Below are 229,275 nucleotides of genomic sequence, written 5' to 3'. Positions count from 1 at the left end.
CAATGACATACCAACGCATGTGGTTTGATTACGCCACATACGACAAAACCCCCTGGTTTCCCAGGGGGTTTTGATGGTGGGCGCGACAAGGTTTGAACTTGTGACCCCTACGATGTCAACGTAGTGCTCTACCGCTGAGCTACGCGCCCTTGTCCGCATCCGACCCGCTGCCTGCATGGCTTGCCTGCCCGGCTCTGATGTGGGCGTTGATATAGCGCAGGCCATCCGGCCACGCAAGCATGGAAATGCGCTGATGACGCCTGAATGTCATCTTCGGTCATCCCGCCCTCGCCGATCGCAAGGCCTCCAGCCGCCATGCGCCGGACACATGGCCGCTTTCCGGTCGCCAGCTCCATGGTTTTCGGCCCATGATGATGACAGGGGCGCCGGAATGCCGTATTCATGTGGCCCTGGATCGGTGCGGCACTTCGGATGGGACCGGATGGCTTTGCACCGGCGGCAGATCGGGGGATACGCCTGACCGATGGCCGACATCGCCTTCGACATGGAAGACCGCGCGGACGCGGTCGCGGCGGCAGCCGCCATCCACGGGATCGACGCCCTCGTCGACCCCGCCGTCGAGGTATTGCGCCCGGCCCACCCGCGCCTGCCCTTCGTCTTTGCCTCGCCCCATTCCGGTGACTGCTATCCGGAAGGGTTCCGCGACGCATCGAGGCTCGACCCGCTGACCCTGCGCAATTCGGAAGATGCCTTTGTCGACGGGCTGTATGGTGCAGCCCCGGGACTGGGCGCGCCGCTGCTGCGCGCCCGGTTTCCGCGCGCCTATGTCGACGTCAACCGCGAGGCCTATGAGATCGACCCGCAGATGTTCGCGGATGGCGTGCCAAGCTTCGTGAACGCCAATTCCCGCCGCGTGCTCGGCGGGCTCGGCACCATTGCCCGGGTCGTGACCAACGGCCTGGAAATCTATACCCGCAAGCTGCTCTGGGCCGAAGCGGAGCTGCGGATCGCGCGCTATTACTTCCCCTATCATGCGGCATTGAAGGCGACCATCGACGAGGTCCGCAGCCGGTTCGGCGGCGTGCTGCTGGTCGACTGCCATTCCATGCCCTCGGTCGGCGGACCGATGGACCACGACCCGGGCGCGCCGCGGGTGGATTTCGTGCTGGGCGACCGCTTCGGCGCCGCCTGTGCGCCACGGGTGATCGACACCGCCCAGACCACGCTGGAGCGGATGGGTTATAACGTCGCCCGCAACCGCCCCTATGCCGGCGGCTTCGTGACCGAACATTACGGCCGGCCGATCGCCGGCGTGCATGCCCTGCAGATCGAGATCAACCGCGCTTTGTATATGGACGAGGCGCGGCTTCGCCCGCTGCCGGACTTCGAGGCCGTGGCGGCCGATATCGCCCGGCTGATCGACACAATGGGACAGGATACGGCGCTTCTGGCCGCCATCGGCGTGGAACGACGAGGCTGACCGCCGCGGCACGCCGGCCTTTGCCGCCGTCCCGGCACCCCGGCATCCGCAAGGATGCCCGCCACCGGCCCGACCGTCGCCCGCGGTCCGGGCTGCGACCCAGCTTCGATGATCGAAGGGCGCCCCGTTTCCGATGGCTGTACTGACCATGCCCAAGCCCGACCGCCACCCGCTGCCCCAACCGGGCGTCATCGTCCGCGACGCGACCGACGCCGATATGGCGCAGGTGCACGCGATTTATACCTATTACGTGGCGCATACCACCGTCAGCTTCGAGCTGGTGGCGCCGGATCTGAACGAGATGCGCGCCCGCCGGCTGGCGGCGCTGGACCGTGGCCTGCCCTATCTGGTGGCGGTGGAAGATGGCGAGATCAAGGCCTTCGCCTATGCCGCCCCCTTCCGGATGCGTGCCGCCTATCGGTTCACGGTCGAGAACTCGGTCTATGTCGGCCGTGGACAGACCGGGCGCGGTCTGGGGCGCGCCGTGCTGGCCGAACTGGTGCGGCGGTGCACGGCCGCCGGGTTCCGCCAGATGGTGGCGGTGATCGGCCACCCCGGCAACCCGGCCTCGCTGGCGCTGCATCAGGGGCTTGGCTTCGTTCATGCCGGCGAGTTCAAGGCGATCGGCCATAAATTCGGCCGCTGGATTGATGCGATCATGCTTCAGCGCAGCCTGGGCGAAGGCGCATCGACCCAGCCTGACGACTGACGCGGGCGAATGGCGGGGGACGAGCGCCACTGCGGGCGCCGGTTATTCGTTTCATTTGAAACCATCCAGGCTTGAAAATCGCCGGGGCGGCGCGCAGACTCGGCCTCAAACGCCCCCTTTATCGGAGCGACGAGGATTTTCATGACCACGACCCCAAGCTATCGCGACCACCCGGCCGAGATCCGGGACGACTTCACCACGGATCAGCGCTGGGAGACGCTGACCGAGGAGGAGCATGCGATCTGGCGCCTGCTGTTCGAGCGTCAGGCCGGTATTCTGCGGGACCGCGCCGTGCCCGCCTTCATCGATGGCCTGACCGGGCTTGGCATCGCCGCCGAGGGCGTGCCGAACTTCGAACGGTTGAGCGACGTGCTGGAGAAGGCCACCGGCTGGCGCATCGTCTGTGTGCCGGGGCTGGTGCCGGACGAGGTGTTCTTCCGCCATCTGTCGGAACGCCGGTTTCCCTCGACCAGCTTCATCCGCACCCGTGCCCAGCTTGACTATCTGCAGGAACCCGACGTCTTCCATGACATCTATGGTCATGTGCCGCTGCTGATGAACCCGGTTTTCGCCGATTACATGCAGGCCTATGGTCAGGCCGGCCTGCGCGCGTCGTCGCGCAACAGCCTGCACAATCTGGCCCGGCTTTACTGGTACACGGTGGAATTCGGGCTGATCGCCACCGATGACGGGCTGCGGATCTATGGATCTGGCATCGCATCGTCAAAGGGCGAGTCGATCTATGCGCTGGAAAGCCCGAAGCCCAACCGGCTGGGTTTCGACCTGAAGCGGGTGATGCGGACGAAATATCGCATCGACGATTTCCAGGAGACCTATTTCGTCATCCGCTCGTTCGAAGAACTGTTCGAGGAAACCGCCCAGGATTTCCAGCCGATCTATGACGAGATGGCCACGGCCAGCGATTACGAGCCGGGACAGGTGCTGCCGGAAGACCGTCGTTTTGCCCCCAATCCTCCGGGCACCGACAGCGCCGCCGCCTGAGGGCCCCGCCCCATACCGCTCCTGATACTGTACCGATACCGGCACGGGCACCGGCCAAGTTCGTGATGGCCGGTGCCGGCCGTGACCCGCATACTCCGTCGGATACTCGACCCTGCCGACGGAGCATGATGATTGCTGAGCTATCGCGCGGATATAGATGGCCTGCGGGGCGTCGCGGTCCTGTCGGTCGTGCTGTTTCACGCCGGGATCGACGGCTTTTCCGGCGGGTTCGTCGGCGTCGACATCTTCTTCGTCATCTCGGGCTTCCTGATGACGTCGATCATCGCGGGCGGCATCGCCCGCGGCGATTTCACCCTGGCCGGGTTCTATGCCCGGCGCGTCAGGCGGATCGGTCCGGCCCTGATCGCGGTGCTGGCCGCCACCTGGTGCGCCGGATACCTCATTCTTCTGCCCGCGGCGTTTACGGACCTGTCGGCCAGCGTGATCGCCACCCTGGGCATGGGGTCGAACATCCTGTTCTGGCGGACCAGCGCCTATTTCAGTGCCGCCGCCGAGATGAAACCGCTGCTGCACGGCTGGTCGCTGGCGGTCGAGGAACAGTTCTATCTGCTGTTCCCCCTGGCGATGCTCGCACTCGGCCGGCGGGATCTCGGTCGTATCATGGCGTCTGATCGAGCGGCCGTTCCGGCGTCCCGGACCGGATGACAGCAGCAGCGGCGACCGGCCCGGCCGGGTGTTCGCCACAGCCGGCATCGCCGCGGCCGCCATGGCCCTGGCAGCGATGGCGGGGCTGATCACCGCGGGCATGCCGGGACGCCTGGATCCACGGTTGCTGACCATCGCCGCCGCGGCCACCGAACCCGCGCCCGGTTTCAGCACCCATGATTTCTGCACCGGCGATCGCACCGATACCGACGATCCGTGCCGTTTCGGCGCGGACATGCCGCCGGGCTGGGTGCTGTGGGGCGACAGCCACGCCACCGCCCTGGCCGATGCCCTGGGCGCCGTGGCGGCACGCCAGGAAATCTCGTTCGTACTTCGCGACAGCCATGCCTGCCCGCCGGTGCCCGGCATCGACATTCTCGGCCAGCCGGCATGCCGCGCGCGCAACCAGCGCACGCTCGACCGGATCATCGCCGATCCGGCGCTGACCGACATCATTCTGGTCGCGCGCTACGCGGCCTATCTGCAGGGGGCGACCTCGGCCTTCGGCCCGGCCGAGTCCGCCATGCCGTTCAAGGTGGCCGACAGCCGGGGACAGGCGCTTTCCCCATCGGACGCGGCGGCGGTGATGGCCGGGGCACTCCGCCGCAGCGTCGATCGCCTGCTGGCGGCCGGGAGATCGGTCTGGGTGCTGTATCCGGTTCCCGAGGTGGGCTATGACGTGCCGCGGGTGGCCGGATCCTGGTCCGGCGCGGCCTGCCGCCGGATGATTTCACCCGGCCCTACACGATGTATCAGCAGCGGCAGGCGGCGGTAATCGCCATGCTGAACAGCCTGCCGCCATCGCCACGGCTGCACCGGCTGTATCCCGACCGGGTGTTTTGTGGCGCGGCACCGGACCGCACGGCCCGCTGTGCCACGATGCGCGGCGCCATCCCGCTCTATCGCGACGGCAACCATCCCAGCCGGGCCGGAGCGCGGCTTATCGCCGCCCTGCTCGCCGCCCCGATGGCGGGATCCGCGACCGATCCTGTCGCTACCGCGGCAAAACCATGACAGAGCATGGGCCCTGGCAAAAAAGAGGCCGCACCAGAAGACTGGCGCGGCCCAAAGTCTAGGGAGGAAACGCCCAAGAAGATGGGCTGCATCACCAGATGCCTCAGCACCTCATGACGCACTGCAAACGGTACGCTGCAACGCAGCATCGGTCAAGAGGGGAACTGTAATCGGTTTCAGACCCGCATAACGGGTATTCGGCCACAGGTAAATCCTGGCTGGGCGGGATCGCCTGATCCGCGATCAGCAGCAAAGATTTTACCGCGCCGCAACATGTCCGCCCCAAAAAGAAAGGCCGTACCAGAAGAACTGATACGGCCCAAGTCTAGGGAGGAAACGCCCAAAAACTGGGCTGCAACAGCGGCGCCGCCAAGCGCCCGTTACAAGACTCAAGATACGCTGCGCCGCACAAAGGGTCAAGGGGATTGTGGCGTTTTTTATGCGGCCATTTTTGGCAAAAAGCCCGCAATTCCGCGACTTCATGCAGGATATGCATGGCCAGCATGCCCCTTCGGCATCTGCGCAGATGCAACATGGATGTCGGGGTCCATCGCGACCTCCGCCTTGGCGCGCCGGAAAAAAAAGGCCGCGCCAGAAGACTGGCACGGCCCAAAGTCTAGGGAGGAAACGCCCAAAAGATGGGCCACGGCCGCGAACGCCTAAGCATTCAGCCTGCCGCGTTGCAACATATAAGGCGTGCCGGCCAAAGAGGCAAGCCCATTTCGTGCCCTTAATTTATGCATCAGTTATGCGGCCGGTTACCCCGCCGCCGAACCCATGTTTGGCACGGAAATTGAATGGAGCATGGGGCCAGCTTGGGGCCATCATCCCCGTCAGCGCCGCCCCCTCATCCGTCGGAAGTTCCGCGATGTTTCCCACCACCCCTCATCCCCATGGCCACATGTCACCTGCCCCGGCGTCGACCGCCGGCGGGCCGGCACGCCCTGCCCGCGCGGTCCTCGCCACGCTGAAAGCCGCACCACGCCTGGGATTTGCCATGTTGGCCACCGCCCTTGCCGTGGCCTGCCTGCTGTTGGCGATGGCGCCAGCCAAGGCTGCCGGCGATGCCGACTGGGCGATCTGCGACCGCGCCATCAGCGCCGCCGAAGACCGGCATGGATTGCCGGATGGCCTGCTGGCCGCGATCGCTCTGGCGGAATCAGGCCGGTGGAGCAAAGAAGCGGCGGCAAGAACTGCCTGGCCCTGGACGATCTATGCCGAGGGCCGTGGCCGTTACCTGGCAAGCCGCGCCGAAACGCTGGCCGAGATCCGCAGCCTGCGCGCCAAGGGCGTGCGCAATATCGACATCGGCTGCATGCAGGTGAATTTTCATTTCCACGGCAAGGAATTCGACAGCCTGGAGCAGATGATCGACCCGGCGCATAATGCCGATTATGCGGCCCGCTTCCTGAAATCGCTTCAGACCGAGACCGAAACCTGGACCCGGGCGGTCGGCTATTATCACAGCCGCACGCCCAGCCATTCCAAGCCCTATCGCGACCGGGTGCTGGGCTTCTGGCTGGACCGCAACGGCCATGGCGAAGACGACGCCCGCCGGCCCGCGCCGCCATCGCGCACCGCCCAGCCGCCCCGTTCCAACCCACAAAGCGTCGCGGCGCTGCCCGCCATCACCGCACTGACCGCCGTCACCGCACTGACCGATGGGCGCCGTCCGGCCGATGATGAGACCCGTCTGGCCGCCGCCGACATCGAGGCCGAAGAGGCAGGGGCCGGCACCATCGCACCGCGCACGCCCCCCAGCCGCGCCCATATGCCCCAGATCGCCCGCGGCGCCACCGCCGGGCCGGCACTGCCGACCTCCCGCGGGATCTATCGCTCGCCCACCGGGCAGACCTTGCGGATGATGCGCGGCAGCGGCAGCATCGCGCTGCGATGACCTCCAGACTTTGCTTGCAAGCTCCGTGGGGCGCACGCGCGGCATGTCGGTTCAGCCGCAGCACGCGGCCATGAAAAACCCGCCGCCGGCAGTACCGGGGCGGGTTTTCCGTTTCCAGACATCAAGACCTCCGGGGCCCGAGCGGCAAAGGCCGGGCCCGCCGGCGGTCAGTTCGGCTGATTGCTGCCGCGCAGCTGGCGATGTCCGCCCGACGCGCGCGCCGCCAGGATCTGCTGTTCGTTCACCACACCGTCGGCGATCGCCAGATCCAGCGTCTTCTTCTGCACCTTCTCGAAAGCGCGTACCTCGATCTGGCGCACCCGCTCGCGGCTGATGCCGTAAACCTGTGCCAGATCCTCCAGCGTCGCCGCCGGCTCCTTCAGGCACCGCTCGGTGAAGATGTGACGCTCGCGCTCGTTCAGATCCTCAAGCGCCGATTGCATCAGCGACATGCGCTTGGTCTGTTCCTCATTCTCGGCAACCGTGGTTTCCTGGCTGGGACGGCTGTCGGTCAGCCAGTCCTGCCACTCGGCATCGCCCTCGGCGGAGACCGGCGCGTTCAGCGACTGGTCGGGACCGGCGAAGCGGCGGTTCATCTCCACCACCTCGTGCTCGCCCACATCCAGCTCGGTGGCGATCTTCTTCACCACCTCGGGCGGCAGATCGCCGGCTTCGATGGCGTTCATCTGGTTCTTCAGCCGGCGCAGGTTGAAGAAGAGTTTCTTCTGGGCAGCCGTGGTGCCCATTTTGACCAGCGACCATGACCGCAGGATGAATTCCTGGATCGAGGCCCGCACCCACCACATCGCATAGGTGGACAGGCGGAAGCCGCGATCGGGGTCGAAGCGCTTCACGGCCTGCATCAGGCCGACATTGCCCTCGGCGATCACATCCTCCAGCGGCAGACCATAGCCCCGATAGCCCAGCGCGATCTTCGCCACCAGCCGCAGATGGCTGGTGATCAGGCGGCGTGCGGCTTCGGCGTCGGCATGGTCACGCCAGCGACAGGCCAGCATGAACTCCTCGTCCGCCGCAAGGATCGGGTACTTCTGAATCTCGTTCAGATAGGTCGACAGATTGCTGCCGCCCGACATGGCGGGAAGATGAGCGACCAAGACCTGCTCCTTTCGTCGTCGAGACCGAAAATGCCGCCGGACCCGGTAGTCGGCATCCGATCGGCATGTCCGTCTCAAGATGGGTACGACAAAGCGCCCCGGCAAGATCGCCTGCCGTGATCATTCCGTGTCGCCTGTGAACCGGCCGGCGATGTCGCGCCCGTCGCGCCTCGACGCGATCAGCCGGCATCCGATCCACGATGCCGATCGTACTCCTTGTGTCCCGCTCCGCAAGCGCAGTCCCTGTGTCTTCAAAAGCCCGGGCTTCAAAGGCCCGGCTTCAAAGGCCCGGTCTTCAAAGGCCGGCCGCGGGCGGTCCGCCGGGCGGCGGCACTGCGCGGTCAACCCGCGATGCGCCCGACGGTTCCGACCTGTCGGCGCCCCCCTGTTCGCGGGGGAAGGCCGTGGCACAGCTTTTGCGCTGAAGGGGTATCCGACGCCGGATGCAGCGGACGGGCGGCGAAACGGCCCCGCAGGATTGCGGAATGCAATGCAGGGCGCCGAAACCGTCGCAAGTTGCATCCCGCCCAGGAGACGCGGCACCGGCCGCCGCAGACGCTCACCCCCGATGGATGGTGCCTTCCGTCCGTCGATCCGAAACAGATCCCCCGGCCAATCCGGCTCCCAGCCCTCCGGCGATCCGCCCCAGAAAGACGAGAAGCCGATGCAACACATGCAACCCGCACCAGACCGCCGCCCCGCCCTGCTGCTCGTCGGTCGTGCCGATAGTTTTGCCGCCTTCGACCAGGCGGTGGGCCCACTGATGCGGATGCCCCGCACCGCCGTCCCCGATGGACAGCGCGCCATGGCCGCAATCCGCGTGTCACATCCGCCGGTGGTGATGATCGGCCGGTTCGATGACATGCCGCGCACCGGCCTGATCCAGCGTCTGGTCGCGATCGTGCCCGATATCCGGCCGATTTTCGTCCGCCTGCCCGAAGATGACGACGACGTGGTGGTTGGCGCCATGCGCGCGGGCGCGATCGATGTCGTGAGCAACAATGCCAGCCCCACCCGGATCGCTCATGCGGTGACGATGGCGATGACCTGGCGCGCCGGCTCTCTGGCCCTGCCGGAAGACGATCCGGCACAGTTGATCCGGCCGCTGGACGATGTCATCGACGAGACCATCGAGCGGGCCATTCTTCTCTGCCAGGGCAATGTCACCCGTGCAGCCCAGTTGCTCGGCATCAGCAGTTCGACCATCTATCGCCGCCGCGAGCGTCGTGCCGAGGTCCAGCCCGCCTGACCCGCCGGCAGCCCCCCGTCAGCCGATCGCGGCCGCCGCCATGCCGGCCGCGGCGGCGGCCGGTACCAGCGCCCAGACCGGCAGCCGCCACACCAGCAACGCCACCAGGGCGACCAGCGCCAGCGCCGCGTCTCGCGGCCCGGCAACCGCGCTGGTGAAGACCGGATGATAAAGTGCGGCCATCAACAGCCCCAGAACCGCCGCATTCACCCCGGCCAGCAGCCGACGCGCCCATGGCCGGCGCGATACCCGGTCCCACAACGGCAGAACCGCCACCACCAGCAGCAGGGCCGGCAGAAAGATCGCGACCAGCGCCACCACGCCGCCGATCCAGCCGCCGGCCACGGCACCAAGGAAAGCACCGAAGGTGAACAGCGGCCCAGGCACCGCCTGCGCCAGACCATAGCCCATCATGAAGGCCTGCGCGTCGACCTGCGACGCGGTTTCAGCCGCCAGCAGCGGCAGCACGACATGGCCGCCCCCGAACACCATGCTGCCGGCGCGATACATGCCATCGGCCAGCCCCGCCAGCGGACCACCACTGGCGGCGGCCAGCGGCAGCAGCACCAGCCCGGCCACGAACAGCACCGCCGCCACCAGCGCCGCCCGCCGCGGCACAGGGCGCGTGGTGGCACGGGTGGCGGCGGGCGTGGCCGGCGTCGCCGCCGGTGCCGATGCATCGGCGTCGAGCGGCACCACCGCCGCCACGATCAAGCCCAGAAGAATGCCGCCCAACTGCCCCGCCAGCCCCGGAACCATCAGCGCCAGGGCGGCGGCCGTCACCGCCAGCGTCATCCGCCGGGCATCGGGCGCCAGACTGCGCGCCATTCCGGCCACCGCCTGCACCACCACCGCCAGCGCCGCGATCTTCAGGCCACCGGTCAGGCCGTCAGGCAGCCAGCCGCCCCCCTGCCCCCCCGCGACCGCGAGCCCGGCCATGATCATCAGCAAGGCCGATGGCAGGGTGAACCCGGCCCAGGCGGCCAGGGCGCCGCCCAGCCCCGCCCGCCCCAGACCCAGCGCCACGCCGACCTGACTGCTGGCCGGTCCGGGCAGAAACTGGCACAGCGCCACCAGCCGGGCATAGCCGGCATCGTCCAGCCAGCCCCGCCGGTCGACGAATTCGGTGCGGAAGAACCCCAGATGGGCGACCGGGCCGCCGAAGGCGGTGCAGCCCAGCTTCAGGAACGCGCCGAATACCTCGGCCATACTGCCTCTGGCGACCGCCGGGGCGCTCGCCGCATCGTGGTTCTGCCCCATCTTCCCCCCATCGGTCATCATCCGGCGGCCGACGATATCGCCCGGCCCGCAGCCCCGGCAACCATCTGCCCGTGGCGTCATCGAAACGTCATGCCCGTGTGACCGCCCCCATACCGACCAACTGACCCGGCATTGCACCGCCAGCCTCCGATCAGCTACGCTCATGCCCCGTGGTGGCCGTTGGGCCGCACGGCTCTCCCACGCGGCGGCGAACGGCCGCAGACCTGCCAGGGACATCTGCTCCATGCTGAAATTCGGAATTGGCCAGTCCGTGCGCCGTGTCGAGGATCGTCGCTTCCTGACCGGTCATGGCCGCTATACCGACGATATCGTGCTCGATGGCCAGCTTTATGCCAGCTTCGTGCGCAGCCCCTATGCCAGCGCCCGGATCAATGCGGTCGACGTCGCCGATGCCCGCGCGGCCGACGGTGTGGTCGCCGTGTTCACCGGCGCCGATCTCGATGCCGACGGCATCGGCGGTGTGCCGGCGGTGGCGCGGGTGAAGAACGCCGACGGCACGCCGATGCAGGCACCGAAGCGTCCGGCGATCGCCAGTGACGCGGTGCATTTCGCCGGCGAGGCGGTGGCGATGGTGATCGCGACCGATCCGGTGCTGGCGCGCGATGCCGCCGAACTGGTGGCGGTGGATTATGAAGAACGCCCGGTGGTGGTCGATCCGGCGCGCGCGCTGGCGGGCGACACCGTGGCCGTCCACGATGGCAGCCCGGGCAATCTGTGTTTCGACTGGCGCCAGGGCAAGGCGGCCGAGGTCGACGCCGCGATGGCCGCGGCCGCGACCGTGGTCGAGATCGACATCGTCAACAACCGGGTCTCGGCCAACCCGATCGAGCCCCGCGCGATCAACGCCCATATCGATGCCGAGACCGGCCAGACCGTGGTCCACACCAACGGCCAGGGCGTCCATGGCATGCGCGGCATTCTGGCCGATGCGGTGTTCAAGGTGCCGGCCGACGAGTTCCGGGTGGTGATGCCGGATGTCGGCGGCGGTTTCGGCATGAAGATCTTCCTCTATCCGGAACATGTCGCCGTCACCTATGCCGCACGCAAACTGCGCCGGCCGGTGAAATGGACCGGCGACCGCTCGGAAAGCCTGCTCACCGACGCCCATGGCCGCGACCTGCGCACCCATGCCCGCATGGCGCTCGATACCGATGGCCGCTTCACCGCCTTCGAGGTGGATACCATCGCCAATCTGGGCGCCTATGCGTCACAATTCGGCGCGATGATCCCGACATCGGCGGCGGCCGGTCTTGCCACCACCGTCTATGACATCCCGGTGGCCAGCCTGCATGTCCGGGGCGTGTTCACCAACACCGCGCCGGTCGATGCCTATCGCGGCGCCGGCCGGCCCGAGGCCAATTATCTGATCGAGCGGCTGGTGGACGCCGCCGCCCGCGCAACCGGCCGAACCCCTGAGGCCCTGCGCCAGATCAACTATATCCGCCCCGACGCGATGCCCCATACCAACGCCATGGGCACCACCTACGACACCGGCGACTTCGCCGAGATGCAGCGGCGGGCATTGGCCGCCGCCGACATGGCGGGCTTCGCCGAGCGCCGCCGCCAGTCGGAAGCCCGCGGCCTGCTGCGCGGCATCGGCCTTGCCAGCTATATCGAATGGACCCAGGGCAATCCCAAGGAAGAGGCCCGTATCCGGTTCGAGGCCGATGGCTCGGCAACCGTGCTGGTCGGCACCCAGTCCAACGGCCAGGGCCACGAGACCGCCTTCGCCCAGGTGGCGGCCGAGTTGACCGGCATGCCCTTCGACAAGGTCCGGGTGGTGATGGGCGACACCGCCGAAATCCGCACCGGCGGCGGCACCGGCGGATCACGCTCGCTGCAGATGGCCGGATCGGCGATCCGGCTGGCATCGGAAGCGGTGGTGGAACGGGCGCGCGGCATTGCCGCCGACCGGCTGGAAGCCGCCAGCGACGATATCCGCTTCGAGGCCGGCCGGTTCACGGTCGCCGGCACCGATCTTGGCATCGGCATCGAAGAGGTGGCGCGGATCGCCCTGGATGGCGGCGAGCCGCTGGACGAAAGCCGGGTCTTCGACCGCCCCGCCCCCACCTTCCCCAATGGCTGCCACGTCGCCGAGGTCGAGATCGACCCCGAGACCGGACGGGTCGAGCCGGTCCGCTATACCGTCGCCGACGATTTCGGCAAGGTGGTCAATCCGATGATCGTGAAGGGCCAGGTTCAGGGCGGCGTCGCCCAAGGGCTGGGTCAGGCGCTGATCGAGCACGCGGTCTATGACGACGACAGCGGCCAGCTCATGACCGGCAGCTTCATGGATTACGGCATGCCCCGGGCCGACGACATGATCTTCCTGGACATCACCCTGCATGAAGACATGCCCACCGCCTCCAGCGGCCTGGGATCGAAGGGCTGCGGCGAGGCCGGCACCATCGGCGCCTGCCCGGCGATCATGAACGCGATCAACGACGCCCTGACCCGCGCGGGCGCGCCCGAGATCGACATGCCGGCCACCCCGGCCCGGGTCTGGGCCGTGCTGACCGCCGCCCGCGCGACCGCCGCCGCCTGACCAACCCGCGCCTGACCAACCCGCCACGTCACGCCGTCGATATGCGAAAGGCCCCGCCGGTGGTGATCCGGCGGGGCCTTCTGCATGATCATCGCCCGGGGACGGTGCCGACGGGTCAGAGCACGAAGCGCATCACCACGAAACCGCCGATCAGCAGAATGCAGAACAGGGCGGTGAACAGCCCCAGCCGCTTTTCGATGATCTGCAGGGTTTTCGGGCCGAACCAGTAGATGATGGCGGTGACGGCATAGAAGCGGATGCCACGCGCGACGATGCTGGCCAGGATGAAGGTGACGATGTTCAGCCCGGTCACGCCGCTGGTGATGGTGATCACCTTGAACGGGATCGGCGTGATGCCGGCCAGCAGCACCATCACCCAGCCCAGTTCGTTATAGCGTTCCGCCGCCGCCGCGAAATCCTGGTTCAGCCCATAGAAATCGAGGATCGGCTGACCGATGGTCTCGAACAGCCCATAGCCGATCAGATAGCCCAGCAGCGCGCCGAAGACCGAGGTGATCGTGCAGATCGCCGCGAACCGCCAGGCTTTGGACCGCTGCGCCAGCACCATCGGCGCCAGGATCACGTCCGGCGGAATCGGAAAGAACGAGCTTTCGGCGAAGCTGACCACGCCCAGCGCCCGCTCGGCATGGCGATGCCCGGCCAGGGCCATGGTCTTGTCATACATGCGGCGCAGCATCGGCCCGGTTTTCTCCCTGACTGCGGCGGCGCGCCGCTCTTTGACATTCCTCGCCCTTGCACGAGCGGGCGCACAGTAGCATCGCGCCGCGCCCCCCTCCACAACTGCCTGCCCGCTCACGCAAAAGCCCCGGACGGGAGCAACCCGTCCGGGGCCTTGTCAGGGGGCGTCGACAGTGGGCCCGAGGATCAGCCGGCGCGCACCGCATCCAGGAAGCCGCGCACCTCGCCGTCCAGATCGCTGGCCTGACGGGCCAGTTCACCGGCCGAGGCCAGGATCTGCTGCGAGGCGCTGCCGGTGGCCTGGGCCGCGTCGCGCATATCCTCGACGCTGCGGCTCACCTGCTCGGTGCCGCGGGCCGCCGCCTGGACGTTCGAGGCGATTTCCTGGGTGGCGGCACTCTGCTCCTCGACAGCGCTTGCGATTGAGGTGGCGATGTCGTTGATCTCGACGATGATCTTGCGGATGCCCTCGATGGCCCCGATCGCCTGATTGGTCTCGCCGCGTACCGCCGCGATCTGGGTGGAGATTTCCTCGGTCGCCCGCGCCGTCTGATTGGCCAGGCTCTTCACTTCCGAAGCCACCACCGCGAAGCCCTTGCCGGCTTCACCCGCACGCGCCGCCTCGATGGTCGCGTTCAGCGCCAGCAGGTTGGTCTGTTCGGCAATATCGGTGATCAGCCGCACCACGTCGCCGATCTTCTCGGCCGCCGCCGCCAGACCATAGACGGTCTGGTTGGTGCGCTCGGCCTCGTCGACCGCGCGACCGGCGATGGTCGACGATTTGTGGACCTGCCGGCCGATCTCGGTGATCGAATGCGACAACTCTTCCGCCGCGGCCGCCACGGTCTGCACGTTCTCGGTCGCCTGGGCCGTGGCATGGGCCACGTCTTCCGACTGGTGACGGGCACCATCGGCGGTCGACGACATCGACCGCGCGGTGGCATCCAGTTCGGTCGCGGCCGAGGTCACGCCGCGCAGCACGCCGCTGACCCGGTCGTCGAAGCCGCGGGTCAACTGCACCAGTTGTTCGGCGCGACGGGCCTTGGCCTCCTGGTCGGCGCGCTGTTCTTCAGCCAGACGCTGGCTTTCGACCATCGCATCCTTGAACACCTGCACCGAGGCCGCCATTTCGCCGATCTCATCGCTGCGGTCGCGGTCGGGGATGTCGACGGTGAGGTCGCCGCTGGACAGGGTCTTCATGGCACCGGTCATCCGACCCAGCGGCCGGGTGACGCCACGGGCGACGATCAGGCCGATGGTGCCCACGATCACGATCAGGCCCAGCGCCACCGCGGCGATGATGTTGCGCATGGTGGCGACCGGCGCCAGCATCTCGTCCTCGGCCATGTCGGCGATCACCGCCCAGCGCTGGCCCAGGAATTCAAGCGGTGTATAGGCGGTCAGCACCGGATAGCCATTGGGGCCGATCTCGCGGGTGCTGCCGGTCTTGCCGGCCAGTGCCGCCGCCACGGCATCCGAGGTGATCTGCCGCTCAAGCACCGTGGTGTCGGCGGTGAGGCGCGAGTTCGAGCGCATATAGCCGTCGGAGCCGACGAGATAGGTCTCGCCGGTCTCGCCCAGCCCTTGCGCGCTCTGCATGACCTTGTCGACGCCCTCGACCGACAGGCGGACGACGACGGCGCCGACATAGCCACCATCGCCGAACACCGGCACCGACAGGAAGGCGCTGACCTCGTTATTCGCCGGCTGATGATAGGTGAAGTCGACCAGCGAGACCGTGCCGGGCTCGGACGCGGCGGCAGCGGCGGCGGCACGACCCAGCCCGCCCTGGCCGACCGGGCTGTCATCCAGCTTCACCGCGAAATCGGTGTTCTTCTCGACCGAATAGATGACCCAGCCATTCTTGTCGACGAGATAGAGGTCGGCATAGCCCTTGGAACGCGACGCCGCGCGCAGCCAGGGGTGATAGCGTTCATGACTGTCGCTGAAGAAGGTGCCGTCACGCGCCTTGTCGAGCAGGCCGCGATCGGTTTCAGGATTGTCGGCCACATATGACTTCTGAAGGATCGCCGACGGATCGTCGTCCATCAGCGAAATCAGCTCGAAGGCATAGGTGAAGTCGATCAGCGTCTGGCGCAGGACCGAGTTGTCGGCGAGCACGGCCACATCCGACCGCACCCCATCCAGATAATCGCCCAGCCGGTCGGCGCGGGCATTGGTGATGGCCACGAGTTTGGTTTCGGAGGCCGAAACCAGTTCACGAGACGACACCAGATAGGCGACGATGCCAAGCACGATCGATGTGATCGCGACCGCTGCCACAATGACACCGGGAATTTTATGAACGATGCGCAAGCCGCGCCCCGTAGCCGCCATGTCGGATACCCTCTTCCCTGTCTGCACGTCCCGGTTTCATGATGTCCGGACCAATGAAGCCATGACGTCTGCTGCTGGACGATCTCAAAGCTCCCCCAGCCCAAGTTATCGCAGCCAAGCGTTAATCATCTGTTAGGACGCAGTCGCGAAAACGCCACAAACGGGCATTTTGGGTCGCAATTCGCCAATATATTGTATTTTATATAAATAAACTGGCCGCATCCTCACGGCTGCGGCCATTTGTACGCGCGTATGGTTGACGGCAATCAATCCATGGTCAGGACGACCTTGCCGGTCGAGCGGCGCTCCATCAGCGCCTTCAGCGCCTTGGGCGCGTCCACCATCGGGTGGCTTTCCGACACATGCGGCTTCAGCTTGCCCTCGGTAAACCAGCCAAGCAGCTTGACCAGACTGGCCCCGATGATCTTCGGATCCTTCTGCATATAGGCACCCCAGAAGGTTCCGACGACGGAGACGTTCTTGACCAGCAGCAGGTTGGCGGGGATCTGCGGGATCGTGCCGCTGGCAAAGCCGATGACCAGAATCCGGCCTTCCCAGTTGATGCAGCGGAGCGAGGCATCGAAGGCGCCGCCACCGACCGGGTCGTAGACCACGTCCACACCGCCGACCAGCTCCTTGACCTTCTCGCGCAGGTCGTCCCTGGCATAGTCGATCAGATGAGTGGCGCCATGGGCGCGGGCGACCTCAAGCTTTTCGGGGCTGCTGGCGACAGCGATGACCTCGGCGCCCATCGCGGCGCCGATCTCGACCGCGGTCAGGCCCACACCGCCGGCCGCACCCAGCACCAGCAGCTTTTCGCCGGGCTTCAGGTTCGCGCGATGTTCGAGCGCCACATGCGAGGTGCCATAGGCGACCGGGAAGGCCGCGGCGCTTTCGAAATCCATCATGTCGGGAATGGGAACCACCGCGGTCTGCGGCAGCACCACTTCCTGGGTATAGGCGCCGCTCGACGCCATGCCCATCACCCGCTGGCCGACCGAGACCCCGGTGACGCCGGCGCCGATCTCGGTGATCTCGCCCGCAAGCTCGATGCCCGGCGAGAACGGCAGCTCGGGCCGCACCTGATATTTGCCCTGAATGATCAGGGTGTCGGCGAAATTCACGCCCGCCGCCCGCACGCGGACGCGGACATGGCCGGGCTTCATCTCGGGGGCCGGAACCTCGGCCACGATCAGATCCTCAGGACCACCGAGTTTCGTGCACAGAACCGCCTTGATCACGTCTTCCTCCGTTGTCGATCGGTTTCTTCGATCGTCTCTGTTCAGTCTTGGGCGCCCTGTCGGGCACCGCGCTCGTCATCCATCCCGGCCTGGACGCCGGCCACACCGCCGGCCGCCGTCTGGCCGATGGCAAAGGCCGGAATCTCACGCAAGGGCGGCGCATTTCGGAATCCGGCGGCCGCGAAGGCCACCATCCGCCGGACCAGCGCCTCGAAATCCTCAAGGTCGCAGACACCTTGCGAAATCGCCTCCAGCCGGCTCAGATCGGTGATGGTGTAATGCATCATGCCCAGCGAGAAATGCAGCCGCCAATAGATCTCCTCGGCCGCAAGCTGCGGCAGCGCCTTCTGAAGCGCCGTGACGAAGCGGTGCAGATGACGCACATCCCGATCCAGCAGCGCTTTCATCTCAGGGGTGCCGTCGGCGCGGCATCGCGCCAGAAACTGCACGAACACCGACAGGCCGCGTTCCGGATCGGACATCCAGCGCATCGGCGGCGCCAGCAGCGCATAGAGCACGTCGTCCAATGGCAGCGGCCGCCCGCCGGCGCGCGCCTCGATTTCCGCCAGCAGCGACACCCGTTCGCGGTTCAGATCGCGGGCGCGGCGATGGAACACCGCCTGCAGCAGCGCATCCTTCGATCCGAAATGATAATTCACCGCCGCCAGATTGACATTCGCTTCGGCCGTGATGGTCCTGAGCGAGACACCGGCATAGGTGTGCTCGGCGAACAGACGCTCGGCCGCGTCGAGAATCCGTTCCTTGGTGTCCGACCCCGCCATCGGTTTCCTCGTCGCTCTGGCGCCGGTTTCGGATGCGGCCCCGGCAGGGTCCGGTGCGCCGGCATGTCTACCCTTCATGAGACCAATCCGTTTCAGGCGATGTTTTAAATCAACGTTCGTTCGAATATCGATGACACAGGCGTGACGTCGGGACAATGTAAATTCGCAAGGGACATGTGCAGCCGGTCACGCCCCCGCTGGGCGTGAGCGGCCTGCAAGCCGCCCGGCGGCTCGTTCGGAGACCCTCGCATGACAGCGCGGTTTCCCCATCGACAGCCCCCGGCGCCTGTGCTATCACAGACTAGTTAAAACGTTTGTTTGATACAAGTGTTAGCGAGCCCGTCGGTCGTCCTGCGACCGGCCAAGATCAGGAGGAAGCCCCCATGGAGTTCGCCATCAGTCCGCGGGCCCACGAAATCCGGGAACGGCTGATCGAGTTCATGGACGCCTACGTCTATCCGGCGGAGAGCGTCTTTGAGGAGCAGCACCGGAATTCCCCCGATCGCTGGGTCACCCCGCCGATCGTGGAAGAGCTGAAGGCCAAGGCGCGCGCGGCCGGCCTGTGGAACCTGTTCCTGCCCGAGAGTGAGCGCGGCGCCGGCCTGACCAACTCCGAATACGCCCCGCTCTGCGAGGTGATGGGCCGGTCCGAGATCGCGCCCGAGGTGTTCAACTGCAACGCCCCCGACACCGGCAATATGGAAGTGCTGGAGCGTTACGGCAGCGAAGAGCACAAGAAGCAGTGGCTGGAGCCGCTGCTGGCCGGCAAGATCCGGTCTGCCTTCGCGATGACCGAGCCGCTGGTGGCCTCGTCGGACGCGACCAACATCGAAAGCCGCATCGAGCGTGATGGCGACGATTATGTCATCAACGGTCGCAAGTGGTGGACCAGCGGTGCGCCCGATCCGCGCTGCAAGATCCTGATCTTCATGGGCAAGACCCGTTTCGACGGCCCACGCCATGGCCAGCAGTCGATGGTCCTGGTGCCGATGGATACACCCGGCGTGACGGTTCTGCGGCCGCTGAAGGTCTTCGGCTATGACGATGCGCCGCACGGCCATGCCGAAGTGCTGTTCGAGAATGTCCGGGTGCCGGTCGAGAATATCCTGCTCGGCGAAGGCCGCGGGTTCGAGATCGCCCAGGGTCGCCTTGGCCCAGGCCGCATTCATCACTGCATGCGCCTGATCGGTCAGGCCGAGCGTGCGCTTGAACTGATGTGCAAGCGCGCCCAGCAGCGCACGGCCTTCGGCAAGACGCTGGCCGACCATGGCATGACCCGCCACTACATCGCCATGTCGCGGATGGAGATCGACCAGGCCCGTCTTCTGACCATGAAGGCGGCGTGGATGATGGACACTGTCGGCAACAAGAACGCCAAGTCCGAGATCGCGGCGATCAAGGTCGTGGCGCCGAACATGGCCACCCGCGTGATCGACCGTGCGATCCAGGTCCATGGCGGCGGCGGCGTCTGCCAGGACTTCTTCCTGGCGAAGGCCTATGCCAGCGCCCGCACCCTGCGTCTGGCCGACGGCCCGGACGAGGTGCATCAGGAGACGGTCGCCAAGATCGAGCTGGCCAAGCACGCGATCGGCTGACCCGACAGAACCAGCCCGGCGCCGCCTCCCCCAGGTGGCGCCGGCTCCGACAGCCCCCCATCCGGCACCGGATGGGGGGCTGTGTTGTCTCAGGAGGCCGGGTCATGCAGGCGTTTCAGTCGTTGACACCTCCGGCGGGAGGCGCTGACACCGTCACGCATCCGGTCTCGCCCCCCACGTCCGTGAACGGATGATGGAGAGAGGCATCAACCTGCTGCACTCACGTCCCACAGCGGACATTTGTATCGGCACGGTCGCCCCCCCTGATGTACGGGAATGGCCGGGCGGAATCGCTCCCCATGCGGGAGCGTGGAGACCAGAATGACCGGCACCTCGTATCACTATCGCGAATGCGGGCTGGACAATATCTATCTCGCGAACGGGTATACGTTGTCCGAAACGCCCTATGGCGAAACCCTGGCGATCCATGATGTTGACAAGCTGCATCGTGAGATCGGCCGCGCGCTGGCGCGACAGGCTGCCAGCCTGAGTGGCGCCGGCTTCCGCTTTCTGCGTGTCGAACTTGGCTGGTCGCAGGAGGAACTTTCCCGGCTGCTCGGTCGCGACAAGCAGACCATCGGTCGCTGGGAACGGGGCGAAAGCAATGTCGACCCTCTGGCCGACCGCATTCTGCGGCTGATCTTCGCCGAGCATACCGGGAACAGCGCCCCGGCCGCGCTCACCGAGCGGCTCATGACGCTTTCCCATCAGACGACGGGCTTTCATCAGATGGGCGAAGCCGGGCCGTGGCTGTTCGTCGAGGATCTGAATGGCTGGCAGGCGCAGGCGGCCTGACTGGACAAAGTGGGGGCAGCCGCCGCCGGCCGCCCCCCGCCCTATCGGCCGTCACTCGGCCGGCATCTTGATATCGGTCGAGAGATAGTCGTTGGTATAGGCGGTCTCGATATCGAAGGGCTGCTCAATCTCGAAATAGGTTTTCACCATCTCGTAATCGGCGCGCAGCCGCGCATCGTCGAAGGCGCCGAGCGCGACACCGGTGGTGGTGGGGTCGCGCATCAGCTCCTTGACCCGCATCCACTGGTCGCGCTGATTGGCCTCGTCCAGGCCCGAGGCGGCATCGAGCAGCGCCTTCAGGCACGGATCGACATCGGCGACGCAGGCGGCGAAGGCCTTCTGGCTGACCTCGGTGAAGGCTTTCACCACCGCCGGGTTCTTCGCCATATAATCGGCGTTCACGATGATCGCATTGCCATAGGGATTGATGCCGACATCGCGCCAGGCCACGAAGCCCAGATCGTCGCCGAACTGGCGGACCTTCAGGTCGTGCTCGTTATAGAAATCGGTCGTGACATCGATCGCGCCGCTTTTCAGCGAGGCCATCTTGGCCTGCGGGCTGACATTCACAAAGCTGACCGCATCGGGCGCGATGCCCACCTTCTGCGCGAAGGCCGGCCACATCACCCGCGACGCGTCGCTTGGCGGGTTGCCGATCTTGTGACCCGGGAAATCTGCAGGGCCGTTGATGCCGGTGCTTTTCAACCAGTAGAAGCCCTGCGGCGAATTGGCATAGATCACCATCAGCGCGGTCAGATTGGCGCCCTTGCTCTTGGCAAGCAGCGCGGTCGCCATATCGGCGATCCCGAAATCCGACACGCCTGCGCCCACACGCTGGGCCGACACGCCCGACCCCTTGCCGGTTTCGATGGCAAGATCGATCCCCGCCGCCTCGTACCAGCCTTGCGCCCTGGCGTAATAATAGGGTGAATGGTCGGCGGTCGGCACCCAGTTCAGCACCAGATCCACATCCTCCAGCGCCGCCGCCGGCCGCGGCGCGCCCCCAAGCGTGGCCGCCACGACCACTGCTGCCGTCACGGCGGTGAAGACCGTCAAGCTCTTCATCCTCGTCATCTCCCTGATCACTGGCGACCACCGCCTTTGTCTGTCGGCCCATCCCGGGGGCGCGCGGCTGGCGGTCGACCCTCCATGCAAAAGCTTAGTCCTTCACCCCGAGGCCCGGCAATGTTAAATCAACTGGTTGGTTGATAATATGGAAGCTACCCCCGATGGAAGAAACCGCCCGGATGAATGACAAGCGGCCGATACGCCAGAAGCGCGATCCGGAGGCGACCCGACGCGCCCTTCTGGCCGCCGCCATTGCCGAATTCGCCGATAAGGGCCTGGCGGGATCACGGGTCGACGAGATCGCCCACCGGGCCGGCGTGAACAAGCAGTTGGTCTATCATCATTTCGGCAACAAGGACGATCTGTTCCGTGCGGCGCTGGAACAGGTCTATGGAGAAATCCGCGCCCGGGAACAATCGCTCAATCTGGCCGATCTGCCGGCGGTCGCGGCCATGGAACGGCTGGTCGGCTTCTCGTTCGATCATCTGGCCGAGCATCCCGAACTGGTGGCGCTGCTGAACGACGAGAACCGTCACGAGGCCCGCCACGTCAAGTCATCACCACAGATCCAGGCGATGCATTCGCCCCTGGTGCGGATGATCGACGAGACATTGGCCAGAGGTGCGCGGGATGGCGTGTTCCGCACCGATATGGACCCGATCAATGTCTATATCTCGATCGCCGGTCTGGCCTATTTCTTCTTCGCCAACAACCATACACTCTCGGCCATATTTGATACCAATCTCGACACGGCACGGGAGGTATCGCGGCGACGGCGCCATGTCATCGATTTTGTGCTGTCGGCCCTTCAGCCCAGAGAGGCCGCTGCCTTGCAAGATTAAGTCAACTGTTTAGTTGACTGATTTCAGCACCCGCCCTAGGCTGATCGCATTCCCCAGGGGTGGAAAGGGACAGAGGCCATGACGAACACCGTGGACACCACAGGTGGCGGCGGGGCGGAGGCCAGAGCGGAACGGGCCGCGACGCGGCGCCGCTGGCTGATCGTCGCCGCCGTCCATCTGGGCGCGATCGCGCTGTGGGAGGCGCTGGTCCGGCTGTTCGACATCCCGGCCTTCGTGCTGCCGGCGCCAAGCGGCATCGTCACCACTCTAGGCAAATCCAGCTATGACTGGAGCGGCAATACCTTGGTCACCGCGACCGAGATCTTCGGCGGCTATGTGCTGTCGGTGGTGGTGGGCGTGGCGCTGGCGCTGGCCTTTTCGTGGTCGCGGCCGTTGTCACTGCTGGCGTTTCCCCTGCTGGTCACGCTGAACATGATCCCCAAGGTTGCGCTCGGGCCGCTGGTGATCGTGTGGTTCAGCTATGGCATCGGCACCAACATCCTGATCACCTTCCTGCTGTGCTTCTTCCCGATCCTGCTGACCACGGTGCGTGGATTGAAGGAGGTCGAACCCGATCTGCTCGATCTGGTGCGCTCGCTCAAAGGTTCGCGCTGGCAGGCCTTCCGCTATATCCAACTGCCCGGCGCCCTGCCCTATCTGTTCTCGGGCATGAAGGTCGCGGCGATCCTGGCGGTCGCCGGCGCGGTGGTGGGCGAGTTCATCGCCTCGGAACGCGGCCTCGGCTATCTGATGATCCAGGTTCAGGCGTCGCTCGACACGCCGGCCATGTTCATGGCGGTGGTGCTGCTGACCCTGCTCGGCCTTGGATTGTATCTCGCGGTGCTCGTCGCCGAACACCTGTTCCTCCCCAGAGATGCGAGGATGACATGACCACCTGGCTCGATGACACCGCCTTGCCCGACCATTTCGACAGCGCCGATGCGCTCGACGCCTTCATGGCCCGCCCCAGCCGGGCGCTGGCGGCCGATCTGGCCAGCATCGACGGCGACATCATGGTGCTGGGCGTCGGCGGCAAGATGGGGCCGACGCTCGCCCGCCTTGCCCGCAACGCGGCACCGGGCAAGCGCGTCTTCGGCGTCGCCCGCTTCAGCGAGCCGGGCCTGCGCGACAGCCTGGAGGCGCATGGCGTCGAGACCATCGCCTGCGACCTGATGGACCGCGACGCGATCGAGGCCCTGCCGAAAGCCCGCAATGTGGTATTCATGGCCGGGCGTAAATTCGGCGCCACCGGATCGGCCAATCTGACCTGGGCGATGAACGTTCATGTCCCGTCGATGGTGGCGGAAGCCTTCCGCGACAGCCGGATCGTCGCCTTCTCCACCGGCTGCGTCTATCCGTTCGTCGATGTCGCGAGCCAGGGCTCGACCGAGGACTCAGTCCTGAACCCGCCCGGCGAATATGCCTTCTCGTGCATCGGCCGCGAGCGGATCTTCGGGCATTTTTCCGAGGTCTACGGTACGCCGGGCCGGCTGTTCCGGCTGAATTACGCGGTCGATCTGCGCTATGGCGTGCTGTTCGACGTGGCGCGCAAGGTGCGCGACGGCGAGCCGGTCGACGTGACCATGGGCCATGTCAACGTGATCTGGCAGGGTGACGCCAATGCCCAGGCGCTGCGCTGCCTGGCCCATGCCACCGGCCCGACCAGCCCGATCAACGTCTCCGGCCCTGAGACGATCGCGGTGCGCTGGCTGGCCCGCACCTTCGCCGAACGGCTGGGCCGCGAGGCGATCGTCACCGGCACCGAGGCCCCGACCGCCTGGCTGACCAACACCGCCCAGGCCTGCGGATTGTTCGGCTACCCCGCCGTGCCGCTGGCCCGGATGATCGACTGGGTGGCGGACTGGGTGGCGAAGGAACGCCCGGCTCTGGGCAAGCCCACCCATTTCGAGGTGCGGGATGGCACCTATTGACGCAGCGCCACCCAAGGTCGGCCGGATCGGCCCCGACCATATCGCCGGCTGCCTGGACCTCTCAGGCCAGGCCGGCTGGAACCAGACCGCCGCCGACTGGTCGGTGTTCTTCGATGCGGGCACGGTGTTCGCCATTGCCGGCGAGGATGGCGCCCTGCTCGCCACCGGCGCGGTGCTGCCGCACGGGCCCGATATCGCCTGGATCAGCATGGTTCTGGTCCGGGCCGCACAGCGCGGCCGGGGCCTTGGCACCCATATCCTGAACGCCTGCCTGAACCATTGCCGCGCGGCCGGCCTGCTGCCGGTGCTGGACGCGACACCGGCGGGGGAGCGGGTCTATCGGCCGCTGGGCTTTCTGCCCTGGTTCGGCCTGACCCGCTGGCAGGGCCAGGGCGGCGGCGACGTGAGGGGCGCCGCCGGTCGCTGCCGCCCCGCCACCGCCGATGATCTGCCGGCAATCCTGGCGCTGGACACACAGGCGCTCGGCGCAGCCCGGGCCACCCTGCTCGGCCGATTGGCCGGCAGCGGGACACCGGGTTTCGTGCACGGCGACGGCACGGGCTTCGTGCTCAGCCGGCCGGGCCGGACCGCCACTCAGATCGGCCCGCTGGTCGCCACGAACGACGCCGCGGCGGCCGATCTGCTGAATGCCGCCTGCGCCGCGATCGACGGGCCGGTGATCATCGATCTGGCCGACCATCATACCGCCCTCGGCCAGCATCTGGGTGCGCAGCGCTTCATGCCCAGCCGCCCGTTCCTGCGCATGGCCTGCGGCCACCCCGTCCCCATTGGCACGTCCGGCCGGCTGTTCGCCGCCGCCGGCCCGGAATTCGGCTGACCCGCCGCTCCTGTCTCAAGGACTCCGCCCATGACCCTGCATCGCTCGACCCTGCCGCCGGAGATCCTGGAGCGGCTGCGCACCGGCACCGCCATCCCGGCGCATCCGCTGGCGCTGGACCAGGACCGGCGCTTCGACCGCCGCCGCCAGCGCGCCCTGACCCGCTATTATGTCGATGCCGGCGCGGGCGGGCTGGCGGTGGGCGTTCACACCACCCAGTTCGCCATTCGCGATGTGGGGCTGTATGAACCGGTGCTGGCGGCGGCGATGGCCGATGCCAGAGCCTGGACCGACCGGCCGCTGGTGATGGTGGCGGGGCTGGCCGGCGACACCGGTCAGGCGGTGGCCGAAGCCCGCACCGCCGTCGGGCTCGACTATCACGCCGGGCTGCTCAGCCTGGCGGCGCTGAAGGGGCATGACACCGACGCGCTGATCGCGCATTGCGAACGGGTGGCCGCCGAGATCCCGCTGATCGGGTTCTATCTTCAGCCGGCCGTGGGCGGCATGGCGTTGACTGCCGATTTCTGGGCGCGGTTCGCCGCCATCGACAATGTGGTGGCGATCAAGGCCGCACCGTTCAACCGCTATGCGACGCTCGACATCATGCGCGGCGTGGTCGCGGCCCGGGCGGAAGACCGGGTCACGCTCTATACCGGCAATGACGACCATATCGTGCTGGACCTGTTGACCCCGTTCACGGTGATGCGCGACGGCGCGCCGGTGACGGTGCGGTTCCGGGGCGGCCTTCTGGGCCATTGGTCGGTGTGGACGCGAAGCGCCGCGCGGATGCTGGAGCGGTTGCAGGGCGCGGTCGCGGCCGGTGCCGTTCCGGCCGATCTGCTCGCCCTCGACAGCCGGGTCACCGACTGCAACGCCGCCTTCTTCGATGTCGCCAACGACTTCCATGGCTGCATCGCCGGCTGCCACGAGGTGCTGCGCCGCCAGGGCCTGCTCGACGGCATCTGGTGCCTGGACCCGCATGAAGGGTTGAGCCCGGGCCAGGCGGCGGAACTCGATCGGGTGTGCCGCGAGCATGCCGATCTGTCAGACGACGACTTTGTCGCCGCGAACCTGGAGCGCTGGCTGTCATGACCACATCCGCCACCGAACCGCTGATCCGGCTGAACGGCGTCCGTAAGGTCTATCGGTCCGGCACGCGGGAATTCGTCGCGGTCTCGGACGTCACCATGGACGTGAACGAAGGCGACATGGTGTCGCTGGTCGGGCCGTCGGGCTGCGGCAAGAGCACCTTGCTGAAGATCCTGGCCGGGCTGCACGACGCCGATGACGGCCTGGTCCGGATCGGCAACGCCAGCTCGGCCTTCACGCCCGGCCGCGATGTCGGCATGGTGTTCCAGCAGGCCCTGCTGCTGAAATGGCGCACGATCCTGCAGAATGTGATGCTGCCGGCCCAGATCCTGGGCCTGCCACGCCGCGAGGCCGAGACCCGTGCCCGCGAGCTGCTGGCCATGGTCGGGCTGTCGGGCTTCGAGACCAAATACCCTTATGAATTGTCGGGCGGCATGCAGCAGCGCGCGGCCATCGCCCGCGCCCTGGTCCATGACCCCAAGCTGATCCTGATGGACGAGCCGTTCGGCGCGCTCGACGCGCTGACCCGCGAGAAGATGAACCTTGAAATGCTGCGGATCTGGGGCGAGAGCCGCAAGACGATCATCTTCGTGACCCACTCGATCCAGGAAGCGGTGTTCCTGGGATCGCAATGCGCGGTGCTGACATCGGGCCCCGCGCGCATGGCCGATCATTTCGCGATCGACCTGCCCTATCCGCGCCGGCTGGACATGAAGACGACAGACGCCTTCGGCACCTATACCAAGCGGATCTATGCCCTGCTCGGCATGTGATTGAGGCCGCCCGCCTTCCGGAAGGCGGGCGGCCTCGCGGCCTCAGTCGCCGCTGACCTGCCGCCAGCCCAGTTCCGCCAGCAGCGCCGCCCGGCCGCCGACCAGCCTGGCCCGTTCGGAACTGGCATTGCCGCTGATGCCACGGTGATAGACGCCCTGCAGAATGGCCGACAGCCGGAACATCGCGAAGGCCTTGTAGAAGGCCCAGTTGTCGATGTGATCACGGCCGGTGCGCCGGCAATAGGCCGCGACATACGCGTCTTCGCCCGGCACGCCCAGCGCCGCCAGATCGGCGCCACCCAGTCCGGGAAAGCCCTCGTCGCCCGCGGGCAGGCTGTAGAACATGGCGTTATAGGCGAAATCGCCCAGCGGATGGCCGAGCGTCGCCAACTCCCAATCCAGCACCGCCAGGATCTTCGGCTCGGTCGGATGGAAGATCACATTCGCCAGCCGGAAATCGCCATGAACGATCGACACGCTGTCATCGGCGGGAATATTGGCGCCCAGCCAGGCGATCAGCTTGTCCATCGCCGGGATCTCGTGGGTCTTGCTCGCCTCGTACTGCCGGCTCCAGCGGCTGATCTGGCGCGCCAGATAGTCCGAGGTCTTGCCCATGTCCGACAGGCCGGCGGCGGCGAAGTCCACCTTGTGCAGCGCCGCCATCACCCGGTTCAACTCGTCATAGGTGGCGCCGCGCTCGGCCGGTGACAGGCCGGGCAGCAACGGGTCGGTCAGCACCCGCCCCTCGACATAATCCATCACATAGAACGCCGTGCCGATGACGTCGGTGTCCTCGCACAACAGATAGGCCCGGGGCACCGGCACGTCGCTGTCGGCCAGACCGGCGATGAAGCGGTATTCACGTTCCACCATATGGGCCGATGGCAGCAGCTTGCCCGGCGGCTTCTTGCGCAGCACATACCGCCGGCCGGCGCTCTCCAGCAGATAGGTGGGGTTCGACTGCCCGCCCTCGAATTGCAGGATCCGAAGATCGGCGGGATCGAGTTCGGGCAGCCGCCCGGTGAGATAGGCGGACAGCGCTGCCTCGTCGAGGCGCAGCGCCTCGCGGACCGGGACGAGATTGGGGCCGGACATGGGGCGTGGGATCTCCGGATCTGTGGACGGCGGTTATCTTGGGTGAGGCCGGATCTTGGATTCCGGAACACATCGACGCGGAACGCGCGGGCCACCCCGTCCACCGATGATCGACAAGACCATCGGCCCGGTGCGGACCGCGCGTTCCGCCATCGACGGCCGGAACCATGTTGGCACAGACGGCGCGCCAGGGGCCATTGCCCCGTGCGCCACCGCCCGCCTGCCGTGTCAGGGCATGTCGCCGGTCAGAGCGTATCACCAACCGTGACGCCGCCATCGATCACCAGCAACTGCCCGGTGATGAAGCGCGCGGCGTTCGAGGCCAGGAACACCGCGGCGCCGCCGATATCCTCAGGCTCGCCGATGCGGTGCAGCGGCGCCGACTTCTCGACCCTCTCGCGCATCTTGGGGTTCTCCCACAGCGCGCGGGCGAAATCGGTCTTGATCAGGCCGGGGGCGATCGCGTTGATGCGGATGTTGTGCGGCCCGTATTCGATGGCGAGGTTGCGCACCATCTGGGCTTCCGCCGCCTTCGATGCCGCATAGGCGCCCAGCACCGGTGTGCCGCGAATGGCGGCGATCGACGAGATCAGCACGATCGCACCGTCGCGGCGCTCCTTCATCTCGGGCACGACCTGATTGCACAGCCACAGATTGGACAGCACATTATTCGTCATGATCTTGACGAACGCCTCGTCGGGCATGTCGGCGGCCGGCCCATAATAGGGATTGCTCGCGGCGTTGCCGACCAGGATGTCGACCCGGCCGAAGGCCTTGCGGGTCTCGGCGATCAGCCGCTCGCAGTCTTCCTTGCTGCTGATATTGCACGGCACGTCGATCGCCTCGGCGCCCCGGGCGACCAGCTCGGCACGCACGGCGGCACAGGGCTCGGGCTTGCGGCTGGAAATCACCACCTTGGCGCCCGCCGCCGCCATCTGCTCGGCAATCGACTTGCCGATGCCGCGGGTGGAACCGGTGATCACGGCGACCTTGCCGGTCAGGTCGAACATCGGGTTCTGCATGGTCATGGGGCGCAGCCCCTCCCTGAAGAGCGGTTTCTTGTGGGGTGTCGTCGTCGGGATCGGTCGGAGTCCCGTCTTATGCGGCGGTGTTGCCGCCATCGACCGCAAGCTCGGTGCCGGTGACGAAGCTGCTCTCGTCGCTGGCCAGATACAGCACCGCATAGGCGACCTCTTCAGGCCGTCCCATCCGGCCCATCGGCGCCGCGGTCGCAAGTGCGGCTTCCATCTTGTCAGGATTGCGGGCGCTGGTGATCATATCGCGCACCATCGGCGTCTCGGTGAAGGACGGGTGCACCGAATTGACCCGGATGTTATAGCCGCGCCGCGCGCAATGCAGCGCCGCCGCCTTGGTGAACAGCCGCACGGCGCCCTTGCTGGAGCAATAGGCGGCAAGGTTGACGGCACCGATCAGGCCGGCGATCGAGGAAATATTCACGATCGAGCCGCCGCCGGTCAGCTTCATCACCTTGATGGCCTTGCGGGTGCCAAGGAACGGGCCTTCAGAATTGATCGCGTGAACCCGCTTCCACTCGGCGAGGCTGGTTTCCTCAAGATCGGCCATATAGCCGATGCCGGCATTGTTCACCAGCACGTCCAGCCGGCCGAAGCCGGCGACGGTCTTGTCGATCACCTCTTCCCACAGCGCCTCGTCGGTGACGTCCTGCTCCATCACCAGAACCCGGTCATAGCCGCTGGACGACAGCGCCGCCTTCAGCGCGTCCAGCCGGTCCTGGCCCAGATCGGTCAGCACCAGGGTCGCGCCCTCGGCGGCGAACAGATGCGCCATCGCCTGGCCCAGACCGCCCGCCGCACCCGTGATCAGAACCACCTTGCCTTCAAGCCGTCCGGCCCGCGCCACAGCAGCACTCATGGTTCGCGTCTCCCTCCGCATCGATTATTCCTCGCGCCCGGCCATGAAAGCCATGCAGCCGGTGGTTTTGCCCTTCGCGCTTGATCTCGGGCAGTGTTTCCGGTTTCATCGCTTGCGTCAAACGTTCGTTTGAACGAGACGATATCTAATACTGTCTCGCTTCAGCCTGACATCGCCGGCCGCCACAGCCCTTCCGCCACAGCCCTTCCGCCACGCCACAGCCCTTCCGCCAGAGGATACCTGCCGCCGATGACCCGTTCGCCGCGCCAGATGCCCCAGCGCATCCTGCTCACCAATGACGACGGCATCGACGGCGAAGGCCTGGCGGTGCTGGAAGAGATTGCGCATGCGCTGGCGCCCGAGGTCTGGGTGGTCGCCCCCACCCTCGACAGCAGTGGCGGATCGACGGCGCTGACCATCCGCCGGCCGCTCAGGGTTCACGAGATCGGGCCACGGCGCTATCGGGTGGATGGCACGCCGGCCGATTGCGTGGCAGTGGCGCTGGCCCATGTGATGCCCGATGCCCGGCCGGATCTGGTTCTGTCCGGGGTCAATCGCGGCGCCAATCTGGCGGAAGAGGTGGTCTATTCCGGCACAGTCGGCGCCGCCACCACCGCCCAGTTGATGGGCGTTCCGGCCATCGCGCTCAGCCAGACCTTCCGCGATCCGTCCTTCGTGCCGTGGGACACGCCGCGAACGCTGGCACCGGCCATGCTGCGCGGGTTGCTGGCCCGGGGCTGGCCCGAGGACGTGATGCTGAACATCAACTTCCCCGATTGCCCGCCCGCGGACGTGCAGGGTGCCCGGCTGACCCGCCAGGGCCATGGCATGATCGGCGGCATCCGGGTGGAGGCCGAGGTCGACCATCACGGCGACACCGATCTGTGGTTGCGCTTCGATCGGCGCGGCCCCGACCGCTCGGCCGATTGCGACATCCAGGCCCTGCGGGATCGTCACGTGTCGATTACCCCGCTGGGCGTGGACCGCAGTTGGGCCGGCGACCGCACCGCCCTTCAGGCTCTGATCGACAGCCTGCCCGGCGGCGGCGCGTGAACCGCGGTTCACGCGCGATGCTTCCATGCGGTTGAACGACCGGTCAATTTCCGTCCGGAAACATGCGGTCGCGTCACGTGGTCGCAGACGCAATCTTCCGCGGAATGGGTGAGACAAATGTTTGACCTGTCGCGCGGGAGCCGCCACCATAACGCCAGCCAGCCGATCAAGAGCCGGCACAAGAGACTATGGGCGCCCGGCGCATCGCAAAGCGGTGCCCACATGCTGCCACCCAGGGAGGAATATCCAATCCATGTCGCGTCTTCTGCCGCTGATGGGGCAGATGATGGATGCACCATTGTCCATCATCACTCTTCTGCAATATGCCGCCCGCTGTCATGCGACGACCGAGATCGTGTCGCGCAACTGCGAAGGCACGATCCACCGTTACGGCTATGGCGCGGCCTATGACCGGGTGCAGGCGCTGGCCAATGGTCTGGTCAGCCTGAAAGTGGCGCCAGGCGACCGGGTCGCGACCCTGGCCTGGAACAATCACCGCCATTTCGAACTCTATTTCGCGATCTCGGGGATGGGGGCCGTGTGCCACACCATCAATCCCCGGCTCGCCGCCGACCAGATGGCCTATATCCTCAACCATGCCGAGGACGAGGTTCTGTTCGTCGACCCGACCTTCGTGCCGCTGGTGGCGCGCCTGCAGGGGCAGTTGCCGCATCTGCGCCATGTGGTGGTGATGACCGACCGGGCCCATATGCCCGAAACCCCGCCCGGTTTCGACGATCTCCTCTGCTATGAAGAGCTGATCGCCGGCCAGCCCGCCAGCTATGACTGGCCGGATCTGGACGAGCGCACCGCATCGTCGCTCTGCTATACCTCGGGCACCACCGGCAAGCCCAAGGGCGTGCTGTACAGCCACCGGTCGACCGTGCTGCATGCGATGGCGGCCGGTTGCGCCGAGGGCGTGGGCGTTTCGGGGCGCGAGGTCGTGCTGCCGGTGGTGCCGCTGTTCCATGTGAACGCCTGGGGCATCCCCTATGCCTGTGCCATGTTCGGCGCCAAGCTGGTTCTGCCCGGCCCGCGCCTGGACGGCGAGGGCCTGCATGAGCTGTTCGAGGCGGAAGGCGTGACCCTGACCGCCGGTGTGCCGACGGTATGGCTGAACCTGATCAACTATCTCCGCCAGTCGGGCAAGCGGCTCGACATGCTGAAAAGCATCGTGATCGGCGGGTCGGCGGCACCGGTGTCGATGATCCGCACCTTCGAGGAAGAATTCGGCGTCGACGTCGCCCATGCCTGGGGCATGACCGAGATGAGCCCGATGGGCACCATCGGCATTCTGAAGCGCAAGGATCTGGACCGCCCGGCCGAGGAACGCTATGCGCTGAAGGCGACCCAGGGCCGGATGGTCGCCATGGTCGGCATGAAGATCGTCGATCCCATGGGCCGGGCGCTGCCGCATGACGGCACGGCCTTCGGCGAACTGCTCGTCTCAGGCCCCTGGATCACCAGCGGCTATTACCATAATGACGAGGCCAATCTGGCGGCCTTCGACGAGGATGGCTGGTTCCGCACCGGCGACGTGGCGACCATCGATGCCGACGGCTACATGCACATCGTCGACCGCGCCAAGGACGTCATCAAATCGGGTGGCGAATGGATCAGTTCGATCGATCTGGAAAACGCGGTGATGGGCCACCCGAAGGTCGCCGAGGCCGCGGTCATCGGGGTCGCCCATCCGAAATGGGATGAACGCCCGCTGCTGATCGTGGTGCCGAAACCGGGCGAGACGCCGGACAAGGATGAAATCCTGTCCTGGCTGACCTCGCGCGTGGCGCGACTGTGGTTGCCCGATGATGTGGTGCTGGTCGACGAACTGCCCCATAGTGGTACGGGCAAGGTGTTGAAGGCACAGCTCCGCCAGATCTTCAAGGACCACAAGCTGCCGACGGCCTGATCGTCATGCACCGGCCCCGCGCCCGAGTGCGGGGCCGGTGCATGATATCTGCCAGGGATCAGATATCCGGGCTCAGGCGAAATTCAGGATCGACAGGGTTTCGGCAACGCAGACCGGCCGGTCCTGGCCTTCACGCTCCACCGTCAGTTCCACGGTCAGGCGCACCGAGCCCGGCCCCTGATCATCGACCGCCTTCAGAACCGCACGGCCGCGGACGCGGCTGCCCGCCGGAACCGGTGACGTGAAGCGCACCTTGTTGGACCCGTAGTTGATCGAGGAGGCGACCCCTTCCACGGACCAGATCCCGGCCATCAGCATCGGCACCAGCGACAGGGTGAGATAGCCATGGGCGATCGTCGATTTCCAGGGTGTTTCGCGGGCAGCCCGCTCCACATCCAGATGAATCCACTGATAGTCGCCGGTTGCCTCGGCGAACTTGTTGATCCGATCCTGATCGACCAGAACCCAGTCACTGACGCCCAGCTCGCTGCCGACGGCAGATCTCAGGTCGTCCAGCCCATGAATAACGCGCATGAGTTTAAGGTCTCCTCTCGGTTTGCGCCTTTTGGTAGAGGCGATTTATTATTCATCCACCGGTGATTATGGGCAGAACGTTTGTCTCTTTTCAAGAGTTTGCTTTCAATTCCGGTATGCGAAATCATATTTCGCTGTTTTTGAAGATCTGGATCGTTTAGGCTATAAGCAATCGTGGAGTGAGGCCGGGCCACGCGCCCCTCCGCCAACAACACCAACGGTCGTGAACGACCGGTCGGGGATCAGAGGTGATCAGCAGGTGATCATCTGTGGTCCGCTCCAAGAGGCACCACCGGCACCGCCAGAGACGGGCCGACAAGGTTGCCGCTACGCAACGACGTAGAATGCCAAGGGAGGCTGCGTTGACGCCCAAAAAGACACTGACCGCCATGACCAGCGCGATCGCGCTCGCCGTGGCCGCATTCGGCATGGCCGGTGCAGCACATGCCGAGGACACCATCAAGATCGCCTATATCGACCCGCTGTCGGGTCCGTTCGCGAATGTTGGTGACGCCGGTGCCAAGCACTTCGCGTACTTCATCGACTATTTCAACGCGCATGGCGGCTTCAATGGCAAGAAGCTCGAACTGGTCGCGATCGACAACAAGTCGAGCCCCAAGGACAGCCTGGTCGCGCTGAAGAGCGCGATCGACCAGGGCGTGCATTACATCACACAGGGCAATGGCAGCCATGTCGGCGCGGCGTTGAGCGAGGCTGTCGCCAAGCACAATGAACGCAATCCCGACAGCCGCGTTCTGTACCTGAACTATGCCGCCGTCGATCCCAGCCTGACCAACGACGCCTGCAACTTCTGGCATTTCCGCTTCGACGCCAACAGCGACATGAAGCTGGAGGCGATCACCAACTACATCAAGGATCAGCCTTCGGTTAAGAAGGTCTATCTGATCAATATGGACTACTCGCACGGCCAGGCGGTGTCCAAGATCGCCCGCAAGTTGCTGGGTGAGAAGCGGCCCGACGTCGAGGTTGTCGGCGACGACCTGCATCCGGTCGGCAAGGTGAAGGATTTCTCGCCCTATATCTCGAAGATCAAGGCATCGGGCGCCGACACCGTGATCACCGGCAACTGGGGCGCCGATCTGGCGCTGCTGGTCAAGGCCAGCGCCTCGGCCGGCCTCGACGTCCAGTACTACACCTATTACGGCGGCGGCCTGGGCGCGCCCACCGCGATTGGCGAGGCTGGCGCCGGCAAGGTGAAGCAGGTCACCGAATGGCATGCCAACCTGCCGGTGGAGACCCCGTCCGACCAGACCAAGGTGCTTGAGGATGCCTATGTCGGCTTCCTGGGCAAGTATGACCTCGACTTCTATTATGGCCGCATCCGCACCATGCTCGCCATGCTTCAGGACGCCATGGACAAGGCCAAGAGCGACCAGCCGGTCGAGGTCGCCAAGGCCCTGGAAGGCATGACCTATCAGAGCGCCTTCGGCCCCGTGACCATGCGCGCCGACGACCATCAGCTTGCTCAGCCGTTGTACATCTCGACCTTTACCAAGGGCGTGAAGTACGACACCGAGCACACCGGCCTTGGCTGGAAGACCGACGCCAAGATCGACGGCGCCGACACCGAGACCGCGACGACCTGCAAGATGCAGCGTCCGAGCTGACCGGGCTTGGCATCCGCCGCCCCGGCCGGTCCGGCTTCCGCCCCGCGGAAGCACCGGTATCCGGCCGGGACGGCCCGCCACCGTTTCTGTTCCGGCCCCGCGCCTGTCTGGCATAGCGTTTTGTCCGACACCGGCGGCCTCTGCATGTCCTCAGGGCCGGTGCTCCGCGAGCCGGACGATGCCCCCGCCATCGCCCCGCCGCCACCACCGCCCACGGGCACCACGGAACCGAACGGCCCCCCATCCGGGGCTTGCGACGTATCCGGGGGCGTCGGCGACCGGCCACCCCCCGACCGCGCGCCATTGACGCGTCGGCCGAAGCCGGCCACGCCACACCTCGCATAGACTGAAGGGCGAGATGCTGGAAATCGTCGTCTTCTCCCTCCTCAACGGCGTGCTGTTCGGCATGCTGTTGTTCATGCTGTCGAGCGGGCTGACGCTCATCTTCAGCATGATGGGTGTCCTGAATTTCGCGCATGCCAGCTTCTTCATGCTGGGCGCGTATTTCGCGTATCAGATCAGCACGGTGACCGGCTTCTGGGTGGCCCTGATCGTGGCCCCGCTGCTGGTCGGCGGCATCGGCATGCTGATCGAGCGCTATGGCCTCAGGCGCGTGCACAAATTCGGCCATGTCGCCGAACTGCTGTTCACCTTCGGCCTGGCCTTCCTGATCGAGGAAATCGTGGTGATGATCTGGGGGCGTATTCCCGTCGATTACGGGGTGCCCGCCGATCTGAACTACACCTTCTTCACGCTGCTCGGCACCAATTTCCCGGCCTATCGCGCGTTCATCCTGCTGATCGCGGTGCTGATGTTCGTGGCGCTGTTCCTGACCATCACCCGCACCCGGATCGGCATGATCATCCAGGCGGCGCTGACCCATCCCGACATGGTGGCGGCCTTGGGTCACAACGTGCCGAGGGTGTTCATGATGGTGTTCGGCGGCGGCACGGCGCTGGCGGCGCTGGCTGGTGTCATCGGCGGCCCGATCCTGGTCACCGAACCCGGCATGGCCTTCCTGCTGGGGCCGATCATCTTCGTGGTCGTGGTGTTCGGCGGCATGGGGTCGCTGGGTGGCGCCTTCGTCGCCTCGATCCTGATCGGCGTGATCCAGACATTGGCCGTGGCGCTCGACTGGTCGCTGGGCGGCACATTGGGCGCCATCGGCATCTATCTGCCGACTGACGGCTTCATCGGCACGTTGGCCCGGATCTCGGTGTCGCAGACCGCGCCGATCCTGCCCTATCTGATGCTGGTGCTGATGTTGATCTTCCGCCCGAAGGGCCTGATGGGGACGCGCGAATCATGAGTGACCGCACCCTTCCCACCGGCAAGACCGGTGCCGCCGCCCTGCGCGGCGGCGCCCGCGGCGACCGGGGCGGCGGATTCCTTGGCCGCTATGGCCTGTGGATCTTCGCGATCATCGTGCTGATCGTGGCACCGCAGATCATGACCACCGGCTTCTCGCGGTCGATGCTCAGCCAGATCGGCATCTCGATCATCTTCGCGCTGTCGTACAACATGCTGCTCGGCCAGGGAGGCATGCTGTCCTTCGGCCATGCGGTGTTCTATGGCCTGGGCGGCTTCGCCGCGATCCATGTCCTGAACGCGATCTCGCCCGAGGGCTTCGCGCTGCCGCTGGAGCTTCTGCCGCTGGCCGGCGGCTTCGGCGCCCTGATCTTCGGCGCGATCTTCGGCTGGATCTCCACCGCCCGCGCCGGCACCACCTTCGCGATGATCTCGCTGGGCATCGGCGAGCTGGTCTATGCCGGCACGTCGATGTTCCCGGAGCTGTTCGGCGGCGAAAGCGGCATTTCGGGCAACCGCGTCACCCACACCGGCCTGTTCTTCAACTATGGCCCGCAGATCGATGTCTATTACCTGATCGCCGGTTGGTGCCTGATCTGCACCATCGCCATGTATCTGCTGACCCGCACGCCCCTGGGCCGCATGGCCAACGCCGTGCGCGACAACGAGGAACGCGCCCGTTTCGTGGGCTATGACCCGCGGATGGTGCGCTTCGTCCAGTACACGCTGGCCAGCTTCTTCGCCGGCGTCGCCGGCGGCCTGACCGCCGTGAACTATGAAATCGTCACCGCCGAGAATGTCAGTGCCATCACCTCGGGTTCGGTGCTGCTGATGACCTTTATCGGCGGCGTCGGCAACTTCGCCGGCCCGATCCTTGGTGCCATTCTGGTCACCATTCTCCAGCTCAGCCTGTCGTCGATCACCGAGACCTGGCAGCTCTATTTCGGCGTGCTGTTCATCGTGATGGTGATGTTCGCGCCGATGGGGCTTGCCGGGATAATCACCCTGCATGAGCCGATCTGGCAGGCCCGGCGCCTGAACCGCCTGATCGTGCCCTATGCGATCGGCCTGGCGACCTTCCTGGTGATGGGTGTGGGTCTCGTGGCCCTGATCGAGATGAACTATTACATGTCGACCACCTATGACGCCTCGATCCCGATGGCGCTGTTCGGGCAGGACGTGTCGGTGCAGGCGATGACGCCCTGGCTGCTGGCGATCGCCGCCACCGTGATCGGCGGGTTCCTGTTCCGTCTGGCGATCCGGCGGATCAGGCACAGCTGGGATGGCGTGATCCACGACATCAAGCAGGAGGCGGCGTGATGACCGGGCTTGCCCTTGAACTCACCGATCTGCGCAAGAGCTTCGGCCCCACCGAGATCATCCGCGGGCTGAACCTTCAGGTGCGGAAAGGCCATCGCCATGCGGTGATCGGCCCGAACGGCGCCGGCAAATCAACCCTGTTCCACCTGATCAGCGGCCGGTTTCCAATCTCGTCGGGCTCGATCAAGCTGAATGGCGAGGAAATCACCGGCCTCGCCGCCCAGCAGATCAACCGCCGCGGCCTCAGCCGCAGCTTCCAGGTCACCAACATCTTCCCGAAGATGACGGTGTTCGAGAACATCCGCTGCGCCCTGCTGTGGTCGCGCGGCTATAAATACTCGTTCTGGCAGATGGTCGCCAAACAGCGCCGGTTGAACGAGGATGCCGAGGCGATCCTTGAGCGGATTCACCTTCAGTCGCGTGGCAAGGTTCTGGCCGGCTTCCTGTCCTATGCCGAACAGCGGGCACTGGAAATCGGCTTGACCATCGCCGGCGATCCCGATGTGATCCTGCTCGACGAGCCCACGGCGGGCATGAGCAACACCGAAACCGAACAGGCGGTCGAACTGATCCGCTCAGTCACCGAGGGCAAGACCCTGGTGATGGTGGAACATGACATGGGCGTGGTCTTCGGTCTGGCCGACCAGATTTCGGTGCTGGTCTATGGCGAGGTGATCGCAACCGACGTGCCGGCCGATATCCGCAAGAACCGCGCGGTCCAGCAGGCCTATCTCGGCGAGGAAGCGGCATGACCATGATGCTCGATGTCCGCGACCTCCACGCCTATTACGGCAAGAGCCACATCCTTCAGGGTGTGAGCTTCAACGTGAAGGAAGGCGAGATCGTCAGCCTTCTGGGCCGCAACGGCGTTGGTCGCTCCACCACCATCAAGGCGATCATGGGGCTGGTGCCGCCGCAGGGCACGGTCAACTATCGTGGCCAGAACATCGCCGGGATGAAGCCGCACGAGATCGCGCACAAGGGCCTGGGCTATGTGCCCGAGGACCGCTCGATCTTCCCGACGCTGACCGTGCGCAGCAATCTGGCGCTTGGCCAGAAACGCGCGCGCGGCGGCGGCCGCTGGTCGGTTCAGGACATGTTCAAGCTGTTTCCACGCCTGGAGGAGCGCGCCGACACCCTGGCCGGCGTGCTCTCGGGCGGTGAACAGCAGATGCTGACCATGTGCCGCACCCTGCTGGGCGATCCCGACCTGATCATGGTCGACGAGCCGACCGAGGGCCTGGCGCCCAAGATCACCGAACAGGTCGGCGATCTGCTGACCGAGATCGCCCGCCGGGGGGTGAGCGTGCTGCTGGTCGAACAGAAACTGACCATCGCGCTCAGAATTTCCCAGCGGCTCTATGTGATGGGCCACGGCCATATCGTGTATGAGGGTACACCCGCAGCCCTTGCAGAGGATGCCGCCATACGCAAGGAATGGCTGGAGGTCTGAGGCAGAACGCGTAGTTTGTTACCCACGCAGGCCTATACCCCTGCATGTCCCGCGGCGCGGGCCGGCCCCATGACCGGGGCCAGCCCGCGCCGTCTGGTGCCATCTCCGCTCGCTCGCGATATCAACCGCTCCCTCCCCTGGACGACGCGAGAGACGGACAGCCTGAGGTGACCTATTCATGACGACGAGTGTCCGCTACGAACGCCAGGGTCAGGTCGGTGTCATCACCGTCGACAATCCGCCCGTCAATGCGTTGAGCCAGCATGTCCGCCAGGGCCTGCTCGACTGCCTGGCCCAGGGCCTGGCCGACGACGAGGCCCGGGCCCTTGTGATGGTGGGTGCCGGCCGCACCTTCATTGCCGGCGCCGATATCCGCGAATTCGGCAAGCCGCTGGCCGATCCCGATCTGAACGGCGTGATCGAGGCGTATGAGAACGCCACCAAGCCGGTTGTCGCCGCCATCCATGGCACGGCCCTCGGCGGCGGCCTGGAAGTGGCGCTGGGCTGCCATTACCGCGTGGCCGTGGCCGCGGCCAAGGTGGGGCTGCCAGAGGTGAAGCTCGGCATCCTGCCCGGCGCCGGCGGCACCCAGCGCCTGCCGCGCGTGGCCGGCGTCGAGGCCGCGATCGACATGATCACCACCGGCAAGTTCGTGCCCGCGGGCAAGGCGCTGAAGCTCGGCATCGTCGATGCGATCGTCGACGAGTTGGTGCCGGGTGCCGTGGCCTTCGCCGAAAAGCTGATCGCCGAGAACGCGCCGCTGCGCCGGGTGCGCGACATGGACGAGAAGGTGAAGGCCTTCGATCCGGCCCGGTTCGAGGCGATGCGCAAGGCGGTGGTCAAGGCCGCCCGTGGCCAGATGTCGCCGGTCGGCTGCTTCGATTCCGTCACCGCCTCGGTCACCCTGCCCTTCGAGGACGGCCTGAAGCGCGAGCGCGAGATCTTCACCGGGCTGATCGAGTCGGACCAGTCGAAGGCGCTGCGCCATATCTTCTTCGCCGAGCGCGAGGCGCTGAAGATCCCTGACGTGCCCTCCGACACCCCCACCCTGCCCATCCGCACCGCCGCGATCATCGGCGCCGGCACCATGGGCGGCGGCATCGCCATGTGCTTCGCCAATGCCGGCATTCCGGTGAAGCTGCTGGAAATGACCAGGGAGGCGCTCGATCGCGGTCTTGGCATCATCGGCGGCAATTATGCCAACACCGTCGCCAAGGGCCGGCTGACCCAGGAGGCCATGGACAAGCGCATGGGTCTGATCGAGGGCGTGCTCGATTACGACGCGCTGTCTGAGGCCGACATCATCATCGAGGCCGTCTTCGAGGAGATGGACATCAAGAAAAAGGTGTTCGCCGCCCTCGACAGCGTCGCCAAGGCCGGCGCGATCCTGGCATCGAACACCTCGACCCTCGATGTCGACGAGATCGCCGCCTCCACCTCGCGGCCGGAATTCGTGATCGGCACCCATTTCTTCAGCCCGGCGAACGTGATGCCGCTGCTGGAGCTGGTGCGCGGGGCCAAGACCTCCAATCAGGTCATCGCGACATCGATGAAGCTGGCCAGAACCATCGCCAAGGTCCCGGTGCTGGTGGGCAATTGCGACGGCTTCGTCGGCAACCGCATGCTGGAGCCCTATGGCCAGCAGGCCGAGCTGATGCTGCTGGAAGGCGCCATGCCGGCCCAGGTCGACGGCGTCATGCAGCGCTGGGGCCTGGCCATGGGACCGTTCACCATGGGCGACATGGCCGGGCTGGATGTCGGCTGGCGGATCCGCAAGCGCCGCGCAGCCACCCGCCGCAACGACCTGTTCTGGCCGACCGTCGCCGATCAGATCTGCGAGATGGGCCGCTTCGGGCAGAAGACCAAGGCCGGCTATTATCTCTATGAGGGCGGCAGCCGGGTTCCGGTGACCGACCCGAAGATCGAGCAGTTGATCGTCGAGGCATCGAAGGCCGCCGGCATCGAGCGGCGCGAGATTTCCGATGAGGAAATTCTCAAGCGCTGCCTCTATGCGCTGATCAACGAAGGCGCCAAATGCCTTGAGGAAGGCATGGCGATCCGGGCGAGCGACGTCGATGTGATCTATTGCTTCGGCTATGGCTTTCCGGCCTGGCGCGGCGGGCCGATGTTCCAGGCCGATCTGATCGGTCTGGACAAGGTGCTGGCCGACATCAAGCGCTTCCACGCCGCGCTCGACGACCGCTGGAAGCCCGCCAAGCTGATCGAGACCCTGGTCGCCGAAGGGCGGTCCTTCGCCGATTACGACCGCGGCCGCTGACCCCGGCCGGCCGGGCGGCACCGGTCGCCCGGCCGAGACGACCATCTTCGACCAGACGGCGCCCCCCCGGCGCGCCTCGGTCCGGCGTTGAGGCATGGCGATATTTTGTCTCAATCCGGTCGGATTTCGCTGGCCTCGCCGTCGAACAGCCGTATGTTTTAGCAGGGATGGACTGGCCTTGAGGGGGGGACGGTCCCGGGCAAGGGTCCGACAGGATCCGATTTTTCAGGGAGCAGGGGCGCGATGAAGCTTACCCTCAGCGCCGAAGATCAGGCGTTCCGCGAAGAGGTCCGCGAATTCATGCGGACGTCCTTCCCGGAGGACATCAAGGCGCGCTTCGAGCGCAGCATTCATCTGCCGAAGGACGATTTCGTCCGCTGGCAGAAGATTCTGTACAACAAGGGCTGGGTCGCGCCGGCCTGGCCGAAGGAATATGGCGGCACCGGCTGGGATCCGATCAAGCGCTATATCTTCGATCAGGAGATGAATGCGGCCGGCGCGCCGGCACCGATCGCCTTCGCCTTCAGCATGGTCGGCCCGGTGCTCTATACCTTCGCCAATCAGGCACAGAAGGACCATTTCCTGCCGCGCATCCTGTCGTCGGAAGACTTCTGGTGCCAGGGCTTTTCCGAACCGGGATCGGGCTCGGATCTGGCCTCGCTCAAGACCCGTGCTGTGCGCGAGGGCGACGAGTATGTGGTGAACGGCTCGAAGATCTGGACCACGCTCGGCCAGTATGCCGACTGGATCTTCTGCCTGGTGCGCACCGACAACACCGCCAAGAAGCAGGAAGGCATCTCGTTCCTGCTGATCGACATGAAGACCCCGGGCATCTCGGTGACGCCGATCATCACCATCGATGGCGGCCACGAGGTCAATCAGGTGTTCTTCGAGGACGTGCGGGTGCCGGCCGAGAACCTGGTGGGCGAGGAAGGCAAGGGCTGGACCTATGCCAAATTCCTGCTCAGCCATGAACGCACCGGCATCGCCGGCGTCGGCCGCTCTCGCCATCAGTTGAAGAAGCTGAAGGGGCTGGCCGCCAGGGAACTGGACGACGCGGGCCGCCCACTGATCGAGAATGCCCGCTTCATGGAGCGGCTGGCCGATATCGAGATCGAGCTGATGGCGCTGGACGCGACCGTCATGCGGATGATCACGACCTCGAAGAGCGGCCGTCCTGGCCCTGAATCCTCGCTGCTGAAGATCAAGGGCACCGAGATTCAGCAGGCGATCACCGAATTGCTGCTGGAAGCGGTCGGCCCCTATGCCCAGCCCTATCTGCCCGAGAGCCAGCATCCCGGCTGGAACGGCGAGCCGATCTGGAGCACCGAGGCCAATCTGGCGGCGCCTTACTATCTGAACTGGCGCAAGAGCTCGATCTATGGCGGCTCGAACGAGATCCAGAAGAACATCATCGCCAAGGCCTTCCTTGGCCTCTGACGCGCGACCGGGACAGAGGACCGACAGTTCATGGACTTCTCACTCAGCGACGAACAACAGCTTCTGATCGAGAGCGTCGAGCGTTTCGTGCGCAACGAATACGCCTTCGACGCGCGGCGCAAGCTCTCCGAGACCGAGGACGGCATCTCGGCCAGGAACTGGGGCACGCTGGCCGATATGGGCCTGCTGGCGGTGATGGTGCCTGAAGATCAGGGTGGCATCGGCGGCAGCATGGTCGATGCGGCCCTGATCCTGGAACGCCTGGGCGGCGGCCTGGTGCTCGAACCCTTCATGCCGACCGCGGTTCTGGGCGCCCGCGCCCTGACCGTCGGCGCCGCGGCGGATGTCCGCGACGATCTGCTGGGCCGGGTCGCCGAGGGCGCGCTGAAGATCGCCTTCGCGCATTACGAGCCCCGCGGCCGTTACAACCGCACCCGCGTGACCACCAAAGCCGAGCGGTCGGGCGAGGGTTTCACCCTGTCGGGCGTGAAGGCGGTGGTCCGCAACGCCCAGCATGCCGACAAGATCATCGTCAGCGCCCGCACCGCCGGTGCCGAGCGTGACGCCGATGGCATCACCCTGTTCCTGATCGACCGCGACGCCGATGGCGTGTCACTGCGCGGCTATCGCACGGTCGATGGCGGCCGGGCCGCCGATGTCACGCTGACCAATGTTGCGGTCGGCGCCGATGCGGTGCTGGGCGAGGTCGATGGCGGCGCCGGGCTGCTGTCGGACCTGCTCGACCACGGGGCGGTGGCGGTGTCGGCCGAGGCGATCGGTGCCATGAAGGCGCTGCACACCCTGACCGTCGACTATCTGAAGACCCGCGAGCAGTTCGGCGTGGCGATCGCCAATTTCCAGGTGCTCCAGCATGCCGCGGTCGACATGATGAACCACTTCGAACAGAGCCGGTCGCTGGCTTATGCGGCGGCGATGGCACTGGCGGAATCCGACGACGACGCCCAGCGCGCCCGCGCCGCTGCGGCCTGCAAGGCCCATGCCTCGCGCTCGGCGCGCCTGGTCGGTCAGGCCGGCATCCAGTTGCATGGCGGTATCGGCATGACCGAGGAATATGCCGGCGGCCATTACTTCAAGCGCCTGACCATGATCGAGGGCGAATTCGGCGACCGCGACCATCATCTCGACCGGATGGTGGGCTTCATCCGCAGCGCCGCCTGATTGCCTGACCGGTCATAGGCCAAACCCGGTCAATGGCCAGACCCGGTCGACGGCCGACGCCGGCACCGCCACGGGCCGGCCATCGATGAAGGGGGCGGAGACTGCGTGGTCTCCGCCCCCTTTTTTATCCGCGTGACGCCCGACCGAACGTTTGGTGGTTCAACGCCCACTGGGGCATCGTCATTTTCAGGGAGGTCCGACGCCATGGACCAGAAGATCATCAACCGCCGCGACCTCGATTTCATGCTCTACGACATGCTCGATGTCGAAAGCCTCACCAGCCGGCCGCGTTACGCCGATCACAACCGCGAGACCTTCGACGCGGCGATCGACCTGTCGATGAAGATCGCGGTCGACCATTACCTGCCGCATCTGCGCAAGAACGACACCCATGAGCCGCGTTTCGAGAACGGCCGCGTGGTCATGATCCCCGAGGTCAAGGCCGCCGTGACCCAGTTCATCGATGCCGGGCTTCTGGCTGCCGCCCAGGACGAGGACTGGGGCGGCATGTCGCTGCCGACCACCGTCGCCCATGCCTGCTATGCGCTGTTCGACGGCGCCAATGTCGCGACCGCGTCATACACCTTCCTGACCATCGGCGCCGCCAACCTGATCAAGAGCTTCGGCAATGACGACCAGCGCGAGCGCTTCCTGCGCCCGATGCTCGCCGGCCGGTTCTTCGGCACCATGGCGCTGACCGAGCCGCAGGCGGGTTCCGGCCTCGCCGATGTCCGCACCCGGGCGGTGCCGCAGGACGATGGCAGCTATCGCATCTCGGGCAACAAGATCTTCATCTCGGCCGGCGATCATGAATTGTCGGACAACATCATCCACATGGTGCTGGCACGGATCGAGGGCGCGCCAGCCGGCGTGAAGGGCATCTCGCTGTTCATCGTGCCCAAGGTGATGGTCAACGAGGATGGCAGCCTGGGCGCGCGCAACGACGTGGCGCTGGGCGGGCTGATCCACAAGATGGGCTGGCGCGGCACCACCTCGACCATGCTGAATTTCGGCGAGAACGGCGGGGCGGTCGGCTATCTGGTGGGCGAACCCCACAAGGGCCTGACCTATATGTTCCAGATGATGAACGAGGCCCGGATCGGCGTCGGCCGCTGTGCGGTGATGCTGGGCTATGCCGGCTATCTGCATTCGCTGGATTATGCCCGCGACCGCCCACAGGGCCGGCTGCCCACCGACAAGAACCCGTCGAGCCCGCAGGTACCGATCGTCAACCACGCCGATGTGAAACGGATGCTGCTGGCCCAGAAGGCCGCGGTCGAGGGCGGGCTGGCGCTGACGCTGACCTGCGCCCGGCTGGTCGATGAACAGGACACCGGCCCGACCGACGAGGCCCGCGCCGAGGCGCTGCTGCTGCTGGATATCCTGACCCCGATCGCCAAGGCCTGGCCGTCGGATTACTGCCTGGAGGCCAATGTCCACGCCATCCAGATCCATGGCGGCTATGGCTTCACCCGCGAATATCAGGTGGAGCAGTATTACCGCGACAACCGCCTGAATCCGATCCATGAAGGCACCAACGGCATCCAGGCCATGGACCTGCTGGGCCGCAAGGTCACGATGATGAACGGCGCCGCCCTGAAGGCGTTGTCACAGCGCTTCGCGGCGTCGGTCGCCGAGGCACGCGCCGCCGGCGATCCGCGCCTGACCCGGCTGGCCGATGATTTCGAGGCCGCGGTCGCGCGCCTGCGCCACACCACGGAAGCCCTGGCGCCGCTGATCCAGGCGGGTGAGACCGAGCTTTATCTCGCCAATGCCACCGCCTATCTGCACCAGTTCGGCCACACCGTGATGGCCTGGATCTGGCTGCGTCAGGCCACCACCGCCGCCCGGCTGCTGGCCGGCGACCCGCATGAGGCCGAGCGCGCCTTCCTGGACGGCAAGTTCGCCGCCGCCCGCTATTTCTATGTCTGGGAACTGCCCAAGACCACGGTGTGGGCGGGCATTCTGGAAAGCCGCGACGACACGCTGGTCACCACCGCCGACGCCTCGTTCTGACGGCGCGCGGGCCAGCCCGCGCACGCCCCCTCCCCCTCAAGACACCATGCGAGGAAACACACCATGACCAAGCCGATCGGCGTTGTCGGCGCCGGCATGATGGGATCGGAGATCGCCCTGATCTTCGCCGTCGCCGGCCATTCCGTGCTGCTGACCGACCAGAGCCGCGCCGCCGCCGACGCGGCGATCGTCCGGCTTGAGACCGTGCTGGACCGCGGCATCGGTCGCGGCTTCTTTTCCGAGGCCGACAAGGGCCGCGCACTGGGCAATCTGCGCGCGGTCGACAGCCTGGACGATTTCGCCGACCGGCAGGTGGTCGTGGAGGCGGTGTTCGAGGATCAGTCGGTCAAGCAGGCGGTGTTCCGGCAGCTCGACACGATCCTGCCCGCCGACGCGATCATCGCCAGCAACACCTCGACCATCCCGATTTCCACCCTGGCCTCGGTGGTATCGGCCGAACGCCAGTCGCGGTTTCTGGGCACGCATTACTTCTCGCCCGTGCACCGCATGAAACTGGTCGAGGTGATCCCCACCTTCGACACCGCCGAGGAGGTGGTCGACGAGGTGATGGATCTGTGCCGCAACGCCGGCAAGGAGCCGATCCGGGTCAAGGACGTGCCGGGCTTCGCGGTCAACCGGGTGCTGCATGCGTTTCTGATCGAGGCCGTGAAGCTGGTCGAGGAAGGTGTCGCCACGCCGGAGGATATCGACAAGGCCTGCCGCCTGGGCCTGGGCCATCCCGTCGGCCCCTTCGACCTGATGGATGTGGTGACCAACAGCCTGAGCCTTCAGGCCCAGGAAATCATGCACGACGCCTATGGCGAACGCTTCCGGCCGGGCAGCCTGCTGAAGCAGAAGGTCGCCGCCGGCCATATCGGCCGCAAATCCGGCCGCGGCTGGAAGGTCTATCCGCCCAAGGGCTGAGGCATGGCCCGCCGGCCGATACGGATGATCGGCCGGCGGCGGCTCCCGCATCCGCGCCGAACGCGTGGCACGCGATCTTCCCCACAGTTTGTTGCCTGACAATGCACATATTGCTATCGTCCGCTGCCGCCACCCAGAACATTCCGACAGGGTCGGCTGCCATGAGCGGGGACAGCAGATGGCGACGTTTACCGGCGGCGCGGGCGATGACAGCCTCACTGGCACGGATGAAGACGATGTGATGCGCGGCCGGGGCGGCGCCGACCGGATCGACGGTCGTGCCGGCCGGGACACCGCGTCTTATACCGACAGCGCCGCCGGCGTCGTCGTCGATCTGCGCTCAGGCAATGGCAGCGGCGGCGATGCCGAGGGCGACCGGCTGACCGGCATCGAGATCGTTCATGGCAGCAACTTTGCCGACCAGCTTGCCGGCGGTGCCGCCGCCGACACGCTGCGCGGCTTCGACGGCGACGATGTCCTGCGCGGCCGGGGCGGCGCCGACCTGCTGGAGGGCGGCGCCGGCCGGGACACCGCGTCTTATACCGACAGCGCCGCCGGCGTCGTCGTCGATCTGCGCTCAGGCAATGGCAGCGGCGGCGATGCCGAGGGTGACCGGCTGACCGGCATCGAGATCGTTCATGGCAGCAGCCATGGCGACCAGTTGACCGGCAGCGGTGCCGACGATGTTCTGCGCGGTTTCGACGGCGACGACATCCTTGAAGGCGGCGGTGGCGCCGACCTGATCGAGGGGGGCGCCGGCAACGATACCGCGTCCTATGCCAGCGCCGGATCGGCGGTGCGTATCGATCTTTTGAATGGAACCAAGACTGGCACCGACGCCAGTGGCGACCGCTTTTCCGGCATCGAGAGCCTGACCGGCAGCGCCTATGACGATGGTCTGCAAGGCGACAATGGCGCCAACAGCCTGACTGGTGGCGCGGGTGACGACCGGCTGGTCGGTCGCGGCGGCGACGATATCCTCGACGGCGGCAGCGGCACCGATATTGCCGATTATAGTGACCATGGGCATGCGGTGATCGGGGGGCGCAGCGGCATCACCGACCGGGTCACAGGCGAATTGGACCTGCTGACATCGATCGAGATCGTCATCGGCAGCGATTTCAACGATCTGATCTGGAACAACGGCTTTGACGGCAGCTTCCGGGTCCTGGACCGGATTTCAGGCGGCGGTGGCGACGATTTCCTGCTCGATGGCGTCGATGCCGGCGCGGACACGGTCGAGAACGGGCCGACGACATTCGATGGCGGCGCCGGCAATGACTGGGTGCAGTATTATGCCGCCAGCGGCAGCCTGACGATCAATCTGGCGACCGGCCTGGGCAGCGGCAACATCGCCGCCGGCGACCGCTATATCGATATCGAGAACATCATCGTCTCGCCGCGGCTGGTAACCGCCACCATCGACGGCGTGACCGTCACGACCCCCCGCACGACCGACGATATCCTGACCGGCACCGACGGCGCGAACCAGTTGGATGGCGGCGGCGGCGGCGACGACATCCGGGGCGGCGATGGTGACGATTACCTCATCGGACGCATGGGCGGGTCCAGCCTTGATGGCGGCAATGGCCTCGACACGATCGACTACCACAGCGACAACCCGGCTGGCAGCGCGCTGCCGGTCGATGTCGATCTGGCGCTTGGGCGCGGGCTTGGCGGCTCGGCCGAAGGTGACACCTATCTCTCGATCGAAGCGGTCGTCGGAACCCGCCGCGCCGACCGGATCACCGGCGATGCCGCCGACAACTACCTGACCGGCGGCCTCGGCGCCGACCGGCTGGATGGCGGCGATGGCACCGATACGGCTGTCTATGGCGCCGGCCGGGTTCAGGTCGACCTCAACCTCGGCACCGGCCGCTTCGGCGAGGCCGAGGGTGACCGGCTGTTCAATATCGAGAATCTGATCGCCGCGGGCGGCGATGACGCGCTGCTGGGCAATGACGGCGCCAATCTTCTCGATGGCCGGCAGGGAGACGACCTGCTGGCCGGCCGGGGCGGCGACGACGTTCTGGTCGGCGGCACCGGCGCCGACCGCATGCATGGCGGCGACGGCAGCGACACCGTCAGCTACAGCCTGTCGGGCGCTGCGGTTCAGATCGACCTTGCATCGGCAACCACCGCTGGCGGCGACGCCGCCGGCGACCAGTTGACGGCGATCGAAAACCTGATCGGCAGCGCATTCGACGACAGCCTGACCGGCGACACCGCAGCCAATGTCCTGTCTGGCGGCACCGGTGACGATCGTCTGACCGGTGGCGCCGGCAATGACGTGCTGATCGGTGGAACCGGCGCCGACCGGATCGATGGCGGCGTCGGCAACGACACCGTGTTTTATGGCGATTCAGACGCCGCCGTCTCGATTGATCTGCGCACTGCGGCTGCATCGGGCGGCGACGCCGCCGGCGACATTCTGATCGGCATCGAAGGGGCCGGGGGCAGCGCCTTCGCCGACCTGCTGATCGGAGACGCCGGCGACAACACCCTGCTGGGCAATGGTGGCGACGACATCATCAGCGGCGGTGACGGCGCCGATTATATCGATGGCGGCGCCGGCCGTGACACCATGCGCTATACCGACGACACCCGGGATCTGGATATCAATCTGGACAGCGGTCTCGGTCGGGGCGGATCGGCCGCCAATGACCGGCTGATTTCGATCGAGGTGATCGAAAGCGGCAGTGGCGACGATCTGATCCAGGGACAGTCGAACGAGACCGCCGAACGGTTCATGGGCGGCGGCGGCGACGACCAGCTCAACGGCCGCGGCGGCACCGACATGCTGAGCGGTGGCAGTGGCGCCGACCGGTTCCTGTATGCCGCCACCATCTACAGCCGGGTCGGGCGTGGTGACCACATCCTCGATTTCAGCCAGGAAGACGGTGACCGCCTCGACCTGTCGGGTATCGACACCAATCCCGCCACCATCGCCGATGACGGTTTCAGCTTCATCGATGGCAGCGGCTTTTCCGGAACCACGGCCGAAATCCGGGTTCAGTCGGCCGCGGGCCGGCTGGTGGTTCTAGGTGACGCCAATGGCGATGGCGCAGCCGATATCGAAATCAACCTGATCGGCTTCACCGGCACCCTGACCGCCGCCGATTTCATCCTCTGACAAGGTTCATCCTCTGACAGGGGCGGTCGTCGGACAGGGGCGGGCGTCGGACAGGGGCGGGCGTCGGACAGGGGCGGGCGTCGGACAGGGAGAGGCAGCCGCGGCGCACCCGCAACCGGGGCGGGCCAAACCGCCACCGATCGATTATCATGGCCGATGTCTCATCACGCGGGGATCATGCCATGGCCGGTCGGCGGCTCGCCGTCATTCTTCTTGCGGGCAGTGGTCTTGTCGTGGCCGCAGGTCTGGTGCTGTGGCGCTATGGTCCGGCAATCGCCGTCGAGATGGCCATTGATGCGCTGGAGGCACGCGGCATCGGGCCGGTCACCACCGGCGCGCAGAGCTTCACCGATGGCCGGCTGGTCATCACCGATCTGCGCATCGGCGATGTCGGCCCCACCGCATCCGATGACGGCACCGCCGCAGCCGGCGGATCGGGCCTCAGTGCCGACAACCTCAGCCTGGGCTTCACGCTGGATGCCCTGCGCGCCGGGCGGCTGACCGATGCCCGGATCGGGCATCTGACCCTGCGGCTTGTAGAGGGTGCGCCCGGCCCGTTCGCTGCCCTGCTGGAAGACAACCCGGCCGAAGGCGCTGCCACCACCGGCCCGGCATCGCCCCTGGCCCTGCCGATCGACAATCTTGTGATCGACCGGCTGGATGCCGCCTATCTGGATACCGGCGGCAATGCCGTGATGCGCTATGACGGCCGCGCCGATATTGCCGGCGATGACGGCCTCGCCATCGCACTCGACGGCCGCGGCGCCTGGGCCGCGGCGGACGGATCGGCTGATATCGCCGGGCCGATCGCCTTAACCGCACAACTGGCGCCGCCGAAGCCGGGGCAGCCCGAACAGATCGCGATTGCCGGCACGATCGCCCTTGAGGGCGGGGGCGACGGCTGGTCGATGGCCTATGCGGCACCGGTGCCGATCGCGGCCGCCGTCACCCGCAGCCTGACCGATGGCGGCCTGACCGCCACAGTGCCGGACTGTCTGGCCCTGCCCGCAATCAGGCTGGGCGAGGGCCGCGATGCCACCGCGATCGGCAATGCCCGCCTGTGCGCAACCGATGGCGAACCGCTGCTGCGGATGATGCCGGATGGCGCGGCCATACTGTCCGCCGTTCTGCGCGACGCCGCAGTCACCAGCCCGGGCCTGCAGGCCAGCCTGACCGCGCTTACCCTGACCGGCCCGATTCCGGGGCTCGCCGCAGATGATGCCGGGCCCCTTGCCCTGACGCTTGAAGGCGGTCGGATGACCCTGGCCGATGCCGGCGTCACCCTGCGCGACATCGCCGGCACGGCGACGGCCACAGAGCTTGCCACGGCAAACCCGCAGGCGCGGATCGCCAGCCTGTCGCTGCGGGTGGACGATACCGCACAGCCACAACGCGTGGTGCCGCTCGCCATCACGCTCGCCGGCACCGCCTCGCCGTCTGCCGTGGCATTGAAAGGCCGGCTGACCGACGCCGCCGGTCGGATCGGCGGCCCGGTGACCATCACGCACGATCCCGCCGGCGGGCGCGGCCATGCCACGTTGGCGCTGGGGCCGGTCAACTGGGCGCGCGGCAGCCTTCAGCCGGTCGACATCGCGCCCGTGGTGGCGGGGCTGTTCAGTGGCGTCACCGGCCAGACCGCCGCCCATCTGCGCGCCGATTGGCGGCCGAACCGTCCGATGGCGCTGCGGGCGGTGATCGACATCGTGGCCACCGGCGTGACCGTCGATGCCGCCAGCCTGTCGGGCATCGACGGCCAGATCGTGTTGACCGGCCCGGACCCATGGGTGACCACAGGGCCGCAGACCCTTGAGATCGGCAGGGTCGATGCCGGCATCCAGTTGACCGGCGGCACGGTCACCGCCAATCTGACGCCGAAGACCATCGACCTGCTGGAAGCAACCTGGCCCTTCGCCGGTGGCCGGCTGTCGGTGCAGCCGACCACCCTGCCCCGCGCCGACGGACCGCGCCGGTTGACCGTGAAGGCCGAGGCCCTGGAATTGTCGCTGCTGGCGGCCCTGGCCGAACAGCCGGCGCTGACCGCCGATGGCCGGATATCGGGCACCATTCCGGTCGTGATCGCCGAGGATGGCATCCGCATCGACAAAGCGGTGCTGGCCGGACGCACCGGCCGGCTGAGCTGGACATCGGATGCGGCCGCCTCGGCGGCCGGCTCCGCGGGTGAGGGCGCCGACCTGCTGGCCCGCGCCTTGCAGGATTTCCGGGTCGAGCGATTGAACATGACCCTCGACGGCCCGCTGGAAGGCGAGTTGGTCGCGGGATTGTCCCTCGCCGGATCGAGCCCGGCGGTGTATGACGGATACCCGATGGAAATCAATCTGGATGTCCGCGGACCGCTGGCACAGCTACTGTCAGCCGAAGGTCGCCTGTTCGATGCATCAGGGGCCGGGCTTGGTATCGAGGGGCTGACGCCGCAGTGACATGGCCACCCGACCCGGTCCGCCGCCCCGGCGAGCGTCCGGCTTCCGAAGACCGACGATCCGACAAGATGGGAGGCCCGATGGCCCGACGGATATCGCTGCCACGGATATCGCTGCCGCCGCTGCTGGCGGCACCGGCCTTGTTCGCCCTGCTCGTCGCCGCCTGCCAGCCGACCGTCCGGGTCGAGGCGCCCGAAAAGCCGATCGTGATCAACGTCAACGTCAAGATCGAGCATGAGGTCCGGGTCCGCGTCGAGAAGGACATCGAAGACCTGCTCTCCTCTGAACCGGAGCTGTTCTGATGACCATGTCGCGTTTTCATCGCCACCTGTCCGCCGGCCTGTTGCTGCGGGCGGTTCTGGCGGCACCGCTGGCCGTCACGATCGGCGCCGCCGCGCTGCCGGCCACGGCCATCGCCCAGCAGGCCGATCTGGATGCGCTGAAGGCATCCGGCACGGTCGGCGAACGCTTCGACGGCTATGTGGCCGTGGTCAAGGGCCAGGGCGACGCCGCGACCCAGCGGGTGATCGACCAGATCAACCTGCAGCGCAAGGACCGCTATCGCGAGATCGCCGGCAAGCGCGGCACATCGCTGTCGGCGGTGGAACAGATCGCCGGCGCCCAGATCATCGAACGCGCGCCATCGGGCAGCCTGGTGATGCCGCAGAACGGCACCTGGGTGCGCAAGCCCTGACGGCCGCCGGCCGCCGACCTCGCCGACAGATCCGATGCCGCCCCCAATGTCAGGGGGCGGCTTTTCTTTGTCCGCGCCTGGCATGTTATCCGCCGGCCATGATGAATGATCGCCAACAAAAGAAACGGCCGGCAGGATCCAAAGATCCGACCGGCCGTAAAGTCGACAGTGTGGAGAGGTAACCGAAGAGCCTAAGCAGAAGATGGATGAAGAAGCACGCCTGCTTCACAAGGCGATCCGGGTTGAGGGTCGAGCGGAAAGCACTCACCCCCGCTTCAAGCACTCCGTCCGTGCCCTCAACCCGGCTAGTTCTTCCTTTCGGAAGAACATTCTGTCTCGTGAAGCCGTCTCTTCGTCAGTGATTAGACCATCGTAACTTGTGTTGGTCAAATCTTTTTTCGAAGGATCTTAGTACTCGTTTCGTCCGGTCTTCCTAGACAAGCAGACAACATATCGAATACTGACGAAGCGCTGTGCATCATCAGTAAACGATCGAGGTGCTCCCCACCCCGTCATCTGCCTCGGGTTCTTATTAGCAACTGGCGTGCCAATCCGGCGAAATCGCGGCATTCCGCCGTTCCGGTCCTGTCTGCTCCGGCCCTGCCCGTGCAGCAGGCGGCGGAATTGTCCATGATTTGTGCAGCTATTCTTCGGGAAGGATCATTCCGCATATATTTTGTGCAGTGCACCTGAAGACCGTTCGCAGATGCACAGAGCGCGGCCCGTGCAGGCGCGCCCTTCGGCGGCAGGTCGCCCGCCTCCCTGGCCCTTATGATCAGCCGTCATAGTTCCGTATGCATCTCGCGGAACAGCGCCGGCGTGATGCCGAACCGCCGGGCGAAGGCCTCCGAAAGCCGCGCGGTCGGGAACAGGCCGACCCGGCCCGCCACCAGCTTGAGCGACAGGCCGCGCGAGAGCAGCAGGCGCGCGGCGGTCAGCCGGGCCGTCTCGACGAACCGTGCCGGCGTTTCCCCGGTTGCCGCCACGAATTTGCGGTGAAAGGTCCGTTCGGACAGGCCCGCGCGCCCGGCGAGCGAGGGGACATCCAGCGGCTCATCGAGATTGGACTGTATCCATCCGATCAGATCGGCGAAGGGGCTGTCGGCCTGCACCTGCGCCGTCAGGATCGGGCTGAACTGAGACTGGTATCCGGGGCGCCGGGCATAGAGGATCAGCCGCTTCGCGACCGCGCCGGCGATGGCGGCATCGAGGTCGCGGGCAATCATCGCCAGCGCCATGTCGATGCCCGTGGTGACACCGGCCGAGGTCCACAGCCGCCCGTCGACCACATAGAGCGCATCCGGATCGACGGTGATGCCAGGAAAGCGCCGGGCGAGCGGCTCGCAGGAGTCCCAATGGGTGGCGACGCGCCGGCCATCGAGCAGCCCGAGCGCCGCCAGAATGAAGCCGCCGCTGCACACCGACCCGAAGCGTCGCGCACCGGCGACCAGCCCCGGCAGGGCGGCCCCAAGCACCGGATCGGCCATGGCCGGCAGAAGATGCTCCCGTTCCGCGCCGGCAATCAGAACCGTTTGGGCGCACCCCGGCGCGAGGGCGGAAATCGCCGTGGTGTCGACGGCAATGCCGCTGCTGCTGTCGACCGGCCCGCCGCCGGCAGACACCAGGTCGACAGCATAGAACGGTGCCCGCCCCTGCTGGCACAGGGCGCGATTGGCGCTGTTGAACACCGACGCAGGGCCTGACGCGTCGAGCAGTTCGAACCCCGGATAGACGATCAGGACGACATGATGCATTGGCAGAAAATACGCCCTCTTTGTCATGTCCGCCAAACGCTATCGGATCTAGCCTGCGGAATAGTCGATTGACCGGCCGATCCGGTCGGTCGGCTGACGCCCTGTTCCACCCGTCGATCAGAAGAGGCAGCGATGCGGACATCCATGGTCATCCGGGGCGGCGTCGCCGTCGTGCTGCTGGCTCTGGCCGGTTTTGCCGGCTGGGTTTTCAGCCTGCCGCCGGCACCCGCCGCGACCGAAGGCCCCGCCGTGCCGCCCGCCGAACGGGATGCCATGCTCGCATCATTGAAGCCCATGGACCGTGATCGTCCGGTGGTCGCGGTCATCGGCCTCAACGACGCCACCGAAACCACCGATTATCTGGTACCGACCGGCATCCTGCGCCGCGCCGACATTGCCGAGGTGGTGATGCTGGCGACCGGCCCCGGCCCGGTGCGGCTCTATCCGGCGCTGCGGGTGGAGCCCGACGCGACGATAGCAGCGTTCGACGCCGACCATCCCGGTGGCGCCGACTATGTCATCGTACCCGCGATGAGCCGCGACGACGATCCGGTGGTGCTGGCCTGGTTGCAGAACCAGTCCCGGAAAGGGGCAATGATCATCGGCATCTGCGCCGGTGCCAAGGTGGTCGGCGCGGCCGGGCTTCTCGACGGCCGCCGCGCCACGACCCACTGGTATTATGTGGGCGAGATGCTGGAGCGCAGCCCGCATATCGACTATGTCGCCGACCGGCGGATGGTCGTGGACGGGATTGTGGCGACCACCACCGGCATCACCGCGTCGATGCCGATGATGCTGACGCTGATCGAGGCGATCGCCGGGCGGGCAAAGGCCGAGACTGTGGCCCGCGATCTGGGCCTTGAGACATGGGGCGCGCGCCACGCCAGCGACGCGTTCAGGCTGACCCGCCGGTTCGCGACCACCGTCCTTGCCAACAGCATGGCGTTCTGGAACCGGGAAACCCACGGCATCCGCATCGAGCCGGGCATCGACGAGGCGTCGCTGGCCCTGGTCGCCGATGCCTGGTCGCGGACCTATCGGTCCGGTGTCTTCACAGTCGCGGCATCGACGGCTACGGTTGTGACGGCGAATGGCGTCCGCGTGCTGCCGGATCGGGACGCGACCGGCCGGGCGACGGATCGCGCCGTCTCGACGTTCCCCGATCGCGGGCCGGCAGATGCCCTGGACCAGACGCTCCACGCGATCGCCGGGCGTTATGGCGCGCCCACCGCTCGCGTGGTTGCAATGCAGTTGGAATATCCGGGCTTTGGAGAGGCCGACTGAGCGGCGCATGGCACAGAGCCCCCGGACATCCACGGAGCCCCTGACATCCAAGGAGAGCCATGATGACCGATCTCGTAGCCTGCCTGTGGTTCGACCACGGCGAGGCGGCCAAGGCCGCCGCATTCTATGCGGCCACCTTTCCCGACAGCCATGTCGACCGGGTGAACGCGGCCGCCTCCGACTATCCCGGCGGGACGGAAGGCAGTGAACTGACCGTCGAATTCACCGTGCTGGGCCGGCGGTTCCTGGGCCTGAACGGCGGCCCGCATGTCAAGGCGAGCCAAGCCGTCAGCTTCATGGTGCTGACCGGCGATCAGGACGAGACAGACCGCTATTGGAACGCGATCGTCGGCAATGGCGGCCATGAGAACGATTGCGGCTGGTGCAGGGATCGCTGGGGCTTTTCCTGGCAGATCACGCCGAGGCGGCTGATGGAGCTGACGACCGGCCCCGATCGTGCGACGGCGAAGCGCGCGATGGCGACGATGATGACGATGAAGAAGATCGACATCGCGGCACTGGAAGCTGCGGTCGCCGGGTAATCATGGCAGTGACGCCAGAGATCAATGAACGGAACGATCATGCCCAATACGATCAAGCTGCATCGCGTCTTCACCGCCAGGCCTGAAAAGATCTATCGGGCATTTCTTGAGCCCGACGCGGTTGCGAGCTGGCTTCCGCCCTATGGGTTTACCTGTACGGTCCATGAGCTTGAGGCGACGGAAGGCGGCCGGCACAGAATGTCCTTCCGGAACTTCACGACCGGTCAAAGCCATGGCTTCGGCGGCACCTATCTGAAACTCGTGCCCGGCCGGATGCTGGTCTACAGCGATGTCTTCGACGATCCGAACCTGCCCGGCGAGATGACCGTGACCGTCCGCTTGACCGCCGTCTCGGTCGGCACCGAGATGACGGTGGTTCAGGAGAGCGTGCCCGATGTGATCCCCGTCGAGGCCTGTTATCTCGGCTGGCAGGACTCGCTGCGCAAACTTGCCGGACTTGTCGAGCCCGAGATCGCCTGACGGCCCGACATCGCCTGACGAACCATCGGTGCGTGCGCGATCAGGCCCCGTCCGCCGGTGGCTGATTGCCACCGGCGGTCTTTCTGCACCCCACCTTCCTGTGCCCCGCCCGACCGCAGCGTTACCGCACGCGGTGGCCGGAGGCAGCAGGCCCGATCAGAGGAACTTACGGCCACGGGTCCAGTCGTCGGGCACGTCCAGGCCCAGTTCGCGAAGCTGCGGCACGATATGGGCGCAGTAACGCTGGCGGGCCTCTTCATTGGTGTATTTGCGCAGACCCCATTTGACATAGGCCTTCGAACGTTCGCTTTCCGAACGGCCGAACAGGTCGAGCATGGTCGACCACCACACGCCTTCCAGTTCGGCCTGAACCGCGGCGCGGCCTTCCGGGGTGGCGCAAAGCTGCTTCACGATGCGGCGGCCCTGGGCGACGTGGTTGTATTCGTCCATCACGATCGAGATGCACATATTCGCGATCGGCTTGTAGGACGACTGGGCCATCTCCTCGATCATCGCCAGGACGGCGCCCTCACCGATCATCGAAAACAGACCGCGCTGCACCCAGCTATCGATCTTGCGCACGGCGTCGGTGCGGTAATGCTGCCGCTCCTGGAAGTGCTGATCCATCATATAGGTGACGTCGATGCCCAGATCGCGCAGCACCTCGGCGCCCCGCACGAAATGGTCCATCTCTTCCGCCGCGCGTTCGCAGCACATCTTGCGCTCATAGGCATCGGGCGCCATCGGGTAGAGCAACTGAGTGTAGTCGTCGGCGCCGGTCAGCTCGCCCTCGGTATGTGCGCGGAGCTGGTGGATCACCAGATCCTGATATTCCTTGGGCATTTTGTAGAACTCTTCGGGGCCGTTCACGACCACGGGAGCCTCGGCCTCAGGGGCCATAGCAACATTTTCGAGCATGATTGCTCTCCTGTTATACCTATGATTGATAACGCGGCCACATGTCGACGCCCAACCCGATGATGCGGGCTGAAGCTGCGTGTGGGGGGTGCCAGGGATGGTCGCCCGCCGCAACGGTCAGGACGGCCAATGGTCGGAAGTCTGTGGTCGGAAGTTTGTGGTCGGAAGTCTGTGGTCCGAGGTCAGAGTCTGGCGACGATCCCGGTGCCGGTCGCGGCGACGCGGCCGGTGTCGTCTTCCACGCGGACCGACACGGTGAACAGGTCACCCTGACGGCCCGTTATCTGCCCGACGGCCTGGAACGGGGCCGCCGGCAATCGGTCGAGCAGCTTTATCGCGCTCTCCACCGTGGCGCAGCGTTCGCCGCCGGTGACGAGGATGGCCGGCGCCACCAGCGCACAATCGAGCACGCCCATGATCACCACGTCGTTGATCCGCGCGGCATCGCCGCTATCGAGATGATGCGGCATGATCGTCGACACCCGGGCAGTGGCCACGCCATCCGCCGCCACCGTCACCTGAATGCCGGTATGGGTGAGGATGTCGAGGGCATTGAGCCGTGCCAGGACGTCGGCGGTCATGGGCTGCATCAATGTGTGGTGCCCGGCACGTGCATGGTGGGCCGCACGGTCTGTGGCGGCATCACCCCGCCCAGCGCCGGACGACCGGAGGCGGTGGTGTCGGCGCCATGCCCGTCTTCGCTCTGGGCGCCCTGGCGTTCGGCCTTCAATGCCGCATGAGTGACGGCGCTGGGGTTGAACGGGGTCCAGACGAACTGGTTCCAATAGCCCTCGGCGATGCCGATCCAGGTCTCCAGCATCTCGCGGCTGTCGAGGAACTGGTCCATGCTGACCATCAGCCAGGAATTCACCGCCTGACTGTCGCGGCAGCCATCGCAATGACCCGAGGTGCAGCAGAACTTCACCGTCTTCAGATCGGCCGCCCAGGTGTTGAAGAACGGCAGCACCGGGTTGCCGTTCTCCAGCCGTTCGGCATGATCGGGATGATCGATGCTGATCGACGGGCAGACGTCATAGCCGAAGCTGGCGCCCCAATGGGTCCGGCCGGTGATCATCGCCTCGATGTAATAGGGATGGCTCAGCACGGTATCGGGATACAGCGCCTTCACCCGCAGCGCTTCGGCCAGCAGGGCTTCCTGATGTTCCTGCGCGGTCGGATCGGCCGAGCCGTATTTGCTGTAGAAGTTGAACGACAGCCGGTTGCCGTTGTCGCGGATGCGACGCACGGTCTCCTCGATATGGCCGATGCCATCCTCGGTCAGCGCATAGACGAAATTGGCCCGCGGGTCGTCGCGGTAATTGTCGAGCACCGTCTCGAACAGGCCGGTGAACTGGCGTCCGCTGGGCTTGATCGCGCGCAGCTCGTCGTCCAACTGGCCGCCGCCGAACAGGGTCAGCATCACCGTCACATCTTCGAACCCCTCCCACGGCAGGCGCCGCAGGCCGTTCGACGACACGGTGACATAGCGGATATGCTTCACGAACAGCCGCAGCCGGTCTGGAAACAGGGTCGGCTCGCCACCGATCACCAGCGCCGCGTTCACCCGGCGGGCCTTGGTCTCGCTCACCAGAAAGCTGTCGAGCGTCGCCAGATCCTTGACCTCGCGGGTCGCCGTGTCGTGGCCGTATTCGAAGAACCAGCAGCCTTTGCAGCGGATGTTGCAGGCATTGGTCAGGTGGTATTCCGTCACCCGCACGTTGCGGGCGTGGGTCAGGATACGGTTCAGGCGTCCGGCGAGGGCCGGATCGTCCGCCGTCAATGCCTGGATCCGCGCCACACGTTCGCGCGACCGGGCCTTTCGCAGCTCCGATTTCATCATCGTCCCCCTGGTCGCCGCTCCGCGCCAGACCGCCGCCATCGGTATGGCGGGTCGGCGCCTGCGGCCGTTATCGACCCGTTTCCCGGGTAATGTGCCGCGGGCGCCCCGTTCCGGCATCTGGCGCCGGTATCCGGCGCCGGCGTTTGGCCCGCGATCATTTTTCATTGAGGAGACGTTCACATCCCCTGCGTGCATTAGAACAACTTCAGAGATAATTTTTCAACGTGAAAAAGGAGTTAATGCTGACCTATACGCGTCAGACGACATCAACAGTGCATGAGAGTGGAAACGTTTCGCATTATGCAACAGTTTGCCGCATATGATTGAATGCGGCGGGCATCCATATCCCGGCCGGCCAATATCTTGCGCTGTCATTGAAAAAGGCGCCTGACCGCATGCTGATGCAGTCAGGCGCCTTGCGTTCGACCGGCGCGGGATCATTTGCCGCCGGCAGACCACCGAATGCGGCTCGCTGTCGGGTCATCAAACGGGCGCGCATCCCCGGGCAGTCAACCGCCACGGGTGCATCGTCCGGGTTCTGCGGTCAGCGGGGGTCGATCGGCACCAGATGCCGGGGGGTGAACACGCTCTCCATCCAGGCGGCGCGGGCCAGCAGCCCGGCTTCATCCGCCGGCCGGCCGATCACCTGCAGGCCGAAGGGCAGATCCACAGCGGCGCCGCCGCCGGCGGGGCTGACCGGCATCATCCCGGCCGGCAGCGACAGGGCGGGCGTGCCGGTGAGGGTGATGGCGAAGGTCAGCGCCAGCCACGAGACATAGGTCTCGAAGCGGTGGCCCTCGATCTCGTCCAGCGAGCGGATGACATGCGGGAAGGGCGGCGTCAGCACGGTCGGGGTCAGCACCAGATCGACATCGGCCAGGGTGCGCAGCAGGCCATGGGTCATGGCGGCGCGGTCGCGCTCACCACGCCCCAGCACGGCGGCGGTCAAGCCCAGCCCGTGTTCGATGTTCCACACCAGATCGGGCTTCAGCCGCGCGCGATGGCGCGCCAGCAGCTCTTCATGGATGGTCGCCATCAATCCGGCGCGCAGGGCCTTGAAGCTGCTCTCGGCCGCCGAGAAATCGGTATCGAGGGCCACGATCTCCACGCCCTCGGCGGCCAGACGGTCCACAGCGCGGGCGAAAGCGTCGCGCACCGCGGCGGCCACCGGCACGATCCCCAGATCGACCGACACCGCCACGCGGCGCGGCCGCATCGGGCTGGTCGCCGCCGCCTCGAAGGCGCCCGGCTCCGCTTCCCGCGACAGCGGGTCGCCCGGATACAGCCCGGCCATGGCATCCAGCATCAGCCCCAGATCGGCGACGTTGCGCGCCATCGGCCCGTCGACATCCAGGGTGGAGAAGGCGGCGGTGGAGGGGCCGCGCGGCACCCGCCCCGGCGTCGGGCGCAGGCCGACCACGCCGGTGAAGGCGGCGGGGATCCGCAACGAGCCGCCCAGATCCGAGCCCTGGGCCATCCAGGCGCAGCCGGTCGCCAGCGCCACCGCCGAGCCGCCCGACGAGCCGCCGGGGGTGTAATCGGTGTGCCAGGGGTTGCGGGTGGTGCCGAAGACCTCGTTGAAGGTTTGCGCGCCGGCGCCGAATTCCGGGGTGTTGGTCTTGGCATAGACGATGCCGCCCCGGTTCTGAAGCTGCGCCACCACTGCGTCGGACACCTCCGGCACGTGATCGGCGAAGACCGGCGAGCCATAGGTGGTGCGGATGCCGGCCGTGGCGGTCAGATCCTTGATCGCCACCGGCAGACCATGCAGCCGGCCGGGCTGGCGGCGGCGGTCGGTGGTCGGCATCCAGTGGCGGGCCTCGGCGCGGGCCTGATCGAAGGCGCGGGTCACCACCGCGTTCACGGCGCCATCCACCGCGTCGATGCGCCGTTCCAGCGCATCCAGCAGGTCACCCGGCGTCACATCGCCACGCGCCAGCCGCGCCACCAGATCGCGGGCGGTGGCCTTGATCAACTCATCCATCGGACGTTTCCTCGAACGGTATGGGGCCGTGGCGGTCTTCTGCGCGCAAGACCTGATGCGCGGGACGCCATCGGCGGTCTGGTGTCGGCGGTCTGGTGCGGTCTGGTGCTCAGGCCAGCCTGGTTTCGATGCCGAGGCCCCCTTTCAGGGTCAGCGTCACCGGGGTGCGCTCGGCGATGTCGGCCAGGCGCGCGCGCTGGTCGTCGGACAGCGCGCCCTCAAGCGTCAGCACCCGGTCGATGCGGGCCACGTCGTCGACGCGGTGGAAATGCAGCGCGACATGGGCGGCGGCGAGCGGCCATTGCTTGCGCTCGGCATACATCTTCAGGGTGATGGCGGTGCAGGCGCCAAGGCTTGCCAGCAGCAGATCATAGGGCGCGGGGCCCGTGTTGCCGCCGCCCAGCGCCGCCGGCTCGTCGGCGGTCAGGCTGTGATCGCCTGAGCGGACCGAAACCGCATAGCGGGCCTCACCGATGCTGACCTCTGCCCTCGACATGATGGGACATCTCCTGCTGCGACCAAACGACGGGGGAACGGGTCAGGACGGGGGAACGGGTCAGGACGCGAAATCGGGCTCGCTGCGCGCCAGGATGCGCTTCACGCTCTCCAGATGCAGCCGGGCGCTTTCGGCGTCGCCGTCGCGCATCTGCCGGGCGGTGACCCGCGCCACGGCCTCCGGCACCGGCAGCAGCGGCCGGCCGGTCGACAGCGCGCGGATCTGCACCTCGGCGGCGCGCTCCAGGTAATACAGATCGTCCCAGGCCTCGGCGATGCTGGGGCCGGTGACCATCACGCCATGATTGCGCATGAACAGGATATCGGCATCGCCCATGGCGGCGGCGATGCGGTCGCCCTCGTCCGCGTCCAGCGCCAGACCGTTATAGACCGGGTCCACCGCCACGCGGCCCAGGAATTTCAACGCGGTCTGCCCGGCATGAGACAGCGGTTCGCCCTCGATCATGGTCAGCGCGGTGGCATTGGGCATGTGGGTGTGGAAGGCGGCGGCGGCGCCGGGCTTGCTCAGATGCAGCCGGGCGTGGATATAGAACGCCGACGCCTCGGGCGTGCCCTCGCCCCGGATGACATTGCCGTCGAAATCGCAGACCAGCAGGCTGGACGCGGTGACCTCGGCGAAGGCCAGCCCATAGGGGTTGACCAGAAACAGATCGTCGCGCCCCGGCACCAGGGCCGAGAAGTGATTGCAGATCCCCTCGGCGAAGCCAAGCCGCGCCGCCATCCGCAGACAGGCGGCCATATCCACCCGCGCCCGCGCCAGCGCCGCCTCGTCGATCGGGCTGTTCAGACGCAGGGGTGCGGCGGCACCGGGCTGGCGGATCAGTTCATGGGCCATGGGTCGGGCTCCGCGGATCAGGGACGACGGGATCGGATTGGGCGGTCAGACGTGGCGAGCAGGGTCGGACAGGGTGGACAGGCTCACGATGCCCGCTTCAGGGCATCGGCGGCGACATCGGAAATCCGCTGCACCATGGCATAGAAGCCGTTGCGGCGATTGGGGCTCAGATGCTTGTCCAGACCGATGCGGGTGAAGATGTCGTTGATGTCGGTGGCGACGATCCGGTCGGCGGTCTCGCCCGAATAGGCGGTCATCAGCACGGCGATCAACCCGCGCACGATCTGGCTGTCGCTGTCGGCCCGATAGCGCACCACCGGCGGCGCCCCGGGCTCGACCGCACTCACCAGCCAGACCTGGCTCATGCAGCCCTCGATCTTGCTCTCGGGCGTGCGGTCTTCCTCGGGCAGCGGATCCAGCTTGCGGCCCAGATCGATCAGATAGGCATAGCGTTCCTCCCAGTCGTCGAACAGAGAGAAATTCTCGATCAGCTCTTCCGTCGCGGCATTGGCCATCGGGCGCGGGTCTCCGGCGCGGGTACGGGTGATTGCGGTTGAGGCCAAGATATCGACCCGGAGGGGGAGAGTGCAAGGTGGGGGTGGGGATGGGGGGGGTGCAGGCCGGTTAGATAGGTAACAGTTCAGCCCGCCGACATGGGTAACAGGTGCGCAAGATGGTCGCGGAGGTGCGACCATGGCGTGGCAAGAGACCTGTGTGATGGATGAGCGGTTGTGTTTCGTGTCGACCTGCCTTGAGGGCGGCGACAGCATCTCGGAGTTGTGCCGTGTGTTCGGCATCAGCCGGAAGACGGGGCATAAGTGGCTGGGTCACTATTGCCGTGATGGGGCGCGCGGCCTCCGGATCTGTGCTGGCCGGCGGCGAACACGATCGGGGGCATTCTTGTCGAGGCCGGGCTGAGCCGGGCGCGCAAGAGATGTCGCCGCATCGGGCCGCAAAGCTACCCGTTCCAGAGCTGCCGGGCGCCGAACGACGTCTGGTGCATGGACTTCAAAGGCTGGTTCCTGACCGGCGACGGGATCCAGGTAGATCCTCTGACGGTGACGGATGCCGAGAGCCGATACCTGATCCGGTGTGAGGCGGTCGGTCGTCCGGATCTGGCGCATGTGTGGCCGGTTCTGGAAAGCGCATTTTATGAATTCGGTCTACCGACGGCGATCCGCTCGGACAATGGAGCACCGTTTGCAGGGCGGGGTGCGGGAGGCCTGTCCCGTCTGGCGGTACGGCTGATCAAGGCCGGTATCCGGCCGGAGCGGATCGAGCCCGGCAAGCCGCAACAGAACGGGCGACATGAGCGGATGCACCTGACCCTTCAGGAAGAAACGGCCTTGCCGCCGGCCCGGAGCCTGAAGGAGCAGATGCAGCGGTTCCGGGATTTCCGCCAGAGCGTCAACCACGAGCGACCGCATGAAGCGCTGGATTATGAGGTGCCCGCCGCGCGCTACCAGCCATCGCCACGGCGTTTCGACGGCCGGCTCCGGTCGCCAGACTACCCAAATGACGCCGAGATCCGGAGAGTGCGCAGGACGGGAGAGATCAAATGGCGAAACCGAAGCCTGTTTCTGACCGAGGTGCTATCAGGCGAACCGGTCTGCCTGTTCGTGATAGGCCCGGATAGGTGGCTGATGAAATACACGGGCCCGTGGCGCTAGGCACGCTCAGGGGGAAGCCGGCTAAAGTTTGACGCGGGATCGCGATCCCGCACCAAACGAAGGCCGAAACCGAGCTGTCACCTATGTCGCAAGCCGGAAGCGTTATCCGTCTTTCCGGTTGCTTAGGCGCAGGCTCTACCCGCTCTATCAGCACCTTAGATCTCTTAATTTGGTTGATTTAATGGGAATCTATGCTGTTGATATTGGCAATCATGTGCTCATAGAATGATATACACACCTTCTGCCTTAAAGCACCTGCATCAGGCAACCAATTTGGGTAACAGAATGTCAAGAACCTTCGAATTGTTTCATCTGTCGCTGATGCAGCGTGCTCAACCGGATCTATTTGGAGATGGACCACAAAATCGTGAAGATTGGCTGTCCTCTGTATTAAAAGAGAAAATTGTGTTTACGGGAAGGGCTACAGAATATCATTGGATACCAGAGACTTGCAGTAAAATTATAATCGGAATCATTGTAAAAGAAGTAAGTCATTCATTTCATTTGCCGCCCGAGGAAGGTGGGACAGAAAAAAGAGACACTGAATGGCAAGGCGCGAGAGTTATTATTGATCATGCGAATCATCAAGATGGTCAAAGACTTGCTTTTGAATTTGATACAAGGATAGGAAAGCCGTCTCCATTGTTAAAATATCTTTTTGAATATTTAAATTCAAAACCCAATCATCCATATATTGTGGACGCCAAGCCGATATTTGATGCTTCAACCTTCTGGGATTTCGCCGGCCAGAATGGGAATTGCCTTAGAAGAGTGACTTTTGATTTCGTTGCTCCCAATATGTGGGACACGACTAAATCTCTCGATCAAGAACTAAAAAGAGCCCGAGATGACACAAATGCACAGAATATTCGAGTCGGATTCTATAGCCCTGACGGTATCAGCACGGAAAGTGATAGAATTAAGCAGGGAGTTGAATATAGTGAAAAGGGAGGTGGTGAAATTGAAGCTTTAGCAATGAGCGGATTGCGCTACAAATCTAAGGATAAGACGAAAAAAACAAAAATCGATATACAGATTCCAAATGATAATACGGAAGAAACTAGACTCTCTTGGCTGAGAGAAGCAGGAAAGATTCTTGGATTTGGATAGAAATATTGCATATTTGGCTATTTTTATTCTAAATTGTGGATTTTTATCCATCGCTATCGTGCACCCCTATTGGCTGAGTGATGAAGGCAATGTATTTTTTAGAAATTTCGTGAATCATGAGATATTAGCGTTTTTAGGGTTTGTGGTTACGATCAGCTTAGCTTCATCCTACAATCTTCTGGTTGAATTAGATAAATATGAAAATGATCGTCGAGACAGATTTTTCAAGACACGCTTAAGCTTGAAAAGAACATGTTATACATTAATAATTATATTAGGTGTCTCACTATTCTTAGTGGCAATTAAATCTTTGGCAAATTTCGAATTAATAATATTTGGCTTTAAAATTTCAAGTTCTATCGCTTTTAATATTATAGCCGCTAATATTATGTTTGTTGCCCTCAATTGCGTGCTTGATATGACCAGATCTGCTTTCAGAATTTGGTCGGAGCCTCTCACGCCCGAAATCAAAAGTAATACAAACTCTATAATTATTCCGCTAATGGATGGCGAAGAGTGCATCAAACATCTCTTTGGAACAAAAATAAAGAACTTTGACGATAAACGTGTAAGTGAATTAATTAGACTTGCCCCTTATGACAAGAAAATAAAATATTCCTTAGAATTTATGGGAATAATTGTCGAAAATAAAGATGATGAGACCTGCATACTCATTGCAGATGGGCATCATATTATCGATAATATTTTCGTGGAAACATGCTGGGATCAAACTTGGATTTTTGCTGCAAGGACGATAGAAGGAGTCGACTATTTTTCAGCAGAACGAAATTTCGGCAATAAAAAATATATGTACGTTAAAATAGGAATTATACATCTATCTAAAATTTAACGAGCTAAACACCCCTACTCATACCAAAGAATACACACAGACCTGTATCCAGTACCTCAACATCAACTAATGTGAGTACCTCGAAAATCCGTCGCACTATCCTGTGTTCTCACAATTCCCTCAGTACGAATGCCGAGAGAGACACTGAATGGGCAGGCAACCGAGGCGACGATAAAGACCGGGATCGTTAGCCTCGCGCCTATTTTCACCGCCTGATCTGGCTCGACAGACAAGCTTCACCAGCATAATGCCATTCAGCATGCTTCGTAAGAAAAACTGGGCTGCCAATCTCAGAAAATAGCGGATTTCAGGCACCCATGCATTCTTGGCAATCTCTCGCGACTCAAAGGTGGGCTATGGAGAGGTTCCGCCTGACTCCCAAAGTATCGCCCCTTATGCCCCCATAAGTTGCTTTTATTTCGATTTTATCCTCGCCCTTAACAGCTAAAATCAACCCTGAAGCTGATCGCCGCAGTCAGCTTCAGGGCCTGAGAAACCCTTCACATGCGGTGAGCTGGCTGCGTTTGTGGCTGGCGACTGCTTGCGGCCGGGGGCCCGGACGATGTCCAAGGGCGTGTGCCTGAAAAGTTCGGGGGTCGACGCGCATGGTCGGCTGAACTACCCCCGGTCGGAGCCTTGTATTCTCGAGGCTGTGCCAAACCACGTCCAGAGCGCGCCGCCGCTATACGGCATGGCGCGGTGGTTCATTTGAGATACGGACTGCGGGTTCATTGGGTCGGCCACATCCTGGCGGCGATAATTGAGATGAGCGGCAGAGTAACAGTTGCAATCGACAGGATTATCCCTCGCCGCTGCCGCGCATAGCGTGGTTTTCCTTTCCCTCAATCTGTCGTCATGGCATCGTCGCGCCGGGAGCCGGAGGACGCAGCCGGTTTCTGGGGCCTGAGAAACCCCTTCACATGCGGTCAGCCGAACTGAAATCGGTTAACTTGGCTCTTGCGGCCGGGGGCTCGGACGTATGTCCAAGGTTCCGCCTAAAGGTCCGAGGGCCGCTCATGTGACGGTTTTCTCAACCCCGGCCACCAAGCCAAAAGCTCAAGCGCATATCACGGCGGGCGCGCCGTTCTGCGCTTCAGTTGGTGGACCGGATGAGACGGAAAGGAGCGGCATGCGCCGCCGCCCTGGCGGTGGCGTTGCTGTCGTGCCCTGCTCTCGCCCGGGAACTGACCGGCGCGGCGCGGGTGATCGATGGCGACACGCTGGAGATCGCCGGGGAGCGGGTCCGGCTGTATGGCATAGATGCCCAGGAAGCCGCGCAGAGCTGCACCGGCGCCGATGGCCGGGTCTGGCCCTGCGGGGCGGCCGCGGGCGAGGCCTTGCGGGCGTTGACCCAGGGCCGCGAGGTGATCTGCGTCGTCACCGGGCGCGACCGGTACAAGCGGTTTCTGGCGCTGTGCCATGCCGGCGGCGAGGATCTGGGCGCGCGGCTGGTGCGCGACGGCATGGCCGTGGCCTATCGGCGCTATTCACGCATCTATGCAGCCCTGGAAGCCGAGGCCCATGACGCCGGGCGCGGCATCTGGGCCGGGCGGTTCGAGATGCCGGAGCTGTGGCGACATCGCGGCCGGCAGTGATGCGCCTTGCGCCGCGCGGCCGCGGTGCAAGGCGGATCTCACACCCGGCATTGCGCCATGATCATCAGATCACCGGGCATCAGATCACCGGGCGGCAGATCATCGGGCCGATCGGCGTTCCCGCGCGTCGGCCTCATCCAGCCGGTCCAGAATGTCGAGCGCGCCTTGCCGGTCGGCGTCGGCTGCCGCCGCGCGGAAGCGGATCTCGGCATCATGGGCGGCCAGGGCGGTGGTGCCCAGTTCCTCCATCAGCTTGTTGAGGCTGACACCGCGCGACGCCGCCAGTTGCTTCAGGCGCTGCGCCGTGTCGTCGGGCAGGCGGATGGTCAAGGTGCTCATGTCATCTGCTCCAGGCATTGCGACGGGGTCAGAACCAGAAGATCGTTCCAACGCAGTTCGCCGCCGCGCACGTCCCTGACATTGTGGGTGACGATCGCCCGCGCGGCTCCGGCGATCGCCAGTTCGATCAGGTGGTTGTCGCCTTCGTCCCGCAAGTTGGGGCGCCAACCGTAATAGATCTTGATCCACTGACCGGCGGCAGCAAGGGCCGCCAGCACCTGGCCGCGTTCCTCCGCCGTCGTCTGATCGGTCCACACCGGCCGCGCCAGCAGATCCTCGTATTCCAGCCACAGGGCATTGGAGAACAGCGGCCGATAGCCACCCTCCAGGCAGCGCCGCAACACCTGACGCGAGGCTCCGCCCCCGGAACGCAGAGCGGAAACGAAAACATTGGTGTCGATGACCAGTGGAATCATGATGACAGCATATGTGCTGTCACTAGCGACCTCAAGAGCGATGTCGTCCACCCCTCGACCGCCGGATTGGCGCGAGCGCCGGGCCAGAGGCAACGCTCGCCGCAGCTTTCCCCTGCGGATTGCGGACAAGGTCGGACACGATATTGGTGTCCAGAAGGTGCAGATCAGCCATTCAGAGGTCGATATCGTCGAGCGGAGGCAGACCGTCATCCACGTCCGGAAAGGTGTCATCGATCGGGTCCAGCGTCGCCAGAAGCGCAAGCAGTCCCGGTCTGGCAACGGGTTCGATGACCAGCCGCTCACCCTCGCGGTGGATGATCACCTCGTCACCCGGCAATTCGAAGCCCTGCGGGATCCGCACCGCCTGATCGGGCCCGGCCCGGAACAACCTGGCATGACGCATATCCATCTTCGCCATCCTCGCCTCCTCCTGCACCTGCCGCCGGCCGGTCGAGGGCCGCCGGAGGGTTCCGGTGCGCGGGTTTCAACCGCGCCGCCCGCCGATTATGACGGCCGATCCGAGCGAAGTCCCTGGAAAATCGCGGCTGGACGGGTTACCTATCGCCGCTTGAGATGCCTTGTTGTTCCCGTCCATCCGAACCCGTTCGAGCGCATGACCGACATCACCGACATCGGCGCCGAGATTGCGCGGCGCCGCACCTTCGCGATCATCTCGCATCCCGACGCCGGCAAGACCACGCTGACCGAGAAGCTGCTGCTGTTTTCGGGTGCCATTCAGATGGCCGGTGCCGTGAAGGCGCGCGGTGAGCAGCGGCGCGCGCGGTCGGACTGGCTGAAGGTGGAGCGGGAGCGCGGGATTTCGGTCTCGGCCTCGGTGATGAGCTTCGAGTATGGCGACTGCGCCTTCAACCTGCTCGACACGCCCGGCCATGAGGATTTCTCGGAAGACACCTATCGCACGCTGACCGCCGTCGACAGCGCGATCATGGTCATCGACGCCGCCAAGGGCATCGAGGAACAGACCCGCAAGCTGTTCGAGGTCTGCCGTCTGCGCGACGTGCCGATCATCACCTTCGTCAACAAGATGGACCGCGAGGCCCGCGACCCGCTGGAGCTGATCGACGAGATCGAACAGACCCTGGCGCTGGATGTCGCGCCGGTGTCGTGGCCGATCGGCATGGGCCGCACCTTCCGTGGCTGCTATGACCTGGTCGACGACCGCATGGTGCTGATGGATCGCGGCGACCGGTCGAGCATCAACGATGTCTCCTTCGCGGTCTCGGGCCTCGACGACCCGACCATCGGCGACCATCTGCCGCGCGACCAGTGGGAAGAGCTGAAGGATCAGGTCGCCATGGTCCGCGAACTGTGCCCGGCCTTCGACCTGAATGCCTATCGCGAGGGCCATCTGACGCCGGTGTTCTTCGGCAGCGCGCTGAACAATTTCGGCGTGCGCGAGCTTCTGGAAGGTGTGGCCCGGCTGGCACCGCCGCCGCGCCCCCAGCCCGCCACCCCGCGCGACGTGGAGCCGACCGAGGACAAGGTGACCGGCTTCGTGTTCAAGATTCAGGCGAATATGGACCTGAAGCACCGCGACCGCATCGCCTTCGTGCGGCTGTGCTCGGGCCATTTCAAGCGCGGCATGCGCCTGTTGCCGGTGGGCTCGGCCAAGGCCGTGAATGTGAGCGCCCCGGTCATGTTCATGGCCCAGGATCGCGAGATCGCCGACGAGGCGGTGGCCGGCGACATCATCGGCATCCCCAATCACGGCACCCTGCGCATCGGCGACAGCCTGACCGAGGGCGAGGAACTCCACTTCACCGGCATTCCGTCCTTCGCGCCGGAAATGCTGCGCCGCATCCGCCCGGACGATCCGATGAAGGCCAAGCATCTGGGCCGCGCCCTGGAGCAATTGGCCGAGGAAGGCGTCGCCGCCGTGCTCAAGCCCCGGATCTCGACCTATTTCGTGGTCGGCGTGGTCGGTGCCTTGCAGTTCGAGGTGCTGGCCGACCGCATCCGCACCGAATACGGCATCCCGGTGATGTATGAGACGGTCGAGGCCTATGCGGCGCGCTGGGTGTCGGGCGATCCGGCCGAGATGAAGCGGTTTTCCGACACCAACGGCTCGTCGCTGTCTGATGACCACACCGGCCGGCCGGTGTTCCTGGCCCGCAATGCCTGGCACCTGACCCGCACCGCCGAAGACTGGCCGAAGCTCAAATTCGACAAGGTCAAGAATCAGGTCAACTGAGCCGGGGCCGGCTGAAGCGGGGCCAACTGAGCCGGAACTATCCGGCGCCGGCGGCGTCGCAATCCGGGGGCAGCGCCGCCAGCACCGCCTCGACCCGCGCCTGCGGATCGATCAGGCCCGATGGCATGCGCAGCACCGCCATGTCGGGCGCGAAACGGTCGAGCAGACCTTCGATCAGGATCTGGTATTTCAGTTGCAGCCAGGGGTTGGGCGAGCGCACGCCATCCTCGACGAAGGGTATGGCGCCCGAGGGCAGCACCACCACCAGATCCAGCGGCGCCATCCGTGCCACCGCATCATCGGCCAGGGCATCGGTGGCGGCGGTATCGCCGGCAAAGCCGTAATGCAGCCAGAAGGCCAGGGTGTCGAGCGGCGAGCGGTCGGTGATCACCCCGCCGGCGGCGGCCAACGCCTGATCGCGTTCGGCGACATGCTGGTCATACAGGGTGCGGACCAGGGCGCGGAACTCGTCCCAGCCCAGGCTGTGCAGGTCCAGCCCGCCTTCGATACGGGCGCGCATATGTTCCGGCACCACCGGCAGCCCCAGATGCCGGCCCAGCGCCTCGACCAATGTGGTCTTGCCGGTGCCGGCACTGCCGGTGATGGCGATACGGGGGCGGCGGCCGGGGACATCGGCGGCTGGTTGATCGGGCATGGGGGCGGGCTCCGCACAAGGCATCATGGCGGGCCGATCGACCCGCCATGACAGCCTAGCACGAAGCCCCCCACCCGTCAGGCCCACGCCCGATCAGGCCAACTCCCGGTCAGCACCACGCCCGATCAGGCGACGCGATCGCCCTTCTTGGCCTTCACCGCCCGGCTGTCGACGCCCGGCAGCATGTTGGCGGGGTCGCGGGTCACCACCACGTCCAGCACCGTCGGCCGGCCGCGTTCGGCCATCGCCTTGGCCAGCGCCGCCGGCAGGTCGTCGGGGTTCTCGACCCGGATGCCCTGGGCGCCCATGGTCTCGGCGATCTTCGCGTAATTCATCTCGCGCAGATCGCTCGACTGATAATTGCCGGTGCCATACATCAGGTGCTGCAACGCCTTCACATAGCCCGAGGCGGCGTTGTTGACGATGATCAGCGTGAAGGCCAGATCCATGCGCAGGGCGGTTTCAAGCTCGCCCAGCGTCATGTTGAAGCCGCCATCCCCCGTCAGCGCCATCACCGGCCGGCCGGGTGCCGCCAGCGCGCAGCCCATCGCCCCCGGCAGGCCATAGCCGATCGAGGCGAAACCGCGATCGGGCACGAAACCGCGCCCGGCGCGCTTGGTGTCGAACAGCAGCCCGCCCCAATGGGCGGCGAAGCCACCATCGGCAACCAGCAGCCCGTCTTCGGGCAGCGCCTTGGTCACCTCGGTCATCAGCCGGGCCATGGTGATCGGGCGCTCGTCGGAGGCAAGCTTGGGGGCCACCTCCTCACGCCATTTGGCCATGCGCGCGACGACCTCGTCGCCATAGGCCTTGCGGGCCACGCGGGCCGCGTCCGCACCCGGTGCCAGCGCCTCGTCCAGCGCCTGCAGGCCTTCCAGCGCATCGCCCCACAGCCGCACCGTCGCCGGATAGCAGCGGTCGAATTCCTCGGCCACGATATCCAGATGGATCACGGTCTTGCCCGCCGGCGGCACCGAATAGCGCTTGGTGGCGATTTCACCCAGCTTGCAGCCGATGACGAAGATCACGTCGGCACGCTCGATCACATCATTGGCGATGCGGGTATAGCGGCCGAAAATGCCCAGCGACAGCGGATGGGTGCAGGCGATGGCGCCCTTGCCCGACAGGGTGTGGGCCACCGGAATGCCATGGGTTTCGGCGAAGGCCTGCAAGGCCGGCGCCGCCTGCGACAGATGCACGCCGCCACCGGCCAGGATCACCGGACGCTCGGCCTTGGCGAGCAGATCCACCGCCCGCGCCAGATCGGCCGAGGCTGGCCGGCAGCGCAGCGAGGGGGCGGCTTCCGATGCCGGATCGGCATAGAAGTCGGATGCGGCGAAGACGATCTCGTCATGGGCCACGTCTTCCGGCACATCGAGCAGCACCGGACCGGGGCGGCCGGAGGTGGCGACCGCAAAGGCGCGCCGCACCAGTTCGGGGATGCGGGCGGTGCGCTCCACCCGGATCACTTCCTTGACCACCGGCCGCAGAATGTCGAGCTGCCGGGTTTCCTGGGTCATGTTCTTCCAGGAATGGTCGCGATGGGTGTCGCCGACGATGGCAACCACCGGCACGCCGGCATTGTAGCTCTCGACCAGCGCCGTCACCAGATTGGTGGCGCCTGGCCCAAGGGTTGCGTCGCAGACGCCGACCCGGCCGGTCACCCGGGCATAGGCGTCGGCTGCGAAGGCGCCGCAGCGCTCGTCATTGATCAAGGCATGGCGCAGGCCCAGCCGGCGGCAGGCATCATAGAACGGCAGCAACTGAAAGCCGCCCATGCCGAACAGCGGGCCGATACCATGGGCCAGAAGCATGCGGGCAAGTGCCTCGCCGCCGGTGATCGGACCGTCCGGCAGTGCATTGGCACCGGGGGACATGCCATCTTCGCGCGTGGTCATGATAGGATATTCCTCTTATGCGTTCGCTCGACGGCGGAACTTGGCAAGCCGGCCCCGGTCCCGCCTCCCCGGGCGGCAAACGGCCGTCGGGGAGGCGGGTGTGATGGAAGGCGCGGCGGATCAGGTCGGGTCAGGTCGGCTCAGGGGCGCGCGTATCAGACGACATAGCCCAGAGCCTTGGGCAGCCAGAGGGCGATATCGGGCACGGCCATCATCAGGCCCAGCAGCACCACCATCGACAGCACCATCCAGATCACCCAGGGCACGGTGGATTCGATCGGCACCTTGGCGATCCGGGCGGTGACGATCAGATTGACCGCGACCGGCGGCGTGAACTGACCGATGGCGATGTTCAGCGCCATCAGCACGCCCAGCCAGGTGAGGTTCCAGTCATAGGTCTGGGCCACCGGAATGATCAGCGGCAGGGTGATCAGATAGATCGACACCCCGTCGAGCACCATGCCGGCGAACAGCAGGATCAGCATGATCGCGGCCAGGATCACCCAACCATTGTCGGTGATCGACAGCAGCGCGTTGGCGGCGCTGTCGAATGCCCCCAGCGTGCCGCCGGCCCAGGCGAAGATACCGGCCAGCGCGATGATCAGCATGATCACGGCCGAGGTTTCGGCGCTTTCGGCCATGGCCTTGTAGATGTCGCGGAAGCTGAGTTCCCGATACACGAACAGGCCGATGAAGATGCCGTAGAACACGGCCACGACCGCGGTTTCGGTGGGGGTGAACAGGCCCGAGCGCAAGCCGCCCAGAATGATCACCGGCGCCATCAGCCCCGGCAGAGCCTGGACGAAGATGTCCATGAACCGCCGCTTCGGGCCGACATCGCCGACTTCCGTGGCGCCGAAACCATGCTTGCGCGAGATGATCAGGGTGGGGATGGCGATGAAGATGCCCGCCAGCAGGCCCGGCGTCAGCCCGGCCGCGAACAGCGCCCGGATATCGGTGCCCGGCACCATCACGCCATAGACGATCAGCGCGATCGAGGGCGGAATGAGGATGGCGGTGGAGGCCGCCGCCGCGATGACGCTGGCCGAAAAGGCGTTGGGATAGCCGGCGCGGCGCATGCTGGGGATCATCACCGTCGCGACCGCGGCCGCATCGGCGGGGCCGGAGCCGGCCATGCCGCCCATGATCATGCAGACCACGATGGCGACCACCGCCAGCCCGCCACGACGCGGGCCGACGAAATAGGCGGCGAATTCGACCAGACGGCGCGCGACGCCCGAGCGTTCGAAGATGACGCCGGTCAGCACGAACAGCGGGATCGCGATCAGCGGGTATTTCGCGATGCTGTTATAGGTGTTGGTGCCGACGGTGCCCAGCGCGTACTGGTCGAGCCCGGTGAGGATACCGGCGACACCCGACAGGCCAAGGGCGACCGCGATCGGCGTGCCCAGCAGCAGCAGCAGCAGAAAGGCGCCGATCAGGATGATATTGGCCGACAGCATCATGCGCTGGTCCCCCGCTTGGCACCTGTCGGATCGGCGGCATCACCCGGCAGAACGTCGTCGCCGGTGGCCGGATCGGTCAGCATCGCATCCGCCCTGTGGGCGCGCCATTCGCGCCGCGCACGGCCGATGACCCGGGCGATGATCGCCAGCGAGATCAGCGGCAGCCACACGGTATAGATCCAGCTTGGATAGCCGAGCGCCGGCGAGGTTTCGCCGAATTCCCACTCATCCAATGTCAGCTTGGCGCCATACCAGGCAACCAGCGCGAACATGATCAGGGTCAGGGCATGGGTCAGCATCATCACCGAGATGCGGGCGGCGCGCGGCAGACGGTCGACGATGGCGGTGATGCGGATATGGCCGCCACGGGTAAAGGCCAGGGAAGCGCCGATCATGGTCATGAAGACCAGAAGGAAGATCGAGATTTCCTCGGTGGCGGCGAATGAGGCATTGGTGGCATAGCGCACCACCACATTGCCGAAGCTGATCACGCAGATGCCGGCCATCGCGGCAGCGGCCAGAACCTCTTCCACACGGCCACTGACGGCCGGGCGGTCGACGTCGCGGACGGCTTCGGGCTCGTCATCTTGCACGGGGCTGGAGGCCACGGCGATCGTTCCCCGATTGTTGAAGGACAAGGCGCGCGGCGCCGCCGGAACGGCGCCGCGCCGGGGTGGCGATCCGCTTACTGCTTGCGGTTGGCCACCGACTCCTCGGCCGTCTTCACCAGATCGGGGCCGATCTCCTTGGCCCACTTCTCATAGACGCCGCGGGTGGCGTCGACAAAGGCCTGACGCTCGGCATCCGACAGACGGGTGACGGTGACCCCCATGCCCTCGATGTCCTTCAGGGTCGCGTCGTCCTGCTCGGTGATCCCCTTGCGGGCGACCTGGACACCATAGACGCCGGCATCCACGGCGGCCTTGCGCAGCAGATCCTGATCCTCAGGCGTGAACGTGTCCCAGACCCGCTTGCTGACGCCGAAGATCAGCGGATCGGCGACATAGCCCCACAGCGTCACATGCTTCTGGCCGACATTCTGAAGCTTGGCGACGGTGAAGATGCTGAGCGGGTTTTCCTGGCCGTCGACGGCACCGGTCGCCAGCGCCGGCTGGGCATCGGCCCAGCTCATCTGGGTGGGATTGGCGCCAAGCGCGGTGAAGGTGTCGAGATAGAGCGGCGAGCCGACCACGCGGATCTTCAGGCCGTTCAGATCGGCCGGGGTCTTCACGTCGAGCTTGGAATTGGTCAACTCGCGGAAGCCGTTCTCGGCCCAGCCCAGCGGCACCACGCCGCGCTTCTCGATGATCGAGAACAGTTCCTTGCCGACCGGGCCCTGGGTCAGCGCGTCGAGCGCCGCGTAATCGGGCATCAGGAACGGCATCGAGAAGATGTTCAGTTCCTTGACCTGCGGCGACCAGTTGATGGTGGAGCCGACCGCCATGTCGATGATGCCCTGGCGCATCGCGGCGAATTCCTTGGTCTGGTCGCCCGAGACCAGCTGCGCGCCGGGATACACCTTCATGTTGATGCGGCCATCCGACCGCTCACGCACCAGTTCCACCCACTTCTCGGCAGCCAGGCCCCATGGGAACGGCGCCGGCACCACGGTGGATACCTTGTATTCCTCCTTGTAGTCCGCGGCCTGCGCGGACAGGGCGGTGACCATCAGGGCCGCGGCGGCAACAGCGCCGGCGGCCGTCTTGAAGACACGCATCATCATCGGTTCGTTTCCTCCCTCGGGGTCTTTTATCGCAGCCGGCCCGGCCAGGATCCCATCCGGCCCGCCGGCAACGGGTTCATTCTTGGCGTTCTTTGCGCCTTTGGGAAACACGCAACATCGACGCGGATTGCGTTTTCCAGCAAAGCCGCCACCGCAACCGGTGGCGGCCCCCATCATCAGGCGGCGCCCAGCGCCACCTTGACCGCCCGGCAGACATCGCCGGCGGTGATCTTCAACTGGTCTTCCATCGGCGGCGCATAGGGCACAGGCGCCCGCGGCGCGCCAAGCCGGCGCACCGGGCCGTCGAGGCGGTGGTGCAGCTCCTCGGCGATGGTGGCGGCGATCTCGGCACCGAAGCCGCCAGCCTGCACCGCTTCATGCATCACCAGCGCGCGCCGGGTGCGCGACACGCTGTCCAGCACCAGCTCCCGGTCCCATGGCCACAGCGTGCGCAGGTCGATGACCTCGATGTCGATCCCCTCGACACCCATGGCCGCCGCCGCGTCCAGCGCGGTCCACACCGCCGCCGACCAGGTGACGATGGTGATGGCGCTGCCCTTGCGGCGCACGACACCACGGCCGAATTCGGCCGGCGCATCGGTTTCGGCCGCAGGCCCCTTCAGCGCCCACAGGTTCTTGTGCTCCATATGCACGACCGGGTCGTCGGACCGGATCGCGGCCTTCAGCAGCGCGTAGTTGTCGGCCGGGGTCGCCGGCACGGTCACCACCAGCCCTGGAATATGGGCGTACCAGGCTTCCAGCGACTGCGAATGCTGGGCGGCCGACGACCGCCACATGCCGATCGGCTCGCGCACCACCAGCGGCACGCGGGTCTGGCCGCCGAACATATAGCGGGCCTTGGCCGCCTGATTGACCAGTTCGTCGACGGCACAGAGCGCGAAATCGGAGAACCGCATCTCGACCACCGGCCGGGTGCCGTTCATCGCGGCGCCGACGGCGGCGCCCATGATGGTCGCTTCCGAAATCGGGGTGTCGACGATGCGGTTGGCGCCGAAGCGCGCCTGCAGGCCGTCATACTGCTTGAACACGCCGCCGCGGCCCAGATCCTCGCCCAGCGCCCAGACCAGCGGGTCACGGTCCATTTCCTCGGCGAGCGCCAGCCGGCCGGCTTCGAGATAGGTGATGTCGGCCATGGGGGTCAGCCTTCCCGGGTCCAGAAGCGTGTGGGGGCGCCGGCATCCTGCACATCGTCGAAGGCGAGCGCGGCGGGGGCGAAGGGGGCGGCCTCGGCATCATCGAGCGCGCGGGTCATCTCGTCGGCGGCAGCCTGTTCCAGCGCATCGATCTCATGCGCGCCGACACCGGCCGCTTCCAGCACCGCGCGGTTGCGGCGCATGGGATCACCCTCCCAGCGGCCCTCGGCCTCGCCCGCCGGGCGATAGCCCGCAGGGTCGGAGGCGGTGTGGCCCAGCAGGCGATAGGTGCGGGCATGGATCAGAATCGGGCCGTCGCCGGCCCGCAACCGTGCCACCGCCTCACGCGCCGTCTCGTCGACCAGGGCCAGATCATTGCCGTCGATCTCGATCGCGGTCACGTCCATCGACCGCGCGCGCGCCGCGGCGCCGTCACCGGCGGTCAGTTGCGAGGTGCGGGTGGTCGCCGACCAGCCATTGTCCTCGCAGACGAACAGCACCGGCAGATTGAAAACCTTGGCCCAGTTCAGGCCTTCCATGAACGGGCCGCGATTGATCGCGCCATCGCCGAACAGGCAGACCACCACCTGATCGCCGCCCTTCAGGCGGATCGCCTGGGCGGCACCGACCGCGATCGGGATGTTCGCCGACACCACGCCATTGGCGCCGAGCATGCCGACCGAGAAATCGGCGATGTGCATCGAGCCGCCGCGACCGTTCGAGGTGCCGCCGGCCTTGCCCAGCAGTTCCAGCATCATCGCCCGGGCGTCGGCGCCCTTGGCCAGCGTATGACCATGACCGCGATGGGTGGACAGCAGCAGGTCGTCGCGACGCAACTGCGCGCACACGCCCGCCGCCACCGCTTCCTGTCCGATCGACAGATGCACCGCCCCCAGCACCGATCCCCGGGTCTGGCCGGTTTCGGCCGCCCGTTCAAAGGCGCGGATGCGGGCCATCAGCCCGTGAAGCGCCGTGAGGCGCGCAATATCGCGATTGCTCGCGGCTGCCGTTACGGCGCCGTCCTGACCGTCGGTCATGAGCGACCTTATCCTCCCTGTCCCGTGTCGGATGGGCTTGTTTCTTGGTTCGTGGCTGCCGGGATGCCCTTGGCGGGCCGCATCGCCGTGGACGGTGTGCCATTGGTCAGTGCACCCGTCCAGCCACGCCGACAGGATCACGATAGCGGGCCGCGCGAAGGCCTGTCAAATCCGGGTCCAATAACTGGACCATGATCGTCACTTTTTTTGTCGCCGCCCCCATATCAGCCCGGACAGGAATGCTGCGACAGGACAATCGGTCAGCCATACAGGTCCATTATATGGATCAATGACCATGGAGCGGCGGCGATGGTGGTCTGGCGCCGGGTCCAGATCATGGTGCCCCACGCTCGACGCGGACCGGATGGTCGGGGCATGATGCAGCCAGACAGAGCCGGGACCCGGGTCCGGTCAGGTCAGGCGCCAAGGCGCCGGCCGCCGCCACGATCCCACCGCCACCCGGCCGACAGGGAGGAGAGACAGCCCATGACCAACGCGACGATACCGCCGGCCGCGACCAGCCTTCATCCGCTCGCGCCCCCCCCGATCGTGGCCGACAGCGTCACCCGGCTGGGGCCGGAGGCCGAAGGGGCCGTGCTGGTGGCGGCAAGCCATGGCGGCGCCTATGCGGCCTATCTGGCGGCGATGTCGCGGGTGCGCGGGGTGATCCTGAACGATGCCGGCATCGGGCTGGACCGCGCCGGCCTCGCCGGACTGGATCTGGCCCAGAAAATCGGGCTGGCCGCCGCCACCATCTCTCATGACAGCGCCCGGATCGGCAATGGCCGGGACATGCTGGCGCGCGGGGTGATCTCGCAGGTCAATGTCGCTGCGATCGCCATGGGCGTGGAACCCGGCCAGTCCTGTGCCGAAGCCGCGGCCCGCCTGGCGGCGGCCCCCCTGCCCTTCGCCCGGCCGGCGCCCTATGCCGAAGCGCGCCGGGTGCTGCAACCGCGTGGCCCCCGTGGCCCCCGGATCGTGCTGATCGACAGTGCCGCCCTGGTCAAGCAGGACGAGGATGCGGGCCAGGTGGTGGTGACCGGCAGCCATGGCGGCCTGATCGGCGGCGATAGCTGGAACGCGATCAAGACCGACGCCTTCGCCGCCGGCTATAACGACGCCGGCATCGGCATCGACGATGCCGGCACCACCCGGCTGGCAGCCCTGGACGCCCGCGCCATCGCCGGTTTCGTGGTCGATGCCGCCACCGCCCGGATCGGCGAGGCGGCATCCACCTATGAAGACGGCCTGATCAGCCGGGTCAACCGCCGCGCCCATGCGCTGGGCCTGCGCGCCGGCCAGTCGGCGCGCGAGGCGGTGGAACTGCTGCTGGATGCGATCGAGGGCCGGATCGAGGCCTGATCCGGTCACATCCGATCCGGCCCGCCCGGTCACACCGCCGCGGCGCGTTCGAAGGCGCTGATATAGGGCTCGCGCAGTTCCCGCTTCAGCACCTTGCCGATCGGGCTGCGCGGCAGTTCGTCGCGCAACTCCACCGCCGACAGCCGCTGCGCCTTACCCAGACGCTCGTTCGCATAGCGGCAGATCTCGTCGGCCGTGGCCGTGGCCCCGGGCTTCAGCACCACCAGACCCAGCGGCGTCTCGCCCCAGGCACGGCTGGGGATGCCGATCACAGCGGCGTCGGCGACGTCGGGATGGGTGAACAGCACCGCTTCAAGGTCGACCGCATAGACGTTGAACCCGCCCGAGATGATCATGTCCTTGCGCCGGTCCAGCAGCCGCACGAAGCCGTCCTCGTCGACCTGGCCCATATCGCCCGAGCGCAGGAACAGCCGGCCCTCGGCGTCGTGCCACATCATCTCGGCGGTCTTGTCGTCGAGATTGTGATAGCCGCTCATCATCGCCGGCCCCCGGCCGACCAGCTCGCCGATCTGGCCCTGGGGCAGTTCGCGACCCTCGTCATCGATCACCCGGATCTCGGCGCCGTCCGACGGCCGGCCGACGGTGTCGAGCTTGTCGGGGAAGGCCATCACATCCAGCAGGCAAGACAGGCCGCCTTCGGTGAGGCCATAGATCTCGACCATGCCGCCGGGCCAGCGACGCGCGATATCGCGCTTGGTCTCGGCGCGCAGCGGCGCGCTGGTCGACAGCTTCATCTGGAACGACGACAGGTCGTGGCGGTCGAAATCGGGATGGTCCAGGATGCGGGTATACTGCACCGGCACCAGCATGGCATGGGTCGCCCGCTTCGCCGCCGCCAGTTCCAGGAACCGCCCGGCATCGAACTTCGCCATCAGCACCGCATGGCCGCCGAACAGCACCGTCGGCAGCAGTGCCGCCAGCGTGGTGTTGGAATAGATCGGCGTCGACACCATCGACACGGTGTCGGGCCCGAAGCCCATGGATTGCAGGCGCCGGGTCTGGGCGCCGCGCATCTGGTGGCTGTGGACGATGCCCTTGGGCACGCCGGTGGTGCCGGAGCTGTAGATGATGTTGAACAGGTCTTCCGAGCCGATCTCGACCGGCGCCGGAGCGGCGGGCGCGGCCGCCAGCCAGTCGGCAAAACCGGTCCAGCGGTCGCCGCCCGCCTGATCGGCGCCGAAATCGAAGCCGACCAGCCGCACATCGCCCAGCCGGTCCAGCGCCGGCCCGATCAGCGGCAGCGAATAGGCATCCACCGCCAGCAGCCCGGCGCCGCTGTCGGTGACCATCGCCGCCAGTTGCTCGGGGCTGGCCAGGGTCGACAGGGGCACCGCACAGGCGCCGGCGCGCAGGCTGGCCATGTACAGCGCCAGCACATCCACGGCGTTGCGCGCCAGCATCGCGACCTTGTCGCCATGGCCGATGCCGCTTTCCTGCAGGGCGGCGGTGATGGCATCGATGCGGGCATCGAAGCCCTGCCAGTTCAGATGGGTGGTCTCGTCTTCCACGGCGGGCGCGGCCGGCCGCTCGGCGGCATGGGCGCGGATCGCGTCGCTGATGTTCAGGAAGTCTTTGGCATTCTCGCGGATATGGTCGGTCAGGGTCTGGCGGCGCATGGTCTTCCTCCGGGTGCCGCGCTTAAGGCCTTGGGGCGGTCCAACGGCACTCGGCCCGTGGACCCCGGTATTGCGCGGCCTGATTGTTCAGGCATCGAACCCCCGGCCAGGCCGGCGGTCAAGATGGTGGATTATTGGCCCGCCATGCGGAATTAGAAGGTGATCCGGCCATGCGGCCCGGTATTAATCGGGCCATGCGGCCCGGTATCAATCCGGCCATGCGGCCACGTGGTCGAACAGGCTGTCTTCGTCGACCGTCTCTTCCGACACCACGCGGCCATGGGCGCCGACACCCGCACGGCGAACCGATGCCGGGTCGCCCGAGACCAGCGGATGCCACCAGGGCAGGTCGCGGCCCTCGGCAACCAGCCGGTAGGCACAGGTGCCCGGCATCCAGTCCAGCGCCGACAGGGTATCGGGGGTCAGGACCACGCAATCGGGGACGATGGCCTTGCGGTTCGGGTAATCGCGACAACGGCAGCTATCGCAGTCGAGCAGGCGGCAGGCGACATCGGTCGCCAGCACGGCGCCGGTGTCTTCATCCTCCATCTTGACCAGACAGCATTTGCCGCAGCCGTCGCAGAGCGCGTCCCATTCCCCGGGCGTCATCTGCGACAGGGATTTGGCCTTCCAGTATGGCAGGCCGGTGTCGTCGGTCATGCGCCGGTCGTCGGTCATGTGCCGGTCACCAGCGGTTCCAGCGCCGCGCGCAACTCGGCCGGCAACGATACCGGCCGGCGGCTCTCGCGGTCGACATAGACATGGGTGAAGCGGCCCTCGGCGGCAGCCAGATCGGCATCGCCGTCGAACAGCGCGATCTCGTAGGTGACGGCGCTGTTGCCCAGCCGCCCGACCCGCAGCCCCGCGGTTACCGGCTCGGGGAAGGCCAGCGAGGCCATGTACCGGCAACTGCTTTCCACCACCAGCCCGATCACATGGCCCGCATGGATGTCGAGCGCACCGCGGCGGATGAGATATTCGTTCACCACGGTGTCGAAATAGCCGTAATAGACCACGTTGTTGACATGGCCATAGACGTCGTTGTCCATCCAGCGGGTGGTGATCGGCAGGAAATGGCGGTAATCCGCGCGGGTGCCGCGGGTGGGCCTCTCGGTCATGCGGTCTCTCCTGATGTCGTGCCCTGCGTGGCGCCGGCGTCGTCGGGCACCTCGTCCGGGTCGCCATGGCGCGCCAGCACCGCCGCCACCTGCGGCACGCCGCGGGCGGCATCGGCGATCCGCCCCAGCTCCGGCACCGTGGCCGCAAAGCGCGCCCGACCACCGGCCCAGCCCGACATCACCGCCAGGTACAGATCGATGGCGGAAAACCGCTCGCCCAGAAACCACGGACTGCCGGCCTCGGCCGCCATCATCCGCCACAGATCGTCGCGCCGTGCCGCCATCGCCGCCTGGAAGGCCGCGATCGTATCGGCCGGCACCGCCAGATGGTCGGCATGTTCGGCAATGGTGATGTTGGGATAGATCTCGGCCACCAGAAACAGCAGCCAGCGCAGAAAGGCCGGCCGGTGCGACGATGACGGCTCCGGCGCCAGCCGCGCCCCGGCCGGCCCCGCCATATCCGCCAGATGCAGGATCATGGCGGCGCTTTCCGTCATCACCACCGGTGCGCCGCCGGTCACCACCGGCGGCAGCAGCAGTACCGGTACCTTGCCGGTCGGGTTCAGCGCCAGCAGCCGGTCGCGGCCCGCCCCCGGTTCCAGATAGGGCAGATCCTCCACGACATGGGGCAGCCCGGTCAGCGCCAGCGCCATCTCGATCACCGCCGACCCACAGCCCGGCGAGCCGATCAGCGTGGCAATGGTGGCCGGGGACGTGGTGGCCGGGGACGCGTTGGTCATGTCAGAGCGCCGCCTCATAGATCGCGCGGGCGTCGTCGAGCGTCACGCTGCGCGGGTTGTTGATCAGCAGCCGGGTCTGCTTCATCGCATCCTCGGCCAGCAGCGGCAGATGATTATGACCCACCCCCACCTGCGACAGCCGGGTTTCCAGCCCGAGATCGGCCGTGAGCCCGCCTAGCGCATCGGCGAAGCGGGCCGACACCGCGCGGTCGCCGCCCGACCGGTCGATGCCGGGGAAGACGATCGGGGCCAGTTCGCCATAGGCCCTGGCCGCGGCCTCGTTCTCCAGGTTGAAGCGCAGCACATGCGGCAGGACCAGCGAATTCGACAGCCCGTGGGGCACATGGAAATGCCCGCCCAGCGGATAGGCCAGCGCGTGGACCGCCGCCACCGGCGCATTGGCGAAGGCCTGGCCGGCCAGCAGCGCGCCCAGCATCATATCGGCGCGGGCCGCCCGGTCGCGGCCGTCGCCGCACACCCGGTGGATGGCCCCGCCCAGCAGCCGCAGCGCCTCGCGCGCCAGCACGTCCGACAGCGGGTTCTTCTTATGCGCGCTGGTGTACGCCTCGATCGCGTGGACCATGGCATCGACGCCGGTGGCCGCGGTCACATGGCGCGGCAGGCCAAGGGTGAGATCGGCATCCAGCAGGGCCACATCGGGCAGCAGCAACCCCGACACCACGCCCTTCTTTTCGGCCGCGCCGGTGGTGACGATGGAAATCGGCGTCACCTCCGATCCGGTGCCGGCCGTGGTCGGCACCTGCACCAGCGGCAGCCGGCGACCACGGGCATTGCCCACGCCATAGATCGTCTCTAGCCCCACAGGGGTCGCTGCCAGGAAGGCGACCAGCTTGGCCACGTCCATGGAACTGCCACCCCCAAGGCCGACCACGCCGTCGATGCCCTGAGCGCGCGCCTCGGCGGCGGCGGCCTCGACCACCTCGGCCGGCGGATCGGCGACCACGCCGTCGAAGACCAGCGGTTCAAGACCGGCGGCAGCCAGGCTGTCCAGCCCCACATCCAGCAGGCCGAATTTGCGCACACCCGGATCGGTCACCACCATCACCCGCGTCGCCCCCAGATCGCGCATGATCTGGCCAAGCCGCGCGCAGGCGCCGGCCTCGCTGACGATGCTGCGGGTGGTCTCGAACACGAAGGACGGCAGTGTGGTGGTGCTGGTGGGTGACGACATGGCGGCGGCGGCCTTCCCTGGTCTGTCCGGCGCGGCTTCTGCCGGACGTCGTGAACCGACCCGACGTTGCGCGGGTTTCGCCGCAAGGATGGAAGCGGCGCGGCCGCGGGTCAAGTCGCGCCGCCGATGCGGACATGATCGCGGCCGGGAACGGCCGATGCCGGTGGGCCGCCCTGGATTTTCCGAATGACGCGCGCATATTATCGGATGACGATCGCCTTCTGGTGTATCGAGGTCCATATACAGGCAGATCAACGGCGTGAATGGGTCAGCAACACTGTCCAACACTTGACGGGCTGGCCGGCCAGGCGCCACCATGGCATGTATCGGCCGGGTGCACTGCGCCCCGCGGCGGCGGATCTGGCCTGCCGCGACCCAAGAGGCATGACGTCCATCAGGACGGCAGCGCCGGCCGATCCGAAGCCCGCGGCCTGATGCCATGGCAGGCAGAGGCGGATCCGCCCCTGATGCCGCCACCGCATCGCGGATGACCGCACGCTCCAGGGAGGACGGGTCGACATGGCGACCAGCGAGACGGGGACCGCGCAGACCGCGCCGGGTCCACAGAACATGACATCGGCCGCCGCCGCCGTCACTGATGGTGCCGGCGCACCACGGGTGAGCCTGGACGACAAATATACGCGGCCGAGCGGCCGGATCTATGTCACCGGCACCCAGGCGCTGGTCCGCGCCCTGCTGCTTCAGGCCGAGGCCGACCGCGCGGCGGGCCTCGATACCGGCGGCTTCGTGTCGGGCTATCGCGGGTCGCCGCTGGGCGGGGTCGATCAGGTGCTGTGGCAGGCGAAACGCCATGTCGACAAGGCCGGCATCGTGTTCAATCCGGGCGTCAACGAGGATCTGGCCGCGACCTCGGTCTGGGGTACGCAGCAGTTAAAGGTCGGCGGCGGCAGTTCGGACAAGGATGGCGTCTTCGCGCTCTGGTATGGCAAGGGCCCGGGCGTCGACCGCTCTGGCGACGCGATCAAGCATGCCAATCTGGCCGGCACGGCGCCGATGGGCGGCGTGGTCGCGGTGTTTGGCGACGATCACACCGCCAAATCGTCGACCGTCGCCCATCAGTCGGAACCGGGGCTGATCGCGGCGCATGTGCCGATCCTGAACCCGGCCACCATCGGCGAACTGGTTGACTATATCCTGGCCGGCTTCGCGCTGTCGCGCGCCAGCGGCTGCTGGGTGGGCGTGAAGGCGCTGGCCGACACGGTGGAAGGCTCCGCCTCGATCGAGATCGACCCCGCCCGCCACCGCTTCCGCCTGCCCGACGACATCACCCCGCCGCCCGGCGGGCTGCATATCCGCTGGCCCGATCCGCCGATGGATCAGGAAGCCCGCCAGTTCCGTCACAAGCTGCCGATGGTGCAGGCCTGGGTGCGGGCCAATGGGCTCGACCGCGTCACCCATGACGCGCCCCGGCGGCGCTTCGGCATCATCGCGGTCGGCAAGGCCTGGGGCGATGTGCTGGAAGCGCTCGACCTGCTGGGCATCGATGCCGAGCGTCTGGCCGCCGCCGGCATCGTGATCTACAAGCCGGCGCTGACCTGGCCGCTGGAGCCGGTGAACGCGGTCCGCTTCGCGCGCGGGCTCGAAGAAGTGCTGGTGGTCGAAGAGAAGAAGGCGATCGTCGAGGAACAGCTCGCCCGCCTGCTCTATGGCCTGCCGGATGCCGACCGGCCGCGGCTGTCGGGTAAGACCGATGCCGAGGGCCGGCCGCTGTTCCAGCAGGACGGCGCGCTGGATCCGCTGGCCATCGCCCGCGCCATCGCGGTGCGCTTCGGGCTGGATCAGGCATCGACCGCACTGGTCACCGCCTGCGGCGGCGCCACCGCGGGGGCCGCCTCCACCGGCAACGAACCGCCGGTGCCGGGCCGGTCGCCCTGGTTCTGCTCGGGCTGCCCGCATAACAGCTCGACCAAGCTGCCCGAGGGCAGCCGGGCGCTGGCCGGCATCGGTTGCCACGGCATGGCCATCTACATGCCCACCCGCCGCACCACGCTGTGGAGCCATATGGGCGCCGAGGGTGCCGCCTGGATCGGTCAGGCGCCGTTCTCGAAGGACGCGCACATCTTCCAGAATCTGGGCGATGGCACCTATTTCCATTCCGGCCTGCTGGCGATCCGCGCCGCCATCGCCGCCAAGGTCAACATCACCTACAAGATCCTCTACAACGACGCCGTCGCCATGACCGGCGGCCAGCCGGTCGACGGCCAGTTGCTGCCCTGGCAGATCAGCCAGCAGGTGACGGCCGAGGGTGCGGCCCAGGTGATCGTGGTGACCGACGAGCCCGACAAATATCCGGCCGGCACGCCCTGGGCCCGGGGTGTCACCATCCGCGACCGCGACGAACTCGACGAGGTCCAGCGCGAGCTGCGCACCATGCCGGGGGTCACGGTTCTGCTCTATGATCAGACCTGTGCGGCCGAGAAGCGCCGGCGCCGCAAGCGCGGCACCATGGCGGACCCGGATCTGCGCACCTTCATCAACCCCCGGGTCTGCGAGGGCTGCGGCGATTGCGGCACGGCATCGAACTGTGTGTCGGTGAAGCCGCTTGAGACCAGTTTCGGCCGCAAGCGCCAGATCGACCAGTCGAGCTGCAACAAGGATTTCTCCTGCGTCGACGGCTTCTGCCCCAGCTTCGTGACCGTCAGCGGCGCCAGGCCGGCGAAGCGACCGGCCCCGACCCCGAAGGTCGCCGCCGGCCAGGACCAGCCGGCCCCCGATGCCGGGCTGCCGCTGCCGGCGATCGCCCCCCCTGAGACCGGCCGCGCCAATATTCTGGTCACCGGCATCGGCGGCACCGGCATCGTCACGGTGGGCGCGCTGATCGGCATGGCCGCGCATATCGAGGGCCGCGCGGTTTCGGTGCTGGACCAGACCGGGCTTGCGCAGAAGAACGGCGCCGTCACCTCGCATGTCCGGGTGGCGCCGTTGAGCGCACCGCCGCCGGGCGGACGGGTGCCGCCGGCCTCGCTGGATGCGCTGATCGCCGCCGACATGGTGGTGGCGGCCGGCGCCGAGCCCCGTGCCACCTATGCGGCCGGCCGCACCCGTGGCGTCGCCAACAGCCATGTCGTGCCGATCGCCTCGTTCGCGGTGCAGCCCGACATGGATATGGGCGAGGGCGTCACCGCGATGGCGGTTGAGGCCTCGATCGGCCGCGATGCGCTGGAGCGGATCGATGCCACCCGCATCGCCCGCGCGCTGTTCGGCGACAGCCTCTATGCCAACCCGTTCCTGCTGGGCATGGCCTGGCAGAAGGGGCTGGTGCCGGTGGGGCTGGATGCCCTGCGCGAAGCCATCCGCCTGAACGGTCAGGCGGTGGCGATGAACCTGCTGGCCTTCGGCTGGGGCCGCAAGGCCGCGGTCGACCGCGCCGCCGTGCTGCGCGCGGCCGGGCTGGACCAGCCGGCGACCGCGACCGCGCTGCCGATGATCGCCGGCGGCCCCGACCCAGAGCGCGCGGCCCTGCCCGATCTGGTCGATTTCTACGCCGGCGAACTCACCGCCTATCAGGATGCCGGCTATGCCGCGCGTTATCGGGCGGTGGTGGCGCGGGTCGAGGCGGCGGAACGCACGCTGCCGGGCCAGGGCGGCGATCTGCGCCTGACCCGCACGGTCACGCGCTATCTCTACAAGCTGATGGCCTATAAGGACGAATACGAGGTCGCCCGGCTTTATACCGATGGCAGCTTCGCCCGCGCGCTGAAGGCCGATCTGCAGGGCGGGCGCCGGATCACCCTGCATCTGGCACCGCCGATCCTGGCGCGGCCCGATCCGGTGACCGGCCGGCCGAAGAAGATGACCTTCGGCCCCTGGATGCTGGGCGCGATGCGGGTGCTGGCCGGCATGAAGCGCCTGCGCGGCACCGCCTTCGATCCCTTCGGCCGCACGGCGGAACGCCGCAAGGAACGGCAGTTGATCGAGGATTATATCGCCCGGATCGACAGCCTGCTGCCCCGGCTTGCCCCCGCCACCCGCGACACCATCCGCGACATCGCGGCGGTGCCGGAGCGGATCCGCGGCTATGGCCATGTCAAGGACAGCAATCTGCGCACGGCCGAGATCGAGGAAAAGCGCCTGCTCGCCCGGCTGGATGCCGGCGCCGATACGGCGCGTGTCGCGGCGGAATGAGGTGATCCGGCAATCGCCGTCGCTGCCCTCAACCAGCGGCGACGGCGATCACCAGATCGAAGCGAAAGCCATCCGCGCCGTCGCCGGCCATCAACAAGGCGTCGCGGTATAAAAAATCCCGGTCATTGCCGGGCTCGCCCGGAAAATACAGCTGCGTGGTCAGAACCGGTCCGCCCGGTGCCTGGGCGCGCAGATGGATATGGCGGGTGCGGCCGGGATACAGCCCCGGCCGCAGCGTCGCCAGCGCATAGCGGCCGTGTTCGTCGGTGAACTGATGGCCGCGCATACGGAAACCCCGATTGTCATAGCGGCCATCCGGCGCCGCATGCCAGATATCCAGCAGGGCACCGCCGACCGGCCGGCAGGCCCGGTCCAGCACCTGCCCGCGCACCTGGATCACCGCCCCCTCACCCGCCGCATCGCCGGTGAAATCGGCCTTCAGCGGTGATCCCGGGGTGAAATAGGGGCCGGCGGTCTGCGCCGGGGTGGGGGCGTCACCGTCATCACAGGCCGGGGTGGCGGCACGCGCGCGGCCCGGCCTCAGCGACACGCCACCCAGCACCACGGCCGGCACGATCAGGGCGCCCGCGCCGATCAACCGGCGTCGCGACATCGGCCCGTGAAGGCCCTCTCCACCGCCTGCCGCCTTCGATCGCGCCATCGCCCGCGCCCTCCGCTGATCCGGTATCCTCACGAAATCGACACCCATCAGGATAGCAGGCTGTGGAACCATCATGTCCAGCCCCGCCCCCACCGGTCATCCGGCCGGCAGCGCCGGGCTGTGACAGATCCCACGTCCTGCACGCACGGAGCCGCCGCAATGCCCCGCACACGCACCATCATGCGCGTCACCGCCATGGCAATCGGTCTGTGGCTGGGTCTCGCCACAACCGCGATGGCGGATGGCCGCTTCCCGACCGGGCTCGACCCCGCCGACCAGCGGCGGCTTCAGGCGTTCGGCGACGCCCGCGCCAAGGCGATCGCCGAGGCGCGGGCCAAGGGCGCATCTGAGGATGTGGCCGAACTCGACCGGGTGCTGGCCGGCGATCCTGTGCCGGTGGTGTCCGCCGAGATCGAGGGGATCTGGCGCTGCCGCACCATCAAGCTGGGCGGCATGCTGCCGCTGGTGATCTATTCCGATTTCCGCTGCCGGATCACCGATGACAGCGCCGGGCTCGGCCTTACCAAGCTCAGCGGATCGCAGCGCACCGGCGGCCTGTTCTATGACATCGGCGAGACCCGGCTGGGCTATGCCGGCGCCGGCTGGATCGGCGGCGACGAGCGCGCCTATTACGGCCGGGACGGCGCCGACAATCAGGTCGGCTATCTGGTGCGGGTCGGCCCCGACCGGATGCGGCTGGAACTGCCGCTGCCGCATCTGGAGTCTGATTTCGACATTCTTGAACTGCGCCGCTGAGCGGTGGGCCGGGCCGTCAGCCGGCGCGGTCCATCAGCAGGCCCGAGACGGCGCGGCGCACCGGCGTCGCCCGCCGGCCCAGATGCATCACCGCCGCCCGCGCCGCCCGTGCCGGCAGGCCGGTGCTGGTATACAGGCCGACAATGGCATTGGTGGCGGCATAAAGCGGGCTGGCGGTCAGCTTGTGCCCGGCTTCATAGCGGTGCAGCAGCAGCGGCCCGGCGATATCGGCCCCCACCGCCGCGGCATTCAGGATCTCGCCCGCCAGCCGCTCGGCGCTCTTCAGGCCAAGGTTGAAGCCATGGGCGGTCACCGGATGCATGCCGACCGCGGCATCGCCGATCAGGGCGAAACGATGGCCGATGAAACGGCGCGCCTCCACAGCCACCAGCGGCCAGGCATGGCGGGTGCTGACAAGCTGCATCCGGCCCAGCCGGCCATCCAGCCGCCGGATGATGTCGCCGGCGAAGTCATCCGGCGACATCGCCATCAGCCGGGCGATGCGATCGGGCGTCAGGGTCAGCACCACCGATGACCGATTGCCGTTCAGCGGCAGCAGGGCGACGGTCTGGTCGTGATCGAACCATTCGGTGGCGATGCCGCCATGGCCCGCGTCATGGGCCATCCGGCAGACCAGCATGGTCTTGCCGAAATCGGTCTGACGGGCGGTGATGCCACGCGCGGCGCGCATCGCCGAAAACCGGCTGTCAGCCGCCACCACCAGCCGGGCGTGCAGGCTGCCGCCATCATCCAGATCGACCGTCATGCCCCCGGCCGGGTCCGCGCCGGGCCGAACCCGGATATCGACGGCCCGTCGCCCGGTCAGGATGGTTGCGGCGCCATCGGCGCGCACCGTGTCGTGCAGCGCCCGGCGGATCAGGTGATTGGGCACCAGATGGCCCAGCGGCCCGCCATCGGCGGCGCCATCGAACACCAGCCCGCGCACGCCGCCGCCATTCAGCACCCGCGCCATGCGCAGCGGCGATACCGCGTCCGGGTCTATCCGCGCCCAGGCGCCCAGCCGTTCGAGCACCGCCACCGAATGATGGGTCAGCGCGATCTCGCGGCCGTCGAAGGGCGGGTCGGCCAGCACCGATGCGGGGGCCGGATCGACCAGAATGACCGCCAGTCCGGATCCCGCCAGCGCCCCCGTGAACGCCAGCCCCGCCGGGCCGGCGCCGATCACCGCGATATCGCATTGCATGGGGACAGCTCCTGTCTCAAGCGCTCCGGGGTTCAGCCGGCATGCTAGCCGCGCGCCACCGGCGCGGCTATGCGGCGTTGTGTCCCGTCGCGCGCGCATCGGCCGCAGACGCCGCCTCGGCTTCGGCCTCCGCGATGCGGGCATAGCGCCGGGCCAGCACCGCGCACACCATCAGCTGGATCTGATGAAACAGCATCAGCGGCATCAGGATGGCGCCGGTATCGCGGCCGGCGAAGATGACGTTCGCCATCGGCACGCCGCTGGCCAGGGTCTTCTTCGACCCGCAGAACACGATGGTGATCCGGTCTTCACGCGAAAAGCCCAGCCGCGCCGACATGAACATGGTGATCGCCAGCACCAGGGCCAGCAGCAGGCAATCGACCGCCAGCATCACCGCCAGATCGACGGCGCCGATCCGCTGCCAGAAGCCCGAGACCACGGCGCCGGCAAAGGCCAGATACACCACCAGCAGGATCGATCCGCGATCGACCAGACCCAGCGGTTTGCGGTGCCGGCGCAGCCATGGCCCGATCCACGGCTCCAGCATCTGGCCGGCGACGAACGGCACCAGCAGTTGCAGCAGGATCGCCTCGACCTGATCGACCGACACGCCCTGGCCGCCGGCGCCGAACAGCACCGCCACCAGCAGCGGCGTGACGAACATCCCCAGGATGTTGGATGCCGAGGCCGCGCACACCGCCGCCGGCACATTGCCGCCGGCGATGGCGGTGAAGGCGATCGACGACTGCACGGTGGATGGCAGCACGCACAGAAACAGCACCCCCATGCGCAGGGCCGGCGACATCAGGCTGTCGGGCAACAGCGCCGTGATCGCCAGCCCCAGTAGCGGAAACACCATGAAGGTGGTGGCCAGCACCGCGACATGCAGGCGCCAGTTGGTCAGGCCGGCGATGACGGCCGATCGCGACAGCCGCCCGCCATGCAGGAAGAACACCGCCGCGATCGCCACCATCGCCACGTCATGCAGGGCATCGGCGGCACGCCCGGTCACCGGCAGCAGGGAGGCCAGCGCCACGCAGAGGATCAGCAGCAGCACGAAGCGGTCAGGCAGCAGGCGGGTCAGCATCGTGATCGTTGGCCTTCCGGGTAGATGCTCCAGTCCGGCCTCTGTTCTGCGCCATTCGGACGCGGGATGGAAGACCCGCCCGCGTCATCTCCACCGCGAGCGGCCGGCCAGCGGGGGACGGGCCGGTCACTTCGCCCGAAAATGCGCGGCGAGCGCGTCCCAGGCAGCGGGGCCGGTGGCGACGATCTCGTCGGCGATCGCCCGGGCGGCATTCTGGTCGCCGGCGCCGGTCGCGTTCTGAAGCCGGCGCGCCGTGGCGGACAGCCGATGCAGGCCGCAATTGCCCGCCGTGGAAATGACGATATGACCCACCCGACCCAATTCCTCCATGTCGCCCCCGGTCCGGGCCGCGGCGATCTGCGCCAGATTCTCGCGGCCGACGGTCAGAAAGCTGTCGACAAGCTCCTTGAACTTCTCAGGCGAAACGACGTCCTGAAGATAGCCGAGTGGCTCGGGGTCGAAGATCGGCTCGATCGGCGAGGCGGCGGGATCCGGTTCCGTGGCCGCCGTCCGGCCCCCGGCATGCGCTGTCCGGCGTGTCGACCAGGTCTGGGCGGATTGACGCAGATCTTCCGCGCGGAAGGGCTTCGAGATGTAGTCATCCATGCCGGCCGCGATGTATTCCTCGCGCATCCCGACCATGACGTTGGCGGTCATCGCGATGATCGGCACATGCGCGCGACCGCCGCCAGCCTCGGCCGCCCGGATCTGCCGGGTCGCGGTCAGACCGTCCATGACCGGCATCTGGATGTCCATGAACACGGCGTCGAACGGCTGGTCGGCACAGGCCGCCACCGCCTGGGCGCCATCGGCCACCGCCGTCACCAGATAGCCGGCCTTCTCAAGCAGCACTGTCGCCACCGCCTGATTGGTGGAATTGTCCTCGACCAGCAGAATGCGCCTGGCATCACGTGCGGGCAGATCATCCGGCTGTGCCGCCGCGCCGGCATCCGGCCGATCGTCGAACGCGAAACCGCGGATGAGCGCGTCGAGCAGGGGCCGCCGTCGAAGCGGCTTGTTCAGAACGGCGTCGAAGATATCGGTGTCTCGCGGAGAGACCGTGAATGATGTGGCAAGGATGAGCTTGATCGACGAAAAGCGCGCATGGGCCCGCACCCACGACCCCAGCGCCAGTCCGTCCATGCCCTGCATGCCCAGGTCGGTGATCACCACGTCGACCGGCTGGCCGGCCCGGCTGGCGCTCTCAAGCGCCTGAAGACCTTCCCCCGCGCTGGCGGCCTCAATGGCGGTCAGCCCGAAATTCTCCAGATGATGTATCAGAACCCGGCGGTTGATCGCGATGTCATCGATAACCAGCGCCTTCAGCCCCCGCAAGCCGGCCTCGGTCGCCTGGGCCGGCAAGGACTGCGCCGCCCGAACCATCGGCAGGTCGACCTCGAATGTCGAGCCATTGCCCTCGGAGCTTCGTATCTTGATCCTTCCCCCCATCAGATCGACGAGTTCCCGGCAGATGGCGAGGCCGAGCCCGGTGCCCCCGAACCGTCTGGTGATGGTCGCGTCGGCCTGAGAGAACTTGGTGAACAGACGCGCCTGCTGCGCGCGCGTCAGCCCGATGCCGCTGTCCTCCACCAGGAATCGCAGCATGCGGGCATCACCCTCCGCCTCGCCCGCGTCGGTGACGTTGATCGACACGAAGCCGGTTCCGGTGAACTTGACCGCGTTGCCCGCCAGATTGAGCAGGATCTGCCGGATACGGGTAGGGTCGCCCATCCATGTGCCAGACGCCGTCTGATCGACCAGACAAACGAGGTCGATGCCCTTCTCCGTCGCCTTGGGACCGAGGATGGCGGCAATCCCGTCCGTGAGATCGTCGAGCGAGAACGCCACGGTCTCAAGCTCAACCCTGCCGGCCTCAAGCTTGGATACGTCGAGGATATCGTCGATGATGCCGAGCAGCGCGTCGGCGCTCTCGCGCACCGTCTCGGCGTAGCCGCGTTGCTCGGAGGACAGCTCGGTGGACAGCAGGATCTGGGTCATGCCCATCACGCCGTTCATCGGAGTCCGGATCTCGTGGCTCATATTGGCCAGGAAATCCGATTTCGCCCGATTGGCGCCTTCCGCCGCGGTTTTCGCGACCTCCAGTTCCTCGGCCAGGCGCACCAGATCCTCGGCCTGTGTGCCGAGTTGCTCGTTCACATAGCGCAGATCAGTCAGGGCCTGATCACGCTCGGTCAGATCCGCCAGCGCCACGACGAACATCCGGCCATGGCGAACGTTGAACTCTCCGATGGTCAGTTCGGCCGGGAAATCCGCGCCGTCGCGATGCACGGCGCGGATGGTGCTGGTGGACACGCCGTCGCCGGCCGGCAGATATGTCGCCAGCGGCTTATCCTCACCCGCGCCCGCGCCCGACAGGAACCGCCGGACATTCATGCCGATCATCTCGTCCCCCGGCCAGCCAAGCAAGGTCGCCGCCACCGGATTGGCGACCACGATATGGCCGGCCTCATCGACCACGATCACCCCCACACCGATGGTGTTGACGATGGCCTGGAGGTGAGCCTCGCTTTCCCGAAGCATCAACTCGCGCATCTTGGCGTCGCTGATGTCCGAGAAGGTCACCACGAAGCCATCGCCATTGGGAACCGCCTGAATGCGGAGCCAACTGTCGATGCCGTCATGGGCATAGCGATGCTCGAACATGATCGGCGTGTCGGTTTCGACCACGGCGACATAGCGGTCGAACAGCCCGTCCTCGCGATTTCCAGGCAGCATCTCAAGCATGCGCCGGTCGATCAGATCATCGGCGCGCCGGCCAACCATGGTCTCGGCCGCGCGGTTGACCTGAGCAAAGCGGAAATCGATGATCCGCCCGTCATCGTCCCGCCAGGCATGGAACGCCATGATCCCGTCCATGGCGCTGTTCATGATCCGCGCCAGCGTGTCGCGCGCCTCGATCGTGTCGACCTCGCGTCGCCGGGCCTCGGTGACGTCGGTATAGACCGTCACGAAACCGCCCCGTGCCATGGGCTTGCCACGCACGTCCAGAATCCGGCCGTCAGGGCGGATCCGCTCAACCTTGTGTGGCGTATTGAAATTCAGGATCTCGGCTTGCGACCGCACAAGCGCATCCGGATCGCCCGGCCCGTAATCGCCCCGCGTCGCCTTGAAGCGAACGACATCGGTCAAATGCTGACCCTGGGTGAGAAAGCCATCGGGCAGATCGGTCAAGGCCTCGATACGGCTGTTCCATGCCAGCAGCCGCATCTCGGGATCGAACGCCGCGATCCCCTGATCAACCGTGTCGAACACCGCCGCCAGTACCGCCTCACGCGAGGCAAGCTCGGCCCTGGCCTCGGTCTCGGCGGTGACATCACGCCCGGAGCCGCCAAAGCCGCGAAACACACCGTCCTCGTCGATATAAGGTTCGCCACTGACCTTGATATGATGCACCCGCCCATCCCGGTCCCGCAGGGTATAGGCAAAATCACGGAATGGCTGCCGCGCCTTCAGCAGCCGTTCGTAGTCATCGAAGCCTTGATCGGTCGGGTCATCGGCGATCTCGCGGCGCGACTTGCCGATCAACTCGTCCGGATCGAGCCCGATCAGCCTGACACCGGGTGACATCGCCGTGAACCGCCCCTGCTCGTCCGCCTCCCAGTACCAGTCGGACGACAATTCGGTCAGCGCCTTGAAGCGGCGCTCGCGATGCCGAAGCTCCCGGGTCCGCTGCGCCACCTCCCGCTCAAGAAGATCCGCCAGTTTAAGGGCCTCATCGCCAGCGGATTGCCGGCGCCGGACGTTCGCGAGATGCAGATACAGCACCCCGGACAGAAGCGCGCCGAGCAACGCGACACCGCCCGCCATCAGCCAGGGCGGCGTCAGGTTCAATCGGGCGACGAATGACGGCAGCGGCCGCAGATCGACTTGCCATGTACGGCCGAACAACGGCAATGACAGCCCGCGCCACCTGGGATCGACGGCCTCGGCGAAACTCGGCGTCTCGTAGAACGCCGCCGATTCCGCGCCACCGGTCACGTCACGCAGCCGCAGCGCGATCCCCTGGTCCAGATAGTCCAGATCATGAAGGACATCATCGATGATCAAAGGCGCATAGGACCATCCGATGGCGGCCGCGCGGCGCTGATCCTCGGTTTCGGTCGCCTGTCCCGGCTCATAGACCGGCAGCAGCAGCAGAAAGCCGCGTTCCGGCTGACCATCGGCCTGAACCAGCGTGATCGGGGCCGTGAGGGTCGCCGCGCCCGAGGCGATGGCGGCCGTGGCCGCCTCGCGCCGATCGCGTTCCGAACCGATGTCCAGCCCGACGGCACTGGCATTCGGCGCCTCCGGCTCGATGTATTCGATGATGAAGCGTTCATCATCATGCGGGGTGAGCTGCCGGACACGAAAGCCGGGGCGACCCTCGGCGTGCTTGGTGGCAATGAAGGCCGCCTCGTCCTCGGGCTGAACACGGCGGATGAAGCCAAAGCCCAGCGCCCCCGGAAACTCCGTCGCCGGATCGCGCGTCGCCGCATACCGTCTGAAGTGGCCGAGACCGACGTCGTCCCCGCCGACCGCCACGATGGCGCCACGCGCGCCACGCAGCCCGTATTCATACAGCCCGATCCGATCGCTCAATGCCTTGCCGACAGTCGCGACCATCGTGTCGAGCCGGTCGCTGAACAGCATGCGGTTCCGGTGATCGACCGTCCACAGTGTCGCGCAGGCACCGATGATACCAAGGATCAGGACGATGACCGGTATCATGACATCGGAACGGCATCGCAGCACGGACATGGCCCTCTTATCCAACGCATGATCGCCAGGGCGCGATCTCCAGAATGCCGCCCCGCCCGCCATTCAGGCGCCCACCATTCAGGCTTCCACGATTAAGGCCGACGGCGCGCACGGAAAGCTCCGACAGTTTACGCCAGGAGCAATTAATTTTCTGGCAACTCGTCCTGGCGGGACGTTAGAGGACGGGACAGGGCGGAATGCCCAGCCCGGCCTCAGTCGGTGGCAAGACCACGCGTGCCGTCATCATCCACGGCGATAGGCGATATGACATCGCCGGCGGCTGGCGACCGGTCGGCCTGGAAGCGGCGACGCAATGCCTCCCACGACATCGGGCCGGCCGCCATCACCGCCGCCGCCGCGATATGGGCCTCGGCATCGTTGCCGGCGCGCACCGCCACCTGCAACTGGCGTCCGGCTTCCGACAACTGCTTCAGCCCGCAATGGCCGGCGGTGGAGATGATGTTGTGGCCAAGTTGCCCCAGCGCCGCCATATCGCCCGCCGTGGTGGCGACACCGACCTGCTGCATGGTTTCAAGGCCGAGGGCAATGAACTCGTCGACCAAGGCGTCGAACCGGTCTTTCGGCACGACCGTGCGCAGATAGCCGAGCGTGGAGTCGTCCAGCACCGGCAGGGCTGCGATCGCAGCACCCCCGCCTTGTGCCGCCCCGGTATCGGCCGCATCGGGCGCGGACAAGGCGGTGCCGGTCGCGGCCCGGGATCTGCGGCGGCGGCTCCACCGCGCGGCCATCGCCAGCAGGTCTTCGGTTCGGAACGGCTTGGGCATGTAATCATCCATGCCGGCTTCGAGATAGGTCTCGCGCATGCCGGCCATGGCATTCGCGGTCATGGCGATGATCGGCACCCGCGGCCGATACGCCGCGGTTTCGGCATCGCGGATGCGTCGGGTTGCAGCCAGCCCGTCGAGCACCGGCATCTGCACATCCATAAGCACCAGATCGAACCGCATCCTGGCGCAGGCGGTCACCGCCTGCTCGCCATCGCCGGCGATGGTGACGGTGTAGCCCTCCTTCTCAAGCAGGATAGTCACCACCGCCTGATTGGTCGGGTTGTCCTCGACCAGCAGCACATGGCGGCCGATGATCGAGGTCCGAGGCCCGGCGGCCTCGACACCGGTGGCGAGATCGGCCCCGATGGCGGCATCGGGCCTGGCGGTGACATCGGGACTGGCAGTGATATCGGGACTGGCGGTGACATTGCGCGCGGCATCGCCCTGCGCCAGCCCGCAGGCCTGGCCAAGCGCGTCCAGCAGCGCCTGGCGGCGCACCGGCTTGGCCAGCACCGCATCGAAGGCTGCGGCCGCATCGGCATCGATCGGATACGACGTGGCCAGCACGATGCGAACCGACTGGAAGCGCGGATGCGACCGCACCCATGATGCCAGTGCCAGCCCGTCCATGCCCCGCATGCCCATATCGGTCACAATCAGGTCGACCGGCCGGCCCTGATCGGCCGCCATCTGCAATGCCTGAAGGCTTTCGGCCGCGCTGGCCACGGTCTCGACCGTCATCCCCAACTCGTCCAGATGATGGGCCAGAACCCGCCGGTTGACCGAGACGTCATCCACCACCAGGGCGCTCAGGCCGCGCAACGCCGCGTCCGACGGCGGGGCCGGCGCCGCATGGCCCGCGCGCGTCAGGGCGATCTCGAACCAGAACGTCGAGCCCAGGCCCGGCTCGCTTTCCACCCGGATGGTGCCGCCCATCAGTTCCACCAGTTGCTGCGAGATCGCGAGCCCCAGGCCGGTGCCGCCGAAGCGGCGGGTGATCGACGGGTCCGCCTGAGCGAATTTCTGAAACAGGCCGCCGATCTGCACCGATGTCAGGCCGATGCCGGTGTCCTGAATGCTGAAACGCAGCCGCTCGCCATCAGCCGCCGGCGCCACCTCGATCGCGACATAGCCGCGTTCCGTGAATTTGACGGCATTGCCGGCAAGGTTCAGCAGGATCTGGCGCAGCCGTGTCGGATCGCCAAGCCAGGTTCCGGACGCGCCATGCCCGACCAGACAGGCGACCTGCACCGCCTTGTCGCGGGTCCGCGGCGCCAGGATCGATACGATGCCGTCGATCAGATCATCAAGCGAGAACGCCACCTGTTCAAGCCTGACCTTGCCGGCTTCCAGCTTGGTCACGTCCAGGATGTCGTCGATCACACCCAGCAACGCCTCGGCGCTTTCGCGGACGGTTTCCGCATAGCCGCGCTGATCAGGCGTCAGCGGCGTGCCCAGCAGAATCTGGGTCATCCCCATCACACCGTTCATCGGCGTGCGGATTTCATGGCTCATATTGGCCAGGAATTCCGATTTGGCGCGATTGGCGGTTTCGGCCACGGTTCGCGCCCGATCCAGTTCGTCCGCAAGTATCGCCAGTTCCGCGGCCTGAGCCTCCAACTGCTGGTTCACCTGCCGCAGGTCGACGACCGCCTTGTTGCGTTCCGACAGATCGGCCAGCGCCGCCACATACATCACCTCCACGCCGGCCATGAACGCGCTGACCGACATCTCCACCGCCAGGGCAAGACCGTCGCGACGGATGGCCGTCACCTCGCCGGTGACGCTGCCATGGCCGGGTGCGGTGTCGCGGATGAACCGGCTGAACGCCCCCGGGCCATCATCGGGCGCCTCGCGGATCATCTGGCCAAGGTCGATGCCGACCAACTGCCCCGGCGGCCATCCCAGCAACTGCTCCGCCGCCCGGTTGACCATGCTGACCCGGCCGTCTTCGGCCGTCACCACCACGCCGATGCCGATCGTGCCCACGATCGCCTGCAACCGCGCCTCGCTGGCCCGCAACAACGCCTCGCGTTCCCGCGCAGGCGTGATGTCCGAGAAGGTCACCACCAGGCCGCCGGCACGCGGCACCGCCTGGACACGCAGCCAGAGCGAACGGCCATCCTGGTCGTGGTGATGATCGAACAGCGCCGGCTGCCCGGTTTCCACGACCGCGCGGTAGCGGTCGAACAATTCCCGCCGGGCGAAACCGGGGAAGGCCTCGACCAGACAGCGCCCGATGATCGCATCCGCCGAAACGCCGATCAGATCTCCCGCCGCCCGGTTCATCAGCACCAGACGGAAATCCTGGATCGTGCCCTCGGCATCCCGCATGGCATCGAAGGCCACGATTCCGTTCAGCGAGACGTCCATGATGCTGACCAGAAGATCGCGGGCCTGGGTGACGTCACGCTCGCGCCGCCGTGCCTCGGTGACATCGGCATAGGTTGCGATGAAGCCGCCACGCTCCATGGGCTTGGCACGGATATCGACCACGCTGCCATCGGCACGCGCCCGCTCCATCGTGAAGGGCTGGTCCAGGTCCAGCCCATCGATCAGCGCGTGGACCAGCGCGTCTGGATCGCCGGGGCCATAGGCGCCGCGCCGCGCATTCCGGCGCAGGATGTCGTGCAGATGGATCCCCTGCGTCAGAAGCTCGGACGGCACCGTACTCAACACCGCCAACCGCGCATTCCACGCCAGCAGCCGCCGATCCGGACCGAAGACGGCAATGCCCTGATCCACGGTGTCGAAGACCGCAGCCAGCAGCGCCTCACGGGCGGCCAGCGCCGCCTTGGCATCGACCTCGGCGGTCACGTCGCGGCCCGAACCGCGGAATCCCTGGAAGATGCCGTCCTCGGTGAAGACCGGCTCGCCACTGATCACGATATGCCGGGACTCTCCGGCCCCATCCGCAAGGTCATAGGCGAGATCGCGGAACGGCAGCCGCGCTGCAAGCACGGCCTCATAGGCATCGATGGCCGGGTCGTCGGCATCGACCGCCAGGTCGCGGCGCGATCGCCCGATCAGGGCGGCCGGGTCCAGCCCCAGCTTCATCACGCCATGTGATATGGCGGTGAAGCGGCCGGCCTCGTTCACCTCCCAGTACCAGTCCGCCGACAATTCGGTCAGCGCCTTGAACCGGGCCTCACGCTGGCGCAGTTCGGCGGTGCGCTCCGCCACCTGCCGTTCCAGCGACTCGGCCAGCCGCCGGATCTCGGCCGCCGCCCGCTCCCTGCGCCGCAGATGCACCAGATGCAGATACAGCAGCACCGACAGCAGCGTGCCCAGCACCATCGCCCGGCCGGCCGCCCACCAGGGCTTGGTCAGGTTCAGACGGTCGACGAATTGCGGCCGCGGGTGGATGTCGAGCACCCAGTCACGCCCGAAGGCCGCAACCGCGATCTGTCGCCGTACCCGCGGTGACATGTCCACATCGCCATCAGCGGTCAGGAAACCCGCCGTGGTCACGAAAGGGGGCAGGTCGGCATCGCCGGTCATGTCACGGATGCCGAAGGCGATGTCCGGGTCCACCCTCGCCAGATCGGCCAGAACCGCATCGATCATCAGCGGCGCATAAGCCCAGCCGATTGCCGCCTGCCGGCGCTGATCGGGTGTTGCGGTCGCCATGCCCGGTCGATAGACCGGCAGCAACAGCAGGAAGCCCGGCACCATGCCGCCCTGCTGCAACAGGGTGATCGGCGGGGTCAGCGTCGCCTTGCCGGTCTCCATCGCGGTCAATGCCGTCTGCCGGCGCCGGTTCTCCGACGCGATGTCCAGGCCGATCGCCGTGGCATTGCCGGCCAGGGGCTCGATGTACTGAATGACGAACCGCTCGCCATCATGGGCAAGCAACTGCGCCACCCGGAAATCTGGCCGCCCCTCGGCCCGCGCCGCATCGATGAAGACGCCCATCTCATCGGGGAGCACCCGGCGGACGAAGCCGAATCCCAGCACGCCCGGGAACTCGGCCGGAATATCGCGCGTGGCGGCATAGCGTTCGAAGCTGGCGCGGCTGATCTCCGGTCCCGCCGTCGCAATCGCCCCGCGCAGCCCCCGCAGCCCGTAATCGTAAAGCCGCAGACGCTCGTTCAGGCTCATGGTCACGGTTTCGGTCACCGCGTCGAACCGCTCGGCCACATGCTCGTCATTGCGGTCAGCAAACCACATCCCGGCACCCAGGGCCGCCAACAGGCTGACGACCAGCAGGCCGACCGGCAAAAGCAAGACGCGGGCAGACCCGGACACCGGAGGTCACATTCCTTCCACAACGCATGAGAGCAAGAGTGTTCAGTCTTATACTCTCCACCTGTGGCACCCGCCGCAATATCTCTTGGCGGGACGATCGTGTTCTGATGAGGCCTGCGTTGCACAACGGGCCGATCAAGGTATGCAAGGTCGTTGCAGACCCCGGCCATGGCCGTTATGATGATTATCATCATGTTAAAGTGCCTCTTCCCGAGGCACGAATCGAGAGACACTCCATGGACAAGCGGATCTATGTGCTGACCCTGGTCAATGTCGCCGCCGGGGTTGCGACCTTCGTCCATGCCGGGCTGCTGGCAGCCCTGGTCGTCGATCTGGAGGTGCCGCTTGCCGCCGGCGGTCATATCGCCACGGTCTATGGCATCACCTTCGCCCTGGCGGCCCCGGTTCTGGCCGGGCTGACCGCGCGGTTCGAACGCCGCCGGCTGCTGTCGGTGGCCCTTGGCGCCATGACGGTCGCGGGTGTCGCCTGTGCGCTGGCGCCCAGCTATGAACTGCTGATCGTGGCACGGGTCTTCGGCGGCCTGACCGCCGCCCTCGCCATGCCACTCGCCTCAGGGCTTGCAGCCACCCTGGCACCGCCCGAGGCACGCGGCCGGGCGCTGGCCGCGGTGGTGCTGGGCATGACCATCGCCCTGATCCTTGGCATTCCGCTGGGCAGCGTGGTCGGCAGTCTGGCCGGCTGGCGGGCGACCTTCGGCTTCGCGGCTGTCTTGAGCCTGCTGGCGCTGGTGGCGATCGCCATCATCCTGCCACGGGTGCCTGGCGTCGCCGGACCGGCACGCAATCCGGTGGGCCTGCTCCGTCTGGCGCCGGTTCGCGCCAATCTGTCGATCACCTTGCTGTCATTCATTGCAATTTTCACGGTTGTCGCCTTCGTGGGCCCGGTCACCACCGCCATCACCGGCCATGACGGCAGTGCCATCGGCGTCTTTCAGTCGGCCTCGGGTCTCGGCAGTCTTCTGGGCGTGATGCTGGGCGGGCGGATCGCCGGTGGCCGCCATGCGCAAACCATGGTGATCGGCGCCTTCATGGCGATGATCGCCACCCAGGCCACGATCTCGCTGCTGATGCTGGCCGCTCCCGCGCCGTCGCTGGGACTGGACCTGCTGCTGGGCGTGCTGCTGCTGTCGGGTGCCACCGCGCTGTTCTGCCTGATGCCGGTGGTGCAACTGCGGCTGGTCGGGGCGGCTGGGGCGGCGGCGACCCTGGCGCTGGCGCTCAACGGCTCGACCAATTTCATCGGCCAGGGTCTGGGGGCGGCATTGTCATCGCTGGTCATCGGCCGGCTGGGGCTGGAAGCGATCGGTTTTGGTGGCGCCGTGGTCGCCGCCGGCGCCGTGGTGCTGCTGCTGATCCGGGGCACCGCCGCGCGGGCGCGCAGCCGCCCCGTCGCCACGCGGGCGCGGTGAACCAGGTCCCTGCGCGGGCAGAGGGAACCAGATCGCCGCGCGGGCTCAATGAAAATGAAAATCCTCGGCGATGATCCGGTCGCGCGGCACGCCGAGTGCGGTGAACTGATCGACCATGTCGCGGACGAATTGCGGCCGGCCGCACAGCATCACCGCCACGCCCTCCAGCGGATACACCGCCTCCATCACCTGGGCCGCGGTCAGGCGGCCACGCTCCGCCGTCAGCCACAAGTCATAGTCGATATAGGAATCCGCTTTCGGCACCGCCTCGGCAATTTCGGCGTCGTATGGCGCGTGATCGGCGTCGCGCGCCACATACCACAGCCAGATCCGCCGGAAATCGTCATTGGTGGTCTCAAACCGCAGCATACCCAGGAATGGCGTGATGCCGATGCCGGCGCCGATCCAGATCAGCCGGCGATGGGTGCCGTAGCGATGGGGCGTGAAGCCGCCGAAGGGGCCGAACACCTCAATCGGCTCGCCCGGTGTCAAGGCTGCCAGATCGCGGGTGAAATCGCCCACCATCCGCACCGACAGCCTGAGATCGCGCTCGGCCGGTGACGAGGTCACCGAGAACGGATGCAGTTCGCCGCGCCGGCGGCCGGGGCGGTTGATGAACACGAAGGTGCCGGGTTCATAGATCATCCGCCGCGCCTTGGGCCGCAGCACCAGATCGACCGTATCCTCCGACGCCTGCACCACCTCGCGCACGGCATAAGGATAGCGCGGTGCCGCCCAGCGATAGAGCAGCACCCGATAGACCCAGCTCGCGGCGCCGATCAGCACCAGCAGCGAGACCCAGAAGCGCAGCGGCTCGAAAGCCTGGATCGTCGGCCCCAGGGTCAGCGCATGGGCCGACGTGACGAGGAAGATCGGCCCCAGCATGCCATGCAGCGACAGCCAGCGCTCATAGCGCAGTCGCCGGCTATAGGCCAGCGCCGTCCAGATCAGCACGGCATACAGGATCAGGGCATTCATCGTGGCCGCGGGCGACGACCAGAACGGGATCAGCACGTTGGCGACCGATCCTCCACGCTCCAGTTCCGGCGGGATGTAGAATGCCACATGCACCAGCACCAGCAGGATCGTGATCGGCCCCAGGCGCCGATGCAGCCGCACCGCCCGATCCAGACCACCGAACAGCGGCTCGATGGAACGGCTGCGGGTGGTGGCCAGCAACAGCAGCGACATCAGCGTGATCGCCCAGCACGAGATCAGCAGGCTGGGCGGCAGCCAGCCTGTGAACCGCGCCGCATCCGCCATCGATGCGCGCCCGGCCACCCACAGCCCGGTGGTGATGCCAAGCCCCGACGCGATCAACCACCAGGCCGGCGACAGCCCCCGTAACCATCGCCCGGCTGTCCGCCACCTGCCCACATCGGATGTGGCCTCCCCGGTCGGCCCGCTTTTGTCCATGCATATCCCCGTATATCTCCCGACCGCCGCGTGATCCCCGCGTCGATCATTCGATGACCCTCTATCTATAGCCGAACCGCCCCACGCGACGCGACAGGGCGTTCATCCATCGAACAGATCGCCGATCGCGGGCACCGGACCGGTGGTTGCCAAAACAGTCGCCTTCGCACGCGACAGCGTATCGGTATCACTTTCCCGGCCGCCATCGGCCAGAAGATGGACCAGCGTCGCACCCCTGGCGCGCAACAGCGGCGCCACCAGATGAAAGCGATGGCACGACACCGGATCGCGCTCGGCGCACATCAGCGCGACGCGGTGGCGGCGCGCGCCATTCATCAGCCGGGAAATACCCTGGTCGCGCAGCCGGGCCAGCATTTCAAGGTCGGCGCCGGCGGGCGGGCGGCCCCCCAGTTCGGCGCCAAGGGCCACATGGGCGATGCCGACCGCCTTCAGCGACGCCGCCAACGGCCGGGCGCCGAAGTGCGGATGCCGCCGCGACCACGGCACGGACCGGACATCAGCCACCGCCGTGATCGATGCCGCACCCAACAGTTTGATGAAGCGGTCGATGGTGTGGTCGGAATGGCCGATGGTCCAGAACACAGGCGTGGCGGGGCTGGCATCGTCGATCATGGCGGCCATGATGGCAGAGGCAGGCCGCCACAGGCAATTCCGCAGAACGATCCCGCACAAGGCCAGGCGCGCGCGGCGCCGGCATTCGGGCTAGGCTGTCGCAAAACACGCCATAAGATCCCAGCGGAGGAAACACGCCCATGCCGCCCATGCCCCCGATCACCGAACGCGCCCGCGATCTGGCCTTTCCCGAAGGGCCGGTGGCCATGGCGGATGGCTCGGTCGTGCTGGTGGAAATCGCCGCCGGCCGCATCACCCGGGTGATGCCCGATGGTCGCAAGCTGACCGTCGCCACCCCCGGCGGCGGCCCCAACGGCGCCGCACTCGGCCCCGACGGCAAGCTCTATGTCTGCAACAATGGCGGCTTCGAATGGGCGGTCGACAAGGGTTTCACCAAGCCCGCCGGCACGCCCGGCGATTGGTCGGGTGGGCGGATCGAGCGGGTTGATCTCGACACCGGCCGGGTCGAGGTCTTGTATGACAGCGTCGACGGCCGGGGCCTGCGGGGGCCCAACGACATCGTCTTCGACGCCGATGGCGGCTTCTGGTTCACCGATCTGGGCAAGACCTTCCACGACCGCATCGACCATGGCGGGCTGTATTACGCCCGCGCCGACGGATCGATGATCCGCACCGCCGCCTATCCGGTCGCCAACCCCAACGGCATCGGCCTGTCGCCCGATGGCCGCACGGTCTATGCCGCGGAAACGCCATCGGGGCGGCTGTGGGCCTGGACCATCACCGGCCCGGGCGAGCTGGCCCCGCAGACATGGCCCGAGGTGGAACACCCGCGTCTGCTGGGCCCGGCACCGGGGTTCCGGCGCTATGACAGCCTGGCCGTGGAAGCCTGCGGCAATATCTGCGTCGCGTCGTTGCGCATCGGCGGCATCGAGGTCTATGCCCCCGACGGGCCGGTGATCGATTTCGTGCCCTTCGACGACCCCTATACCACCAATATCTGTTTCGGCGGCGCCGATCTGCGCACCGCTTTCATCACCCTGTCGGGCTCCGGCCGGCTGGTCTCGGTGCCCTGGCCGCGCGCCGGGCTGCGGCTGGCAAATAGCTGACAGCAGGGCCGGTTGCCAGCAGGGTCGGTTGCCAGCAGGGTCGGTTGACCGGGCTTGCCGGCATCGCTATGGGAATGGTCACCATCATGACAGTCTGGCCTTTGCCATCGAAACCGCGGGAGCCCGTACCGCCATGCCATCGACCCCGCCACCTCTGCCGCAAGGTATCCACATCGAGACGCTGACCGGCGATGCCCTCGTCGGGCGGATCGGCGATCTGGCGGCCCTGCGGATCGCGGTTTTCCGTGACTGGCCCTATCTCTATGACGGCAGCGCGGACTATGAGCGGCGTTACCTCGCGACCTATGCCGCCGCCGCCGGCAGCGTGGTGGTGGCGGCAACCGATCGGCCGGGCGGGCGGCCGGGCGGGCGGCCGGGCGGGCGGATGGTGGGGGCGGCGACCGGCCTGCCGATGCGCCACGAACCCACCAGCCTGACCGGGCCGATGGCGGCGGCCGGTTACGACATCGACCGGCTGTTCTATTTCGGCGAATCGGTGCTGCTGCCGGAATGGCGCGGCACCGGCATCGGTGTCGCCTTCTTCGCCGCGCGTGAGGCCCATGCCCGCGGGCTGGGCGGCTTTACCCATGCCTGTTTCTGCGGCGTGGTGCGCCCGCAGAGCCATCCGCACCGGCCGGTGGATGCCGTGCCGCTGGACGGGTTCTGGCATCGGCGCGGCTATGCACCGGTCGCCGGCGCCATCGGCCGGATGGCATGGCGCGATACCGGCTGCGACATCGAGACCACCAAGCCGATGCAGTTCTGGGCGCGGGCGCTGTGAGCGGCATCATCACCCGGCCGGCGGGCGTGGCGGCGGCGGGGGCGGCCGGTCCCGACCGTCTGCGGGTGGCCGCCGCCAATTGGGCGGTATTGCGGCCAGCCTCGATGCAGGCATTGGCGGACCGGCTGGACGCGGCGGTGGCCGATGCCGTGGCCGATGGCGCGCGGCTGCTGGTGTTTCCGGAATATGGCGGGATGGAAGCGGCGGTTCTGTCACCGGCCTTCCGCAGCGGCGATCTGGCCGCGGAAATCGCCGCCGCCACCGCCATGGCCGGTCCGTGGCTGGAGGTGCACCGGGCGATGGCCCGGCGGCACGATATCCACATCCTGGCCGGCAGCCTGCCAGTGCGTGTGCCGGGCCATGCCTGGCCGGTGAACCGCTGCTGGCTGGTGGCCCCCGATGGCAGCCATGCCCATCAGGACAAGCGGATCATGACCCGCTTCGAGCGCGAGCACTGGCATATCGGCGCGGGCGATGCCCGACGGGTGTTCGATACGAGCCTGGGCACGATCGGCATCGCCATCTGCTATGACGCGGAATTTCCGCTGGAGGTGCGCGACATGGTGGTGGCCGGCGCCGATATCATCCTGCTGCCCAGTTGCACCGACACCGTCGCCGGCTATCACCGGGTGCGGGTGGCGGCACAGGCCCGGGCGCTGGAAGGCCAGTGTTTCGTGATCCAGTCGCCCACCACCGGCACGGCCGGCTGGTCGGAGGCGGTGGATGTCAACCACGGCGCCGCCGGCATCTTCGCCCCGCCCGACCGCGGCCTGCCCGATGATGGCGTGGTGCGGCTGGGCGGGTTGGACCAGCCGGGCTGGGTGATCGCCGATCTGAACCGCGCGGCCCTGCGGCTGGTGCGCCAGGACGGGCAGGTTCTGCCACTCCGTCACTGGCACGAACAGGCCGCCGCCCGGCCAGATCAACCCGCCTGAGGCCGTCGACCTGCCTGAGCCTGTCAGTCCGCCCGAGCCTGTCAGTCCGCCCGAGCCTGTCAGTCCGCCCGAGCCTGTCAGTCCGCCTGAGCCTCGATCCGCGAGACCAGGTTGCTCAATCGCAAGGCGTCGGCCAGTTCGGCCGTGCAGGCGACCGCGACCATGCCGAAGGCTGTCGGCGGGCCGATCCAGATCAGATGCTCGGTCATGCCGAGGCGCTCGGCCTCGGCGCGCAGACCCTGCGCCCGGCGGGCGGTCAGGGCGGAGGCGGCGGCAAGGCCGCTTTTCGGCGGTGGCGAGCGATCGGTCGCAGCTTCGGCAAGCGTTACCAGGTAACGCCGGGCACCGGCCGGCATCGGCGGCGGCATGGCAGGGTCTTCCTTGGTCGATTGACACCAGGCCCGCGGCGATGCGGGCTGAGGCAATGGTGGTGGCGGTTGTGGTGGCAGTGGTGACAGCGCGACGCGCCCCTGCAGATATAAGACGAAAACGCCGGCAGGGTAAGCCGCCCTGACGTCACATGATCGCCCAAATTCGCCGGGGCGCCGAAGACGCCACCACACGGACCGCGGCACCTCATGGCCGGGACCGGAACACCGCACAGCTATGCTCGAACATATGCGCGATCCGGTGCAAGGCTTGTGCCCGCGCCTCAGGCGCCGCCATGTCCAGCGCTTCCGCCGCGGCCAGTTCCGCCGCCAGTGCGGCAGCCCCCAGATTGGCGGCCGATCCCTTGAAGCCGTGGGCGGCGCGGCGCCAGACGGAGCCGCCCGTGGCCATCTCGGCGGCCAGCGTATCGAGATAGCCCCGCGCGCCGTCTTCGAACAGGCTGAACACCTCGTCTTCCAGCACACGGTCGCCCAGCGTATAGGAGCGGAGCTGGTCGAAATCGAAGATCATGCGCACCCCAACACCATTGCCGCCGGATGCCCGCCGCCGCCCGATATCCACCGGCTCAGTCGACGGGAAAATCCGCATGAACCACCAGATCGCCGGGCCGGATGCCAAGCAGGCGGGCCGTGCCGGCATTGAGCTCCAGAACCGCGCGCGCCGGGGTCTTGGAGGCGATCGGCGTGTCGCTGAGCGGCGTGGTGTCGGCCGCCACATCGACCACTACGCCCTCCGCATCCAGAAACAGCATGTCGAGCGGCACATAGGTGTTGCGCATCCACATGGTGGGACTGGTGCCCTCGGCGAAGATGAATAGCATGCCATGGTCGGCATCAAGCTCCGACCGGAACATCAGCCCCATCGACCGGGCCTCGCTGGTGCGGGCGACCTCGACCTGGAACATCCGCACCTTGCCGCCATCGGCCGGGCGGATCGCCAGCGGCTCCAGCGGCTGCTGGGGCAGCGCCTGCGCCTGGATGACGGCGCTTGGCCACTGCCTTGCCGCCACCGCCGGATGGGCGGCGGCCCAGCTCGACACCATGAAAGCGGCGGCCAGCACCGCCACAAGCGAACCCGTATGGCGGAGACGATACCAGCGGCGGAGATGGTCCAGCATGCGCGTTCCTCGTCGGGGGCAAGCCTTGGCGTCCGGAGGTGATCCGCGAACAGTGCGGTCCGCGAGCATCGGCCGTTGCGTGCCGGTCGGGAGACGTGATCAGGCCCTGGCTGCGGCAGGCCGGTTAAACCCTCCCGTTCGGCCACATACGTCATCGGTCATACTCCGGCCGGGTCCGGTGCGCAACTGTCGCGCCACAGATGAACTGTGAACCGTGGCGTTCCGGGCCATCGCTGTCGACGCCCCGGCCATCAGCCTTGGGCGGGCACTCCAGGCCTTGCACGACCATGTCGACCGGGGCATAGTAACCGCTTCACTTGGGGGGAGCCGCATGATGGCGGCTGAGAGGTTCCCGGCACGGAACGACCCCTGAACCTGATCCGGTTCGCACCGGCGGAGGAACAAGTGGTCGCAGCATGCCCGACACCCCTGATCTATCCATTATCCTGACCGGCGTTTCGCCGAAGGATCGCCTCACCGGCATTTCGCCGGAGCATCGTCATGCCGGCCATGCGCCGCCGGCTGTCGATATCACCGATGTCCGGGTCCGCCCGGGCGGGCGGCTGGTGCTGGACGGCTGCGGCCTGACCCTGCCCGCCGGCCGGATCACCGCCCTGCTGGGTGCCAGCGGCTCGGGCAAGACCACCCTCATGCGCCTGATCGCCGGGCTCGATGTCGCCGGGTTCGAGGCTGGCCATGTCACGGCCTCCGATGGCCGGCCGCTCGATGGTCGCATCGCCTGGATGGCGCAGCAGGATCTGCTGATGCCGTGGGCGCGGGTGATCGACAATGTCACCCTGGGCGACCGGCTGCGTGGCCGGCCCGTCGACGCGCCCCGTGCCCATGTCATGCTCGACGCGGTCGGCCTTGCCGGCATCGCCCGGCTCCGGCCGGCGGCGCTGTCGGGTGGCATGCGACAGCGTGTGGCTCTGGCCCGCACGCTGATGGAGGACCGCCCGGTGGTGCTGATGGACGAACCCTTCGGCGCGCTGGATGCCGTCACCCGCCACGGGTTGCAGGATCTGGCCTGCCGGCTGCTTCGCGGCCGCACGGTGCTGCTGGTCACCCACGACCCGCTGGAGGCACTGCGGATGGGTGACGAGATCCTGGTGCTGTCGGGCCGCCCGGCCATCGCGCGGCGGGTGACACCGCCACCGGGACCGGTGCCACGGCCGGTGGACACCCCCGATCTGGGCGCGCGCCTGGCCGCGCTGATGGCGGTGCTGGAGGCGCGGCCATGAGCGTGATCGACAACACGATCCCCACCCCCGCGTCCGCGCCACGCCGGACAGCCACGAGCGGTGGTTGGTGGCGTGGCCTGATCGCCGCCGCCGGGCTGATCGGCATCTGGTGGGCGGTGGTGGCGATGGCGGGCATGCCGGCCTTCCTGCTGCCGGCGCCCGACCGGGTGGCCGTGGCGATCTGGGTGAACCGCGCCATGCTGGCCGATCACGCGCTGATCACCGCGCTGGAGATCGCGCTGGGGCTAGGCGCCGGCGCCATGGTCGGCATCACCGCGGCACTGGCGATCGCCGGTGCCCCGAAGCTGGGCCGCTGGATGATGCCGGTGATGGTCGGCGCCCAGGCATTGCCGGTCTTCGCCCTGGCCCCCCTTCTGACCCTGTGGTTCGGCTATGGCTTCACGCCCAAGATCGTGATGGCCGGGCTGATCATCTTCTTCCCCGTCGCCATCGCCTTTCTCGACGGCCTGCGCCGAACCGAGCCGGGCTGGCTCGACATGGCGCGGGTGATGGGGGCACCGCCCGCGCGCCGGCTGCTGCTGATCCGCCTGCCGGCGGCGCTGCCGGCGCTGGCGTCCGGCCTGCGGGTGGCGGCCGCCGTGGCGCCGATCGGCGCGGTGGTCGGCGAATGGGTCGGATCGTCGGCCGGGCTCGGCTATCTGATGCTGCACGCCAACGGCCGGATGAAGACCGACCTGATGTTCGCGGCGCTGGCCGTGCTGGTCGCGATCACCCTGTTGCTCTATCTCGCGGTCGATCGTGGCCTCAGGGCGGCAATGCCCTGGCAGGCCGACGCGCTGGATGGCCCGCCCGCGACCTGACGGCCGCCGCCGGCCGATCCCCCCCGACCGCATCTGCCCCCTATCCATATCATCGGAGGATATGCCCCATGACGCGGAGCCTCATGCGCCGCGGCCTGTCGCCGCGCCGTCTGGCGGCGGCGGCGCTGATCGCCGCCACCACCGCCTTCAACCCGACCGGCGCCTCGGCCGCCGACAAGCTGGTCCTGCTGCTGGACTGGTTCGTGAACCCCGACCACGCGCCGTTGCTGGTGGCGCAGGAGCAGGGCTATTTCACCGAGGAAGGCCTGGATGTCGAGATGATCGCGCCGGCCGATCCGTCGGACCCGCCCAAAATGGTTGCGGCGAAGCGGGCGGATCTGGCGGTGACCTATCAGCCGCAGCTCATCGCCATGGTGCATGAGGGCCTGCCGCTGAAGCGGGTGTCCACACTGGTGGCGACGCCGCTGAACAGCCTGATCGTGCTGAAGGATGGGCCGATCAAGTCGCTGGCCGATCTGAAGGGCCGGCGGATCGGCTATTCGATCGGCGGGTTCGAGGATGTTCTGCTGGGCCGGATGCTCGCCTCGGCCGGGCTCACCACGGATGACGTGACCATGATCAACGTCAATTTCGCCTTGTCGCCGTCGGTGATGTCGGGGCAGGTGGACGCGGTGATCGGGGCCTATCGCAACGTCGAACTGGTGCAGATGGACCTGGAAGGCCGCCCCGGCCGCGCCTTCCTGGTGGAGGAGCATGGCATTCCGCCCTATGACGAGCTGGTGATCGCGGCCCATGCCGACAATGCCGCCGATCCGCGCTTCGCGGCCTTCAACCGGGCGCTGGAAAAGGGCGTGCAGTTCCTGGTCAACCACCCCGAGGCGTCGTGGGAGCTGTACATCAAGGGCCGGCCCGAGGTTGCCGATGAAGGCAACCGCCGCTCGTTCTTCCAGACCATCAGCCGTTTCGCCCACAGCCCCGCCGCCCTCGATCATGGCCGCTGGCGGCGTTTCGCGGCCTTCATGGCCGATGCCGGGCTGATCGACGCACCAAAGCCGGTCGAGGACTATGCTCAGGACTGGCGCTGAACGCCGCTGACGCGAGGCCGCCTCAGCCGGCCGGATCAAGCTGTTCCGCCCCGCTTGCGACGACGTGTCGCAAGCGGGGCGTCTTCATGTCGGGACAAGGGCTTATCGGACCGGATTCGTCCGGATTTCCTTGACCCGTCCCGGGTTTCTTGGGAAAAACGCGGGCCAGGGAGGCGGCGCCGGACGGGGACCGACCAGCGTCCCACGCGCATTCACGGCACTGTTCCCGCACGGCCCGATCCGGGCCGCGGCGCGTGTCGCGCAATGCCGGGCGCCATGCCTCCTTGCCGTATGGGGTCATCAACCACTCAAGGGGGACTGCGGTGGCGCGAGCCTTCGGCCTGTTTCTGGCTTTGCTCACGACCTGGCTGCTGCTGTCGGGCGTCTACAAGCCGCTGATCATCGGCTTCGGCGTGGTGTCCTGTGCCTTTTCGGTATGGGTCGCGCGCTGGCTGGGCGTCGTCGACCGGGAAGGCGCCCCGCTTGGCATGCTGCCGCGTGCCATCCGCTATTGGTTCTGGCTCTCGGTCGAAATCGTGAAGTCCAACATCGACGTGTTCAAGCGCGTCTGGGGTCTGGCGCCGATCGATCCGGCCTGGAAGGTGGTGCCCACCAGCCAGCGCACCGATCTGGGCCGGGTGATCTATGCCCAGTCGATCACCCTAACGCCGGGCACGGTGTCGGTGGATATCGAGGATGGCCGCATCGTCGCCCATGCGCTGCATGCAAGTGCCCTCGACGCCCTGGACGAAGGCGACATGGACCGGCGCTGCACCGCATTGGAAGGGCCGGCCTGATGTTCATCGCCGCAACGATCGCCCTTGTGGTCGCCATCCTGATGGCACTGGCGCGCGGCCTGCTTGGCCCCACCCTGTTCGACCGGGTGCTGGCCACCAACGCCATCGGCACCAAGATCGTGCTGCTGATCGCCGTCGTGGGGTTCCTGACCGACCGACCGGATTTCCTGGATCTTGCCGTCACCTATGCGTTGATCAACTTCATCGCCACGGTCGCGATTCTGAAGCTGCTGCGGGTCGGCCATCTGCGCAGCATCACGCCCGAGGATGCCGCCGAGGAAGAGGTCCTGCGCGGATCGGCGCGCGGCGACGCCGCGGCGCTGCGATCCGGCACCCCCGGCACCAAGACGCCGAAGGGAACACGTCCATGACCGGCCAGATCATCATCGACCTGATCTCGTGGGCGCTGCTCATGGCCGGCGCGCTGTTCGTGCTGACCGGCGCGCTTGGCCTGATCCGGATGCCCGATTTCTATACCCGCCTGCATCCGGCGGGCATGATCGATACCTTCGGCGCCTGGCTGATGCTGGGCGGCCTGTGCGTGCAGGCCGGCTTCACGCTGGTGACCGTGAAGCTGATCATCATCGGCCTGCTGCTGTTCTTCACCTCGCCCACCGCATCGCACATCGTGGCCAATGCCGCCCTGGTCGCGGGCGTGAAGCCCAGCGGCCGGCGCATCGGCGATGCCGGCGCCGGCGGGGCCACGAAACCAGATGTCAGGCGCGCCACCCCATCGAAGGGAGCCCGACGGTGATCGAGATCGGACCCTGGTCGATCATCGCCGTCGACCTGCTGAACGCCGTGCTGCTGCTGATGCTGATCGCGATCGGTGTCGCCATCGTGCGGACCCGCAATCTGCTGACCGCCGTGCTGCTGCAGGGCATCTATTCGCTGGTGATCGCGGCGCTGTGGACGGTGCTGGATGCCATGGACGTGGCCTTCACCGAGGCCGCGGTCGGCGCCGGCATCTCGACCGTGCTGTTCCTGGCCGCCATCACCCTGACCGGCCATAAGGAAAGCAGCCGCGGCCACAATCCGGTGCCGCCGCTGATCGCCGTCGTGGCGACGGGTGCGGCCCTGGTCTATGCCACGGCCGACATGCCGGCCTTCGGCGACCCGCAGGCCCCGGCGCAGACCCATGTCGTGCCCGACTACATCATCGGCTCGGAACAGGTGCATCACATCCCCAACATCGTCACCAACGTTCTGGCCAGCTATCGCGGCTATGACACGATGGGCGAGACGGTGGTGGTGTTCACGGCGGCGCTGGCCGTGACCATGATTCTGGGCGGCGGCGCCGCCACGCTTGGCCGGCGACGCCGCCATGCCCGCGAGGATGATGTCGAGGACACGCATGACGCCGTCAGGTCGGATGACGGATCGGGCGACGGCGACACCGCGAAGAGAGGCGACGCCTGATGCGCGACCATTACCTGATCCTTCGCGTCGTCTCGAAGCTGCTGATCCCGTTCATCATCATGTTCGGGCTCTATGTGCAGTTCCACGGCGAATACGGCCCCGGCGGCGGCTTTCAGGCCGGCGTGATCATCGCCTCGGCCTTCATCCTGTATGCGCTGATCTTCGGCCTGACCACGAAACAGCGGCTGCGGCTGCTGGGTGTGGCGCGGGTGCTGGCGCCGCTGGGGGCGATCATCTTCGTGGGCACCGGCTTCGTCACCCTGCTGTTCGGCGGCAATTTCCTTGAATACGCCGTGCTGATCGACGGCGACCCCACCACCGGGTTGCTGGTCGGCATCATCGTGGTCGAACTGGGGGTCGGCATCGCGGTCACCGCCTCGATGATCGCGCTCTTCTTCACCTTCTCGGAGAGGCGCGACTGACGTGGAGATGCTGGGTCATTTCAACTACTGGGTCTCGATCATCCTGATGATGACCGGGTTCTATGCCGTGATCGCCTCCACCAACATGGTGAAGAAGCTGATCGGCCTGGGCATGTTCCAGACGGCGGTGTTCCTGCTCTACATCTCCATCGGCAAAGTCCGCGGCGGCACCGCGCCGATCCTGATCGACGGGGTCGCGGCGGGCGACGTCTCGTTCTCGAACCCGCTCACCCATGTGCTGATCCTGACCGCGATCGTGGTGTCGATCGCGACAACCGCCCTTGGCCTCGCGATCGTCGTCAGGATCCGCGAGAGCTATGGCTGTATCGAAGAGGACGAGACCATCGCCATGGACATGGCCGACGAGCGTGCCGAAGACGCCATGCCGCCGACCATCGCGGATGCCAAGCGCCGGCTGGGCTGGCTGCCCCGCAGCCAGGCCGCGTCGCGCGCGGCCCCGTCCGCACCGGTTCCCGATCGCAAGCCCGCGGCATCGCGGCCACTGGCGCCGCGCAAGGGCCCGACCGGACGGCGCAAGAGCGCGCCCCGCAAAGGGAAGAGCCGTCCATGAGCCTGCTTGCCCATCTTCCGGCGCTTCAGGTGGCCGTTCCCCTGATCGCGGCCCCGATCGTGGCGATGGTCGGCCGGCGGCGCTTCGCCTATGGCGTGCTGACCCTGGTCAGCCTCGCGATCTTCGCCTCGGCCATCCTGCTGACCCGCCAGGTACTCGACACCGGCCCGATCAGCTATGCCATGGGCAGTTGGCCCGCGCCGATCGGCATCGAATACCGCATCGATCTGCTGACCTGTCTGGCCTTGCTGCTGGTGTCGGGGATCGCCGCGATCTGCGCGCCCTATGCGCCCGCCTCGATCGATGCCGAGATCCAGCCCAAGCGTATCCCGGCCTTCGTCGCCATGTATTTGCTGGCGATTTCGGGCCTGTCGGGCATGGTCGCCACCGGTGACGCCTTCAACATCTATGTCTTCATCGAGATCACCTCGCTGTCGACCTATGCGCTGGTCGCCATGGGCCGCGACCGCCGGGCGCTGTCGGCCGCATTTCAATATCTGGTGATCGGCACCATCGGCGCCACCTTCATCCTGATCGGCATCGGCCTGATCTATATGATGACCGGCACGCTCAACATCGCCGATCTGGCGGCAAGGCTGCCGGCGGTGGAAGGCAACCGGGTGGTGGTGGCGGCCTTCGCCTTCCTGGTCATCGGGCTTGCGATCAAGATCGCGCTGTTCCCGCTGCATGTCTGGCTGCCCAACGCCTATGCCTTCGCGCCCTCGCTGGTATCCGCCTTCCAGGCGGCCACGGCCACCAAGGTCGGCATCTATGTGCTGCTGCGCTTCGTGGTGTCGGTGTTCGGCGCGTCCTATGCCTTCGACGCCATGCCGCTGGGCTGGACGCTGATCCCGTTTGCCGTCGTCGCGATGTTCGCGGGCTCGCTGGTCGCGATCTTCCAGGTCGATCTCAAGCGGCTGTTTGCCTATTCCAGCGTCGCCCAGATCGGCTACATCATGCTGGGCCTGGCGCTCGGCACCCAGGCCGGCCTGTCGGCCGCCCTGATCCACCTGATCAATCACGGGCTGATAAAGGCGGCCTTGTTCCTGGCGCTGGGCCTGATCGCGGTACGGCTGGGCGGCACGCGGCTCGATCATATCCAGGGGCTGGGCCGGACCATGCCGGTGACGGCGGCGGCGATGGTGATCGGCGGGCTCAGCCTGATCGGCGTGCCGCTGACCTCGGGCTTCATCAGCAAATGGTATCTGGTGACCGCCACGATCGAGGCCGGCATGTGGCCACTGGCGGTGCTGGTGATGGCAAGCTCGCTGCTGGCGGTGATCTATGTCTGGCGGCTGGTCGAGATGATGTATTTCCGCGATCCCGTGGAAGGCGCCGCCGAAGCCTGTACCGGCCGATCCAATCCCTGGCTGGCCTGGCCGGCCTGGACGGCGGCGGCATTGTGCATCTATTTCGGCATCGACACCCGTGCGACCGCCGGCCTGGCCGAACTCGCGGCCCGTGCTCTGACCGGAGGCGCGTGATCCGATGACGCCAGAAACCCTGCTGATCGCCTCTCTGCTCTCACCCCTCGCAGGCGGCCTGCTGATCGTGGCGGCAGGCCGCAGCCCCGGATTGCGCGACGCCCTGATGGTGCTGTCGGGCGTTGCCACCGCAGTGTTCACGCTGATGCTGACCGCCCAGGTGATCGACGGCGCCCGCCCGGCGCTGGCGCTGCACGAACTGATGCCCGGCCTGACCATCGGCTTCGCGGTCGAGCCGCTGGGCATGATCTTCGCGGCTGTCGCCGGCACGCTATGGCCGATCACCGCGGTTTATTCCATCGGCTATATGCGCGGCAATCACGAGGCGCATCAGACCCGCTTCCATCTGTGCTTCGCCATCGCCATCGCCAGCGCGCTTGCCCTCGCCTATGCCGACGGGCTGCTGTCGATGTTCCTGGCCTATGAGGTGCTGACCCTCTCCACCTATCCGCTGGTCACCCATGCCGGCACCAAGGCGGCGGTCAAGGCCGGGCGCACCTATCTGGGCATCCTGCTCGCCACCTCGATCGGCTTCCAGCTAACCGCGATCATCGCGGTCTTCGTGCTCTCGGGCACGGTGGCCTTCACCCCCGGCGGCGTGCTGCCCGACGGGCTGTCGCCGGGCCTGCTGGCGCTGCTGCTGGGCCTGTTCGTCTATGGCATCGGCAAGGTCGCGCTGATGCCGCTGCATGCCTGGCTGCCGGCGGCGATGGTGGCGCCGACCCCGGTCTCGGCGCTGCTGCATGCGGTGGCGGTGGTCAAGGGCGGCGCCTTCGCCGTGGTCAAGGTCATCACCTACACCCTCGGCACCGACCGTCTGGCGGCGGCCGGGGCCAATGACTGGCTGGTCTGGGTGGCGGCGGCCTCGATCGTCATCGCCTCGTCGATCGCGCTGACCCAGGATCATCTGAAGCGTCGGCTGGCCTATTCCACCATCAGCCAGCTCGCCTATGTGACGCTGGCGGCGGCGATCATGGCGCCCCTGTCGATCGTGGGGGCGGCCATGCATATCGCGGCCCACGCCGTCGGCAAGATCACCCTGTTCTTCGCGGCCGGCGCCATCCACACCGCCGCCCACAAGGATTATGTCAGCCAGTTGGACGGCATCGGCCGGCGGATGCCCTGGACCATGGGCGCCTTCACCCTGGCCTCCCTGTCGATGATCGGCCTGCCGCCGGCGGTGGGCTTCACCAGCAAATGGTTCATCCTGGAAGGCGCGCTGTCGTCGCAGTACTGGGTGGCGGTGGCGGCTTTGGCCGCGTCGACCCTGCTGAACGCGGCCTATTTCCTGCCAATCGTGTGGCGGGCCTTCTTCCGGGCACCGGTGGCGGCGAAATCCGTGGGGGCGGCCGGCGCCCATGGCGACGATCATCACGGCCCTCATGGCGAGGCGCCCCTGCCGATGGTGCTGGCGATCATGACCACCGCCGGCCTGACCCTGCTGCTGTTCCTCTATCCCGATCCCGTGCTGGCGCTGGCCGAGGCCCTGGCCAACGCGGTCACTCAGGGAGGTGTGCGTTGACCGGTTCCGCGCGTTCCAAGCCGGCTCTGACCAAGCTGGCCCCGGCCAAGGCCGCGGTCTCGATGCCGCTGACGCTGTCCGTATCGCGGATCGGGCTCGGCATCGCCGTGGCGGTTCTGGTGCTGTCGGCCCTGGCCGAGCTTGGCATCCATCGCCACGGCTATCTGGGTTTCGACGAGATCTTCGCCTTCCATGGCTGGTTCGGCCTGCTCGCCGGGCTTGCCGCCGTGGTCGTCGCGCGCGGGCTGGTGCTGACGCTGGGCCGCCCCGCCAACACCCCGGCCGCGGAGACCGACGATGATGACTGACGCCGGGATGACGGATGCCGGCCTGTTCGCCACCCTGCCGCCGGCGGTGCTGCTGCTTCTGGGCGCGCTGCTGACGGCGCTGCTGCCACGCGCGCTGCGCGCGGTGCCGGTGATCCTGGCGCCGCTTGCCACCCTGGCCGTGGTGTGGCTGCTGCCCGGTGGCGCAGGCCCGGCCCATGCGTGGCTGGATCAGATTCTGGTGCCGGTGTCGGTCGACGCCACGGGCCGCGCCTTCGCCACCATCTTCGCGCTGGCGGCGCTGGCCGGCGGCGTTTATGCCCTGCCCCGCGCCGGCACGACCGAACTGGTGGCGGCGCAGGGCTATGGCGCCGGCGCCATCGGCCTTGCCTTCGCCGGCGATCTGCTGACCGTGCTGGTGTTCTGGGAAATCCTGGCGGTCGGCTCCACCGTGGTGATCTGGGCTGCCGGCACCGATCGTGCCCGGCGCGCCGCCATGCGCTATCTGCAGGTGCATCTGTTCGGCGGCATGGTGCTGATGATCGGCATCGCCGGCCATCTGGCCGGCGGCGGCGACAACACCGTCGCCGCCCTGACCGGCGGGCTGGATGCCGGCGACTGGACCGCGTGGATGATCCTGGCCGGCGTGGTGATCAATGCCGGCGCGCCGCCGCTGTGGTCATGGGTGTCGGACGCCTATCCGACGGCGTCGTCCACCGGCATGGTGTTTCTGTCGGCCTTCACCACCAAAGCGGCGGTCCTGGTGCTGATCCGGCTGTTTCCCGGTGCCGAGATCCTGATCTGGACCGGCATCGTCATGGCGGCCTATGGCGCGATCTTTGCCCTGGTGGAAAACGACCTGCGCCGGGTGCTCGCCTTCTCGATCGTCAGTCAGGTGGGCTTCATGGTCACCGCCGTCGGCATCGGCACGCCGCTGGCGCTGGCCGGCGCCTCGGCGCAGGCCTTCGCCCACATCCTGTACAAATCGCTGATGACCATGGCCGCCGGCCATATGGTCGCCGCCACCGGCCGGCGGGATCTGGCCGATCTGGCCGGCATCGGCCGGCGGATGCCGCTGACCTGGGCGGCATTGCTGATCGGCGGGCTGGGGCTGGCGGCCGTGCCGCTGACGGCGGGTTTCGTGTCGAAGGGCGTTATCCTGTCGGCCGCCGGCAAGGATGGCTTCGGCGTCGCCTGGGCCTGTCTGGTCGGGCTGGCTGTGGTCTCCAGCGTCTATGCGGCGCTGAAGCTGCCGATCGTGCTGTGGGGCACCACCGGCGCGCGGCGGATCACCACCACCAGCCGGGGCCTGGATGGCGGCACGCTGGCCGAACCCGGTGTGATGCAGATGGTGGCGATGGCCTTCCTGGCCGCCCTGATCATCGGCATCGGCATCGTTCCCGGCACGCTGCTGGGCCTGTTTCCGGCATCAGCGGATTATGCGGTGTTCACGGCCGACCATCTGATCACCCAGGTGCAGCTTCTGGCGGCGGCGGCGGTGATCTGGTTCCTGGCGGCACCTCGTCTGGCACCGGGGCATGGCCGCCTGCGCGATCTGGACTGGATCTATCGCAGCCTGATCCCGCGCCTTGCCTCGGAATTCGCCATCCATGGCGATCCGTTGCGCAGCGGCATCGTCCGTCGCATCCGCCATCGCATCGACTTCGTGATGGCCAGCGTGTTCCGCATTCACGGGCCAGAGGCGCCGCTGGCCCGCGACTGGCCGACCGGCGGCACCGTGCTTGGCATCACCGTGATGCTGGGTCTGTGTCTGGTGGTCTATTACGCCGCCTGACCGGTTGCCGCTCCCCTGTCTGTCAGACGCCCCGCACGCGCTTGCGCGTTGCGGGGCGTTCTGTTTTGTCATCGCCCCAGACTGGTTTGTCATCGCCCAAGGCTGGCGGGCATTGGCCATCAGGCTATGCTGGCCGGCCATCGATCCTGGTTCGAAAGGCCTGACACCGATGTCGATACCGCCACGCCGCGACCGGGCCGCGAAGATCATCGCCACGCTTGGCCCCGCCAGCGCCGATGACGCCGCCATCCGTCGCCTGTTCCTGGCCGGCGCCGATGTGTTCCGGGTGAATATGAGCCATGGCGATCATCCGACCCATGCCGGCGTGATCGCGGCGATCCGCCGGGTCGAGGCGGATATGGGCCGGCCGATCGCGATCATGGCCGATCTGCAAGGCCCCAAACTGCGCATCGGCACCCTGCCGGATGATGGCATCGGCCTTGCCGTCGGCTGCAGCTTCACCCTGTGCCTGAACGAAACCGAGGGCACCGCCAACCGCGTGACCCTGCCGCATCCGGAAATCTTCGCCGCCGCCCGCGCCGATGACCGGCTGCTGCTGGATGACGGCCGGATGGTGCTGCGGATCACCGCCGTCGATGATGGCTTGATCATCACCCGCGTCGAGACCGGCGGCCGGCTGAGCAGCCACAAGGGCGTGAATGTTCCCGATGCCGCGCTGGATCTGGCCGCCATCACGTCCAAGGATCGGGTGGATCTGGATTTCGCCCTGAACCAGGGGGTCGATCTGGTGGCGTTGAGCTTTCTGCAATCGGCCCGCGACGTTCAGGCCCTGCGCCGGCTGGTCGGCGGCGCCGCGCGGATCGTGGCCAAGCTGGAAAAGCCCCAGGCGCTGGACGATCTGGCGGCCATTGTGGATGCGGCCGACGCGATCATGGTGGCGCGCGGCGATCTGGGCGTGGAGTTGGGTGCCGCCGCCGTGCCGATCGCCCAGCGCCGGGTGATCAAGGCCGCGCGCGCCGCCGGCCGGCCGGTGATCGTCGCCACCCAGATGCTTGAAAGCATGATCGAGGCGCCGGTGCCGACCCGCGCCGAGGCATCGGATGTCGCGACCGCGATCTATGGCGAGGCCGATGCGGTGATGTTGAGCGCCGAAACCGCGATCGGCCGCCACGGCGTGGCGGCGGTGACGGTGATGGACAGCATCATCCGCAAGGTCGAGGCCGACATGGCCGCGGATATCGAACCCCAGGCCTTCTCGACCCCGGTGGAGAAGGGCGTGCCGGTGCCGAAGGCGGTCAGCCGGGCGGTGCGCGAGATCGCGGCCAGCCTGGATTGCGCGGCGGTGGTGACCTTCACCTCATCGGGCCATACAGCACTTGCGATCGCGCGGGAGCGACCGGCCTCTCCCATTCTGGGCCTGACACCCGACACCGGCACCGCCCGGTTCCTGGCGCTGGTCTGGGGCGTGCACAGCCTGCGATCGGCCGAGGTCGACACGATGCCGGACATGATGGAGATCGTGCGCGACTGCGTTGCCCGAAGCGGCATCGCCCGGGCCGGCGATGTGGTGGTGATCACCGCCGGCATCCCCCTCCGCACGCCGGGCACCACCAATCTGATCCGGGTCGCGACGATCTGACATTGGCCCCTGACGCCGGCCCCGCCGCAATGCCGCCATGCGGCCGGCGCGCTGGTGCATGCCCGCCGGCGGGGCTAAGGTTTGAGCTTCCGCTGCCACAGCGTCACATGAACCGACAGAGCGCCTGCCATGCTGCGTCCAGCCTGCCCGACCGATGCCGCCGCCATTGCCGATCTGGTGGCCATGGCCGACCCGCTCAGCATCGGTGGCCTGACCGGGCTGGACGATCCGGCCGCGGCGATGGCCGCCTATCGGGCACTGGTTCAGGGCGCCGCGGGCATCGCCTCCCATCTCCATGCCCGGGTGTTCGAACAGGACGGGCGGGTGATCGGGGTCGCGGTTGCCTATCCCGGCCGGCTGGTCACCGCCGACGACATCCCCGCCGAGGCGCGGGTGACCGATGCCGCGGATTTCTACATCGACAATGTCGCAGTGTTCCCTGAACATCAGGGCCGCGGCATCGCCCGACAGCTCATCCTGGCAACTGAGGCCGCCGCGACCATCGACGATTTTCCGGCGGTGTCGCTGATCGTCGATGAGCGCAATCGGGGCGCCTTCACGGTTTATGACCGGCTGGGCTATGCGGTGTCGGGCCGGGCGGTGGTGCGCGGCGAGGTGTTCCACCGGATGCGCAAGCCGCTGCCCGCCGGCGCCGGCCGCTGACGGCGCCCGGTGATGCGCCCTTCCGCCCCGAACACGCCCTTTTCTGGCCGGACCTGTCCGCCGCACACCCGTGCCGCGGCACTGGTGATGATCGCGACCGTGCCGCTGGTTCTGCTCGCCTGGCTGTTCAAGACACCGGGCTGGAGCCTGGCCGCCGGCATCGCCTTGCTGGCCTATCTGGCTCTCACCTGGACCGATCTGCGCCGCTCCACCCGGCGGGCGGTGGGCGCCATGCTGATCATCGGCTGGTCGGCGCTGCTGATCACCGGCGCCGATCCGCTGTCGCTGGCGGCACGCCTGTCGGACAATGCGATCGTCGGCGTGCTGATCGTCGCCTGCGGGCTGCTGGCGGTGCCGGCGGCCTCGCCGCGCTATGTGGCCGAACTCACCCGGCTGGTCTCGGGCGCCAGCGGTCGCCGGCCACCACTCAGCCGGCTGGCGCTGGTGTTCTGGACCGGCCATGTGCTGGGCGCGCTGCTGAACATCTCGGCCCTGTCGGTGCTGCTGCCGGCGCTGGGCGGCGCGCGGGCGCGTGACAGCCGGCTGATGCGCAGCCTGCATCGCGGCTTTGCCCTCGCCGGGTTCTGGAGCCCGTTCTATGCCACCGTCGCCATCGTGCTGATCGCGTATCCCGGCGCCGGCTGGCGCGGTCTGCTGACCGCCACCCTGCCGATCCTGCCGATCGCCTTCCTGCTCGACATGGCGGCGGCGCTGCGCCACGGCCGCACGGCGCTTGCCCGCGCGGTGGTGCCGCCCAGCGATGAAGCCCGTGCGGCCGACGCCGCCGAGGCGGAAGCTCTCGATGCCGCCACCGCCGGCAGGCAGGGGCCGTCGCTGTGGCTGGCCGCGGGCGGACTGGCCGGGCTGGGGATCGGGCTTGATCTGGTGATGCCGGGGCCCACGCTGGTCTGGGTGATCGTGGCGGCGCTGATCGTGGCCCATGTCTGGATGCTGTGGTCGCAAGGGCCGCGCGCCACCTGGACCCGTCTGGTGCGCCCCCGGCTGATCGGCCCGCCGGGCATGACGCTGCAGGCCAACGAGATCGCCGTGTTTGCCGCCGCCGGGCCGCTGGCGGCGGGGCTGGCCGCAATTCTGGCGCCGGCGGCACCCGATATCGCCGCCGCCGCGAACGCGGTGCCGCTGTGGCTGGCGATCCTGGCGGTGCAGATGGCGATCTTCGGCCTGTCACATCTGGGGGTGCATCCGGTCGCCTCGATCCTGCTGGTGGCGGGCGCCCTGCCCGATCAGGTGGTGGCGGGGCGGGACGCCCTGTTCGCCGGGGCCAGCCTGGCCGGCTATACCCTCACTTTGCTCGCCTCGCCGTTCAGCGTGACCGGCCAGGTCTTCGCCAGCCTCACCGGCGCCACGTCGTGGAACCAGACCGTCACCCGCAATATCGGCTATGCCCTGATCATGGGGCTGGCCGCGGCCTTCTGGCTGGATCTGGGCGCGCTGCCGCTGCTGGCGGCGCTGGACTGATCCGCCACCTTTCCCATGACGCTCAACGTGGACCCTGGCCCTTGCGCATCCGCAGCCAGCCGCGGATGAAGCGATAGGCCATCCACAGCCATGCCACGGCGATGATCAGGAAGCCGATCACCACGATGGTCAGCACATAGCCGATGACATTGGCGATCACGCCGAACCAGAAGGTCTCCACCATATAGCGGTAATGCGCCCGCTCATTGGTTTCGGTGTCGAGCATGAAGAACCGGACATGGGCGATGATGCTGGCCACCACCAGCGGCAGCGCCGTCAGCAGCCCCAGCAGATGCAGGCCATAAGTGACCGTCAGCATCACCTCGGCCTGATGGGCGCTGCGGTCAGGGGCACCCGGCACACCGGGACGCAGTTCGAATTTGGGCTCGCTCTGGGCCATATCCTGCTTCGGGCTCCGTCTGGTGCGGTTCGGTGCTTGGCAATGTCGCCGGTTCAGGCGAAATGTAGGGATGGTCGCAAGCCGCCGCCAGCGTCCCGTTGCATCCCATGCCGCATACGCCCCATGCCGCGCGCTTCCCGGAGACCATCCGAGACCATGCCAGCCCCCCACGCCGCAACCATACCGCCCCACCATAGCCGACGGATCCGGCCGATCCTGTGCGCCGTCCTGATCGCGACCCCGGTCCTGATCGCGACCCCGGCCCTGGCCGCAGACACGGCCGTGCCCACGGCGTTCACCGATGCCGCGGCCCGCGCCGATGTGGTGGCGCTGGGCGAACGCCACGATCATGCCGGCCATCACCGCATCCAGGCGGCGGCCTATCGCGCCCTGATCGCCGCCGGTCGCAGGCCCGCACTGGTGATGGAGATGTTCAGCCGCGACAGCCAGGCCGCGATCGATGCGCTGACCGCAGGCCTCGGACCGTCGCCGACACCGGCTGCGGTCGACGAGGCGCTGGACCGGATGCCGGACGTTTCGGGCTTCACCGCCGGCGGCTGGCGCGACTGGTCCGCCTATCGGCCGGTGGTGGCGGTGGCGCTGGACCATGGCCTGCCGGTTCTGGCCGCCGATTGGCCGATGGCCGATCGCCGGGCGCTGAGCCAGGATGGCTGGCAGGCACTGCCGGCCGAATTCGTCGCCCGTTTCGGGCTGGACCAGCCGGCGGCGTCCGCCGTGGTCGACGGCCTGACCGCGGCGATCACCGCCGGCCATTGCGGCCATGCGCCGGAAGCGGCGCTACCGGCCATGATCCGGGTGCAGCGTGCACGGGATGCCGGCATCGCCGGCGCGGCGCTGGACGCCCTGGCGCGGCCCGATATCGATCAGGCGCTGATCATCGCCGGCAGCGGCCATGTCCGCCGCGATCTGGGCGCGCCGCTCTATCTGGGCGATGCCGCGGTCCTGGCGGTGGGGCTGGCCGAAACCGGCGCGGACGACCCCGAGCCCGGCCTGCGTGATCCCCGGCCGGGCGAGCCCTTCGATCTGGTCTGGGTGGCAGCGGCGCAACCGCGCGAAGATCCGTGCATCGCCTTCAAGGCGGCGCTTGAGGCGATGAACACCGCCCAGAAGTGACCGCGCCGATCGTGGCCGACCTCAGACGACGGAGCGCTTCGGGGCCCCGTCGAGTTGGGAAGTCCGCTGCCCGTTCTGTTCCAGCAGCAGGGCGGCCACGTCGACGGCGGTGCGGATATCGCGCGGCGGCCCGCCCAGCAGATCGGCATACATATAGGCATCGCACAGCCGCACGGTCGCCTCGGCCAGCATCGGGATCGGCAGACCCGGCACGAAATGGCCGGCTGCCGCCTCTTCGGCCATCACCTCGCCCATCAATGCGGCCGCACGGGTCTCGATCGGTCCCATCGATGTCGCCAGCCGGATGAACAGCAACGGTTCGCGCTGGACGAAAGCCTTCAGCGGCTCGGCCTGAAGCACCTCGGCCATGAATTCATGCATCAGCACCAGAATCCGACGGGTACCGGTCAGGCCGCGGACCCGACGTTCGGCGGTGCGGAAGCTGTGTTCGGTGCGGTCGGCCAGCACCATGCCAAGCAAACGGTCGCGATTGCCGATCCGCCGGTACAGGGTGGCACGGCCGACGCCAAGTTCCGCCGCCAGCTCCGACATGTCGATCGCCTCGCCGCGCAGATAGCGGCGCACACCGGCGCGCACAACCTCGGCTTCCCCTGCGCGGCGGGGGCGGTCGTCCTGCTGTTCAGAGATGGTCAACTCAGTCATCGGCCCTGCTCGTTAAGGCATCTGGTACGGCATTGTCGCAAGACATGGCGGACATCGGTATCCCCGCCGAGACAGTGTCGCATAGTGGTGACCGCAGGCATCGGTCAATCCATCGCACCCGGCCGGCCCCGGGCACGCTTCACCGATGCACGTCGGGTCTTCTCGTCCAGGCGTCGGCGCTTGGCGCCAAGGCTGGGCCGGGTCGGCCGCCGTTTCGGATCGCGGTGGCGGGCCTGGGCGATCATCCGACGCAGACGATCGCGAGCGTCCTCGCGGTTGCGCTCGCGGCTGCGGAAGCGATCGGCCAGGATCAGGATGCAGCCGTCATCGGTGGCGCGGCTGCCGGCCAGTTCCAGCAGCCGGCGGCGGGTCTCGTCGTCGCCCACCCCCTCGGCATCCGCCACCCGGAAGCGCAGCCGCACGGCGGTCGACACCTTGTTGACATTCTGGCCGCCGGGGCCCGATGCCAGCAGATATGTTTCCTCGATCGCCCGCTCGTCGAGACGGACACCACGGGCGACACGATCGATATCGTCATCCTTCAGGCTCATGGCCGTCAGGATGGTCAGCCGGCGCCGCCGATGCAAGCCGGATCGACGACCATCATCGGCGACTTTGGTCGAGAGGCCGGATCGCCGGGCCGCAACTGTGCCACCAAGACAGCCACCGCGATCTTGGCATGAATTGATGTCATCTTGCTGAATGACCGACCGATCATCACCGCGCGCTCTGCTCACCGCCGGGGCGCGAACACCCGGGTGGTGCGGCGCGGCCGGGTCAGATCCGCCAGATCGCCCATGGTATCGGCGAGCGCGTCGCCGATGGTCGGACCCTCGGCCTTGCGCTGGCGGCTGGCCTCGGCCTCGGCGCGACCGATATGGCGCAACCGCTCGGGCCGCCACGGATCGGCGGCCACCGCCTTGCCGGCGCCGGCGCCACGGATGCGGCCGGTCTGGCGGCGGCGATCGCGCAGCAGGGCACGCACCAATGCCCGGGCCGCCCGGTCGTCGAGCGCGGCCTTGTCATCGCGCCCGCCCGCGTCCGCGATCGCGTCGCCGTCTGCCGCAGCACTCCGACGGCGATCGGCCCGGGCGGATCCCGACGACCTGATCCGCCCCGCCGCGGGCGGGGGCGCCCGGCGCCCCGCACCTGCCAGCAATTCCGCGGCGATGGTTTCGGGGCGGCTGGTCGGCGGCTCGTCGGCCGGCAGCCCGCCGGGCCGGCCCACCAGCCGGTCCGCGACCTCGGCGCGGCTGACCCGCCGCGCGGGCGCCCAGCGCGCCGGGCGGCCTGGTGTGCCGCTGGTGGGGATGGCCGGCGCCGACGTGCCGGCGTCCATTGGGGGTGTGGATCCCGCGCTCTTGCCCGCCTCTTGGGGCGTGGTCGGCGACGGTATCGATGGCGGTGGATTGCCGCGGGCGGCGCGGCGCTCAATCTCGGTCGCGGCGGCGGCGGTCATGCCCCGGCGGGTTCGTTCCGACAGGCCGCGCAGCTCGCGCGCCAGCACATCCAGCGGCACCTCGGCGCCAAGCCCGCCATCGCGGGCCAGCCGCCAGGTCTCCAGCCCGCCGATCAATGCGTTCAGCCGATCGAGTTCCAGCGCGCCAAGGCCGGCCCAGACCGTGTCCATGAACCGTTCCACCAACGGCGGCAGGGGCTGGATCGCCAGCGTCGCCGCATCGATGCGCAACAGATCGGGCGCGCGCGGGCCCATATCGGTCACCACGAACATCGCCGGCATCAGCCGGCCGCGACCGGCGGCGGCGAACTGGCCCAGGGCCAGGAACAGCAGCGCATGCAGCTTGGCGGGCGACAGCACCCGGCCATCGGCCCGCGCGCGCCGCGCCAGCCATCCGGCCACGTCGTGGCTGCTTTCCACTGCAATCCGCATCTGCATCCACCTCACGTTTCCGTGCCCCGGACCCCTTGCAGGCACAGCATACGGTGCCCAACTTAACCGCGACTTAAGAATCTGCCGTGTCGGCTGCGTTTTCATGGCGACGAGGGAGGGCAGGCCGCGGAACGACGGGTGCCTGGAACAGCCGGCATGACAGTTTTTAGAATTCTTCTAAAAAGAGCCTTGCGCTCACCTGCCCCGGCTGGTATATCCGGTTCGACACGGATTGGAATGGTTCTAAGGTGTAGCGCCGGGCACGGTGCCGCAAGGAACCGGCGCCACAAGGAACCGGCACCACAAGGAACCGGGCCACCGATGCAGATTTCGATCGCGGCCGGCGCCCGGCCACGATCAGGGAACCAAGGTTGCCGCCCCCGGCCGACGGGGGCTTCACTCCAAGAGACAAGAGGCAGGATCCATGCTGACGATTGGTGATAAGTTCCCCTCGTTCAAGGTCAAGGCGACCGTTTCGACCGACCTGAAGGACGCGTTTACCGAGATCGACGAGAACACCTATTCGGACAAGTGGAAGGTCTATTTCTTCTGGCCGAAGGATTTCACCTTCATCTGCCCGACCGAGATTGCCGCCTTCGGCAAGCTGAACGGCGAATTCGCCGATCGTGACGCGGTCGTCCTCGGCGGCAGCACCGACAGCGAGTTCGTGCATCACGCCTGGCGCGTCCACAAGGAAGAGCTGAACGACCTGCCCTTCCCGATGCTCGCCGATGTCAGCCATGCGCTGTGCAACGCCCTCGGCATCCTGCACAAGCAGGAAGGCGTGGCACTCCGCGCGACCTTCATCGTCGATCCGGACAACATCATCCGCCATGTGTCGGTGAATGACCTCGATGTGGGCCGCAACCCGCAGGAAGTCATCCGCATCCTCGACGCGCTCCAGACCGACGAACTCTGCCCCTGCAACTGGCAGAAGGGCGAGGACACCCTGAAGGTGGCCTGATCCGGCTCTCACTGCCGGGCGGCCCCTGCCCGCACCACTGACCGGTGCGGCCGGGGGGCGCCCGGCGGCGCGACCAGAGACCGGCCCGGCCAAGCGCCGCAGGGCCGGTCTTTTTTTGCCGCCGGACACGGCACATTCACCGTCGTCTCCATCACCCCGCCGCGTCGACGCCCCGGCCGTGTGTCCGCCGCGCTGATCACCAGCGTGCCGCAGGGCCATGGCGCAGGCGGCTCCGCAGCCCGCACCAGGAAGAGAGTATCCAGATGTCGATCGAAGCCCTGCGCGGCACCCTGCCGGACTATGCCAAGGATCTGAAGCTCAACATCAGCAACGTGCTTCAGTCCGACAATCTGACCGCGCAGCAGATCTGGGGCACGGCCCTTGCCTCGGCGCTGGCCTCGCGCAATGCGGCGCTGACCAAAGCGGTCGCCGCCGATGCCGACGCCCAGCTCAGCCCCGAGGCGCAGAAGGCCGCCCGCGCCGCCGCCGCGATCATGGGCATGAACAACATCTATTACCGCTTCTCGCATCTGGTGTCCGACAAGGAGTATGCCGGGATGCCCGCGAAGCTGCGCATGACGGTGATCGGCAGGCCCGGTGTCGATCATGCCGATTTCGAGCTGTGGTCGCTGGCGGTTTCGGCGATCAATGGGTGCGGCATGTGCATGGACAGCCACGAAAAGGTGGTGCGCGACAAGGGCATCAGCCGCGAAGGCGTGCAGGATGCGATCCGCATTGCCTCGGTGATCCATGCGGTGGCCGCGGTGCTCGACGGCATGGACGCCCTCGCCTGACCGGCCGGCGACCCGCCGCCCGCCACCCGGAGCCCGACACCCCCGCGGTACGTGCCACGGGGGTGTTTTTTTGTTTGACGATGACTCCAGCCCGGTACTTCGCTGGACTGCGCCGTAGCTCGATGAAGCAGGTTTATCAAGGACTTACGCGCGTCCATCATATGCCGGTGCTTTCTGAAACTTGACCCGGTTTTCCCTCGCGCCGCTCCTATCTGGCTCTTGGAATTCGGGTCGTTCCAAGGAGTCATCATGGCGAAGATCAAGCTCACCAAGACCGCCGTAGAGTCGGCGCAACCCCAGGCCAAGGACATCGAACTACGGGATACCGTGGTGCCGGGTTTCCTCTGCAAGATTACCCCGAAGGGCCGTCGGGTGTTCATGCTCCAGTACCGCACGAACTCCGGGCAGCCCCGCAAGCCCTCGCTGGGCCTGTTCGGGGAACTGACCGTGGAGCAGGCCCGCGTCATGGCGCAGGACTGGCTGGCCGAGGTTCGCCGAGGCGGCGACCCCGGCGGCGCCAAGGCCGAGGCGCGCAAGGCGCCCACGGTCGAAGCGCTGTGCAAGAAGTTCATGGAGGACTACTCCAAGAAGCGCAACAAGCCGAGCACGCAGCGCGGCTATCAGGCCGTCATCGACCGCTGCATCGTCCCGCTGATCGGCCGCAAGAAGGTGCAGGACGTGAAGCGGCCCGACATTGCCGGGCTGATGGAGAAACTGGCCTACAAGCCCGCCGAGGCGAACAACGCCTTCGGCGTGCTGCGCAAGATGTTCAACCTGGCCGAAGTGTGGGGCTACCGCCCGGACGGCACGAACCCGTGCCGCCACGTCCCGATGTACCCGCCCGGCGAGGAAACCCGGCTCATCGTGGACGACGAACTGGCGCTGATCTTCCGCCAGTTGGAGAAGCTGGAGGCGGAAGGACTGGAGAACTACGTCATCCCGCTGGCGATTCGCCTGCAATTCGAGTTCGCCGGCCGCCGCTCCGAAATCTGCATGCTTGAATGGGATTGGGTCGATCTGGAGAACCGGCGCGTGGTCTGGCCCGACAGCAAGACCGGCGGCCTCTCCAAGCCCATGAGCGCGGAAGCCTATCGACTGTTCTCGACGGCACCGCGCCGAGAAGGTTGCCCCTACGTCCTGCCTTCGCCCAACGACCCGACCAAGCACCTGACCTTTGGCGAGCACTATGGCGGATGGTGCCGGGTGCTCAAGGCAGCCGGCGTCCCACACGTCGGCACGCACGGCATCCGCCACCGCTCCACGACCGACATTGCCAATTCGGGAGTGCCGACCAAGGTAGGCATGAAGCTGACGGGCCACAAGACCGTGGCGATGTTCATGCACTACGTCCACACCGAGGACAAGCCGGTGCGGGATGCTGCCGAACTGGTGGCGAGTCGGCGGCAGGCCATCACGGGCGCGCGGCGCCCTGCGGAGGCCACGGCATGAGCAAGAGGACGCTTTCGGTGGCGCCCCCCGCTGCCTTGGCGGCCGACTATCCCCGTTCCGCAATTTCCGAGACAGTGTCTGGGAAATTCGGCCTCGCCGAGCTGGCCAAGGTCTTCACGCTGCCGTGGTCGGCCTATGCGCTGCTGATTTCGGTCAAGGATGCCCGCGGATCGGTGGCCGGCATCCCGTCCAGTCGGCTCCGATTGTCGTGCCGGCGTCACGACAATCGGGCGGGCCATCCCTTCTATCTAGGTGCTACACCGGAGACTGGAAAAGTATGCCCGTTTCGGGTATAGTTTGGAGGTCGAAATGACGGTCATCCTCAAGCGCAAGGACTTTGCACGCTGGCAGTCGGGCGAGAAGCTGTCCGATGCCGCGTTGTGCAAGGCGGTTCAGGAGATGGAAAGCGGTCTGATCGACGCGGACTTGGGCGGCTCCCTCTACAAGAAGCGGGTGGCCCGCCCCGGTGGTGGTAAAAGCGGCGGCTACCGCACACTGGTATCGGCCAGGATCGGCAGCCGCTACGTGTTCCTGCATGGGTTCCCGAAGAACGACAAGGCGAACATCACGCAGGACGAGAAGAAGGCGCTGCAATTCGCCGGCAAAGCGTTCTTGCAACTGTCCGGGGAAACGTTATCGAAGGCGTTGCAGTCGGGCGTGTTATTGGAGGTGCATTGTGAGCAAGATCATTGAATCCCTGCGTGACGACCTGGCCACGCTTCATGAAGTGGGTGCGATCAGCAAGGTGACGATGCGCGAGTTCGACGCGATCTGCCCGCCGCCAGTGCGGGAGTTTGGCGCCGAGGACATTAGGCGCCTACGGGAGACGCTGAAATTCAGCCAGCCGGTGTTCGCGCATCACCTGCACACCTCGGCCTCGACCGTGCGCAAGTGGGAGCAAGGTGAAACCCGACCCGCTGGCCCGGCGCTGAAGCTGCTCAACATCATCGCCGACAAGGGGCTCCGGGCGATCCTTTGATTGATCTGCGTTTTCTGCCATAACCACCTAATTTCAGTTACGATCTTTTACGCTATCAAAACGTCGATGGAGGTGACAGATGGCAGAGAAAAGGAACGTGTTTATCAGCCATGTCCATAAGGACGATCATGGGCTCCAAAAGCTCAAAGATCTGCTGGCTCCGAAAGGGATGGATGTAAGGGACTCCTCCATCCATACAGGAAAGTTCAACAACGCCACGGATGAGCATTACATCAAGACGCAGATTCTGGCCCCAGCGATAAACTGGGCGGGCGTATTTATTTGCTACGTCTCACCCCAGACGAAAGATAGCGACTGGGTGACCTGGGAAATCGAATATGCAGCCAAGCAAGGCAAACGTATTGTTGGCATCTGGGAGCATGGTGAGAAGGAATGCGACATTCCTGAGGCACTGAAAGAATACGCCGATGCCTTGGTCGGCTGGAATGGTGACTCAATCATTGATGCGATCAACGGAAAAGATACATGGGAAAAACCCGACGGTGGCGCCTGTGATCCGGTTCCTCTGAAAAGGCATCCCTGCTGATGGCACGTGTCCACTCCTACGTGGTGCGGTACGACAGTGGTTTCGCACCCAATCCCTTTTACGAATACTGCACGCTTGCAACCTGCAAGCCAAATATCCGCAAGGGCGCTGACATCGGTGATTGGGTGGTAGGCAGTGGCAGCAATGATCGAAGTGTTCGGCGAGGCGGGTATCTGGTTTATGCGATGCAAGTCACCGAAACGATGACATTTGATGAATATGGGGCAGATCCACGGTTTGAATCTAAAAAGCCCTATCGCAACGGTAGTCGGAAGCAAAGTTGCGGGGACAATATCTACTTCAGAGCCGCACCAGCGGCCGTCTGGCAGCAACGAGATTCCTTTCACTCTCGCCCCGATGGTTCACTTAATCCTGATCACGTCACTCGCGACACGGGTGTAAACAGGGTTCTCATCAGCAATGACTTCGTGTACTTCGGAGGAGAGGGGCCGGAGTTCCCGGAAGAGCTAAAAGACCAGCAAGGCCGGTCTCTATGCAAAACAGGAATAGGTCTAACTACTTTTGACGATCCAAAACTGATTGCGAACCTAGAGCAATGGGTTCGTAGCTTTGGGCTGAATGGATATCAGGGCGCTCCATTCGAATGGCTGACGCTTCGGAGGTAACCGATGCACAAGGAAGGTTCTCTGCTGCTTTCGGACTACGCTTCGGAAATTGCAGCTACGGATGTACTCAGTCCAACCGATTTCAATCCTGTCCTTCAAGGGCTTTATGGGGAAGTCGGTGGAATAATGTCTACTGTCAAAAAACATGTCCGGGAAAAATCTGCGTACCCTGGTTTCAGAAGGGCGGCGGAAGAAGAATTCGGTGATACGCTTTGGTATTTGGCTGCGATCTGCCGGCGCATGCAAGCTCCACTTGAAGATATCTTTGCCGAGGCGGCGAATCACGGGAACTTCAAGAACATAGGGGCAGCAAGCGACATAGCCGAAGGTGCATTCGCTTACATCGCCATGCCTGTGGCGGCCCCTGCGTCGTTGGACATTACCTTGGTACGCTTGGGGCAGGCGGCCGCAGCTCTGCTGGGAAGTGGGCCTGCGCGCAATGACGTGGTCACCTTCGCGCGAGCCTATCTCGATGCAATCCATGCCGCAGAGTTGGCGTTCTCGGACGTAGCGCGGGGGAACCTCCGGAAAGCTAGGGGTGCATTCTTGGAGCCACAGGCGGTTGACCTGATTGGCCTTGATTTCGATAGCGAGTTTGGAATAGAAGAGCAGCTCCCTAGAGAGTTCAAGATCCGAGTCAATCAACGCGGTAGCGGCAAAAGCTATCTCCAATGGAATGGCGTATTCATAGGTGATCCCCTGACCGACAACATCGCTGACCGAGATGGCTACCGATTTCATGATGTTTTCCATTTTGCATATGCAGCCATCTTGCATTGGTCACCTGTAATACGGGCATTGATCAAGCACAAGCGAAAGAGCCAGTCCAAATATGATGAAGAGCAAGACAGCGGCCGGGCAATCGTCGTTGAGGAAGGGCTTACGGCATGGATTTTCTCTAGAGCCAAGGAATTAAACTATTTTGAGAATCAAGAAAAGGTTTCCCTTGGGATTCTCAAAACCATTGAAGAGTTTGTGAGTGGCTATGAGGTTGAGAAGTGCCCGCTAAAGCTTTGGGAAAAAGCCATCATGGACGGATATTCCGTATTCCGTCAAATCAAGAAAAATCAAGGCGGCTGGATCATCGGCAACCGAAAAGAACGCACCCTACAATATATGCCGCTTGAGTCTTAAGAATGAAAATCCACCCCTTTGTTGAATCAGTTTCCTCGCTGCAATTTGAGGACTGCTTCAATCCTTATTCTGATCGCTGTGAAGTTCATGATCGTCGAGACGCGCCCCGCCGCCGCGCCGCCGCACTTTCCGCATTATTGCGTCGCGCTTCAGAGGAGCCTGTAGATGCGATTTGGATCGGTCGAGATTTGGGGTATCGCGGAGGCCGCCGAACTGGGTTGGCCCTGACTGACGATGTTCACATGAGCCAACATGCCAAACGTTGGAATGTCGATCTGGCTCCAGAACGGCCCACAGTCGGCAATGCCGTAGCCGAGCGAACCGCTGCGGTTATATGGGGAATGCTAGAGCACATTGATGCTCGCATCTTTCTCTGGAATGTTTTCCCACTTCACCCTCATGAATCAGGGGATCCGTTCACCAACCGGCAACACAACGCCCGTGAAAGGCGAGCCGGCGAAGAGCTACTACAACAGCTCATCGTTCTGCTTCGTCCCTCGCGCATCGTCGCCATCGGCAACGATGCTGCCGCAGCCGCTCATCGAATCACGGATAGCGTGCCTGTTATCTGCGTGAGGCATCCGAGCTATGGCGGACAGACGCAGTTTCAAGGGCAAATCTCTGAACTGTATGGACATCCAATGAAGACTGGATCGCTGTTCTGACGAATTGCTCCAGCATTTTAGCGAGCGGATACCGCCCCTTCTATCCAACTCGCCAGGTTTTCACTGATGCAGCGACTGAAAGAGGCTCTGACGCTGGTGGAGGTGCGCACACTGGATCACGTCGTTGTGGCCGGGCAGGAAACAACTTCATTTGCAGAGCGAGGGCTATTGTGAACCGAGGGGGCTGCACAGGCGGCCCCATTTTTTTATTCGCTCCATCAAGCTTACTGAACGCAGTTACTGCAAAATTTCCCGGCTAATCCACAGGCAGAAGCTTTCGACGAAATAAGCTGGAATAGGTTCGGTCGCGTGAAAAAATTGGATCATATTCTCCCTGTTGATAAATTATTTTGGCGGCGGCCCCTGTTGTTGAAAGCGGGAGCACTGTAGCTTTGGGATGGTGTTCGACGAACAATTTATGCTCCTCATAGATCCCCTCCATGCCGCCGACGAACACCGCTGCGCTGAAACGGCGGCTTTCGATCATTGCTTGCCTCATGGCCGTCAAACTGGCTTCTCTGTTGCCATCAACCGCTGGCACCATATGCACGTCGACGAACTCCGCTAGCTCAGGAGGCAATCGACCCTCAAAAAGCTTACTTTGGTAAATCGCCACCCTGTTGCGGTCAAGGTTTGCCTCGCGGGAAAAGAGAGCCAATAGCGGCGTTATCGCCGGATGGCCGCCGCACGTGATTCGTCCAATCGGCAACACTACTTCAACCAAAGCCTTGATTGCTTCCCGTATAGCAAGAACATCGGCGGTGTCGAAAAATACCCGATTGCGATCAGGCAAAGGCACGCTGGCAGATAGAAATATATCTATCATGCGGTGAGCTCCTTCAGAAGTTGTGGCGCCTTCGACATTTGCACGGCCCGGATCGGCAAATACGAGTCAAGCCAATCTAGGTGAGAGAGCCACGTTCTCAGTACACCTCTATTGTCGTAAATCACCCATATTTCTCTCGTCTCAACAGTGGGGTTGGTAATGGCTTCGAACACTTCGTTGATGCGATCAGCGGTTGGTATTCCCACTGCCGGTACGATCGCCAGCGTTCGATTGGACTCGGTTTTGAGAGAAATCCAGCCTTCAATCTGAACACTTGGATCAAGTCCCTCGTCGCGGGCGGCGTCGCAAAAGTTATCGACCAAATATCGGTGGCGGGCGGCAATTGCTGGTGCGCGTAGCCGTTCGACCTCGTCGCAAATTCTCGTCACCAATCCCTTCGTGGCCCAACGCCCCCGCATTGGAATAAATCCAAAGAAGTCCCGACGCCTAAGCTTCATGAAGTGGCTGAAGGACGATGCAGGGTCTTCCTTTTGCCCCGGCCATAGTAGGTGCAAGATTTGCACATTGGTCGCGTTTGCGCGCGCCAATTCTTCAGCCGTCCAACGACCTTCTCTGAAGCCAGGTGTGTCGATCAGCACCACGACATCGGAATCCGACATCCTGTGCCAGAGTTGTGATTGGAAATCTGCGGCTGGAGGCACTGACCTCACGTCGATGAAAACGTCAAAGCCACGAGCATCGAGCGCATCGTACAACCGATCGGCCAGCGGCTGAGACCCTGTTCGTTTGTAACTGATGAAAAGTCGTCGCTCACGTCGCAACAGCCTAAATGTCTCAAGGACTAGCGTAACGAGGCGGGTGATGCCTTCATCGTTGGTGCCCAATACAATAGCATTGACATGTCTGAGCTGCGGCGGAATTTCTGCATGAACCTGGGACAAATCCGAAACGACCGGAGCGATAACGATCGAGTCATCAATCAACTCCGTCACAAGTGCGGTATCGGCAGTGCTTTCCGACGAGCCGAAAAATACTGCCATCACCGGCGATTTTAAGCTGCGGTTAGAGGCGTTGGCATCGCTGAGAAACGTAATTGCGTTGCTCGGAATCCCGAGCCCCTGAAGCGCCAGATCAACGCTACGGCGGAGGCGAGTGTCATGCCCATGGACCGCACCCAGCAGGATAAGCTGGTAGGGTGATCTCATGCTTGAGTTCTCGCTCATCGGCCAGCCATTCCCGCAGCAGTTTCAATCCATCCGCCAATATTTTTCCTGCCATCCTGGCCTATGAAATCGTAACTCAGGCAGTGATTTGACAGTTGGACTACGCTATTCGTTTTTGGTGCTGTGAACCACAGATCACCCTCAGGAATCGCAAGCGTGTAATCTGCGTAGGCCACCCACTTTCCGTCCTTCCACTCGGCGAGATATATGCCGCGATCGGTTCTATAAAGTCCCATCTGCGCCAATGGATCAGCACCCTTTGTAGATGTCGCTTTGTCTTTATTCTGGACACCGTGAATGAAAACGGTTAGCAAGCCGTTTCCCTTGATAACACTGCGAGCAATTTCGTAGCGCACCCATCGCCGTGACCATGTATGGGTTCCAGCAAGGACACAAGTTACCGAAGTATTCTCCAACCCCTTGCGGAGAAAAGTCTTTAGTGCATCGTCACTCTCTTTTTTCGATGCCTCAAACACGCTGCTGTCAAAGAAGCCCCGGCTTTCCTCATCGGATTCCTTCACAACCCAACTGTTGCGGACATTCCAGGCGCGCCATACATCAGGCTCATAGTGAAAAGAAAAGAATGTTCTGCGTGGCATTTTGACTCCATCTATTACACTAAACCCAGGCAAATTTGGATGTAGGTGACCCGCATCCTCCACAGCAAACGACACCTCGCAGGATGCAATTCAGATATTGCCGGTTCATCGTGCCTTTATAGCGTCGCTGACCCAAGTTTCAATATTCGACTTGATGTAGTCATACACATTGGTGCTGGTGGTGTATGGCGGATCGTAGACTTTACCCGTGACAGCTTCTCCATCAACGGTGAGGCCTGTAAACGGATTAGATCCTTTCGACGACTGATTTCCGTCTGAGTCTTTCAGATTGTGGACATGGATGGCGAGTACACCCAGCCCGTCCTTCCAGGCTTTCTTTATCTCGTGTTTGACCCAGCGGCGGCTGGCAGTCTTCTCGCCCACAAGTACGACAAGGCATTCTTTGCCTTTCATGTTGTCGGCGATCCATTTTTTGATGGCATCATCGCCTGCTTTCTTGATTTCTTCCCATTTGTTCGAATCCAGTAGAGGCTGTTTTTCGATAGCTCCGATTTGCCGAACTTGCGACACGCGCCAACTATCCTGTTTATAGTGAAAGCTCAGAAAGCATTTATTCGCCATGACTTATCTCCATTTGTCGTTGGTGCTTCGATGAAGCAAATCTCGAATTGAGGATTGCGATAGTTATTTAACTGAAGTCGTAATTAATCGCTGGCTTGAAATACTTTCTTGTAAATTTCCTTACAAATGATAGCTGAAAGTGTGCGCCTGCGTCTCCGCTTCGCGGACCGCGCTGCTCCAGGTTCGCTATTCGCTCATCCCTGACGGGACTGGCATTCGCCAGCCTTCCACATCCCTGACGCCTCCGGCCCGGCTTCCAGCTTCGGGCCTGCGCGCTTCGCTTGCGTGCGGTCAGCACAAAGGGATGGCCGTTGCCTTGTCCAGCCGTCTCCCCTGACTTCATCACCTTACCCGCGACCGTAGCCCGCTCCCGTGTGCCGTCAAGGCGCGCAGGGCCGTGTCCTCGGCTGCGCCTGCGGGCCGCACCAACCCTGCGCTTGTCTCCTTGACGGCCCCCGTCCGCGCGCTCCTTTGGCCGCGGGCGATGAACTCAGGAAAGACGGTGGCAACAGGGCCAACCGGGTTCCTCGTGCCGACCGCACCGAACAGCCGAAAGGCTGGGCTCCGAATCTAGGAATCCGGTGTGCGGTTTGAACAGCAAACCCTTTTCGTCAGGAGAAATGCAATGCAACTCGCATCCCGATTCGCTTCCCGTTCCCCGTCGCTGCGCAGCGATTACCCGCTGTCCGATGACCAAATCCGCCGTGTGGCCCCGTCCATCTTCGCGGACGCGCCGCACGAAAGCCGTTCCGAACGGTACGCCTATATCCCCACCGCCGCCGTGCTGGCGGAACTACGCAAGGAAGGGTTTGAACCCTTCATGGCAGCGCAAACCCGCGTGCGCCACGACGACCGCCGCGACTACACCAAACACATGCTGCGCCTGCGCCACGCCAGCCAGATCAACGGCGCGGAGGCTAACGAAATCGTGCTGCTGAACTCGCATGACGGCACGAGCAGCTATCAGATGCTGGCCGGAATGTTCCGGTTCGTGTGCAGCAATGGCCTTGTCTGCGGCGACACGGTGGCGGACGTGCGCGTGCCCCACAAAGGCGACGTGGCCGGTTCCGTCATCGAAGGCGCTTACGAAGTCTTGCGCGGCTTCGACCGCGTGCAGGAATCCCGCGATTCCATGCGCGCCATCACCTTGAACGATGGCGAATCCGAAGTGTTCGCCCGCGCCGCGCTGGCCCTCAAGTACGACGACCCCGACAAGCCCGCGCCCATCACGGAATCGCAAATCCTGATGCCGCGCCGCTTTGATGACCGCCGCCCGGACTTGTGGAGCGTGTTCAACCGCACGCAAGAGAACCTGACCCAAGGCGGCCTGCGCGGGCGCAGCGCCAACGGACGCCGCCAGCAAACCCGCCCGGTACAGGGCATCGACCAGAACATCCGCCTCAACCGTGCGCTTTGGCTGCTGGCCGATGGCATGCGCCAGTTGAAAGCCTGAACCCCCACGCGGCAGGGGCAGGCAGCAGCCCTTGCCGCTTCTCTCGCTGCTGCATCCCTAACCGCAAGGAGTTATCACCATGAACGCCGTTACCCAAACCGAAACCCGCGCCATCGAAACTGCCGCGCCGCTGGAAGTGGCCGACCCGAGCAAGAACCTGATTTTGGTTCCACTCTCGCAGTTGCTGCCGCGCCGCTCCAAGCGCAACGCACGCAAGACCCCGCGCCTGTCCATTCCCGAACTGGCCGCGAGCATCGCCCGCATCGGCCTGCTGCAAAATCTCGTCGTCATCCTCGCCGCCGATGGCGAGCAGTACGAAGTGGTGGCCGGCGACCGCCGACTGACCGCGTTGAAGCTGCTGGCGAAGAAGAAGCGCATCCCTGCCGACTACGAAGTGGCGTGCCTGCTGGTGCCCGATGCTTCGGCCCGTACCGTCAGCCTCGCGGAAAACCTGCTGCGCGAGCAGATGCACCCGGCCGACCAGTTCGAGGCGTTCGCCGCACTGGTCAAGGAAGGCCGCCCCATCGAAGACATTGCCGCCGACTTCGGCGTGACCCCGCTGGTGGTGCAGCGCCGTCTCAAACTCGCCAACGTCTCGCCGCGCCTGCTGGCCGACTACCGCGCCGGAGCCGTCACCCTGGAACAGTTGATGGCCCTGACCATCACCGACGACCACGCCGCGCAGGAAAGCGCGTTCTACGGTGCGCCAGAATGGCAGCGTGGCGCGTCCGCGCTGCGCGAACGCCTGACCGAACGCGAAATCGACGCCACGCATCCGCTGGTGCGCTTCGCCGGGCTGGACGCCTACACGGCGGCGGGCGGCGGCATCCGCCGCGACCTGTTCGCGGAAGGCGATGCCGGAACCTACCTGACCGACGCCACGCTGCTGGAAACGCTGGTGCGCGGCAAGCTGGATGCGCTGGCTGGGGACGTGCGCGCCGAGGGTTGGGCGTGGGTCGAAGCCGTGCCGCACATGAGCTACGCCGAGCGGCAGGCGTTCCAGAACGCACCGCGCCAGCGCCGCGAACCGAGCGCCCGCGAAGCCCGCCGCATCGCCTCGCTGCAAACCCGCCTCGACAAGATCGACACCGAACTGGAAGAAGCCTACGACGCCGAGGACGAGGACAAGACCGAAGCGCTGGAACCGCGCCGCGAACAGGTTGCCGGGGAACTGCAAGCCGTGGAGGAAGCCTTGCAGGGCTACGCCCCGGATGTGCGCGCCGTGGCCGGCGCCATCGTCACCCTCGACCGCAGCGGCGAAGCCGTGATTCATCGCGGGCTGCTGCGCGAGGCAGAAGCCAAGGCGCTGCGCACGCTGGAACGCTTGCGGCAGGGTTTCGGCAGCGCGGAAGGCGAGGCCGGGAACGACGACGAAGGCGAGGACACCGAGCAGCCCAAGGCCGCGAGCCTGTCCGACCGGCTGGCGCAGCGGTTGAGCGCGCACCGCACCGCCGCGCTGCAAATCGAAGTCGCCCGGCATCCGCAAGTCGCGCTGGCCGCGCTGGTGCATGGCATGGTGCAGAGCGTCTTGCAGGACAACCACTACGGCCACGACTTGCCGCTGGGCGTGAGCCTGAAAGTGCAAGACCGGCTGGAAGGCATGGCCCCCGACTGGCCCGAGTCGCCCGCCGCCGTCGCCCAGCGCGAGTTGCAGCAGGTCGCGGGCGAAGCGCTGCCGCAGGACAGCGCCGAACTGTTCGTCGCGCTGCTGGCGATGGAGCAAGGCGAACTGGTGCGGCTGCTGGCGGTATGCGTAGCGGCGACCGTGGACGTGGTGACGCCTCGCGCCACTGCGCACCAGCCGGGCGCGGAACTGGCGCAGGCTGTGGGGCTGGACATGGCCGCATGGTGGCAGCCCACCGCAGACGGGTATTTCCAGCATGTGCCGAAGGCCGCGATTCTGGAAGCCGTGGGCGAGTTCGCACCGTCGCACGCTGCACGGCTGGCGAAGTTGAAGAAGGCCGACATTGCCAGCGAAGCGGAACGGCTGGCCGATGGTACGGGCTGGATGCCCGCCATCTTCCGCACCGAAAGCCCGCAACAGGACGCGCAGGCCGTGGCAGTGGATGCGGGCGCCGAAGCGCCGGAGGAAGTCGCCGCCGTGGCGGATGAGCTGCCGCAGGCCGAGGCACTGGCCGCGTGATCCTGCACCGCAGATAGCGCCCCGGTTCCGGCCGGGGCGCTTCACGCCAAGGATTCCTATCATGAGCCGCAACACCACGGACCGCCCGCGCATGGCGGCGATCTATGCCCCCGGTACGGTACGCGCCCGCCGCTGGCACGGCGATGGCGACGTGCGCGGCTACCGTCCGCCGCGTGGCTGGACGGCCCGCGCCGACCTGACCGACCTACATCCCATTACCGGCCACACCTTGCCGCGTGCCGCGTGGTGGATTGTCGAAACCAAGGAATAACGAGCAGCACCGGCCCCAAGCCGTTCCGCCTTGGGGCCGGTGGTCAAAAATCCGGGGCGTCGGTGGCCGCGCCCGGTTCCAACGTCGAAGTCAAAATCGCCCCGTTGCCGCCTTCGTCCAGGCGGCAACGGGGCGGACGTGCAAGTGCCTTGCACGCGACACGTCCATCGGTGCCCGCTGGCGCGGGCAAGGTTTCGATGGCGCCCCGCCGCAATGGGCGGGGCTTGTAGGGCTACGCCCCGGCTTGCTGCGGCAGGTTGTGCGATAGCGTGCCGTCCCCGACGCTGGCGATTCGCGCCTGTACGTCACGAAGGGCGATTCACCGACACGCCACCCGGCCTCGCTATGGAGCATCCACACCACGCCTCAAGCATGTGGTCGCGCGCTGCGGCAGGGGCGCTCTGGCCTTGTCGTCGGGGCTTTGACCTGGTTCGCGTCAGGGCGCAAGCCGGTGCAGCCGTCACGCGGGGATGCCGAGTCGGCCATGTCTCCTTTCGGGGGCGGGCGGCCCGTGCGTCCTTGGCTTGTCGTGAATCCTGGCGAGGGAACGGCTACGCCTTGGGCTTCATGGCCGCAACCTTCCAGCGAAAACAATTTCCCCGCCGCTGCGCGGCTTCCTCGCGCGGCAAATTCTTTTCGCTTCCAGGTTCTCCACGGTGTTGCGACCGCTGCGCGGTGCGGCCAGCCCATCCCCCGCCGGCCGGATCACAACAAGGACGCACTGGCGCGACCTTGTTCAACCCGAAAGGAGAAACATCATGGCTAACATCGGCACCTTCACCGCAGAGAAAGACGGCTTCACCGGCCAGCTCCGCACCCTGACCCTGAACGTCAAGGTCAAGCTGGTTCCCAACGACAAGGGCGACAGCGAGAACGCCCCCGACTTCCACCTTCAGGCGGCCGGCCACGAGATCGGCGCGGCGTGGAAGAAGACCAGTGAGGCCGGGCGCGAGTACCTGTCCGTGAGCATCGACGACCCTTCGTTCCCGGCGACGGTCTATGCCCGCCTGATCGAGAACGAGGACGGCACGCACGACCTGATCTGGTCGCGCAGCAAGCCCAAGGCAGCCTGACGGCCGCCCACCGCGCCCCGTCCATTGCGGCGGGGCGCCGTGCTGCTGGCGCAGCACGTCACGCACGCGCCTACGGCGTGTCGCGTTCCTTCAACACCGCCTCCAGCTCCTGGCGCACCTGCGCCAGAAGCTGATCGGCCCTGCGCGTGCTGTCGCCGGCATAGGCCAGCGTCAGCAACGTGAGCGGATGCACGTCCATGACCTCGCACAGCTCGGTCAGCTTGTGCATGGTCGGGCTCTTCAGGTCGCGCTCCAGCAAACTCAGGTAGGTACGGCTGGACACGTCGGAGAACGCTTCCTGGCTCAAGCCGCGCGCTTTCCTGACCGTCCGTATTGCTGTCGCCAATGAGTCTTTCGCCGCCACCTATGGTTTTCCTTAGAAAACCAAGATGACAGCCGATTGCGCACTATAGGGCTACAAACTATAGTGCGCATTTGGTGTCGTTGATTTCCGTATTCGTGCCTTTGCAGAAATCCGCATGGGCGGATTCCGACAGAATCTGGGAACCGCATCTGTGTCTTTCCTGGCCTGCGCAATTCCGCTTCCGCGTTTCCGTGCATGTACGGATTCGATGGCTTGCGCCTTCGTGCTTTCCCGCCAAAGCACGCATCCGCTTCGGCGGTTCCGCGCTTCGGTGGAAAATCGTATCCGTGCATCCTCGGATGCGTGGGGATTCGGGCCATGACCCAGCCGCTCGTCACCGCTGAACAGCGGGCGCAACTGCTCGCCGTCGGCGCGGCACGCGCCGCTGGCCGAAGCATCGACCCAATGCCGGCGGTGCGACTGTTCACCCCCGACGCGCACGCCACCTGGCTGCTGGCCGCGCTCGACCCGGCCGATGGCGATACGGCATGGGGGCTGATCGACCTGGGAATAGGCATGCCCGGCCTGGGCCATGTGAAGCTGTCCGATCTGGCGTCCATCGTCGGGCCGCACAAGCAACCTGTGATGCGCGATCGCTACTTCCAGCCCGTGCGGCGGCTGTCGGAGTACCTGCGGCTGGCCGAGGAAAACGGTTCGATCACCGACTGAGCAGTCCCAGCCAACGACGGCGCATTCTGACTATTTCAGTCTTACCCAAGACCTGATTGGTCTGAATCCGCACTCTTGCACCGAAGCGGTGCGCTTCTGATGCAAACAGTCATGATCTATGGCGCGGGCTGCTGCACGGTGCTCCATGCTGCGCACCATTTTTGTGGCGCGCAACCGTCGCATTCAGACGATTTCCGCAATGCCCTGGAGCCAATCGGTCTTGACACCGCAGTTACAGAGTACCCCGATTTCGATGACGACTTGATGGCGACTCGATAGCTCCCGCACAGCGGAATCCGTGGCGACGTTCCTGCTGAATGACAGGAGGCTGCGTCATGGCTGACCCGAGCGCCGAACACTGGTATCCGACCGCCGCGTATCTCTACATGCTGCACCTCGACGGCCCCGCGCTGGCGTGGGAATACCTGCGTCGCCACCCCGACTACCGCCGCGACTGGCTGCGCCGCCGCCGCCGGCCAGAGGCCGCCGCGCGCTGGGGACTGCGCCTGCTGGAAGATCCCGCCCTGGATGCGCGCGACGCGCACCCGGCCTGGTTCCCCGATCACGATGCGGTAGTGCAGCTCTACCCGGACGCCGACCCGCCGCCCGACGCGGTGGCTTTCGCGTTCTGGTGCCTTCCCGGCCAGAAGCACCTGATCCACGACGGCAAGCGCCTGGTGCTGCTGACACGCTGGCTGGGCTGCTGCCTGCGGCTGGTGATCGCTCCCGGCCTGGCCGACGGCATGGCTTACGCCTATGCCATTCGCGCCTGCGCCGCATCCTGCGGACGCTATCAGGCGCTGGCGGCCGAACTGGACAAGCTGGCCGCCGCTGGCGATGCAGCGCCAGCGGGAACGGCACGGTCGCGGCCGGCACCCGCTGCGCTGCTGGAGTTGAACACGCTCCAGGCGCTCGACGGCACCCTCGCGGGCGCGTCCCTGCGCGACGTGGCCGAAGGGCTGTTCGGCGTCGATGCTGTCGCCGCCGACTGGTACGCCGATAGCGCCTTGCGCGCCCGCGTGCGGCGACTGGTGCACCGGGGCGATGCGCTGATGCGCGGCGGCTATCGCCGCCTGGCACAGCTTCCGCCCGTTGCACAGGGACGCGCTGCATCCCCTGCAAAACGTCCCTGAGCAGGAAGCCTTGCTTTCTTGAAAGTGCCTCTATCCGGCCGCGTGGTGTGGCCGGGCTTGATGGAGGTACATCCCATGCGACCCGCTCCCTTGCGGCCTGCCGCCGCTGCTGTCGCTGCGCCCGTGCAGCCCCAACGCTACCTGACCAACGACGAAGCCGCCGAATACCTGCGTCTGTCGCCGCGCACGCTGGAGAAACAGCGCGTGATCGGCGGCGGCCCGAAGTTCCGCAAGTTCGGCCGCCGCGTCATGTACGCGGTGGCCGACCTCGATGCCTGGGCCGACCAGCGCAGCTACGAGGCCACGTCCGACCCGGAATATGCCGAGCGTCACGCGGGCGACTACCGTGATGGCCGCTGATCGTCGGCTCGCCGGTGGCCATCGTCATGTCCAGCCCATCGCTGCCGTCGGGGCAGCGATCGCAGCAGCGGGAACAGCTCGACCTGTTCCGCGCGCTGCCGGGCGACGGCATGGCGCCGCGCGACAGCCAGGACTTGATGGCCTTTCCGTTCTTCTCGCTGGCGAAGTCGCGGCGCACGGCGCCGATCGACTTCCGCAGCGGGAACATCACCATCCGCGTGGAAGGCACGGCCGAGCACGGCATCGCCACGATATGGGATGCCGACGTGTTGATTTGGGCGGCCTCGCAGATCGTGGAGGCGCGCGACGCAGGCATTCGCCCGTCGCGCTGGATACACGCCACGCCCTACGAAATCCTGCGCTTCATCGGGCGCGGCACGTCCTTGAACGACTACCAGCGCCTGAAAGCCGCGCTCGACCGGCTGCAATCGACCAGCGTGGCGACTTCCATCCGCGAAACCACCGGGAGGCGCTTGCACCGCTTTTCGTGGGTGAACGAATGGCGCGAGCTGGCCGACGCCAGCGGCACGCCGCTGGGCATCGAGCTGATCCTGCCGGACTGGTTCTATGCCGGCGTGCTCGATGCCGCCCTGGTGTTGACCATCGACCCGGCCTATTTCCGCTTGAAAGGTGGCATCGAACGCTGGCTGTATCGCCTGGTGCGCAAGCACGGCGGGCGGCAGGAACACGGCTGGCAATTCGACTTCCGGCATCTGCACCGCAAGTCCGGCAGCGCGGCGCGCTTCTCGGACTTCGCCTACGACCTGCGCGTGCTGGTCGCGCGGCAGTCGCTGCCCGGCTACGTCCTGGGCATCGAGTCGATGCCGGACGAGAAGCTGGAACTGCTGACCTTCCGGCCCGTGCCGTTCACGGCACGGGGATAACTGCGGGAAAAGCTGTGGACGGCCTCGTGCTATCAGGAGTGCCGGGTATCGTGCTATCGGGAGTACGCCTATCGTGCTATCAGGAGTACGAAAACGCCGCAAAGCCAGTAACGGCGCGGGTTTGCGACCCCTCTAACTTACCTAACTATAAATCTCTAACTTTTAGTAGAAACGCGTCGTTTCGGTGGACAACCACGAAACGGCACGGCCAGGCCGGCTTTCCAGCAGGGAGGGCCGCGCCATGATCTTCGCGTTTCTCAACCAGAAAGGCGGCGTCGGCAAGACCACACTCGCTACCCACATCGCGGGCGAGCTGGCGATGCGCGGGCTGCACGTCATCCTGCTGGACGCCGACCCGCAGGGTTCTTCGCTGGACTGGACGCAGCGCAGAAGCCAGCAGGGCTTGCCACGGCTGTTCAGCGCCGTGGGCCTCGCCCGCGAAACGCTGCATCAGGAAGCGCCGGAGCTGGCCCGCCGCGCCGATCACATCATCATCGACGGCCCGCCGCGCATCGCCGCCCTGGCGCGTTCCGCGCTGCTGGCGGCCGAGCGCGTGCTGATTCCCGTGCAGCCCAGCCCGTATGACCTTTGGGCCAGCGCCGAGATGGTGGCGCTGATCCGCGAGGCACAGGTGTTCCGGCCTGCGCTGCGCGCGGCCTTCGTCATCAATCGGCGCGTCAGTACCACCATCATCGGCAGGGAAGCACGGCAATCGCTGGCCGAACAGCCGCTGCCGGCGCTGCACAGCGAAGTGCGCCAGCGCATCGTCTTCGCCGACAGCGTGGCCGCTGGCCGGCTCGCCCGCGAAACCGCGCCCGACAGCGCCGCCGCACGCGAGATTGCCGTGCTCACCGATGAACTGCTGCGGTGGCCGACATGAGCAGCCCGCGCAGCAAGCGCGTCGGCATCGGCGCACGTCCGCCCGCGAATCCGCACGCCGAGGCGTGGATTCGCCAGGGCGATGCCGATGCACTCAACAAAGGCGACCTCTACACCGCACGCCTGACGCTCGACGTGACGCCTGCGCTGCGCGCGCGCATCAAGATCGCCGCCTTCGGCCAGGGCGTGACCGTGGCCGAACTGCTGCGCGGCCTGCTGGAGCGGGAGTTTCCCGACAAGCGCCCGGAGAACCTGCCATGAACGGATCCGCCTTGCCTGCCGCTCATGCGGCGACGGCTGCACCGGCTGCTGCGCCGCCGCCTTCGCTTTCGACGCTCGCCGACCAAGCTGGCAGCGTGCCGCTGACTCGCGTATCGCTCGCCTACATCGAACCGCGCTTCAAGCTCTACCTGCGCTTCGGCGAGCCGGCGCGCACGCTGCGGCTCGACCGCTGGCGGCGCTGCGCGGTGTTCCTGCCGCGTGCAATGTTCTGCCGCGTGCGCTGGGAAGCAAACGACTACGGCACGATCCGCTGGCAACTCATGGTGATGCAAGCCGCCACGCCGCTGGACGACATGCAGCGCATCCCCGGCGTGCGGCCGGGCGCACGCCTGCTGCTGCACGCCGAAGGCGAAAACGCGGTGCCTGCCGTGCTGGAACGCATCGACGGCATCGAAGGGCAAGGCATCGCCGCCATCGACGTGTCGCCCGCGTACTGGCGCACGCTGGGCAACCGTCTGGCGGCCCGCCTGGCGCTGCCCGAATACACCGCCGAGCGGCACGCCGCCTGGCTGGCCGGAAAGGCGCTGCCATGACGACCCAATCCAACACCACATGCACGCACGAAGCCGCGCCGCATCCTCGCTCGCGCCTGCGCGTTCGCATCGTGCTGGCGGGCTTCGCTGCCGTCGGCCTCGCTGCGCTGGCCTGGGCGGCTTTCGTGTCGCCGCTGCCGCGTCTGACCTACAACCCGTCCGACAGCGTGGCGGTCGGCTGGTATCGCATCGAACCGTTCGACCCGCGCACCGCCTCGCTGCCACGTCCGTTGTCCGTGGACAGCATCGTGCTGGTGCCGCTGCCCGACAGGGCCGCCATGCTGGCTGCGCAGCGCGGCTACCTGCCGACCCGCGTTCCGCTGCTCAAACGTGTGGGCGCGGTCGCGCCGCAACACGTTTGCATGGTCGCCGGGCAGGTACGCATCGACGGCGTGCCTGCGGCCGCCTCGCTGCCTGCCGACCGGCTGGGCCGGCCGCTGCCATCCTTGCAGCTTTGCCGCCGCCTCGAACCGGGCGAGCTGTTCCTGTTGAGCGTGACCAATCCGGCATCGTTCGACAGCCGCTATTTCGGCCCGGTCAGCGCATCCGCCGTGATCGGCGTCGCGCACCCGGTCTGGCTGGAGACACGCCCATGATGGCCGTCGATTCGCTGCACGTTGCCGTGCCTCTCGTCGTGCCATCGAGCATGTCGTTCCAGTGGCTGCCGCCGTGTCGTCGCGCGTGCAGCGCGGGCGCATTCGCGCCGCGCCTCGCGCAACATCCGGCGCAGCCGTCCAGCGTGCAGGTGTCTTGCCTCGAACGCGCCCGGCCTGCGGCCATTGGCGCGTTCGCCGGCGGGCTGGCTGCAAGCAGCGCAGCGCCGCCGGGCCGCCGACGCCCGGAGCGACAGCGAGGGGCAAAGGCGGAAGGCAAGACAAAAGGACGCGGCACCGGGCCGCGTCGAAAGCCAGTCTGCACATGGGGGTTGCGCGGCACGGAGCGGCTTCGCCGCCGTGCCGCGTGGGGCGCGAAGCCCGCGCCGATGCGGGCGTGTCCGCGTGCTTCGCACGACCGGACACGCCAGAGCTTGCAGGGGGCGCAGCCATGACCGACCGCCGCGACGATGATTTCCGCATCCGCCCCAGCGCCCCGAAGAACCGGGGCCAGGGCTTCGTCTCCAAGGTGCTCAAGCAGGCAGGCAAGGCCAGCAGCGGCAAGTCGTCGGTGCGTCGTCCTGGTGCTGCCGGCGGCTCCGGGAGGGGCACGGGCCAGCGGCCCGGCTCGCGCCTGGGTCGCGGCCACACGGCGGCGCGCTTCGCCGGGGCGAAGCTGACGCCCATGTCGCGGCGCGTGACCATCAAGACGCTGCTGGTCAACCAGCGCCAGGCCAGCCCGCAGTCGCTCGCCAAGCACCTGCGCTACATCGAGCGCGATGGCGTAGGCCGCGATGGCGAGCCGGGCCAAGCCTACGGGCCGCAGACCGATGCCGCCGACCTCGACGCCTTCAAGGAACGCTGCGCCGACGACCGGCATCACTTCCGCTTCATCCTCTCGCCCGAGGACGGCGCCGAGCTGGAAGACCTGCGCACCTACACGCGGCACCTCATGGGCCGCATGGAGGCCGACCTGGGCATGGGCCTCGATTGGGTAGCCGTCAACCACTGGAACACCGACAACCCGCACACGCACATCGTCGTGCGCGGACGCGACGACACCGGCAAAGACCTCATCATCGCGGGCGACTACATCGCCGATGGCTTCCGCCATCGCGCCGCCGAACTGGCGACCGAATGGCTGGGGCCGCGCACCGAGCTGGAGATCCAGCAGACCTTGCAACGCGAGGTGGAGCAGGAACGGTGGACGAGCCTCGACCGTACCCTGCAACGAGAGGCCGGCGAGGATGGTCGGGTGCAGATCGAACGGTTCAACGAACCTGGGCTGCAACGCCAGCGCCTGCTGCTGATCGGCCGGCTGCAACGCTTGCAGCGCCTGGGCCTGGCCGACGAGATGCAGCCGGGCACCTGGGCCGTCCATGCCGACGCGGAAAAGACCCTGCGCGCCCTGGGCGAACGTGGCGACATCATCCGCACCATGCAGCGGGCGATGCGCGGCGAGCCGCGCGAACTGGCGGTGTTCGAGCCGGGCGACGAGGGCCGAACCATCCTCGGCCGCGTGGCCGCGAAGGGACTGGCCGACGAGCTGCGCGACCGGGGCTATCTGGTCATCGACGGCGTGGACGGCAAGGCCCACTACGTCGCGCTCAATGCCCGCGACGAGCTGGCGAACTACCCGACTGGCGCCGTGGTGGAGGTGAAGGGGTCGGCCGACGTGCGCGCGGCCGACAAGAACATCGCCGCGCTGGCGAGCGATGGCCTGTACCGCACTGACCACCACCTGGCCGTCGCGCAGGGTCAGGCCGTGCCGGGCCGCGATTCGCACGAAGTCGTCGCGGCCCACGTCCGCCGGCTGGAAGCCCTGCGCCGCGCCGGCATCGTGGAGCGCGTGGCCGAGGGGCTATGGAAGGTGCCGAACGACCTGGCCGAACAGGGCCGCCGCTATGACGCGCAGCGCCTGGGCGGCGTGGCGGTGGAACTGAAATCGCACCTGCCCATCGAGCGGCAGGCCCGCGTGATCGGTGCCACTTGGCTCGACCAGCAGTTGATCGGTGGCGGGTCGGGGCTGGGTGACCTGGGTTTTGGCAGCGAGGCCAAACAGGCGATGCAGCACCGTGCCGACTTCCTGGCCGAACAGGGGCTGGCAGAGCGGCGTGGGCAGCGCGTGATCCTGGCGCGCAATCTGCTGGGCACGCTGCGCAATCGGGAGCTGGCGCAGGCCGCCAGGGACATTGCGGCCGAAACCGGCCTGGAATATCGGCCTGCGGGTGACGGTCAGCGCGTGGCCGGTATCTACCGGCGCAGCGTCATGCTCGCCAGCGGGCGCTACGCCATGCTCGATGACGGCAAGGGGTTCAGTCTGGTGCCGTGGCGGCCGGTGGTCGAGCAGCGGCTGGGCCAGCAGCTTGCCGCTACGGTGCGCGGCGGCGGGGTGTCCTGGGAGATAGGACGGCAGCGTGGGCCTGCCGTTGGCTGATCTCCTGATATAGATCCATCCAGCGTCAACATGAAACCGCAGGTCTTGTCATAAAGAGCTTGGTTATAGAAATCTGTCTGGCATACGCAGAATATTCCTATCGCAGCCTCACGAACGTCGTGCGTTGCTAGCTGACATCGGAAGTGGAGTGCCAGCCTATTCGAAAGGGCACTTCCTGATTCAATGTGTTGCCAGGCCGCCTGGGGGTTGTTGATCCCAAGGGCTTGGGTTCATTCAGGCAGGCGGCCAGTTATGGGTTTCGTCTTGACCCTCTCGGTTCCAAGCATAGAGGGCGTCATACATCACCAGGCCGTGGCGCAGCATCTCGTGGTCGTCCACGAACATGCGCGATAGGCCGAGCGAGATCGCGTAGAGGCCCGCCGATTGTGGTGTGAGTTCGAGGCGTGAAGTGTCGGCACCGCGCACGATGTTGGCCAACTGCACGAGTGCTGGTTCGGTTAGCTGGTACTTTGCCAAGAAGGCATCGAAGCTGCATTGCTCCCCGACGTGGCTAAACTCTACTCCTGGGATGTCATAGGGTATCGCACCCGTTTTCTCTGCAATGGCTAGAACCTCTGATGCGGGTACGTAAAGGAACTCGGCATCATGGTCGATGAAGCGCAGAATTAGCCAGGGACAAGCGATACGGTCGATTTTGGGACGTTCACGTGTAATCCACTTCATCATTGCCTCCTTCGTGACTCGGCTGACTTGATCGAACCCTTCATCAAAGCGCAGATGCTGATCAGGCTGTCCGGGCGCACTGGATATATCGGTTGGCCACTTCATCCCACAGGATATTTTCCATAAATGCATCTACATAGGCTGCTGCCTTCGCGCCGTAGTCGATGTGGTAGGCGTGTTCATACATATCCAGGGCCAGTATGGGCGTTCCCCCTGCCATGGCGTGACAGTGATCAGATCCCCATTGATTGCTGAGCCGACCATCACGCGGTGACCAGACCAACAGCACCCAGCCAGAACCCCCCGCCAATGCTTTGCCCATTGCAGAGAACTCGGTTTGCCAGCGAGCCAGACTTCCGAAGTCGCGCTCAATGGCGTCCCGTAAGTCGCCGGGCGGCAACTGGCCATCACCGCCCAGCGCCGCAAAGTACACTTCATGCAGCACCATCGAGTTGTAGGCCACCAGTTCTTCTCGCTTGAGGCCATTGATCAGAAATCCAGCCTCATTCAAGTAATCAAGTTCTGCGAGCTTTCTGCGAATGGCATTGAGTCTTTTGACCGCGCCTGAATAGTTGTTTTCATGGTGGCTGACAATCAGTCGTTCCGATAGACCCCTGAGACTGGTTGGATCAATTGGCAAGGCGCGTATTTCAAGTGACATGGCTTCGTTCCTCACAGAATCAGGGTTTTCAACACCAGGCCCACGACAGCGCTGGCGGCAATGACTTGGATGACGCTGCGCTTGAAGCGGAACAGGGCTACAGCCGCTCCCAGCGCCATCAGCGCCGATATCCAGTCGAAGCGCCCGGCCAGGCCCTCGGGCCATAGCACGTGATAGGCGAAGAACACGGCCAGGTTCAGGATCACACCGACGACGGCTGCGGTGATGGCGGTCAAGGGCGCCGTGAAGCGAAGATTGCCGTGGGTCGATTCGACGAGCGGTCCGCCGGCGAGAATAAAAATGAAGGAAGGCAGGAAGGTGAACCAGGTCACCAGCGCCGCCGCGACGGCACCGGCGACGAACAGAAGGTCGGGACCGAACAGCGCCTGCACATAGGCGCCCACGAAGGCGACGAAAGCCACCACCATGATCAGTGGCCCCGGATTCGCTTCGCCGAGGGCCAGGCCGTCAATCATCTGCGTCGGGGTGAGCCAGGCGTAATGGCCAACCGCGCCTTGGTAGATGTAGGGCAGTACCGCATAGGCGCCGCCGAAGGTCAGCAGGGCCGCCTTGGTGAAGAACCATCCCATCTGCGTCAGGCTGTGATCCCAGCCGTAGCCTGCCGTGAGCAGCGCCATGGGAATCAACCACAGGAGAAAGCCGGCGACGGCCACGCGCAACAGGCCGGACCAGCGGAATCGGGCATGTTCGGGCGTTGGTGTGTCGTCATCAATCAGTGCCGGGCCGTAGGACTTGTCCGCTGCGGCATGACCACCACCCGTCTTGAACCTGTGCGGTGCAATGCGCCCGCCGATGTAGCCGGTCAGTGCGGCGCCGGCAACGATGTAGGGGAAGGGCACGTTCAGCGCGAAGATGGCCACGAAAGCGGCGGCGGCAATGGCCCACATCACGCTGTTCTTGAGTGCCCGCGAGCCGATGCGATGCACGGCCTGCACCACGACCGCCGTGATGGCGGGCTTGATGCCGTAGAACAGTCCCGCCACCAGGGCCGTGTCGCCGTAGGCGATGTAGAGCCACGACAACAGGATCAGGAAGCCCAGCCCCGGCAGCAGAAACAGGGTGCCCGCCACAATGCCTCCCCAGGTACGGTGCATGAGCCAGCCCATGTAGGTGGCCAACTGCTGCCCTTCCGGACCCGGCAGCAGCATGCAGTAGTTGAGCGCGTGCAGGAAACGGCGTTCACTGATCCAGCGGCGCTGTTCGACCAGTTCCCGGTGCATGAGGGCGATCTGTCCGGCGGGGCCGCCGAAGCCGATGAAACCGAGTTTTAGCCAGAGACGAAAAGCCTCCCAAAAACCGACCGGCGGCGGAGCCGCCACTACAACGTCCTCCGTCAAACTTTCTGTCACGTTATTTGTCACGTTATGGTTGCTCCTTTGTTGTCAAAGCTGGCGAGCAAGCCGTCGAAGACAGCAGATGCGGCGGCCAGCAGCGAATCGTCTTGGGTAAGGGTTTCGCGCAGCCCGGCGAGTACGCTCTCGATGCCGACCGCCTCGGGCGGCTGGATGCCACCGACATCGAGGTAATGCACCAGTAGGCCAAGCCGTGCGATGGCAGCCTGTTCCAGCCCGAAACTCACAGCCAGCACCTCGAAGGTGACGCGACCACCGATGTGGCTGAAGGTGGCACCATCGAAATCGAAGCCCAGCGCGTCGGGCGGGCAGTCGTCAGGACTGTCCAGCCACAGAATCCGCGCCTGCGGGTCGATGAAACGGCGGATTAGCCAGGCGCTGGCCAGCCGGTCCACCCAGGGCCGGCGCCGCGTCGCCCAGGTACGGCCCTGATAGTCGGACAGGCCCAGGCGCTCAATCACGCCGTTCATCGCCTGCGGTTCGTCCGGGGACAAGGCCCGCGCACAGGCCAGTTCCAGTTCACACAGGGCGGCATCCGTCTGCCGTTGCGCTTCGCCGGGGAAGAAGTCGATTTCGATTAGATTGGTGAAGGCCCTGCGCAGCTTGCGCACTTGCTTGAGCGCGTCTTGAACGGTCTCGGGGGTCAGCGTTTCCCGCACCTGTGCCACTTCGGCTGACAGGGCGGTGAATTCAGCGCCGCGATCGAACAGGGCGACGAAGCTCTCTCCCTCCGGCTCCTCGATGTGCAGCACATGGGCGCTCCCTCCTCCCTCGCGCACTTCGGCCGCCAGCCCTTCCAGGGTGGTGCGGCAATCTTCGTGTTCCGGCATCAGGTAGACACCGTCGCGCAGGACGGCGGCGCCGGATGCCTTGAGGGCACGCCAGACCCGTTGCCGGGCTGTGGCGTTCTCGGTGGGCAAAGACAGAATCAGGGTGATCATCTTCATGTTGTAGATATTATCTCAATGTAGAATAATACTCTACAACATTTTTTTCTGAGGCGGAGGGTCACATGAGCATCCACCTTGCTGGCTTAGTAGGTACGGCTTTCGGCTTTCTGTTCTCGGCCGGACTGATTAAGGCGGCGGCGCTTCCGGCAGTCGTCGTCGCTAGTAGGCGCAACGGTGGATTCGGCGAAAGACTCCTTCGCGGAACACGCATCTACCTCCAAACGCCACGGTTGCGCGGTCTGCTGGCATTGCATCTTTGCGCGGCGGCCGGTGGGGCGATGGTGTTCGTCAACACCATCGTGATCGTTCGGAACTTCTTGGATGGCAGCGAACAGCAGGTTGCACTGGCGCTTGCGACCTTCGGAGGCGGTTCCACGTTGGCCGCGCTGCTATTGCCCAAGGTGCTTGACCGAATCTCTGATCGCTGCGTGATGTTGTCCGCCGCGACGATGATGGTGCTTGCGCTGCTGGCCACTGCTGCCGCCTGGATCGCATTGCCATCTTGGCGAGATTGGGCGTTGCTGCTGCCGGCATGGGGCGTGTTGGGCGTTGCCTATGCCGGATTGGTGACGCCTGGAGGGCGCTTGATACGGCGGTCGGCACACGAGGAGGATCTACCAGCGGTGTTCGCCGCGCAATTCTCCTTCTCGCATATCTGTTGGCTGCTGGCGTACCCATTGGCAGGCTGGGTCGGCCTCAAGTTCGGTCTTGGCGTTGCCTTGGCTGCTCTGAGTTGCCTTGCGGTCGTTGGGATGCTTGCCGCAGTTCGGAGCTGGCCGCGAGACGACCAATCAGTTCTTGTGCATGAGCATGGCGATCTTCCAGATGACCATGCGCATCTTCGGTCGTATGGCGTAGCGCCGCACGCACATCCGTTTGTCATCGACACGCTGCATCGGCGCTGGCCCGGATGAACAAGTCGAGGTTCCGGCAATGGTTAAGGAGCGGCTTCTTTCTTGGTTCGCAGGGAGTGAGTATTCGATGGAATTGAGACACCTGAGATATTTTCTCGCTGTAGCGGAGGAACTTCACTTCGCACGTGCCGCAGAGAAGCTGCACATCGAGCAATCGCCCCTGTCCCGAGCCATCAAGGAGTTGGAAGAAGAATTGGGCGTTGTGTTACTCGCCCGTACCACACGCAGTACGCGGCTGACTCGTGCTGGCAAACTCTTCATAGTGCATGTGCGCCGCGTGTTCTCCGCCTTGGAACAAGCGCGCGACAGTGTGAAAGCAGCGGCGAATGGCTTTCATGGGCAGTTGCGTGTGGCCTTGTCCGATGGCATCACGCCATCGCGCCTGCCAGCTTTGCTGGCGTTGTGCCGCCAAGAAGAACCCGAGGTTGAACTGCGATTCTTCGAGGTGCCATTGTCTCAGCAGATCAAGGGGCTGCATGAAGATATGTACGACGTGGGGTTTGCACAGTCCGATGACGTGGGCGATGGCATCGCCACCATGCCGGCCTGGAATGACACGCTCATCGTGACGGTGCCAGCGCGGCATCCGCTGCTGGCACACAAGCGCATCCCTCTGGAGGAACTGCTGCGCTATCCGCTGGTTCTGTGCGATCCACAAGTGTGCGAAGGCCATGCCAAATTCGTCGATCGGGTGCTGCGCCGAGCCGACATTGAGCCGCTGGTCGCAGAGCGTGTCGCTACGTGCGATCTGATGATGGCCTTGGTATCGGCCGGCCTCGCGCTTGGGTTTACTGGCGCCGCGCGCATTGCCGCCAATCCCGATTCAGGCGTGGTGGCCCGGCCGCTGGCATTGCGCGTGCCGCCGCTGACAACCTACCTGCTGTACCCCGACGGCGAGCCGTCCGAGGTGCTGGCGCGGTTCGTTGAGCGCGTGCAGGCCATCGAGTCACCGGAACCCGCAAGGCCCAAGGCGGGTCGTCATTCCGATTTCCTAGAGGAGCCTCCGCCATGAAGAAGACCGTCCCATTCTTGTTGGTGGCCGCATTGACTGCCTGCGGCCAGTCCGAGACGCCTCAGAAGGCCAACACGTCGGAAGCGAATATCCCGACAGTGGAAGAACTGGCGGCCAACCCCGAACGGCTCAAAGAGTTGCGCCAGCAATGCAAGACCGATCGCCCCAAGCTCGGCGACTTGCTGTGCAACCGAGTGGCCGAGGCCACACGCAAGCGGTTCTATGGCGACGTCGAAACGCCGTACACGCCGCCGAAGGAACCGCCCAAGTTCTGATCGTTGGCGATTCGCCGCATCGCCTTCATTTTTCTGTTCGACACGCCGCAATGCGCCTTCGCTTGCGGCGTTTTTCTTTGGCTCGCCGTCACACTCATTCTGTCTTTTTGCTCGACCTTTCTGCTGAAAACGGTCTTTGACCGGCACTGACCCGGCACCGATCCTGACGCCTGCGGCACGCCTTTGTGCCGCTCTTTCCATGAGGAATCAGCTCAGGAGAAATCGGAGGCCAGGTCATGCAAGGGACGAACGTGCTGTTCGGTCAGATCGCCGTCGTATTCGGCATCGTGATCGCCGGCGTGTGGGGCGCCACACAATGGACAGCAGCCGCCCTTGGCTATCAAGTACGCCTTGGCTCGCCCTGGTTCGACTTCCTTGGCACGTCGATCTACCACCCTTGGAAACTGTTTGAGTGGTGGTTCTTCTTCGGGGCCTATGCACCGGAAGTATTCGACACCGGCGGCACCATCGCCGGCACCAGCGGCATGGTCGCCGTGGGCGTTGCCATCGCCATGTCGGTCTGGCGCTCGCGCCAAGCTCGCCTCGTTACCACCTACGGCTCTGCGCGCTGGGCTAGCGCGCAGGACATTCGCAAGGCGGGCCTCACGCAACCGGCCGGCGTGTTCCTCGGCCAGCACGACCGCCAGTACCTGCGGCATGAAGGCCCGGAACACGTCCTGACCTTCGCGCCTACGCGCTCGGGCAAGGGCGTTGGCCTCGTGGTGCCGACGCTGCTTTCCTGGCCCGCATCCGCCGTCATCCACGACATCAAAGGCGAGAACTGGCAGATCACCGCAGGCTGGCGCTCGCGTTTCTCGCATTGCCTGCTGTTCAACCCGACCGATGCGAAGTCGGCGGCCTACAACCCGCTGCTGGAGGTGCGGCGAGGCGCGCATGAGGTGCGCGACGTTCAGAACATCGCAGACATTTTGGTCGATCCCGAAGGTGCATTGGAGCGCCGGAACCATTGGGAGAAAACCAGCCACGCGCTGTTGGTCGGTGCGATCTTGCATGTGCTCTACGCCGGCGAAGACAAGACGCTGCGCGGCGTCGCCAACTTCCTCTCCGACCCGGCCAGCCCGTTCGAGCTGACCTTGCACCGGATGATGACCACGCCCCACCTGGGCGATGGGCCGCATCCTGTCGTCGCTTCGGCGGCGCGCGAAGTGCTCAACAAGTCGGACAACGAGCGTTCCGGCGTGTTGAGCACCGCCATGTCGTTCCTCGGCCTGTACCGCGACCCGACGGTGGCCGAAGTCACCTCGCGCTGCGATTGGCGCATCGCCGACCTGATCGCGGTCGAGCATCCGGTATCGCTGTACCTCGTGGTGCCGCCTTCGGACATTTCGCGGACGAAGCCGCTCATTCGCCTGATCCTCAACCAGATCGGACGGCGCCTCACCGAATCGCTCGATGGCTCCGATGGCATCGAGCGCCGCCACAAGCTGCTGCTGATGCTCGATGAGTTCCCTGCGCTGGGGCGCCTGGACTTCTTCGAGACGGCGCTGGCCTTCATGGCGGGCTACGGCATCCGCAGCTTCCTCATCGCGCAGTCGCTCAACCAGATCGACAAGGCGTATGGGCAAAACCACTCCATCCTCGACAACTGCCATGTGCGCGTGACGTTCGCCACGAACGACGAGCGCACCGCCAAACGGATCTCCGAGACGCTGGGCACGGCCACCGAGCTGCGCGCCCAGCGCAACTACGCGGGCCATCGGCTCGCGCCGTGGCTGGGCCACCTGATGGTGTCGCGCCAGGAAACCGCGCGCCCGCTGCTGACGCCGGGCGAAGTGATGCAGCTTCCGCCCGACGAGGCGGTGGTGATGGTGTCCAGCGTCGCGCCAATCAAGGCGAAGAAGCTGCGCTACTACGCGGACGGCAATTTCAAGCGTCGCGTGCTGTCGCCGCCCGTACTGGCGGGCGGGCAGTACGCAGACGCGCCGCCATCGCGGCCCGACGACTGGAGCGGGTTGGCGGTTCCCGCCGTGCCCGCCGCACCGGCCACGGCATCCGCCGATGGCCTGGGTTCCACGGATGACGGCGGCCCGCGCCGCCAACCCGAACTCTCCGAAACCGTCACCTACGCCCCCGAGCTGGCCGTGCCGACTGCCGACCTCGCGCTGCTCGATGACGACGACGACCTGCCGCTTCCCCTTCCTCGCCAGCTTGACCCGGTCATGCAGCGCACGGCGCGGCTGGCTTCCCTCGACCCCAACGACGGAATCGAGCTATGAGCCACTACCGCCTCAACCTATTCATCCAGCCAGAGCACGCCAAGCGCCTGGACGAGCTGGCCGCCATGAAAGGCGTGTCCAAGTCGTCCATCGTCGCCGCTGCCTTGGCGTCCTGGCTGTCGCCCGATGCCGCCGACCAGCGCGAGGCGGCCATCGCCAAGCGGTTGGATCGCCTGTCGCGCCAAACCGAACGCCTGGAGCGCGACCAGAACATCCAGATCGAGACGCTGGCGCTGTTCATTCGCTACTACCTCACGGTCAGCACGCCAGTCCCCGAGGCACACCAAGAGGCCGCCCGCGCCCAAGGCAAAGCGCGCTTCGAGCAGTTCGTTGAACAGTTGGGCCGGCACCTGCTGCGCGGGCGCAGCCTGGTGCGCGACGTGGTGGAAGAACTGCATCCCGACCCGATGCGGATGGAAGACGCGGCGGCAGCCGCGCAAGCGCAGGAGCGTGCGTCATGAGCGCCGTTCCGCAGTCCATGAGCGCCACGTCGCTCGACCGCCGCTTCCAGATGCTGCGCACGGCGATGGGGCCGCTGATCGCCGCGGCACTCGAAGACCCGGACGTGGTGGAGGTGATGCTGAATCCCGATCGCACCCTCTGGGTGGATCGGCTTTCCAGTGGTCGGGCGCCGATGGGCGTGGAACTGTCCGAAGCGGACGGTGAGCGAATCATCCGCCTCGTGGCAGCCCATGTCGGAGCGGAGGTGCATCGCGGCCAACCGCTGCTGTCGGCCGAGTTGCCGGAAACGGGAGAACGCTTCGAGGGCATCTTGCCGCCTGCCGCGCCGGGGCCAGCCTTCGCGCTGCGCAAGCGCGCCATCGGCGTCATTCCGCTGGAGCGGTACGTCATCGACGGGATGATGACCAGCGCGCAAGCGGGCTTTCTCGTTCGCGCCGTGCGCGAGCGGCAGAACGTCTTGATCGCCGGCGCTACCAGCAGCGGCAAGACGACCCTGGCCAATGCGCTGCTGGCCGAGATTGCCGCCACGGGCGACCGCGTGCTGGTGCTCGAAGACACGGTGGAGCTGCAATGCGCGGCCCGTGACCACGTTCCCCTGCGCACGCGCGCAGGCGTGGTGTCGATGACCGAGCTGGTTCGCTCGTCCATGCGCCTGCGGCCTGATCGCGTCGTCGTTGGCGAAGTGCGCGGCGCCGAGGCGCTGGATCTCATCAAGGTATGGGGCACGGGCCACCCCGGCGGCATCGCCACGATCCATGCCGGCTCCGCGCTCGGCGCGCTGCTGCGCCTGGAGCAACTGATTCTCGAAGTGGCGGTGAATCCGCCCCGTGCGCTGATCGCCGAGGCGGTCAACGTGGTGATCCACATCGCCGGACGCGGGCGCAAGCGCCGCATCGAGAGCATCGCCCGTGTCGTCGGCTTCGACGCAGTGGGCTACCAACTGGCGGACGCGCTGGAAACGCCGTTTCCCGAGCTTCAGCCACTTCCCGATGCCGCACCCGCTGCGGCGACTTCCCCACCCCCTGACTCACTTGGAGAACTGCCATGACGCAGATGACCATTCCTGCTTTCCGTTTTTCTGCAAATCCGGCTTTGCGTCTTGCGCGGCTGCGCTGCCTGGCCCGTCCTGCGGGACAAGGGCTGCTGCTGGCCGCGCTGCTGTTGTTCCTGGCCGGAACCGCGCAGGCCGCCGGTTCCTCGATGCCGTGGGAAGGCCCGCTGCAATCCATCCTCGAATCCATCCAGGGGCCGGTGGCGCGCATCGTGGCCGTCATCATCATCATCGCCACGGGCCTCGCGCTCGCCTTCGGCGATACGTCGGGCGGATTCCGCAAGCTGATCCAGATCGTCTTCGGCCTGTCCATCGCGTTCGCCGCTTCGAGCTTCTTCCTGTCGTTCTTCAGCTTCTCCGGCGGGGCCGTCGTATGAGTGCCCCGGACACCTTCGCCGCCGGCTTCGAGGTGCCGCTGCATCGCTCGCTGACCGAGCCGATTCTGCTGGGCGGTGCGCCGCGCACCGTGGCGATCGCCAACGGCACGCTGGCCGCCGCTGTCGGGCTGGGCCTGCAATTGTGGATACCGGGCGTGGTGCTCTGGATCGTCGGCCATTCGCTGGCGGTCTGGGGCGCGCGCCTTGATCCGCAGTTCATGGCCGTGTTCGCCCGCCACATCAAACACAAGCCGCTGCTGGATGTTTGAGGGGAGGACGCCGCGATGCTGAATCTCGCCGAATACCGCCAGCGCCCGGCCTTGCTGGCCGACTGGCTGCCCTGGGCCGGACTGGTCGCGCCGGGCGTCGTCTTGAACAAGGACGGCAGTTTCCAGCGCACGGCCCGGTTTCGCGGGCCTGACCTCGACAGCGCGACGCAAGGCGAACTGATCGCCACGTCGGCGCGACTGAACAACGCGCTGCGCCGCATGGGATCGGGCTGGGCGCTATTCATCGAAGCCGAGCGCCATGCGGCCGCCGACTATCCGCGCTCGGAGTTTCCCGAGCCGCTTTCGTGGCTGGTGGAGGAAGAACGCCGGGCCGCGTTTGAGGAATCCGGCCATCACTTCGAGAGCGGCTATCACCTGACGCTGGTGTACCTGCCGCCGGAGGAATCCCGTGCTCGTGCAGCCAAGATGCTCTACGAGAACACGCCGACAAATGGCGTGGACTGGCGCGAGCGGCTGCAAGCCTTCGTCGCGGAAACGGATCGCGTCTTTGACCTGCTCGACGGCGTGATGCCGGAAATTGACTGGCTCGATGACGCGCAGACGCTGACCTACCTGCACGCGACCATCTCGACGCGGCGCTACCGCGTCGGCGTGCCCGAAGTGCCGTTCCACATCGACGCGCTGCTCACCGATTCCGCACTGATCGGCGGCCTGGCGCCCATGCTAGGCGATCAGCACCTGCGGCTGGTGTCGGTGCGGGGCTTCCCGACCTCGACCTGGCCGGGGATTCTGGACGACCTCAACCGCCTCGGTTTTGCGTACCGCTGGAGCACGCGCTTTCTCTGCCTCGACAAAGCCGAGGCGGAAAAAGAACTTTCCCGCCTGCGCCGCCAGTGGTTCGCCAAGCGCAAGAACGTCATCGCGCTGCTGCGCGAAACGATCTTCCAGCAGGAAAGCCCGCTGGTCGATACCGACGCCAACAACAAGGCCGCCGATGCCGACGCCGCCTTGCAGGAGTTGGGCAGCGATCAAGTCGCCTTCGGCTATCTGACGGCGACCGTCACCGTCATGGACGAGGACGCCGCCGTCGCAGACGAGAAGCTGCGCATGGTGGAGCGCGTCATCCAGGGTCGGGGCTTCGTCACCATCCCTGAAACGCTCAATGCCGTGGATGCCTGGCTGTCCTCGCTCCCCGGCAATGCTTACGCCAACGTGCGCCAGCCCATCGTCTCGACGCTGAATCTGGCGCACATGATGCCGGTGTCGGCGGTATGGGCCGGGCCGGAGAAGAACGAACACCTCGACGGCCCCCCGCTGATCGTGACACGCACCGACGGCGCCACGCCGTTCCGGCTGGTGACGCACATCGGCGACGTGGGCCATACGCTGGTCGCGGGGCCGACCGGCATGGGCAAGTCGGTCTTGCTCGCCACGCTGGCGATGCAATTTCGCCGCTATCGCGGCTCGCGCATCTTCGCCTTCGACATGGGCCGCTCCATGCGGGCCGCCATCCTCGGCCTGGGCGGCGAACACTACGACCTGGGCACGGATGGCGAAATCGCCTTCCAGCCACTCGCGCGCATCGACCGTGAGGGCTACCGCACCTGGGCCGCCGAATGGATCGAAGGCCGCTTGCTGCACGAAGGCGTGGCGATCGGCCCCGACGAGAAGGCGGCTATCTGGTCGGCGCTGGGAAGTCTCGCCGGTGCGCCGGTGGAGCAGCGCACGATGACGGGACTTTCCGTGCTGCTGCAATCGAACACGCTGCGACAAGCGCTGTCGCCCTATGTGCTGGGTGGCGCCCACGGCAAGCTGCTGGACGCCGACCACGACCGGCTGGGCATGGCCGACGTGCAGTGCTTCGAGATGGAGGAGCTGATGCACAGCAAGGCCGCCGTCATGGCCGTGCTGCATTACCTCTTTGCGCGTTTCGATGAACGCTTCGACGGGGCGCCCACGCTGCTGATCCTTGATGAAGCGTGGCTGTTCCTCGATGACCCGGTGTTTGCCGCGCGTATCCGCCAGTGGCTCAAGACACTGCGCAAGAAGAACGTCAGCGTCATCTTCGCCACGCAGAGCCTCGCCGACATCAAGGATTCGAGCATCGCGCCCGCGATCATCGAGAGCTGCGCGAGTCGGATTTTCTTGCCCAACCCGCAGGCCACCGAGCCGCAGATTCGCACGATCTACGAGGGCTTCGGCCTCAACAGGCGGCAGATCGAGATCGTCGCCACCGCGCAGCCCAAGCGCGACTACTACTACCAATCCCGCCTCGGCAACCGCCTGTTCGAACTCGACCTGGGGCCGGCGGCTCTGGCGTTTGCGGGCGCTTCCACGCCGCAAGACCAGCGCGACATAGACCGCGTGCTGCTGGACGCCGGCGTGCCCGGCTTCGCGGGCGCCTGGCTGCGCCATCGCGGCCTCGATTGGGCGGCCGACCTGCTGCCCTCGTTCCCCGGCCTCGCGCCGGGTTCCCTCGCTGACCAACCTCTGGAGAACCTGCCATGAATAAGCGCCTTATCGCCGCCGCCATCGCGGCCATGCTTTGCACCGCCACCGCCCATGCGCAATGGGTCGTGGTCGATCCCACGAACCTCGTGCAGAACACGCTGACCGCGATCCGCACGTTGCAACAGATCAACAACCAGATCCAGCAGCTTCAGAACGAAGCGCAGATGTTGATGAACCAGGCGCGCAACCTCGCCAGCCTGCCGTCCAGCGTGGTGAACCAGTTGCGCGCCAATTTGGCGACGACCGAGCGGCTAATCGCCCAGGCGCGCGGCCTGGCCTACGACGTGACGAATCTGGATCGGGAGTTCGCGCGCCTGTATCCCGAGCAGTACGCCGCCACCGTCAGCGGCGACCAGATGTACCGCGACGCGCAGGAGCGTTGGAGGAACACGCTCCACGGCTTGCAGACCACCATGCAGATGCAAGCGCAGGTATCGCAGAACCTGGGCGAAGACGAAAGCGTGCTGGCCGACCTCGTGGGCAAGAGCCAGTCGGCCGAAGGCGCGTTGCAGGCGATGCAGGCCATGAACCAGTTGCTGGCTTTGCAGGCCAAGCAGTCGATCCAGTCGCAGCGGCTCCAGATCACGCAAGACCGGGCCGCCTCGCTGGAGCTGGCGCGGCAGGCGGCGGCCACCGAACGCGCCCGCGAGGTGCGGCGGCGCTTCCTGGGTGAAGGCACGCCGTACACGCCGCAGCGCGTGGACTTCTACGGCAACTGACGGAGGCCGCCATGCGATGCGTCCTCGCCCTGTCGGTTTCGCTGCTTGTGGCGCTGCTGGCCGCTTGCAGCGAGCAGCCGACCGACAACCTTGCCGATGCCCTGACCGCCGATCCCGTGCGGCTCAAGGCATTGCGCGCGCAATGCGCGGCCGACCGGCAGGCCACGGGCGAGGACGCTTGCCGCGCCGCCGCCGAAGCCTTCCGGCGGCGCTTCTTCTCCGGCCAGGCCGGGCCGGATGAGTACCAGACGCTGGCCGACCTGCCGCCGATCCCGCCAAGTTTCGATGCACCGGCCGAATCGGACGACGGCAGCGAATCGCCGGCCGCATCCGATCAAGAGGACGCGCCATGAATGACGTGACCATCATCGACCGCTTCCTCAGTATCTTCGCCGCCTACATCGACTCGGGTTTCGGGCTGTTGCAGGGCGAAGTGGCCTTCCTCACCGCAACGCTGATCGTCATCGACATGACGATCGCCGGACTGTATTGGGCGATGAGCCACGCCACCGGCCAGGGCGAGGACGTCATCGCCAAGCTGCTGCGCAAGGTGCTCTACGTCGGTGCCTTCGCCTACATCATCGGCAACTTCAACTGGCTGGCCGGCATCGTGTTCCGCTCCTTCGCCGGGCTGGGCATCACCGCCACCGGCTCGGCCATCACGATGGAGAACTTCTTGCAGCCGGGCCGGCTGGCGAAAACCGGCATCGACGCAGGAGCGCCGATTCTGGAGCAAGTCGGCGAGATGGCCGGCTTCCCCGAGGTGTTCGTCAATCTTGACGCCATCACGGTGATGTTCCTCGCCTGGCTGATTGTGGTCTTGAGCTTCTTCGTGCTGGCGATCCAGCTATTCATCACGTTGATCGAGTTCAAGCTGACCACGCTCGCAGGCTTCGTGCTGGTGCCTTTCGCGCTCTGGAATAAGACGAGCTTCTTGGCGGAAAAGGTGCTTGGCAACGTGGTGTCGTCTGGCGTCAAGGTCTTGGTGCTGGCTGTCATCGTCGGCATCGGTTCGGGCGTGTTCGCGGAGTTCCAAGTCCATCCCGCCGAGCCTTCCATCGACCATGCGCTGGTCATCATGCTGGCCTCGCTCACCTTGCTGGCGCTCGGGATCTTCGGCCCCGGTATCGCCACGGGCCTGGTGTCCGGTGCGCCGCAACTCGGCGCGGGCGCGATGGCCGGGGCCGCTGTCGGCGCCGCCGGCACGGCCGTTGCCGTCGGCGCTGCCGCGACGGGCGTAGGCGGCGCCGTCATGGCCGGGGCGCGCATGGCGCCTGCCGCCGCCAAGCTCGCTGGCAGCGGCGCGCGTGCTGCCGCCTCGACGGCCAGCAGCGCACGCTCGGCGTTTCAGGCCGGTTCCGCCGCCGCAGGCGGTGGCGCGAAGGGCGCGATGGCCGGCTTGGGCAACGTCGCCAAGACCGGCGCGCAGTCCGCCGGGCGCGGCATCGCATCCCGTGCTTCCGCTGCTGGGCAACGCATGGCAGCTCCCTTCCGCTCTGGTTGGAACGGCCAGGCGGCTGACGGCGACTCGGCAGCCGGAGCATCCGGCCAGGCCGCCGCAGGCGAGGCCACGTCCGGCGCAGCCAATACACAGCCCGCTTGGGCCAAGCGGCTGCATCGCCGCCAGCAACTCACCCATGCCGCGACCACCACCGCCCATGCGCTGCGCGGCGGCGACGGCGGCGGCTCCGGCCAGGGGCCGAGCCTGCGCGATTCCGATTCATAAGGAGAACTGACAATGCGATTCAAGAAACCGCAGGTGCGCTATGCCGACACGCCGCAGCCTGCCACGCCGTACCAAGCTGCCGGCCAGGTATGGGACGAGCGTATCGGCTCGCCGCGCGTGCAGGCGAAGAACTGGCGGCTGATGGCCTTCGGTTGCCTGACACTCGCGCTGCTGATGGCTGGCGGCCTGGTGTGGCGCTCGGCGCAGTCCATCGTGACGCCCTACGTGGTGGAGGTGGACAGCGCGGGCCAGGTGCGCGCCGTCGGCGAAGCCGCCACGCCTTACCGGCCCAACGATGCGCAGACCGCGCACCACATTGCGCGCTTCGTGACGCTGGTGCGCTCGCTGTCCATCGACCCCATCGTCGTCCGCCAAAACTGGCTGGACGCCTACGACTATACGACCGACAAGGGCGCAGCCGTGCTCAACGACTACGCGCGGGTCAACGACCCATTCGCACGCATCGGCAGGGAGTCGGTGACAGTGCAGATCGCCAGCGTCGTGCGCGCCAGCGACACGTCTTTCAACGTGCGCTGGACGGAACGCCGCTACGTCAACGGCGCCGCGGCTGGCCTAGAGCGGTGGACGGCCGTGGTGTCCATCGTGCTCCAGCCGCCGCGCACCGAAGAACGCCTGCGCAAGAACCCCCTGGGCATCTACGTCAACGGCTTGTCGTGGAGCCGAGAACTGGATTCTTCCGAAGGAGCCAAGCCATGAACCTGTCTTTCCGTATTTACGTTTCCGTGCTGATGCTTGCGGCCCTGGCGGGCTGCGCCACGCAGGGCAAACCGCCGCCGGTGATTTCGCTCGATGAGCCGGTGCAGGCTCAGCCGCTGCCCGAGCCGCCCGCGCCGGTGGAGGTGGTGGCCGTACCCGAGGTGTTGCCGATGCCGGCGCAGTTGAAGCCAGCGCCCGAAGCAGAAGACGCCAAACCCACGCCGGAACCGGCCGACGAGAAGGTGCGCGTCTCGCGCGCCAATGCCGAGGCCCGCGTCGCACCCACGCGCGAGGGCTACGTCAACGCGATTCAAGTCTGGCCCTTCACCGATGGCGCGCTGTATCAGGTCTATGCCGCCGTGGGTCGCGTGACCGTGATTTCGCTCCAGCCGGGCGAAGAACTGGTGACGGTAGCCGCCGGCGATACCGTGCGCTGGATCGTGGGTGACACGTCCAGCGGCAGCGGCGCCGAGTTGCGCGTGAACGTGCTGGTCAAGCCGATTCGCTCGAGCCTCAAGACCAACCTCGTCATCACTACCAGCCGCCGCACCTATTTGCTTGAGCTGACCTCGACGGAAAAGACGTGGATGGCGTCGGCGTCATGGGAGTACCCGCGCGACCGGATGCTGGCATTGCAGCGCCAGGCGCAGGCGGCCAGTGCCGCCGCCCCGGTCGATACCGGACTGTCGCTGGAGAAGCTGCGGTTCCGCTACGCGATCAGCGGCAGCAATCCGCCGTGGAAGCCGCTGCGCGCCTTCGATGACGGCGAGAAGGTCTATATCCAGTTTCCGCCGGGCATCGCGCAAGGCGAGCTGCCACCGCTGTTCGTCATCGGCGCGCAGGGCGATGGACAACTGGTGAACTACCGCTTCCGCTCGCCGTACTACATCGTGGATCGGCTGTTCGGCGCGGCCGAACTGCGCCTGGGCAGTGACAAGGGCGACGTGGTGCGAATCGAGCGCACGGACGGCGTTGCGCGGAGGAACTGACCATGAGCCAAGACGACGCCCCTGACCTTGCCACGCCGCAGGCGGGCAAGGTAGCGCCCGAGGCGGTGGCGCTGCGCGCCCAGCCGCGCCCGGTCACGCGCCTGAATCGGCGCACGCTGGCCATCCTTGCCGGCGGCCTGTCGGTCGCCGTGTTCGGGGCCACGATCTGGTCATTGCAGCCGCAGCGGCGCGGAGCCAGCGAGCAGGCCGAGCTTTACAACGTCGATCGCGTGTCGAAGTCCGAAGGGCTGGACGCGCTGCCAACCGATTACTCGAAGCTGCCGGCCTTGCCGCCCGCCGCACCCGAACTGGGGCCGCCACTACCGGGCGATCTTGGCCCGGCCATCGTGAACTCGCAGCAGCCGGTGACACCGGCCTATACGCCTCCGGGTCACGATCCCGAGGATGCCTTGCGCAAGGAAGCTGATGCGGCGGCGGCTTCGTCGGTGTTCTTCCGCTCGGGCGGCCAAGGCCAGGCCGCCGCCACGGTGGCGCAGGCGGCGCCGGGGGTGCCTGGCGCTGCCAGCGCGCTCGCGGCCTTCGACCCACTCGCTGCCGGGCCGGCCTCTGTGGCTGCACAGCCAGCCGATCCGACCGCCGTGCAGAACCGGCAAGACCAGAAAGAGGCATTCCTGAAAGGCGGCTCTACGGAAACCCGCAATTCCGGCAACCTGGCGCTGCCGGCATCGCCTTATCAGGTGATGGCGAGCACGGTGATCGCCGGCGCGCTGGTGACAGGTATCAAGTCGGACTTGCCGGGCGACGTGATCGCCACGGTGACAGAGCCGGTCTATGACACGGCCACGGGCAAGTTCCTGCTGATCCCGCAGGGATCGCGCATCCTCGGGCGCTACAACAGCCAGGTCAGCTACGGGCAGAGCCGCGTGCAGGTGGTGTGGAACCGGATCATCCTGCCCGATACGTCCTCGCTGACGCTCGACAACCTCGTGGGCACCGACCCGGCCGGCTACGCCGGCCTGGAAGACGACGTGGACTGGCATTGGGATCGCATCGTCGCCGGTGCTGTGCTGACGACGCTGCTGGGCGTTGGCGCCGAGCTGGCCGCGCCGGAGAACCGCCAGGACGGCAACCGCATCGTCATCGCCGGACGCGACAGCGCACAGGACAGCATCAATCAGGTCGGCCAGGAGATGACCCGGCGCAACATGAACATCCAACCCACGCTGACCAGCCGGCCCGGCCTGCCGGTGCGGATCATCGTCAACCGGGATCTTGTGCTGCGGCCGTACCAGCCGCTGTTCTTCAACCGGGGGGCTTCGCAATGAGCACGACCAAGAAGCTGCGGCTCGGGCCGCTGCCCAAGACCGAAAGCGTCAAGCTGACCTTCGCCTGTCCGGCCAGCCTGAAAGCCGACCTCGATCGCTACGCCGCGCTGCACGCGCAGGCGTATGGCGAGGCGGTAGATGCCATGACGCTGATCCCGCACATGCTGGAAGCCTTCATGGCGGGAGACAGGGGATTCAGGAAGGGCACGGCCACGCGGAGCGCGCCATCGAAGCCGGCATGATGGTGTCGTACATCGCCCGCCGCATCCATCGAACGCGCAGCCCCAAGGCTGCGCGTTCTTCGTTCTGGATGCCGCCAAGCCTCTTGGGCTATGATGATGCGGCAGGCCCGCCGTTCCTCGGCAATCAAGCACGACACAGTGCGATGCGGCTTCCCCTCCCGACGCTCTTATGTGGCTCCTAGCCCACGAAGCCGCAGTGCTGCAAAGCGGCCCCGAAAAGAGCTAACCTACTGCCCCACATACGGTTTCAAGCCCTTCGTGATTTACACGAAAGACTTGACACCGGCACTTTTTTGGCCGCTGTGGTTGACAGAGCATCCTGTGGCCCCAAGTATAGGGCATCCATCGGACGGCCTGGACAATGACGACCGCCGATCGTTGTCAGATGTCGCGATACATCCTGCGCGACCCTTGACACGAAAAGGACATGTGCTTGCAGATGAGCCTTGCTTATCGGTTCATCTGTATTCGCAGATGCGGTTGTCTTTAATCAGGCTGTCCGACGCTCTTTGACGCTTTGGACCGTCGGCCGGCCGCCAGACCTTATTGCGGTCCGCCGCGTTGCTGTTACGTCGGGATCAGATGGCCGAACCGGCCTTGATCGGCCGTCGTGTCTGCGCGTCGTGCGCGCGCTGCTGTCATGGGGTGTCCATGCGGCCCCGCCCCGCCTGCTTCCTGCCCTGCGCGCTTTGCGCGACCCGCATGTCATCACAACCAGCAACGGCCCCGCCATCCGGGGCACGGCCTCCCTCGCGTCTTCCAACCGGAGGATAGAGACAGACATGTGCGGCTTCAGCGGCGAGATCAGGTTCGATGGCAGAACGGCCGACATCGCGGCCGTGGCACGGATGACCGCCGCGATGGACCGGCGCGGTCCCGATGCGTCGGGTGTTCACGCCCAGGGCAATATCGCCGTCGGTCATCGGCGGCTGAAGATCTTCGACCTCAGCGAACACGCCCAGCAGCCGATGATCGATGCCGAGCTGGGGCTTGGCCTGGTCTATAACGGCGCGATCTACAATTACCGCGAGCTGCGCGCCGAACTGGAGGCACAGGGCTTCCGCTTCTTCTCCACCGGCGACACCGAGGTGATCCTGAAGGGCTATCGCGCCTGGGGTCCGAAGGTGGTCGACAAGCTGTCCGGCATGTTCGCCTTCGTGCTGTGGGAGCGTGACAGCGGCCGGGTGCTGATGGCCCGTGACCGACTGGGCATCAAACCGCTCTATGTTGAACAACGCGGGCGCGCGATCCGCTTCGCCAGCACCCTGCCGGCGCTTCTGGCCGGCGGCGGGGTCGACACCAGCATCGATCCGGTGGCGCTGCAATTCTATCTGCAATTCCACGCCGTCGTGCCCGCCCCGATGACGATCCTGAAGGGCGTGCGCAAGCTGCCGCCGGCCACCCGCCGGATGATCGAACCCGACGGCACCACCCGTGACGAGGTCTATTGGGCGCCGGCCTATGGCGCGCGCGACGACGAACGCAACCTGTCGTTCGGCGACTGGCAGGAACGGGTTCTGGCCAGCCTGCGCACGGCCGTGCGCCGGCGTCTGGTCGCCGACGTGCCGGTTGGTGTGCTGCTCTCGGGCGGGCTGGACAGCAGCCTGATCACCGGCCTGATCGCCGAGGCGGGCCAACAGGATCTGAAAACCTATTCGATCGGCTTCGATGCCGCGGGCGGTGAGGAGGGCGACGAATTCCGCTGGTCCGACATCGTGGCCGCCCATTTCGGCACCGATCATCACCAGATCCGGGTGTCGGCCACCGAGACGCTGGACGCCCTGCCCGACTGCGTGGCGGCGATGAGCGAGCCGATGGTCAGCCATGACGCGGTCGGCTTCTATCTGCTGTCGCAGGCGGTGTCGCGCGATCTGAAGGTGGTGCAGTCGGGCCAGGGCGCCGATGAGGTGTTCGGCGGCTATCACTGGTATCCGCCGATGCTGGCGGCCGGCGACGCCCAGGCGGTCGAGACCTATGCCGCCCATTTCTGCGACCGGCCGCATGACGAATATCAGGGGCTGGTGCGCCCTGATCACCGGGTCGACCGCGACCACGCCCGCGCTTTCGTCGCCGAGCATTTCGCCATGCCCGGCGCCACCCGGCCGATCGACAAGGCCCTGCGCATGGACACCAACATCATGCTGGTCGACGATCCGGTGAAGCGGGTCGACAACATGACCATGAGTTGGGGGCTTGAGGCACGGGTGCCGTTCCTGGACCATGATCTCGTGGAACTGGCGGCCCGCGTTCCGGCCGAGATGAAGGTGAAGACCACGCCCGATGGCCGCCATCTGGCCCAGGGCAAATATGTGCTGGCCGAGGCCGCGCGCGCGGTGATCCCCCATGCGGTGATCGACCGGCCCAAGGGCTATTTCCCGGTGCCGGCGCTGAAACATCTGGAAGGGCCGTATCTGGACATGGTCCGCGCCAGCCTGACCAGCGACGGCGCGCGGGCTCGCGGATTGTTCGACCAGGCCGCCGTCGACCGGCTGCTGGCCGACCCGAAGGCGCATATCACACCGTTGCGCGGATCGAAATTGTGGCAGTTGGCGTTGCTGGAATTGTGGCTCGACACCCACGGGTTGCGGCCCTGACCGCGCGGGCCCGCGCCGGCCGTATCGCCGCAGGCGGCGCCCGCGACCTCGACCAGAGATGACCAGAAAGGCTCCGGTTGCCATGACCCGCCGTTCCCCCCGCGACCCCCGACCGCGCGACCCGCGTCTCGACCGCAAATCCGGCCCCTCTGTCGCCGGCTGGCGATCCGGCGGCAAATCCGCCGGCCGTGCCGCCGCATCGCCCTATTCCCGTACCGAAGCCAGCGTCGATCTTGGCTGGGGCCGGCTGATCTTCGGCCAGACCTTCGACGACAACCGCAAGCTGGCCGACGCCATCCGGATGGAGGAAGAGGGCAAGCGCGACATCGCGCTCTATCTGGCGGAACCGCATGTCCTGTTGTCGCTGGCCCCGCAGGAACTGTTCCTCGACCCCTCGCACACCTTCCGGCTGTGGCTGGACCAGTACCGGCCGGCGCCGGCCCGACGGCGCGGCTTCACCATCCGCCGCTTACGCACCGCCGAAGAGGCGGACGAGGTCGACCGGATCTATCGGGCCCGCCGCATGGTGCCGGTGCCGCAGGACACGGCCATGGCGATGCGCCGCTCGCGCACCGTCACCCAGTTGGTGGCCGTGGAGACCGCCACCGGCCGCATCGTCGGCACGGTGATGGGCGTCGACCATGTCCATGCCTTCGGCGATCAGGAAGGCGGATCCAGCCTTTGGGCGCTGGCCGTGGACCCGCAGGCCTCGCTGCCGGGGATCGGCTCCAGCCTGACCCTGCATCTGGCCGGGCATTTCCTCGCCCGCGGCCGCGCCTATATGGATCTGTCGGTAATGCACGACAACGCCGAGGCGATCGCGCTTTACGAGAAACTCGGCTTTCAACGGGTGCCGGTGTTCTGCGTCAAGCGCAAGAACCCGATCAACGAAACGCTGTTCATCGGCCCCTCTCCGGCCGATGAATTGAACCCTTATGCCCGCATCCTGGTCGACGAGGCCCGCCGGCGCGGGATCGCGGTCGAGGTGCTCGATGCCTCACGCGGGTATTTCACCCTGTCGTTCGGCGGCCGGGCGATCACCTGCCGCGAAAGCCTGACCGAGCTGACCAGCGCCATCGCGATGAGCCGCTGCCAGGACAAGCGGGTGACGCGCAGCGTGCTGGCCAAAGCAGGATTGCGGGTGCCCGAACAGGTGACGGCATCCGATCTGGCGCGGGCGGAAACCTTCCTGGCCCGCCATGGCCGGGTGGTGGTGAAGCCGGTGGATGGCGAACAGGGTCGTGGGGTTCAGGTCGACATCCGCGACAACGACACCCTGGCCAATGCCTGCCGGGCCTTGACCGAACAGGGCGTCACCGGCCTGGTCGAGAGCTTCGTCGAGGGCGAGGATCTGCGGATCATCGTCATCGATGGCGAGGTGGTGGCCGCCGCCCTGCGCAAGCCGGCCGAGATCACCGCCAACGGCACCGACACCATCGGCGCGCTGATCGAGGCGCGATCCCGCCGTCGCGCGGCGGCAACCGGTGGCGAAAGCCGCATTCCCATGGATGACGAAACCGTCCGGGCGGTGGCGGAAGCGGGCTTCACCATGGACGACGTGCCGGCCGCGGGCCAGGTCATCCGGGTGCGAAAGACCGCCAATCTGCACACCGGCGGCACCATCCACGACGTCACCGCCGAGTTGCATCCGGCACTTGCCGATGCCGCGATCCGCGCCGCCCGGGCGCTCGACATTCCGGTGGTCGGGATGGATTTCATGGTTCCGGCCCCCGATCAACCCACATACTGGATCATTGAGGCCAATGAGCGGGCCGGGCTTGCCAATCACGAGCCCCAGCCGACGGCGGAACGCTTCATCGACTTTCTTTTTCCACAGACGGCCACCCGCCGGCGCCATCACCCGGTACCGACGGATGCGGCCGAGGAGACGGCATGAACGACGCGACCAGACGCCCGACCGCAGAGATCCACATCGACCGCGATTACCTGCTCGATACCCTGCTCGCCCTGCTCAACACGCCGAGCCCGTCCGGATACACCGATGGCATCGTCCATATGGTCGGCATGGAACTTGAACGCCTGGGCGTGCCCTTCGAGCTGACCCGCCGTGGCGCGATCCGCGCGGTGATCAAAGGCCGGGAGCGCCGGCCCGCCCGGGCGCTGGTCGCCCATCTGGACACGCTGGGTGCGATCGTGAAGCGGCCGCAATCCAATGGCCGGCTGGCGGTGGCGCCGATCGGCCACTGGTCGGGGCGGTTCGCCGAGGGCGCGCGCTGCACCATCTTCACCGATGACAGCCGTCATCGCGGCACCATCCTGCCGCTGAAGGCATCGGGCCATACCTTCGGGGGCGAAATCGACAAGCTGCCGGTGGGCTGGGATTATGTCGAACTGCGCGTCGACGCCCATGCCGACAACGAACGCGATCTTGAAGCGCTGGGCATCCGGGTGGGCGACATCATCGCCATCGACCCGACGCCGGAAGTGGGCCCCAACGACTATATCAACAGCCGCCATCTCGACGACAAGGCGGGGGTCGCCACCCTGCTTGCCGCGGCGGAAGCGGTGCGGCGCTGCGGCGTGGTGCCGCCGGTGGATACCTATCTGCTGTTCACGATTTCCGAGGAAGTCGGCTCCGGCGCCTCGTCGATCCTGCATGGCGAGATCGCCGAGATGGTGACCATCGACAACGGCACCACCGCCCCGGGCCAGGCCAGTCGCGAGACCGGCGTGACGGTGGCGATGATGGACAGCGCCGGGCCGTTCGACTACCACCTGACCCGCAAGCTGCTGGCGTTGTGCGCCGACAATGGCATTCAGCACCAGCGCGACGTGTTCCGCCATTACCGGTCGGACAGCGCATCGGCGATCGAGGCCGGCAATGATCTGCGCACGGCACTGGTCTGCTTCGGCATCGATGCCTCCCACGGCTATGAACGCATCCATCGCTCGGCGCTGGACGATCTGGCGCGGCTGGAAGCGCTGTATATGTTGAGCGAGCCGACCTTCAAGCGCGACGCCAAGCCGCTGGGTCCGCTGTCGGGCTTCCCCGTGCCGCCGGACTGGGACGAGGAAGAGACCGCCGAGCGCCTGGGCACCCCGGCCCCGGCCGCGCACGAAGAAGAACCCTCGCGCTGAGCAACCGCGAACGCCCCGGTCTTTTCCCAAGATCGGGGCGTTTTTATATGCATATACAACATATCCCTTATGCTCAATCAGCGGCTACCCCCGCTTGATCCCCCGTGAGCCGCGGGGTTAGGATGCGGCAACTGGATTTTCCGGCCCTGCGCCGCAGAATGAACGGAACCCACGCATCATGACCATCCTGAACGGTTTCGCCGACGCCATCGGCAACACGCCGCTGATCAAGCTGCGCAAGGTGTCGGAACAGACCGGCTGCACCATTCTGGGCAAGGCCGAGTTCATGAATCCCGGCGGATCGGTCAAGGACCGCGCCGCGCTGTATATCGTGCGCGATGCGCTGGAACGCGGCACGCTGCGCCCGGGCGGGCGGATCGTCGAGGGCACGGCCGGCAATACCGGCATCGGCCTGGCGCTGGTCGGCAACTCCATCGGCTGCAAATCGACCATCGTGATCCCCGAGACCCAGTCGGAAGAGAAGAAGGAAACCCTGCGGATGCTGGGTGCCGACCTGGTTCAGGTGCCGGCGGCCCCCTATTCCAACCCCAACAATTACATCCGGGTGTCGGAGCGTCTGGCGCAGGAACTGGCCGAGAGCGAGCCGGGCGGTGCCGTCTGGGCCAATCAGTTCGACAACACCGCCAATCGCCGCGCCCATCTTGAGACCACCGGTCCCGAGATCTGGGACCAGACGCAAGGCCGGCTCGATGCCTTCATCTGCGCGGTCGGCACCGGCGGCACGCTGGCCGGCGTCACCATGGCGCTGAAGGACCGCAACCCCGATATCCAGTGCTGGCTGGGCGATCCGATGGGGTCGGCGCTGTATTCCTGGATCACCACCGGCGAGCTGAAATCGTCAGGCAACTCGATCAGCGAGGGCATCGGCCAGGGCCGCGTCACCGCCAATCTTGAGGGCGTGACCTTCGACGGCGCCGTGCAGGTGACCGACGAGGAAAGCCTGCCCGCGCTCTATGACCTGATTTCCGAAGAGGGGCTGCTGCTGGGCGGATCCTCGGCGATCAATGTCGGCGCCGCGGTGAAGCTGGCCGAAAAGCTCGGCCCCGGCCATACCATCGTCACCATCCTGTGCGACAGCGGCCAGCGCTATGCCAGCAAGCTGTTCAATGCCGGTTTCCTGCGGTCGAAGAACCTGCCGGTGCCGTCCTGGCTGGATCGCTGACGCAGGCTGGACCAATCGGGCGGGCCGAGGCAAGCTTCGGGATCTGTTCAGAGGAACCCGGAGCCTTCACCCCCATGCCCAGCGACAGCCTGCCCGCAACCGAGACCGTCTTCCGCGCCGAACCCTATGCCCGCGACTGCGCCGCGACCGTGCTGGCGGCAACCGATGACGGCGCCGTCATCCTGGACCGGACGGTATTCTATCCGACCGGCGGCGGCCAGCCCGGCGACAGTGGCCGGCTGATCGCCGAAGACGGGCGGGTATGGGTTGTGACCGAGGCGGTCAAGGGCCCCGCCCCCGATACCATCGCCCACCGGCTGGCCGCGGAGGGTGCCGAGGCACCGCCGCCGCCGGGTCTGCGCCTGACCGCGGCGCTCGACTGGGACCGGCGCCACGCCCATATGCGCCTGCATACCTGCCTGCATCTGCTGTCGGCGATCATCACCGCACCGGTCACCGGCGGTCAGGTGGGTGCCGAGCGGGCGCGGCTGGATTTCGACTGGCCCGAGGCCGGTCTGGACAAGCAGGCGATCACCGACGCGCTGAACGCGCTGATCATGGCCGACCATCCGGTCACCGCCGACTGGATCAGCGATGCCGAACTGGACGCGACACCGCAGCTTGTGAAGACCATGTCGGTGCAGCCGCCGCGCGGCGCCGGCCGGGTGCGGCTGATCCGGATCGGCGACGGCAACGGTGATATCGGCGGTGATCAGGCGGCGCCGGCCCATGTCGATCTGCAACCCTGCGGCGGCACCCATGTCGCCCGCACCGGCGAAATCGGCCCGGTCGAGGTGATGAAGATCGAGAAGAAGGGCCGCCAGAACCGCCGGGTGGTGGTGGCCTTCGCCGGCTGATCAGCCGGCGGCGCCGGCGCCGCGCGCCACCGCGACCAGCGTCGGATCGTCGAGGAATTCGGCGTTGCGCTCGCGGAGGCGCGCGCCCTCGTCATCATACAGAAACGGAAGGCAGGCGAAGCGGCGGCCACGGGTCACCGGCAGTGCCTCGTGCAGCAGGCTGCAGGAAAACACCACGGCACCACCGGTCGGCGCCACATAGCACCGGTCACCGAATTCCGGAAAGCGCAGCGCGCCGCCCTGATAGGCGTCGGTGTTCAGGTTGATGGTGACCGCGAACCGACGATGGGCGGTGCCACGGGTGGTGTTGTCGCGGTGCGGACGGAAATAGCCGCCATCGCCATCGCCGTCATAGCAGGCGACGATATAGCGCTCGATCCGCGTGGCGCGATACTGGAAGGCCTTGACCAGTTCCGGCAGCAGCCGCCGTTCGATCCGCGCGCGGATACCGGCGCGCAGGGTTTCGTCCTCGATCAGGCAGTCGGCGCGACGCTTGTGGCCGTAATCGCGCATCTCGACCGTGCGGCCGTCGATCTCGCGCATGAAGCCGCTCTCCTCGCCGCCGGTCGCCTGATAATGCGCGATCAGCCGCTGGCAGAAGCCGGGCTCGAACACCCTTGGCACCATCAGAACCGGCGCCCAGGGGCCGGCATCCGCCGTGGCCCCTGTCGGGCTCTGCCCGATCTGCGCCCCTGTCGGGCTCTGCCCGATCTGCGCCCCTGTCGGGCTCTGCCCGATCTGCGCCCCTGTCGGGCTCTGCCCGGTCTGCGCCCCGGCCAGGCTGTCGGCGATCTGTCCGCCATCGGCCACCAGCCCGGCATGCCCGGCCGGCGATGGCAGTTGCGCCACCAGATCCAGCAGACGCGGCATGTCGTCGAGCCCGCCGGCGGCAAAGACCCGCAAGGTCGGGTCGAGCAGCAGCCAATAAGGCCGATAGGCCACCGGCGCGCCGGCAGACGGCGACGCCGCCGGATCGATCGCCCGATAGCGGCGGCTGATTTCGCCATCGCGGTCGGCAAAGGCATAGAAACCAGGCCGGCCGAGCGGCAGCCGCGCCGGCTGGCCATCGCTGCCCGCCATGCGGTCGGTCGCATCCAGCGTGACGAAAAAACAGGTCCGGGTGATGCCGTCGAACAGCTGAGCCGCATCGGCCAGCGCCGACACCGCCCGCGACACCACCGGCACCGCGGCCGCGCCCGCCAGCATCAGCACCGACCAGCGACCGGCCACGGTCGAGAAGGCGAAATGCGGGTTGCCGGCGCAATCGCCCTGGAACCACGGCACCGGGTCGCCGGGCCCGAAGGGCAGCGTGTGCAAGGGGGCCGACCGGCTCTTCAGCGGTGGCGGCGCCGCGGCGGTATCGGTCATCGGGGCGCCCTCCAGCCACGGTCATGAACGTCTGACGTGCAGCATGCCGGAGCGCCGCCGGTCCGTAAAGGGTGTGGCCTCATGGGACGGACACGTGCGACCTCACGGGAGGGAAGGTGCGACCTCACGCGACGGAAGATGGGCCTGAAGCCGGGCAGGAGGCGTCTTGGCAGATGCGAAACCGTGCGCATCTGCGGTAAACTTCGCGCATTCGCACCATTCACCGGCCAGCGGCTGTGGCAGCGCGGGCGCGGGTTGGGTATCATGCCCGGTGAGAGGCGGCCCGGACCCGCCCGCAACGAACACGGAGGACGCAGCCCCCGATGCCCTACGCCAAGCCCGACGCCCTGGTCAGCACCGCCTGGCTTGCCGACCATCTTGATGCGCCGGATGTGCGCGTCGTCGACGCGTCCTGGTTCTTTCCGCAGGAAGGCCGCGATCCCCGGACCGAACACGCACAGCTGCGCATTCCCGGTGCCGTGTTCTTCGACATCGACGAAATCGCCGATACCACCAGCCATCTGCCGCATATGCTGCCCCCCCCTGAGAAGTTCTCGTCGCGGGTGCGCCGGCTGGGCCTGGGTGACGGTGTGCGCATCGTGATCTATGACAGCGTCGGCCTGCGCAGTGCCGCGCGGGTGTGGTGGATGTTCCGTGTGTTCGGCCATGACGATGTCGCGATCCTGGATGGCGGCCTGCCGAAATGGCTGGCCGAGGGCCGGCCGGTCGTGGAGGAACGCCCCGAGCCGCCGCGTGAGCGGCATTTCACCGCCCGGGTCAACAACCTGCTGGTGAAGGACCGTCACCAGGTGGCACGGGCGCTGGCCGACGGTCGCGCCCAGCTTATCGATATGCGCCCCGCCGACCGTTTCGCCGGCGAGGCGCCGGAGCCGCGGCCCGGCGTGCGGGCGGGCCATGTGCCGGGTGCCATCAACCTGCCCTATCCTGAATTCCTCGATCCCATATCCGGCACGGTGCTCGATGCCGATCGGATGGAGGCGCGCCTGACCGCCGCCGGTATCGATCTGTCGAAGCCGGCGATCGCCATGTGCGGCTCCGGCGTCACCGCAGGCATGTTCGCGCTGGCCATGTACATGCTGGGCAAGCGCGACGTGCCGGTCTATGACGGATCATGGGCTGATTGGGGATCGGACGAGAGCCTGCCCATCGAACGGTGATCACCGCCTTGTGCATAGCGGCCGGGCCTGCTGTCGCGGCCGCTTTCACGCCCTGGTCCGGCCCTGTGTCCGGCCGGGGTTTCTGCCGCAGCGCCGCCCCTGCCGCAGCACCCCCGGGTGCGGCGGGATCAGACGCGTCCCCCGTTCGCGTCGACGCCGATATCCGGCAACCGGGCCTGCCCGGCCATTGGCCGGTCGTTGTGTGGCAATCGGCCTTGCCGTCCTGGCTGGCCGAGATCCTGGTGTTCCACATCCTGGTGCCCCATATCCTGGTGCCCCTCACCCGGGCGTCCGATACATTGGCCATGGCCATGCCCGGGTGGCATGGACCGGCCTGCCTGACGGGGTCGCGGGGCGATGGTCGCCACCGCGCGTGGAGAAAGCGCCGATGACAGAGCTTGTCGTCACCTATTTCGAGATGACGTCCCCGCCGGATCGTCATGGCCGCAGCAAGATGCCAGCCGGCCAGTATGCGCTGCTGCGTGCGTGGAACATGCCGGTGCATTTCTATCGCTATCTGCACGAAGGCGCGCAGGCGACGGCGCTGCGCCCGGAACGGCTGGGCCTGGACGATGCCGCCATCGCCGATATCCTGTCCGACGAGCAGATCGAGATCTTCGTGCTCTATGTCGCCGGCGTGCCGGCGGGGTTCGCCGAACTCGACCGCCGGGCCGAGGACGAAGCGATCGAGATCGCCTATCACGGGCTGATGCCGGAATATGTCGGGCTCAGCTTCCGGGGCTTTCTGCTCGATCAGGTGGTGGATATCGCCTGGAGCTATCGCCCCACCCGGCTCTGGGCCTGCTGTTCCAACCTGGACCATCCAAAGGCGATGCAGACCTATCAGCGTGGTGGGTTCGGGGTGTTCCGGCAGGAACGCAAGCCCATGCCGGCCGGCCGCGTCGGCAGCGATCGCAGCCGCAATGCCGGCGATCTGTCGGGCATCGGGGCCGGCAACGGCGCCGATCTTTCCAACATCGTTCCAGGCCCCGCCGGGGAGGCCCCGACATGAGCCTGGATTCCAGCACAACCGCCAGCCCGGACATGACATCTGGGCCGGACATGACATCAGGGTCGGACACGATGCCAGACGCCATGGCGACACCGCCCGGTGGCACGCCGCTTACCGGAACAGGCCGAACGCATCATCCGCCCACCGGTGCCGGCCGGCGGGTGGTGGTGGTGGGCGCGGGCCCGGCCGGCCTTGCCGCCACGGAAAAGCTGCTTGCCCACGGCCTTCAGCCTGTGGTGGTGGCCCCCGGCGAGGACTGGGGTGGCCGGGCCTTCGTCGCCGCGTCGGAGGCCGACCCGACATCGCCCGCGGGCGATGTCGATTTCCTCAGATTTCGCGGGCGGGCGGCACGTTTGCGGGCGGCGGTGAAGCTGATCACCGGTCATGTCGCCTGGGCGATCGAGGATAACAGCCTGCTGCTGTCGGGCCGCGACGGCATCAAGCGCCTGGGATTCGACCGGCTGGTGCTGGCCACCGGCGCCGAAACCCGCCCGATCCCGCTGCCCGGCAGCCATCTGGCGGGGGTGTTCGATCTGGGCACCTTGTATCGCGCGCCGGAAAAGGCCGGGGACACCCCGCTTGGCCTGCGCCCGGTGCTGATCGGCGGCGGTCCCGGCCTTTATGAAGTGGCCGACCGGCTGGTCCGCGCCGGCCGCCGGCTGACCGCGGTCATCGACCTCGATCCCGATCCATGGCGCCGTGGCCCGATCGGCGCCGACAGCGGCCGTCCGGGCACCGGGCTCAGCCGCTGGCTGCGACTGGTCGGCCGCGACGTGCCGGTGCTGACCGGCATCACCCGCCTGCGGGTCGAGGGCATCGACCGGGTCGAACGGCTGATCGCCACCGATGCCCGCGGCGAGGTGCGCGACATCGCCTGCGACACGGTGGGCGTCGGCCACGGCATGGTCGCCGATTATCGGCTGCTGGCCTCGGCTGGCGTGGGGCTGGTTTTCGATCCCGACCGGCGCGGTTTCGTACCGCAGCTCGATGCCGACGGCCGGGTGCCGGAGCGGCCGGGGCTGTATGTCGCGGGCGAAGCCGGCCCGCATCCGCGCCCGGCGGTTGCCGACCGGCTGGGGGCGGCGGCAGGTCTGGCGGTCGCATCAGATCTGGGCATCGCCGAGGCCCGGATCGAGCTGGCCCGGATGACGCCGCTTCTATCCCATGACCGCCGCACCGGCGCCGAGATCGCGGTCGACCATCCCTATCCCACCGGCTGGGTGATGGCGCAGGATGACGACGCGCTGATCGATCCGTCGAGCGGCCTGACCCTTGGACATCTGAAGCAGGTATCGGCCCGTCACCGGCTGGACCGGCTGACCCGCGCCGCTGCCATTCTGGGGGTCGACATGTCGCGCGCAGGCGGCCTTGCCCGCGCCGCCGTGCTGGCCGAGCTGATCGCGGCCCTGGGCGCCCTGCCACTGTCGGGGCTTGGCACCGCTCAGGCGGAGGCCCCGTCCACCCCCGTGCCGCTGGGCATGTTGGCAGCGGCTGCCCGCGGCGGATTGCCCATGATGACGGAGACCGTGGCATGAGCCGCCTGGTAGACTGCGATGTTGTGATCGTGGGCGGCGGCGTCGCCGGCCTGGCGGCGGCAATCGACCTCCGACGCCGCGCCTTCCGGGTGACGGTGCTGGAGGCCACGGCCGGCGCCGGTCGCGATCTGGACGGCACCTGCGGGCTGATCGGCACCGAGGGCCGCGCCGCCCTGGCCCGCCTGCTGGGCGAAGAGGACGCCGCCGCTCTGGTCGCGCCGGCAACCAGCCCGGCCGGTGCCGCAGACACTCTGCCCGACGGGCTTGGCACGCTGACCCCCGGCGGCTTCGCCGAGACCCTCAGCCGCCGCGCGCGCGAACGCGGCGTGGACCTGCGCGAAGGCGTCGCCGCCACCGGCGCCAGTGAAGCCGAGGCCGGATATCGGGTCACCTGCGCGCCCGGTTATGGCATTGCCGGCCGGTTGATGGCGATCACCGCCGGCCCGGCCCGCGGCGAGGTGGCATCGTGGCTGGGGGTGAGCGTCGCCGTCACGCCGGCTGTTTCGCTGCGCCTGAAGCTGCGCCCCGACCGCATAACCCCCGATGGCGCCCGCACCCGGCCAACGGATGTGGTGATCGCCGAGGATGGCCGCGTGGTGCTGCGGGGGACGCCCGATGGCGGCTGGCTTGCCGCCCTGCATATGGACGGCTCGGTTGCCGCATCCGCGGCCGGCGCCGCCGCCGCCGCCGCCGCACCGGTGGCCCCGCTCGGCGCCGACCAGATCACCGCCGCGGCGGCGCGGGTGACGGCGGCCCTGCCCGATACCGCCGGCCAGTTGCTGACCCGCATGTGGCGCATCGCCGGCCAGACCCCCGACGCCCCGGTCGATGCCCGGGCCATCGCGGGCAAGCCGGGCCTGTTCGTGGCCGATGCCGGCGGCGGCTGGGATATGGGCGCGGCCCTGATCGCTGGCGAACGGCTTGCGGCCCTGCTCGCGGGCTGAACCGGCATCAGGCCCGGCTGAACCGGCATCAGGTATAGAGAAATGACCGGGCCAGGTCCGCGACCTGGTCCGGCGCTTCCATCGGTGCCAGATGGGCGCTGTCGAGGGTGACGAAGCCGCGGGTGCCGGGCATGTGGCGGGCGGCGATCGCCGCCATCTCCTGGAACACCGGATGCGAGCGGGCGGTGCGCGCCACCATCACCGGCACCGCCTGACTGGTCAGCAGCCGGAACGGGTCGCCCGCCGGATCGCCGCTGTCGATGCCACCCATGGCGCAGGCGATCGGCCCCAGAATGTCGGCCTCGGTCGTGGGCTCGCAGGCCAGGATCAGTTCATCGCCCGCGCGCCGGAACCCCCAGTCCAGATACAGATCCAGCGCATCAGGCAGGACCACGTCGAAGGGTGGGCGGGTGGAGAACCGGGCATGAGCGGCAGCACGGTCGGCGAAACGTGCCCGCCTGCGGCCGGCGGATTCCACCAGCATGCGTCCGAATGCCAGCCCGCCAGGTGACGGCTCGGTGCCAGGGGCCGGATCGATCGGTGCACCGGGATCGGAAACCGTCGGCTCGATCGACACGATCCGCCGGAAGATGTCGGGCCGCAAGGCCGCCGCCAGCAGAACGTCGGTCGATCCGGCCGAATGCGCCACCACGTCGATGTCCCGCCAGCCGCGGGCATCGGCCAGCGCGATCAGGTCGCGGGTGAAGGCCAGGAAGCCGTAATCGCCGGGGGTGCGCCCCGACAGGCCGTGGCCACGCCGGTCGAAGCTCCACACCTCACGCGCCAGCCCCTGAAGCCGCAGGGCCACCGGTTCCAGGGTCGCGCCGCAATAGCCGGTGCCATGGGTCAGCAGCAGCACCCGGCCGGCCGGATCGCCACCCGGCCAGCATTGCAGATGCAGATGCGGCAGGCCGTGAAGCAGCGGTCCGGCATCGGGGCGGAACCAATGCCGGGTGAAGCGGCCGACGCCGGGCGGAACCGCCAGGGCATCGGCATCGCGGCCGGGCTCAGCCGGCTGTATATCAACCAAAGCGCGCATGGTGGCAGTATCGCCTGAAGGCCGGTGCCGGATCAAGCATCGCTGACAGACGAGAACCGGCCGGGCGCCATAAAGAACCCGGCGCCCCGTTTGAAAGGGCGCCGGGCGTGATGATGACGGCCAAGACCGGATCGCGAGCGGGAACGGGAGCGGTCAGTGATGCAGGATCTGGCCCAGGAAGGCGCGGGTGCGTTCGTTCTGCGGGTTGAGGAAGAATTCCTCCGGCACGTTCTCTTCGACGATCTCGCCCTGATCCATGAAGATCACCCGGTCGGCGACCGTGCGGGCAAAGCCCATTTCATGGGTGACGCAGAGCATGGTCATGCCGGTTTCCGCCAGCTCGATCATCACATCGAGCACTTCCTTGATCATCTCGGGGTCCAGCGCCGAGGTGGGCTCGTCGAACAGCATCACCTTGGGGTTGGTGCATAGCGACCGGGCGATGGCCACGCGCTGCTGCTGCCCGCCCGACAACTGGCCGGGATATTTCTTCGCCTGATCGGGGATCCGCACCCGTTCAAGATAGGACATGGCCGTGGCTTCGGCCTGCCTGCGCGGCACCTTGTGCACCCAGAGCGGCGCCAGAGTGAGGTTTTCCAGCACCGTCAGATGCGGGAACAGGTTGAAGTGCTGAAACACCATGCCGACTTCGCGGCGGATGTTCTCCACCGCCTTGACGTCATTGGACAATTCGACGCCGTTGACGACGATGCTGCCCTTCTGGTGCTCTTCCAGGCGGTTGATGCAGCGGATCATGGTCGACTTGCCCGACCCTGACGGTCCGCAGATCACGATGCGCTCGCCGCGCGCCACATGCAGATTGATGTCCTTCAGCACGTGGAACTGGCCGAACCACTTGTTGACGCCGTCCATGCCGATGATGGTTTCGGCGCCAGCGGCGGATGCCATGCGCTGGGCCTGGGCTTCCGTGTGTTCGGTGGTCATGGTCATGATGACATACCCTTCTCAGCGATGGGCCCTTCTCAGCGATGGGCGCTGCGGCCGAGATAACGCTCCAGCCACTGGCTGTACCGCGAGATCGAGAAGCAGATGACGAAATAGATCAGCGCCGCAAAGACATAGGCCTCGGCGAAATAGGTCCGCCACGGCGCATCGTTCAACGCGGCCCGCGTCGCCAGCATCAGATCGAAGATGCCGATGATCACGACCAGCGAGGTGTCCTTCAGGGTCGACAGGAACGAATTGACCGTCGACGGAATGCTGATCTTCAGCGCCTGCGGCAGAATGATCAGCCGCATCTTCTGCCAGTAGCCCAGCCCCAGCGCATCCGCCGCCTCATACTGCCCCTTCGGGATCGCCTGAAGACCGCCACGGACCACTTCGGCCAGATAGGCGGCGGCGAACATGATGATCGCGATCTGCGCGCGCAGCAGCTTGTTGATGTTCATGCCTTCCGGCAGGAACAGCGGGATCATCACCGATGCCATGAACAGCAGCGTCACCAGCGGCACGCCGCGGATCAGCTCGACATAGGTCACCGAGATCGCCCGGATGATCGGCAGGTTCGATCGTCGGCCCAGTGCCAGCAGCACCGCGATCGGAAACGCCACGCCGCAGCCGAACACCGCCAGCACCAGCGTGATCATCAACCCGCCCCACAGTCGGGTCTCGACCAGCGGCAGGCCCAGCACGCCGCCCCACATCAGCGTGCAGATCGCCAGCATCGCACCGGCCCAGATATAGACCAGCACCCGGCTCCACAGCCGGCGATAGCCGCTGACGCCGACCAGGGTCACGAACAGCAGGATCGACACGAAAGGCCGCCACTGCTGCTCGTAAGGATAGGTGCCGAACAGGATCAGCCGGTATTTCTCGCGGATGAAGGCCCAGCAGGCGCCTTCCGCCGCCCGGCAGACATCGGGGCTGACGCGGCCCCAGACCGCGTCGATGAACGCCCAGTTCACCAGCGGCGGCACCCACGAGACGATCCCCCACAGGATCAGCACCGTCAGCAGCGCGTTGTACCAGGTGTTGAACAGATTGGCCCGGATCCAGGCGATGGGGCCAATGGTGGCGGCCGGCGGCCGTTCGGCCGTGATCTTCTTTTCCGGTATGGTGTCGGCTGTCATCGGCCTACCGCTCCACCAGCGCGATGCGCTTGTTGTACCAGTTCATGAATGCCGAGATCGTCAGGCTGACGGTCAGATAGGCCAGCATGATCAGCGCGATGTTCTCGATCGCCTGGCCGGTCTGGTTCAGGGTCGTGTTGGCCACCGAGACGATGTCGGGATAGCCGATCGCAACCGCGAGCGAACTGTTCTTGGTCAGGTTCAGGAACTGGCTGGTGGTGGGGGGCACGATCACGCGCAGCGCCTGCGGCAGAATGATCAGCCGCATGGTGACGCCCGGCTTCAGGCCCAGAGCCGCGGCCGCCTCCCATTGCCCCTTGCCGACCGCCTGGATCCCCGAGCGGACGGTTTCGGCGATGAAGGCCGCGGTATAAAGGGTGAGCCCCAGGGTCAGCGCCGCGAATTCCGGCGAGACCGACAGGCCGCCCACGAAGTTGAAGCCCTTCAGCGCCGGCGTGTCGAGTGCTGTCGGCGCGCCGAACACCGCCCAGGCCACCAGCGGCAGCCCGATCAGCAGGCCCAGGCCCGGCAGCAGGGTGCGCGGCCGTTCGCCGGTGCGCTCCTGAATGCGGTTGGCGCGGATCATCAGCACACGCACGATCACCACGGCGACAAGAAACGCCACCAGCGCTGCCCACCAGGCGGCATGATCGGCCGGCACCGGCATCTTGAAGCCGCGATTGCTGAGGAAGACGCCCTCGATCGGCTGCATCGCCTGACGCGGCGAGGGCAGCACCTCGGTGATCAGCCCGTACCAGAAGAACAGCTGGAGCAGCACCGGCACGTTGCGCAGCGACTCGACATAGATCGTGGCCAGCCGGGCCAGCAGCCAGTTGCTGGACAGGCGCGCGACACCGATCACCACGCCGATCAGCGTGGCGAACACGATGCCGATCAGCGACACCTTGAGCGTGTTGAGCACGCCGACCCACAGCGCCGTGGCATAGGTGCTGGTGGCGCTGTAGGGAATGAGCGTCTCGCCGATCGCAAAGCCGGACTCGCGGGTGAGATAATCGAACCCGGTCTGGATATTGCGGCTGGCGAGATTGTAGAGGGTGTTGTCGACCAGGAACCAGCCGACGGCGATCACCATCGCCATGGCCAGGATCTGGAACAACACCGCGCGCACACCGGCATCGTTCAGGAACGAACGGCTGGGTCGTACAGCGACCGGGGCGGAGGGGCCCGGCCGGCGGTTGCCATTTGTCATTGACTGGAAAAGCCCTTCGCGCGTCGCAGACGCACGCCGTGCGGACCGGTCTGCTGCCGCAATGGCGACGCGTGCCTGCTCCGAAGAGGTTCAGGTCTGAAGGCGTCCAGGGCAGCCCGCCGGCCCGTCAGACGATCGAGGGGGCGTGATCGATGATCACCGCCCCCTCAACCTTCCGGATACCGGCGTCTGCGCTCAGACCGTCAGGATCGGGCCGTCAGCGGATCGGGTCGGCGTAGAGCACACCACCCTTGTTCCACTGCGCGTTCAGACCGCGCTCCAGCTTCAAGGGGCTGCCGGGGCCGACATTGCGGGCGAAGATCTCGCCGTAATTGCCGATCTGCTTGATCGGGCGATAGGCCCATTCGTCGTCCAGGCCCAGCGTCTGGCCCATGCCGGGCGAGGTGCCGAGCATGCGGCGGATCACCGGATTTTCCGACGAGGCCTTCTGCTCATCGACGTTTTCCGAGCTGACGCCATATTCCTCGGCCTCGATCAGCGCGTTGCGCACCCACTTCACGATGGCGAAATATTCGTCGTCACCACGACGCACCGCCGGGGCCAGCGGCTCCTTGGAAATCGCTTCCGGCAGGATCAGGTGATCTTCCGGGTTCTGCGCATTCACCGAGCGCAGCGCCGCCAGACCGGAGATATCCGTGGTATAGGCATCGCAACGGCCCGAGAAATAGGCCTTGTACGACTCCTCGAAGCCCTCGAACACCACCGGTTGCAGGCTCATGCCGTTGGCGCGGAAATAGTCGGTGAGATTCAGCTCGGTCGTGGTGCCGGACTGAACGCAGACCGTGGCGCCGTCGAGCTGGGTGGCGCTGTCGACGCCGGCCGCCTTGGTGATCAGAAAGCCCTGACCGTCGTAGAACCAGGTGCCGATGAAATTCAGGCCCAGCGACGCGTCGCGGGTGAGCGTGTTGGTGCTGTTACGCGACAGCAGATCGATTTCACCCGACTGCAACGCCGTGAACCGCGCCTGCGCCGACAGCGGCACGAACTGGACCTTCTCGCCGTCGCCCAGAATGGTCGCGGCGACAGCACGGCAGAAATCGGCGTCCATGCCGCTCCAGCGACCGGTGCTGTCCGGCGCCGAGAAGCCCGGCAGGCCGGTGTTCACGCCGCAGCGCAGCGTATCGTTCTTCTTGATCGCGTCGAGTGTCGCGCCGGCATTGGCGGGTGCGCTGAGCGCGCCCAGAGCAACGGTCGCGGCGAGTGCCGCCACAAAGGTCTTGATCGACATGAGTATCGCGAAGCCCCTCATCTGCAAGCCAGCCTGTTCCAGGGTGTCCACCCCGTATCATGGCCCCAGCCACGATCGGTATGATGGCAGGTCCGGCATGCCTTGTTTCGAGTGGAAAACGGTCGACCGCACGTGCTCCCGGCCGGACCCGCGGGTGGCGCCCCCCCGGACGCCATCCAGCTTTCCCACATCTTCCCCTGAACGTTCGTAGCACACCGGTCAATCGTCATGCAAGCGTGCGCCCCTGTGGTTGCCCGACGGACACAGTCCGGGTTGCAACCCGGCCGCGATCGCGCTGAAATGCGTCACCCGTCCACGGTGCTGCATCGCCAGCGCCGGCGCGCGTGCCGGACAAGACACCGGCCATGTCGCGACCACAGTTGTTTCCGGAGCCCCACCCCATGTCCGACGACCACAAGCCGCAGCCCGCATCCGCCAGCGCCGGCGACGGCCATGACGGCGCCGGCGGCCGGTTCGGGGAAGACACCCGCGTCGTTCATGTCGGGCGCGATCCCTTTGCCAATCACGGCATCGTCAACCCGCCGGTCCATCATGCCTCGACCGTTCTGTTCCCGACACTTGAGGCGATGGTCGCGGCCGCGGCCGACCCCACACGCGGGGTCTATTACGGCCGCTATGGCACGCCCATCACCCATGCGCTGGAAGATGCCTATGCCAGCCTGGCGGGCGGACGTCGCGGCGTGGCGCTGGCGTCGGGCAAGACGGCGCTGATGGCGGTGCTGGCCGCCTTCACCCGCGCCGGCGACCATGTGGTGCTGCTCGACAACGTCTATGAGCCCACCCGCGCATTGGCCGATCAGTTCCTGGGCCGCTATGGGGTGGACGTCACCTATGCCGACCCGATGCTCGGCGCCGATATCGCCACGCTGTTCCGGCCGAACACCAGGCTGCTGATGCTGGAGGCGCCCGGCTCGCTGACCTTCGAGGTCCCCGACCTGCCGGCGATGATCGCCGCCGCCCGCACGGCCGGCGTGCGCACCGCGCTGGACAATTCCTGGGCGACGCCGCTGTACCTGAAGCCGCTGGCGATGGGCGTCGATGTGGTGATGGAGGCGGGAACCAAATATCTGGTCGGCCATTCCGATGCCATGCTGGGCGTTCTGTCGGCCACCGACGACGCCTTCCCCTTCATCCGCAAGGCGGCGAGCGAGATCGGCGCGCCGCCCGGCCCCGACGACTGCTATCTGGCCCTGCGCGGCCTGCGCACCCTGTCGGTGCGCATGGCGCGCCATCAGGAAACCGGCCTCACCCTTGCCCGTCATCTGGCCGGCCACGATATGGTCAGCCGGGTTCTGCATCCCGCCCTGCCCGATTGCCCCGGCCACGACGCGTTCCTGCGCGACTTCAAGGGGGCGAGCGGTCTGTTCGCCATTGAACTGGTGCGGCCCGACGACCGGCCGGTGCCCCGTGCCCGCATCGCGGCGATGGTCGACGACATGGTCCTGTTCAAGATGGGCTTCTCGTGGGGCGGATTTGAAAGCCTGGTGCTGCCGGTCGATCCGCGCCGGGCACGCACCGCCACCCGCAGCAACTGGGAGGATCGCGGGCCCCTGCTGCGCATCCATGCCGGCCTTGAGGATCCGGCGGATCTGATCGCCGACCTCGATGCGGGCCTCGCCCGCTATGCCGCCGCCGGCTGAGGCGACCCCCGGGGGGGGGCGCGATCCAGGGTTCCGGCCCGTGATCGGCACCCGGCCAGGGGCACTGCCCGGCCGGGGCCGATCACGGAGACGCTGCCTGTCATGACCGCCAACCCGTTGTTCATCCAACCACCCGCGCGGACGGCGACGCTGCGCCGGATTCTGGCCACGCTGCTGATGGCCGCCGCACCCGGCGCGGCACTTGCCGCCGACGCCCTGACCACACCGCCAGCCGACGATCCGGCCCCCGGCACGCGGCTGGTGGTCGATCCGACAGCCCTGCCCGCGCCCGGCGATGCCCCGAGCCCGGCAAATTCGCCCGATCGGATCAGCCGGCCCGAGGGTGCGGCACCGCGCCTGCCCGACGGCTTCCGCGCCACCCTGTTCGCCGGCGACCTCAGCCATCCCCGCCAGTTGCTGGTGGCGCCCAATGGCGATGTGCTGCTGGCCGAAAGCCGGGCCGGGCAGATCACCCTGTTGCGCGACACCGATGATGACGGTCGCGCGGACATCCGCGAGACCCTGGTCGACGGCCTGTCGACGCCCTATGGTCTGGGCCTGCGCGAGGGCGCGCTGTGGGTCGCCGATACTCGCGGGGTCTGGCGATACGCCTATCAGCCGGGCGACCGGCGGATCACGGCCGAGCCCGAGGCGATGACCCCGCCCGATGCGCTGGGCAGCGCCAGCGGCCATTCAACCCGCGGGCTGGCGCTCGATCCCGAGACCGAGGGTTTCTGGGTCTCGATCGGGTCGCGCGGCAATATCGGCATCGAACCCGAACCCCGCGCCACCATCCAGCGCTTCGACCGCCCGGGCGCCGCCGGCACCAGCTTCGCCACCGGCCTGCGCAACCCGGTGGGTCTGGCGATCCATCCGGAAACCGGCGCGCTGTGGACCGTGGTCAACGAACGTGACGGCCTTGGCGACGCGCTGGTGCCCGATTATCTGGCCCGGGTGACGGAGGGTGGCTTCTATGGCTGGCCCTATGGCTGGGCGGGCGCCGATGGCCGGGCGATTGTCCAGCCGGGCTATGAAGACCGCGCCCAGAGCCGGCTCGATCGGCTGGTCGCTCCCGATTTGCGATTCCACGCGCATTCCGCACCGATCGGATTGACGTTCTACGATGGCACAACATTCCCGGAACGATACAGGGGCGGCGCCTTCATCGCCCTGCGCGGGTCCTGGAATGCGGCAGATCCGCGGGGCTATCTGGTCGCCTTCGTTCCCTTCACCGACGAAGGACGGCCCGATGGCGAGGCCTATGAAGTCTTTGCCTCGGGCTTCCGGACCGGCGGTGGCACAGGTGGCTCGGCGGCCTCGGTATGGGGCCGGCCAGCGGGGGTTGCGGTTACCCCCGATGGCGCGCTGCTGATCGCCGATGACACCGGCGACACGCTTTGGCGTGTCGATTACACCGGCGGGTGAATTCGGTGGCGGATATCGTCCCATAGAGATCGATGCGTTTGGCACGAGCCTTGCTACGAAGCCTCCGAACCGACCGTTCCGGTCTGGCAAGAGTTGAGGCAAAGCGGCAGATGAGCGCATTGATCGGCATTCTGAATGGCAAACCGGTTGGTGACCGTTTGCATTCTGCACTGGATCAGTTGGACCCGACCCGCACGACCCGGCGCGACACCCGTATGCTTGCAACCCGCGAGGCGGCGGCCGGCCTCGCCGCCATCGGCCCGGCGGCAGCCGGGGTGCGGGGTATGCCGTCCATGTTGATCGCCCCGCCCGGCCCGATCCAGGCCAACCATATGCCGCCCGAGAGGGCGGCGGAGGGTGGGGCGGCGACCGATGGGGCGGCGACCGGTGCCTGCCTGCCGCCGGATGCCCGCCTGCTGCGGCTGGGGGCGGCCACCCTGGGCGTGGTGGGGCCGGCGGTGGCACTGGCGGGATTGGGCTTCGGCTGTGGAAACATCGCCCGCCGCCGCCGCCCTGAACCGGGCAGCGCGCTGAACCGGCTGTTGCGCGACATCGAGGACAATGTCGGGCCTGACCTGGCCCTGCGCCGCCTGCTCGACCGGGTGGGCGGCGATATGTCCTTCACCCTTCTGATGGACGACGACCCGCGCCGGATGTTCGTCGCCCGGGGCGCATCGGGCCTGACGCTGGCCGCCGGTGACCATGCCGGCTTCATCGCCAGCGACGACCGCCTGTTGACCGGCACTCTGCAATCGGCCGTGATCCTGCGGCCCGGCGACATCGCAACCCTGTCCACCGATCGCGTGCGCGTGATGGATGATTGCGGGCGGATCATCACCCGCCGCCTGACGCCGGCCGCGGCCCCCGTCAACGTGCCGCCAATGCCGCGGCCAGGAGAGACCATGACCCAGACAGATCTGGCCCGCCTGGGCGAAGCCGTGCGGCTGGGTGCCGGTCTGGTGTCGCCTGTGCGCGCGCCATTGCCGGCCGCCGTCGGCGCCGGCATTCATGGCCGCGTCGCGATCGGCGCCGCAGCCGCCTTGATGCCGGCCGTGTCGGCCGCCGCCGACATCTGGCGGCTGTGCTATGGCATCGACGTTCTGGTGCGGCCGCTGGCCGACGGCGCCCGGCCATACCTGCCGATCGACATGGCGATCCTCGTGCCCGAAGCCGGCGAGGCGATCGACGCCAGAGCGATGCCGCACCTGCTCCGTCAGGGCGGCGCCCGGTCGGTCGCGGTGCTGGACCTGTCGGCCAGCGGCCAGATCCACGAGACGATCGGCGCCGATGCCTGCTGGCAGCTATCGCTGCCGGCCGAACATGGGGTCGCTCCCACCCTGTCGGCGCTGGGGTTGATCGCCGGGCTGGTTGCCATCGGCGCGCGCATGGCGGCCCTCGGCAACGGTGCCCCCGGCCGGCCACTGCCGACGGTCGAGGATCCGGGCGTGTCGCCGCGCACCATGGTCCGCATGCTGCACGCAGCCGCCGACCGGATCGACACCGCCGGGTTGATGGCGGTGCTGGAACAGGCATCCGCCGGCGCCTCGGCCACCCCCGTCGCGGCCGGCGGCCGTGACAGCGTCCGTGGTGGCAGTGCCAGTGCCGGTGCCCTCCGGGAGGCTGCCGACGCGATGGCCGCGAACGGCCGCCGCCGGGTCGACCTGATGCTCGATCAGCCGTTGACCGGCCACCGTGATGCGCCGGGCCTGACCGAACTGGCCTGCACGCTGTTCGCGGAAATCGCCCATGTCATCTGCCTGCCGGCCCAGACCCGCGACCCGTTCGGAAGCCCGATCGCGCCCACGCCATCAGCCCCGGTGCTGACGCCCTTCCCGGCGATCCCTGCGGACGTGCTGCTTGCCGGCGGCGGCACGGCAATGCTGGCGACCGAAATCCTGGTCGCGGCGGCAGCCGCGATGCGCACCGCATACGATTTTGCCCGCGCCAGCGGCGCACCGCTTGGCCGGCCGCGCTGCCTCAACGGCCTGCGCGGCGGCTGAGGCCGCCCGCCGGCTGCCGCACAGGCGGCGCCCGCATCCTGCACGGTGCCTACATCTCGGCGGTGGTTCCATCGACATCGGCCACAGCCCAGCTCTGACGCTTGCGATAGATGGTGGAGGCGCTGATCCCCAGCAGCGCCGCCGCCCGCGGTACATTGCCGTCGCAGATCCGGATCGCGCGCTCGATCGCCGCACGTTCCACCCGCCAGAGCGGTATGATGCGGGTGCCGCTGCCGGCGAGCAGTTCGTCCGCCTCGTCGTCATCATCGTCGACCGGCTCGAAATCCAGCAGCGGCGGCGGCTCGATCGCGGCCGGCGCCGCGGGATCGATGGGCCGTGACGCTGCGGCGGGTGCCACGGCCTGGCTTTCAGCCTCGCGCACCACCGCCGGCAACATCTCCAGGGTCAGCATCTCGCCGTCGTTCAGCACGATGGCGCCGTGCAGCACGTTATAGAGCTGGCGGATATTGCCCGGCCACCGATAGGCCGTCAGCGCCGCCTCGGCCGCAGGTTCGATGCCTTTGAACCGCTTGCCCTCAAGTGTGGTCAGTTCGCCCAGCAGATGCCGTGCGATCAGCAGCACGTCGTCGCCGCGCTCCCGCAATGGCGGCAGATGGATCGGCACCACATGCAGGCGGTAATACAGATCCTCGCGGAACCGCCCGGCATCCACTTCCGTCAACGGGTCGCGGTTCGTGGCGGAAACGACGCGGATATCAACCCGCTCCGTCGTGCCCGAGCCGACCTTCTGGACACTGCCGGTCTGCAGAAATCGCAACAGCTTGCCCTGCAGGGCCAGGTCCATCTCGCAGACTTCGTCGAGGAACAGCGTGCCGCCATGAGCCCGCATCGCAGCACCCTCGCGATCGGCATGCGCGCCGGTAAAGGCACCGCGGACATGGCCGAAGATCTCGCTTTCCATCAGATCGCGCGGGATGGCGGCGCAGTTCAGGGCCACGAACGGTCCGGCCGCACGCGGACTGCGGGTGTGCAGGGCCTCGGCCGCCAGTTCCTTGCCGGTGCCGCTTTCACCGGTGATGAACACCGATGCCCGGCTCTGCGACGCGCCCTCGATGATCCGATAGACACCCTGCATCACCAGCGACCGGCCGATCATGCCGCAATAAGACGCCCGTTCGCCGATGCGGTCGACCAGCCGCGCCAGCGTGCCCAGCGCCAGGGCGTTGCGCACCGTCACCACCAGCCGCTCAGGCGCGAATGGCTTGACCAGGAAATCATGGGCGCCGGCGCGCATCGCCTCGACCGCCACATTCACCGATCCGTGCGCCGTTACCACCACCACGTCGCAGCCCCGGCCCCGATGGCGCAGATCGGCCAGAATGTCCAGCCCGTTGGCGTCGGGCAGCGTCAGATCCAGCAGCACCAGCGCAGGCGCGGTATGGGTCATCCGTTCGAACGCCGCGGCCGCGGTGCCGACGGCGGTCGCGGCGATGCCGGCCATGCGTAGCTGTTCGACATACAGGCGCGCCAGCAGGGCGTCGTCTTCGATGATCAGAACTTCAGATGTACCGTCAACAGCCGCCATACCCATCCCGCCATCAAGCCGTCCCATGACCGGCTCGCAGGGCTGCGCCTTTTCCGGTCCGTCATTGCCAAGCCTAGCAGACCACAACGGCGCGGTCAGCGTCGGCGATAACACGCGAGTAACGTGTATGCGCCTCAGTCGCCAGTGGGCTGGATATAGACCTCAGTCGCCGGCGGGCTCTGGGTATGGGCCTCAGTCGCCGGCTGGCTGGCGCCGGCGGGCTGGTCCAGGGTGGCCATGCGGGCATCGGCTGCGGCACTCAGCGCCGGATCGGCTGCGGCGTTCAGCCTGTCGACCAGCGCGCCGGCCGGCTGATGGTCGCGCAACGATGCGCGCCGCGCTCGCGCCAGCGCCTCGACCATATCCGGCGGGTCACCGGCCAGCGCGCGCAGCGCCAGCGCATGATCGGCAGCGCCATCGCCGGTCGCGGCCGCCCGCCGCAACCGCGCCTGAGCCGCCGGCGCATCCACCGGACCGGCCCGGCCGTTCAACTGCATCAGCGCCAGTGCCGTATCGGCGGCAACGATCCCGCCGGCCGCCGCCTGCGCGTAAGAGCGCGCGGCCTGCGCCGGATCGGCCGCCAGAGCCGGCGGCACCCCGTCCTCCAGAAGCCGCGCCAGATTGAAGGCGGCACGGACATGGCCGGCCGCCGCCGCCGCCCGGTACCAGCCGGCCGCCGCCACCGGGTCGGCGGCGGCGCCCTGGCCCTGTTCGGCCATCACCCCGGCATAAAACGCCGCGCGGGCATCACCGGCCCGGGCCAGACGTTCGAACAGCGGACGGGCGGTCGCATAATCGCCGGCTTCCCAGGCATGCGCCGCCGTCGCATAGCCTTGCGGCGGCGTCCAGGCCCATGCGGCAGTGCCGGCCAGGCCCGCCGGGGCCAGCATGGTCACCACAACCGCCAGCAGCGCGCACCGATGCGCCAGCCGCCGGCCCACCTCCTGTGCATCCTGGCCCCGCGCACCCGGCCCCTGCGCAAACTTCCGCTCCGACATCATGCCATCCCTGCACCGCTCCCGACCCCGTGGCGAAGCCGGTCGGCCCGCGCCCGTGGTTCCTGTCCCGGTTCGGTACTATCGGTAACCACCGGGTGACGTGCAAGGGATGCGCTGCAGTGATTGCAGATCAGGCGCCCAGACGCCAGTCCTCGCCGATCTCCCGCGAGGTGGCAAGCTGCGGTGCCCGATCGATGGCCGTGAAGCCCATATGACGAACGTCGCCGCCCACCCAGACCTTCAGACAAGGGTGGGCCTTCGCGCCCGGCCGGGTACCAGTGCGGCCACCCGCCGCGACGTCTGAAATCACCGGTTCGGCGCGACCGTACAGGCGTACCGCCGGACCCTGAAGCCGGCCTTCCGAAACCACCACGGGCCGCAGCCGGGCCTCGGCGCCGCTGCGGGCCAGCGCGCCGACCAGGGCCGCGACAACGGTGGGGCCGGGTGCTTCCTCGGTCCGGCCGGCCAGCGGATCGAACAGCCGCGCCGCGAAATCGACGCCGCCATCGGTGGGGGCATAGGCCAGCACCGATGCGGCGCCGTGACCGGCGCTCCAGCCGGCAAGCGGGGTGAAGGCGGGACGCAGGGCCCGCAAGGTGGCCGCATCGGCGATCGGCAGCAACAGGGTCGTGCGGCCGGCCGAGGCCAGACCGAATGGCAGGCCATCGGCGATCCGGCCGCTGGGCACGCCCATCGCGTCCAGCACCTCGGCGCCACCGAAATCGCCCACCAGATCACGCGACAACGATGCCCGATAGCGCAGCCGGCCATCGGCCTCGCGCACGACAGGCACCACGCCGCCATCGACTTCGAAACGCATCGGGCCACGGCCGTCGCGCCCCAGCAGAACATGGGCCGCCGCCAGCAATCCGGTGCCGTCGACCGGCTGGCGGATGCCATCGCGCCACATTTCGATCTGCGCATCGGCCTTCAGCGACGGCATCACCGCCGCGATGGTCGTTGCCGGTTCGTCCAGTCCTTCGGCCAGCGCCGACATGTCGTCGGGCCCGCCAAGGACCACGATGGCGCCCATACCCGGCCGGGCACTGCCGCCAACGCCGCCCGCCCGGGCGAAAAGCCGCACGCGATGCATTTCCAACATGGGACTGGTTTCCCCCGTCCGACCGTGTGGGCCGCTGCCCCTCGCCATCGATCGTCCCGCGACCGCCCCGCGGTCTTGCGGCACATTGTGCAGCGCTGACATCGTACCGTCCGTCCAACTGGCCTGTTCAGTCATTTGGCTAGCTGTAGCACGATTTTTCAACTTGAAATTATCTCGCACGGTCGCCCTGCCGGATCATGCCCCCCAGGACTGGTCACCCGGGCGTTGGCTGCTGTTTAGCACGGCCCACGCGTCGGCGCTGTGATCGAGCCATTACAACTTCGGGTCAGAATGCCCGGTCACAGCGAGCTCACAACCACCTGTTCAGGGGTTTGGTTCCCGTGCTGCGGCCGTGCCCGGGCACGCCACGACATGACACCGCCACCGCTTCAATATCCGGGGGTTGGCGGCGGGCGGCGGCCAGCGCAATATGGCGCCGCGATGGTGGCCGGACGGAGGATCAGAATGCCGGAAGACGCCAGAGATCAGCAGATGGCGGAGCAGACCATGACCGATCAGGCAGCCCCCCCGGGCACCGCCGCCGTTCCGGAAGACGGCGCCAAGGCCGGCCGGCACAAGGACAGTCGCCGGACCGCCGGCATCGCGCTGGCCCTGACCGATCTGATCATGCTGCAGATCCTGCTGGCGATCGCCCTGGGCCTGCGTCTGGCGCTCGCCGATCTGCTGCCGGTGATCATCACCACCGAGATTTATCGCGGCGTGGCGATCGCCCTGATGCTGATGCCGCTCGCCTGGCTCGCGGCCGGGCTCTATCCCGGCGACGGCCTGCCGGCACCCGACCGGCTGCGACGGCGCAGCCTCACCACGGTGATCGGCTTCCTGTTGCTGGCGTCGTGGGATTACGTGCTTCAGGGCCATGAATGGTCGCGGGGCCTGGCCGCCATCGCCTGGCTTCTGGCGCTGATCGTCCTGCCGATCACCGAGGCATTGGTGATCGGCCGGCTGATCCGCATCGGCCGCTGGGGCCGCAAGGTGGCGCTGTATGGCAGCGGCCACGCGGTGCGCGACCTGTCGGTGCGGCTGCGCTCCGATCCGGCGCTGGGCTTCATTCCGGCGGTGCGCCTGAAGGATCAGGCATCCTCCGAGACCGGGGCGGATGCCGGGGGCGATGCCGGCCTGCCGCAGGTGACGGTTGCCCGCGCGCGCGCCCAGGGCATCGACACCGCCATCGTCTGTCTGGCGCCGTCGGCGCTCGATCAGGCGCCGGCGCTGACCTGGTCGCTGGATTTCCCGCGCGTGCTGCTCAGGCTGGAGGTCGACGGCCTGCCCAGCCTCGCCACCCGCACCCGCGAGCTTGGCGGCCGGATCGGCATCGAGATCAGCCGTGGCATGCTGGAGCCGCGCAAGCGCCACACCAAGCGGGTGCTCGATCACATCATCGCCATTCTGGCGCTGATCCCGGCGCTGCCGATCATCGGGCTTGCGGCGCTGGCGGTGAAGATCGCCGATCCCGGCCCCGCCTTCTTCGTTCAGGAACGTGGCGGCAAATCCGGCCGCACCATCCGGGTGCTGAAGCTGCGCACCATGTATCGCGACGCCGATGCCCGGCTTGCCGCCCATCTGGAGGCCGACCCCGCCGCCGCCGAGGAATGGCGCCGGTTCTATAAGCTGAAACGCGACCCGCGGGTGCTGCCGGTGGTGGGCGGCATCCTGCGCCGGACCAGCATGGACGAGTTGCCGCAATTGCTGAACGTGCTGACCGGCGAGATGAGCGTCGTGGGCCCCCGTCCGTTCCCCGCCTATCATCTGGCCGCCTTCGACGAGCCCTTCCGGCGGCTGCGCGGCAGCGTGCGCCCCGGCATCACCGGTCTGTGGCAGGTCTCGGTCCGCTCCGACGGTGATCTCGACGCACAGCAGGCCCTGGACAGTTTCTATATCCGGAACTGGTCGGTCTGGCTGGATCTGGTGATTCTGGGCCGCACGGTCGGCGCGGTGGTCCGCGGCGGCGGCGCGCGCTAGCCCGCCCGCCGCGCCAGATCGACGAAGGCCCTCAGCGCCGGCGGCATGGCGCGTGCCGTTGGGTGATACAGGAAAAAGCCGGGAAAGGGCGGGCACCAGTCGTCGAGCACCCGCACCAGCCGGCCGGCCGCGAGGTCGGCTTCGGCCATGGCCTCGAAGACATAGCCGAAGCCGATGCCGGCGCGGGCGGCGGCCAGGATCAGAAACTGGTCGCCCAGAGTCATCGGGCCATCGACATCGACGCTGACCTCGCGGCCATCCTTTTCGAACTCCCAGGCGTAATGGCGCCCCGACGGGAAGCGATAGCGGATGCAGTCGCGCCCCGCCAGATCGCCCGGTATGATCGGTCGACCAGTTGCGGCCAGATGATCGGGCGACACCACCACCGCCGAGCGTACCGGCGGCCCCAGCGGCACCGCCACCATGTCCTGAGCCAGCCGCTCACCCAGCCGGATGCCGGCATCGAAGCCGTCGGCCACCACATCGACCAGCCCGTCATCGACCACGATCTCAAGATGCACATCGGGGCAGGCGGTCCGAAATGCCCCGAACAGGGGCGCCAGCACGGTATGCGCCGCCGGATGGGCCACGTTCAGCCGCAACCGGCCCGCAGGACGCTGCGCCGCCGCCCGCGCCTCACCCAGCCCCTCGCCGATCGTCTCCAAGGCCGGCGCCACCCGTGCCAGCAGCCGCTCGCCGGCCTCGGTCGGCGACACGCTGCGGGTGGTCCGGTTCAACAGCCGCACGCCCAGCCGCGCCTCCAGCCCGCGCAGCAGATGGCTGAGCGCCGAAGACGACACGCCGAGTTCGTCCGCCGCCCGCCGGAAACTGCGATGGCGGGCGACGGCGGCAAAGGCGGAGATGGCGGTCAGGTCGGCGCGGTCGATACTCATTGCTGAGATTATCTCATGAGTTCATCCCGGTCCGACATGGTTATCTCATCACGGGGGCTGTCCCATCTGTGGGTCGTGGCCAGAACGACCGCCGCCCGCAGAAGGACACCAGACCCATGACCAGATCCGACCAGATCCGCATCACCGCCCCCACCCGCCTGGCACAGGTCGATGTGCCGCGCCGCGCGCTCGGCGCCGGTGGCCCGGCCATCTTTCCCATCGGCCTCGGCTGCATGGGCATGTCGGAATTCTATGGCCCCGCCGACCAGGACGAGGCGCTGGCGACCCTGGCGGCCGCACGTGATCTTGGCATCGACATGCTCGACACGGCAGACACCTATGGCATCGGCGCCAATGAGGAACTGCTGGGGCGGTTCCTGGCCGGGCTCAGGCCCGCCGACCGGCCGCTGATCGCCACCAAATTCGGCATCGTGCGCCAATCCGGCAGCTATGAGCGGCGGATCGACAACAGCCCGGCCTATATCCGGGCCGCCTGCGATGCCTCGCTGCGCCGGCTGGGGGTGGAGGTGATCGACCTCTATTACTGCCACCGCCGCGATCCGGCCGTGCCGATCGAAGAGGTGGTGGGCGCCATGGCCGATCTGGTGCAGGCCGGCAAGGTCCGGATGCTGGGCCTGTCGGAAGTGAGCGCCGACAGCCTGCGCCGCGCCCATGCGGTGCACCCGATCGCAGCCCTTCAAAGCGAATATTCGCTGTGGAGCCGCGAGCCGGAGGCCACCACCCTGCCGGTCGCGGCCGAACTGGGCACCGCCTTCGTCGCCTATTCGCCGCTGGGCCGCGCCTTCCTGACCGCCACGGTCAAGACCGCCGACGATCTGGCCGAGGGCGATTTCCGCCGCGCCAATCCGCGCTTTCAGGGTGCGGCACTCGATGCCAATCTGAAACTGGCTCAGGCGCTTGCCGCGTTTGCCGCCGCCCGGGGGCTGACCGCCGCTGAAACCGCGCTCGCCTGGATCCTGGCCCGTCAGCCGCATGTGATCCCGATCCCCGGCACCACCCGCCGCCATCATCTGGCAGGCAATGCCGGTGCCGCGACCCTTCAGCTTGCCGCCGCAGACGTGGCGGCGCTGGACGAGATGTTCGCGCCCGGCGCCGTCGCCGGCGCCCGTTACCCCGACGCCGGCTTCGCGGGGATCGAGGCTTAGGCCGACGGGCCGGCCAGATCCTGAACATCGTCGTGGATGGCAGGTGGCGCCAGCGTCACCTGCCCGTCACGCGTGATCAGCACGCCCGCCGTGACCAGCCGTGCGGTTTCGGCATCGATCAGCGCCCGCAATCCGGCGCTGACCGCCTTGAAGCCCAGCATCCGGCCCAGTTCGCGGGGAAGCTCCGCGGGCGCAGCACCCGGATTGTCGGTGATGACCCGCAGGATGCCGTGGGCGATCTCGGCCGGCGGCAGCATGTCGGGCTTGCGCAGCGACGACGAACCGACGGTGCTCCGGTCGCGCAGCCGCAGGGGCATGCCCGGAATGCCGAGGAAGCCACCGGTATCGATGATCTCGCCCCGCCTGACCGCCAGCCGCGCGGCGGTGCGCACGGCCGCCTGAATGCGCGCGCCTGATCGACCGAGGCCCCAGGCTTCCCGCAGCCGCAAGGTCACCTCGTCGACATGGACCGGGCCTTCGACCGTGACCACCGCCACCACCAGATCCGCCAGCCGCGCCGGTGGCGCCGATGGCAGGTCGCTCGCGGCAAGATCGTCGGGCACCGCCGGCGACGCCTCGACATAGGGCACCACGGCCGCGTCATCCGGCGCCGCGCCATCATCCTCGGCGCCCGCAACGGCTGGCCCCGCCATCAGCTCCAGCCCGATCTGATCGACCACCTCGCCCTCGATGGTGACGATATCGACCGGCACCGCGCGGCCGGCGGATGCCGTGCCGCCGGTCAATCGCTGCTCCAGCATGTCATGGGCGCGGCGGATCGCCTGTTCCACCGCCGCGAGCTGGGTGTCGGGGCGGTTGAACCAGTCGGTGCTCCAGATCCGGTGGATGATCCAGCCGTGATCCTCCAGCACCGCCTGCCGCAGCCGGTCGCGATCGCGGGCCGACCGGGCGCCGTGATAGGCGGCGCCATCGCATTCGATCCCCAGCAGATAGCGGCCCGGGCGTTCAGGATCGACCACCGCCAGATCGATGAAGAACCCGGCCAGCCCCACCTGTTCATGCACGGTATGGCCACGCGCGCGCAGCGCCCGCGCCACGTCGGCCTCGAACGCGCTGTCGGGCGCGCGGCCGGTCTGGCGCGCGAAGCCCAGGCTGCCGGTGCGGGCATAGTTCATGAACAGTTTGAACGCCACGACACCACGGCCGCGCGCCCCTTCCAGGTCGATATCCTCGTCGGTGATCGACGCGAACACCATGCAGCGGCGCTTGGCGCGGCTGATCAGCACGTTCAACCGCCGCTCGCCACCCTCGGCGCCAAGCGGGCCGAAGTTCATCGCCATATGGCCCTGCGCGTTGCGGGCATAGCCGACCGAGATGAAGATCTGGTCGCGCTCGTCGCCCTGCACGTTCTCAAGGTTCTTCACGAAGAACGGCTCGGCCTCATGAGCCTGGAAAAACCCTTCCGCCTCGGGATGAAGGCGGCGCAGGGCCTCAAGCTCGTCCAGGATCGCCCGCCGCTGCCGGACCGAGAAGGTGGCAACGCCCAGCGACTGCCCCGGGCAGGTCAGCGCATGGTCGATCACCGCCCGCGCCACCGCCCGCGCCTCGACCGGATTGGTGCCGCTGCCGCCGCGTTCGAACACGCCATCGGCCACATAGGTGAAGCCGAGCCCCACCCCGGCATCGGCGGTGTAGGGGCTTGGCACCACATACAGCCGGTCCTGATAGAATTCGCGATTCGATACCGCGATCAGCGATTGATGGCGGCTGCGGTAATGCCAGCGCAGCATCCGCTGGGGCAGGCCGCGCGCGGCGCACAGGCCAAGAATGCTTTCGATATCGGCGACGCGGGTGGTCTCGTCGTCCTCGTCATCCGCCACGCCATCGGCGGTCATCCGGGCGAAGAACCGGGTCGGCGGCAACTGGCGTTCATCGCCCACCACCACAATCTGCCGGCAGCGGGCAATGGCGCCCAGCGCATCCACCGGCTGGATCTGGCTGGCCTCGTCGATCACCAGCAGATCGAAGGTCACCCGCCCCGGTTCAAGGAACTGGGCCACCGACAGCGGGCTCATCATGAACACCGGCTTCAGCGCCTGAACCGCAGGGCCTGCGGCGCTCATCAACTGGCGGATCGGCAGATGCCGGCGCTTCTTGGAAATCTCGCCGCGCAGCACGCCAAGCGGCCCGGCCCCGGCACCGGTGGTGCGCGGCCGGCGCCGGGCATGTTCGGCGCGCACCTCGGCGCGGGCCAGCTCGATCCGGGCCGTGTCGAGGGCGGCGAAGCGTTCGACCCGGCCGTCATGCTCGGTGCCATCGAAGCGGCCGAGCGCCGGATCGGTGGCCAGCATCACCGCCAGCACCGCTTCATGAACCGCCATCTCGAAGGCCGCAATCACGCCCGCCCGGTCCAGCCGGCCGTCTTCCAGCCGGTCGACCAGCGGGTCCAGCCCGGCCGTCCGCGCCCGCGAAATCGCGGCCACAAGAGCTGTCCAGGCGCTCAATCCCTCAGGGGCGCCGATCCAGCCATCGGCATGGGCGATCAGCATATCCAGCGGCAGATCGGGGATCGCCGCGTCACCGAAGACCGGCCGCGGATCGAAGGCCAGCCGCGCCCACAGCCCCACGGTCTCGTCCACCAGCCCCGGCCCGGCATCGACCAGTGCCGCCACCCGCCGGTGCAACCCGATGCGATCGGGGGTGCGGGCCGCCAGATCCCACAGGTCCGGGTTGTCTGCCATCCAGTCCACGGCCCGGGCCAGTTGCCGCCAGTCGACCAGTGTCCAGTCGGGCGCCGGCGGCTGCGCGCCACCATCGCCATCGCCCGGCCACAAGCGCCCGAAGGCATCGCGGCCAAGCGCGCTGCCCGCAGCCAGACTGTCTTCCAGGTCGCGCAGGTCGATCAGCGCGGTCAGCGCCGCCACCCGCGCGTCATTGGTGTCCGGGGCCGCGCGCAATGCCGCCTCGGCTATCGCATCCGCCGCCAGCAATGGCGACAGGCGCGGCCCCAACTGAACCAGAACCACCCGTTCGGCGCCAAGATCGGTGCCGGTCACCGCCTCGACGGCGGCGCCAAGATCATCATGCAGCCCGGCCAGATCCAGGCGGAGGGCGGCCACGGCCAGCGCCAGCCGCCGGGCCAGTTCGCCCGCCAGCACCCGGTCGGCACAGGCGGCTGTGATGCGCCGGGTCTCGGGCGCCGATGCCGGGCCGCGCACCCAGTCAAGCACCACCTCCAGCGGCGCCGGATCGCTGCGTTCGCACCGCCACAGCGGGCCGAAGGCGGCCCGCCCCAGATCGTCGCCGGCAACCGCCCGCGCCGCCGCCGCCCGACCGGCGATCACCCGGTCCAGCGCCGCCAGCAGATCGGGCAGGGCCTCGGGCCGCGGCCCCGTCAGCACCGAGGTCACCAGCCGGTTGGCGCGGCGCCAGTCGCCGCTGAACGCCTTGAACATGCCGGTGCCGCCATCGGCCAGCGCCTGACGCGCCGGCGCCAGATCGGTGCCCCAGGCGATATCACCGAACAGCGACGCACTGGCGGCACGGGCATCGTGATAACCGCGCACCGCCTCGACCAGATCGGTCAGATCCGCCGTCCGGCCGTCCCAGGCCACGGCCCCCAGCACCGCCGCCGGCACGTCAGGGGCATCGGCGACCGCCTCGCCCTGGCGGCGCAGCGCCTCCATCCCGGTCAGGCTCTGCGGTGCCGTCACGCCCAGATGACCGGCCAGCCGCTCGGCCGCCTGAATCAGCGCCGACAGCCCGCCCGCCACCCGCCGCATACGCGCGCGGGCAGCCGGGCCGAAGCCGGCGGGCAGGGCCTGAAGCCGGTCGCGGGCGGCCCGCAGATCGGCCAGCGGCATGGTCAGCGCCTCGGTGGTCACCACCGGCCGCACGGCCTGTGCCTGAACCAGATGGCGGGCGCCGGTCTCGACCAGCACCCGGATGGCACGGGCCTGCTGCGACCAAACCGGCCGCAGCATCGCCGCCGGCTCGATATCCGGGGCGGCGGCCAGCCGGCCGGCGCGGGCCAGCAGGAAACCGGCGGCATCCAGGCTGGCCGGCGGGTCGGTTTCCAGCCGGGCTGCCAGTTCCGCCGCCTCGTCGCGCTGGGCCGCGAACCCGGCGCGCAGGCGGGTGATCTCGGCGATGCGGCGCTCGACATCCATCGGCGTCACCATGTCGAGCCCGATGCCGCGCCAGGGATGGTCGCCGGGGGGCCCCAGCGCCGCCAGCCGGTCGCCCAGATCCCGCAGCATCGCCATGCGGGTTTCGCGATCGGCGGCGGTCCAGTCCGGCGCCAGCCCGTCCAGATCGAAATCGACCGCACCAATGCCCGATGCCCGCAGCCGCACCAGCTCGCCGATCACCCGATAGGGGGTCAGGCCGGTCGGCGGCAATGGCCGGTGCAGCCGCTCGGCGTGGGCGTTCAGCGTGTCGCGGGCCTCGGTCAACCGGTCGATCAGGGCGGCGTCATCGCCGATGCGCGGGCTGCCCAGATCCCAGGTCCGCTTCAACTCATCCAGCACCTGCCGCTTGCTGGCCTTGTTGCTGTGCAGTTCCAGGCAGATATCACCGACACCCGCCTGATCCAGCCGCCGCTTCACCACCTCCAGCGCCGCCATCTTCTCGGCCACGAACAGCACGGTCTTGCCATCGAAGATCGCCGAGGCCACGACATTGGCGATGGTCTGCGACTTGCCGGTGCCGGGCGGCCCCTGGATCACCAGATCGCGGCCGCGCCGCACCTCGTGCACCGCCAGGGTCTGCGAGCTGTCGCAATCCACGATGTGCAGAAAATCGGCCGGCGGGATCAGCGGGTCGACCGGCACGTCGTCGTCATAGCCCTCGTCGGCGGCCCCGAACCCGTCTTCCAGCAGGCCACGGATCAGTGGCCGGTCGGTCAGCCGGCTGTCCGCCGGCCAGATCTCGGGATCGAGATCGCGATACATCAGAAATTTCGAGAACGAGAAGAAGCCCAGCGTGATGGCGTCGGGATCGACCGACCATCCGGCGGCGGATTTCGCCGCCACCGCCTCGGCGACCGCGGCCATATAGCCGGCGATATCCGGATCCTCGCCCCCCTCCAGCGCCGGCAGGCGGATGGCGTGCTGCCGGTCCAGAAAGGCTTCCAGCGACAGGTTGGTGGCGATGTCTTCGGGTCGGGCGAGCAATCGGAAACGATCGGCGGCCGAGGCGCGTTCCAGTTGCACCGGCACCAGGATCAGCGGTGCCCGGCGCGGGGTGTCGCGGCTGTTGGGGTCGACCCAGCTCAGCGCGCCCAGCGCCAGATACAGGATGTTGACGCCCTGTTCCTCTTCCAGCGTGCGGGCGTCCAGATACAGATCCAGCAGCCGGCGTTGCAGCCCCTCGGAACTCAGCCGGGTCTGAAGCCGGGTATCGGCATGGCGGGCGGCGATGCCGCGGGCGTCGAGCGGCTCGTCATCGGGCTGCGCCAGCGCCGGCTGTGTGCCCTCGCCGGGTGTGCCCTCGCCGGGCGTGCCCTCGCCGGGCATGTCGTCGCCGGACGTGTCGTCGCCGGACGTGTCGTCGCCGGACGTGTCGTCGCCGGATGCCTGATCACCCTGGCCGCCATCCACAGGCACCGCCTCGCGACCGGGCAGAAAGGTGAAGCGGCGCCCCTCGCCCACCAGCAGCCGGAAAATCTCGGTCGAGACCTCGTCCGTCACCTCGATATTGCGCGACCGGCCGGCACCGCGCGGCAGGTTCAGCAACCGGTTGCGCGCCGACAGATCCAGCAGTTCCATCCGCGCCCGGTCGAGCTTCTGCGCCAGGGGCAGATCGCCCTGAAAGATCGAGCCGGGCCGGGCCGGCACCGCCTCGGGCGCCTCTGGCCGATCGGCGGCGACATCGTTCCCGGGCAGCATTGTCTCGGCCATCACCGCTCACACTTCCGACAGGAGGGCAGATATTCAGGGGCATATCATCCAAGCTGTAGAACCTGCGGGCACTGAATTCAATCGCCCTGATCGGCTTCGGGCGAATTGCGGCGGCGATGGCGAGGCTTCATCATGATCGGACCCGCGCGGGCTCGACCGCTCAGCCCCCGTCGCGGGACATGGCCCGGCTACGGAGACATGCTCTTGGCCTTTTCGCTGCGTCAGCTTCAATACTTCGTGGCCGTTGCCGAACGCGGCAGCATTTCATCGGCGGCACAGGCGCTGTCGATCTCGCAATCCACCGTCACCGAGGCGCTGCGCGGGCTGGAGATCGATCTGGGCTTTCCGCTGGTGGAACGCCATGCCCGTGGCGTCGCCCCCACCCTGAAGGGCCATCAGTTCCTGGCCCATGCCCGCCGCATTCTGGCCGATGTCGCCGACGCCCGCCGCGCGATCCGCGGCGAGGCCCAGGCCCTGACCGGCCGGCTGGCGCTTGGGGTGACGCCGCTGGTGGCCGGCTATGTGCTGGCCGATCTTCTGGCCCGCTTCCGCCGCGCCTTTCCCGATGTCGACGTCCAGACGGTCGAGGACAATGGCGATTATCTGGAACATCTGCTGGTCGGCGGCGAGCTGGATGTGGCGGTGATGGTGCTGGCCCCGGGCCGCGGCAGCTCGGCGCTTCAGATCGAGGTGGTCGACATCTCGCCCTATCGGGTCTGGCTGCCGCTGGGCCATCCGGCGGCGGCGGGCGAACGCGTCAGCCTGCGCGATCTGGCGACCGAGCCCCATGTCCTGCTGACCATCGACGAGATCGCCGAGGCATCGGAAGTGGTCTGGCGCCGGCTGGGCATCCGCCCGCCGGTCGCCTTCCGCACCCGATCGGTCGAGGCGGTGCGCAGCCTGGTGGCGACCGGCACCGGCGTCGCCATCCTGCCCGACCTCACCTATCGTCCATGGTCGCTGGAAGGCGACAAGATCGAGGCGCGCGGCGTGGTCGAGGATCTGCCGGCGATCCAGGTCGCCACCGCCTGGCGGCGCGGCTCGCCGCTATCGGCCGCCGCCGCGGGCTTCGTGTCGGTTGCGGCGACCCGGCCGGCCGGCCGCGGCCGATAGCCATGAGCCGCCAGTCATGAGGGGGCAGCCGTGATGGGGGCAGCCGTGATGGGGGCAGCCGTGATGGGGGCAGCCGTGATCGGTTCAGGCCGGCAGAAAGCGCGGAATCGCCTCGCGCATCGTGTCCAGGATCATGTCGTGCTTGTCCTCCAGCCGCTCCACCGGTCCGCCGACACCGATGGTGAAGCGCCGGCCATAGCTCTGTGCCGGCAGCAGCATGCCGATCACCCCGGCGCCACGGGTGACGGTGTGGCGGGAATAGACATGGCCCAGCCGGCGCACCTCGTCGACCTGCACCATCAGCTCGTCAAAGGTCATCCGGCGCGCAGGGTCGTCTTCGTCGATGTTCACCCGCCGCAGCAGCTTGTCGATCTCGGCATCGGGCATGGCGCTGAACAGCAGCCAGCCGAAACCTGACCGGGTCATCGACCGCACGCTGCCCGGCCGGATGCGGTATTGCAGCCCCTCCTCGGAATACAGCACATGAACATACTGCATATAGATGTCGGACTGGGTGCCCAGGCTGACCATCTCGCCGGTCGTGTCCTTCAGATGCTGCATCAGCCTGAGGATGCGCCCCTCGCCGAACAGCGAGGCCTGCACCCACTCGCCGAGCATGGCGATGCGCATGGTCGGCATATAGGTGCGGGTCGGGCGGTTGAAATCGACATAGCCCAGTTGCAACAGGCTCTTGAGCAGGGCGGCGGTGCTGGACACCGGGTAGCCGAAATGGGTCGCGACGTCACGCAGGGTCAGTGGGCGGCGCACCTCGTCGAAATATTCCAGCACCTCGAACACCCGCCGTGCGGTCTTGATCGCGGCCGTCGACATGACCTCACTCCTCCTGGCATCACGCGTGATGTCACGGACCGTACCACCAGCCGGGCAGGGCAAGCGAGATGGCGGGGAACAGCAACAGCAGCAGCAGCACGATCAGATCGCCGATCAGCAGCCGCCACACACCGGCGAATGTCTTTTCAAGCGGTGCATTCGCCGAGGCCGAGACCACGTAACTGTTCAGGCCCAACGGTGGCGTCACCATGCCGATCTCCGACGTCTTGGTCAGCACGATGCCCCACCAGATCGGATCATAGCCAAGCCCCATCACCAGCGGGAAGGTCAGCGGCAGGGTCAGCAGCATCACCGCCAACTGGTCGAGGAAACAGCCCATCACCAGATAGATCATCACCAGAATGGCGATGATCACCCATCCCGGCACGTCGAGCGCCACGATCACCTCCAGCAGATCCTGCGGCAGCCTCGTGATGGCCAGATATTTGCCGAAGATCATGGCGCCGATGATGATGGTGAAGATCAGCGCCGTGCTGCGGATCGACGACCGGAAGGCGGCCAGCATCTCGGTACGGCGCAGGCCGCCGAGCGTGACGCTGATCACCAGCGCCGCCAGCGCACCGATGGCCGCGGCCTCGGTGGGCGTCGCGGCGCCGGAATAGATCGAGCCGGCGACGAAGACCACCAGCAGCATCGCCGGGCCGATCGCGGTCAGGCTGCGCAGGCGGTCCGGCCAGGCGGTGCGCATCACCTGCGGCGCGATCGACGGGTCGCGCCGCACCCAGATCATGATCGAGACCACGAAACCCAGGGCCGACAGCAGCCCGGGCACGATGCCGGCCACGAACAGCCGCCCGATCGAGCTTTCGGTCAGGATGCCATAGATGATCAGCCCCAGGCTGGGCGGAATCATGATCGCCAGCGTGCCGGCGATCGCCACCGTGCCCAGCGACAACCGGTCGTCATATCCGAACCGCCGCATCTCAGGGATCGAGATCCGCGCCATGGCGGCGGCGGCGGCCGTGCTGGAACCGCTGAGCGCCGCGAAGCCGGCATTGGCGCCAACGGCGGCAAGCGCCAGCCCGCCGCGCAGATGGCCGACAAAGGCATAGGCGCAACGGAACATGGATTTGACCACCGTGCCCCGGGCCAGCAGTTCCGCCATCAGGATGAACAGCGGAATGGTGGTGAGCAGAAAGGACGAGGCGTGACGATAGGGTTCCGCGCGCAGAATACCCAGCAGCGGCATCCAGCCGGCATTCATCCACACGCCCGTGGCGCCGGCCACGATCAGCGAGAAGCCGATCGGCATGCCCAGCACCAGCGTGACCAGGAACAGCACGATCGGGAAAGCGACGTCGAACATGACTTCAGGGTCTCCGCGAGGGTCAGTGGACGACGTCGTCGGCGGCGCGCGGCGGCTCGGGGTCGAGCAGGCAGCGCAGCAGTTGCAGCGCCATGCGCAGCCAGAGCAGCATCACCCCCGCCGCCAGCAGCACCCATGATGGATAGACCGGCATCGGCACTTGCGTGAACGGAAACGGTGTCGCGATCACCCGGTCGCGGACGATGTTGGTCCAGATCTGTTCCACCGCCATCCAGGCGATCAGAGACACGGCGAACAGCGTCAACGCCAGGAACAGGGCTTCCAGAAGCCGGCGGATACCGGCCGGAAAATGTCTGGAGACGAACTCGACCGCCACATGGCCGCGCTTTGCCTGAAGCTGGGCGATGCCAAGGAACACCACCCCCACCATCAGATAGGTCTCGACGAATTCATGGGTGCCGAAGACCGGAGAGGCGAAGAGATAGCGGCCGCCGGCATCCATGGCGATCAGCAGCATCATGACCGCGAGCAAGGCCACGGCGACATATTCGAACACGGCTTCCAGCCGGCCGATCAGGCGGTCGAGCGTCTCCAAGACATCGTCTCCTCAGGCGGCGGCGTGGGTCTTGAGGGCGGTGACCCAGGCATCGACCACGCGCTGCGCCGGCAGGTTGCGGTTCTGGTAGAGCTCGACCCATTTCTGGCGGATCGGGGTCAACCGCCGCGCCGCCTCGTCGATCACCGCCGGGTCGAGGTCATAGACATCGATGCCCTGCTTGCGGAAATCCGCCCGCCAGGTGTTGGACGCGCGTGAAATCGTATCGCCCTCGAACCTGATCAGATCGCGGCCGGCGCGGTCGAAGACCGCCTGGATATCGGGCGGCAGATCGTCCCAGAGATCGCGGTTCATCGCGTAATAGCTGTTGAAGACACCGAGATTGAGATTGTCGGTGCTGTAGCGCACCAGATCGTTCAGCTTGTAGGAATGAATGCTGGGAATGTGAAAGACGGTGCCGTTGAGCGTGCCGTTCTGCATCGCATTGTAGATTTCGGGCGGGGTGACGGTCACCGGGATGCCGCCAAGCGCCGTGATCGCCTGCTGCTGAACATTGCCGCCGACCCGGATCTTCTGGCCCGACAGGTCGTCGAGGGTGACGATCTTGCGGTCGACCATATGCAGGTTGTACGCCTCGGTCGACGAGGCCCTGAGCGCGCGGATACCGGCATCCTTGAACTCGACCTCGTCCAGAATCCCAAGGCCGATCTCGTAATAGGCCGCCTCAAGGGCGTAGATGTCGGCCTTGATCTCGGGGATCGGCAGGCTGCCCACCGTCGCCATCGGCAGCTTCTCGGAGAAGTACTGGGACGGGATATAGGCGATATCGGCGATGCGGGTCTGAACCGCGTCGAGCAGGTCGCGGGCGCTGGCCAATTGTTCGGCCGGATAGTGCTCGAATTTGACCCGGCCCTGCGTGCCCTCTTCGATCTGGGCGATCCAATGCTTGATGATCGGCATCGAGTAATGGGTGGTGGGCAGCGAATCGGCCAGTTTGAACGTGATCGGCTTGGCCGCGCGGGCGATCCAGGGGGCGCCGAAGGTGCCGATGGCGGCGCCGGCGGCGGCGAGCTTCACGAAATTGCGGCGATTGATCATCCGTCTTCTCCTCCCGTCTGATGTTTCTGATGTCCCATCCCGGCCCGGCCCGCGATCTTGGTGTCGCCTGGATATCCGGTCCGTCCGTCCTGTACGTCGGCCCCGCCGGTCAGCGGGCGACGAAACGGCCCGCGCGGCGCTCCGACACGGCAAGGATGCCCTCGCGGTGGTCCTCGGTCCGCGCCAGCCATTTCTGTTCGACGAATTCATGATCGGTCTGGGCCTGAACCGCATCGGCGAGGCCGCGCCGGAGTGTCGCGCGGGTCGACTGCACCGCCAGGGGCGCCCCCTCGGCGATCTCCTGAGCCAGCGCCATCGCCGCGTCGCGCAGGCGTTCGGCGGGCACCAGCAGATCGACCAGACCGATCGCCGCCGCCTCCTCACCCGTCAGCCGGCGGCCGGTCATGAACATCCAGTTGGCCTTCTGCACACCCACCAGTCGCGGCAGGGTGTGGGTCAGGCCGAAGCCCGGATGGATGCCGAGCTTGACGAAATTGGCGCCGAAGCGCGCTTCAGGTGCGGCCACCCGGAAATCCGCCACCAGCGACAGCCCGAAGCCGCCGCCGATCGCCGGCCCCTGCACCGCCGCCACGATCGGCTTGCGGTTTCGGAACAGGCGCACCGCCTCGGAATAGAGCGGATTGCGGTCCTGAACGGCACCGGCAAGCTCCGCCGGCCGGCGCTGGAAATCCGCGCCGGCGCAGAACGCCTTGCCCTCGGATGCCAGCACGATTGCCCGGCAGTCGATATCGTCGTCCAGTGCCTCGACCAGCGAGGACAGATCGCCGATCAGCTCCAGGTCGAAGAAATTGTTTGGCGGCCGCCTGATTTCGAGAACCGTGACATGGCCGTGGGTCGAGACGTGAACGTCTCCCTCGCGTGTGATCGACATGGCTGTACCTGCCCGTTTTCCTCGGCAGATACCCTTGGGTTCCGCCTGTTCTTGGTCCGGCTGCGGGACAGCATGCCCCGGCGTTCCTCCCGCCTTGCAGCGCCGGAAGTATAGGCAGAAGGCCGGGGGAGCGGCGACCGTTTCGCGGATGTGTTTTGTTTTTCCACATATCTGGATGTTTTTTCAGATCCATGGAAATCAGCCGCGCCGCGCGCTTGTTCAAATCCATATATGTGTATCTGAATTCCAGATGGATGAAGCGCCTTCCACAGGCCCTGCCACCCTGCTATCCCAAAAACGGACGGAACCAGCGACGCGTTGAGGGAGGATGCAGGATGTCGGATGCACAGGCGGTGCTGTATGCGGTGACCGGACGGGTTGCCACCATCACCCTGAACCGGCCCGACAAGATGAACGCCTGGACGCCGGGCATGGAGAGCGGGTTCCGCGCCGCCATGGATCGGGCGGTCGCCGACGAGGCTGTACGCGCGATCATGATCACCGGGGCCGGCCGCGGCTTCTGCGCCGGCGCCGATATGGGCCGCCTGACCCCGGCCGGACCTGGCGAGGACAAGCCCGCCCCGGCGGCGGCGCGCGACTATGACCCTGACAATTTCGGCCAGCGCTATTCCTGGCTGCTCGACGTGCCGAAGCCGATCGTGGCCGCGATCAACGGCGCCGCCGCCGGTGTCGGCCTGTGCATCACGCTGTATTGCGACCTGCGCTATATGGTCGAGGACGCCAAGCTGACCACCGCCTTCGCCCGGCGCGGGCTGATCGCCGAACATGGCAGCGCCTGGATCCTGCCCCGGTTGATCGGGCCGATGGCCGCCGCCGACCTGCTGCTGTCGGGCCGGGTGCTGACCGGCCGCGAGGCGGCGGCGCTGGGGCTGGTGCGCGCCCTGCCCGCCCTGGGCTTCATCGAGGCGGTCCATGACATCATCGCCGAACTGGCCGAGCTGTCATCGCCCCGATCGATGCGGATCATCAAGCGCCAGCTTTATGCCGGCCTGTTCCAGGATCTGGCGACCGCTACCCACCTTGCCGACACCGAACAGGTGAAGTGCTTCACCACCGAGGATTTCCGCGAGGGCGTCGCCCATTTCGTGGAACGTCGCGCCCCCGCGTTCACCGGCCGCTGAAGGAGACCCCAACCGTCATGCTGCCCCTCAACGGTATCAAGGTCATCGAGATCGCCCAGAATCTCGCCGGCCCCCATGCCGGCGAAATCCTGGCATCCCTCGGCGCCGACGTGATCAAGGTGGAACGGCCCGATGGCGGCGACGATGCCCGCGGCTGGGGCCCCCCGTTCGCCGGCGACACCGCCGTCACCTTCCACGCCATGAACCGCAACAAGCGCGGCATCACGCTGGATCTGAAGGATCCGGCCGGCCTTGCCAGATTGCGGGATCTGCTGGCCGATGCCGATATCCTGGTCCAGAACATGCGCCCGGGCATGATGGAACAGATCGGCCTCGACGCCGACAGCCTCGCCGCGCTCAATCCACGTCTGATCTATTGCTCGCTCTGGGCATTCGGCGCCACGGGGCCGATGCGCCTGAAGCCGGGCTATGAACCGATCATCCAGGCCTTCGCCGGCATCTTCAGCGTCAACGGCACACCCGAAGGCCCACCCTCGCGGGTGGGCATGCAGGTACTGGATCTGGGCACAGGGGTCTGGGCGGCGCTGGGCTGCCTCGCGGCTCTGCTTCAGCGCGGCACCACCGGCCGGGGCACCACAGTCGACGTCTCGCTGCTGGAAACCGCCATGGGCTGGCTCGCGATCTATTTCGCCGCCTTCAAGGTCACGGGCCGTCAGCCGGAGCGTCATGCCAGCGGCAACCCCAATGTCGTGGTCTTCCAGTCGCTGCCGACATCCGACGGCGAGATCGTGGTCGCGGCCGCCAATGACCGGCTGTTCGCCAAGCTCGCCCGCGAGGTCGGCCGGCCCGACTGGGCGGAGGATCCGCGCTATGCCACCAACGGATTGCGGGTCGCCAACAAGGCGACATTGCTGCCCGAGCTGGAGGCGATCATGCGCACCCGCGGCAAGGCCGAGTGGGCGGCACGCCTGGAAGCCGTGGGTATTCCCTGTTCGCCGATCCATTCGCTGGCCGAAATCGCCGCCGATGCCCAGTTGGCGGCCCTCGATCTGGTCGCGCGCATCCCGGATACCGACCTGGATGTGGTCGGGCTGCCGCTGTCGCTGGGCGGGGAGCGCCCTGGCATCCGCAACCGCGCGCCACGCCTGGGCGAGCATAACGGCGAGATCCTGGGGCCGCGCTGAGCGACCGCGCCGAACCCATCGGTTTTTCCGATAGAAAACCTTCGATGCTTTGGTGTGGCGCGGGGTCGCCGGCCACGCGCACACTGACCTTCAGGGACATGGGCCGCAGGGAGACGGGTTCGAGGGCTGAAAGCCCCACCCGTGCGGCCGGCACAGACCTTGAGGGAGACAACCATGCGCATCAAGGCTTTGGTCGCCGGTGCCGTCGGCACCGCATTGGTCGCGGGCCAGTTGGCGGGGGCCGGTGGCGCCGCCGCCGCCGGCATGATGACGGCGCTCGGCGCGGGCGAGGGGCAGGTCGATATCGTCGCCTGGCCCGGCTATATCGAACGCGGTGAAACCGACAAGGATTACGACTGGGTCAGCGGCTTCGAGGCCGCGACCGGCTGCAAGGTCACCATCAAGACCGCCGGCACATCCGACGAGATGGTGGCGCTGATGAACGAGGGCGGCTTCGATCTGGTGACCGCATCGGGCGATGCCAGCCTGCGCCTGATCGCCGGCAAGAAGGTCCAGCCGATCAACACCGACCTGATCCCGAGCTGGAACACGGTCGACGACCGGCTGAAGAGTGCCCCCTGGCATACGGTCGGCGGGGTCCATTACGGCACGCCCTATCAATGGGGCTCCAACGTGCTGATGTATTCGACCGAGGTCTTCAAGGAGGCGCCGGCGTCGTGGAAGGTGGTGTTCGAGGAAACCACCCTGCCCGACGGCAAATCCAACAAGGGCCGTATCCAGGCCTTCGACGGGCCGATCTATATCGCCGACGCGGCGCTCTATCTGATGGCCCATCAGCCGGATCTGGGCATCAAGGATCCCTATGAGCTGACCGAGGCGCAGTATAAGGCGGCACTCGACCTGCTGCGCGGCCAGCGCAAGATCGTCCAGCGCTACTGGCACGACGCCATGGTTCAGATCGACGATTTCACCAATGAAGGCGTCGTCGCGTCATCGTCCTGGCCGTTCCAGGTCAATCTTCTGAAGGGCCAGGGCAAGCCGATCGCCTCGACCATCCCTGAGGAAGGCGCCACCGGCTGGGCCGACACCACCATGATGCATGCCGACGCGGCCCATCCCAACTGCGCCTATCTGTGGATGGAGCATTCGCTGGCGCCCAAGGTTCAGGGCGATCTTGCCGCGTGGTTCGGATCGGTGCCGTCGGTGCCGGCGGCCTGCACCGGCAATGCGCTGCTGGGCGATAATGGCTGCGCCACCAACGGCATGGGCAATTTCGAGCGGATCAGCTTCTGGCGCACCCCCGTGTCGAAATGCGAAAGCCAGGCCGAGGGCTGCGTGCCCTATTACCGCTGGGTATCCGACTATATCGCGGTGCTGGGCGGCCGCTGACCGGGCGATCGGCGGGTTTGCGCCCCCGGCCGCGCACGCCCCCCATGTCCCAGCCTAAATCCTTCCCTGCCTATCCGTGAACGGCTGATGCTGACGATGCCATTGATCCCGGACAGCGCGGTCGCCACCGCCGCCACACCGGCCATGCCGGCCGTGCGCTTCACCGCCGTGTCGCGCCATTTCGGCGCGGTCCGGGCGGTGGATGCGGTCGACCTCGACATCATCGCCGGCGAATTCTTCGCCATGCTGGGGCCGTCGGGCTCGGGCAAGACCACCTGCCTGCGGCTGATCGCCGGTTTCGAGCAGCCCACCGCCGGCCATATCGAGATCTTCGGCGACACGGTCGACGGCGTGCCCCCCTATGCCCGCGCGGTGAACACGGTCTTTCAGGACTATGCCCTGTTCCCGCATCTGAGCGTGCGCGACAACGTCGCCTATGGTCTGCGGATGCGCGGCATGGACCGCCGCCAGCGCGGTGATCGCGCCGATGCCGCCCTGGCGCTGGTGCGGCTCGACGGCTTCGGCGACCGCAAGCCGGCGCAATTGTCGGGCGGCCAGCGCCAGCGGGTGGCGTTGGCCCGCGCCCTGGTGCTGGAGCCCCGGGTGCTGCTGCTGGATGAACCGCTGGGCGCGCTGGACCTGAAGCTGCGTGAAGAGATGCAGGTTGAGCTGAAGGCCCTGCAGCGCCGGCTGGGCCTGACCTTCGTCTTCGTCACCCACGATCAGGGCGAGGCCCTGTCGATGGCCGACCGGGTGGCCGTGTTCAACCAGGGCCGGATCGTGCAGGTCGACACGCCCGAAGCCGTCTATGAACGCCCGCGCACCCGGTTCGTCGCCGGCTTCGTGGGTGGCGCCAATGTGCTGGAGCCCGTCCTTGCCGCGGCCGCCGGCGCGCCGGCGCGGCTTGCCTCGCTGCGCCCTGAAAAGATCGCGCTGCTGGCGGCCGGCGCCGCCGTGCCCGACGGCCATCTGCATCTGGATGGCGTGCTGGCCGATGCGCTGTATCAGGGTGCGATGCGCCGGCTGACCGTCCGCAGCGCGGCCGGTGACCCGATTTCCGTCTCGGTGCCCGCCTCGGCCGGCATTCCGGCGCAAGGCAGCGCGGTGCGTCTGGTGTTTCCGGCCGGCGCGCTTGGCGCGATGGAGGAGGCATGACCACGGCGGCGCTCGACCGCCGCGCGCTCCCGCCATCGCCGGGACGGCACGGCATCGCCCGGCGGCTGTCGGACGCCATCCTCCGCCGGCGCGGGCTGCTGCTCGCCTGCCTGCTGATCCCGCCGCTGTTGTGGCTGGGCATCATCTATCTGGGCGCCCTGTTCACCCTGCTGGCCCACAGCCTGTTCTCGATCGACGAGTTCGCGGGCACGATCATCTATCAGCCGACCCTGAAGACCTTCGGCGAATTGCTGCGCCCGGCCAATCTCGACATCGTGCTGCGCACGGTGGGGCTTGCGACCGTGGTCACGCTGCTGGCCGCCGTGATCGGCTTTCCGGTCGCGTGGTATGCCGCCCGCCATGCCCGGGGCCGCGCCAAGGCGCTGTTCTATCTGGCGGTGATGATGCCGCTCTGGTCCAGCTATCTGGTCAAGCTTTATGCCTGGAAGCTGCTGCTGGCCAAGGAAGGCGCCATCGGCTGGGTCGCGGCCCGGCTGGGGCTGGGCGGGGTGATCGATGCCTGGCTGTCGCTGCCGCTGGTCGGCGGGCCATCGCTGTCGGTCAGCTATACCGGCATGGTGCTGGTGTTTCTGTATCTGTGGCTGCCCTTCATGATCCTGCCGATCCAGGCGGCGCTGGAACGGGTGCCGCGCAGCATGCTGGAGGCATCCTCCGATCTGGGCGCGCGGCCGGGCCAGACCTTCCGCACCGTGGTGCTGCCGCTGGCCATGCCGGGGGTTGTGGCCGGCGCCATCTTCACCTTCTCGCTGACGCTTGGCGATTACATCGTGCCGCAGGTCATCGGCACCTCGGCGCTGGTGCTGGGGCAGGCGGTCTATATGCAGCAGGGGGTCGCCGGCAATCTGCCGCTGGCCGCCGCCTTCGCGGTGGTGCCGATCGTGGTGATGGTGATCTTCCTGACGGTCGCCAAGCGCATGGGGGCCTTCGATGCGGTCTGACCTGAAACGATCCGATCCCCATCGGGCCTCGTGGCCGCTGAAGCTGGGCGCCGGTTTCGGCATCCTGTTCATGCATCTGCCGCTGGGTTTCATCATCCTCTATGCCTTCACCACCGAGGAACGGTCCTATGCCTTTCCGCCGCCGGGGCTGACGCTGAAATGGTTCGCGGTGGCCTGGGAGCGACAGGACATCCGCGATGCGCTGGGCCTGTCATTGCAGGTGGCGGCGATCGCGACCCTGGCGGCGCTGGTGCTGGGCACACTCGCCGCCGGCGCGCTGTCGCGCTTCCGGTTCTTCGGGCGCGAGCCGGTCACCCTGCTGCTGATCCTGCCGATCGCGCTCCCCGGCATCGTCACCGGCATGGCGCTGCGCACCGCCTTCGGGGTCGCCGACATCCCGTTCTCGTTCTGGACGATCGTGCTGGGCCACGCCACCTTCTGCATCGTCGTGGTCTACAACAACGCCGTCGCCCGGCTGCGCCGGCTGAGCCCGTCGCTGATCGAGGCGTCGATGGATCTGGGCGGCAACGCCTTCCAGACCTTCTTTCACGTCATCCTGCCGAACACCGCGACCGCCCTGCTCGCCGGCGGCATGCTGGCCTTCGCGCTGTCGTTCGACGAGGTGATCGTCACCACCTTCACCGCCGGCCAGCAATCGACCCTGCCGATCTGGATGTTGCAGGAACTGGTCCGCCCCCGTCAGCGGCCGGTGACCAATGTCGTGGCCGTACTGGTGATCATCGCCACCTTCCTGCCGATCCTTGCCGCCTATTACCTCACCCGCGGCGGCGAGGCGGTCGAAGGCTCCGGGAAATAGGAGACACCTTCTGATGGATAATACAGCCCCCATGGATACGCGGATGCTGATCGGCCCGGACTTCGTTGCCGGCACCGAGACGGCCGAGGTCATCCTGAATCCCAGGACGGAAGCGACCATCCTGGAACTGCCCGAGGCCTCGCCAGACCAGATCGATCAGGCGGTGGCCGCGGCCGAGACCGCCTTCGGCCGCTGGTCGCGCACCACGCCGGCCGAACGCTCGATCCTGCTGCTGCGGCTCGCCGACCGGATCGAGCGCGAGGCCGAAGGCTTCGCCACGCTGGAGGCGCTGAACTGCGGCAAGCCGCGCCACGCGGTGCTGGCCGACGAGATCCCGGCGATCGTCGACTGCTTCCGGTTCTTCGCCGGCGCCGCGCGCTGCATGCATGGCGCGGTGGCGGGCGAATATCTGGCCGGCCATACCTCGATGATCCGGCGCGATCCCGTGGGGGTCGTCGCCTCGATCGCGCCCTGGAACTATCCGCTGATGATGGCGGCGTGGAAGCTGGCGCCGGCATTGGCCGGCGGCAACACCGTGGTGATCAAGCCGTCGGAACAGACGCCGCTGACCATGCTGAAGCTGGCCGGGATCATCGCCGAGATCTTCCCCGAAGGCGTGGTCAATGTGGTGGTCGGGCGTGGCGAGACTGTCGGCCAGCGGCTGATCGACCACCCCAAAGTCGCGATGGTCTCGCTGACCGGTGACATCGCCACCGGCAAGAAGGTGCTGACCGCCGCCGCCCGCTCGGTGAAGCGCACCCATCTGGAACTGGGCGGCAAGGCGCCGGTGATCGTGTTCGACGATGCCGATCTGGCGGCGGTGGTCGAGGGCGTGAAGATCTTCGGCTATTACAATGCCGGCCAGGACTGCACCGCCGCCTGCCGGATCTATGCCGGCCCCAAGATCTACGACAAGCTGGTCGCCGATCTGTCGGGCGCGGTGAAGACGTTGAATTTCGGCCAGGACGACGACAGCCTGAACGATATCGGCCCGCTGATTTCCGCCCGCCAGCGCGCCCGCGTGTCGTCCTTCGTGGAACGCGCCAGCGAGCTTGAGCATATCGAGATCACGACTGGCGGCCGCCAGGCCGCAGGAAGCGGCTTCTTCTATGAGCCGACCGTTGTGGCCGGCGCCCGCCAGGACGATGAGATCGTCCGCCGCGAGGTGTTCGGCCCTGTCGTGTCGGTCACCCGGTTCAGCGATGTCGACGACGCGGTTACCTGGGCCAATGACAGCGATTACGGGTTGGCCTCGTCGGTCTGGTCGAAGGATATCAGCACCGCCATGGCCACGGCGGCGCGGCTGCGCTATGGCTGCACCTGGGTGAACTGCCACTTCATGCTGGCCAATGAAATGCCCCATGGCGGCGTGAAGCAGTCGGGCTATGGCAAGGATATGAGCATGTATGCGCTGGAGGACTACACCACCGTGCGCCATGTGATGGTGAAGACCGGCTGAGGGCGGCCGATCAGCCGCCGGCGAGCGCGCGCGCATAGACGCCCAGCGTGCGCTCCACCATCATGTCCACCGAATAGTCGCGGGCGAGTTGCCCCGCCGCCTCGGCCATCGCGGCGCGGGCGGCCTCATCGCCCAGCAGGCCGGCAATGGCTGTCGCCATGGCCTGGATGTCGCCCGGCGGCGTCACCAGCCCGGCGCGGCCATCGCCATAAAGTTCACGCGCGCCGCCGACATCCATGGCCACCGTCGGCAGATGGCGGTACAGCGCCTCGATCAGCGTATAGGGCAGGCCCTCCTTGCGGCTGGGCATCGCCAGAATGTCGAAACCGGCCATGGCGCGGGCGCCATCCTGCACGCCCAGCCACAGCATCCGGTCCAGCCCCAGACGCCGCGCCTCCGCCTTGGTCGCATCGCCGAAGGGGCCGTCGCCGATGATCGCCCAGACCGGGTCATGGCCCATCTCGCGCACCGCGGCCGCCAGCGCCGGCAGCCGTTCCGGCGCCTTTTCGAACACCAGCCGGCCCACGAAGCCCACCACCAGCGCGTCCTGCGGCAACCCCAGTTCCTGGCGCGTCTGGCTGCGGCCCACCGGCTCCAGCGGTGCGATGCCATTGGCCACCCGCTCCAGGCGCCTGCGGTCGATGCCCAGCGCCTCGCGGGCGTGCACCCGTTCATCTTCCGAGACCGCGATGATCTTGTCGGCCAGCGGCGCCGCCGCGCGCTCGATCACCCCATAGACCATCCGGCCCAGCCGGCCGCGATCGGGGTTGAGCGTCACCAGCCCATGGGGGGTATAGACCACCGACCTCACAGTCTGGCGCAGCCGCGCAAGTCGCGCCAGCAGCCCCGCCTTGCTGCAATGGGCATGCAGCACATCCAGCGGCGCGCGCGCGGCAATGATCCGGCGCAGCGCCATCAGATCGCCGTAATCCCCCGGCCGCGGATTGCGACGCATGGTCAGCTCGATCGCCTCGACCCGGCCGCCCAGATCGCGCAGGCCGGCCAGGAACGGCCCGTCGGCCCGATCGGCCGACCAGACCAGCGTCACATGATGGCCACGTGCCGCCATGCCGTCGCACAGATCGATGACATTGCGCCCGGCGCCCCCCAGCGCCGCCTCGGTGACCTGAAGAATGCGCAAAGGGCGGTCGAACTGCACACCGGTCATCGGGGGTTGGGCTCCAGAAGGCTGTCGTAAAGGGCGCGGATGCGCGTCGACATCCGATCGACCGAAAAGGTCGAGACCCGGTCGGTATTGGGATGATGGGGGCGCCGGCCGGCCACGGCCCGATCGATCATCGACGCGGCCAGCGCCGCCGGATCTTCGGGTGCAACCAGATGCCCGTCAATACCATCGCGCACCACTTCCGAAATCGCCGACACCCGGGTTGCGATGATGCGACAGCCTGCCATCATCGCCTCGACCAGCACCAGACCAAAACCTTCCCAGCGCGAGGCAAGGACGAAGACGTCGATCGCGTCGAAAGCATCCATCGGCGTGTCGGTCTGCCCGGTCAGGTGGATGCGTGCGGCATGGCGGCTGCCATGCGCCAGTTCCTCGACCAGCGCCACATGGCCGGGATCGAGCCCGGGGCCGCCGACGATCATCAGATGCGCATCGGAATGCGTGTCGGCCACGGTCTCGAAGGCCCGGATCAGCAGATCCATCCCCTTCTGCGGCGCGATCCGGCCGACGCTGCCGAACAGCAGAACATCCGGTCCAAGGCCCAGTTCGGCGCGCATGTCCCGCCGCCTGCGATAGCTGCCGGGGTCGATACCGTTGTGGATGACGTGGCCGTTGGGATGCGGCAGCGGCCCGCGCTCCCGGAAGAAGCCTTCAACATGATGCGAGACATAGATCACCGCATCGTCGGTCATCCGCGACAACAGATCATGCACGAGCGCCAGCGGACGCCGGCGCATATGTTCCTCGTCGTTATGCTTGTGGGCCACGATCGCCGGCACGCTGACCATGCGGCCGGCAAGCCCGCCAAGCAGGTTCGATTTCATCAGATGCGTGTGCAGCACCCCTGGCCGCAGCCGCTTCAGATCGCGGGTCAGGCTGCGCAGTGCCGCCACCGGCGACAGCCGGTCACCCGACAGACGCTCGACCGATGCAGCCCCCGCAGCCATCAGCGCCGGGGCAAGCGCCATGCCGCCATAAAGCGTGCGGACATGAACCTCCATGCCCTGGTCGTGCACCTGATGACGCAGCAGCATGACCAGTTGCGCTTCCGCGCCGCCACGCTCCAGAGTGGTGATCAGATGAACCACGCGCATCGTCGGCACCTTCTCGTGAAACATGAGCACAAACGGCGCCGGTCGTCGTTGTCGCCGGCATGCGATGTCGTTATACCCACGGCCATGGCCTCACCCCGGATGCCATGGCCTCACCCCGGATGATGGTCTACCTTATGCATCGTGCCGCGCCAAGCACGCGTCGCCGGATCGCCTGACAGGAGCCCCAGTCGGCCGTGCCCCTCATTGCTGATCGACGCTTCATTCACCGTCTGGGTCTGGTCGCGGGATCGACAGGCGTGGTCCAGGTGCTGAAGCTGGTGGCCCAACTGGCCCTGGTACGGCTGCTTGGGGTTGAGGGCTTTGGCATCTATGCGACCGCCCTTGCGGTCTGCGCCGTGATCGAAACCGCCTCGACCGCCCGGTCGATGGAGGTGGCCATGAACCGCCTGCCGGCGCGGATCGCCACCATCGATCCGGAGGACTGGTCCTATGCCGCCCTGGTGCGCGGCATGCGCCGCACCGAAGCGCTTTGGATCGGCGGTGCCTTCGGGGTGGTCCTGGCCGTGGCGGCGGTGTATGCCGCCATTGCAGACATGCGGACGGCCGTCGCCATCGTGCTCGCCGGCTTGTCGGTCCCGGCCCTGTTCGGCTATGGCATTGCCAATGGTGTCTGCCTGCTGGCGGCGGATTTCCGCGCCCTCGCCCGGGCCGAGATCTCAGGCGCGGTGGTCGGGACAGCCACGATGATTGCCGGTGCCGTCATTGCCGGGGTCGAGGGCGCGCTGATCGGCTATGCCGCGCCGCTGGTGCTGCGAAACCTGCTGCTGACCCGCTATGCAGCCCAAGGGGTCGCCGCCCGGACACCGGCCGATTTCGTGACGGCGGCAAGTGATACCCCGACCGGACTGGCGGCTTCCGGTCAGGCCCATACCCATGCCTTCATCGGCGCCGGATTGAACGCGCTTTATCAGAACGTCGACGTCATCGTTCTGTCGCTGATCGGCTCGCCGGCAGTGGTTGCCGTGTACCGGGTCGCCAAGCTGCTGGCCCGTCTGGGCGGTGACCTGTTCGAGCCGGTGTGGAAAGCCGCCCGCCCCGACTGGCTTCAGCGGTTCTATGCGGGTGACATCCGGGGGCTGATGCGGCTGATGCGCCGGCTGATGCTGCCGATGCTGGCGGCATCGGCCCTGTCGGTGGTGCTGACCCTGCAACTGGCCCCCTGGTTTCTGGATCTGGCCTTCGGGGCCGATTTCCGTGCCGCGGCCGCGCCGCTGACGGTTCTGATTCTGGGGCAGGCCGCCGCTCAGGTTCTGGCCGGCTGGGCGTCGTTCTGGGTGGTCGCCGAAGCCCGTTTCCGGCGGCGCAATCTTCTGCTGCTGGCGCTGTGCGCCACGGCCGGCACCATCCCTTTCGTGCTCGACATCGCAGATCCCCTGGTCATCGCCGGCATTTATGCGGCCACCCAGGCCATGTTTGCGGCCGCATGGTGGATCATGCTGCTCCGCGCCGTTGCCCATGGCCGGTGACCGCCCACCTCCTCTTCGAACCGGTCCCGGGCTTCGAACCGGCCCCAGGCTTCGAACCGGCCTGCCCCTGCTGTTGCGGCAAGGCGGCACATTGTTCAGCGGAACGATGGTGGCGGCGGTCATTGCCTTCGTGCAGAGCGTGCTGCTGACCCGGCTGCTGGGGTTGGACGGGTTCGGGCGCTGGGGGCTGGTCGTGGCGGCGGGGATCACGGCCGTCACGTTGTGCCGGTTCCGGGTCAGCGATGCGCTGGCCGTGTTTGTCGAGCGTGAACGGGCGCGGGCGCGCAGCTATTACATGCTGGCAACCGCGATCGAACTCGCATCACGGCTGATCGCGGCCGGCGGGCTTATTCTATTGTCACCGCTGATCTCGCACAGCATGGTCCAGGGACCGGCGCTGGTGACACCGCTGATGATCTATGCCGCCAGCCTGATCGCGGATTTTCCCGAATCCGCCTGGTTCGCCGCCTGCCGCGATCAGGATCGCTATCGTCTGATCGCGGCAGCCAATCCTGCGCCACTCATTCTGCAACTGGCGGGGCTCGGCATCATCAGTGCCGCCGGCTGGCTCAGCATCACGGCCCTGGCCATCAATGCGGTCGCTGCCGCGACGATATTGTCGGCCCTGAAACTGACCCATCTGTCGCGGCTTCTGGCTGGCGGGCAAGGCGCGTGGCGGATCGATCGCAACCGTGCCCTTGCCTTCATCCGCTTCTCGGCCGCAGGCTGGTTCGCCAATGTCGTCAATGCCGCCACCCGCAGCGCGGATCTGCTGATCCTGGGCGCCCTGCGCAGCGACAGCGAAGTGGGGGCCTATCGGCTGGCCCGCAGCCTGATGCAGATCGTCTGGAGCTTCGGCAGCGCGTTGACCAACATCACGTTCAAAGATATCGCCGGCAGGATCGCCGCCGGAACGACCGCGCGGCTGTACCGCGAATTGAGGCGCGCAAGCCTGGCTCTGGGCCTTGCAGCGCTTGCCATCTATCTGCTGACCGTGCCGCTCGGCGCCCGGCCGGTCATCATCGCCATCTTCGGTGCCGACGCGGCAGCCACCGCATCACTGCTGGCGGTGCTGCTGCCGGCGCCGGCCATCGCCATCAGCCTGTTCTGGGCGCAACCGCTGCTGCTCAATCTGCATCGCCTGCGTGCCTATACCCTGGCCAATGGTTGTCTGGGACTGGGATTCCTGATGCTGGCGATCCCGATGACGGCCATCGCCGGGGCAACGGGTCTCGCCATCGCCTTCACGGCCAGTTGGTCGGCCTATTCGGTGGCGATTGCCGCTCTGGCGGCGCGCGCGCTTGCCAGACGACGGGCTGCGACATGACGCGCCGCCGCCATCCTCCCAAGCCCCTCTGGCGCGATTACCCCTGCCCGGGCTATGGTCGCCGCAGATCGAATGGCTGGCCCGAAGGCGCCGCCCCTCAACCGGAGTGATCCGTCTCATGACCCGCACCGTCTGCATCGTGCTCGCCGCCGGCAAAGGCACCCGCATGCGATCGGACCTGCCGAAAGTGCTGCACGCGGTCGCCGGCCGGCCGATGGTGCTGCATGCCATCGATGGCGCCCGCAGCCTGTCGCCGGACCGGATCGGCGTGGTGGTGGGCGCCGGGGGTGAAGCAGTGGCGGCGGTTCTGGCGCGCGCGGCGCCGGATGTGTCGATCCACACCCAGGCCGAACAACTCGGCACCGCCCATGCGGTGCTGGCG

Annotated in this window: 204 protein-coding genes, 1 tRNA gene, 2 pseudogenes and 1 riboswitch (1 of these 208 cut by a window edge); of the genes and pseudogenes, 130 read left to right on the top strand and 77 right to left on the bottom strand. The window is 66.7% G+C overall.

Features of this window, described 5'->3' with window-relative positions; translation table 11 throughout:
* Positions 1-74: 74 nt before the first annotated feature.
* Positions 75-149, bottom strand: a tRNA-Val gene (locus WG924_RS21365).
* A gap of 335 nt (positions 150-484) precedes the next feature.
* Between WG924_RS21365 and WG924_RS21360 the strand changes: the two genes are divergently transcribed.
* The 7 genes from WG924_RS21360 to WG924_RS21330 all read left to right on the top strand — a co-directional run bounded on the left by WG924_RS21360 (position 485) and on the right by WG924_RS21330 (position 6,729).
* Complete coding sequence (locus tag WG924_RS21360; RefSeq protein WP_345935069.1) at positions 485-1,441, top strand: N-formylglutamate amidohydrolase; 957 nt, start codon at positions 485-487, stop codon at positions 1,439-1,441.
* 133 nt (positions 1,442-1,574) lie between these two features.
* Entirely contained in the window at positions 1,575-2,150 is a 576-nt protein-coding gene (locus WG924_RS21355; RefSeq protein WP_345935068.1) for a GNAT family N-acetyltransferase, read from the top strand.
* A gap of 141 nt (positions 2,151-2,291) precedes the next feature.
* A complete protein-coding gene (phhA, locus tag WG924_RS21350; RefSeq protein WP_345935067.1) occupies positions 2,292-3,152 on the top strand; it encodes a phenylalanine 4-monooxygenase in 861 nt (286 codons plus the stop codon).
* Positions 3,153-3,284: 132 nt separating this feature from the next.
* Positions 3,285-3,818, top strand: coding sequence for an acyltransferase family protein (locus tag WG924_RS21345; RefSeq protein WP_345935066.1), 534 nt, complete (start codon positions 3,285-3,287; stop codon positions 3,816-3,818).
* A gap of 28 nt (positions 3,819-3,846) precedes the next feature.
* Entirely contained in the window at positions 3,847-4,593 is a 747-nt protein-coding gene (locus WG924_RS21340) for an SGNH hydrolase domain-containing protein (RefSeq protein WP_345935065.1), read from the top strand.
* A gap of 5 nt (positions 4,594-4,598) precedes the next feature.
* Positions 4,599-4,832 carry an SGNH hydrolase domain-containing protein gene (locus tag WG924_RS21335; RefSeq protein ID WP_345935064.1) on the top strand — a complete coding sequence of 78 codons (234 nt, stop codon included), beginning with the start codon at positions 4,599-4,601 and terminating at the stop codon, positions 4,830-4,832.
* A 997-nt stretch (positions 4,833-5,829) separates the two neighbouring features.
* Positions 5,830-6,729 (top strand): transglycosylase SLT domain-containing protein, encoded by a 900-nt coding sequence (locus tag WG924_RS21330; RefSeq protein ID WP_345935063.1) that lies wholly within the window; start codon positions 5,830-5,832, stop codon positions 6,727-6,729.
* Positions 6,730-6,896: 167 nt separating this feature from the next.
* Here the strand turns inward: WG924_RS21330 and rpoH are convergent, their stop codons facing one another.
* Entirely contained in the window at positions 6,897-7,823 is a 927-nt protein-coding gene (rpoH, locus tag WG924_RS21325) for an RNA polymerase sigma factor RpoH (RefSeq protein WP_188579519.1), read from the bottom strand.
* Between the two features lie 694 nt (positions 7,824-8,517).
* On the opposite strand from rpoH, the gene WG924_RS21320 reads away from it, so the two are divergent.
* Entirely contained in the window at positions 8,518-9,093 is a 576-nt protein-coding gene (locus WG924_RS21320; protein WP_229708147.1) for a helix-turn-helix domain-containing protein, read from the top strand.
* 18 nt (positions 9,094-9,111) lie between these two features.
* Here WG924_RS21320 and chrA (WG924_RS21315) read toward each other — a convergent pair whose 3' ends face one another.
* The gene (gene chrA / locus WG924_RS21315; protein WP_345935062.1) at positions 9,112-10,353 is read right to left on the bottom strand and encodes a chromate efflux transporter; all 1,242 of its coding nucleotides are present in this window, start codon (positions 10,351-10,353) and stop codon (positions 9,112-9,114) included.
* Between the two features lie 244 nt (positions 10,354-10,597).
* Here chrA (WG924_RS21315) and WG924_RS21310 point away from each other — a divergent pair, with 244 nt between their 5' ends.
* Positions 10,598-12,919: a xanthine dehydrogenase family protein molybdopterin-binding subunit gene (locus tag WG924_RS21310; protein WP_345935061.1), complete on the top strand. Its 2,322-nt coding sequence runs from the start codon at positions 10,598-10,600 to the stop codon at positions 12,917-12,919.
* 115 nt (positions 12,920-13,034) lie between these two features.
* Here the strand turns inward: WG924_RS21310 and WG924_RS21305 are convergent, their stop codons facing one another.
* The 4 genes from WG924_RS21305 to WG924_RS21290 all read right to left on the bottom strand — a co-directional run bounded on the left by WG924_RS21305 (position 13,035) and on the right by WG924_RS21290 (position 17,978).
* Entirely contained in the window at positions 13,035-13,616 is a 582-nt protein-coding gene (locus WG924_RS21305; protein ID WP_188579477.1) for a YqaA family protein, read from the bottom strand.
* A gap of 188 nt (positions 13,617-13,804) precedes the next feature.
* Complete coding sequence (locus WG924_RS21300) at positions 13,805-15,955, bottom strand: methyl-accepting chemotaxis protein (protein WP_345935060.1); 2,151 nt, start codon at positions 15,953-15,955, stop codon at positions 13,805-13,807.
* A 266-nt stretch (positions 15,956-16,221) separates the two neighbouring features.
* Positions 16,222-17,193: a zinc-binding dehydrogenase gene (locus tag WG924_RS21295; RefSeq protein WP_188579517.1), complete on the bottom strand. Its 972-nt coding sequence runs from the start codon at positions 17,191-17,193 to the stop codon at positions 16,222-16,224.
* A 44-nt stretch (positions 17,194-17,237) separates the two neighbouring features.
* The gene (locus tag WG924_RS21290; RefSeq protein WP_188579473.1) at positions 17,238-17,978 is read right to left on the bottom strand and encodes a TetR/AcrR family transcriptional regulator; all 741 of its coding nucleotides are present in this window, start codon (positions 17,976-17,978) and stop codon (positions 17,238-17,240) included.
* 383 nt (positions 17,979-18,361) lie between these two features.
* Here WG924_RS21290 and WG924_RS21285 point away from each other — a divergent pair, with 383 nt between their 5' ends.
* Both WG924_RS21285 and WG924_RS21280 read left to right on the top strand, forming a co-directional pair.
* Positions 18,362-19,573, top strand: coding sequence for an acyl-CoA dehydrogenase (locus tag WG924_RS21285; RefSeq protein WP_188579471.1), 1,212 nt, complete (start codon positions 18,362-18,364; stop codon positions 19,571-19,573).
* 321 nt (positions 19,574-19,894) lie between these two features.
* The gene (locus WG924_RS21280; RefSeq protein WP_345935059.1) at positions 19,895-20,368 is read left to right on the top strand and encodes a helix-turn-helix domain-containing protein; all 474 of its coding nucleotides are present in this window, start codon (positions 19,895-19,897) and stop codon (positions 20,366-20,368) included.
* A gap of 51 nt (positions 20,369-20,419) precedes the next feature.
* Here WG924_RS21280 and WG924_RS21275 read toward each other — a convergent pair whose 3' ends face one another.
* Positions 20,420-21,433, bottom strand: a complete 1,014-nt coding sequence (locus WG924_RS21275) for an ABC transporter substrate-binding protein (RefSeq protein ID WP_345935058.1) — start codon at positions 21,431-21,433, stop codon at positions 20,420-20,422.
* 164 nt (positions 21,434-21,597) lie between these two features.
* On the opposite strand from WG924_RS21275, the gene WG924_RS21270 reads away from it, so the two are divergent.
* The 6 genes from WG924_RS21270 (at position 21,598) to WG924_RS21245 (ending at position 26,909) form a co-directional block, all read left to right on the top strand.
* Positions 21,598-22,278: a TetR/AcrR family transcriptional regulator gene (locus WG924_RS21270; protein WP_345935057.1), complete on the top strand. Its 681-nt coding sequence runs from the start codon at positions 21,598-21,600 to the stop codon at positions 22,276-22,278.
* 78 nt (positions 22,279-22,356) lie between these two features.
* The gene (locus WG924_RS21265; protein ID WP_345935056.1) at positions 22,357-23,169 is read left to right on the top strand and encodes an ABC transporter permease; all 813 of its coding nucleotides are present in this window, start codon (positions 22,357-22,359) and stop codon (positions 23,167-23,169) included.
* Positions 23,166-24,209 carry an NAD-dependent epimerase/dehydratase family protein gene (locus tag WG924_RS21260; RefSeq protein ID WP_345935055.1) on the top strand — a complete coding sequence of 348 codons (1,044 nt, stop codon included), beginning with the start codon at positions 23,166-23,168 and terminating at the stop codon, positions 24,207-24,209. The genes WG924_RS21265 and WG924_RS21260 overlap by 4 nt, the downstream gene beginning before the upstream one ends.
* Positions 24,196-25,047, top strand: coding sequence for a GNAT family N-acetyltransferase (locus WG924_RS21255; RefSeq protein WP_345935054.1), 852 nt, complete (start codon positions 24,196-24,198; stop codon positions 25,045-25,047). Before WG924_RS21260 ends, WG924_RS21255 begins: the two co-directional genes overlap by 14 nt.
* Positions 25,048-25,077: 30 nt before the next feature.
* Positions 25,078-26,139, top strand: a complete 1,062-nt coding sequence (locus WG924_RS21250; protein ID WP_345935053.1) for a dihydrodipicolinate synthase family protein — start codon at positions 25,078-25,080, stop codon at positions 26,137-26,139.
* Positions 26,136-26,909: an ABC transporter ATP-binding protein gene (locus WG924_RS21245; RefSeq protein WP_345935052.1), complete on the top strand. Its 774-nt coding sequence runs from the start codon at positions 26,136-26,138 to the stop codon at positions 26,907-26,909. Before WG924_RS21250 ends, WG924_RS21245 begins: the two co-directional genes overlap by 4 nt.
* 42 nt (positions 26,910-26,951) lie before the next feature.
* On the opposite strand, the gene WG924_RS21240 is transcribed toward WG924_RS21245, so the two are convergent.
* The 3 genes from WG924_RS21240 to WG924_RS21230 form a co-directional block, all read right to left on the bottom strand.
* Positions 26,952-28,004: a phosphotransferase gene (locus tag WG924_RS21240; RefSeq protein WP_345935051.1), complete on the bottom strand. Its 1,053-nt coding sequence runs from the start codon at positions 28,002-28,004 to the stop codon at positions 26,952-26,954.
* A gap of 245 nt (positions 28,005-28,249) precedes the next feature.
* On the bottom strand, positions 28,250-29,026 hold the full coding sequence (locus WG924_RS21235) for an SDR family NAD(P)-dependent oxidoreductase (RefSeq protein WP_345935086.1): 777 nt from the start codon (positions 29,024-29,026) through the stop codon (positions 28,250-28,252).
* Between the two features lie 76 nt (positions 29,027-29,102).
* Positions 29,103-29,897 (bottom strand): glucose 1-dehydrogenase, encoded by a 795-nt coding sequence (locus tag WG924_RS21230; RefSeq protein ID WP_345935050.1) that lies wholly within the window; start codon positions 29,895-29,897, stop codon positions 29,103-29,105.
* A 249-nt stretch (positions 29,898-30,146) separates the two neighbouring features.
* Here WG924_RS21230 and surE point away from each other — a divergent pair, with 249 nt between their 5' ends.
* Both surE and WG924_RS21220 read left to right on the top strand, forming a co-directional pair.
* A complete protein-coding gene (gene surE, locus WG924_RS21225; RefSeq protein ID WP_345935049.1) occupies positions 30,147-30,950 on the top strand; it encodes a 5'/3'-nucleotidase SurE in 804 nt (267 codons plus the stop codon).
* A 253-nt stretch (positions 30,951-31,203) separates the two neighbouring features.
* Complete coding sequence (locus tag WG924_RS21220) at positions 31,204-32,862, top strand: long-chain-fatty-acid--CoA ligase (protein WP_345935048.1); 1,659 nt, start codon at positions 31,204-31,206, stop codon at positions 32,860-32,862.
* A gap of 72 nt (positions 32,863-32,934) precedes the next feature.
* Here WG924_RS21220 and WG924_RS21215 read toward each other — a convergent pair whose 3' ends face one another.
* Positions 32,935-33,396, bottom strand: a complete 462-nt coding sequence (locus WG924_RS21215) for a MaoC family dehydratase (protein WP_345935047.1) — start codon at positions 33,394-33,396, stop codon at positions 32,935-32,937.
* A gap of 389 nt (positions 33,397-33,785) precedes the next feature.
* Here WG924_RS21215 and WG924_RS21210 point away from each other — a divergent pair, with 389 nt between their 5' ends.
* The 14 genes from WG924_RS21210 (at position 33,786) to WG924_RS21145 (ending at position 53,207) form a co-directional block, all read left to right on the top strand.
* Positions 33,786-35,024 (top strand): branched-chain amino acid ABC transporter substrate-binding protein, encoded by a 1,239-nt coding sequence (locus tag WG924_RS21210; protein ID WP_345935046.1) that lies wholly within the window; start codon positions 33,786-33,788, stop codon positions 35,022-35,024.
* Between the two features lie 358 nt (positions 35,025-35,382).
* Positions 35,383-36,333, top strand: a complete 951-nt coding sequence (locus WG924_RS21205; RefSeq protein ID WP_345935045.1) for a branched-chain amino acid ABC transporter permease — start codon at positions 35,383-35,385, stop codon at positions 36,331-36,333.
* Positions 36,330-37,652, top strand: a complete 1,323-nt coding sequence (locus WG924_RS21200; RefSeq protein ID WP_345935044.1) for a branched-chain amino acid ABC transporter permease — start codon at positions 36,330-36,332, stop codon at positions 37,650-37,652. Before WG924_RS21205 ends, WG924_RS21200 begins: the two co-directional genes overlap by 4 nt.
* Positions 37,652-38,404 carry an ABC transporter ATP-binding protein gene (locus tag WG924_RS21195; protein WP_345935043.1) on the top strand — a complete coding sequence of 251 codons (753 nt, stop codon included), beginning with the start codon at positions 37,652-37,654 and terminating at the stop codon, positions 38,402-38,404. Before WG924_RS21200 ends, WG924_RS21195 begins: the two co-directional genes overlap by 1 nt.
* A 5-nt stretch (positions 38,405-38,409) precedes the next feature.
* Positions 38,410-39,105 (top strand): ABC transporter ATP-binding protein, encoded by a 696-nt coding sequence (locus WG924_RS21190; protein WP_345935085.1) that lies wholly within the window; start codon positions 38,410-38,412, stop codon positions 39,103-39,105.
* Positions 39,106-39,283: 178 nt separating this feature from the next.
* Positions 39,284-41,383 (top strand): 3-hydroxyacyl-CoA dehydrogenase NAD-binding domain-containing protein, encoded by a 2,100-nt coding sequence (locus WG924_RS21185; protein WP_345935042.1) that lies wholly within the window; start codon positions 39,284-39,286, stop codon positions 41,381-41,383.
* Between the two features lie 243 nt (positions 41,384-41,626).
* Complete coding sequence (locus tag WG924_RS21180) at positions 41,627-42,823, top strand: acyl-CoA dehydrogenase family protein (RefSeq protein ID WP_345935041.1); 1,197 nt, start codon at positions 41,627-41,629, stop codon at positions 42,821-42,823.
* A 30-nt stretch (positions 42,824-42,853) separates the two neighbouring features.
* Positions 42,854-44,002 carry an acyl-CoA dehydrogenase family protein gene (locus WG924_RS21175; protein WP_345935040.1) on the top strand — a complete coding sequence of 383 codons (1,149 nt, stop codon included), beginning with the start codon at positions 42,854-42,856 and terminating at the stop codon, positions 44,000-44,002.
* Between the two features lie 204 nt (positions 44,003-44,206).
* Positions 44,207-46,018, top strand: coding sequence for an acyl-CoA dehydrogenase (locus tag WG924_RS21170; RefSeq protein WP_345935038.1), 1,812 nt, complete (start codon positions 44,207-44,209; stop codon positions 46,016-46,018).
* 63 nt (positions 46,019-46,081) lie between these two features.
* A complete protein-coding gene (locus WG924_RS21165; protein WP_345935037.1) occupies positions 46,082-46,942 on the top strand; it encodes a 3-hydroxyacyl-CoA dehydrogenase family protein in 861 nt (286 codons plus the stop codon).
* A 178-nt stretch (positions 46,943-47,120) separates the two neighbouring features.
* Positions 47,121-50,075 carry a calcium-binding protein gene (locus tag WG924_RS21160; RefSeq protein WP_345935036.1) on the top strand — a complete coding sequence of 985 codons (2,955 nt, stop codon included), beginning with the start codon at positions 47,121-47,123 and terminating at the stop codon, positions 50,073-50,075.
* A gap of 182 nt (positions 50,076-50,257) precedes the next feature.
* Positions 50,258-52,513: an intermembrane phospholipid transport protein YdbH family protein gene (locus WG924_RS21155; protein WP_345935035.1), complete on the top strand. Its 2,256-nt coding sequence runs from the start codon at positions 50,258-50,260 to the stop codon at positions 52,511-52,513.
* Between the two features lie 80 nt (positions 52,514-52,593).
* Positions 52,594-52,815 (top strand): YnbE family lipoprotein, encoded by a 222-nt coding sequence (locus WG924_RS21150; RefSeq protein WP_345935034.1) that lies wholly within the window; start codon positions 52,594-52,596, stop codon positions 52,813-52,815.
* Positions 52,815-53,207, top strand: coding sequence for a YdbL family probable chaperone protein (locus WG924_RS21145; protein ID WP_345935033.1), 393 nt, complete (start codon positions 52,815-52,817; stop codon positions 53,205-53,207). The genes WG924_RS21150 and WG924_RS21145 overlap by 1 nt, the downstream gene beginning before the upstream one ends.
* A gap of 782 nt (positions 53,208-53,989) precedes the next feature.
* On the opposite strand, the gene WG924_RS21140 is transcribed toward WG924_RS21145, so the two are convergent.
* On the bottom strand, positions 53,990-54,961 hold the full coding sequence (locus WG924_RS21140; RefSeq protein ID WP_345935032.1) for a GlxA family transcriptional regulator: 972 nt from the start codon (positions 54,959-54,961) through the stop codon (positions 53,990-53,992).
* 132 nt (positions 54,962-55,093) lie between these two features.
* Between WG924_RS21140 and WG924_RS21135 the strand changes: the two genes are divergently transcribed.
* The 3 genes from WG924_RS21135 (at position 55,094) to WG924_RS21125 (ending at position 57,267) form a co-directional block, all read left to right on the top strand.
* Entirely contained in the window at positions 55,094-56,245 is a 1,152-nt protein-coding gene (locus WG924_RS21135) for a DJ-1/PfpI family protein (RefSeq protein ID WP_345935031.1), read from the top strand.
* A 62-nt stretch (positions 56,246-56,307) separates the two neighbouring features.
* Positions 56,308-56,787 carry a VOC family protein gene (locus WG924_RS21130; RefSeq protein ID WP_345935030.1) on the top strand — a complete coding sequence of 160 codons (480 nt, stop codon included), beginning with the start codon at positions 56,308-56,310 and terminating at the stop codon, positions 56,785-56,787.
* A 39-nt stretch (positions 56,788-56,826) separates the two neighbouring features.
* Positions 56,827-57,267 carry an SRPBCC family protein gene (locus tag WG924_RS21125; RefSeq protein ID WP_345935029.1) on the top strand — a complete coding sequence of 147 codons (441 nt, stop codon included), beginning with the start codon at positions 56,827-56,829 and terminating at the stop codon, positions 57,265-57,267.
* A gap of 156 nt (positions 57,268-57,423) precedes the next feature.
* Here WG924_RS21125 and WG924_RS21120 read toward each other — a convergent pair whose 3' ends face one another.
* The 7 genes from WG924_RS21120 to WG924_RS21090 form a co-directional block, all read right to left on the bottom strand.
* Positions 57,424-58,185, bottom strand: a complete 762-nt coding sequence (locus WG924_RS21120; protein ID WP_345935028.1) for a Phenylacetic acid catabolic protein — start codon at positions 58,183-58,185, stop codon at positions 57,424-57,426.
* A 182-nt stretch (positions 58,186-58,367) separates the two neighbouring features.
* Positions 58,368-58,766, bottom strand: a complete 399-nt coding sequence (locus tag WG924_RS21115; protein ID WP_345935027.1) for a PaaI family thioesterase — start codon at positions 58,764-58,766, stop codon at positions 58,368-58,370.
* A gap of 8 nt (positions 58,767-58,774) precedes the next feature.
* A complete protein-coding gene (locus WG924_RS21110; protein WP_345935026.1) occupies positions 58,775-60,022 on the bottom strand; it encodes a radical SAM protein in 1,248 nt (415 codons plus the stop codon).
* A 547-nt stretch (positions 60,023-60,569) separates the two neighbouring features.
* Positions 60,570-62,009 (bottom strand): amidase, encoded by a 1,440-nt coding sequence (locus tag WG924_RS21105; protein ID WP_345935025.1) that lies wholly within the window; start codon positions 62,007-62,009, stop codon positions 60,570-60,572.
* 109 nt (positions 62,010-62,118) lie between these two features.
* Complete coding sequence (locus tag WG924_RS21100; RefSeq protein ID WP_345935024.1) at positions 62,119-62,505, bottom strand: OsmC family protein; 387 nt, start codon at positions 62,503-62,505, stop codon at positions 62,119-62,121.
* A 60-nt stretch (positions 62,506-62,565) separates the two neighbouring features.
* Positions 62,566-63,360, bottom strand: coding sequence for an aldolase (locus WG924_RS21095; RefSeq protein ID WP_345935023.1), 795 nt, complete (start codon positions 63,358-63,360; stop codon positions 62,566-62,568).
* A gap of 83 nt (positions 63,361-63,443) precedes the next feature.
* On the bottom strand, positions 63,444-63,875 hold the full coding sequence (locus WG924_RS21090) for a SufE family protein (RefSeq protein ID WP_345935022.1): 432 nt from the start codon (positions 63,873-63,875) through the stop codon (positions 63,444-63,446).
* Positions 63,876-64,053: 178 nt separating this feature from the next.
* Here WG924_RS21090 and WG924_RS21085 point away from each other — a divergent pair.
* From WG924_RS21085 to WG924_RS21070, 4 genes and pseudogenes are all read left to right on the top strand, one after another.
* Positions 64,054-65,062 (top strand): annotated as a pseudogene (locus WG924_RS21085) (integrase core domain-containing protein).
* A gap of 253 nt (positions 65,063-65,315) precedes the next feature.
* Positions 65,316-66,140 (top strand): hypothetical protein, encoded by an 825-nt coding sequence (locus WG924_RS21080; protein WP_345935021.1) that lies wholly within the window; start codon positions 65,316-65,318, stop codon positions 66,138-66,140.
* The gene (locus WG924_RS21075) at positions 66,127-66,990 is read left to right on the top strand and encodes a hypothetical protein (RefSeq protein WP_345935020.1); all 864 of its coding nucleotides are present in this window, start codon (positions 66,127-66,129) and stop codon (positions 66,988-66,990) included. The genes WG924_RS21080 and WG924_RS21075 overlap by 14 nt, the downstream gene beginning before the upstream one ends.
* A 1,109-nt stretch (positions 66,991-68,099) precedes the next feature.
* Positions 68,100-68,585 carry a thermonuclease family protein gene (locus tag WG924_RS21070; protein WP_345935019.1) on the top strand — a complete coding sequence of 162 codons (486 nt, stop codon included), beginning with the start codon at positions 68,100-68,102 and terminating at the stop codon, positions 68,583-68,585.
* Between the two features lie 99 nt (positions 68,586-68,684).
* Here the strand turns inward: WG924_RS21070 and WG924_RS21065 are convergent, their stop codons facing one another.
* The 3 genes from WG924_RS21065 to WG924_RS21055 form a co-directional block, all read right to left on the bottom strand.
* Positions 68,685-68,924 carry a ribbon-helix-helix protein, CopG family gene (locus WG924_RS21065; RefSeq protein ID WP_345935017.1) on the bottom strand — a complete coding sequence of 80 codons (240 nt, stop codon included), beginning with the start codon at positions 68,922-68,924 and terminating at the stop codon, positions 68,685-68,687.
* Positions 68,921-69,340, bottom strand: coding sequence for a putative toxin-antitoxin system toxin component, PIN family (locus WG924_RS21060; RefSeq protein ID WP_345935016.1), 420 nt, complete (start codon positions 69,338-69,340; stop codon positions 68,921-68,923). The genes WG924_RS21065 and WG924_RS21060 overlap by 4 nt, the downstream gene beginning before the upstream one ends.
* 172 nt (positions 69,341-69,512) lie before the next feature.
* Positions 69,513-69,758, bottom strand: a complete 246-nt coding sequence (locus WG924_RS21055) for an antitoxin (RefSeq protein WP_372044828.1) — start codon at positions 69,756-69,758, stop codon at positions 69,513-69,515.
* 195 nt (positions 69,759-69,953) lie between these two features.
* Here WG924_RS21055 and WG924_RS21050 point away from each other — a divergent pair, with 195 nt between their 5' ends.
* Positions 69,954-71,552, top strand: a complete 1,599-nt coding sequence (locus tag WG924_RS21050; RefSeq protein WP_345935015.1) for a peptide chain release factor 3 — start codon at positions 69,954-69,956, stop codon at positions 71,550-71,552.
* 37 nt (positions 71,553-71,589) lie between these two features.
* Here the strand turns inward: WG924_RS21050 and WG924_RS21045 are convergent, their stop codons facing one another.
* The 7 genes from WG924_RS21045 to WG924_RS21015 all read right to left on the bottom strand — a co-directional run bounded on the left by WG924_RS21045 (position 71,590) and on the right by WG924_RS21015 (position 79,485).
* Positions 71,590-72,207 carry an AAA family ATPase gene (locus WG924_RS21045; RefSeq protein ID WP_345935014.1) on the bottom strand — a complete coding sequence of 206 codons (618 nt, stop codon included), beginning with the start codon at positions 72,205-72,207 and terminating at the stop codon, positions 71,590-71,592.
* Between the two features lie 125 nt (positions 72,208-72,332).
* Entirely contained in the window at positions 72,333-74,105 is a 1,773-nt protein-coding gene (locus WG924_RS21040) for a thiamine pyrophosphate-binding protein (RefSeq protein WP_345935013.1), read from the bottom strand.
* A 155-nt stretch (positions 74,106-74,260) separates the two neighbouring features.
* A complete protein-coding gene (locus WG924_RS21035; protein WP_345935083.1) occupies positions 74,261-75,565 on the bottom strand; it encodes a TRAP transporter large permease in 1,305 nt (434 codons plus the stop codon).
* A 2-nt stretch (positions 75,566-75,567) separates the two neighbouring features.
* The gene (locus WG924_RS21030) at positions 75,568-76,179 is read right to left on the bottom strand and encodes a TRAP transporter small permease (protein ID WP_345935012.1); all 612 of its coding nucleotides are present in this window, start codon (positions 76,177-76,179) and stop codon (positions 75,568-75,570) included.
* Between the two features lie 77 nt (positions 76,180-76,256).
* Positions 76,257-77,294: a DctP family TRAP transporter solute-binding subunit gene (locus tag WG924_RS21025; RefSeq protein ID WP_345935011.1), complete on the bottom strand. Its 1,038-nt coding sequence runs from the start codon at positions 77,292-77,294 to the stop codon at positions 76,257-76,259.
* A gap of 176 nt (positions 77,295-77,470) precedes the next feature.
* Positions 77,471-78,448 (bottom strand): alpha-ketoacid dehydrogenase subunit beta, encoded by a 978-nt coding sequence (locus WG924_RS21020; protein WP_345935010.1) that lies wholly within the window; start codon positions 78,446-78,448, stop codon positions 77,471-77,473.
* A gap of 5 nt (positions 78,449-78,453) precedes the next feature.
* Positions 78,454-79,485: a thiamine pyrophosphate-dependent dehydrogenase E1 component subunit alpha gene (locus tag WG924_RS21015; RefSeq protein WP_345935009.1), complete on the bottom strand. Its 1,032-nt coding sequence runs from the start codon at positions 79,483-79,485 to the stop codon at positions 78,454-78,456.
* 486 nt (positions 79,486-79,971) lie between these two features.
* Here WG924_RS21015 and WG924_RS21010 point away from each other — a divergent pair, with 486 nt between their 5' ends.
* Complete coding sequence (locus tag WG924_RS21010; RefSeq protein ID WP_345935008.1) at positions 79,972-80,847, top strand: hypothetical protein; 876 nt, start codon at positions 79,972-79,974, stop codon at positions 80,845-80,847.
* Positions 80,848-80,876: 29 nt separating this feature from the next.
* On the opposite strand, the gene WG924_RS21005 is transcribed toward WG924_RS21010, so the two are convergent.
* The 5 genes from WG924_RS21005 to WG924_RS20985 all read right to left on the bottom strand — a co-directional run bounded on the left by WG924_RS21005 (position 80,877) and on the right by WG924_RS20985 (position 85,507).
* Positions 80,877-82,484 (bottom strand): class I adenylate-forming enzyme family protein, encoded by a 1,608-nt coding sequence (locus WG924_RS21005; protein WP_345935007.1) that lies wholly within the window; start codon positions 82,482-82,484, stop codon positions 80,877-80,879.
* Between the two features lie 207 nt (positions 82,485-82,691).
* Positions 82,692-83,162: a YcgN family cysteine cluster protein gene (locus WG924_RS21000; RefSeq protein ID WP_345935006.1), complete on the bottom strand. Its 471-nt coding sequence runs from the start codon at positions 83,160-83,162 to the stop codon at positions 82,692-82,694.
* Positions 83,159-83,602, bottom strand: coding sequence for an acyl-CoA thioesterase (locus tag WG924_RS20995; RefSeq protein ID WP_345935005.1), 444 nt, complete (start codon positions 83,600-83,602; stop codon positions 83,159-83,161). The genes WG924_RS21000 and WG924_RS20995 overlap by 4 nt, the downstream gene beginning before the upstream one ends.
* Complete coding sequence (locus tag WG924_RS20990; protein ID WP_345935004.1) at positions 83,599-84,342, bottom strand: glutathione S-transferase family protein; 744 nt, start codon at positions 84,340-84,342, stop codon at positions 83,599-83,601. Before WG924_RS20990 ends, WG924_RS20995 begins: the two co-directional genes overlap by 4 nt.
* A 1-nt stretch (position 84,343) precedes the next feature.
* A complete protein-coding gene (locus WG924_RS20985) occupies positions 84,344-85,507 on the bottom strand; it encodes an iron-containing alcohol dehydrogenase (RefSeq protein ID WP_345935082.1) in 1,164 nt (387 codons plus the stop codon).
* Between the two features lie 597 nt (positions 85,508-86,104).
* Here WG924_RS20985 and WG924_RS20980 point away from each other — a divergent pair.
* Entirely contained in the window at positions 86,105-89,680 is a 3,576-nt protein-coding gene (locus WG924_RS20980; RefSeq protein ID WP_372045165.1) for an indolepyruvate ferredoxin oxidoreductase family protein, read from the top strand.
* 28 nt (positions 89,681-89,708) lie between these two features.
* On the opposite strand, the gene WG924_RS20975 is transcribed toward WG924_RS20980, so the two are convergent.
* Positions 89,709-90,341 carry a dioxygenase family protein gene (locus tag WG924_RS20975; protein ID WP_345935002.1) on the bottom strand — a complete coding sequence of 211 codons (633 nt, stop codon included), beginning with the start codon at positions 90,339-90,341 and terminating at the stop codon, positions 89,709-89,711.
* Between the two features lie 159 nt (positions 90,342-90,500).
* Between WG924_RS20975 and WG924_RS20970 the strand changes: the two genes are divergently transcribed.
* Entirely contained in the window at positions 90,501-91,097 is a 597-nt protein-coding gene (locus WG924_RS20970) for a DUF4893 domain-containing protein (protein WP_345935001.1), read from the top strand.
* 16 nt (positions 91,098-91,113) lie between these two features.
* On the opposite strand, the gene ubiM is transcribed toward WG924_RS20970, so the two are convergent.
* The 4 genes from ubiM to WG924_RS20950 all read right to left on the bottom strand — a co-directional run bounded on the left by ubiM (position 91,114) and on the right by WG924_RS20950 (position 103,182).
* Positions 91,114-92,301 (bottom strand): 5-demethoxyubiquinol-8 5-hydroxylase UbiM, encoded by a 1,188-nt coding sequence (ubiM, locus tag WG924_RS20965; RefSeq protein ID WP_345935000.1) that lies wholly within the window; start codon positions 92,299-92,301, stop codon positions 91,114-91,116.
* Between the two features lie 67 nt (positions 92,302-92,368).
* Positions 92,369-93,385 carry a bile acid:sodium symporter family protein gene (locus WG924_RS20960; RefSeq protein ID WP_345935081.1) on the bottom strand — a complete coding sequence of 339 codons (1,017 nt, stop codon included), beginning with the start codon at positions 93,383-93,385 and terminating at the stop codon, positions 92,369-92,371.
* Between the two features lie 129 nt (positions 93,386-93,514).
* Positions 93,515-98,146: a PAS domain-containing hybrid sensor histidine kinase/response regulator gene (locus WG924_RS20955; RefSeq protein ID WP_345934999.1), complete on the bottom strand. Its 4,632-nt coding sequence runs from the start codon at positions 98,144-98,146 to the stop codon at positions 93,515-93,517.
* Positions 98,147-98,358: 212 nt separating this feature from the next.
* Positions 98,359-103,182: a PAS domain-containing hybrid sensor histidine kinase/response regulator gene (locus tag WG924_RS20950; RefSeq protein WP_345934998.1), complete on the bottom strand. Its 4,824-nt coding sequence runs from the start codon at positions 103,180-103,182 to the stop codon at positions 98,359-98,361.
* 236 nt (positions 103,183-103,418) lie between these two features.
* On the opposite strand from WG924_RS20950, the gene WG924_RS20945 reads away from it, so the two are divergent.
* On the top strand, positions 103,419-104,612 hold the full coding sequence (locus WG924_RS20945; protein WP_345934997.1) for an MFS transporter: 1,194 nt from the start codon (positions 103,419-103,421) through the stop codon (positions 104,610-104,612).
* Positions 104,613-104,657: 45 nt separating this feature from the next.
* On the opposite strand, the gene WG924_RS20940 is transcribed toward WG924_RS20945, so the two are convergent.
* Positions 104,658-105,989 (bottom strand): ferredoxin reductase family protein, encoded by a 1,332-nt coding sequence (locus WG924_RS20940; RefSeq protein ID WP_345934996.1) that lies wholly within the window; start codon positions 105,987-105,989, stop codon positions 104,658-104,660.
* Positions 105,990-106,130: 141 nt separating this feature from the next.
* Positions 106,131-106,661: a DUF488 domain-containing protein gene (locus WG924_RS20935; RefSeq protein WP_345934995.1), complete on the bottom strand. Its 531-nt coding sequence runs from the start codon at positions 106,659-106,661 to the stop codon at positions 106,131-106,133.
* 140 nt (positions 106,662-106,801) lie between these two features.
* Here WG924_RS20935 and WG924_RS20930 point away from each other — a divergent pair, with 140 nt between their 5' ends.
* The 3 genes from WG924_RS20930 to WG924_RS20920 all read left to right on the top strand — a co-directional run bounded on the left by WG924_RS20930 (position 106,802) and on the right by WG924_RS20920 (position 109,444).
* Positions 106,802-107,728 (top strand): SMP-30/gluconolactonase/LRE family protein, encoded by a 927-nt coding sequence (locus WG924_RS20930; protein ID WP_372044830.1) that lies wholly within the window; start codon positions 106,802-106,804, stop codon positions 107,726-107,728.
* Between the two features lie 133 nt (positions 107,729-107,861).
* Positions 107,862-108,509, top strand: coding sequence for a GNAT family N-acetyltransferase (locus WG924_RS20925; protein ID WP_345934994.1), 648 nt, complete (start codon positions 107,862-107,864; stop codon positions 108,507-108,509).
* On the top strand, positions 108,506-109,444 hold the full coding sequence (locus tag WG924_RS20920; protein WP_345934993.1) for a carbon-nitrogen hydrolase family protein: 939 nt from the start codon (positions 108,506-108,508) through the stop codon (positions 109,442-109,444). The genes WG924_RS20925 and WG924_RS20920 overlap by 4 nt, the downstream gene beginning before the upstream one ends.
* A 77-nt stretch (positions 109,445-109,521) precedes the next feature.
* Here the strand turns inward: WG924_RS20920 and WG924_RS20915 are convergent, their stop codons facing one another.
* From WG924_RS20915 to WG924_RS20905, 3 genes are all read right to left on the bottom strand, one after another.
* On the bottom strand, positions 109,522-109,812 hold the full coding sequence (locus WG924_RS20915) for a hypothetical protein (protein WP_345934992.1): 291 nt from the start codon (positions 109,810-109,812) through the stop codon (positions 109,522-109,524).
* Positions 109,813-110,020: 208 nt separating this feature from the next.
* A complete protein-coding gene (locus WG924_RS20910; RefSeq protein ID WP_345934991.1) occupies positions 110,021-110,422 on the bottom strand; it encodes a hypothetical protein in 402 nt (133 codons plus the stop codon).
* Positions 110,400-110,951: a DUF192 domain-containing protein gene (locus tag WG924_RS20905; RefSeq protein ID WP_345934990.1), complete on the bottom strand. Its 552-nt coding sequence runs from the start codon at positions 110,949-110,951 to the stop codon at positions 110,400-110,402. Before WG924_RS20905 ends, WG924_RS20910 begins: the two co-directional genes overlap by 23 nt.
* Positions 110,952-111,261: 310 nt before the next feature.
* A riboswitch (TPP riboswitch) is annotated at positions 111,262-111,370 on the top strand.
* Between WG924_RS20905 and WG924_RS20900 the strand changes: the two genes are divergently transcribed.
* The 16 genes from WG924_RS20900 to WG924_RS20825 all read left to right on the top strand — a co-directional run bounded on the left by WG924_RS20900 (position 111,368) and on the right by WG924_RS20825 (position 126,077).
* Entirely contained in the window at positions 111,368-112,192 is an 825-nt protein-coding gene (locus WG924_RS20900; RefSeq protein ID WP_345934989.1) for an ABC transporter ATP-binding protein, read from the top strand. Its footprint overlaps the riboswitch before it by 3 nt.
* Entirely contained in the window at positions 112,189-113,013 is an 825-nt protein-coding gene (locus WG924_RS20895; protein ID WP_345934988.1) for an ABC transporter permease, read from the top strand. The genes WG924_RS20900 and WG924_RS20895 overlap by 4 nt, the downstream gene beginning before the upstream one ends.
* Positions 113,014-113,081: 68 nt before the next feature.
* On the top strand, positions 113,082-114,059 hold the full coding sequence (locus WG924_RS20890; RefSeq protein ID WP_345934987.1) for an ABC transporter substrate-binding protein: 978 nt from the start codon (positions 113,082-113,084) through the stop codon (positions 114,057-114,059).
* 323 nt (positions 114,060-114,382) lie between these two features.
* Positions 114,383-114,856, top strand: a complete 474-nt coding sequence (locus WG924_RS20885; RefSeq protein ID WP_345934986.1) for a Na+/H+ antiporter subunit E — start codon at positions 114,383-114,385, stop codon at positions 114,854-114,856.
* Entirely contained in the window at positions 114,856-115,227 is a 372-nt protein-coding gene (locus WG924_RS20880; protein ID WP_345934985.1) for an MrpF/PhaF family protein, read from the top strand. The genes WG924_RS20885 and WG924_RS20880 overlap by 1 nt, the downstream gene beginning before the upstream one ends.
* Positions 115,224-115,610: a monovalent cation/H(+) antiporter subunit G gene (mnhG, locus tag WG924_RS20875; RefSeq protein ID WP_345934984.1), complete on the top strand. Its 387-nt coding sequence runs from the start codon at positions 115,224-115,226 to the stop codon at positions 115,608-115,610. The genes WG924_RS20880 and mnhG overlap by 4 nt, the downstream gene beginning before the upstream one ends.
* Positions 115,607-116,275 (top strand): DUF4040 domain-containing protein, encoded by a 669-nt coding sequence (locus WG924_RS20870; protein WP_345934983.1) that lies wholly within the window; start codon positions 115,607-115,609, stop codon positions 116,273-116,275. Before mnhG ends, WG924_RS20870 begins: the two co-directional genes overlap by 4 nt.
* Positions 116,275-116,697, top strand: coding sequence for a Na(+)/H(+) antiporter subunit B (locus WG924_RS20865; protein ID WP_229708505.1), 423 nt, complete (start codon positions 116,275-116,277; stop codon positions 116,695-116,697). The genes WG924_RS20870 and WG924_RS20865 overlap by 1 nt, the downstream gene beginning before the upstream one ends.
* Before the next feature lie 7 nt (positions 116,698-116,704).
* The gene (locus tag WG924_RS20860) at positions 116,705-117,268 is read left to right on the top strand and encodes a cation:proton antiporter subunit C (RefSeq protein ID WP_345935079.1); all 564 of its coding nucleotides are present in this window, start codon (positions 116,705-116,707) and stop codon (positions 117,266-117,268) included.
* Positions 117,265-118,752 carry a monovalent cation/H+ antiporter subunit D family protein gene (locus tag WG924_RS20855; RefSeq protein ID WP_345934982.1) on the top strand — a complete coding sequence of 496 codons (1,488 nt, stop codon included), beginning with the start codon at positions 117,265-117,267 and terminating at the stop codon, positions 118,750-118,752. Before WG924_RS20860 ends, WG924_RS20855 begins: the two co-directional genes overlap by 4 nt.
* Positions 118,753-118,756: 4 nt before the next feature.
* Positions 118,757-120,274, top strand: coding sequence for a proton-conducting transporter transmembrane domain-containing protein (locus WG924_RS20850; protein ID WP_345934981.1), 1,518 nt, complete (start codon positions 118,757-118,759; stop codon positions 120,272-120,274).
* Positions 120,271-120,582 (top strand): hypothetical protein, encoded by a 312-nt coding sequence (locus WG924_RS20845; protein ID WP_345934980.1) that lies wholly within the window; start codon positions 120,271-120,273, stop codon positions 120,580-120,582. Before WG924_RS20850 ends, WG924_RS20845 begins: the two co-directional genes overlap by 4 nt.
* A complete protein-coding gene (locus WG924_RS20840) occupies positions 120,572-122,335 on the top strand; it encodes a proton-conducting transporter transmembrane domain-containing protein (RefSeq protein WP_345934979.1) in 1,764 nt (587 codons plus the stop codon). Before WG924_RS20845 ends, WG924_RS20840 begins: the two co-directional genes overlap by 11 nt.
* 169 nt (positions 122,336-122,504) lie before the next feature.
* The gene (pyk, locus tag WG924_RS20835; protein ID WP_345934978.1) at positions 122,505-123,935 is read left to right on the top strand and encodes a pyruvate kinase; all 1,431 of its coding nucleotides are present in this window, start codon (positions 122,505-122,507) and stop codon (positions 123,933-123,935) included.
* Positions 123,936-124,064: 129 nt separating this feature from the next.
* The gene (locus WG924_RS20830) at positions 124,065-124,598 is read left to right on the top strand and encodes a GNAT family N-acetyltransferase (protein ID WP_345934977.1); all 534 of its coding nucleotides are present in this window, start codon (positions 124,065-124,067) and stop codon (positions 124,596-124,598) included.
* A 12-nt stretch (positions 124,599-124,610) separates the two neighbouring features.
* On the top strand, positions 124,611-126,077 hold the full coding sequence (locus WG924_RS20825; RefSeq protein ID WP_345934976.1) for a hypothetical protein: 1,467 nt from the start codon (positions 124,611-124,613) through the stop codon (positions 126,075-126,077).
* 22 nt (positions 126,078-126,099) lie between these two features.
* Here the strand turns inward: WG924_RS20825 and WG924_RS20820 are convergent, their stop codons facing one another.
* Positions 126,100-126,477 carry a DUF4870 family protein gene (locus tag WG924_RS20820; protein ID WP_345934975.1) on the bottom strand — a complete coding sequence of 126 codons (378 nt, stop codon included), beginning with the start codon at positions 126,475-126,477 and terminating at the stop codon, positions 126,100-126,102.
* Positions 126,478-126,633: 156 nt separating this feature from the next.
* On the opposite strand from WG924_RS20820, the gene WG924_RS20815 reads away from it, so the two are divergent.
* Positions 126,634-127,611, top strand: coding sequence for a ChaN family lipoprotein (locus WG924_RS20815; RefSeq protein WP_345934974.1), 978 nt, complete (start codon positions 126,634-126,636; stop codon positions 127,609-127,611).
* Positions 127,612-127,632: 21 nt separating this feature from the next.
* Here WG924_RS20815 and WG924_RS20810 read toward each other — a convergent pair whose 3' ends face one another.
* The 4 genes from WG924_RS20810 to WG924_RS20795 form a co-directional block, all read right to left on the bottom strand.
* Positions 127,633-128,274: a QsdR family transcriptional regulator gene (locus WG924_RS20810; protein ID WP_345934973.1), complete on the bottom strand. Its 642-nt coding sequence runs from the start codon at positions 128,272-128,274 to the stop codon at positions 127,633-127,635.
* A gap of 104 nt (positions 128,275-128,378) precedes the next feature.
* Positions 128,379-128,825 (bottom strand): alternative ribosome rescue aminoacyl-tRNA hydrolase ArfB, encoded by a 447-nt coding sequence (gene arfB, locus WG924_RS20805; RefSeq protein WP_345934972.1) that lies wholly within the window; start codon positions 128,823-128,825, stop codon positions 128,379-128,381.
* 14 nt (positions 128,826-128,839) lie between these two features.
* Positions 128,840-128,992, bottom strand: coding sequence for a hypothetical protein (locus tag WG924_RS20800; RefSeq protein ID WP_345934971.1), 153 nt, complete (start codon positions 128,990-128,992; stop codon positions 128,840-128,842).
* Positions 128,993-129,007: 15 nt separating this feature from the next.
* On the bottom strand, positions 129,008-130,171 hold the full coding sequence (locus WG924_RS20795; RefSeq protein WP_345934970.1) for a Panacea domain-containing protein: 1,164 nt from the start codon (positions 130,169-130,171) through the stop codon (positions 129,008-129,010).
* 418 nt (positions 130,172-130,589) lie between these two features.
* Between WG924_RS20795 and WG924_RS20790 the strand changes: the two genes are divergently transcribed.
* The 11 genes and pseudogenes from WG924_RS20790 to WG924_RS20740 all read left to right on the top strand — a co-directional run.
* Entirely contained in the window at positions 130,590-131,129 is a 540-nt protein-coding gene (locus tag WG924_RS20790; protein WP_345934969.1) for a peroxiredoxin, read from the top strand.
* A 263-nt stretch (positions 131,130-131,392) separates the two neighbouring features.
* Positions 131,393-131,923: an alkylhydroperoxidase, AhpD family gene (ahpD, locus tag WG924_RS20785; RefSeq protein ID WP_345934968.1), complete on the top strand. Its 531-nt coding sequence runs from the start codon at positions 131,393-131,395 to the stop codon at positions 131,921-131,923.
* 249 nt (positions 131,924-132,172) lie between these two features.
* Positions 132,173-133,372, top strand: coding sequence for a tyrosine-type recombinase/integrase (locus tag WG924_RS20780; RefSeq protein ID WP_028240170.1), 1,200 nt, complete (start codon positions 132,173-132,175; stop codon positions 133,370-133,372).
* On the top strand, positions 133,369-133,668 hold the full coding sequence (locus WG924_RS20775; RefSeq protein ID WP_033045758.1) for a hypothetical protein: 300 nt from the start codon (positions 133,369-133,371) through the stop codon (positions 133,666-133,668). Before WG924_RS20780 ends, WG924_RS20775 begins: the two co-directional genes overlap by 4 nt.
* Before the next feature lie 13 nt (positions 133,669-133,681).
* A complete protein-coding gene (locus WG924_RS20770; protein ID WP_028240169.1) occupies positions 133,682-134,065 on the top strand; it encodes a type II toxin-antitoxin system RelE/ParE family toxin in 384 nt (127 codons plus the stop codon).
* The gene (locus WG924_RS20765; RefSeq protein WP_028240168.1) at positions 134,049-134,351 is read left to right on the top strand and encodes a helix-turn-helix domain-containing protein; all 303 of its coding nucleotides are present in this window, start codon (positions 134,049-134,051) and stop codon (positions 134,349-134,351) included. The genes WG924_RS20770 and WG924_RS20765 overlap by 17 nt, the downstream gene beginning before the upstream one ends.
* Before the next feature lie 79 nt (positions 134,352-134,430).
* The gene (locus tag WG924_RS20760; RefSeq protein ID WP_028240167.1) at positions 134,431-134,898 is read left to right on the top strand and encodes a TIR domain-containing protein; all 468 of its coding nucleotides are present in this window, start codon (positions 134,431-134,433) and stop codon (positions 134,896-134,898) included.
* The gene (locus WG924_RS20755) at positions 134,898-135,524 is read left to right on the top strand and encodes an Nmad2 family putative nucleotide modification protein (protein ID WP_033045760.1); all 627 of its coding nucleotides are present in this window, start codon (positions 134,898-134,900) and stop codon (positions 135,522-135,524) included. The genes WG924_RS20760 and WG924_RS20755 overlap by 1 nt, the downstream gene beginning before the upstream one ends.
* 3 nt (positions 135,525-135,527) lie before the next feature.
* Complete coding sequence (locus WG924_RS20750) at positions 135,528-136,658, top strand: nucleoside triphosphate pyrophosphohydrolase family protein (protein ID WP_028240166.1); 1,131 nt, start codon at positions 135,528-135,530, stop codon at positions 136,656-136,658.
* A gap of 2 nt (positions 136,659-136,660) precedes the next feature.
* Positions 136,661-137,323, top strand: a complete 663-nt coding sequence (locus WG924_RS20745) for a uracil-DNA glycosylase (protein ID WP_071534888.1) — start codon at positions 136,661-136,663, stop codon at positions 137,321-137,323.
* A gap of 60 nt (positions 137,324-137,383) precedes the next feature.
* Positions 137,384-137,497, top strand: a pseudogene (locus WG924_RS20740) (JAB domain-containing protein); the annotation flags it as partial.
* A gap of 82 nt (positions 137,498-137,579) precedes the next feature.
* On the opposite strand, the gene thcA reads toward WG924_RS20740, so the two are convergent.
* The 4 genes from thcA to WG924_RS20720 form a co-directional block, all read right to left on the bottom strand.
* Entirely contained in the window at positions 137,580-138,149 is a 570-nt protein-coding gene (gene thcA / locus WG924_RS20735) for a Thoeris type III anti-phage system protein ThcA (protein ID WP_033041349.1), read from the bottom strand.
* A complete protein-coding gene (gene thcB4 / locus WG924_RS20730) occupies positions 138,146-139,333 on the bottom strand; it encodes a Thoeris type III anti-phage system protein ThcB4 (protein ID WP_033041350.1) in 1,188 nt (395 codons plus the stop codon). Before thcB4 ends, thcA begins: the two co-directional genes overlap by 4 nt.
* Positions 139,330-139,932 (bottom strand): TIR domain-containing protein, encoded by a 603-nt coding sequence (locus WG924_RS20725; protein WP_033041352.1) that lies wholly within the window; start codon positions 139,930-139,932, stop codon positions 139,330-139,332. The genes thcB4 and WG924_RS20725 overlap by 4 nt, the downstream gene beginning before the upstream one ends.
* A 105-nt stretch (positions 139,933-140,037) precedes the next feature.
* Positions 140,038-140,514: a TIR domain-containing protein gene (locus WG924_RS20720; RefSeq protein ID WP_033041353.1), complete on the bottom strand. Its 477-nt coding sequence runs from the start codon at positions 140,512-140,514 to the stop codon at positions 140,038-140,040.
* A gap of 625 nt (positions 140,515-141,139) precedes the next feature.
* On the opposite strand from WG924_RS20720, the gene WG924_RS20715 reads away from it, so the two are divergent.
* The 4 genes from WG924_RS20715 to WG924_RS20700 all read left to right on the top strand — a co-directional run bounded on the left by WG924_RS20715 (position 141,140) and on the right by WG924_RS20700 (position 145,454).
* Entirely contained in the window at positions 141,140-141,967 is an 828-nt protein-coding gene (locus WG924_RS20715; RefSeq protein WP_028240164.1) for a DUF932 domain-containing protein, read from the top strand.
* A 79-nt stretch (positions 141,968-142,046) separates the two neighbouring features.
* On the top strand, positions 142,047-144,110 hold the full coding sequence (locus tag WG924_RS20710) for a ParB/RepB/Spo0J family partition protein (RefSeq protein WP_028240163.1): 2,064 nt from the start codon (positions 142,047-142,049) through the stop codon (positions 144,108-144,110).
* Between the two features lie 61 nt (positions 144,111-144,171).
* A complete protein-coding gene (locus WG924_RS20705) occupies positions 144,172-144,381 on the top strand; it encodes a hypothetical protein (RefSeq protein WP_028240162.1) in 210 nt (69 codons plus the stop codon).
* Between the two features lie 758 nt (positions 144,382-145,139).
* Positions 145,140-145,454: a DUF736 domain-containing protein gene (locus WG924_RS20700; RefSeq protein WP_014646114.1), complete on the top strand. Its 315-nt coding sequence runs from the start codon at positions 145,140-145,142 to the stop codon at positions 145,452-145,454.
* Positions 145,455-145,524: 70 nt separating this feature from the next.
* On the opposite strand, the gene WG924_RS20695 is transcribed toward WG924_RS20700, so the two are convergent.
* A complete protein-coding gene (locus tag WG924_RS20695) occupies positions 145,525-145,818 on the bottom strand; it encodes a helix-turn-helix domain-containing protein (protein ID WP_015476703.1) in 294 nt (97 codons plus the stop codon).
* A gap of 318 nt (positions 145,819-146,136) precedes the next feature.
* Between WG924_RS20695 and WG924_RS20690 the strand changes: the two genes are divergently transcribed.
* From WG924_RS20690 to WG924_RS20650, 9 genes are all read left to right on the top strand, one after another.
* The gene (locus WG924_RS20690; protein ID WP_015476702.1) at positions 146,137-146,487 is read left to right on the top strand and encodes a DUF2958 domain-containing protein; all 351 of its coding nucleotides are present in this window, start codon (positions 146,137-146,139) and stop codon (positions 146,485-146,487) included.
* 335 nt (positions 146,488-146,822) lie between these two features.
* Positions 146,823-147,620 carry a DUF2285 domain-containing protein gene (locus WG924_RS20685; protein WP_028240160.1) on the top strand — a complete coding sequence of 266 codons (798 nt, stop codon included), beginning with the start codon at positions 146,823-146,825 and terminating at the stop codon, positions 147,618-147,620.
* A gap of 75 nt (positions 147,621-147,695) precedes the next feature.
* Positions 147,696-147,980, top strand: a complete 285-nt coding sequence (locus WG924_RS20680) for a helix-turn-helix transcriptional regulator (RefSeq protein ID WP_026069907.1) — start codon at positions 147,696-147,698, stop codon at positions 147,978-147,980.
* Between the two features lie 14 nt (positions 147,981-147,994).
* The gene (locus WG924_RS20675; protein ID WP_028240159.1) at positions 147,995-148,864 is read left to right on the top strand and encodes a replication initiator protein A; all 870 of its coding nucleotides are present in this window, start codon (positions 147,995-147,997) and stop codon (positions 148,862-148,864) included.
* Between the two features lie 241 nt (positions 148,865-149,105).
* The gene (gene parA / locus WG924_RS20670; protein ID WP_015476698.1) at positions 149,106-149,744 is read left to right on the top strand and encodes a ParA family partition ATPase; all 639 of its coding nucleotides are present in this window, start codon (positions 149,106-149,108) and stop codon (positions 149,742-149,744) included.
* Positions 149,741-150,004 (top strand): hypothetical protein, encoded by a 264-nt coding sequence (locus WG924_RS20665; RefSeq protein WP_023094609.1) that lies wholly within the window; start codon positions 149,741-149,743, stop codon positions 150,002-150,004. The genes parA and WG924_RS20665 overlap by 4 nt, the downstream gene beginning before the upstream one ends.
* Positions 150,001-150,558 (top strand): DUF2840 domain-containing protein, encoded by a 558-nt coding sequence (locus WG924_RS20660; RefSeq protein ID WP_015476696.1) that lies wholly within the window; start codon positions 150,001-150,003, stop codon positions 150,556-150,558. The genes WG924_RS20665 and WG924_RS20660 overlap by 4 nt, the downstream gene beginning before the upstream one ends.
* The gene (locus WG924_RS20655; protein WP_028240158.1) at positions 150,555-151,154 is read left to right on the top strand and encodes a S26 family signal peptidase; all 600 of its coding nucleotides are present in this window, start codon (positions 150,555-150,557) and stop codon (positions 151,152-151,154) included. Before WG924_RS20660 ends, WG924_RS20655 begins: the two co-directional genes overlap by 4 nt.
* A 448-nt stretch (positions 151,155-151,602) precedes the next feature.
* On the top strand, positions 151,603-153,588 hold the full coding sequence (locus WG924_RS20650) for a relaxase/mobilization nuclease domain-containing protein (protein WP_028240157.1): 1,986 nt from the start codon (positions 151,603-151,605) through the stop codon (positions 153,586-153,588).
* A gap of 234 nt (positions 153,589-153,822) precedes the next feature.
* On the opposite strand, the gene WG924_RS20645 is transcribed toward WG924_RS20650, so the two are convergent.
* The 4 genes from WG924_RS20645 to WG924_RS20630 form a co-directional block, all read right to left on the bottom strand.
* Positions 153,823-154,272 (bottom strand): chromate resistance protein ChrB domain-containing protein, encoded by a 450-nt coding sequence (locus WG924_RS20645; protein ID WP_017677027.1) that lies wholly within the window; start codon positions 154,270-154,272, stop codon positions 153,823-153,825.
* A gap of 61 nt (positions 154,273-154,333) precedes the next feature.
* A complete protein-coding gene (locus WG924_RS20640) occupies positions 154,334-154,933 on the bottom strand; it encodes a superoxide dismutase (RefSeq protein WP_028240156.1) in 600 nt (199 codons plus the stop codon).
* A gap of 11 nt (positions 154,934-154,944) precedes the next feature.
* Positions 154,945-156,273: a chromate efflux transporter gene (gene chrA, locus WG924_RS20635; RefSeq protein ID WP_051231744.1), complete on the bottom strand. Its 1,329-nt coding sequence runs from the start codon at positions 156,271-156,273 to the stop codon at positions 154,945-154,947.
* Between the two features lie 38 nt (positions 156,274-156,311).
* On the bottom strand, positions 156,312-157,253 hold the full coding sequence (locus WG924_RS20630) for a chromate resistance protein ChrB domain-containing protein (RefSeq protein WP_028240154.1): 942 nt from the start codon (positions 157,251-157,253) through the stop codon (positions 156,312-156,314).
* A 65-nt stretch (positions 157,254-157,318) separates the two neighbouring features.
* Between WG924_RS20630 and WG924_RS20625 the strand changes: the two genes are divergently transcribed.
* The 21 genes from WG924_RS20625 to WG924_RS20525 all read left to right on the top strand — a co-directional run bounded on the left by WG924_RS20625 (position 157,319) and on the right by WG924_RS20525 (position 179,737).
* Positions 157,319-158,170 carry an MFS transporter gene (locus WG924_RS20625; protein ID WP_051231742.1) on the top strand — a complete coding sequence of 284 codons (852 nt, stop codon included), beginning with the start codon at positions 157,319-157,321 and terminating at the stop codon, positions 158,168-158,170.
* 67 nt (positions 158,171-158,237) lie between these two features.
* Positions 158,238-159,182 carry a LysR family transcriptional regulator gene (locus WG924_RS20620; RefSeq protein ID WP_017677032.1) on the top strand — a complete coding sequence of 315 codons (945 nt, stop codon included), beginning with the start codon at positions 158,238-158,240 and terminating at the stop codon, positions 159,180-159,182.
* Positions 159,179-159,457: an EexN family lipoprotein gene (locus WG924_RS20615; protein WP_028240153.1), complete on the top strand. Its 279-nt coding sequence runs from the start codon at positions 159,179-159,181 to the stop codon at positions 159,455-159,457. Before WG924_RS20620 ends, WG924_RS20615 begins: the two co-directional genes overlap by 4 nt.
* Positions 159,458-159,693: 236 nt before the next feature.
* Positions 159,694-161,694: a conjugal transfer protein TraG gene (locus WG924_RS20610; protein ID WP_028240152.1), complete on the top strand. Its 2,001-nt coding sequence runs from the start codon at positions 159,694-159,696 to the stop codon at positions 161,692-161,694.
* On the top strand, positions 161,691-162,155 hold the full coding sequence (locus WG924_RS20605) for a ribbon-helix-helix protein, CopG family (RefSeq protein ID WP_028240151.1): 465 nt from the start codon (positions 161,691-161,693) through the stop codon (positions 162,153-162,155). The genes WG924_RS20610 and WG924_RS20605 overlap by 4 nt, the downstream gene beginning before the upstream one ends.
* A complete protein-coding gene (gene trbB, locus WG924_RS20600) occupies positions 162,152-163,204 on the top strand; it encodes a P-type conjugative transfer ATPase TrbB (protein ID WP_028240150.1) in 1,053 nt (350 codons plus the stop codon). The genes WG924_RS20605 and trbB overlap by 4 nt, the downstream gene beginning before the upstream one ends.
* Positions 163,201-163,584 carry a TrbC/VirB2 family type IV secretion system protein gene (locus WG924_RS20595; protein WP_003103996.1) on the top strand — a complete coding sequence of 128 codons (384 nt, stop codon included), beginning with the start codon at positions 163,201-163,203 and terminating at the stop codon, positions 163,582-163,584. The genes trbB and WG924_RS20595 overlap by 4 nt, the downstream gene beginning before the upstream one ends.
* The gene (locus WG924_RS20590; RefSeq protein ID WP_023083647.1) at positions 163,581-163,853 is read left to right on the top strand and encodes a VirB3 family type IV secretion system protein; all 273 of its coding nucleotides are present in this window, start codon (positions 163,581-163,583) and stop codon (positions 163,851-163,853) included. Before WG924_RS20595 ends, WG924_RS20590 begins: the two co-directional genes overlap by 4 nt.
* A 15-nt stretch (positions 163,854-163,868) precedes the next feature.
* Positions 163,869-166,322: a conjugal transfer protein TrbE gene (gene trbE / locus WG924_RS20585; RefSeq protein WP_028240149.1), complete on the top strand. Its 2,454-nt coding sequence runs from the start codon at positions 163,869-163,871 to the stop codon at positions 166,320-166,322.
* Positions 166,319-167,044: a P-type conjugative transfer protein TrbJ gene (gene trbJ, locus WG924_RS20580; RefSeq protein WP_028240148.1), complete on the top strand. Its 726-nt coding sequence runs from the start codon at positions 166,319-166,321 to the stop codon at positions 167,042-167,044. Before trbE ends, trbJ begins: the two co-directional genes overlap by 4 nt.
* 11 nt (positions 167,045-167,055) lie before the next feature.
* Positions 167,056-167,397: a hypothetical protein gene (locus WG924_RS20575; RefSeq protein ID WP_028240147.1), complete on the top strand. Its 342-nt coding sequence runs from the start codon at positions 167,056-167,058 to the stop codon at positions 167,395-167,397.
* Positions 167,394-168,770 carry a P-type conjugative transfer protein TrbL gene (trbL, locus tag WG924_RS20570; RefSeq protein ID WP_028240146.1) on the top strand — a complete coding sequence of 459 codons (1,377 nt, stop codon included), beginning with the start codon at positions 167,394-167,396 and terminating at the stop codon, positions 168,768-168,770. The genes WG924_RS20575 and trbL overlap by 4 nt, the downstream gene beginning before the upstream one ends.
* A gap of 12 nt (positions 168,771-168,782) precedes the next feature.
* Entirely contained in the window at positions 168,783-169,487 is a 705-nt protein-coding gene (trbF, locus tag WG924_RS20565; protein ID WP_028240145.1) for a conjugal transfer protein TrbF, read from the top strand.
* Positions 169,484-170,476, top strand: coding sequence for a P-type conjugative transfer protein TrbG (gene trbG, locus WG924_RS20560; protein ID WP_028240144.1), 993 nt, complete (start codon positions 169,484-169,486; stop codon positions 170,474-170,476). Before trbF ends, trbG begins: the two co-directional genes overlap by 4 nt.
* A 2-nt stretch (positions 170,477-170,478) precedes the next feature.
* Positions 170,479-171,762: a TraB/TrbI/VirB10 family type IV secretion system protein gene (locus WG924_RS20555; protein ID WP_028240143.1), complete on the top strand. Its 1,284-nt coding sequence runs from the start codon at positions 170,479-170,481 to the stop codon at positions 171,760-171,762.
* The gene (locus tag WG924_RS20550; RefSeq protein ID WP_028240142.1) at positions 171,759-172,004 is read left to right on the top strand and encodes a DUF2274 domain-containing protein; all 246 of its coding nucleotides are present in this window, start codon (positions 171,759-171,761) and stop codon (positions 172,002-172,004) included. The genes WG924_RS20555 and WG924_RS20550 overlap by 4 nt, the downstream gene beginning before the upstream one ends.
* 782 nt (positions 172,005-172,786) lie before the next feature.
* The gene (locus WG924_RS20545) at positions 172,787-174,598 is read left to right on the top strand and encodes an N-acetylglutaminylglutamine amidotransferase (RefSeq protein WP_345934966.1); all 1,812 of its coding nucleotides are present in this window, start codon (positions 172,787-172,789) and stop codon (positions 174,596-174,598) included.
* Between the two features lie 82 nt (positions 174,599-174,680).
* Positions 174,681-176,495, top strand: a complete 1,815-nt coding sequence (ngg, locus tag WG924_RS20540; RefSeq protein ID WP_345934965.1) for an N-acetylglutaminylglutamine synthetase — start codon at positions 174,681-174,683, stop codon at positions 176,493-176,495.
* Complete coding sequence (locus WG924_RS20535) at positions 176,492-177,697, top strand: osmoprotectant NAGGN system M42 family peptidase (protein ID WP_345934964.1); 1,206 nt, start codon at positions 176,492-176,494, stop codon at positions 177,695-177,697. The genes ngg and WG924_RS20535 overlap by 4 nt, the downstream gene beginning before the upstream one ends.
* Positions 177,698-177,875: 178 nt before the next feature.
* Entirely contained in the window at positions 177,876-178,880 is a 1,005-nt protein-coding gene (locus tag WG924_RS20530; protein ID WP_345934963.1) for a cysteine synthase A, read from the top strand.
* 74 nt (positions 178,881-178,954) lie between these two features.
* Positions 178,955-179,737, top strand: coding sequence for an alanyl-tRNA editing protein (locus WG924_RS20525; RefSeq protein WP_345934962.1), 783 nt, complete (start codon positions 178,955-178,957; stop codon positions 179,735-179,737).
* Here WG924_RS20525 and WG924_RS20520 read toward each other — a convergent pair whose 3' ends face one another.
* Positions 179,738-181,105 carry a 2OG-Fe(II) oxygenase family protein gene (locus tag WG924_RS20520; protein ID WP_345934961.1) on the bottom strand — a complete coding sequence of 456 codons (1,368 nt, stop codon included), beginning with the start codon at positions 181,103-181,105 and terminating at the stop codon, positions 179,738-179,740.
* Positions 181,106-181,428: 323 nt separating this feature from the next.
* Between WG924_RS20520 and sseA the strand changes: the two genes are divergently transcribed.
* The 4 genes from sseA to WG924_RS20500 all read left to right on the top strand — a co-directional run bounded on the left by sseA (position 181,429) and on the right by WG924_RS20500 (position 185,774).
* A complete protein-coding gene (gene sseA / locus WG924_RS20515) occupies positions 181,429-182,283 on the top strand; it encodes a 3-mercaptopyruvate sulfurtransferase (RefSeq protein WP_345934960.1) in 855 nt (284 codons plus the stop codon).
* Positions 182,284-182,671: 388 nt separating this feature from the next.
* Positions 182,672-183,295: an N-acetyltransferase gene (locus WG924_RS20510; RefSeq protein WP_188578102.1), complete on the top strand. Its 624-nt coding sequence runs from the start codon at positions 182,672-182,674 to the stop codon at positions 183,293-183,295.
* 83 nt (positions 183,296-183,378) lie between these two features.
* A complete protein-coding gene (locus tag WG924_RS20505; protein ID WP_345934959.1) occupies positions 183,379-184,830 on the top strand; it encodes an FAD-dependent oxidoreductase in 1,452 nt (483 codons plus the stop codon).
* Complete coding sequence (locus WG924_RS20500; protein WP_345934958.1) at positions 184,827-185,774, top strand: FAD-dependent oxidoreductase; 948 nt, start codon at positions 184,827-184,829, stop codon at positions 185,772-185,774. Before WG924_RS20505 ends, WG924_RS20500 begins: the two co-directional genes overlap by 4 nt.
* A 28-nt stretch (positions 185,775-185,802) precedes the next feature.
* Here WG924_RS20500 and WG924_RS20495 read toward each other — a convergent pair whose 3' ends face one another.
* The 5 genes from WG924_RS20495 to WG924_RS20475 form a co-directional block, all read right to left on the bottom strand.
* Positions 185,803-186,813, bottom strand: coding sequence for an alpha/beta fold hydrolase (locus WG924_RS20495; RefSeq protein ID WP_345934957.1), 1,011 nt, complete (start codon positions 186,811-186,813; stop codon positions 185,803-185,805).
* 153 nt (positions 186,814-186,966) lie between these two features.
* On the bottom strand, positions 186,967-187,722 hold the full coding sequence (locus WG924_RS20490) for an amino acid ABC transporter ATP-binding protein (RefSeq protein ID WP_345935078.1): 756 nt from the start codon (positions 187,720-187,722) through the stop codon (positions 186,967-186,969).
* Between the two features lie 74 nt (positions 187,723-187,796).
* Entirely contained in the window at positions 187,797-188,903 is a 1,107-nt protein-coding gene (locus tag WG924_RS20485) for an amino acid ABC transporter permease (protein WP_345934956.1), read from the bottom strand.
* Positions 188,904-188,907: 4 nt separating this feature from the next.
* Positions 188,908-190,113 (bottom strand): amino acid ABC transporter permease, encoded by a 1,206-nt coding sequence (locus WG924_RS20480; protein ID WP_345934955.1) that lies wholly within the window; start codon positions 190,111-190,113, stop codon positions 188,908-188,910.
* A 217-nt stretch (positions 190,114-190,330) separates the two neighbouring features.
* Positions 190,331-191,362: an amino acid ABC transporter substrate-binding protein gene (locus tag WG924_RS20475; protein ID WP_345934954.1), complete on the bottom strand. Its 1,032-nt coding sequence runs from the start codon at positions 191,360-191,362 to the stop codon at positions 190,331-190,333.
* Positions 191,363-191,763: 401 nt separating this feature from the next.
* On the opposite strand from WG924_RS20475, the gene metC reads away from it, so the two are divergent.
* The 3 genes from metC (at position 191,764) to WG924_RS20460 (ending at position 196,448) form a co-directional block, all read left to right on the top strand.
* Positions 191,764-193,023 (top strand): cystathionine beta-lyase, encoded by a 1,260-nt coding sequence (metC, locus tag WG924_RS20470; RefSeq protein ID WP_345934953.1) that lies wholly within the window; start codon positions 191,764-191,766, stop codon positions 193,021-193,023.
* A gap of 102 nt (positions 193,024-193,125) precedes the next feature.
* Positions 193,126-194,448 carry a PQQ-dependent sugar dehydrogenase gene (locus WG924_RS20465; protein WP_345934952.1) on the top strand — a complete coding sequence of 441 codons (1,323 nt, stop codon included), beginning with the start codon at positions 193,126-193,128 and terminating at the stop codon, positions 194,446-194,448.
* 110 nt (positions 194,449-194,558) lie between these two features.
* Complete coding sequence (locus tag WG924_RS20460) at positions 194,559-196,448, top strand: hypothetical protein (RefSeq protein ID WP_345934951.1); 1,890 nt, start codon at positions 194,559-194,561, stop codon at positions 196,446-196,448.
* A gap of 49 nt (positions 196,449-196,497) precedes the next feature.
* Here WG924_RS20460 and WG924_RS20455 read toward each other — a convergent pair whose 3' ends face one another.
* The 3 genes from WG924_RS20455 to WG924_RS20445 form a co-directional block, all read right to left on the bottom strand.
* Positions 196,498-197,994 carry a sigma-54-dependent transcriptional regulator gene (locus WG924_RS20455; protein WP_345934950.1) on the bottom strand — a complete coding sequence of 499 codons (1,497 nt, stop codon included), beginning with the start codon at positions 197,992-197,994 and terminating at the stop codon, positions 196,498-196,500.
* Between the two features lie 134 nt (positions 197,995-198,128).
* Positions 198,129-198,992 carry a hypothetical protein gene (locus WG924_RS20450; RefSeq protein ID WP_345934949.1) on the bottom strand — a complete coding sequence of 288 codons (864 nt, stop codon included), beginning with the start codon at positions 198,990-198,992 and terminating at the stop codon, positions 198,129-198,131.
* Between the two features lie 130 nt (positions 198,993-199,122).
* Positions 199,123-200,094 carry a hypothetical protein gene (locus WG924_RS20445; RefSeq protein WP_345934948.1) on the bottom strand — a complete coding sequence of 324 codons (972 nt, stop codon included), beginning with the start codon at positions 200,092-200,094 and terminating at the stop codon, positions 199,123-199,125.
* A gap of 492 nt (positions 200,095-200,586) precedes the next feature.
* Here WG924_RS20445 and WG924_RS20440 point away from each other — a divergent pair, with 492 nt between their 5' ends.
* Entirely contained in the window at positions 200,587-202,074 is a 1,488-nt protein-coding gene (locus WG924_RS20440; RefSeq protein WP_345934947.1) for an exopolysaccharide biosynthesis polyprenyl glycosylphosphotransferase, read from the top strand.
* On the opposite strand, the gene WG924_RS20435 is transcribed toward WG924_RS20440, so the two are convergent.
* Positions 202,071-202,967 carry a LysR family transcriptional regulator gene (locus WG924_RS20435; RefSeq protein ID WP_345934946.1) on the bottom strand — a complete coding sequence of 299 codons (897 nt, stop codon included), beginning with the start codon at positions 202,965-202,967 and terminating at the stop codon, positions 202,071-202,073. The two genes, WG924_RS20440 and WG924_RS20435, sit on opposite strands and share 4 nt — an antisense overlap.
* A gap of 173 nt (positions 202,968-203,140) precedes the next feature.
* Between WG924_RS20435 and WG924_RS20430 the strand changes: the two genes are divergently transcribed.
* Positions 203,141-204,133, top strand: a complete 993-nt coding sequence (locus WG924_RS20430; protein ID WP_345935077.1) for an aldo/keto reductase — start codon at positions 203,141-203,143, stop codon at positions 204,131-204,133.
* On the opposite strand, the gene WG924_RS20425 is transcribed toward WG924_RS20430, so the two are convergent.
* Positions 204,130-209,994, bottom strand: coding sequence for a DUF3320 domain-containing protein (locus tag WG924_RS20425; protein ID WP_345934945.1), 5,865 nt, complete (start codon positions 209,992-209,994; stop codon positions 204,130-204,132). The two genes, WG924_RS20430 and WG924_RS20425, sit on opposite strands and share 4 nt — an antisense overlap.
* Positions 209,995-210,198: 204 nt before the next feature.
* Between WG924_RS20425 and WG924_RS20420 the strand changes: the two genes are divergently transcribed.
* Complete coding sequence (locus WG924_RS20420; protein WP_345934944.1) at positions 210,199-211,107, top strand: LysR family transcriptional regulator; 909 nt, start codon at positions 210,199-210,201, stop codon at positions 211,105-211,107.
* Between the two features lie 84 nt (positions 211,108-211,191).
* Here WG924_RS20420 and WG924_RS20415 read toward each other — a convergent pair whose 3' ends face one another.
* The 5 genes from WG924_RS20415 to WG924_RS20395 all read right to left on the bottom strand — a co-directional run bounded on the left by WG924_RS20415 (position 211,192) and on the right by WG924_RS20395 (position 215,772).
* The gene (locus WG924_RS20415; RefSeq protein ID WP_345934943.1) at positions 211,192-211,938 is read right to left on the bottom strand and encodes an IclR family transcriptional regulator; all 747 of its coding nucleotides are present in this window, start codon (positions 211,936-211,938) and stop codon (positions 211,192-211,194) included.
* 31 nt (positions 211,939-211,969) lie between these two features.
* Positions 211,970-213,265: a TRAP transporter large permease gene (locus WG924_RS20410; protein WP_345934942.1), complete on the bottom strand. Its 1,296-nt coding sequence runs from the start codon at positions 213,263-213,265 to the stop codon at positions 211,970-211,972.
* A gap of 22 nt (positions 213,266-213,287) precedes the next feature.
* Positions 213,288-213,821 carry a TRAP transporter small permease gene (locus tag WG924_RS20405; protein ID WP_345934941.1) on the bottom strand — a complete coding sequence of 178 codons (534 nt, stop codon included), beginning with the start codon at positions 213,819-213,821 and terminating at the stop codon, positions 213,288-213,290.
* 12 nt (positions 213,822-213,833) lie between these two features.
* Positions 213,834-214,880 (bottom strand): substrate-binding domain-containing protein, encoded by a 1,047-nt coding sequence (locus WG924_RS20400; protein ID WP_345934940.1) that lies wholly within the window; start codon positions 214,878-214,880, stop codon positions 213,834-213,836.
* A 109-nt stretch (positions 214,881-214,989) separates the two neighbouring features.
* Complete coding sequence (locus WG924_RS20395) at positions 214,990-215,772, bottom strand: enoyl-CoA hydratase/isomerase family protein (RefSeq protein WP_345934939.1); 783 nt, start codon at positions 215,770-215,772, stop codon at positions 214,990-214,992.
* Between the two features lie 335 nt (positions 215,773-216,107).
* Here WG924_RS20395 and WG924_RS20390 point away from each other — a divergent pair, with 335 nt between their 5' ends.
* The 7 genes from WG924_RS20390 (at position 216,108) to WG924_RS20360 (ending at position 223,799) form a co-directional block, all read left to right on the top strand.
* Complete coding sequence (locus WG924_RS20390) at positions 216,108-216,914, top strand: enoyl-CoA hydratase-related protein (protein WP_345934938.1); 807 nt, start codon at positions 216,108-216,110, stop codon at positions 216,912-216,914.
* A 17-nt stretch (positions 216,915-216,931) separates the two neighbouring features.
* The gene (locus WG924_RS20385) at positions 216,932-218,059 is read left to right on the top strand and encodes a CaiB/BaiF CoA transferase family protein (protein ID WP_345934937.1); all 1,128 of its coding nucleotides are present in this window, start codon (positions 216,932-216,934) and stop codon (positions 218,057-218,059) included.
* Positions 218,060-218,233: 174 nt separating this feature from the next.
* Positions 218,234-219,409 carry an ABC transporter substrate-binding protein gene (locus tag WG924_RS20380; RefSeq protein WP_345934936.1) on the top strand — a complete coding sequence of 392 codons (1,176 nt, stop codon included), beginning with the start codon at positions 218,234-218,236 and terminating at the stop codon, positions 219,407-219,409.
* A gap of 144 nt (positions 219,410-219,553) precedes the next feature.
* On the top strand, positions 219,554-220,564 hold the full coding sequence (locus WG924_RS20375; protein ID WP_345935076.1) for an ABC transporter ATP-binding protein: 1,011 nt from the start codon (positions 219,554-219,556) through the stop codon (positions 220,562-220,564).
* Positions 220,561-221,523: an ABC transporter permease gene (locus WG924_RS20370; protein ID WP_345934935.1), complete on the top strand. Its 963-nt coding sequence runs from the start codon at positions 220,561-220,563 to the stop codon at positions 221,521-221,523. The genes WG924_RS20375 and WG924_RS20370 overlap by 4 nt, the downstream gene beginning before the upstream one ends.
* Positions 221,513-222,340 carry an ABC transporter permease gene (locus tag WG924_RS20365; protein WP_345934934.1) on the top strand — a complete coding sequence of 276 codons (828 nt, stop codon included), beginning with the start codon at positions 221,513-221,515 and terminating at the stop codon, positions 222,338-222,340. Before WG924_RS20370 ends, WG924_RS20365 begins: the two co-directional genes overlap by 11 nt.
* Before the next feature lie 31 nt (positions 222,341-222,371).
* The gene (locus WG924_RS20360; protein WP_345935075.1) at positions 222,372-223,799 is read left to right on the top strand and encodes a gamma-aminobutyraldehyde dehydrogenase; all 1,428 of its coding nucleotides are present in this window, start codon (positions 222,372-222,374) and stop codon (positions 223,797-223,799) included.
* A 10-nt stretch (positions 223,800-223,809) separates the two neighbouring features.
* Here the strand turns inward: WG924_RS20360 and WG924_RS20355 are convergent, their stop codons facing one another.
* Both WG924_RS20355 and WG924_RS20350 read right to left on the bottom strand, forming a co-directional pair.
* Positions 223,810-224,967, bottom strand: a complete 1,158-nt coding sequence (locus WG924_RS20355; RefSeq protein WP_345934933.1) for a glycosyltransferase — start codon at positions 224,965-224,967, stop codon at positions 223,810-223,812.
* A complete protein-coding gene (locus WG924_RS20350) occupies positions 224,964-226,079 on the bottom strand; it encodes a glycosyltransferase (protein WP_345934932.1) in 1,116 nt (371 codons plus the stop codon). The genes WG924_RS20355 and WG924_RS20350 overlap by 4 nt, the downstream gene beginning before the upstream one ends.
* Positions 226,080-226,273: 194 nt before the next feature.
* On the opposite strand from WG924_RS20350, the gene WG924_RS20345 reads away from it, so the two are divergent.
* The 3 genes from WG924_RS20345 to glmU form a co-directional block, all read left to right on the top strand.
* Positions 226,274-227,566, top strand: coding sequence for a lipopolysaccharide biosynthesis protein (locus WG924_RS20345; protein WP_345934931.1), 1,293 nt, complete (start codon positions 226,274-226,276; stop codon positions 227,564-227,566).
* Positions 227,493-228,893 (top strand): lipopolysaccharide biosynthesis protein, encoded by a 1,401-nt coding sequence (locus WG924_RS20340; RefSeq protein WP_345934930.1) that lies wholly within the window; start codon positions 227,493-227,495, stop codon positions 228,891-228,893. Before WG924_RS20345 ends, WG924_RS20340 begins: the two co-directional genes overlap by 74 nt.
* Before the next feature lie 118 nt (positions 228,894-229,011).
* Positions 229,012-229,275: the start of a bifunctional UDP-N-acetylglucosamine diphosphorylase/glucosamine-1-phosphate N-acetyltransferase GlmU gene (gene glmU, locus WG924_RS20335; RefSeq protein WP_345934929.1), read on the top strand. 1,134 nt of this gene lie beyond the right edge of the window; 264 of the gene's 1,398 nt are visible here — the first part of the coding sequence; its start codon is at positions 229,012-229,014; the stop codon falls past the right edge of the window.

The organism is Tistrella arctica, from assembly GCF_039630945.1.
Taxonomy (GTDB): Bacteria; Pseudomonadota; Alphaproteobacteria; order Tistrellales; family Tistrellaceae; genus Tistrella; species Tistrella bauzanensis.
This window is presented reverse-complemented; position numbering and strand designations above follow the sequence as displayed.

Excerpts from the sequence above, each read along its gene's own strand:
- WG924_RS20775 (WP_033045758.1), top strand. The coding sequence starts at position 133,369 with ATGAGCAAGAGGACGCTTTCGGTGGCGCCCCCCGCTGCCTTGGCGGCC.
- WG924_RS20925 (WP_345934994.1), top strand. The coding sequence starts at position 107,862 with ATGCCATCGACCCCGCCACCTCTGCCGCAAGGTATCCACATCGAGACG.
- WG924_RS21095 (WP_345935023.1), bottom strand. The coding sequence starts at position 63,360 with ATGGCCCATGAACTGATCCGCCAGCCCGGTGCCGCCGCACCCCTGCGT.
- WG924_RS20475 (WP_345934954.1), bottom strand. The coding sequence starts at position 191,362 with ATGTCGATCAAGACCTTTGTGGCGGCACTCGCCGCGACCGTTGCTCTG.
- WG924_RS20855 (WP_345934982.1), top strand. The coding sequence starts at position 117,265 with ATGAGCCTGCTTGCCCATCTTCCGGCGCTTCAGGTGGCCGTTCCCCTG.
- WG924_RS20810 (WP_345934973.1), bottom strand. The coding sequence starts at position 128,274 with ATGACTGAGTTGACCATCTCTGAACAGCAGGACGACCGCCCCCGCCGC.
- WG924_RS20550 (WP_028240142.1), top strand. The coding sequence starts at position 171,759 with ATGAGCACGACCAAGAAGCTGCGGCTCGGGCCGCTGCCCAAGACCGAA.
- WG924_RS21040 (WP_345935013.1), bottom strand. The coding sequence starts at position 74,105 with ATGACCACGCGCGAAGATGGCATGTCCCCCGGTGCCAATGCACTGCCG.
- WG924_RS20460 (WP_345934951.1), top strand. The coding sequence starts at position 194,559 with ATGAGCGCATTGATCGGCATTCTGAATGGCAAACCGGTTGGTGACCGT.
- WG924_RS20830 (WP_345934977.1), top strand. The coding sequence starts at position 124,065 with ATGCTGCGTCCAGCCTGCCCGACCGATGCCGCCGCCATTGCCGATCTG.
- thcB4 (WP_033041350.1), bottom strand. The coding sequence starts at position 139,333 with ATGAGCGAGAACTCAAGCATGAGATCACCCTACCAGCTTATCCTGCTG.
- WG924_RS20910 (WP_345934991.1), bottom strand. The coding sequence starts at position 110,422 with ATGCGGATTTTCCCGTCGACTGAGCCGGTGGATATCGGGCGGCGGCGG.
- WG924_RS20995 (WP_345935005.1), bottom strand. The coding sequence starts at position 83,602 with ATGACCGAGAGGCCCACCCGCGGCACCCGCGCGGATTACCGCCATTTC.
- WG924_RS20360 (WP_345935075.1), top strand. The coding sequence starts at position 222,372 with ATGGATACGCGGATGCTGATCGGCCCGGACTTCGTTGCCGGCACCGAG.
- WG924_RS20755 (WP_033045760.1), top strand. The coding sequence starts at position 134,898 with ATGGCACGTGTCCACTCCTACGTGGTGCGGTACGACAGTGGTTTCGCA.
- WG924_RS20625 (WP_051231742.1), top strand. The coding sequence starts at position 157,319 with ATGAGCATCCACCTTGCTGGCTTAGTAGGTACGGCTTTCGGCTTTCTG.
- WG924_RS20935 (WP_345934995.1), bottom strand. The coding sequence starts at position 106,661 with ATGATCGACGATGCCAGCCCCGCCACGCCTGTGTTCTGGACCATCGGC.
- thcA (WP_033041349.1), bottom strand. The coding sequence starts at position 138,149 with ATGATAGATATATTTCTATCTGCCAGCGTGCCTTTGCCTGATCGCAAT.
- WG924_RS20530 (WP_345934963.1), top strand. The coding sequence starts at position 177,876 with ATGACCATCCTGAACGGTTTCGCCGACGCCATCGGCAACACGCCGCTG.
- WG924_RS20930 (WP_372044830.1), top strand. The coding sequence starts at position 106,802 with ATGCCGCCCATGCCCCCGATCACCGAACGCGCCCGCGATCTGGCCTTT.
- WG924_RS21145 (WP_345935033.1), top strand. The coding sequence starts at position 52,815 with ATGACCATGTCGCGTTTTCATCGCCACCTGTCCGCCGGCCTGTTGCTG.
- WG924_RS21240 (WP_345935051.1), bottom strand. The coding sequence starts at position 28,004 with ATGTCCGGCCCCAATCTCGTCCCGGTCCGCGAGGCGCTGCGCCTCGAC.
- WG924_RS20410 (WP_345934942.1), bottom strand. The coding sequence starts at position 213,265 with ATGTTCGACGTCGCTTTCCCGATCGTGCTGTTCCTGGTCACGCTGGTG.
- WG924_RS21305 (WP_188579477.1), bottom strand. The coding sequence starts at position 13,616 with ATGCTGCGCCGCATGTATGACAAGACCATGGCCCTGGCCGGGCATCGC.
- WG924_RS21360 (WP_345935069.1), top strand. The coding sequence starts at position 485 with ATGGCCGACATCGCCTTCGACATGGAAGACCGCGCGGACGCGGTCGCG.
- WG924_RS20435 (WP_345934946.1), bottom strand. The coding sequence starts at position 202,967 with ATGAGTATCGACCGCGCCGACCTGACCGCCATCTCCGCCTTTGCCGCC.
- WG924_RS21065 (WP_345935017.1), bottom strand. The coding sequence starts at position 68,924 with ATGAGCACCTTGACCATCCGCCTGCCCGACGACACGGCGCAGCGCCTG.
- WG924_RS20370 (WP_345934935.1), top strand. The coding sequence starts at position 220,561 with ATGACCACGGCGGCGCTCGACCGCCGCGCGCTCCCGCCATCGCCGGGA.
- WG924_RS21330 (WP_345935063.1), top strand. The coding sequence starts at position 5,830 with ATGTTGGCCACCGCCCTTGCCGTGGCCTGCCTGCTGTTGGCGATGGCG.
- metC (WP_345934953.1), top strand. The coding sequence starts at position 191,764 with ATGTCCGACGACCACAAGCCGCAGCCCGCATCCGCCAGCGCCGGCGAC.
- WG924_RS20450 (WP_345934949.1), bottom strand. The coding sequence starts at position 198,992 with ATGTCGGAGCGGAAGTTTGCGCAGGGGCCGGGTGCGCGGGGCCAGGAT.
- WG924_RS20915 (WP_345934992.1), bottom strand. The coding sequence starts at position 109,812 with ATGCCGCCGCCGATGCCGGCCGGTGCCCGGCGTTACCTGGTAACGCTT.
- WG924_RS20865 (WP_229708505.1), top strand. The coding sequence starts at position 116,275 with ATGCGCGACCATTACCTGATCCTTCGCGTCGTCTCGAAGCTGCTGATC.
- WG924_RS21105 (WP_345935025.1), bottom strand. The coding sequence starts at position 62,009 with ATGGATGAGTTGATCAAGGCCACCGCCCGCGATCTGGTGGCGCGGCTG.
- WG924_RS21020 (WP_345935010.1), bottom strand. The coding sequence starts at position 78,448 with ATGGCCGACATCACCTATCTCGAAGCCGGCCGGCTGGCGCTCGCCGAG.
- WG924_RS20395 (WP_345934939.1), bottom strand. The coding sequence starts at position 215,772 with ATGTCGATCACACGCGAGGGAGACGTTCACGTCTCGACCCACGGCCAT.
- WG924_RS21255 (WP_345935054.1), top strand. The coding sequence starts at position 24,196 with ATGGCACCTATTGACGCAGCGCCACCCAAGGTCGGCCGGATCGGCCCC.
- WG924_RS20555 (WP_028240143.1), top strand. The coding sequence starts at position 170,479 with ATGAGCCAAGACGACGCCCCTGACCTTGCCACGCCGCAGGCGGGCAAG.
- WG924_RS20645 (WP_017677027.1), bottom strand. The coding sequence starts at position 154,272 with ATGAAGTGGATTACACGTGAACGTCCCAAAATCGACCGTATCGCTTGT.
- WG924_RS21050 (WP_345935015.1), top strand. The coding sequence starts at position 69,954 with ATGACCGACATCACCGACATCGGCGCCGAGATTGCGCGGCGCCGCACC.
- WG924_RS20525 (WP_345934962.1), top strand. The coding sequence starts at position 178,955 with ATGCCCAGCGACAGCCTGCCCGCAACCGAGACCGTCTTCCGCGCCGAA.
- WG924_RS21015 (WP_345935009.1), bottom strand. The coding sequence starts at position 79,485 with ATGACCGACGGTCAGGACGGCGCCGTAACGGCAGCCGCGAGCAATCGC.
- WG924_RS21320 (WP_229708147.1), top strand. The coding sequence starts at position 8,518 with ATGCAACCCGCACCAGACCGCCGCCCCGCCCTGCTGCTCGTCGGTCGT.
- WG924_RS20790 (WP_345934969.1), top strand. The coding sequence starts at position 130,590 with ATGCTGACGATTGGTGATAAGTTCCCCTCGTTCAAGGTCAAGGCGACC.
- WG924_RS20610 (WP_028240152.1), top strand. The coding sequence starts at position 159,694 with ATGCAAGGGACGAACGTGCTGTTCGGTCAGATCGCCGTCGTATTCGGC.
- pyk (WP_345934978.1), top strand. The coding sequence starts at position 122,505 with ATGTCGATACCGCCACGCCGCGACCGGGCCGCGAAGATCATCGCCACG.
- WG924_RS21245 (WP_345935052.1), top strand. The coding sequence starts at position 26,136 with ATGACCACATCCGCCACCGAACCGCTGATCCGGCTGAACGGCGTCCGT.
- WG924_RS20890 (WP_345934987.1), top strand. The coding sequence starts at position 113,082 with ATGACGCGGAGCCTCATGCGCCGCGGCCTGTCGCCGCGCCGTCTGGCG.
- WG924_RS21110 (WP_345935026.1), bottom strand. The coding sequence starts at position 60,022 with ATGAAATCGGAGCTGCGAAAGGCCCGGTCGCGCGAACGTGTGGCGCGG.
- WG924_RS21185 (WP_345935042.1), top strand. The coding sequence starts at position 39,284 with ATGACGACGAGTGTCCGCTACGAACGCCAGGGTCAGGTCGGTGTCATC.
- WG924_RS21120 (WP_345935028.1), bottom strand. The coding sequence starts at position 58,185 with ATGCTCGAAAATGTTGCTATGGCCCCTGAGGCCGAGGCTCCCGTGGTC.
- trbE (WP_028240149.1), top strand. The coding sequence starts at position 163,869 with ATGCTGAATCTCGCCGAATACCGCCAGCGCCCGGCCTTGCTGGCCGAC.
- WG924_RS21260 (WP_345935055.1), top strand. The coding sequence starts at position 23,166 with ATGACCACCTGGCTCGATGACACCGCCTTGCCCGACCATTTCGACAGC.
- WG924_RS20895 (WP_345934988.1), top strand. The coding sequence starts at position 112,189 with ATGAGCGTGATCGACAACACGATCCCCACCCCCGCGTCCGCGCCACGC.
- WG924_RS20520 (WP_345934961.1), bottom strand. The coding sequence starts at position 181,105 with ATGACCGATACCGCCGCGGCGCCGCCACCGCTGAAGAGCCGGTCGGCC.
- WG924_RS21160 (WP_345935036.1), top strand. The coding sequence starts at position 47,121 with ATGGCGACGTTTACCGGCGGCGCGGGCGATGACAGCCTCACTGGCACG.
- WG924_RS20725 (WP_033041352.1), bottom strand. The coding sequence starts at position 139,932 with ATGCCACGCAGAACATTCTTTTCTTTTCACTATGAGCCTGATGTATGG.
- WG924_RS20495 (WP_345934957.1), bottom strand. The coding sequence starts at position 186,813 with ATGCGCGCTTTGGTTGATATACAGCCGGCTGAGCCCGGCCGCGATGCC.
- WG924_RS21140 (WP_345935032.1), bottom strand. The coding sequence starts at position 54,961 with ATGCATCATGTCGTCCTGATCGTCTATCCGGGGTTCGAACTGCTCGAC.
- WG924_RS21150 (WP_345935034.1), top strand. The coding sequence starts at position 52,594 with ATGGCCCGACGGATATCGCTGCCACGGATATCGCTGCCGCCGCTGCTG.
- WG924_RS20575 (WP_028240147.1), top strand. The coding sequence starts at position 167,056 with ATGCGATGCGTCCTCGCCCTGTCGGTTTCGCTGCTTGTGGCGCTGCTG.
- WG924_RS20385 (WP_345934937.1), top strand. The coding sequence starts at position 216,932 with ATGCTGCCCCTCAACGGTATCAAGGTCATCGAGATCGCCCAGAATCTC.
- WG924_RS20975 (WP_345935002.1), bottom strand. The coding sequence starts at position 90,341 with ATGGCGCGATCGAAGGCGGCAGGCGGTGGAGAGGGCCTTCACGGGCCG.
- WG924_RS20795 (WP_345934970.1), bottom strand. The coding sequence starts at position 130,171 with ATGCAGATGCGGATTGCAGTGGAAAGCAGCCACGACGTGGCCGGATGG.
- WG924_RS20340 (WP_345934930.1), top strand. The coding sequence starts at position 227,493 with ATGCGGCCACCCAGGCCATGTTTGCGGCCGCATGGTGGATCATGCTGC.
- rpoH (WP_188579519.1), bottom strand. The coding sequence starts at position 7,823 with ATGTCGGGCGGCAGCAATCTGTCGACCTATCTGAACGAGATTCAGAAG.
- WG924_RS20595 (WP_003103996.1), top strand. The coding sequence starts at position 163,201 with ATGACGCAGATGACCATTCCTGCTTTCCGTTTTTCTGCAAATCCGGCT.
- WG924_RS20485 (WP_345934956.1), bottom strand. The coding sequence starts at position 188,903 with ATGACAGCCGACACCATACCGGAAAAGAAGATCACGGCCGAACGGCCG.
- WG924_RS20400 (WP_345934940.1), bottom strand. The coding sequence starts at position 214,880 with ATGATCAATCGCCGCAATTTCGTGAAGCTCGCCGCCGCCGGCGCCGCC.
- WG924_RS21180 (WP_345935041.1), top strand. The coding sequence starts at position 41,627 with ATGAAGCTTACCCTCAGCGCCGAAGATCAGGCGTTCCGCGAAGAGGTC.
- WG924_RS20365 (WP_345934934.1), top strand. The coding sequence starts at position 221,513 with ATGCGGTCTGACCTGAAACGATCCGATCCCCATCGGGCCTCGTGGCCG.
- WG924_RS21175 (WP_345935040.1), top strand. The coding sequence starts at position 42,854 with ATGGACTTCTCACTCAGCGACGAACAACAGCTTCTGATCGAGAGCGTC.
- WG924_RS21010 (WP_345935008.1), top strand. The coding sequence starts at position 79,972 with ATGACCAACGCGACGATACCGCCGGCCGCGACCAGCCTTCATCCGCTC.
- WG924_RS20505 (WP_345934959.1), top strand. The coding sequence starts at position 183,379 with ATGGCGACACCGCCCGGTGGCACGCCGCTTACCGGAACAGGCCGAACG.
- WG924_RS20815 (WP_345934974.1), top strand. The coding sequence starts at position 126,634 with ATGCCAGCCCCCCACGCCGCAACCATACCGCCCCACCATAGCCGACGG.
- WG924_RS20465 (WP_345934952.1), top strand. The coding sequence starts at position 193,126 with ATGACCGCCAACCCGTTGTTCATCCAACCACCCGCGCGGACGGCGACG.
- WG924_RS21115 (WP_345935027.1), bottom strand. The coding sequence starts at position 58,766 with ATGACCGCCGACGTCCTGGCACGGCTCAATGCCCTCGACATCCTCACC.
- WG924_RS20445 (WP_345934948.1), bottom strand. The coding sequence starts at position 200,094 with ATGTTGGAAATGCATCGCGTGCGGCTTTTCGCCCGGGCGGGCGGCGTT.
- WG924_RS20355 (WP_345934933.1), bottom strand. The coding sequence starts at position 224,967 with ATGACCGGTGTGCAGTTCGACCGCCCTTTGCGCATTCTTCAGGTCACC.
- WG924_RS20825 (WP_345934976.1), top strand. The coding sequence starts at position 124,611 with ATGCGCCCTTCCGCCCCGAACACGCCCTTTTCTGGCCGGACCTGTCCG.
- WG924_RS21270 (WP_345935057.1), top strand. The coding sequence starts at position 21,598 with ATGGAAGAAACCGCCCGGATGAATGACAAGCGGCCGATACGCCAGAAG.
- WG924_RS20955 (WP_345934999.1), bottom strand. The coding sequence starts at position 98,146 with ATGTCCGTGCTGCGATGCCGTTCCGATGTCATGATACCGGTCATCGTC.
- ahpD (WP_345934968.1), top strand. The coding sequence starts at position 131,393 with ATGTCGATCGAAGCCCTGCGCGGCACCCTGCCGGACTATGCCAAGGAT.
- WG924_RS20390 (WP_345934938.1), top strand. The coding sequence starts at position 216,108 with ATGTCGGATGCACAGGCGGTGCTGTATGCGGTGACCGGACGGGTTGCC.
- WG924_RS21000 (WP_345935006.1), bottom strand. The coding sequence starts at position 83,162 with ATGACCGACGACCGGCGCATGACCGACGACACCGGCCTGCCATACTGG.
- WG924_RS21005 (WP_345935007.1), bottom strand. The coding sequence starts at position 82,484 with ATGCGCCGCCAGACCCTGACCGACCATATCCGCGAGAATGCCAAAGAC.
- WG924_RS20650 (WP_028240157.1), top strand. The coding sequence starts at position 151,603 with ATGACCGACCGCCGCGACGATGATTTCCGCATCCGCCCCAGCGCCCCG.
- WG924_RS20350 (WP_345934932.1), bottom strand. The coding sequence starts at position 226,079 with ATGCGCGTGGTTCATCTGATCACCACTCTGGAGCGTGGCGGCGCGGAA.
- WG924_RS20770 (WP_028240169.1), top strand. The coding sequence starts at position 133,682 with ATGACGGTCATCCTCAAGCGCAAGGACTTTGCACGCTGGCAGTCGGGC.
- WG924_RS21125 (WP_345935029.1), top strand. The coding sequence starts at position 56,827 with ATGCCCAATACGATCAAGCTGCATCGCGTCTTCACCGCCAGGCCTGAA.
- WG924_RS21335 (WP_345935064.1), top strand. The coding sequence starts at position 4,599 with ATGCTGAACAGCCTGCCGCCATCGCCACGGCTGCACCGGCTGTATCCC.
- WG924_RS20820 (WP_345934975.1), bottom strand. The coding sequence starts at position 126,477 with ATGGCCCAGAGCGAGCCCAAATTCGAACTGCGTCCCGGTGTGCCGGGT.
- WG924_RS20545 (WP_345934966.1), top strand. The coding sequence starts at position 172,787 with ATGTGCGGCTTCAGCGGCGAGATCAGGTTCGATGGCAGAACGGCCGAC.
- WG924_RS20900 (WP_345934989.1), top strand. The coding sequence starts at position 111,368 with ATGCCCGACACCCCTGATCTATCCATTATCCTGACCGGCGTTTCGCCG.
- WG924_RS21215 (WP_345935047.1), bottom strand. The coding sequence starts at position 33,396 with ATGCGCGTTATTCATGGGCTGGACGACCTGAGATCTGCCGTCGGCAGC.
- WG924_RS20840 (WP_345934979.1), top strand. The coding sequence starts at position 120,572 with ATGATGACTGACGCCGGGATGACGGATGCCGGCCTGTTCGCCACCCTG.
- WG924_RS21080 (WP_345935021.1), top strand. The coding sequence starts at position 65,316 with ATGTCAAGAACCTTCGAATTGTTTCATCTGTCGCTGATGCAGCGTGCT.
- WG924_RS21045 (WP_345935014.1), bottom strand. The coding sequence starts at position 72,207 with ATGCCCGATCAACCAGCCGCCGATGTCCCCGGCCGCCGCCCCCGTATC.
- WG924_RS20535 (WP_345934964.1), top strand. The coding sequence starts at position 176,492 with ATGAACGACGCGACCAGACGCCCGACCGCAGAGATCCACATCGACCGC.
- WG924_RS20990 (WP_345935004.1), bottom strand. The coding sequence starts at position 84,342 with ATGACCAACGCGTCCCCGGCCACCACGTCCCCGGCCACCATTGCCACG.
- WG924_RS21355 (WP_345935068.1), top strand. The coding sequence starts at position 1,575 with ATGGCTGTACTGACCATGCCCAAGCCCGACCGCCACCCGCTGCCCCAA.
- WG924_RS21210 (WP_345935046.1), top strand. The coding sequence starts at position 33,786 with ATGACCAGCGCGATCGCGCTCGCCGTGGCCGCATTCGGCATGGCCGGT.
- phhA (WP_345935067.1), top strand. The coding sequence starts at position 2,292 with ATGACCACGACCCCAAGCTATCGCGACCACCCGGCCGAGATCCGGGAC.
- WG924_RS20690 (WP_015476702.1), top strand. The coding sequence starts at position 146,137 with ATGACCCAGCCGCTCGTCACCGCTGAACAGCGGGCGCAACTGCTCGCC.
- WG924_RS20640 (WP_028240156.1), bottom strand. The coding sequence starts at position 154,933 with ATGTCACTTGAAATACGCGCCTTGCCAATTGATCCAACCAGTCTCAGG.
- arfB (WP_345934972.1), bottom strand. The coding sequence starts at position 128,825 with ATGAGCCTGAAGGATGACGATATCGATCGTGTCGCCCGTGGTGTCCGT.
- WG924_RS21220 (WP_345935048.1), top strand. The coding sequence starts at position 31,204 with ATGTCGCGTCTTCTGCCGCTGATGGGGCAGATGATGGATGCACCATTG.
- WG924_RS21025 (WP_345935011.1), bottom strand. The coding sequence starts at position 77,294 with ATGATGATGCGTGTCTTCAAGACGGCCGCCGGCGCTGTTGCCGCCGCG.
- WG924_RS20850 (WP_345934981.1), top strand. The coding sequence starts at position 118,757 with ATGACGCCAGAAACCCTGCTGATCGCCTCTCTGCTCTCACCCCTCGCA.
- ubiM (WP_345935000.1), bottom strand. The coding sequence starts at position 92,301 with ATGCAATGCGATATCGCGGTGATCGGCGCCGGCCCGGCGGGGCTGGCG.
- WG924_RS21090 (WP_345935022.1), bottom strand. The coding sequence starts at position 63,875 with ATGGCCAATGCCGCGACGGAAGAGCTGATCGAGAATTTCTCTCTGTTC.
- WG924_RS20665 (WP_023094609.1), top strand. The coding sequence starts at position 149,741 with ATGAGCAGCCCGCGCAGCAAGCGCGTCGGCATCGGCGCACGTCCGCCC.
- WG924_RS20800 (WP_345934971.1), bottom strand. The coding sequence starts at position 128,992 with ATGATCGGTCGGTCATTCAGCAAGATGACATCAATTCATGCCAAGATC.
- mnhG (WP_345934984.1), top strand. The coding sequence starts at position 115,224 with ATGACCGGCCAGATCATCATCGACCTGATCTCGTGGGCGCTGCTCATG.
- WG924_RS20660 (WP_015476696.1), top strand. The coding sequence starts at position 150,001 with ATGAACGGATCCGCCTTGCCTGCCGCTCATGCGGCGACGGCTGCACCG.
- WG924_RS21055 (WP_372044828.1), bottom strand. The coding sequence starts at position 69,758 with ATGGCGAAGATGGATATGCGTCATGCCAGGTTGTTCCGGGCCGGGCCC.
- surE (WP_345935049.1), top strand. The coding sequence starts at position 30,147 with ATGACCCGTTCGCCGCGCCAGATGCCCCAGCGCATCCTGCTCACCAAT.
- WG924_RS21250 (WP_345935053.1), top strand. The coding sequence starts at position 25,078 with ATGACCCTGCATCGCTCGACCCTGCCGCCGGAGATCCTGGAGCGGCTG.
- WG924_RS20380 (WP_345934936.1), top strand. The coding sequence starts at position 218,234 with ATGCGCATCAAGGCTTTGGTCGCCGGTGCCGTCGGCACCGCATTGGTC.
- ngg (WP_345934965.1), top strand. The coding sequence starts at position 174,681 with ATGACCCGCCGTTCCCCCCGCGACCCCCGACCGCGCGACCCGCGTCTC.
- WG924_RS20630 (WP_028240154.1), bottom strand. The coding sequence starts at position 157,253 with ATGAAGATGATCACCCTGATTCTGTCTTTGCCCACCGAGAACGCCACA.
- WG924_RS21200 (WP_345935044.1), top strand. The coding sequence starts at position 36,330 with ATGAGTGACCGCACCCTTCCCACCGGCAAGACCGGTGCCGCCGCCCTG.
- WG924_RS20480 (WP_345934955.1), bottom strand. The coding sequence starts at position 190,113 with ATGACAAATGGCAACCGCCGGCCGGGCCCCTCCGCCCCGGTCGCTGTA.
- WG924_RS21070 (WP_345935019.1), top strand. The coding sequence starts at position 68,100 with ATGAGACGGAAAGGAGCGGCATGCGCCGCCGCCCTGGCGGTGGCGTTG.
- WG924_RS20620 (WP_017677032.1), top strand. The coding sequence starts at position 158,238 with ATGGAATTGAGACACCTGAGATATTTTCTCGCTGTAGCGGAGGAACTT.
- WG924_RS20415 (WP_345934943.1), bottom strand. The coding sequence starts at position 211,938 with ATGTCGACGGCCGCGATCAAGACCGCACGGCGGGTGTTCGAGGTGCTG.
- WG924_RS21300 (WP_345935060.1), bottom strand. The coding sequence starts at position 15,955 with ATGGCGGCTACGGGGCGCGGCTTGCGCATCGTTCATAAAATTCCCGGT.
- WG924_RS20705 (WP_028240162.1), top strand. The coding sequence starts at position 144,172 with ATGAGCCGCAACACCACGGACCGCCCGCGCATGGCGGCGATCTATGCC.
- WG924_RS20440 (WP_345934947.1), top strand. The coding sequence starts at position 200,587 with ATGGCGGAGCAGACCATGACCGATCAGGCAGCCCCCCCGGGCACCGCC.
- WG924_RS20905 (WP_345934990.1), bottom strand. The coding sequence starts at position 110,951 with ATGCTGGACCATCTCCGCCGCTGGTATCGTCTCCGCCATACGGGTTCG.
- WG924_RS20860 (WP_345935079.1), top strand. The coding sequence starts at position 116,705 with ATGCTGGGTCATTTCAACTACTGGGTCTCGATCATCCTGATGATGACC.
- trbF (WP_028240145.1), top strand. The coding sequence starts at position 168,783 with ATGCGATTCAAGAAACCGCAGGTGCGCTATGCCGACACGCCGCAGCCT.
- WG924_RS20615 (WP_028240153.1), top strand. The coding sequence starts at position 159,179 with ATGAAGAAGACCGTCCCATTCTTGTTGGTGGCCGCATTGACTGCCTGC.
- WG924_RS21280 (WP_345935059.1), top strand. The coding sequence starts at position 19,895 with ATGACCGGCACCTCGTATCACTATCGCGAATGCGGGCTGGACAATATC.
- WG924_RS21275 (WP_345935058.1), bottom strand. The coding sequence starts at position 21,433 with ATGAAGAGCTTGACGGTCTTCACCGCCGTGACGGCAGCAGTGGTCGTG.
- WG924_RS21195 (WP_345935043.1), top strand. The coding sequence starts at position 37,652 with ATGACCGGGCTTGCCCTTGAACTCACCGATCTGCGCAAGAGCTTCGGC.
- WG924_RS21135 (WP_345935031.1), top strand. The coding sequence starts at position 55,094 with ATGCGGACATCCATGGTCATCCGGGGCGGCGTCGCCGTCGTGCTGCTG.
- WG924_RS20750 (WP_028240166.1), top strand. The coding sequence starts at position 135,528 with ATGCACAAGGAAGGTTCTCTGCTGCTTTCGGACTACGCTTCGGAAATT.
- WG924_RS20425 (WP_345934945.1), bottom strand. The coding sequence starts at position 209,994 with ATGGCCGAGACAATGCTGCCCGGGAACGATGTCGCCGCCGATCGGCCA.
- WG924_RS21230 (WP_345935050.1), bottom strand. The coding sequence starts at position 29,897 with ATGAGTGCTGCTGTGGCGCGGGCCGGACGGCTTGAAGGCAAGGTGGTT.
- WG924_RS21060 (WP_345935016.1), bottom strand. The coding sequence starts at position 69,340 with ATGATTCCACTGGTCATCGACACCAATGTTTTCGTTTCCGCTCTGCGT.
- WG924_RS20780 (WP_028240170.1), top strand. The coding sequence starts at position 132,173 with ATGGCGAAGATCAAGCTCACCAAGACCGCCGTAGAGTCGGCGCAACCC.
- WG924_RS20510 (WP_188578102.1), top strand. The coding sequence starts at position 182,672 with ATGACAGAGCTTGTCGTCACCTATTTCGAGATGACGTCCCCGCCGGAT.
- WG924_RS21100 (WP_345935024.1), bottom strand. The coding sequence starts at position 62,505 with ATGTCGAGGGCAGAGGTCAGCATCGGTGAGGCCCGCTATGCGGTTTCG.
- WG924_RS20980 (WP_372045165.1), top strand. The coding sequence starts at position 86,105 with ATGACATCGGCCGCCGCCGCCGTCACTGATGGTGCCGGCGCACCACGG.
- WG924_RS20945 (WP_345934997.1), top strand. The coding sequence starts at position 103,419 with ATGGACAAGCGGATCTATGTGCTGACCCTGGTCAATGTCGCCGCCGGG.
- WG924_RS20700 (WP_014646114.1), top strand. The coding sequence starts at position 145,140 with ATGGCTAACATCGGCACCTTCACCGCAGAGAAAGACGGCTTCACCGGC.
- trbB (WP_028240150.1), top strand. The coding sequence starts at position 162,152 with ATGAGCGCCGTTCCGCAGTCCATGAGCGCCACGTCGCTCGACCGCCGC.
- trbL (WP_028240146.1), top strand. The coding sequence starts at position 167,394 with ATGAATGACGTGACCATCATCGACCGCTTCCTCAGTATCTTCGCCGCC.
- WG924_RS20760 (WP_028240167.1), top strand. The coding sequence starts at position 134,431 with ATGGCAGAGAAAAGGAACGTGTTTATCAGCCATGTCCATAAGGACGAT.
- WG924_RS20970 (WP_345935001.1), top strand. The coding sequence starts at position 90,501 with ATGCCCCGCACACGCACCATCATGCGCGTCACCGCCATGGCAATCGGT.
- WG924_RS21155 (WP_345935035.1), top strand. The coding sequence starts at position 50,258 with ATGGCCGGTCGGCGGCTCGCCGTCATTCTTCTTGCGGGCAGTGGTCTT.
- WG924_RS21265 (WP_345935056.1), top strand. The coding sequence starts at position 22,357 with ATGACGAACACCGTGGACACCACAGGTGGCGGCGGGGCGGAGGCCAGA.
- WG924_RS20490 (WP_345935078.1), bottom strand. The coding sequence starts at position 187,722 with ATGGCATCCGCCGCTGGCGCCGAAACCATCATCGGCATGGACGGCGTC.
- WG924_RS20655 (WP_028240158.1), top strand. The coding sequence starts at position 150,555 with ATGACGACCCAATCCAACACCACATGCACGCACGAAGCCGCGCCGCAT.
- WG924_RS21205 (WP_345935045.1), top strand. The coding sequence starts at position 35,383 with ATGCTGGAAATCGTCGTCTTCTCCCTCCTCAACGGCGTGCTGTTCGGC.
- WG924_RS20710 (WP_028240163.1), top strand. The coding sequence starts at position 142,047 with ATGAACGCCGTTACCCAAACCGAAACCCGCGCCATCGAAACTGCCGCG.
- WG924_RS20720 (WP_033041353.1), bottom strand. The coding sequence starts at position 140,514 with ATGGCGAATAAATGCTTTCTGAGCTTTCACTATAAACAGGATAGTTGG.
- WG924_RS21130 (WP_345935030.1), top strand. The coding sequence starts at position 56,308 with ATGACCGATCTCGTAGCCTGCCTGTGGTTCGACCACGGCGAGGCGGCC.
- WG924_RS20715 (WP_028240164.1), top strand. The coding sequence starts at position 141,140 with ATGCAACTCGCATCCCGATTCGCTTCCCGTTCCCCGTCGCTGCGCAGC.
- WG924_RS21290 (WP_188579473.1), bottom strand. The coding sequence starts at position 17,978 with ATGGCGGGGTCGGACACCAAGGAACGGATTCTCGACGCGGCCGAGCGT.
- chrA (WP_345935062.1), bottom strand. The coding sequence starts at position 10,353 with ATGGGGCAGAACCACGATGCGGCGAGCGCCCCGGCGGTCGCCAGAGGC.
- WG924_RS20590 (WP_023083647.1), top strand. The coding sequence starts at position 163,581 with ATGAGTGCCCCGGACACCTTCGCCGCCGGCTTCGAGGTGCCGCTGCAT.
- WG924_RS20880 (WP_345934985.1), top strand. The coding sequence starts at position 114,856 with ATGTTCATCGCCGCAACGATCGCCCTTGTGGTCGCCATCCTGATGGCA.
- WG924_RS21170 (WP_345935038.1), top strand. The coding sequence starts at position 44,207 with ATGGACCAGAAGATCATCAACCGCCGCGACCTCGATTTCATGCTCTAC.
- WG924_RS20685 (WP_028240160.1), top strand. The coding sequence starts at position 146,823 with ATGGCTGACCCGAGCGCCGAACACTGGTATCCGACCGCCGCGTATCTC.
- WG924_RS21165 (WP_345935037.1), top strand. The coding sequence starts at position 46,082 with ATGACCAAGCCGATCGGCGTTGTCGGCGCCGGCATGATGGGATCGGAG.
- WG924_RS20745 (WP_071534888.1), top strand. The coding sequence starts at position 136,661 with ATGAAAATCCACCCCTTTGTTGAATCAGTTTCCTCGCTGCAATTTGAG.
- trbJ (WP_028240148.1), top strand. The coding sequence starts at position 166,319 with ATGAATAAGCGCCTTATCGCCGCCGCCATCGCGGCCATGCTTTGCACC.
- trbG (WP_028240144.1), top strand. The coding sequence starts at position 169,484 with ATGAACCTGTCTTTCCGTATTTACGTTTCCGTGCTGATGCTTGCGGCC.
- WG924_RS21235 (WP_345935086.1), bottom strand. The coding sequence starts at position 29,026 with ATGCAGAACCCGATGTTCGACCTGACCGGCAAGGTCGCCGTGATCACC.
- WG924_RS21190 (WP_345935085.1), top strand. The coding sequence starts at position 38,410 with ATGCTCGATGTCCGCGACCTCCACGCCTATTACGGCAAGAGCCACATC.
- WG924_RS20500 (WP_345934958.1), top strand. The coding sequence starts at position 184,827 with ATGAGCCGCCTGGTAGACTGCGATGTTGTGATCGTGGGCGGCGGCGTC.
- WG924_RS21310 (WP_345935061.1), top strand. The coding sequence starts at position 10,598 with ATGCTGAAATTCGGAATTGGCCAGTCCGTGCGCCGTGTCGAGGATCGT.
- WG924_RS20605 (WP_028240151.1), top strand. The coding sequence starts at position 161,691 with ATGAGCCACTACCGCCTCAACCTATTCATCCAGCCAGAGCACGCCAAG.
- WG924_RS20375 (WP_345935076.1), top strand. The coding sequence starts at position 219,554 with ATGCCGGCCGTGCGCTTCACCGCCGTGTCGCGCCATTTCGGCGCGGTC.
- parA (WP_015476698.1), top strand. The coding sequence starts at position 149,106 with ATGATCTTCGCGTTTCTCAACCAGAAAGGCGGCGTCGGCAAGACCACA.
- WG924_RS21285 (WP_188579471.1), top strand. The coding sequence starts at position 18,362 with ATGGAGTTCGCCATCAGTCCGCGGGCCCACGAAATCCGGGAACGGCTG.
- WG924_RS20455 (WP_345934950.1), bottom strand. The coding sequence starts at position 197,994 with ATGGCGGCTGTTGACGGTACATCTGAAGTTCTGATCATCGAAGACGAC.
- sseA (WP_345934960.1), top strand. The coding sequence starts at position 181,429 with ATGCCCTACGCCAAGCCCGACGCCCTGGTCAGCACCGCCTGGCTTGCC.
- WG924_RS20680 (WP_026069907.1), top strand. The coding sequence starts at position 147,696 with ATGCGACCCGCTCCCTTGCGGCCTGCCGCCGCTGCTGTCGCTGCGCCC.